Consider the following 223,676-nt stretch of genomic DNA (forward strand, 5'->3'; position numbering starts at 1 on the left):
GTGTCGGCGCCGTGGTCGTCGTAGACCCAGTCCTGGTAGCGGAACTCGCCGTCCTCGTAGCCGGTCGCACCCGAGACGAGGAGCGGGTCGGCCTCCCAGCCCTCGCCGTTCTCGAACTGCGGGGCCACCGCCGGGCTGTCGTAGAGGACGCTCGGCCCGGGCCGGGGCGAGGCGTTGTCGGCGCTGCCACAGGCTGGCCTGGGGCCGCCACTCGTTCCGCCGCCGTGGTCGGCCGCCGCCGAGCCCGCAACCCCGAGACCGACCAGCGTGCCGGCCGTCCGGAGGACCGAGCGGCGAGCGATGCCGTCCCTGTCGTCGTGCATACCCCATCCTGTGATGACACCGGCGTAGGCCCGCTGCCGTCACACGACGGGCGTTGAAACGTATCGGCGTCCCGTCACCCGGTGTCACACCACACCCCGAGACGCCGTTTCCGGGCCGCTTAACCGGCTTCGTGGCCTCCATTCGGTAATGACCCTGGCCATCCGGACCGAGGACCTCGTGAAGGACTACGGTGATGTCCGGGCGCTGGACGGCCTCTCGCTGGAGGTGGAGCAGGGGGAGTTCTTCGGCCTGCTCGGACCCAACGGCGCCGGCAAGACGACCTTCATCAACACGCTGGTCGGCCTCGCGCGGGCGACGGGCGGGACCGCCGAGGTGTTCGGCCACGACGTCGAGGCCGACTACCGCGAGGCGCGCAACCGCATCGGCCTCGCCCCGCAGGAGTTCAACGTCGACCGCTTCTTCCCCATCCGCGAGGTGCTCGAACACAAGGCGGGCTACCACGGCGTCCCGCCGGCCGAGGCCTCCGAGCGCGCGGACGAGGCGCTCCGCACCGTCGGCATCTACGACAAGCGCGACACCCGCTTCGACTGGCTGTCGGGCGGGATGAAGCGGCGCTTCCTCCTCGCCCGCGCGCTCGTGACGGACCCGGACCTGCTCATCCTCGACGAGCCGACGGCCGGCGTGGACGTCGAACTGCGGCGGGACCTGTGGGAGCTCATCGAGCGGCTCAACGCCGGCGGGACGACCATCCTCCTGACCACCCACTACATCGAGGAGGCCGAACGGCTCTGTGACCGCGTCGCCATCATGGACGAGGGGCGCCGGGTCGAGGTGGCGACGCCGGACGAACTCCGGGCGCGGGGGACCGACACGGTCCGCCTGACGCTGGCCGACCGGCCCGCGACGGTTCCGGAGGACGTACTGGCCATCGACGGCGTGCAGGATGCCACCCTCGACGGCGACGGCCTCTCCGTGACGGCCGCGGGCGGCGGCCGCGTGGCGCCCGACCTGATGCGGACGCTCGAGTCGGCGGGCCACCGCGTCGAGGACATCGACATCCGGCGGGCCTCGCTGGAGGAGGTGTTCGTCGCCATGACCAGACTCGACGGGAAGAAAGGGGCGGACGAGAGCGAGAACGGCCACGACGCCGGGCGCGAGGTCGCCGCCGCGACCGGGGGGACCGATGACTGAGGACGACGGCGGCCCGCGGACCGACGGAGGGGTCGGCGTCACCACCGGGACGACCTCGACGAGCGCCCGCGGCGTCGGCTTCCGGTCGCTGCTGAAGCGGGAGATACTCCGGTTCGTCCGGCGCCCGCGCAACACGTTCCTCCCGCCCGCCATCACGAACATCCTCTACTTCGCCGTCTTCGGCGTCGTGCTCGGCGGGCGCATCGACAAAATCGCCGGCTTCGACTACATCCTCTTCATCCTCCCCGGCCTCGTCGTGCTTGGCGCCATCTCCAACGCCTTCGAGAACAGCGCGTTCTCCATCTTCCACGGCAGATGGAACGACTACATCCACGAGGTACTCACCTCGCCGCTGTCGTACCGCGAGCAGGTCGCGGCCTACACGCTCGCGTCGATGCTCCGGGGGCTGATGGTCGGCTTCATCATCGTCGGCGTCGGCCTCGTGTTCCTCCCGTTCGCCATCGACCGGGCGTTCGTCCCCATCGAGCGGCCGTTCTACCTCGTGGCGTTCATGCTGGTCGTCACGACCCTGTTCGCCTCCTTCGGCGTGATGGGCGGCCTCTGGGCCGAGGACTTCGACTACCTGACGGTCCTCAACCAGTTCATCCTCCGGCCGCTCGTGTTCTTCGGCGGCGTCTTCTACTCGCTGGACGTGCTCCCGCCGCTGTATCGGACGCTGTCGCTGCTGAACCCGATGATATACATGGTCAACGGCGTCCGCTACGGCTTCCTCGGCTACGCCGACGTGGACCCCAACGCCTCGCTGGTCGTGCTGACGGGGCTGACGATTGCGGTCGTCGCGGCGAACGTGGCGCTGTTCCGGCGTGGGTACGGTCTCATCGATTGAGGCTTTTGCGCTGCGCGAATCCGCAGCCGGGAAAACGCCAGTTCAGCGATTCAGCGTGTGGATAGCCTCGCCGCGCGCGTTCATCACGGCCTCCATCGACGCCTCGGCCAGCGTCGGGTGCGTGTGGACCGTCGAGGCGACGTCCTCCAGTCGGGCGCCCATCTCGATGGCGAGCGCGAACTCCGCGATGAGTTCCGATGCCTCGGGCGCGACGATCTGCGCACCGAGGATGAACTCGCTCTCCTCGTCGGCGACGACGCGGACGAACCCCTCGGGGTCGTTCAGCGTGAGCGCGCGGCCGGAGGCGTTCATCGGCATCTGCCCGACGACGGGCTCGAAGCCGGCCTCCTCGGCCTCGGCCTCGGTCATGCCGACCGTCGCGATTTCGGGGTCGGTGAAGACGGCCGCCGGCATCGCCTGGTAGTCCAGCCCCGCGGGTTCGCCGGCGACGACCTCGGCGGCCACCTCACCCTCTTTGGAGGCCTTGTGTGCCAGCATCGGCTCGCCGGCCACGTCGCCGATAGCGAACACGTGGTCGACCGCCGTCCGGCACTGGTCGTCGGTCGGGATGAAGCCGCGGTCGTCCGTCTCGATGCCCAGCGCCTCCAGGTTCATCGTGTCCGTCACGGGCTCGCGCCCGACCGCCTGCAGGACGAGGTCCGTGTCGAACTCCGTCTCCGTGTCGTCCTCGTCGACGGTCGTGACCCGGAGGCCGGTCGGCGTCTCCTGCCAGGAGTCGGCAGCCTCGCCGAAGCGGAACTCGACGCCGAACTCCTCGGCGCGCTTGCGGACCACCCGCGAGATGTCGTCCTCGTAGCCCGGGAGCGCCGAGTTCAGCATCTCGACGACGGTCACGTCCGCGCCGAGCTTCGCGAACGTCGTCGACAGCTCCATCCCGATGTAGCCGGCCCCGACGACGAGCAGGCGGTCCGGCACCTCGTCGAGCGCCAGCGCGCCCGTCGAGGAGATGACGTGCTCGCCGTCGAAGTCGAACGGGACCGCCGTCGGGCGCGAGCCGGTGGCGATGATCGCGTGTTCGAACTCGACGGACTCGGAGCCCTGGCCCTCGCCCTGGTGGGCGACCCGGACCTTGTTCTCGCTCGCGAACTCCGCGCGCCCCTCGACGAGATTGACGCCGTTCGCCTTGCAGAGCTTCTCGACGCCGCCCGTGAGCTGGTCGACCACCTCGTCCTTCCAGCCCTTCAGCCGGGCCATGTCCACGGCGGGGTCGGCGTGGATGCCCATGTCCTCGGCGCTACCGGCCTCGTCGGCGAGGTCGGCGGCCGTGATGTACGCCTTCGAAGGGATACAGCCCTCGTTGAGGCAGGTGCCGCCGTACGCCTCTTTCTCGACGAGCGTCGTGTCGATGCCCTCCTGGGCGGCGCGGATGGCGGCCACGTAGCCGCCCGGGCCCGCGCCCACGACGAGGAGGTCCGTTCCGGTGGAGATGTCTCCGACGACCATGGTCGTTCCCTGTCGGGGTGGGCACTAAAACTGGCAGGTCTTGCCGCCCCACAAAGCCGAGGATGGCTAAGGGGTGCACGGTCGCGGCGACCGCAGACTCACCTCGAACGGCCACTCACGCTCTCGCCACGATTGCGACAGCCACGATTGCGACAGCCACGATTGCGACAGCCACGACGGAATCACCTCGAAAGCCCCCGCCCGCTCGACTCGCGCGACTCGCTGCGCTCCTCGCTCACTTCGTTCGCTGCGGTGCTTGCGTCGTCGTGCTTCGTCGAGCGGGCGGCCCCTTTCAGTCCCGCCCCGTTGCCTGTGGCACCGAGCGTTCAGGCGTGGTGGTTCCGTCGGAGTGCTAGTACCCCCACACCTCCCCGCGCGAGCACCGTCGGATGTCGGCGAACACGCTCACTACGTTCGCGGTTCGCCACGGGTGGCGCTCGCGCGCTTCCTGTTCACGGAACCGGCCGCCCGACCAACCGCTACCCGGCCGTGAGCCGCGTGGCCGAGCGGTGTGGGGCGCTCCGCGCCCCCGCGAGCGGCGGCAGCCGCGAGCAGCGAGGCCCGCGTGAACTGGGGAAGGGCAGGGCCACCGCTCCGTGCGGCAAACTATCCACGGGTGGGAATGGAAGGGGCGACGGGCTCGACCCGGCCCGGGCGACGCAAGCACTGGACCGAGCGACCAACGGGAGCGAGGGAAGCGCGCAGCGAGCCCCGGACGGTCGAGCCCGTCGGGGCTTCCTGGATGATGGCGATATTATCCAAATTCACGGATGAAATCTGCCATACCCACACTTTCTCGGAAAATAGCCAGACACAGCCAATATGAAGCCTTTTCAGGACTTCTCTCTACGTCTCGCAGTAGCCGTACTTCCGGATGCACTTCAGCATCTCGTCACGGTCGTCGTGCTTGTGGAGCCGGGTCGGTGTGTCGCAGTAGTAGGTCTCCCCGTCGAACCGGAGCGTCACGTCGTGCTCGCCCCCGAACGACTCTGTCCGGACGACGACGCGGGTCCCGTCCTCGATGCTCGCGAGTAGTTCCTCGGCGTCGCACTCGCCCTGCTCGATGACCTCCGTCGACATTGGCAGCGTGTACGCCGCCGCCCGGCAAGAGCGTTCGCCCCGTGGCGGGCCGTACCGGCGGGGGCGTCGGGGGGTCAGGCGTCGGCCGGCGCGGCGAGGTACTCCTGACCCCAGTCCCGCATCGCGACGATGATGGGCTCCAGCGAGCGCCCGCGCTCGGTCAGCGAGTACTCCACGCGGAACGGCTTCTCGCTCACGATCTCCCGAGCGACGAGCCCGTGCTCCTCCAGGTCCTCCAGCGAGTCCGAGAGGACCTTCGAGGAGACGCCGTCGACCGCCTCCTTCAGCGCGTTGAATCCGAGCGGCCCCTCCTGCAGCAGCCGATGGATGATGACGGGGTGCCACTTCCGCCCGAGGATGGTGGCGGTCGACGTGATGGGACACCAGTCCTCGCCCGCGCACCACACCTCCAGGCGCTCGTGCTCCGCCGGGTCGCTTCCGCTCATGCCCCCGCATACCGCACCACTCGGGATAAGGTTACTGGCGGAAACCGACTACCGTGCAGTAGCGCCGAATTCGGCAACATGAACCGGTAGCTGAGCGAACCAGGCTGTGCTGACGGCAGCGGACGCCGGACACCCCCGAAGTTTTTGCCCCCCCACCGCAACCACCGGGCGATGCTGGTGGAAGTCGCGGAGTTGCTCGGCATCGCCATCGTCGCCACCGTGGCCGTCTGGAAGGGGAGCGATATCCTCGAGTCGGCCGCCCAGAACCTCTCCAGCCACTACGGCCTCCCGCCGGTGGTACAGGGCGCTGTCGTCGTCGCCATCGGCTCCTCGTTCCCGGAGCTGGTGAGCGTCATCCTGAGCACGGCGCCGCCGCCCCTCGGCGCCGGCGAGTTCGACCTCGGCGTGAGCGCCGTCGTCGGCTCCGCGACGTTCAACCTGCTGGTCATCCCGGCGGCGTCGGGAATCTTCTCCGACGAGGTGTCCGCATCACGGGACATCGTCTACAAGGAGGCCCAGTTCTACATGGTCGCCGTGTCGGCGGTCGTCATCATGTTCGCGCTGGCGGTCATCTACTACCCCGTCCCCGACGACCGACTCGTCGGCACCGTCACCCGGCCGCTGGCGGTCATCCCCGTGCTCCTGTACTGCGTCTACGTCTTCACGCAGTACCAGGACACCACCGACTTCGACGCACCCGAACCCGACGACATGAACGTCCCGAAGCAGTGGGGCCTCATGGCACTCAGCCTCGCCATCATCGCGGTCGCGGTCGAGGGGCTGGTCCACTCGGCGGTCGGCTTCGGGGACCTGTTCGAGACGCCATCGTTCCTCTGGGGGCTGACCGTCATCGCCGCGGGGACGTCGCTGCCGGACACGCTGGTCTCGGTCCGCGCGGCGCGGGACGGCCGCGGCGAGACCTCCCTGGCGAACGTCCTCGGAAGCAACATCTTCGACCTGCTGGTGGCGGTTCCGGTCGGCGTATTGCTGGTCGGCGCGGTTCCCATCAACTTCGGCGTCGCCGTCCCGTTGATGGGCTTCCTGACGGTGGCCACCGTCATCGTCTTCGGCTTCCTCCGGACGGACCTCAAGCTCTCGACGATGGAGTCGTACGTGCTCCTGCTCATCTACGTCGGCTTCATCGTCTGGATGGCCCTGGAGACGTTCGACGTGCTGGCGTTCATCCCCGGGGCGTGAATCCCTCCCCCGAGAGCCACACCCGGATGGCCGGCACCCGTTGTGCATTTGTACCTCCGCATGGGAGGGTGGGGCATGGACACGTTCGAGGCGCCCGCCGACACGGGCGTCCCCCGTGGCCGGTTCGGGTTCGACCACCAGCCGGTCACGGACCAGTCGTTCGAGAACGCGCTCGCGACGGCCCGCGCGGGCGAACGCCTCGATGTCGACGATGCCATCGAACTCCTCACCACGGGCACCGCGACGGACGGCATCGACCACGCCCGCAAGGAGCTCGTCCTCGAGGCCGCGGACCGCCGCCGGGCCGAGCTCGTCGGCGACGAGGTGACCTTCGTCGCCAACCTCAACAACAACGTCACCACGGCGTGCAATACGGGCTGTCTGTTCTGCAACTTCAAGGACACCGCGGCGAACTTCGAGGCCGACAGCGGCGTTGAGCACGCGGGCTTCACCAAGACGCCCGCCGAGTCCCGCGCAGCCGTCCGGGACGCGCTCGAACGGGGCATCTACGAGGTGACCTCCGTCTCCGGGCTCCATCCGGCGTTCGCGCTGGACGCGGACCACCACGAGGCGCTCGCCTCGTACGACGACCCGGCGAGCGAGGTGAACTACAAGCCCCCGGAGCGGTACGCGACCGACCCCGGCACGTACGTCGAGCAGATGCGCGCGATGTCCGTCGACGGGGCGCACCTCCACTCGATGACACCGGAGGAGGCCTATCACGCGAAGCGCGGGACCGACCGCTCCTACCGCGAGACCTACCGCCGCCTGCGCGACTCGGGCCTCGATTCGGTCCCCGGAACGGCGGCCGAGATACTCGTCGACGAGGTCCGGGACGTCATCTGCCCCGGCAAGATCGGCACGGACGACTGGCTCGACGCGATGGAGGCGGCCGCCGACGCCGGGTTGCCGACGACCGCGACCATCATGTACGGCCACGTCGAGAACGAGGCCCACCGCGCCCTGCATCTGGACCGCATCCGGGACCTCCAGGACCGGACCGGCGCTATCACGGAGTTCGTCCCCCTCTCGTTCGTCCACGAGACGACGCCGCTGTACGAGCGCGGCGTCGTCGATGGAGGTGCGACCACGACCGAGGACGAACTGATGATCGCGGTCTCGCGGCTCTACCTCGACAACGTCGACCACATCCAGTCCTCCTGGGTGAAGTACGGCGACGAGCAGGGTCTGAAGATGCTCTCGTGTGGTGCGGACGACTTCATGGGCACCATCCTCTCCGAAGAGATAACCAAGCGCGCGGGCGGCGGCCACGGGGAGTTCCGCTCGTTCGACGAGTACGCGCGGATGGTTCGGGCAGTCGGGCGCGTCCCGGTGGAGCGCTCGACGGACTACGAACAGCGACGCCGACTCCCGGACGAGGGGACCCACGGACCCGAACTGGGCCCTCAGGCCGACGGCACGCCACTCCTGCGCCCGGCCGAGCGCGACCCCTCGGGCGAGGCCGCCAGCGCCGACGACTGAGCGGACCCGTCCCCCGGCCGCTGGCACACACGGGGGTGACGCTCAGTCCCCCGCCACGCCCGGCGCGTCCCCACCGAGTACCGCCCGGTAGCGCGCGCCGGCGTCATCGTCGGCACGGAGGGCCCGCCGGACGGGCGGTGCGACCCACGCCCGACCGCCGTCCTCGAGGAACCGCTCGTACACCGGCAGCCGCTCGCGGAGCGGGACGCCAGCGTCGGTGGCGATGGCCTCCAGTTCGCGCAGTTCGGGCCACGCGTAGTCCGGGTTGACGTGGTCGACCGTGACGGGGGAGACGCCGCCGAGGTCGTCGATGCCGCAGTCGAGCAGTTCCCGGACGGGCGCGAGATTCGGCGGCGCCTGCACGCTCACCTCCGGCGGCAGGCACGCACGCGCCATGGCGACCGCCTCGCGCAACTCGTCGAGCGACGGTTCGCCGCCCCGCCAGCGCTCGTTCTCGCTCACGGGCTGGACGATGACCTCCTGGACGTGGCCGTACTGCTCGTGTAACTCCCGGATGGCGAGCAGCGAGACCGCACGGTCGCGCCGGCTCTCGCCGATACCGACCAGGATGCCGGTCGTGAACGGCACCCCGAGCTCCCCGGCGGTTCGGATGGTCCGGAGCCGCTGCCCGGGATTCTTCGCGCGGGGCCCGCCATGGGCGCGCACGTCCGCGGTCGTCTCGAGCATGGTCCCCATCGAGGCGTTCACGTCGGCGACGGCGGCCATCTCCTCGCGGGTCTGGTCGCCCGGATTCGAGTGCGGGAGGAGGCCGGCGTCCAGCGCAATCTCGCAGGCCTCCCGGAGATACGAGTGGATGGAGTCGTGACCGTACTCGCGGAGCCGGGCATGGATCGCGTCGTAGCGCTCGTCCGGGTCGTCACCGAACGTGAACAGCGCCTCCGTGCACCCCGCGCGGGCGCCGCGTTCGACGGTCTCGCGGATTTCGGCGGGCGACATGAGGCTCGCCTCCCCGGGCGGGTCGTAGTAGGTGCAGTAGGTGCAGGTGTACCGACAGGCGGTCGTCAGCGGGAGGAAGACGTTCCGGGCGAAGCTGAGTTCCGGGGCGGCCGCCACGTCGGCCGGCGTCGTCGTCAGCAGGTCCTCGACGGCGCGGTCGCTGATGGAGACCTCGACCCCGTACTCCCCGGTCCCGGGTATCGATACCACGGCGCGCTCTGGGGGGGCGACCGACAAGAGCGTTCGGTTCGGCAGAGCGTATCGGGCGGAGGCGAGTCGGTATTGACGATGTCGTGCGTGGTTACTGACCTGGGGAGTGGACAACAGCGCCGACGACCTCCTGTTGAAAGCCCCCGCGGGCTGAGGGCCCCGCGGCTCGCTGCGGACGGTCGAGCGACCAGGGGCTTCCAAACCGGCTCTATTCGCGGTTCCTCGCTCTGCATCTCCCTCCAACTACACGCCCTTCACCCACCAACCAGAGGAGCGGTGCCGCTGGTCACCATCGGCCAAGTACTCGCAGAACGGGATGCCCGGGTGGCTCGGGAAGCAGGGTGCCCTCCTCGTGAACCGCCCCCGTGCCACTGCCCGGATGCACCACGCGAGCACGGCTCGCGCAGTGTCGTGTTGGTTCGCAGGCATCAAGATGATTGTCCCTGCGCTGGCCGGCGTCACGCCGAGCCGTCACCGCCGCGAGCGACCCGCACGCGACCGTCACCGGTCGTAATCGCGAAGCCGGCGTCTCGGAGCCACGTCCGGGCCTCGGTCCCCTCGCCGTGGAGCAGCACCTCCACGAGGTCCGCCCGCTCGTCGATGTCGGTCGCCAGGCGGAACGAGTCCACGGTGTTGACCGACAGCCCCCGCTCACGGGCGGCCTCGCGGTGGTCGCGGCAGGAGGCACCGTGGTAGTCCACGCGGAACGTGGAGTCCCGAACGCAGAGCGCGTTCGTTCCGCCACCCAGCCCCGGTGCCATCGTCACGTCGGCGCTGTCAGCCACCAGTTGCCGGAGTGCGTCGGGCGTCGCCAGCGGCAGGTCCGCCATCACGACCGCGACGGGCCGCTCGTGCGAGGGGACGGGCGGTTCGGCCGCGCCCACGAGGTCACCGGCCAGCCGGGCGTTCACGGCGGTCGTCAGGGGTCGGTCGTCGACGGTAACGGGAGCCTCGGATATCTGGCGCTCGTCCAGCGGCGCCGTCGAGAGGACCGTGTGTTCGAGCCGCACCCGTTCGAGTACAGTCAGCACGTCCTCGAGCATGGCGGCCGCGAACGCGCGTCGCTCGCGCTCGTCGAGGATGGGCGCGAGCCTCGTGTTGGGCGTGCTGGCGTCGAACGGGACGAGCACGTGCGGGTCAACGTCGGTCACGCGGGCGAGGGGAGGAGCCGCGGCCCCTTAGAACAGCGGTTCCAGCTCCTCGTCGTCGTCGCTGACGAGGCGGTCGAGGTTCTCCTCGGAGGCATCGCGGAGTTCGTCGATGTTGTCCTGTGCCTCGACGGCGACCTGCTGGAGCTCCTTGATGCGCGGGACGTTCGTCACGCCCGACAGCAGAACCACCGAGCGGACCTTGTCGTCCTTCGAGCGGGGATAGTCCCCGCCCCGAACCTCCATCGAGCCGGTCTCGTCTTCGAGCCACTTCCGCCCGCGCTCTATGCCCTTCCGGTTCAGGTACTTCGGCGGCCCGGCAAGGACCAGAAGCGCGCGCTCCGTGCCGCCCACCTCGCAGGGGAGCGTGAGTCGGCCGAGCGTCGCCTTCCGGACGAGCGAGGTGATACGGTTGGTCGTGGAGGTGGAGTCGATCTCCTCCTCCTCGCCGGTGAACCGCGAGAGCAGGCCACCCCCGCGGTCGCGGTCCAGCGTCTCGCTGGCGTAGCCCACGGTGGAGACGCCGCCGCAGGCGAGCGTGTTGATGATCTCGGAGGAGTCGACGACGGACTCGCCCACCTCGCCACCCTCCTTGATCTCGCCGGCGCCGAAGAGGATGCCGAACCGCTCGACGATCTCCCGGTTGATGTCGGCGTAGCCCGACTCCATGGACTCGCCCGACTGGCGCCAGTTGTCGTTGTCGAACACGAGCAGGTTGTCGGTCTCGCGGACGAACGTCTGGAACGAGCGCGCCGCGTTCAGCGTGTAGATGCCGCCCTCGTCCGAGCCGGGGAGGATGCCAAGCGCGTACACCGGCTCGGTGTAGATACGCTTGAGATGCTTGGCCAGCACCGGGCCGCCGCCGGAGCCGGTGCCGCCCCCGAGCCCCGCGATGATGAGGAACGCGTCGACCTCGTGGACGGGGATGTTGTCGATGGCGGACTGGATCTCGTCGATGTCCTCTTCGGCGACCTCGGCACCGAGTTCGTTGTCGGCCCCGACGCCGTGACCCTTGACCCGGGCCTGCCCGATGAGGACACGGTTCTCCTCCGGGATGTTGTCCAGACCCATGAGGTCCGCCTTCGCGGTGTTGACGGCCACGGCGGCGCGGACGATTTCGCTTCCCTCTTCGCGGTCGTACTCGAGGAAGCGGTCGAGCACCTTCCCGCCCGCCTGACCGAAGCCGATCATCGCGAGTTTCATCTGACGGTCACTACCTCACAGGGGGACGCCGGCGTAGGATAAGTTTTCGGCCGAAACGAGGGCGTTACGGCCCCGGGCGTGCGGCAGGCGTCGGACGGGCACGGCCGAGGCCCGACCAGCAGTCCCGTCACGCGGTCACGCGACCGTCGCCGTCGGCGACGGTCGGTTCGACGCCGAGATAGTCAGCCAGCGTCCGCAGGTCCGGCTCGTCGTAGCCGAACACGGCCACATCGTTGTCGTCGGTGGTGTTGTCGAACTGCAGCGACCGGAACTGGTCGCCGCCCATCGGCGCACCGGGGAGCGCCCCGAGCGTCTTCAGCCCGATACCGGCCAGCGGCATCGGGATGTCGACGACGCTGACGGGCTTGTTGTCGGCGGCGTGGGCCAGCCGCGCGACCTGTGCGAGCGTCAGTACGTCGGGGCCACCGATCTCGTAGGTCTGGCCGATGTGCGGGTCCGCGCGTGCGGCCTCGGCCTCCTCGACACGCCGGACGGCGGGCGTCGGCCCGTCGGCCTCGCCCTCGTCGTCGGGCGCCTCGCCCTCGACGGCCATCGCCAGCATCGGCGCGAGGTCGCCAATCCAGACGGGCTGGAAGCGCGTCTTCCCGCCGCCCGGCAGCGGCGTGAAGTAGGGCGGCGCGAGCAGTTTCGTGAAGCCGACGAACTCGTCGCCGTCGCCGAAGACGACGGAGGGCCGGAAGATGGTCCAGTCCACGTCGGCGTTCTTCACGGCCTGCTCGGCCTCGCCCTTCGCCCGGATGTAGTGGGTCGACCCGTTCGGGTCCGCACCGAGCGCGCTCATCTGGACGAACTTCTCGACGCCGTGTTCCTCGGCGGCTCGCAGGCAGTTCTCCGTCCCACCGAGATGGACCTCCATGTGGCGCTCGTTCCCCCCCTTCGGCTGGAACAGCGGCGACAGCGCGACCAGGTTCACCACCGCGTCCTGCCCCTCGAACGAGGGGACGATGGAGTCGTACGCGGACACGTCGCCGACGACCGTCTCCACGTCCGGGTGGAGGTCGACCTCGCCGGGCGTCCGGGCGAGGGCCGTCACGTCGTGGCCCCGCTCGGCGAGTTCCCGCGTCAGGTTCCGGCCGACGAAGCCGGTGCCGCCGGTGACAAGCACGTTCATGTCTCTGCGTACGTCCGCGAGCGACGTAAAGGCACGCGAAGCGGTACCCGGTCCGCCGACGGACCACCGGTGGTGGGTTCAGGGGTCCTGCGGCATGTCGTCGACTGCGGGCGCACCGATAGCCAGTACCGACCCCGTCGTGTCGCCGACGTTCTCGATACCGCGGGCGACATCGGGGCTGGCGGCGTACATCCCGCCGGGGCCGAGTTCGCGGGTCTCCGGGTCGTCCGCGTCACCGATGGTGACCTCGAAAGACCCCTCGAGGACGAACACGAGTTCCTCCTGCTCCTCGTGGCGGTGGAAGACGAGGTCCTCGCCGGGCTCGAAGTACCAGACGTTCGCCTTCAACTCGGTGAGCCCGAGCGTCTCCGTGAGCATCCGGTAGCGGTCGGGGAACTGGTCGATGGCAGCCATCGACTGCTCGTCGAGGTCGTCCAGCTGGGCGACTGAGTACGGCATGTGCCAGCACGCGACGGACGCCACGATAAGTGTCCTGATTCGGGGGAGGAGTCGTCCGCGGCCGACGTGGGTCAGTCGTCCACGGCCGACGACGAGCCGTTCGCACCCGCCGGCCCGGTGCTGGGCCGCCGGGTCTGACGGACGGCCGCGCGTTGACAGACGACGCCCAGCGCCACGCAGGTCGCCAGCGCGGCGGCGCCAACCCCGACGCCCAGCAGGAGGAGCGTCCGGACCACGCCGAACGGGACGACGACCGCGAGCGCCGAGAGGACACCCAGCGCGACGCCCGCGGGGAGGGTGGCGGTCGCGACCGCGATGGGCGAGACGCCACCCGGGAGCGTCCGGTAACAGCGGGCGATCGCCCGGATCTGCACGGCGTAGCCGGCCAGGAACGCCACCACGCAGGCGAGGCCGGCGACGAGCGCGACACGGCCGGTGAGCACCTCACCGACGAACAGGAGCACGGCCAGCGCGTCGGCGGCGACCGCCGCGCCGACGATGCCGCCGCGCAGGACCGACCGGATACGGTAGAGGTCCGCCGCGTCGAGCGGGTCACCGCCCCTCGCGAGCACCTCGGAGACCCGGGACCCCTGCGCGGCCCGGAACCAGCCTGAGCCGCCACGGTCCGAAGACGCTGCCATCTACCCAGTACTGGCACAGCACGCCACAAGGGGGTTGTGGCCGCTATATCCGGGGACTTATGCGACCGGGAGAGCGGTGGCTTTTCGCCCACCCCCCGCGACCGTCCGCCATGCTCGTCACGCTGGAGGGAATCGACGGCGCCGGGAAGTCGACGGTCCACGAGGCGCTCCGCGACCACGACGCCCTCGCTGACGCCGTCTTCACCCGGGAGCCGACGGATTCCTGGTACGGCGGGGCCGTCCGGCGCTCGCTCGGCGACGACGGCGCCGACCCGCTCGCCGAACTGTTCCTCTACACCGCCGACCACGCCGACCACCTCGCGAACGTCGTCCGGCCGGCGCTGGACGAGGGTCGCATCGTCGTCTCCGACCGCTACGTCGATTCACGCTACGCCTACCAGGGCGCCGTCCTGGAGGAGACCGACATCGCGCGGCCGATGGAGTACGTCCGGGGCATCCACGAGGCGTTCACCCGCCCGCCCGACGCGACGCTCTATCTCGACGTGGACCCCCGCAGCGGCGCCGAGCGCGCCGGCGCCTCGGACAAGTTCGAGACCGCCGGCCACCTCGCCGCCGTGCAGGCCAACTACGAGCGCCTCATCGAGGCCGAACCCGAGCGGTTCGTCCGCATCGACGCCACCCGCCCGCCCGAGGATGTCATCGCGGCCGCCGAGGACGCCATCGACCGGCTGCTCGCCGACCGCGAGGACTGACCGGCGGGTCGCGGTCACGGCTGGCTGCCGGACCGACAACCGGAAACGGCCCCGCCCCCCACCCGCTCGCATGGCACGGAGCATCCTCGGCACCGCCGGCCTCGCGCTCACGCTGGCCTTCGCCATCCCGGTCGCCTACGTCGGCGTCGAGTTCCTCCTCGACGGGAAGACCAACCAGGGCCTTCTCTTCCTCGCGCTCGCCGCCCTGATGGTCGCCATCGAGGAGTACCTCACCACGCCGATGGACGTCCCGGGGATGGTCGCCAGCAAGGTGCTCGGGAGCGCCGTGAAAGCCCCCGACGAGGGCAGCGCGGACGAGGACGGGAACGGGGAGGGCACTCGACCGGAAACCGGGGGCGACGGCGACCAGGACGGGGCGACCGAGGACGAACCCCTGATTCCCGACGCGGAAGGGGAGAAAGGCGGATAGGGGCCTATATCTTCCAAAAATAGAAAATTTAGCATTTATACGAGACATAATGAACTTTTGCCCCCCATTTGGCGACTGTGTCGGTCGTCGAATCCCGGGAGACGCCACTCCACGCGTCCCGAAGACCCATGCCGGCGCCGCGACCCGCAGCAGGTGATGGTCGAGAAGCGAGCCGTTCGCCGGGCGTACGACGAACTGGGAGCCTCCTACGGGGCTCAGCGTGACTCGGGCGGGCTGACGGCCCTCGACGCGGTCCTCGACGCCGCCGACCCGGACCGGGTGCTCGACGCCGGGTGCGGGCCGGGACGGCCGGTGCTCCGGCGGCTCGACGCGGCGACGACGGCCGTCGGGCTGGACATCTCGCGCGAGCAGCTGCGCCTCGCCGCCGAACACGTCCCCGACGCGCCGCTGCTGCAGGGGGACATGACCCGGCTCCCGTTCGCCGACGACGCGTTCGACGCCGTCGTGGCGTACTGGTCGCTCATCCACGTTCCGCTCGGCGAGCACGGCGCCGTCCTCGACGAGTTCGCACGAGTGCTTCGCCCCGGCGGTCGCACCCTCGTCTGCGAGGGCCGCGAGGAGTGGACCGGGACCAACCCGGACTGGCTCGACGCGAACGTCGAGATGTCGTGGGAGATGGCCGGTGTCGAGGCGACCCGGGGACAGCTCCGAACGGCCGGGTTCACGGTCGAGCGGGAGTGGGGCGCTGCCGACAGCCTCGACGATGACGACGAGAGCGAGCCCTGGGTGTTCATCGAGGCCCGGCTAAACGGGTAGGGTGGCGTCTCCGAAGCCCTCGCGCGCCCTCGGGACAGCGACAACGGGACCATCTCCGAAGCCCTCGCGCTCTGGACTCGCGCGCCTCGCTGCGCCCCTCGATTCTCTATAACCAGCGAGAAAGAGCCGAAAACCGCCTTACTCCGCTTCAGCCGGTTCTGCAAGCGGTTCCTGGGCCTGCTCGACCAGCTCACCCAGCGACAGGTCCGAGGGCTGGTTCTCGATGAGCACGTCCAGCGGGAGCGTCGGCGCGCCGCTGATGAGGTTCTCCATGATGACCAGGCGCTCGCGGGCCCGTGACATCCCGACGTAGAAGACGCGGCGCTCGTTGTCCGTCAGGACCGGCACCGGGTCCGCACGCTTGTCGAAGGTGACGCCCGGCGGGAGTTCGTCCTCCTCGACGGAGGCGGACATCTGCTCGACCACCTTCTCCGTGAGGTCCGTCCCGACGAAGACGTGGTCGGCCTCGCGACCCTTCGCGGAGTGGATGGTGCCGACGCGGACGCGGTTCGGGTCCATCCCGCGGTAGCCGCCCTTGAAGTACGCCTCGACGGTGCGCTCCTGGAAGTTGGAGACACGCGTGAGCATGTCGCCGGCGCTGGCCGGGCCAGGCGCGAACGGCGCGTGCTCCTGGATGAACGCGGGCGCGACCTGCATCTCGGCGAGGTCGTCGACTCCGTTCTGCTCCTGCAGGTCGTCGATGGCGTCGAACATGTCGTCGCGGCCGCCGGTGCCGAACGCCGAGTCCGCGAGCATCTCCGCGAGCCGCCGCGCCTCGAGTCCGGTGATGTGCTCGTCCTCGTCGAGTTTCTCGACGGCGGAGACGTATCCCTGCAGGCGGTCGGTCCAGAGGCGGGTGTCCGTCAGCGAGACGAACGGCATCCCCTGCTTGATGAACTCGTCGACGAACTGGAACATCTGGTAGCGCGCCCGGAACAGTATCATCGCGGTGCCCTCCTCGTCCTCCTCGATGGTGTTGCGGACGTTCCGCGAGAGTTCGACGATGGAGGGGTTCCGGACGGCCTCGAAGGAACCGCCCTGCTTGCGTGGTTTGAGGTCCTTCTCCTGACGCTTCTCGATGTGCTGTATCTGCCGATTGACGACGTTGAGGATGCGCGAGGGGAGCCGGTAGGAGTTCGGGAGGACGTTGTCGTCGTCGACCTCCTCGTCGAGCAGGAGGTTCGGGTCGGCGCCCTGCCAGGCGTAGACGACCTGGTCGTCGTCGCCGGCGATGAGCACCGACTCCATGTGCGGGCGCCACTCCTCGTACACCGAGTACTGCAGCGTGGTGATGTCCTGGAACTCGTCGATGACGAGGTGCTCGACGCTCGGGACCTTCGAGCGCTGCTGGACCCGCTCGAGCATGTCGGCGAAGCCGACGACCCCCTGCTCGCCCTTGAACGAGCGCCACGCCCGGATGGCCTCGGGCACGTCGATGCGGTCGTCGTCGCTCGACCACGTCGGCGTGTACTTGTTGCCGGTCTGGGCCTTCTCGTCGATGTCCGGCGGGAGGCGGACCTCCTCCTCGTCCCACTGGAACGGGACGTCGTACCAGTCGGCCACGTCCCGGCGGGTCCGCTGGAGCCACTGCGAGGTGGCGATGATCTTGTTGCCGATGGTGGTCGACCGGGCCGAGCGGCGACGACCGCTGTCGTTCTCGTCCTCGAACTCGATGCCGTACTCCTCGCAGAACTCCTCCTTGTGCTCCTCGCCGACCACGTCGCCACGCGAGAGGTTCAGCAGTTCGTACGCCTTCGCGTGCATCGTGCAGACGTTCCCCTTCAGCGATTTGGGCGAGCGGTCCAGCCGTTCGGCGAGGCGTTCACGAACCTCCTGTGCGGCGGCCCGGGTGTAGGAGACGACGAGGATGTCGCGGATGTCGACCCCCTCGTCGAGCATCTCGTCGACCTTGTCCAGCAGGGCGGTGGTCTTCCCGCTCCCGGGACCACCGAAGAGGCGTGTTACGTGGGGCTGACTCATTATCGGCCACATGCCCCCCTCCGGTATAACGCTGTTCGTCGGGGGAGGGGGCGCTGCGCGCCCGGAAACTCACCGGCTACGTCCCAGTGAACGGAGGAGGTGCGAGGCCATCCCGGCGGGGTGCCAGGGCAGCCGTCGACGGGGGCGCCGGCCCCGTCAGGTAGGTGTCCAGCCGCACACCGAACAGGTCGACGCCTCGAGGTCGTGGATGCCGGAACACTCCGGGCAGCGCTTCTTGTTATAGTCGCGCTCCCAGCTGGCGCTCTCGGTTTCGTGTCCACGGTCCGCCAGGAAGTCGTCGAAAACGCTCTCGTCGGCGGTCGCCATACAGGTCGTGGTATGCCACAGCGTGTCAAAACAGTTGCGGCCGCGGCAGTCTGTGAACCCATCACAGGGAATGGCTCCGGAGCGGGCCGTTCGGCACCCGCCGGGACCGCTTGCCGGGAGCGTTTTGTCCGTGCCGGTGGCAGGGGCAGGCATGACCGAACCCGCCGGTACCCCACACGACGAGGTGCCCGACGCCCCCGGGGAGGTGCGGACGCTGACCCGTGAACTGGTCGCCACGCCCAGCCACGAGGACGAGACGGCCGCCGGCGACCACCTCGAATCGTGGCTCCGGGCGGAGACCGACGCCGCCGTGACCCGCGACGACCACGGGAACGTTCTCGCTGCACGGGCGCCCGACAGCGACCCGGCGGCGCCCTCCGAGCCGGCCGCCGACCGACCGACGCTCGCGCTCGTCGGCCACCACGACGTGGTGCCGCCGGACGAGTCACAGGTAGTCGACGCCGATGACGGGGGCGGGGAGACCGAGTACATCGTCGAGGAGCACGACGGCCGCCTGTACGGTCGCGGCAGCGCGGACATGAAGGGGTCGCTCGCGGCGCTCGCGGTGGCGTTCCGGGACGCGACCCTTCCCGAGGACGGGCCACGGCTCGTCTTCGCCTCCTTCGTCGGCGAGGAGGTCGGCGGCGAGGGCTGCCGGGCAGCCATCGAGGACGGGTTCGCGCCCGACTGGGCGGTCGTCGGCGAGGGGTCGACGGGCTACTCCGCCGACGGCGTGACCGACGTGGCGGTCGCGCACAAGGGCCGCCGCGCGTCCACGCTCGTCGCGCACGGCCAGGCCGCCCACGCGAGCGAGGTCGAGGCGGGCGACAACGCGGTCTACCGCGCGGCCGACGCCGTCGACATCGTGCGCGACCTCGACGCGCCCCGGGCCGAGGTGCTGGGCCACGACCTCGCGGGGAGCGTCGCCGTCACGGGCATCGAGGGGGGCGAGGCGTGGAACGTCATCCCCGAACGCGGCGAGGTGACCATCGACGAACGGACCGTCCCGGACGACCGCGCCGACATCGGGCGGGCGGCCGGCGAGGGCGTCGACTGGGAGGTGGACCAGGACCTCCCGCCGATGGCCTGTCAGGACGAAGCGTTCGCCAACGCCGTGCTCGTGGCCGCCCGCGCCGCGCACGGCCACACCGACGACCCCATTCCCGCCGCGGTGCCCGAGCACGTCGTCAAGCCCCACGCCACGGACGCCGGCTGGCTGGCCGACCGCGCCGGCACGGACTGTGTCGTCTGCGGCGCGGCCGAACCCGGCGAGGCCCACACCGCCGACGAGTCCGTCTCGCTGGCCGTGCTGGACCGCTGTTACCGGACCTACCGGCTGGTCGTGGAGTCGTTCGAGGTCGAGTGACCACGGGAGACGGAGCGGGGCAGACTGCCCCTGCCGGGAGGTTGATACGCCGCGCGGCCCTCGAACCGCCCATGGCGACCGAGCAACAGCCCTCCGATGCGGACGCCGACAGCGAGAGCCCCCACGCGGGCGCTCCCGACGCGTACCACGACCTGCTGGACCGCTACCGACAGGTGACCTACCTCAACGACAGCGGCATGCTCCTCTCCTGGGACCAGCAGGTGATGATGCCCGAGGGCGGCACGCCCGCCCGCTCGAAGCAGCAGTCCGCGCTCTCAAGCGTCGGGCACGAGAAGCTCACCGCCGACGCCGTCGGCGACCTGCTGGACGAGGTCGAGGGCGCCGACCTCACCGCGGACCAGGCCGCCGTCGTCCGCGAGATCCGCCGCGAGTACGAGCGCGAAGCCGCCGTCCCGCAGGAGCTGGTCGAGCGCATCTCCGAGGAGACCAGCAACGCGCTCCCCGTGTGGGAGCAGGCCCGCGAGGCGTCCGACTGGGAGCAGTTCGCCCCGACGGTCGAGACGCTGCTCGAACTCAAGCGCGAGTACGCCGAGCACATCGACCCCGACGCCGACCCGTACGCCGTGCTGTTCGCGGACTACGAGCCCTACCTCGACCTGGAGGTGGCCGACCGCGTCCTCACCCGCCTGCGCGAGGAACTGGTCCCCATCATCGACGCCATCGCCGAGTCCGACGTGACGCTGGCCGAGGACGCCTTCGACGACGAGTACGACCCCGACGTCCAGGAGGAGGTCGCGCGCGGCGCGCTGGACGAACTGGGCTACCCGTGGGAGCACGGCCGCCTCGACCGCTCGACGCACCCGTTCTCGACGGGCAACCAGTTCGACGCCCGCGTCACGACGCGGTTCGCGCCGGACGACCCCGTCGACGCCCTCTCCTCGACCATCCACGAGTTCGGCCACGCCACCTACACGCTGGGGCTGCGCGAGGACGAGTACGGCACGCCGCTGGGCTCCCATCGGGGCCTCTCGGTCCACGAATCACAGTCGCGGCTCTGGGAGAACCACGTCGGCCGCTCGGAGCACTGGTGGGAGCACTTCCTCCCGACCTTCCAGGAGCACTTCCCGTCGGCCGAGGACCTCACGCCGCGTGACGCCTTCGAGGCCGCCAACCAGGTGTACGACGACAACCTCATCCGCGTCGAGGCGGACGAGCTGACCTACCACATGCACATCGTCCTGCGCTACGAGATCGAGCAGGACCTCGTCCACGGCGACCTCGCCGTCGAAGACGTGCCCGGCGTGTGGAACGACAAGATGGACGAGTACCTCGGCATCCGCCCGGACGACGACGCGACGGGCTGTCTGCAGGACATCCACTGGTCGCACGGCTCCTTCGGCTACTTCCCGACGTACACGCTCGGTTCGGTCATGGCGGCCCAGCTGTACGCCGCCGCCGCGGAGGACATCGACGACCTCGAGGGGAAGATATCCCGCGGCGAGTTCGACGACCTCCACGACTGGCTCACCGAGAACGTCCACCGCCACGGCGCGAAGTACGAGACGAACGAACTGGTGAAGCAGGCGACCGGTGAGGAGTTCACCGCCGACTACTTCCTCGACTACGTCCGCGAGAAGTACGGGAAGCTGTACGACCTGGACCTGTAGGGGGCTCGACCTTCGCCCCGCGCTCCGTGCTCAGTCGGACGGCCGCTCGCGAGCGGTCGCCGGCGTCCTCGGCTCCTCGAGCGGCGGCGTCGGGATGGCGTGGTGCGAGAGCCGTCGAGTGCCGTACACGGCCACGATACCCACGACGACGAGCGCCAGCACCACGAACGCGGCCAGCTGCCCCGTGGACGCGACCCACTCGTCACGGATACCGTCGACGAACAGCACGTTGTTGACGGGGTACCAGTTCATCGCGACGTTGTTGCCGGCGTGGAACAGGCCCGCGAGGAGGACACTCCCACCGGTGTTGTTGTAGAGCCACGCGAGGATGACCGACTCTGCGAGGATGCCGCCGACGTAGAGCGCGGCGTCGAACCCGCCCTGGGTGGCTCCCGGCAGGATGAACAGCGGTGCGTGCCACCCCGCCCAGACGAGGCCGACGCCGAGCGCAGCGGTGAACGCGCCGTAGCGTTCCTGCAGATGTGGCTGGGCGAACCCGCGCCAGCCCAGTTCCTCCTGTCCGCCACCGATGACGAGGACGTACAGGAGCAGGAACGGGTAGGCGACGAGCGTCTCGAGGCCGGTGACGACGAGGTCGCCGCCGAGGAGGACGAAGACGCCCGTCGCCCCGACGATGATACCCGCCGGGAGCAGCAGTGCGACGGCCCACCAGACCGGGGAGACACGCCACCGGAACGCCTGCATGACCCACCCCCGCAGGTCACCGCCGCTGGCCCAGACGACGACCGCCGCGCCCACGACCGGGCCGTACGCGCCGATGCCGACCAGCGTCGAGAACGTCCACGACTGCGGCATATCGAGGCGGAAGAGCGCGGCGTGGAACGTCCACGTGAACGCGTACGTCACGAGGACGAAGCTGACGAATCGGTGTTCGGAGATCCAGTTGCGAACGTCCATAACGTACGTCTAGAGGCATCAGAATGGCATCTACTGTGACCCTGTTTCCCTCCCGGTGAGAACCGCTTGACCGAGCAGCCCAGGACCCGGAAAGATATCGTTCTCCAGGCCCAACCAGCATATTGGCACCATTTATCCAATTTATGGAATTTATATGTGAAATCGGTGCCTTTGAACGTATGACGAACTAGTTCCAGATATACGTCAGCGACAGGAGGAGTTCGGGGGCCGTGCTCTCAGTCCTCCAGGACGAGGTTGCGGAGGATGTCACCGTAGGCGGGCCGGGTCACGAGCACACCGAGCAGCACGCCGACGATGGTGACGATGGCGAAGCCCCGCAGGTCGCCCAGCGAGAGGACCGCGAGCGGCGACATGGCGATGATGGTGGTCGCGGCGGCCGCGCCGATGACCCAGAAGGCCTTGCGGAAGCGCGACTCGAAGACGCGGGAGGTGTTGACTTCACCACTCTGGAGGATCTCGTCGGCGATGATGACGAGGTCGTCCACCCCGGTGCCGATGACGGCGATGAACCCGGCGATGTGAGACAGGTCCAGCGCCAGGCCGACCGCGGAGGCGAACCCGAGCAACAGGAACACCTCCGCGCCTGCGGTGAGTATCATCGGCGCCGCCACTCCCGGCTCGCGGTAGCGCAGGAACACCACGACGGCGACGGCCCCCATCGCGACGAACCCGGTGACCAGCGAGAGGGGTTTGAACTCCTCTGCCAGCGTCGGTTCCACGTAGTAGGTCGTCCCCTCGCCCTCGATATCCAGCGTCGTCGGCAGGGCGCCGGCCTGCAGGTCGACGGCGAGCTGCTGGGCCTCGCTGTAGTTGTTGGCCGTGATGACGAAGGTGGGGTCCTTCACGAAGTCGCCGCTCCGGATCGTGGGGGCCAGCCCGTCCGGCCCGCCGCTCATCGAGGCGCCGTAGACGACCTCGTCGTCACGAACGGTGTAGAGACAGTAGCCCGGGTACGTGTCCGGGTTCTCGCCGGACTCGGGCCGGTAGCCACAGTTGTCGACACCCTCGGCACTCGTGAAGCCGAAGGTCTGCATCGCGTTCGAGAAGTTCCGGGCGGGCTCGTCCTTCAGCGCGACCCGAACACGCGGCGGACGGCCACCCTCCGCCTGTCTGGCCTGGAAGTTCCGGTTGGAGAAGTCCTCCTGTGTCAGCAGGGAGACGTCGCGGTAGACGGTCCGGGTGCCGTTGCCGCTCTCGTTCTGGCGCTGCTGGGGGAAGTGCGCGACCAGTTCGACGCGGCCGGGCGACCTGATGAGGGTCAGGACCTGCGACTGGTTCGCGCTGGGGACTTCCACGAAGACGAACGTCTCGCCGGTCGGCGTGGTCGTCGTCGAGACGGTCCCACCGGAGAGCCCGAGCCCGTTGACCTTGCTCTTCAGCACCGTCACGGCGGTCTGTCGGGTCTCCTGGGTGACGCCGTCGCGGATGTCGTCGGTGGAAGCCTCGACACCGGCCGCGTTCAGCGCGGCCGCGAACGCCTCCCGGGTCACGTTGCCGTTGTCGGCGTCGGCGAACACCTCAACGGTGTCCGTGGCCCCCGGTTCCGTCCGCACCTGTACGTCCGTCCGGGAGACGTTCAGCCGACTCGCGACGGTCGTCTCGACCTCGCGGGCGGTTGCATCGGCGATATCGGCATCGGCGGTCATGCCGACCAGCGGCGCCCGGACGCGGGTGCCGCCGGAGAGTTCGAGGCCGTACTGGAGGTTCGTCGGGCCGTCCGTCTCCGAACCGCCGAGCGGGACGAACACCGCGACCGTACTCGTCAGCAACAGGGAGACGAGCAACAGGGTCCGCCAGTGTTCGCGGACGGCCGCCGGTCCCGGAGCGATAGCGGGCATGGGCGGCCATCGGTACCCGGGGGAAGAGAGGGTGTTCCAGTCTCAGTCGCTGTTTTAGTCTGATTCCGGTCCGGTATCCGCCGCGCTATCGTAGATGAGCACGCGGGGCTGGTGGGTCGCCGTGTAGACCGACATCTCCCGGCCCCGTGCGGAGTACTCGACGCCGATCTCCGCGATCGCGTCCACCTCGCGCAGGTTCTCCAGATGGTAGTGAACGTTCTGGAGGGAGGTATCGGCGTCGTCAGCGAGTTCAGACGCCGTCAGCGGCTCCTCGACGAGTCGCTGGAGGACGGTCCGCGCGGTCTCCGAGGAGAGCACGTCGAACAGGGCGCCAGCGCGGTCGTCCGTCAGGTCGACCACCTCCGGATTCGACCGTTCCGGCACCCGCCGGTCACTTCCGAGGGGGAATATCGAAGCGGCGGAGACCCCCCCGGAGAGATAGCACTGCCCGGCACACGGGTCGCCAGCGACCTGTTGGCCGGGCGTCGCGGCCGCTGCCACGCCCGAGTGCTCGGGCGCGAGCAGGAGCGCTGTCGGGTTCACCGCCAGGAGGAGTACGAGCACGAGCGCGAGTACCCCGAGGAGGCGGCGACCGGTGCGTTCGTGTCGGGGACCAATCCAGCGCATCCGTCGGCCGACAGTACTCGCCGCCACACTAAGTAGTGTCGTGAGCCAGCGCCCCCGAGGCCGGCGTAGAGAGCCGCGGGTCGATGGGTGCGTAGGCGGCTACTCTCCCATCCGGGAGACGTGCTCGACGGCGATCTCCAGCACGACCCGCTCGGTCTCGATAGGCACCTGGTAGTCGTCGCCGGTGTACCGTCGCGCGAGTTCGTCGATGTGTTCGCGAGCGCCCTCGGTTCTCGGCTCGTCGACCTCGCCCCGGAGCGCGAGCATCCGGTAGGGGTCGTCGGGGTCGGTCATGCTGACCGCCACGCGCGGGTCCTGGCGGACGTTCTTCTCCTTCCGGCGCTCGCGCTCGGTGTTGACCAGCACCCGGTCGGCATCGGCGTCGTAGTCGACCCACACCGGCGCGCTGTGTGGCGAGCCGTCCGGCAGGAGCGTCGAGAGGTGCGCGATGGTCGGCTTCTCGAACAGGTCGTGATACGCCTCGGGAACGGATGGCATACCGGCCCTGCAAGCGGGAGGGATAAAGTTCGACTCCCCACCCGGGCACGCCCGCGGTCGGCCGATGTCCTTTTGCGCCGACCACCCGACCCGGCGAGCGTGCGCGGCTACGTCCGGTTCGCCGTCGGCGCTGGCCTCGGAGCGGCAGCGCTCGCCGCCTACCTCCTGTTCGTCGGCGTCGGTACCGTCCTCGACCGTCTGACAGCCATCACGCTCGCGACGGCGGCGGTCGTCGCGGTCCTCGTCGTCCTCGAGGGGGCCGCCGACGGTATCGGCGTGTGGGCCTCCGTCCGGCCACTGGGCGAGGGACTCACGCCCGCCCAGGGGGTGCAGTTCGCGCTCGCGGGTGACTTCTTCGACACCCTCAGCCCGGCGGGCCCGGTCACCTCCGAGCCCATCATGGCGCGGTTCATCGGGGTGACGACCGAGACGACCTACAGTGGCGCGCTCGCGGTGCGCTCGGTCGCGAAGTACGTCAAGTCGGGCTCGCAGGTGTGCGTCTCGCTGGCGCTGGGCGCGGCGCTCCTCCTGGGCGGGAACTCACAGCGGGTCGTCCTCCTGACGCTGGCTGGTGCGCTGGGGGTCATCCTCGTCCTCGGCGTGGTGCTCGTCGTGCTCCGCCACCAGCTCTCTCAGGGGCTCGTGGCGCTCCTGTCGCCGGTCGTCGTGCGCGTCTCGGGGCTGTGGCGCGACGAGCCGCTGGACCGCGCCGCCGTGGAATCGGCCGTCGGCCGCTACCGGATGCGCATCGCCCTGTTCCGTGACCGCCCGGACCTGGTCGGGCTCATCGCGCTCGGTGGCCTCCTCGAACAGGTCCTGACCGCGACGGCGCTGTGGGTCGCGCTCTCGGGGGCCGGCGCACCGGTTGCGTGGCTCCCCATCGTCGTGGTCATCCCGCTTCCGCAGGCCGCGAGCGTCGTCCCCGTGCCCGCGAGCCTGGGCGCCTACGACCTCCTGCTCGCGGGCGCGCTGACGCTCGTGACGGGCGCGCCCGGCGCGGCCGCGGCCGCCGCGGTGCTGGTGCTCCGCACGGCGACCATCCCGTTCGGGCTGGGGGCCGGGGGCCTGTGCGTGGCGTTCCTCCGTGGCTGGCGGCCGGTGTAGTGGACAGCGGGGCGCCCGCCCGCTCACTCCACCCCTTCGGCCTCGTCCATCGCGTCGTCCTCGTAGGCGTCCTCGTACAGTTCCATCGCGGTCTCGTGGCTCTGGACCGCGAGTTCGTACGTCTCGCGGAGGTCCGCGATGGGCGTCTCCGAGGCGTCGACGCGGAGGTCGTGCTGGTACGGGGCCGTCGCGGGGTCCGGGTGGGCCGTGTCGACCACCTTCAGCGCGGCGCTCTGCACCGTGAGTTCCTCGCGCTTGTCGCCGCCCGTCTCGTGGCCGGCGGCGAGCGCCGCGATGAGACGGGCGGGCAGCGGGTCGTCGTCGGCCGCCGCCTCCCAGGTCGTGGCGACGGCGTCCAGCACCTCGGGCCCCGTCAGCAGGTTGCCTGCGACGGTGTAGCCCTCGCCCTCGGCGTCGCCGTACCAGTCACCGCATTCGTCACCGGAGAAGGCGAACGTTCCCTCGGCGTCGACGCCGTGGAGCTGTCGGGTCTCGCGGCCGTCGTCGGCGTTGAGGAGCGCCTCCAGCGTGTCCTCGACGGCGAGGCCGTCCGCGAGGTACTCGATGCCCCGTTCGCCCAGCGAGACGTTGACGAGCGACTGGGTGGCGACCGCGCCGTGCTCGTTGACGAACGGACAGAGCGTCCCGACGCCGGCGAGCCGGGTCGTGACCGCGACGCCGAAGCGGTCCTGCTCCTCCCCCTCGTCGTCGGTGTAGGACTCGTGGACGCAGATGCTGAAGGTCATGGACGGGGAAACGCACGGCGGGCGCAAAAAGTCGGGTGGCGCGACACCGGACACACGGGCATCCGCCGGGAGCGACCTCGGCCGAAACACCGTGGAACGCCGATGTGACGCGTGTCTGACGCGGATTTAAGCCCGATGGGGACCGTCCCGTTGTCATGGGACTGATGAGCAAACTCATCGGGGGAGGACAGCGGAGTGCCGACGAGTACGTCGAACTCGACATCGACGACTTCGACGCCGGTCCGAGCGAGGCCAACACCCAGGTCCACATCGCCGAGATAAGCGACAAGCAGGACGTCGTGGACATCAAGGACGCCGTCTACGACGGCGGGCTGGTCATCGCGGACATCACCCGGCACACCACCTCCGACCGCACGATGGAGCACATCTACGACGAACTGAAGCAGGTCGCCAACGAGGTCGGCGGCGACGTCGTCCAGAAGGACGACGACCAGGTCATCATCACGCCGGGCGGGATGAAGGTCGCCCGCGAGAAACTGGGCCGGTAGCCGACCCGCGGTCGACCCGCACGGCAACCCGCACTTCTCTTCGGCGCCGCCCTCTGAGGCCGGGGCGGCGCGCACTCGAGTCGGTGAGCGGCCGGTATCCGTTCCGTCGTGCTACGGCTCGTCCCCGACCTGCACTAGCGTCTTCCCGATGTTGACGCCCTCGAACAGCCCGAGGAACGCGTCGGGCGCGTTCTCGAAGCCCTCGATGACGTGCTCGCGGTAGCGCAGGTCGTCGCTCGCGATGAGGCCGCCCAGCCGCCCCAGCGCGTGGGCCCAGCGGTCGTAGTCGCTGACGATGAAGCCCGCTATCTTCAGGCGCTTCTGGACCGCGTCGGTCAGCTTCCGGGGGCCGGTCGGGAGTTCGGTGGCGTTGTAGAGCGATATCTGCCCGCAGGCGACCACGCGCGCGAAGTCGTTCAGCGTCGGCCAGACGGCGTCCGTGACGGGCCCGCCGACGTTGTCGAAGTAGATGTCCGTGCCGCCGACGGCCTCGTGGATGGACTCGCGGACGTTCTCGTGGTTGTAGTTGACCGCGGCGTCGAAGCCCAGCTCGTCGGTCAGCCAGTCGCACTTCTCCTCGGCGCCCGCGATGCCGACCACCTCACAGCCCTGCGCGCGGGCGAGCTGGCCGACGACGCTGCCGACCGCGCCCGCGGCCGCGCTCACGACGACCGTGTCGCCGGGCTGGGGCTCGCCCTTCTCCGTGAAGCCGTAGAACGCGGTGACGCCGGGCATCCCGAGGACGCCGACCGCGGTGGAGATGGGTGCGAGCGAGGGGTCGACCTTGCGGAGTTCGTCGCCGTCGGCGGCCGCGTACTCGGCCCACAGCAGGTCGCCCGTGACGACGTCGCCCTCGGCGAAGCGGTCGTCGCGGCTCTCGACGACCTCGCCGACGACGCCCGCCTTCATCGGCTCACCCGGCTCCCAGGGCTCGGCGTAGGACTCGGCGTCGCGCATCCGCCCGCGCATGTACGGGTCCACGGACTGGTAGATGGTCCGGACGAGGACCTCGCCGTACTCGGGCTCGGGAACGTCGGCCTCGACGAGTTCGAAGGTGTCGTGGTCGGGTTCGCCGGTCGGGCGCTCCGCGAGGTGCCACTGTCTGTTGGTTGCCATGGAGGTGTCTCGCCCGGCGGCGGCTTGACCGTTGGGGCGCCGGCGGTGCCACCCGATTCCGCGAGTCAGCAGCCCGGCGTCGGGCGCCGGACCGTCGCGTCGATGGCCACGGGTTCGGACGCGTCGGAGGGGTTCACGACGATGTGTACCCGGACCTCCCGGAGTCGACCGCCGGGGACGGCGAACGTCTCCCGGCCGGTCGCGTTCCCGACCGTCGCGCGGACGCGGTAGCGGCCCTCGCGCGAGGGGAACGTCGCCCGCGTCTCGAGGTGCTGGGTGGGCGCCAGCCCGACGGTCGAGTTGAACAGAGTCGCCCGCGTGCCGTTCGCGCGCAGGTGGGTCGCGCGGATGTCCAGCGAGTAGGTCGACACGTCCTCGTTGTCGATGACGACGTACACCGGTGGCTCGACGCGGGGGGTCGGCGACGGGGTGGTCGTACAGTCGGGCGTCGAGCCCGCGAACCCGCCACAGCCCGCCAGGAGGAGGCAGCCGACGAGGGCGACACGGGAGCCCCAGCGCATCGCTCAGAGCAGTTCGACCAGCCGGTCGACCTCGGCCTCGGTGTTGAACGCGTGGACCGAGGCCCGGACCCAGCCGTCGCGCGGGACCGAGCGGACGACCACGTCGGCTCCCTTCGCGCGTTCGACGAGGTCCCGGGCGGCGGCCTCGTCGCCGCGGTCGAACGTCACGAGGCCGGACTCGGGGTCGCGGGGGGAGACGAGCCCGTCGTCAAGGCCGTCGTGGAGGCGCTCGACGAGGCCGCGCTGGCGCTCGCGGATGGCGTCGAGACCGACCTCGTGGTGCAGGTCGATGGCCTCCCGGAGCGCGGCGTAGGGTGCGAGGGAGTTGGTGCCGATCTCGAAGCGACGAGCGTCGGCGTGGTACGTCAGCCTGCCCGCCTCGGCATCGTACTGTTCGGCCGCGTAGTAGCCCAGGTGCCGGGGACGCCACCGCTCGGGGTCACGGACGTACAGGAACCCGGCCCCCCACACCCCCGCCAGCCACTTGTGACCGGCCGCGGCGACGAAGTCGGCGTCCCAGTCCTCGACGGGCATCGCCGCCTGCCCGGGGGACTGCACCGCGTCGACCAGCACCGCCGCGCCGGCGTCGTGGGCCACACGAGTGGCCCACTCGACATCGAGGTGGGTGCCGTGGAACCAGGAGATGCTGTTGAAGCAGACGAGGGTCGCCCCGTCGACGGCCTCGCGGTAGGCGTCGCGGTCGAAATGTCCGCCCGGGCAGGGCACCTCCCGGACCTCGATGCCCGCCTCGCGCAGGCGGTCCCACGGGAGCTCGCCGGCCGGGTGTTCGAGGTCGGTCCGGACGACGGTGTCACCCTCGGCCCAGTCGATGGCGTTGGCGACCCTGCTGATGCCGTCGGAGGTGGAGTCCGTGAGCGCGATCCGCTCGGCCGACGTGTCCAGCAGGTCGGAGACGGCCTCGCGCGTCGCGGTGAACTGCTCGCCCGCGTAGCCGTACGGGTCCGCGACCGAGTGGGCGTGGCGCTCGTGGCGGCGCTGTTCCTCGCGGGCGGCGGCGAGCACGCGCTCTGGCGCGGGCCCGCTGGCGCCCCAGTTCAGGTACGCGGTGCCGTCGAGGTCGATGTCGGCGACGACGTCGGCCGGGTCCATATGCGACGGTTCGGGCGGGAGGGTCAAGAAGCCGCCCCGTCGGGCGCCGCGACATCGCGGAGTTCGAAGCGGGCCCCGCCGGTCGCGCTGTCGACGACGTGGACGCTCCAGCCGTGGGCCGTGGCGATCTCCTCGACGATGGCCAGCCCGACCCCGTCACCCGACTCGGCCTCCGAGTGGCCGAGGTCGAAGACGGACGCGCGGCGCTCGGCGGGGATGCCCCGGCCGTTGTCGGCGACGTAGAAGCCGTCGGTGTCGGGGGCGTCGAGGCAGCCGACCCGGACGACGAGTTCGTCGGGCGCGGCGACCACCGGATTGTCGGTAACCGCGTGCTCGACCGCGTTGGCGAACAGGTTCTCGAGCAGCTGTCGGAGCCGCGAGGGGTCGGCCAGGACCCGGCAGTCCGTCTCCACCGAGAGGGTCGCGTCGGCGGCGTCCCGGCCGGGGATGGTCGCCCAGGCGTCCTCGGCGAGCGACCCGAGCGCGACCGGCTCCAGTTCGTCGACCGCCCGGCCCTCCCGGGCCAGCGTGAGGAGGTCCGCGATGAGGTCGTCCATCCGTTCGAGTGCGGTCTCGGCGTCGTCGAGATGGTCGAGGTCGGCGGTCTCGCGGGCGAGTTCGACGCGGCCACGGGCGACGTTGAGCGGGTTCCGGAGGTCGTGGCTGACGACGGTGGCGAACTCGTCGAGCTGTTCGTTGCGCCGCTCCAGCTCGGCGGTCCGCTCGGTGCGGTCGCTCACGTCCCGGAGGGCGCCGACCAGCCGGGCCGGCTCCCCGCCCGAGCGGACCACCTCCCCGCCGTCGACGACGCTCGCGTACGACCCGTCGGCACGCCGGACGCGGTACCGACACTCGAACGTGTCCGCCTCGCCGGCCTCGGCGGGATGCCAGGCCTCCTCGACGGCCGCGCGGTCCGCCGGACGGACCTGCTCCAGCCACCACTCGCGGTCGTAGTCGCCGTCGCGGTCGTACCCGAGCGTGGCCTCGACGCCGGCACCCCACCGGATGGTCCCGGTGTCGAGGTCGCGTTCCCAGACCACGTCCGAGACGGCCCGCCCCGCGAGTTCGTACCGCTCGCGACCCCGTTCGAGCGCGGCCCGCTCCCGGTAGCGCCGGGCGTAGCCCACCGCGCGGCCGGCCAGTAGCGCGAACGGGTTCGTCCCGCTGCGGCGGAGGTAGTCGGTGGCGCCACGTCCGAGCGCCTCGCTGGCGAGCCGCTCGTCGCCCTCGGCGGCGAACAGGACGAACGGGAGTTCGGCGTGTGACTCGCGTACCCGGTCCAGCAGCGCCAGCCCCGACTCGTCGTCGACCGCGTCCGTACAGACCACACAGTGGACCGCCGAGTCCGAGAGCGTCGACAGCGCGGCTGCGCCGCTGGTCGCCGTCGCGACATCGACACGGTATCGCCCGAACGCCCGTCCCAGCAGCGCCAGCTGGGTCGAGTCGGCGGCCACACAGAGCACCCGGAGGTCGTCGCCTGCCACGAACGAGTGTGGATTGTCCGCGACACCCCATAAATACCACCCTGCATACAGGGCAGATAACGCAGCTATTTGAGGCCGTGGGACCCCCGCAAGCGGTATGTGCCGACCGGCCCACCGTACGGGCGTGCCGACCGCAACCGCCGACGACGGGACGACACTGCGCTACGCCGTGGCTGGCGAGGGGGCCGACCCGCCGGTCGCGCTCGTCAACGACGCCGGCTTCGGGGCGTGGGCCTGGGGCTGGCAGCACGAGCCGCTGGCGGGGCGCCGTCGCGTCGTCACCTACGACCACCGCGGCACCGGCGACTCCGGCGCCGGGGGAGCGACGGACATCGACACCCTGGTGGGCGACCTGAGCGCAGTGCTCGCGGCCGCGGACGCCAAGCCCGCCCACCTCGTCGGTTTCGGGCTGGGGGGCGCCGTCGCGATGCGCTACGCGCGCGACCGCGGCGTCCGCTCGCTCGCGCTCGTGGGGACCTGCGCGGGCGACGACATCGACGAGGACGGACTCGGGCGCTGCTACCCGGACGGGGCCGACGAGGCCGCCGTTCGTGCGACGCTGCCCGCGCTGTTCTCCGACGCGTTCCGTGATGCCGACCCGTCCCTGCTGGAGCGGGTGGTCGACTGGCGCCGGGCCGAGGACGCCCGTCCCCGGGCGCGCCGGGCGCAGGTGGACGCGTGGCTCGACTTCGAGCCCGAACCGCTGTACGAGTTGACCACCCCGTCGTTCGTCCTCCAGGGGACCGGCGACCCGGCCGTCGGCCGCCGGACGGCCGAACGGCTCGCCGAGGACCTCCCGCGCGGTCGATTCGAGGCCATCGCCGGCCGCCGGCTGGCCCACGTGGAGTCCTCGCGTCCCGTCAACGACGCGCTGGCGGCGTTCTTCGACGAGGTGGACGATGGGGGGTGACGAGGCTCCCGACGGCGACAGCCCCTACGAACCCGACGCGGCCGCGGGCCCGCGGACGGACGACGAGGCGGGCCCGCCCCACGTCTCCCGCCTCGACCTCGGCGCCGTCCGTGCCAACCGGGCCCGCGAGCTGGCCGGCGTCGAGCGCGCGGAGTGGGCCGGCGTCCTCGTCCCGGTCATCGAGCGTCGCGACGGCCACCACCTCCTGTTCACCGAGCGCGCGGCCGACATGCGCAACCACGCGGGCGAGATGAGCTTTCCGGGGGGTGGTTACGAGGCCGACGACGGCGACCTGGAGACGACCGCGCTCCGTGAAGCGAAGGAGGAGATCGGCCTCGAACCGATGACTGCCGACGTGGTCGGCCCGCTGGACGACCTCCCCGGCCCGTACGGCCACGTCGTCCGGCCGTTCGTGGCCACGGTGCCCGACCGCGTCTACGACCCCAACGAGCGCGAGGTCGCGGCGGTGGTCGTCATCTCGGTGTCGGACCTGACGGCGCCGGGCGTCTACGAGAACGAGACCCGGAGCCACCCCGACCGCGGGACCGCACGACTACCCTTCTTCCGCGTCGACGGGCACGTCGTGTGGGGACTGACCGGATTCATCGTCCGCACGTTGCTGGACCTGACGACCGACTGGGACCCGCCGGACCGCGGGGAGCGGCTGGGTCCGCGGCCCGACGAGGGACACGACGCTCCCGGCGAGTGGCCGAACAGGAAGGGGTGACGGAGCCCCCGGGTCAGTTCCCACCGCCGGGGACGATGGGAATCTCCGGAAGCGCGCCCAGTTTGGGTAGCCCGTCGTAATCGGGCTGACAGGTCGTCGCGTCGCAGTCGAGGCTGACACCGACATTAGACCCGAAGAGGTCGACTGCGACCGACCGGCTGCTGTTCCCGACGCCGAGTTCGTTCCGGGTCTCGACATCGACGCCGAGGAGACTCGGGCTCTCGTCGCCACGGAGCGAGAGTCCGAGGGAACCCGTAACGACACCGTCCTGCTGTGTCAGTCGGCCGTTCGCCTGCGCGTACTCGTACTCCTCGTCTCCGGCGGAGAGTTCGAGGACGCCGTCCTGCTTCTCCCGGTCGAGGACGGTCGCGAACGTTCCGTCGAGTCCGGGGCCGCCGTTCGACAGGCCAGCCTCGAACGTCCGGAGCGCGCTGATGCCGTTCTGGAAGCTCTGTGCGCCATCCGTCTCGAACGTCGGCTCACCCTGGTACTCCTCGTACGGGGTCGCGGGGTCGGCGACCGGCTCCAGCAGGGGCTTGCTCACGTCGCAAGGGGCGGGCACGACGCCGTACGCCAGCCCGAGCACCGCCTCGTTGCTCAGAATCTGCGTCGGCAGTCCCGGCACCAGGTCCGGCGGGAGGTCCGTCAGCCCGGGCAGCTCCTCCTCGGGCAGGTCCTCCGGCCCGACGACCGTGTTGCACGGGAGGACGTACCCCGTGGTGTCGACCCGCTGGGGGAGCGGGTAGTACTTCTTGATGGGGTCGGTCAGCGGGGTGCTGGGAATCGTCTCGTTGACACCTTCGGTGCCGACCAGACACTCCTGACCGGTACACTCGATGCCGGCTCCCAGCCGCCCCGGGAGCACCTGTTGGAGCGCGGGCTTCAGAACCGGAATCTCCGGCAGCGCGTCGGTTCCTGTCCCCGGGAAGACGCCCGCACCGAGGTTCCCGCGCTTCGTGAACGGTGCGTGGTTCGCGTTGACGAACGCGACCGGCTCGCCGGCCGCTTCGGCCTGCAGCCGGGTCTCGATGTAGTCCCGGGACACCTCGCCGGTGATGGCCACGCCGGACTCGTTGACCGAGTAGAGCGCGACATCGGCGCGGTCGATGCCCGCCTCGCTGGCGGTGATGTTGGTCCCGAGGTCGAGGTAGGTCCGCTCACCGTCGCCAGCAGAGACCTGGGGGGCGATGACCAGTCCCGTCCGCTCGGTGAGGTCGCCCTCGGAGTCCACCTCGAAGTAGGTCGTCTCGTCGTTCTCGACGGCGTACTGGAGCGCAGATTTGAAGCCGTCCCCATCCGCCTCGGAGGCGTAGAGGAAATCACTCTGTACGCCCTGGGGACCCTCCGGTGACGTGGCCCGCAGGTACACGTTGCCGAGTCCCTGCCGCGAGACGTAGAGCTTCCCCTGCTCTCCCAGCGGAATCTCGCGCTTGAACGAGACGCCCTCCGTGGTCGGGTCGTAGCTCGCATCCCCGACACCCACATCGGTCGTGGAGAGGCGGATGCCATCATCACCGCCGACCTGCACGCCGTCGTCGGGGCCCGCACCGATGCCGTCGGAGCCGACCTGCACGCCGTCACTGGCACCGACGCCGACGCCCTCACCGACCTCGACACCCTCCGTGCCGACGCCGACACCGTCGTCACCGCCGACGGTGAGGCCATCCGACCCGACGGAGATACCGTCGCCGCCACCGAGTTCGACGTTGGTGCCGTTGACCGCGACGGGTGACTCCCCGACCGTGACCCCTTCCTCGGCGGTGTATCCCTGGCCGAGAACCTGCGCCCCGTCGGGCGCGACCTGTACGACATCGCCGTCAGCGACGCTGACTCCCTCGGTGGCGCTCACCTGGACGCCGCTCGTCCCGCCGACGGTGACGCCGTCCTCGAGGTCGGCATCGATGCCCTGTTCGCCGCCGACGCTGACACCACTGCGACCGACGGCGACACCGTCGTCGCCGCCGACACTGACACCCTCGGTCGGGTCCGCGTCGATGCCTGACTCGCCGCCGACACTGACACCCTCGGTCCCGATGGAGACGCCCTTGCTTCCGCCGACTTCCAGGTTCGTCCCGTTCGTGCCGACGACGGACACGTCGTCACCGTCGTCCGAGGAATCACCGTCGAACAGTCCCCCGTCGTCGTCCGCCGCGACCGGTGCCACCGGCACCGAGAGAACGACGACCAGCGCCAGTACCACCGCCGCCACCCGTGACCTGAGCCGATTCGAACTCATCTATCCCGTTTCCTGACAGAACATTCAGTACAGTGTTCTGCCGGCTATCCGCTATAGTTTAAGTACTAGTTCCGGAGTTCGGCGTAAGTACCACCGTATAGAAACGGCACTCGGGGCGGGGGCAGCGGGTACCGGACGCGGCATTTAACCGTCGGAACGACCCACGGAAGAGTAATGAGCGACTCCGAGGAACGGGGCGAGCGAGGGTTCTGCCCGCGCTGTGGCGACGCCATCGAGCGGCCGCCCGGCGTGGACCTGCCCGGAAGCCCCAGCGCCAGGGATGCGGTGCTGTGCGACGCCTGCTACTTCGAGGACTTCGACCTCGTGGACGCCCCTGACCGGGTGGAAGTGCAGGTCTGCTCGGACTGCGGCGCGGTCCACCGAGGGAACCGCTGGGTGGACGTGGGCGCGCGGGACTACACCGACGTGGCCATCGAGGAGGTGACCGGCGTACTGGGCGTCCACATCGACGCGCAGGGCGTCGAATGGGTCGTCGACCCCGAGCAGGTCGACGAGAACACCATCCGGATGCACGCCATGTTCACCGGCGTCATCCGGCAGACGCCAGTCGAGGAGGAGGTCACCGTTCCGGTCTACATCTCGCGGGGCACCTGTGACCGGTGCGGGCGCATCGCGGGCGATTACTGGGAGGCGCTGGTGCAGGTCCGCGCGACCGAGCGCACGCCGACCGACGACGAGTGTGACCGTGCGACCGAGATCGCCGAGGCGTACATCGCCGAGCGCGAGGACAAGGGCGACCGGAACGCGTTCATCACCTCGGTCGACCGCACGGACAGCGGTGTGAACATGAAGATATCCTCGAACCAGATGGGCGAGGCCATCGCCCACCGCATCGTCCGCGAGTTCGGCGGCGAAGTCTCGGCGGCGGAGACGCTCGCGACCGAGGACTCCGACGGGAACGAACTCTACCGCGTGACGTTCGTCGCGCGCCTCCCCCCCTACACCCCGGGCGATATCATCGAACCGGCCGACGACGAGGGGCCGGTCCTCGTCACGAGCGCGCACGGGAACCTGAAGGGGGTCCGCCTCACCACGGGCGAGCGCTACGAGGCCAGTTACGAGGAGGGCATCGACCCCGACGCGCGGCGACTCGGCACCCGCGAGGACGGCCAGCGGACGACCCTCGTCACCGTCGAGGACGAGCACGCCGTGCAGGTGCTCGACCCGGAGACGTACGAGGCCCGGACCATCCCGCGCCCCGAGTACATGGACCCGGACGCCGAGGAGGTGCCCGTGCTGCGCTCGCGGGCGGGCCTGCACGTCCTTCCCGAGGACGACGAGGACGATGCCCGGGACTGACGGCGCGGCCGACCCCGACCGGGCACCCGGGCTCGCGGCGCTGGTTCCGAAGCCGGCCGCCGAGCGCGCCGAACGCGAACTGTCGGCACTGGGCGTCTACGACGACGGCCGGGGTATCGAGTCCTACGACGACGAGCGGGTCGCCCTGCCCGTCGTCGGCGAGGTCCCCGCCGACCGCGAGGGGACCGTCGCCGCGGTCGAGGCGGTCGAACGGGTCGTCGAGCACGACCTCCCCTCGCGCGACTCGACGCTGGCCGACCGCCTCCGGGCGCGTGGCTTCTCCGAGGCCGACATCGACGCCGCGCCGGGGTCGTGGGCCGTCATCGGGACCGTCCTCATGGCCGACTTCGGGGACTGCCCGCGGCCGGGCGAGGTGGGCGAGGCGCTGCTCGAACTCCACGGCGAGGCCGACACCGTGCTCGACCGCGGCGGCATCGCCGGGCGCACCCGCGACCCCGACGTGACCGTCGTCGCGGGCGCGGGCGACACGGAGACCGTCCACACCGAGTACGGCACGCGCTACGCGCTCGACCTCGCGACGACGATGTTCTCGCCGGGCAACAAGGCCGAGCGCGCGCGGATGGGCGACGTGACGGGCCCCGACGAGCGCGTCTTCGACATGTTCGCCGGGGTGGGGTACTTCGCGCTCCCGATGGCCCGGGCGGGTGCCGAGGTGGTCGCCGCCGAACTCGACCCGACCACGTACCAGTATCTCGTCGAGAACGCCGTCCTCAACGACGTGACCGACCGGTTCCGGGCCGTGCGAGGGGACTGTGCCGATGTCGAGCTGGAGCCGGTCGACCGCGTGGTGATGGGCCATTACGACGCGTACGAGCGGCTACCGGCGGGGGTCGCCGCGCTCCGGCCCGGCGGCACGATGCATCTCCACGAGGCCACGCCGGAGGCCGAACTGCCCGACCGGCCCGTCGGGCGGCTGGAGGCGGCCGTCGCCGACGCCGGCCGGTCGTGCGAGGTGCTGGGCGTGCGCGAGGTCAAGAGCTACGCCGAAGGCGTCCAGCACGTCGTGGTCGACGCGCGTATCGAGTAGCCACCGAGCGGCACGCGAGGCGACCATGACCGCCGAACCGTGTCCAGTCCAACCGCACCCGACCGAACCGGGCGTGAGGTGGTTCAGCCGGGCGAACACGGCCATAAATCCCGGCAGAGGGCGCGGACGGACGATGGATTGAAACCCATCCGGGGCCCACATTCCGTATCAACAATGACTGAGCGTTCACCCCGGCACCGAAAGGGCGACCAGGAGTGGTGGCCGAACCAGCTGGACCTGAAGACGCTCGACCAGAACGCCCGCGAGGTCGGGCCGATGGACGAGGACTTCGACTACGCCGAGGCGTTCGAATCGCTCGACCTCGACGAGGTGAAGGCCGACATCGAGGACCTGATGACGACCTCGCAGGACTGGTGGCCGGCCGACTACGGGCACTACGGCCCGCTGTTCATCCGTATGGCCTGGCACAGCGCCGGCACGTACCGCACCACGGACGGCCGCGGCGGCGCGGCGGGCGGCACCCAGCGGTTCGCGCCGCTCAACAGCTGGCCCGACAACGCCAACCTCGACAAGGCCCGTCGCCTGCTCGAGCCGGTCAAGCAGAAGTACGGCCGCAAGCTCTCGTGGGCCGACCTCATCGTCCTGGCGGGCAACGTCGCGCTGGAGTCGATGGGCTTCGACACGTTCGGCTTCGCCGGCGGCCGCGAGGACGAGTTCGAGCCCGACGAGGCCGTCGACTGGGGGCCCGAAGGGGAGATGGAGAGCTGGGACCGGTTCGACGAGGACGACGTCCTCGAGGCACCGCTGGGCGCGACCGTGATGGGGCTCATCTACGTCAACCCCGAGGGGCCGGAGGGCGAGCCGGACCCGGAGTGGTCGGCCGAGCGCATCCGGCAGTCGTTCGACCGCATGGCGATGAACGACAAGGAGACGGCCGCGCTCATCGCCGGCGGCCACACGTTCGGGAAGGTCCACGGCGCCGACGACCCCGACGAGCACGTCGGGGCCGAGCCCGAGGCCGCCCCCATCGAGGACATGGGCCTGGGCTGGGAGAGCGACTACGGCTCCGGGAAGGGTGACGACACCATCACCAGCGGCATCGAGGGGCCCTGGAACAGCACGCCGACACGGTGGGACACCTCCTACCTCGACAACCTGCTCGACCACGAGTGGGAGCCCGAGAAGGGCCCCGGCGGTGCGTGGCAGTGGCGGCCAGTCGACGAGGACGAAATCGATGCCGCGCCGGAAGCCCACGGGGAGGGCGAGCAGACGCCGATGATGCTGACGACCGACGTCGCGCTGAAGAAGGACCCCGACTACCGGGAGATAATCGAGGAGTTCCAGAACGACCCCATGGAGTTCCTGGATTCCTTCGCGAAGGCGTGGTACAAGCTCATCCACCGCGACATGGGCCCGCCGGAGCGGTTCCTCGGCCCGGAGGTTCCCGACGAGACGATGCTCTGGCAGGACCCCGTCCCGGACGCCGACTACGGACTCGTCGGCGAGGCTGAGGTCGAGACGCTCAAGGAGGAGCTCCTCGACTCGGAGCTCTCCCGCCAGCAACTGGTCAAGACCGCGTGGGCCGCGGCGTCGACGTACCGCGACAGCGACAAGCGCGGCGGCGCGAACGGCGCCCGCATCCGCCTCGAACCCCAGCGGAGCTGGGACGTGAACGAGCCCGAGGAACTGGAGACGGTGCTGGAGACCCTGGAAGACATCCAGCAGGAGTTCAACGACTCGCGCTCGGACGGGACGCGCGTCTCGCTGGCCGACCTCATCGTGCTGGGCGGCAACGCGGCCATCGAGCAGGCGGCAGCAGACGCCGGCTACGACGTGACGGTCCCGTTCGAGCCGGGGCGCACCGACGCCAGCCAGGAGCAGACCGACGTGGAGTCGTTCGAGGCCCTCAAGCCGGCGGTCGATGGCTTCCGCAACTACCTCCCGGACGACCTCGACCACGACCAGCCCGAGGAGCTGCTGGTCGACAGGGCCGACCTGCTGGACCTGACGGCGACGGAGATGACGGCGCTGGTCGGCGGCCTGCGGACGCTGGGCGCCACCTACGGTGACGCCGACCTCGGCGTCCTCACGGACGAGCCGGGAACGCTGACCGCCGACTTCTTCGAGACCCTGCTCGACATGTCGTACGACTGGGAGCCCGCCGAGGACGGCGTCTACGAGGGGTACGACCGCGAGACCGGGGAACTCGAGTGGGAGGCCACCCGCTTCGACCTCGTCTTCGGCTCGAACTCCCGGCTCCGCGCCGTCGCCGAGTGCTACGCCGCCGAGGACGGCGAGGAGGAGTTCGTCGAGGACTTCGTCGACGCGTGGCACAAGGTGATGATGAACGACCGCTTCGACCTGGAGTAGACCCCGTTCGGCCGCGGTTCGCTCCGACTTGCCCCGTTCTCACCCGCTCGCGATGGCTCGCAGCGCGAACGCCGCGTTCCCCGTGTTCTCCTTCACCCGCCGGTAGAAGTACGAGAGCCACTTCCCGCCGTACGGGACGTACTGGTAGACGGGCACCTCCCGCGCGAGTTCGGTTTGTGCGTCCTCGCGCACGCCCATGAGCATCTGGACCTCGTAGTCGGTCCCGTAGGTCTCGTGCAGGTCGCGCGCGTGCTCGACCATGGCGGGGTCGTGGCTCCCGACGGCGACGCCGCCGTCGAAGCTGCGGAACGCCTGCTCCAGAAGGTCCCGATACGCCTCGTTCACCCGCGATTTCTCCCGGTACGCGATGTCGCGTGGTGGCTCGTAGGCCCCCTTCACGAGCCGGACCTTGCCCGGCAGGTCCGCGAGCCGGTCGAGGTCCTCGGGCGTCCGCTTCATGTTGGCCTGGAGGCACAGGCCCATGTCGGGATAGTCGGCCACGAGGTCGCAGAACACCTCGAGCGTCGCGTCGACGGTCGTGTGGTCCTCCATGTCGACCCAGACGAACGCGTCCCGGCGGTCGGCGTGGGCGGCGATGTCGCCGAGGTTCTTCCGGAAGACCGCCTCGTCGACCTGGATACCGACCTGAGAGGGTTTGACCGAGACACAGCAGTCCAGATCCGACCGACCGATATCGTCGAGGAGCCGCCGATAGGTGGCGGCGTCGGCCTCTGCAGGGTCGCGCTCGTGGTAGTGTTCGCCGAGCAGGTTGAGGATGGCGCCCACGTCGCGCTCGTTCAGCCGTCGGGCGTGCTCGAGCGCCTGCGCGGGGTGTTCGCCGGCCACGAACCGGTCCGCGACGGGCGGAATCATACGAGAACTACCGCCGCGGCGTATTTGAGTGTGGTCCCCACAGGTCGGTTGCATGCTGGCGATAAATCGCATACCACGATACAGAATCGGAGGTCGGCGCTCACCGCCAGAACACAGAACCCGTGCGTCCTGTGGCCCAGAGCGGCCGATATCGACAGCTGGCAACCAGCGACGACGAGCAGCCGGGCTCCGGCTTGCTGTCGGTCGTGCCGCCGAACCCCCGGCGGTTAAGCCGAGCGGCCGCACAGCCCCGCGTATGTCGCTGCTCGGAACGGTGGTCGGTGCGCTGTGGGCGATGCTCCCCGCCTACGTCCCGAACAACGCGGCGGTGCTGTTCGGCGGCGGCCGGCCGCTCGACGGCGGTCGGAACCTCGGCGAGCGCCGCATCCTCGGTGACGGGAAGACCTGGCGCGGGACCATCGCCGGCATCGGGACCGGCGTCGTGCTGGCCGGGGTCCTGAACGTCGTCCGCGAGCGCGCGGGCGCGGCGTTCGGCGTGACGCTCCCCTCGTTCCCGGCACCTGCGGCGGTCGCGCTCGCCGCGGGCGCGATGCTGGGTGACATCCTCGCCTCGTTCCTGAAACGCCGGACCGGACGGGACCGCGGTGCCGCGTTCCCCGGGCTCGACCAGCTCGACTTCGTCGTGGCCGCGCTCGCGCTGGCCGCCGTCGTCGCCCCGGACTGGACGAAGGAGACGTTCACGCCCGGCCGCCTCGTCGTCGTGACGATCGTTACGCCCGCGCTCCACCTCGTCACGAACGCCGGCGCCTACCTGCTCGGGCTGAAGGACGAGCCCTGGTGACCGACGGCGAGACGGCCCCACACCGCCGCCCGCACGCGTACAGCGATTCTCCTTGCCGTGCCGATGTGAATGCACGTAGACGACCGTCCCCTCAGCCGCATCGACCGTTCCGCATACTCACGGCGGGGGCTGGTTCGTTCTCTCGCTCGGGGTCGCGAGCCTCCCGAGGGCCGTCGACACCGGCCTCGGCATCCTCGTGCCGGTCGTGCTCTGGGCGTGGGCGGGGCGCTGTCGTACTTCCACACGACACCGATCCGGCCCTTCGCGCGAGAACCCAGTATAATAGATATAATCCAGCCATAAATCTACAAATGCAGTAATTTTAGCACATTAAATGGCATTTTGAGATTTTATCAGAAGTATCGCACAATTTGCCCCAGTTCCGAAGCGGTGTCGCCGGGCGCCGGGCAGCGATTCGCTATCGCAGTATACGATTTATCGGCCCGTACACCCCGAACACCCATTCCCGAACCCGACAGCGGTTTCACGCCCGCTCGCCCAGACTGACGTATGCGAGAGACACGAACGGTCCGGCTGGCGACACGGGGCTCGGACCTGGCGCTGCGGCAGGCCGCCACCGTCGCCGAGCAACTGGAGGACCGTCACACGGAGGTCGAACTAATCGAGGTGGAGACGGAGGGCGACCGCATCCGCGACGAACTCATCCACCGGCTCGGCAAGACCGGCGCGTTCGTCCGGGCGCTGGACGAGCGCATCCTCGATGGGGAGGTGGACGCCGCCGTCCACTCGATGAAGGACGTGCCCACCGACTTCCCGGACGAGCTGGTCGTCGCGGGCATCCCCGAGCGCGCGCCCGCGAACGACGTGCTCCTGACGCCCGGCGGCCGGAGCCTCGACGAACTCCCGGATGGCGCGACCGTCGGCACCTCGAGCCTCCGGCGGCAGGCCCAGCTACTGGCCGAACGACCGGACCTCGACATCCAGCCCCTGCGCGGGAACGTCGACACGCGCGTCGAGAAGTTGCTCGCGACGAGCGTCGGGCGCGAACACGACCGCCGGGTCGCCGCCGACGGCGAGTTCGACTCGCCGTCTGCAAGCGGGACGGAGTCCCGCCCTGCCGAAGAGGAGGAGGACCCCGACGAGACGTTCGACCAGTCCGCCGAGGAGTGGTTCGAGTCGCTGTCGGTGCTCGAACAGGACGCGCTGGCGCGCTACCCCCTCGAGACCGCTTACGACGCCATCGTCCTCGCGGAGGCAGGGCTCCAGCGGATGGGGCTGCTGCATCACGTCCCCCACGAGCGGCTCGACCCGAACGAGTTCGTCCCGGCCCCGGGCCAGGGTGCCATCGCGGTGACCGCGCTCGCCGACGACGCCGAATCCTTCCGCGAGACCATCGACCACCCGCGGACCCGCGTCGAGACCACGGTCGAGCGGACCGTCCTGAAGGAACTCGGCGGGGGCTGCGTGGCGCCGCTGGGCGTCCACGCCACCGTCCGCGGCGAGTACGTCCACGTCGTCGCGCGCGTGCTGGACCGCGCGGGCGAGGAGCCCATCCGCGAGACCCGCGACCTGCCCGCCAACGACCACGCCGCGGCCGCCCGCCGGTTCGCGGCCGACATCGCGGACCGCGGCGGCGCGGAACTCGTCGCGGAAGCCCGCAAGACCGCCGAGGAGCACGAGGAGACGGAGGGCGCCCGATGAGCGGGGACACGGACGGGGAACAGGAGGACGTGGGCACCGTCTACCTCGTCGGGAGCGGCCCCGGCGACCCCGAGCTCATGACGGTGAAGGCAAAGCGCCTGCTCGAGGAGGCGGACGTGGTCCTCCACGACAAGCTCCCTGGGCCGGAGATCCTCGGCTCCATCCCCGAGGACAAGCGCGAGGACGTGGGCAAGCGCGCCGGCGGCGAGCGCACCTCCCAGGAGTACACCAACGACCGGCTCGTCGAGCTCGCCCGCGAGGGCAAGACCGTCGTCCGGCTGAAGGGCGGCGACCCGTTCGTCTTCGGCCGTGGCGGCGAGGAGGCCGAACACCTCGCCGAGCACGGCATCCCGTTCGAGTACGTCCCCGGCGTCACCAGCCCCATCGCGGGCCCCGGCGTCGCGGGTATCCCCGTCACCCACCGCGACCACACCTCCTCGGTGTCGTTCGTCACGGGCCACGAGGACCCCACCAAGGCGGAGTCGATGGTCGACTGGGAGGCGCTCGCCGCGACCGGCGGCACCATCGTCGTCCTGATGGGCGTCGGCAAGCTCCCGGCCTACACCGAGGCGCTCCGGGAGGCCGGGATGGAGGGTGACACGCCTGTCGCGCTCGTCGAGCGCGCAACCTGGCCGGACCAGCGCGTCGCGACCGGCACCCTCGACACCATCGTCGACGTGCGCGACGCCGAGGGCATCGAGCCGCCCGCCATCACCGTCATCGGCGGCGTCGCGGGCACGCGAGCACGGGTCAGGGAGTTCCTCGCGAACGAACTCGGGGAGTACGGGGACGCCGCATGACCAGGACCCGACGGCTCGATAAACCGCTAGCGGCGATACAGAATCCGACCGAAGCAGTCACCCGCCGGCTGGAGGTGCCCCGATGAAGATCGCCGTCTTCCGGCCGGACGACGGCCGTGCGGCGGCTGCGGCCGAGACGGTCCGCGACCTGGGGGCCGAACCGGTCCTCGACCCGATGCTCGCCGTCGAACCGACCGGCGCTCGGCCCCGCGAGGACGCCGACTACGCGGTCTTCACCAGTACCTCGGGCGTCGAACTCCTGGCCGACGCGGGCTGGACGGCCGGCGAGACGACGGTCTGCGCCATCGGCTCCTCGACGGCCCAGGCACTGCGGGAGGCCGGCTACGAGGTGGCCGTCGTGCCCGAGCAGTACTCCTCGGCCGGACTGGTCGAGACGCTCGCCGGACGGGTCGACGGGGCCCGCATCGAGGTCGCGCGCTCGGACCACGGCAGCGCCGTGTTGCTGGACGGGCTGGAGGACGCCGGCGCGTACGTCCACGAGACGGTGCTCTACCGGCTCGTCCGGCCCGAGGGGGCGGGGTCGTCGGCCGACCTCGCCGCGCGCGGCCAGCTCGCGGGCGCCTGCTTCACCGCCTCGATGACCGTCGAGAACTTCCTCGCCAGCGCAGACGAGCGAGGGATTCGTCCCCCGGCCATCGCGGGGCTGAACGACGCCGTCGTGGGCTGTATCGGCGAACCGACGCGCGAGCGCGCGGAGCGCGCGGGTATCGAGGTCGATGTCGTGCCCGAGGTCGCCTCGTTCGAGGCGCTGGCCGAGGCCGTGGTCGAGCGGGCACGCGACCGCCGAGACTGACCGGGGCACCGCCCGAACACACGCTCCGGAGCGGAACTGCGGTTTCGCCCACGGAGCGCGCCGTCTGCGCCCGTTTCGCTCGTTCACGGAAGGCCGGAGGTCACCAGGTTTGGTATCGTGTCCAGCGGTTTATGGGCAGACATAGGCCGAGAGAGGCAGACGTAGATATTCCATCTATATTGGTTTCAGAATTCTTGTCTCGCACTTTGACACCTCGGACAGAATAAAAGCTATCAAGAAGCCATATATTTCCAATATTCAGCCACCAGCCAGGCGTCCGGAGCACGCCACTCCGACGGCGCCCTACCGTCGTCCGAGCCACCCCAGCAGGGCACCGAGCGCGAACGCGACGACCAGCGGCCACCGGCGTTCGGTGTCGACGAACCGCGTCCCCGCCGGTGAGACCTCCAGCGCACCGGCTGGGCGTGCCGTGACCGTGCCGCCGCCGCCACCCCCGAACCCCGTTCCGTCCTGTTCCCCTTCCTGGTCGCTCCCGCCGCCGAAGCCACCGCCGAACCGGTAGCCGACGCGGGCGACCGGAATCACGGTCCGGTCGCCCTGTGTCACGGGTTCGCCGTACACCGTCTCGGCGTCGGCGGCCGGGAACCGGTCGACGAACTCGCCCATCGCGTCGAAGCTCTCGCGAACGGAGTCGCTCATACGGGGTCTGCACCGGGACTCGTAATCAAGGCTCGGCGGGAAGCCGGGCGGCCGTGTCGAGACCGAACCGCGGAGTCACCGGTTCTCGTGGGGCGTGAGCGCCGGGGACCGCCGCCGGAGGACGGGCCGCAGGACGACCACCGCGCTCAGGAGCGCGAGGAGCGGGTAGAGGACCCAGGCGGCGAGCGTCGCCACCTCGCGCGTCGCAGCGGCGTCGAGGAGGCCGAACACCAGCACGACGTGGACCGGCGCGTGGACGAGGGCAAGGACCGCGAGCGCCGACCCGGAGACGGTCCGGTCCCCGCTGGCGAGGTGGTGGAGCGCGAACCCCACCATCGCGACGACGAGCGCCGTCGCGGTCCAGACGAGGAACTGCCACCCGGCGAACAGGTCGGTCCGCCACGGCGACCCCGTGAACAGCCCCTCCACGACCAGCATCACCGACGCGAACGTCAGCGCGACCCAGGCGAGGGCCTGGTCCGAGTCGTCCGCGAGTCGAACGGTGCCTCTCATGGGTATCTCTTGACCGGCCGCGGGGATATGTCCCGGTGTGATTCTCAAGGAAGGGGAACGCGCGTCACTCGGCAGCGTCGGGTGGCCAGTCGGCCGCGAGGTCGAATCCCCCGGGCGTGTGGCCGCCCCGCTCCAGCGCCCGGTCGCGGTACGCGGCGAGCGCGTCGCGGAAGTCCGGGTGCGCGACCGCCACCACCGCGCGCATTCGCTCGCGGGGCGACAGGCCGCGCAGGTCCGCGACCCCCTGGTCGGTGACGACCACGTCCACGTCGTGTTCGGTGTGGTCGACGTGCGCGACGCGCGGGACGATCCGGGAGACGTCGCCCCCGGCGGCGGTCGAGGGGAGCGCGACGACCGACAGGAGCGCCGCGCGGAAGAAGTCGCCCGAGCCGCCGACGCCGCCGACCACGTCGGTGCCGATGTGCGTGGAGTTGACCTGCCCCGTCAGGTCCACCTCGACGGCGCCGTTCACCGCTATCACGCCGAACGAGTCGATGAGGCCGGCGTCGTTGGAGACATCGACCGGGCGGAGGACGACCTGCTCGGCGTAGCGGCCCAGGTTCGCGAACAGGCGGTCCTGCCCCTCGCTCGAGAGCGCGAGCGAGGTGGCGCTCGCGGCGGCGAGGGTGCCGTCGTCGAGCGCGTCCAGGACGGCGTCCTGGACCACCTCACCGAAGTAAGCCACGTCGCGGTCGCCCAGGTCGACGGCGTCGAGCGCCGAGACGACGGCGTTCCCGACGCTCCCGACGCCGAACTGGAGGTTGAGTGTCGCATCGAATGCGGGGTTGCGGTCGAGTTCGGCGTCGAGGAAGCCCGCGAATTCGTCGGCGAGCGCGCGGTCGGCCGCGGTGGGCTCGCGGAAGGTGTAGGTCGTGTCGGCGCGGTCCGTGCGGACGACGGCGGCGAGTTTCTCGGATTCGAACTCGACACGAGGTGAGCCGATACGCGCATCGACGGCATCGAGGGCGAGCGGCTCGCGTTCCGGGGGAGCGGTCCGTACGAGCAGGTCGTGGAGCCCCTCCAGGTCGCGGGGCTGGGCCGCGTTCACCTCGACGATGACGCGGTCGGCCGCGTGGACGAGTGCCGGCGTCGACCCGACCGATGGCGAGGGGACGAACCAGTCCTCGCCGACGGCGACGGCCTCGACGACGGCCCAGTCGGGCGAGGGGAGCCCGCCGAACCGGACCTCGTCGGCGACACCCGCGACGTGCCGGTCGTGGAACGCCACCCCGCCGTCGTTGCTGGCCTCGCGCAGTGCCTCGTGGCCGATGAACGGGTAGCGCCGCGCCATCGCGCCCGATTCCACGAGGGCCTCGTCCACTTCGGGGCCGACGCTCCCGCCGCTGATGACCGTCAGGTCGAGGGCGGCGGCGTCGCTGCGAGCGGCGATGGCCTCCGGCACGAGTTTGGGGTAGCCGACGCTCCCGAAGCCGGAGATACCCAGCACGGCGCCGGACTCGATGCGGGCCGCGGCGTCCGCGGCGGACTCGACCGGCAGGTCACCCTCGACGCGCCCGCCGGTCCCGTCGTCTGTCATGGCCCGACCGTGGGCGGGCGGGTAGTTAGCGTTGGGTGTCGCGACCGGCAGTGGCCGTGGCGTTCCCGCCCCCGAACCCGTACTCGCTCCGGACGGCACGCCAGGTCGGGTCGAAGCGCCCACAGGGAGCCGTCTCCCACCGCTGCCCCTCGGCGAGCCCGAGCCGTCGCACGAGCCGCTGCTGGTTGGCGGCCCCGAACGCCCGGCAGTTGGCTATCGGGACCCGGTTCCAGTAGACGTACTGGCGTTCGACGCCGTCGAGGTCGTCGGGGCCCGACACGTTCAGCGCGTACTCGCGGGTGGTATCGTACGTCTTCGGGTCGGTCCGGGGCGGGTCGGTGACGAACCCACCCATCGTGGCGACGGCGACCGTCGCCAGCACCAGCACCGCGGCCGCGAGCGCCCGTGCGAGCGTGGCACCGTCGACGGGGAGCCGGGCGACGAGCCCCCCCGACCGGTCCCGGACGTCCGCCACGGCCAGCCCGACGCCGAGCGAGACGACCGCGAGCCACGGGAACAGGTCGGGCGGGTTGTCGTAGTCGAGCGCGGCGAGCTGGAGGGAGAACCAGCCGACGAGGACGAGCAGCGGCCACTCACGCGCCAGCCGCCCCGCCGTGATGGACCGGGCGACCCCGGCCAGGCCGACGAGCGCCACCGGCGCCCACGACCCCAGCGCCCACCCGATGTCCCCCACCCGCGCGAGGAGCGGCTGGCCGCGGGTCAGCAGCAGCGGTGCCAGCACCGTCTCGGCGACCATCGCCGGCAGCGCGCCCCAGTAGAGCACCGGCAGGAGGACGACGACGCCGGCTCCGAGCCCGCCAGCCACCGCCCGCAACGCGGCGCGCCGCCCACCTGTCTGCCAGCACACTCCGACCACGCAGCACGGGAAGACGAGAGCGAACTGCCAGAGCCCGACCGCCGCCGCGCTCACGGCGCCCGCCACGAGCGGGCGCTCGCGGAACGCGAGCCACAGACAGCCCAGCCCCGTCGCGATGACGAGGTACTTCGGCTTGAACCCGACGAGCGCGCGGTAGAAGTACGTCGGCAGCGCGAACGGCGCCACGCCCGCGACCACCGCCGCGAGGCGGTCGTCAGTCAGGTCGTGGACGAGGCCCGCGGCGGCCGCGGCCCCGACAGCGATGGTCACGGCGTTCGCCAGCAGGTTGAGCACGTGGTACAGGGCGACGTGCTCGCCTGCCAGCACCGCCAGCAGCGCCGTCACCTCGAACGAGAGCGGCGGCTTCACCTCCCAGACGTCGATGTAGAGCCGGTTCCCCTCGGCGAGGAACCAGCCGACGTACTCGAAGATGACCGAGTCGCCAAGCCACGGCCACGTGCCGGCGGGGAGCGCCGAGAACAGGCGGACGGCGGCGTACCCGAGCGCCAGCAGCGCCAGCGCCGCCGCGACGACCGGCGGCCGGGCGAGACACCACTCGCCTGCCGAAACTGCGGCCGCTCGCGTCCGCGCGACGTGCCGCCGGACCGCGGCAGTGGAGGGGGTGCCGGGGACCATACGCCCGGAACCGACGGCGAGCACAAAAATCAGCCGCCGGTGGGCGACGGGCGAGTGCCGGGGGGACGGCGGATACGCACGAGGGCCCGGGCACGATTCGTCGACACGAAGTCGAGCGGGGGCCTGCGTCGGCCCGGGCAGCGACTGGAGCCCGGAACGCGGGACAAACGCTACGACTGGCGCGCGGCGCCCGTCGACGTCGTGGGCGCCACTGCGGGCTGGCGCCTCAGCCGAGTTCACCACCACCGAGCGTGGTGAGGCGGGGTGGAACGCCCGATATTTCTTCCGTACGAGACCTATTTTGTAGAAGCATCTTCTTCAGAAGACGAAATCGGAAGATAATCAGAAAACCGCTACGAGAAACCTAGAACGGCGCTTCGGGCCCCTCGTCCGAGTCGGACGAGGAGGACTCGCCGGGGAAGGAGGGGGACATGCCGCTGCCGCCGCCGGCGCCGCCGGCCATGCCCTCGTTGCCGCCCATGCCGGTCTCGGCGTGGACCGTGTTGATCTCGGGAATCTCCTTGGTCATGCGGGACTTGATGGCCTGGATGGTCATCGGGGAGATGCCACAGCCCGAGCAGGCGCCGCCGAGCATGATGGTGACGCTGCCCTCCTCGCGGTCGAGGTTCTGGATGGCGGCGCTGCCGCCGTGCATCTGGATCTGCGGGAAGTTCCGGCGGAGGAAGTTGCTGATACGCTCGCGCAGCTCGTCCTCGGAGTCGCCGTCCTCGCTCTGGGTGCTCATGTCCCGGGGTTGGCGGCGACGGCGCTTAGACCTTTGGTTGGTGCGCGGAATCGTGTCGGGACGGGTTGGAAGGGGCCACGGGCTCGGCGGGTCCCCGACGACGTAAGGACCGCAGGCCGAGCGAACCGAGGCGGAGGACCGCAACGAGTCGCGGGGGCCCGAGCCCGCGGGGGCTTTCAACACCTCCGCACCGTCGCTGGCGCTGGACGACTCAGGCAGACCGATAGAAACGCACGACAACCCAGGCGACACTCACTCCGCGGCCGTCGCCGACCCCTCGTCCGGGTCGAAGCCGAACTGCCGGGCGATCTCGCGCTCGACCGTCTCCCGGTAGGCCTCCAGCACGCCCTGGAGCTTCTCGTCGCCGACCACGACGCTCGTCACCCGGTCCGCGGGGTCCTCGGGCACCTCAAGCCGGAACCGGCCGTCCCCCTCGTAGAACGGTTCGGACTCGTTGAGCACCTCCTGGTCGATGGCGTGGACCAGCTTCGAGTCGTAGCGGTCGTTCATCCGGTCGAACGCGTTCTTGTACGCCTGCTGCAGGTCGGTCAGGTAGTCGACGTACTTGTCCTCGGCGAAGCGGTCGGCGTCGAACTCGGGCATACGTGGTCGTGGGGTCGCCCGGAGGTAAAACGGAACGGGTGTCGGGCAGACGGGTCAGTCGGAGGGCGCGGGGCCCCCGCCCGGGCCACCCGCGCCCTCGACAGGCTCCTCGTACGGCAGTTCCAGCAGCCGCGAGCCACACTCCTGGCAGTTGGCCGCGACGACCTCGTGGGAGCGACAGCAGGACTCGACGGTCTCGCGGCCGGCCACCACGGGGCCGCCGCAGTCGGGGCACTCCTCGATGAAGATGCGGAGGCCGCCGAGCAGCTGGCTCCGGGCGCCGATGGCGAGGTCGTCCCACGCGGCGACCCACTCCGGGAGGACCCGTGCGGCGGCGAGGTCGGCGATGAGCGCCGCACGGGACTCCCACTGCCCGGCACGGCGGCCGTCGTAGAAGGCGACGAAGGCGCCGCCGTGCTCCTCGAAGCGGACCTCCTCGGGGTCGAGGTCCAGTTGTGCGGCGAGTTCGTCGCGCTCGGCGCCCTCCTCTCGGATGCTCCCCATCCGCTCGCGCCACGCGCCGCGGAAGTCCGGCGACAGACAGAGGTCGTCCTCGTCGGCACAGGGCTCTACGACGCCCGCGTCCAGCAGGACCGCTTCCGGGTTCACCTGGCCCTGCAGTTCACGGTCGGCATCGGCCTCGTCGCCGGTACTCCCCGCACCGGCGCCGGCACCGGCGCCTGCGGCCATCCCGCCGGCCGTAGCGGGCCCCTTGTCGAACTTCGCGAGCAGCCAGTCCGGGAAGTAGCGCTTCGTCAGTTCGGGCGTCCCGGGGACGAGATACCCCCGTAACCAGATGCTCAGCGCGCTCGCGAACAGGACGACGCCGGCGGCGACGGCCGCCCCGACGCCGGGAGCGACCAGCGTCCACCACGCCGCCCCGACGACCGCGGCCAGGACGACCGCGATGACGCCGTTGGCGAGCGTACAGGGGATACAGCGGTTCTCACCGGTGTACTCCGGCTGGCGGACCCGCTCGAGGATGGACATACCGGTGGCTACGTCGCCCGGGGTATATCTCTGCTGCCTGTGAGAACCGGCGAGGGGCGGGGAGCGTGTGGTGCGTGCCGCTCAGTCGTCGGCGCTGGCCTCGCTCGCGGCGGCGGGCCGCGGCGGCTCGAAGTCGGGGAGGGCGGCCTCGATTGCCTCGCGCTCGTCCTCCAGCCACTCCGGGAGCGCGAGGCGCTCACCCAGCGACTCGACGGGTTCGTCGGCGTCGAAGCCCGGTCCCATCGTGGCGAACTCGAACAGGACGCCCTCCGGTTCGCGGGCATAGATCGCCGTGAAGTACTTCCGGTCGATGACCTCGGTCGGGTCCATCCCGACGGCCTCCAGCGTCTCCTGCATCGCGTGCTGTTCGGCCTCGTCGGCCAGCCGGAAGGCGACGTGGTGGACCGTCCCGACGCCCATCCGCCCGCGCGGGGCGTCCGTCGCCACGAGGTCGACCCACGTCCCGATGCCGTCGGCGCCGGTGTCGTAGCGCGTGACCGTGGCCCCGTCGTCGTCGTCCTCGGCGACCCGTCCGTAGCCGATGGACTCCAGCACGCCGGCGGTCACGTTCGGGTCCGCGAGCGCGAGCGTGACTCCGGCGAACCCGCGAATCTGGTGGGTGGCGGGAACCGGCGAGTCGTCCCACGTCGGCCCCGGGCGCTCGGCGGCCTCAGCGACGAGTTCGAGGCCGATACCGTCGGGGTCCGTGAAGCGCAGGCGCTCCTCGCCGAACAGCTCCAGCCGCTCGGCGTCGACCTCGTGGTCGGCGAGGCGGTCGGCCCAGTAGGAGAGCGAGCCCTCGGGTACCGAGAACGCGGTGTACTGGGTCTGTCCGGCGCCGAACTCGCCCTGCCGGCCGTCGTCGGTCCACGGGAAGAAGGTGATGTTGGTGCCGGGCGTCCCCGCGCCGTCACCGAAGTAGAGGTGATACGTGTTGGTGTCGTCGTGGTTGACGGTCCGCTTGACGAGGCGGAGCCCGAGCGTCTCGACGTAGAACGCGGCGTTCCGGGTCGGGTCCCCGCCGATGGCGGTCACGTGATGGATTCCCGTCGTCTCGACCATGCCCAGGATAGGTTCGCAGGTCGGATATACCCTCGCGGACGCCCGCGTCGGCGGGTGACACGGGCGTTACCGGCAGTCGCCGGGTGAGAGTGCCGGGCACTCACCACGCCCGCTCCAGCACGGCCTCGATGTCCTCGGCCGTGGGGTCGTAGCCACGCGGGCGATTGGGCATGAACCCGTCGTCGACGACCGCGCGGGCGACGTCGGGCAGGTCCTCGCGAGGGATGGCGGTGTCGCGCAGGCGGCCGGGCAGTCCGAGCGCCTCGCGGATACCGTCGATGGCGTCGACGACGGCGTCGGCGGTTTCGTCGGGCCCGTCGGCGTCGGCGTCGACCCCGAGCGCCTCGGCGAGTTCGTCGCGCCGGCCGTCGACCGCGTCGAAGATGTCCCGGACGGCGTGGGGGGCGATGACACCGTGGGCGGCACCCTGCTGGACGTCGTACCCGCGCGCGAGGCCGTGGCCGAACGCGTGGATGACCGAGAGAGTGGTCCCGTCGCCGCGCGAGGCGCCGTACTGGACGAGGATGGTCCCGACGATGGCGTCGTGCATGGTGTCGGCGTCGCGGTCGCCGGCACCCAGCGCCGGGAGCCCCCGCGCGAGCAGCCGCAGCCCCCGGAGCGCGGTGCCGTCGGTGACGGGGGTGCTGTTCCGGGCGTAGACGGTCTCGAGTCCCTTGTCGAAGCCGTTCATCGCCGAGGCACAGAGGACGCCGGCGGGCGTGGTCCGGAACAGGTCGGGGTCGTAGACCAGCGCCTCGGGCATCAGCCGCCCGTCGAAGACGCCGCCGCGGACGACCGGTCCGTCGTCGCGTCTGGCCGTGATGCCCGCGACGACCGAGAGGTCGGCGCCCGCGAGCGTCGTCGGGACGGCGACGATGGGTGGGAGGGCGCCGCCCGGGACGGGGACGGTCCCGGCGCGTTCGAGGTCGTTCAGCGCGCCCTCGTACGACTGGCCGGAGGCGACGAGCGCGCTCGCCACCTTCGCAACATCGAGGCTGCTGCCACCGCCGAGCGCGACGAACGCGTCGGCGTCGGCGTCCTCGTAGGCGTCCGCGGCGGCGGCGGCCTCTGCCAGCCGTTTCGCGGGCGTGGTCCCGGCGAAGACGTCGGCGAGGCGGTCGCCCAGTCCCTCCCGGACCGGCTCGACGACGGCATCGGTCGTGCCGACGGTCTCGCCGGCGACCACGAGTCCCCGCTCGACACCGATGGCGGCCAGTTCGCGCTCCAGGTCGCTCACCCGGCCCGCGCCGTAGACGACGGCACCTGGCTCGTAGGCGAACCGGAAGCCGGACTCGGTACCGCCGTCCGGCCGGACGCTACCCCCGGACACGCCGCGGTCGTCGAAGGGATGCACGCGCGGCGCTACTCGCGGCCACGGCTTGAAACCCGCCGCCACCGGGGCGCCGGCCGAGCGGGACCGCCGCTGGTAGGAGCCGCGCGTCCGCCTACCACTCGTGTATCCCCGGTAACCGACGGGCGCAACGTTATCCGTCGGGCGCTCCCTCTCACGGTCGATGGCGACGGTGCACATCCTGCTGACGGTCGCCGGCGTCGTGGTGATGGGGGCCGGGTTCATGCTGGGGCGGGCCGGGGACCGCCGCCGGAAGCGCCACTCGCGGCTGGCGACCACCATCCCGGCCGGGACCGGCCGGACGACCGAGCGCGGCCTGGTCGAGCTGACTGGGACGGTCGTTCCCGCCCCGGACGCACCGGTCCGGACGGTCGAGCCGGACCCGGACGGGGCGTTCACGGCGCCCGTCTCGGGGACCGAGCACGCCGTCCTGACGGCCTGGCGGGCGACCCGTGGGAAGGGCGGCACGGGCCTCGCCGGGACACGCCGGGTCGCGACCGGCTTTCGCTCGGTCCCGTTCTACGTCGACGACGGGCGCAGCAGGGTACTCGTCGACCCGGGGAGCCTCGCGACCCGCGACTTCGAGTTCGACAGCGAACTCGGGGCGCCCGCCTCGACGGTCCGGACGGCCCGCGCGACCATCGACCTCGGCGGGTTCGACAGCGAGGTGTTCGCCCCCGCCCAGACGGCCGCGGACGAACGCCTGACCAGGTGGGTGCAGGACTCCCCGCATCTCCGGGCGAACGAGGGACTGGAGAACCGGACCTACGAGGAGACGGTGCTCCAGGCCGGCGACGAGGTGTACGTCCTCGGCTACGCCCGCCGGGATACGGGCCGGGCCGGCGGCTCCTCGGAACTGCTGATGGGCGGCGACGACGACCGCTTCCCCACCGACGAGGCCGTGGTGACCCATCCGGTCGACGGCACCCGGATGCTGGTCTCGACGCGGGAGAAACGCCGGCTACTCGACGAGAGCGCCGACGGCCAGCGGCTCTACATGGCTGGAAGCGTCGTCCTCCTGCTGGGCTTCGCGCTCGCACTCGCCGCGACCATGCAACTGGTTCCGTGAGATGCAGTAGGGGAATCGAACGTCTCCGCCCGCTCTCACTACGACGGCACCCACAGCAGAACAACCTCGAAAGCCCCCGCCCGCACTCTCCGTGACGGCAACAGGGACGACGGATACCTCTTGAAAGCCCCCGCCCGCTCGACGTTCCGGGGCTCGCTGCGCTCCTCAGTCACTCACTTCGTTCGCTCCCTGCGGTGCTTACGTCGCCCGGGAACGGTCGAGGCGGGCGGCCCCTTTCAGTCCCACCCTGCTGCTTGTCGCACCGAACGTTCGCGCGTGGTGGTTCCAGCGGAGTGCTTGTGTCCCCACACCTCCCCGCGCGAGCGCCGCAGACGACTCACCACGCTCCCCGCGGTCGCGGGTTCGTCGGGAGGGCGCTCGCGCGCTTCCTGTACACGGAACCGGCCGGGCGACCCGCCGCCTGACTGGTGCGTGCCGGCCTCGTCAGTCGAGCGGGCGTGCGCCGGCGGCCGACGACTGCCCCCGCGAGCGGCCCTGTGCCGCGAGCCTCCGGCTGTCGTCGGCCGTCTCTAAGCGCGCGAGGGCCGAGGAGCGCAACGCAGTGAGCACCGCAGGCGGCTGGGGAGGAACGAGGCTCACAGCTGCTGACTGACCCACGTTCCTGGCGGACTTCCGAGCGGGCGAGGGCTCCGGAAGCAGTTCGCTGTCGATGGTGAATTGATGGAATATTCCGAGGATAAATACAGTATCGGGAAAATATTGGACTAATCAGTCGCCTTCAGGTTGTGAACGGGCTCTAGCCGCTCGACAACCTCGGCGGTCGGCTCCAGCGCACGCTCGATGGCGTCGGCGGGCTTGTACGCCGCCGGGGCCTCGTCGAGCACGTCCTCGACGACGGACTCGGAGTAGACGCCGTCCATGGCGGCCTCGAAGTCGGCCATCGAGAGGCGGTCGTGGGCGTCGCGCCGGCCCATCCGGCGGCCGGCGCCGTGCGGGGCCGTCGAGAGCCAGTCGTCGTTGCCCTTCCCGCGGGCGATGACGGCGCCCTCGGCCATGTTGAACGGGACGAGGAGGCGCTCACCCTCGCGGGCCGGGGTGGCGCCCTTCCGGATGGTGAGGTCGTGGAAGTCGATGTAGTTGTGGACCGAGTGCCACGTCTCCTCGGGCGCGACACCCAGCGCGTCGCAGACGGCCGCCGACATCAGCTCCCGGTTCCAGCGGGCGTACTGCTGGGCGAACAGCATGTCCACGTAGTAGCCGTGAGCCTCGCGCCCGACGAGCGGGTCCAGGGCCGTGTTGCGCCCCTCGTCGCCCGAGGGCGGCTGGAGGTCCCCCAGACGGGCGAAGGTCCGCTCGATGGCCTTGCCTTCGAGCTCCTCGCGGAGGCGCTCCTTGCGGATGTGGGACTCGCCCATGCCGCCGGTGACCCAGCGGAACAGCTCCTCGTCGCTCACGTCGTCGGGGTCGAACTTCAGGAAGCGCCGGTCGTCGGAGTCGATGCGCTCGCGGACCCGGTCGGCGTTCCGGAGCTGGGTCGCGCGGGCCTGCCAGAACTCGGCGACCGCCTTCCCGAGGTAGCGCGAGCCGCTGTGGACCACGAGGTAGTAGTCACCCGACTCGCGGGCGCGGGCGAACTCGACGAAGTGGTTGCCGCCGCCGAGCGTCCCCGCCGAGCGGATGACGTAGCCCATCCCCTGACGCTGGTCGGCGAGGACGCGCTCGCAGAGCGCCTCGAAGTAGTCGCCGTCGTAGCCGTCGAACTCGAAGGTCGGGTCGATGGACTCGCCGAAGCGCTCGCGGAACGAGCGGTCGAACCGCTCGAACCGCTCGTTCGCGCGGGCGAACGGGAACTCGTCGACGAGGTGGACCGCGTCGTCGTAGTCGTGGACCGACCGGCCCATCGGGACCGCCTCGCGGACGTGGCGCTCGCGCTCGGCGTGGGCCAGCGGGAGCGAGTCGCCGAGGTGGGTGACCGTCATCCCACAGCCCACGTCGACCCCGACGACGTTCGGAACCACGCGGTCCGGCAGCGGCATCGTGAACCCGACCGGGGCGCCCATCCCCCAGTGACCGTCGGGCTGGACGACGACGGGTTCGGTGAAGGCGGGGTGGTCGACGAACTCCTGGACCTGTTCGAGCAGTCCCTCCCCGACCAGCGACTCGTCCTCGACCATCACCCGTGCCGTCGTGTACTCACCGTCCAGTTCGATGGGCATCTCGTCGGCACGTATCCGGGTCGTGGGGTTGAAGCTGTCGCACCGGTGGGACGGCAGGACACGGTCGACGCCGCACTCCGAGCGCGCCGGGGGCGCTACTCGGCCTCGCCACCGGCCTGCTCCCAGCCGCTCTCCATGCCCAGCTCGCTGTCGCCGTGCTGCGCCCCCTCACCGCCGTGCTGCGCCCGTTCACCCTCGTCATCCGCCCGCTCACCCTCCTCCACCGGCTCGACGCCGACGAACTCGAAGCGGGCGCCGCCCCCCTCGGCGTCGGTGATGGAGAGCGACCAGCCGTGGGCCTCGGCGATGGTGTCGATGATAGCCAGTCCGAGGCCGCTGCCGTCGCTGTCGCTCTCGCCGAACTCCAGCACGCGCTGGCGTTCCTCGGGCGGGATACCGGGGCCGTCGTCGGCGACGTAGAAGCCGTCGCCGTCCTCGCACAGCCCGACAGTGACGGTCACGTCACCGCCGTGTTCCACCGCATTTCGGAACAGGTTCTCGAGGGCCTGGCGGAGTCGGTCGACGTCCGCCATGAACAGCAGGTCGTCCACGACCCGGAGCTCGGCGTCCCCGGTCTCGACGGTCGACCACGCGCGCTCAACGAGCGTCTCGAGCGAGACGGGGGAGGTGTCGCCGACGTCGAGCCCCTCCTGGGCCAGCGTCAGCAGGTTCTCGATGAGCCGGCGGATACGGGAGAGCGACTCGGCGACGGCCGCGAGGTTCTCGCTGTCGCGGTTCGCACGTTCCATCTCCAGCCGCCCGGACGCCACGTTCAGCGGGTTCCGGAGGTCGTGCGAGATGACGCCGGCCAGCTGTCCGAGTCGCTCGTTCTGCCGCTCTATCTGCCGGCGGTAGCGCTCCTCGCGCGTGATGTCGCTGATGATGACCATCCGCCCGATACGGGTGTTGCCGACGGTGAACGGGTTGGTCGAGATGAGGAAGTAACACGTCTCCCCGTCGCGCTCGAGCTCGAGCACGCGCTCGTCGGCGTCGAGGTTGCCGGCGAGGGCCGGGAGCCGGTCGGCCAGCCGCTCGCCGACGGCACCCTCGAGCCCCGGGAACAGGTCGACGGCGGCCGCGTTCATGTCCCGGATGACGCCGGACTCACCGGTGACGACGACGGGGTCGTCCACGTCGCCGGCCAGCCGGACAGCCTGGAACCGGGTCGAGAAGACGAACAGCACTCCGACGGCGAAGGCGGCCACCCCCAGCGGCTCGTAGGTCATATCGACCAGCATCGTGCTCCGCCGGCCGAGGATGTCGAAGAGGAGGGGCAGGCCCGTCAGTCCCAGCAGGAGTGTCAGCGCCCGGGTATCGTAGCCGGTCAGCGTGAACAGTTCCAGCAGCATGAAGCCGCCGACGGCCGCGAGCGCGTACGACAGCCCCATCGCGAGCCAGTGGAACAGCCGGTGCTCGACGGCGAGGTGGGGGAACGGCGTCGTGGCTGCCGTCGTGGTGAAGTAGAGCCCGTGGATCGGGTTCGTCAGCTTCACCGCCACCACGACCGCGAAGACGGCGACCGCGATGCGCCGGTAGGTCGTGTTCCGGTGGAGGGCCCGGCCAGTGTAGGCCGAGCAGAAGTAGAGCCACGCACCGACCGCGGCGAACCCGACGACGAGGCCGGTGTAGTAGGCTGCCAGCCGGAGCGCCGTGACGGGGACGACGAGGAAGACCACGTGCGAAACCGACCACAGGCCGCTCGCGACGAGCAGTCCCGCCATCCCCCGACGGGTGTCGTCGTCCTCGATGGCTGACAGCCGGGTGAGGCTCGCGACGCAGGCCAGCGCCGCCGCTAGGAACACGCCGGCGTAGACAAGCAGGGGGAGCGACGCAGTACCGCCCAGTGTGGAGAGCACCTAGCGGTCGCGACGCAGTTGAGATACAAACAGGTTCCGGTGGTTCCCAATCGCAGACCGGATTCGGGCGCGGTCAGAGGCCGTAACGGCCGGTCAGACCGCAGTCCTCGCAGCGGATCTCGACGGTGCCGTCGGCGGCCCGAGGTCCGCGGACGACCTCGCGGGAGCCACACGACGGGCACGCCAGCCACGCGTAGATGGACTCCGGGGCGGCCGAGTCATCGGGCGGCGAGAGTGTGCTTTCGGGCATGGTCGGTGTCTGCAATACGGGCTCAGCGGGTGAAGGCCTTCCGGCAGCAGTGGCCGGCGGAGTTAACCGTAGGGACAGTCGTCCGCCAGAACCCCCTCCTCGGCGCGCTCGTCCTCGGGCGTGACCGCGCGGAGCCGGAACCACTTGCGGACCGCGTCGTAGCCGAACAGCAGCGTCCTGGGGATGGAGCCGTGGTTCGTCAACCCGTTACGCTGGAACTGCACCTTCCCGGCCCGGACCTGCTCGGCGGTCGCGACCGTCTCGCCATCGGGCCCCGCGAACTCGCGAGGGAGGGGTAGCGCGTGCTCGTAGGAGTACAGCGGCCCGGCACCCATCACGACGAGGTTCGCGACGAACGCGAACGCGAGCAGCCCCGTCGTTCGACGGAAGACCTGCATGTGAGCGGCCACCACTGAATCGGACACATATCTGAGGGCGAAGGCCACAGACCGGGAATCGGGAGCGAACGTGTCCGGATGCGCGTCTATCCCGGGACTCGGCAGAGGAGTGAGGGCGACCGAACGGCGCACACGAGCGCGGGAAGAGACAGCTATTTGGGCGCCTGGGGTCGTATCCCGGGTAGGGCCCTTAGCTTAGTCTGGTTTAAAGCCCCCGGCTCATACCAGATCCTCGATATTTCGAGGGCTGTGGGACACCGGGTGAGCGCTGGTTCGAATCCGGCAGGGCCCATCTCCGCTCTTCGCGTTCACGATCGTCCACACGGGAGGAGTTCAGTTAGACCACGATCGGTCGCGCTGACACCTCAGTTGAACCAGCGCCTGCCCGAACGCAACGTGCCGCGGCCACGAGCGGCACGCCGACCTACGTGTTCTCGCCGGGGGCGTTCGTGGGTATCCGGGTCACCGTGATGGCCGAGACTGAAAGCCCCGGCACCCAGACTGGTTTAACATTAAACAGAAGGAGCTTCGGCTCCCAGGGTTCTACTCGATGCCATCACCACATCACGTCGCCCGGTGCCCGGCTTCGCGACTGGTGCCGAATCGCTCTCCACATGACGTCCACAGCTAGTGGCGTCCTCGATGCGGCCACCATCGTCGTCGTCGGTGACACGGCGTGGATAAACGCGTACAGCGATGCGCTCCGGAAGCAGTCTGACGCGACCGTCCACAGGGTCTCGACAGCATCGGCAGCGCGAGAGACGCTCCGGCAGACAGCCGTCGACTGCATCGTTGCCGACTACAGTCTCCCCGAGACGACAGGTATCGAACTGGTCCGTCGTATCCGCGACACGACGACGACGCTGCCGATACTCCTGGGAACGGCTGACGGGAGCGAGACGATCGCCAGTGCAGCCATCGAAGCCGGTGTGACCGACTACATCGCGGTCACCGACAGGCCAGGAGCCCTCATCGAAGATGCCCTCCAGCGGACCGAGCAGGCGCTCCGGGAAGCACAGCGGGCGGCGACCCGGCTCGAGCGCGCCCGACAGTTCGACGCCACCTTCCACGACACCAGGTCGGCGACATGGGTACTCGACCCCGACGGCTCGCTCACGCGCGTCAACCAGGCCGCCCGGGAGATGGTGGACGCGGACGTCGGATCCGTGGTCGGTGACCCGTTCTGGACGCTGCCATGGTGGCCCGACGACCGGCAGACGAGCGCCGACATCCGCCGCCTCGTCGGGACGGCCATCGACGGCGCGTTCGGGCAGGCCGTCGTCATCCAGGACGCCGTGACCAGCCACCGGGTTCTGGAGCTCTCCGTCCAGCCCGTCACCGACGAACGCGGGGACCTCGTCTCGATAATCGTCGACAGCGTCGATATCACCGACCGGGTCGACCTCGACCGGGAGCTTCGCGAGTCCGAGGAGCTCCACCGTGTCACGCTCAACAACATGACCGACACCGTCCTCATCACCGACGAGGACGGCGAGTACACGTACGTCTGCCCGAACGTCCACTTCATCTTCGGGTACACTGCCGACGAGATTCGGGAGCTGGGCACGATAGAGGATCTGCTCGGCGACGGCCTCTTCGACCGTGACGAACTCGCCGAGGAGGGCGTCCTGAAGAACATCGAGACCACGGTGACGGACAAAGCCGGCCACGAACACACGCTGCTGGTGAACGTCCGCGAGGTCACCATCCAGGACGGCACGCTGCTGTACAGCTGTCGGGATATCACGAAGCGCAAGCAGCGTGAACAGGCACTGGCGACCCTCCAGGAGACTGCCCGGGACTTCCTGTACGCCGAGACCCACCAGGAGATCGCCCAGCACGTCGTCGACGACACCGCGAACAGCCTCGGACTCGACGCCAGCGCCGTCTACCTCTTCGACGCCGAGGACAATCACCTCCAGCCCGCCGCCCACTCGCAGGCGATGCGGAACGCACACGGGCCGCTGCCGTCCGTTCACGCGGACGGTCGTGACCTCACGAGCCACAGCTTCGTCGAGAACGAGGCCCGCTTCTTCGAGGACATCCACGACGCGGACCGCCTCACCGACCCCGCGACCGATATCCGAAGTGCGGCGTACATCCCGCTCGGCAACCACGGGGTGTTCATCGCTGGGTCGACCGAGGTCGGGGTCTTCGACGATGTCACGCGGGAGCTCGCCGACCTCCTCGCCGTGACGGCCGAGGCGGCGCTCGACCGTGTCGACCGGGAGTCCCGGCTTCGCGAACAGGACCGCGAACTCCAGCGACAGAACGACCGACTCACTACGCTCGACCGCCTCAACGAGACCATCCGCGAGATCGACCAGGCGCTCGTGCGGTCCGAGACCCGCGAGGAGATCGACCACACCGTCTGTGAGCGACTCACTGCCGACGGGCGCTTCCAGTTCGCCTGGATCGGAACCCTCGATGGCACGGCGGAGACGGTGGCGCCGCAGGCGTGGGCGGGGGCTGATAACGGCTACCTCGAGACACAGTCCATCGCCATCTCCGCCGACGATGTCGAACCAGCTGGGCGAACTGCGGCGACGGGGGAGGTGACCCTCGTTTCGAACGTTGCGGCCGATCTCCGTGCAGCACCGTGGCGCACGGCCGCGATATCGCGTGACCTGCTCTCCGTGTTGAGTGTCCCGCTCGTGTACAACGACCTCTCGTATGGTGTCCTGACGGTGTACGCGGAGACACCGGACGCGTTCGACGAGCCCATCCAGACCGTGCTCGCGGAACTGGGCGAGACGATCGCTGCCGCCATCAGCGCCAGCGAGCGCAAGCGTGCGCTCCTCACCACGTCGATGACGCGCGTCGAGTACGCGGTCACCGATCCGTCGTTCGTGCTCACGCGGCTGGCCACTGCTGCGGACTGTACGCTCACCTACGAGGGTGGCGTCCAGCAGACCGCGGGCGGCGATTACGTGTTCGTCACCGTCGAGGACGCTCCGCTCGACGCCGTCGTCGACGCGATGACCGGCCTCAGGGTCGTCGAGGCCGTGCAACGGATCCGGGGCGGCGACACCGGTGGCGTGTTGCGCCTCCGGCTGGCCGAGCCGTTCCTCGCGACCGAACTGGCCGACCACGGCGCCGTCCTCCGGAGCGCGACGGCCTCGCCGACGGGAGCGGAGCTGGTCATCGACGTCTCCGGGAGCGTCGAGGTCAGACACGTCACACAGTTCATCGGCGAGCGCTTCAGCGACATCGAGCTCACGTCGAAACAGACGCGCGAACAGGCCTCCGAGCACGGCTTCTACGCCTCGGTCCTCGACCGCCTGACCGAGAGGCAACTGGAGGTCCTGGAGACGGCGTACTACAGCGGGTTCTTCGAGTCCCCCCGGAAGGCGACCGGCGAAGTGGTCGCGGACTCGCTGGATATCTCCCCACAGGCCTTCTACCAGCATATCCGCACCGTACAGCGGAAACTGTTCGCGGCGCTGATCGACGACCACACGCCGGTCGCCACCCGGCACACGGAGTGACGCGGTGCGGCGGTTCTCGACAGCGCGTCTCCCCAGTTCGGTCCCGGGCGTGTCCAGCACGGCGGCGGGCCCACGAGTGGCCCGTATCTCCAGTGGCAGACTGGGGTTGAACTGTAAACCACACCCAGTGAGTAGTGGTTCGGTGCTCAACCACCCCATATTCCCTTATATCCTCATTATTCCCTTGTAGAGCGCCCGGCACTGCAGGGACGCTCGATACTCCATGAGGGACATCGACCAGACACCGGCCGAAGAATCGCCCTACGAGTGCTTCGAGTGCGGGAACGTCGTGCTCGCCGAGAACAACCCCGGCCAGTGTCCCGACTGTGCTGGGCAGATGCGGAACCGACACACACCGATTGAATGACGATGGCCTCGACATCGACGACCAGCCACGACGACGAGCCGGAGGAGGAGCCCAGCGAACCGGAGTCCGCGCTGGAGACGGCACGCCGCCAGCTCCAGCACGCCGCCGACCACCTCGACATCGACCCGAACATCGTCGAGCGGCTCGAACACCCCAAGAAGGTCCAGGAGGTCACCGTGCCGATCGAGCGCGAGAACGGCGACGTGGCGGTCTACACCGGGTATCGCGCCCAGCACGACAGCGTCCGTGGTCCATTCAAGGGCGGACTCCGGTACCACCCCGACGTGACGCGCGAGGAGTGTGTCGGGCTCGGGATGTGGATGACCTGGAAGTGTGCCGTGATGGACATCCCGTTCGGCGGGGCGAAGGGCGGCATCGCCGTGAACCCCAAGGACCTGACCGACGCCGAGACGGAACAGCTGACGCGCCGGTTCACCGACGAGATCCGGTCGGTCATCGGGCCGACGACGGACATCCCGGCCCCCGACATGGGGACGGACCCGCAGACGATGGCGTGGCTGATGGACGCCTACTCGATGCAGGAGGGTGAGACCATCCCGGGAGTGGTCACGGGCAAGCCCCCCATCGTCGGCGGCAGCGAGGGGCGTGATGCGGCTCCGGGCCGGAGCGTCGCGATCACCGCCCGGGAGGCGATCGACTACTACGGGAAGGACATCAGGGAGACATCGATTGCGATCCAGGGCTTCGGCAGCGTGGGCTCGAACGCGGCGCAGTTACTCGACGACTGGGGGGCGAACGTCGTCGCGGTGAGCGACGTCAACGGCGGGATCTACGACGCGAACGGACTGGACACGCACGCGATTCCCTCTCACCACCAGGAACCCGAGGCGGTGATGACCCACGAGGCACCGGAGACGGTGACGAACGACGAGTTGCTGGAGCTCGACGTCGACGTGGTGATTCCGGCGGCAGTCGGGAACGTCCTGACGGCTGACAACGCGGACGACATCGCTGCGGACCTCATCATCGAGGGGGCCAACGGTCCGACGACGAGTGCGGCGAGTGCGGTGTTCGCCGAACGGGACCTCCCGGTGATTCCGGATATCCTGGCCAACGCTGGCGGTGTGACGGTGAGTTACTTCGAATGGTTGCAGGACATCAATCGTCGTGCGTGGTCGCTCGAACGCGTCAACGAGGAGCTGGAGACGGAGATGCTGGCAGCCTGGGGAGACGTTCGAGCGGAGTTCGAGACGCGGGACGTGACGTGGCGTGATGCGGCGTATATCGTCGCGCTGTCACGGATCGCGAAGGCCCACGAGGCGCGGGGGCTCTGGCCCTGAACGACCCACGCGGAGGCCGATAATCAGGCCTGGCGACGCGCGAGCAGGGCCGCGCCGACGAGCGCGATGACAGCGATAGCGGCACCGAAGCCGGGCTGGCCGCCGCTGATTGCGCCGCCGCCGTCACCGCCGGACTGCATCGAGACCTCACGGGCGGAGAAGTGGTTGATGCCGACCACCACGTCCGTCGAGGCCTCTGCACTGCTCGAGGACCGGACGAGGTACTTCGAGGTCTCGCCGTCGTTGGTGGCGCTCTGAACCTCGGAGTACGACGAGGCCTCGGCCGCCGCCTCACCGTCGACGTACACCTCGGCGTTCTCCGCGTTCTCGAAGGCGGCCTCCGAGACGCTCATGATGACGACCTTCCCCTCGCTCTGCGAGCGCTCGACGGTCGCGTTGAACGTGCCGGCGGCGTTCTCGGTCACCTCGACCGTCGTGTCCTCGCTGTATCGGACGACATCGGCGCTACGCTCCTCGGCCTCCTCGCTGGGCTCCTCGGTCGGCGAGTCGGTCGCGGTCGGCGTCTCGTCGCTGTCGTCGTCGCCGGCGTCGCTGGCGGCGTCACCGGCAGCCTGCACGTAGACCTCCGCAACCGCGGTGCCGTTGGCGATCAGGCGCTCCTGCTGCTTCTCGGAGTCGTTACGCTCGCCCTCGTACTGGCGGTAGACGACCCGAGCGTCCTCCTCGGCCGTCGCCGTGACGTTGCCGCCGTCGGAGACGCTCACGTTACCGTCACCGACGACGATGACCGTCGCCGTGGCGCCGTCGTTGCTGGTGATGACCGCGCGCTTCTCGGACGCCTGCTCCGCCTCGGAGCCGTCCGAGCTGTTGAACCGCGCGACGTGGCTCTCGCCGTTGGACTCGACGACCACGATTCCGCGGTCGTTGTCGTGCGTGATGATCTCCGCGCCGCTCTCGGACTGGATCGTCGCCGTGGTGCTGACCCCGGCCTGGAAGCTGCTGGCGAGGCTCAGACCCGCGCCGGAGAACCCGACGTCACCGCCGACGCCGAGGTCGCCACCGACCTGCGACTTCGCCTCGGACGTGGACTGGACGCTCAGCCGGTCGACGACCGTCTTCCCGTTGACCGTGTAGTCCACGACCGCGCTGTCAGCCGTCTCGAACGAGACGTAGGTACCGCTCTGTGCCTGTGCGGACGACTGGCTGCTGGCCGCGTTCGTCGTCGCGGCGGCAGCCACCGGCGTCCCCACGGCAGAGACGACCAGGGTGACCGCGACCACGAGTGCTTTCCAGTTCATGCTGCCTCGCCGCTATCCCGTGGGTTTGTATAAGCTTGCTGGCCAGTCATGTGAAACGGACACACGACACTATCCGGCAATCAGCGGCCCGTATAACCGGAGCTACCAGAACGTATCGCCGAACGGCAAGAGCTGCTGTCAGTGAGCCGTCACACAATCGGGTTGTAGCGCTCGCGCGACGTACATCAGTGGCCAGACCTGTACATCTGGGCGTGGAGCCGCGTCTCTCGGCCGTTCAGCGGGTTGCGTCGGCGCGACCGTCCTCGAACTCCGCCAGGACGTAGACGCCCAGGTAGCCACCGATCGCCCCCAGAGCGATGTTCCAGGCCAGTGCGAAGACGAACACCACCACGCCGAGGGCGAGCCCGAGCCCGGCCTCCGCGGGACCGCCGCCCGCGACGAACAGGCCGAAGACGCTCACCACGACCGCGAGGATGAAGACGAACGGGACGGTGGCGATGGCGCCCGAGAGCGCGCCGACACGGGCTCCTTCGCTCCGGTCACCGCGCTGGAGATAGCCGGCCACACCGCCACCGAGCAGCGGCGAGAAGCCCGTGAACGAGAGGACCACCGTGACGAGGGCACCGACGACCGCGTTGAGCAGGGTATCTCCGTCTCCCATATCCCTGGGGGCCACCGCCGGGGGTATCAAGCCACGGGTAGCTCAACCGCCGCTTTCACTCAGGCACGGACATACTCGCGAGAACGCGTACACGAGGCGTTTCAAGTCCCGGGGCGTCCTACGGACGGCCGTGCGACGAACGAGCGTGCCGTGGCTGACGCCGGCCGGAGCGGTCGTGGAGGCGACACGTGACGGGGCGGCCGACGGTGCCCGACCGGAACGCCCGTGGTATCGGGGCACCAACGGCGCGTATGGCCCACGACCGCGTCCACGCACGGCCGCCCCACGACCCCGAGAACTGGCGGCTCGGGACCGTCACGGGACTGTCCGAGCGTGACGGCCACGCGGTCTTCACGGTCCGGCCGGACGGTGACGAGGAGGGCACCGACCCGGACACCGTCGAGCCGGTCGAACTCGTGGTGACGGCCGCGGTCCGTGACCTCGTCTGCCGCCGGCTCGCGGCCGACGAGCCGGTCGGCGAGCGTGTCTGGTTCCGGGAACACGGTGGTGGCTGACCCGAGAGAGTTATCCTGCGACAGGAATCCGGAGGCACGTGCCGGCCTCCGGAGCGCTACCGCCGACCCCGGCACCGAAGTGGGCTTAAGCTTGTCGCACGACAAGGCATAGCCGTGCGAGAGTTCGTCTTCTCCATTCATTTCGAGTCGGGGGCCGACCGGGTGATGGACGCCTTTATGCAGGCGCCACGGGCGCGCTCGGAGGCGTTCCTCTGCTCGCTCGACGGCGAGCAGGCGTGGCGGCTGGAACGCGTCGTCGGCCCGAGCGCAGCGCTCGAGCGCATCGAGGACCGGCTGCTCGCGGCGGGCGGCGAGTCCATCAGCGGCCGGGCGTGCGACGGGGAGCGCTACGTCGACCTGCTCGACGTGGGCCCCGGCCACCGGGTCGTCTACACGTATCTATCCGACATCACGCGCTGTGAGACGGTCCCGCGGCTGGCGACCCGGTATCTGCCCGGCGGCGTCCTGTTCCGCCTGGTCCGGCAGGAGAGCGAACAGCGCTGGCAACTGCTGATGCGCGACGACGAGAAGGTCGGATTGCTGTACGACGCCCTGAGCGCGGCGCTCCGTGACGGACTGACGTTCGAGTTCGGCCACCTCGACGCCGCGAGCGGCTGGGCGGCGGACATGCTCTCCTCGCTGACCATCCCGCCGGACCAGGACGAGGTGCTGGCGACGGCGGCCGAGATGGGCTACTACGAGACGCCGAGCGAGACGACGCTGGACGCGGTGGCCGACCGGCTGGACCTGCCGCGGTCGACGGTCTCCTACCGGCTCCGCCGGGCAGAGGCACAGCTCGTCGAGTACTACCTCTCGGAGACGCTCTGAGCCGCGCGGGAGTCAGGCCGGGAGCGACCACTCGGCCACCGGCGCCGCCGCGTAGCGGCAGTCCACCGGGCCGACCTGTGCCGGCTCCGCGAGCAGAACCAGCCGCCGGTCGGCCGCCCGCTCGACCGCCACCGGCTCGAACCCCGGGTCGTCGAACGCGGCAGCGTAGCAGTCCGGGCACACCGTCGCGTGGACGCGGACATCGGCCGCCGGACCCGGCGGCACGCCATCCCCCGGCCCGTCGGAGAGCGCGCGTAGCTCCGTCACCGGTTCGCTCCGGGCGATGGGCTCGCCACACCAGTCGCACCGTGGCCGCCCGGCGGTCCCGTCCCCTGCGGTCGTCATCAGGAATCGCCTCCGTCGGGTGTTGGTGAGCCGACCCTATGGCTCGTCGGTTGGCGCACGACGAATCGCCTATCCCCGGACGAGCGCGGGCGTGATGTCCTCGAACGCCAGCAGCTCACCCCCGTACTCCGACTGGAACGCCTCTGCGTCGGCCGAGTCGGAGAACGGGACGATGGCTGTCGTCATGGCTCCCTTGATGTCGCTACGGGCGACGTAGGTCATCTCGCGGGCCGGCCCGAACGCCTCGGCCGCGACGTGCGAGGAGACGAACTGGTCACCACCCTCGCTGAACACCTCCCAGTCGACGGCGGAGTAGTCGGTGACGTAGATGGCCGTCGGCGACCAGCCCGCGTCCTCCTTCGCGAAGTGATAGTCGAACAGGCAGGGGTTCAGCGCGTCGAACCAGGCGGGGTTCGCGTGGTTCTGGGGCTCGTTGTCGCAGTAGAATATCTGCCCGACCGGACCCGGGTGGCGGTCGATGACCATCCCACACTCCTCGCAGCGTTTCGTCCCGGTGAGTGCGATGGCCGCCGGGTCCGTCTCGTGGGTGCAGTCCTGCCCCGTGAGCGACGAGCACCCGGCCAGGCCGGCGACCGCGGCGGCGCCGCTGGCCCGCAGCACCGCCCGTCGAGAGAGCGGCGGCGGGACGTGGGTCCCGCGATGCGATTCTCGATTCGATACGTCCGTCCGGGTGGTATCTGTCGGGGTCGGTGCGTCCGTCGTGTCCGTGATGTCTCGAGTCATGGGTGGGTGGGTCAGTCGATGCCGGTGATCGCGAGCGTCGCCACGACGAGGGAGCCGATTCCCCAGGCCAGCAGCGCCAGCACTGCCGGGAGGGGGGCACCGGCACTGACCGGCGAGGTGACGACCGGCGCGACGACGGTCTCCAGCACGAGGCTCCGGTAGGCCCCGTTCGGGGTGAGTGTCAGCACGACCGGGAGCGCGGACTCGGGCAACAGGTCGGTCGCCAGCCCGGCGATGATGAGGAGGTCCAGTCCGACGACGAGGAGGACCACCACCGCGACCGCGACCGCGACCCCCCGGCGGACGACCCGGACGACCGCCGAGAGCGCGGTGAAGATGGCCGTCAGCACCGCCGTGAACAGGGCCGTCAGGACGACGAATCGGACGAACAGCACGGGCGAGTCGAGGCCGCTGTGCTGGACCAGGAACGTCGATTCGACGCTGCCGAGCGCCACCATCACCAGCACGACCAGCAACGGCACCAGGACGGCGCCGAGCAGCGCGGTCATCCGGCCGAGGTAGACACCGACGACGTACGTCCGGGCCCTGGCCGGGTAGGTCCGGACCAGCGCCAGCTCGCCGCGCTCCCGGTCGCCCAGCACCGCCCGGGAGACGAACGCGGCGGTCAACAGCGGGAGCAGGACCTCCAGCGGCGTCAGCAGCGACAGTACGGTCGGGACGAAGCCGGTGCTCCCGCTCACCCAGACCAGCCCCACCACCGCTAGCACGAACCCGCCGGCCAGCAGCAGGTGGACGCGCGTGCGGGTCAGGGTCCGTAGCTCACGGCGGACGACGGCCCGCAACGCCGTGCGGTCGACTGACGGCGCCATCACGCATCACCCCCGTTGGCGGCCGCAGTGTCGTCGCCGGCTCCCTCGTCCTGAACGGTCCCGGACCCGGGCTGGACGGTCCGGCCCCGACCCACCTCGGCGAGGAACGCATCCGTCAGCGTCTCGGCGTCGCGGGCGGCACAGACCGCCTCGGGCGTGTCGTCGACGGCCAGTCGGCCCCGATTCAGCAGGAGCACCCGGTCGGCGACCCGCGAGACATCGAGGTCGTGCGTCGAGAGCAGTACGGCCGTTCCCGCCTCGGCGGCGAGGTCGGCGATGACGTCGTAGATGTACTCGGTCATCGCGGGGTCGAGGCTACTCGTGGGCTCGTCCAGCACGAGCAGGGCAGGGTCGCCGAGCAGCGCCTGCGCGAGCCCCACGAGCCGGACCATCCCGCCCGAGAGCGCCTCGATGCGGCGGTCGCGGAGTTCGGCCAGCCCGACCCGTTCGAGCGCCTCGTCGACGCTGACACCTCCCTCGACCAGGTCGGCATAGAACGATAGCGTCTCCGTGACCGTGAGCCGGGACCGGAACCGGGGCGCCTGCGGGAGGTATCCGACCGCGCGTGGCCCCTCCGCGGCGACCGACACCTCGCCCGCGTCGGCCGGGAGCAGCCCCGCGATGACCCGGAGCAGAGTCGTCTTCCCGGACCCGTTGGGACCGACGAGCGCGGCCACCTGCCCCGCCCGGAGGCGCGTCGACACCCCCTCGACCACCGTCAGGTCGCCGAAACCCCGGTCGACTCCGTCGAGGGTCAGCACCGGCTCGTCGGCGTCGGGCGTCGGCCGGTGACCGTCGCTCCGTTCGTCACCCTGTCCTGCCCGCTCGCCCGCGGCCGTCGTGCCCGACTGGGTCGTGTCCGTCATGGGTTCGTCCTCCGTGTCGTAGCCGCCGTGTCGGTCGTCACACTGGTCGTGCCAGTCGTCGCGTTCGCCGGGACGGGCTCGACCAGCGGCGTCGGGAGCGGTTCGGTCCGTTCCCGGGCTCGCACGAGCCGTGTCTCCGGGTCCGTGCCCGCGGGAGCGGCCAGCGGCGCGGTGTCGAGTACGCCCGCGCGCCGGAAGCCGGGGACGCTGGTCCGCATGGCCCGGACGAGTGCGACCGCGGGCGAGCGGGCAAGCGCCGGCCCGCCGGTCGTCCGTGCGGCCGGACCATCCACGGGACCGGTCGGGCGGAACGAGCGGTCGAGAGTACCGTCGCCGTCGCGGTCGTAGCCGGGCGCGCCCGTCCAGTAGTTGCCGACGCCGTCGACCGTCCAGACCTGGAGTGACCCCATCGAGCGGTCCCGAGCGTGCTCCCCGTTGTCGGCGAAGTCGTTCCGGGTGACGCGGTTGGTCGGGAGGAGCGTCCCCGTCCGGGCGCCGTCCTCGTTGTGCGCCAGGAGGTTGCCCACGTAGTAGCTGCCCGAGCTCGTCGTCTGGATACCGTACGTGTTCTCGAACACCACGTTGTCGGCGGCGTACGAGCGGCTGCCGGCGATGCTCACACCGCCGTCGCTGTCGCGGACGGCGTTGCCGACGATGGCGTTGCCCGTCGGCCGGGTCATAACCACGACCCCGATGGCGGTGTTGCGGATGTCGTTGTCCCGGACCAGCGCGTTCGAGGTGTACATCTCGTGGACGCCGAACCGGACCCCCTCCATCGTGTTGTTCCGCACCACGAGGCCATCAGAGCGGTGGGTGTAGACGGCGTCCCGGCCGCCCTGGAACTGCGAGTCCTGGACGACGATCCGCGACCGGAACGCGAGCAGGTCCATGAACCCTGCCGACCAGGGCGTGTCGCCGACGACCCGGACCTCGCGGGCGACGCTGCCGTCGCTCTCGATGAAGACGATGCCGTTCGCAGGGGTCCTGACGCCGACATCGTGGGCCAGCGACCCGTTCGCTTCGATGAACCGAATCCCAGCGTCCGCAACGGCATACGCGAGCCGGATGCGCTCGCTCCAGTCCTCGGCCCGCGAGAGGTTGCCCACCTGCCGGTCACCGACGCCCGCGACGCGGACCGACGCGATGGCCGAGCGGGGTGCCCGGAACTCGACGACGGTCCCGTTGCCGCCGCCGAGCAGCAGCGTCTCCGACCCGGCACCGCGGAGGGTCAGCGGCTTCCGGACGGTGAGGTTCCGGACCCGGTGAACGCCCGGCTGGAGCCGAACGGTCGTGTTCGGCGGCGCACGCTGGACCGCCGCGGCGACGGACTCGCCCGGGGCGACCGTGGCCGCGACGGGCCGGTCCAGCAGCGGGTCGGTCGCGGCCACGCTCCGGTCGGCCCACGCCGCCCGCTGGCGCACCGTCTCCTGCCACTCTGCCGGCGACCGGTCACCGCTCTCGACCGGCAACTCGCGGACGGCCTCCCACCGCTCGACCCGGCCGCCGAACCGCTCGGCGAAGCGCTCGGCATCGGTCCGCGAGGAGAACGGCACCACGGTCGGGCCGGCGGGGAGCCGTGCCTCGCTCCCGACCACGAAGTGGGCGTCCTCGGCCCGGACCCAGTCCGGGTCCCCGAGCGCGTCCGTCGTCAGGTAGCCCTCGGCCGTGCGGTTCGCCCCCTCGCCGGCGAAGTCGGAGACGTAGACGACCAGCGGCCGACCGTACCGGTCCCCGTGGCCCGGGCGCTGGAGCCGGGCGACGAGGCTCTCGACGCCGTAGTAGCCGACACCGAACTCGAAGCGGGCGTAGTAGACCTGCGCCCGCGGGATGACGGCCCCGACCCGGTCGGCCTCCGAGACCTCGACCTGCGTCATCCCGACGCTCAACAGGTCCTCGAACGCACCGGGGTCGTCGTTCCCCGTCCCGGTCCCCGCCACCACGAACGACCCACTCATGGCTACGAGGAGGGCGAGAACCGCGGCGGTGGCGAGTTCGTATCGCATATGGGAGCGGTCGAGCCTCGGTCACTTAGATGTGGACCCGTGCGGTGTCGGGGTCGTCGGCCGTGGCGACCTGCTCGTCACCCCACGCCCGCATCGCGGCCACGACGGGCCGGAGTGACCGGCCGCGCCCGGTCAGCGCGTACTGGAACGGGTGGTGCGAGGCGGCCGACCGGCGGTGCTCGACCACGCCCTGCTCGACGAGCCGGTCGAGCGTGTCAGAGAGGACCTTCGAGGAGACACCCGGGAGCGCCTCCCGCAGCTCGACGAACCGGTGGGGCTCGTCGAGCAGCCGGTCCACGATGGCCGGCACCCAGCGGTTCCCGAGCAGCGTCCCGGTCGCGAGAATCGGACACCACTCCTCGCCCGGCGTGGCCACAGCGAGCGTCCCGTCGGCCGAATCACACCCGTCGGTACCACCCGACGAAAACGAATTTGCATCACTCATACAAGACTGTTCGCCGTGGACGGCAATGATAGCTGACCTGTCGAGCGACAAGGTGAGTCCGGGCTCACCGTCCGGCACCGCTGCTGCGTCTCAACAGTACGATGCGCATCGGCGAGGTGGCGGACCCGGCGTGCGAGACGGAGGGCGTCGACCGGCCGTTCGTCGCCAGCCGTCCGTCACGCGGACGTGAGACGAGCCGGTGTCCCGGGGCCCGGGAAGGGACACACGGTATTTGGTCCGTGGGACTATAGCACAACACATGGACGACATCGAGAGCGTGACGATGGACGAGGCAGAGCGCGACGCGTTCCTCGGCGCCGGCGGAACGGGCGTCATCTCCTACGCACGCGCGACGGACGAGCCGCCGTACGCCGTTCCCGTGTCGTACGGCTACGACGCCGCCGAGGAGACGTTCTACTTCCGGCTGGCCGTCGGGCCGGGCGGCGAGAAATCCGACCTCGCGGGCCGGGCGGTGACGTTCGTCACCCACGGGGAGACGGACCGCTACCGCAGCGTGGTGGCGTCTGGACGGCTGGAGCCGACCGACGAGAAGGGTATCGGGACGGACGCGATGGAGGGGCTTCGGCGGGTCCACATCCCACTGCACGACGTGTTCGAGCGGCCGCCGTCGGAGGTGGCGTTCGAGTTCCACCGGCTCGTACCGGACGAGCTGACCACCCGGGTCGAGTCGACGGCACCGACGAACGGTTGAACGGCAGCGGCGGGCAGCGGCGCGCCCGTCAGACCGGGGCTCGCTCGGCGTCGCCGACACGCGCGTCCGCGTCGACGCGGAGGCGAATGCGCTCCCCACTGGCGGTCATCGACACCGCCGCCACCGGCCCGTCGGGGGCCTCGTCCCCCACCTCGACAGCCACGTCGAGGCGGTCGACGACGTACCAGATGGGCTCTTCGCGGACATCGACGGAGTGGTCGTGGCAGAACGCGACGAGTGCCGGGTGGTCGAGGACGGTGTAGTCCACCTCGACGGAGGGGCCGCCGCCACAGCCACCGCAGACGTATCGGACGAACGCGGGCGCGTCCTCGTCCACGTCGTGCGGGAGGCTGTCCGGGTCGGTCGTGAGATGGCTGTCGACGCGGCCGCCACACCACGGACAGACCCCGCGGTCGAACAGGAGGAGCTGGCTCCGCGCCCACGCGTCGACCGCCCGGAGGAGGGCGTCGGCGTCGTCGCTCCGGTCGGCGGCGCCGTGCGGTGGAAACTCGTAGTGGAGGTAGTCCGCCCCACACGCCGGGCAGTCCACGTCGGTCACGCCGTCACCGCGGCTGGCGACCGTGAGCGCCGACCCACACTCGGGGCAGTCCCATGCCTCGGTTCGGGCGCTGACCGGCGGGCTCCCGGCGAAGACACCACGGACGAGCAGCCGGTATATCGTGTACCCCGGGTAGGTGAGGTAGTAGCCCTCCCGCTCGTCGTCCGCGTCGAACTGGCCGACGAAGGTGTCGCCGAGCTTCTGGAGGTGGTAGTTGAACCGGCTGCTGTCGCGGACACCGACCCGGGCACGCAGTTCGGAGAACGACAGCGACGCCGGCGCGCCGTGAGGCTCGGCCCGCCCCAGCTCGCGGAGGATGTCGAGCCGTGTCGCGTCGGCCAGCACCTCGAACGCCTCCGTCGCCGTGCGGTCGTCGGAGTGGTGGCTCATGGGGCAGGCTGCGGAACAGCCCGGCATAGGTCTTCGGTCGGTCGGTACCACGTGGTCGGTGAACGTCGCCACCTAACCAACTATCGCAATCATCCAGAATATGTAGCCGATATTTAACGCTTGTAGACCAGATTTTCGAGATAGTTCGGCCCCCGCGTCAGTCTCCGACCAGTCCCGCCAGCAGGTCGTCGACCCACGCGAACTCGTCGTCGGTCACCTCGTGGCCGACGCCCTCGTAGACGCGTTCGGTCACGTCGGCCCCCAGCGCCCGGAGCACGTCGGCGGTCGCTCGCATCCGCGCGACGGGGACGTATGGGTCGTCGGCACCGACACCGAGGAAGACGGGCACCCCCGCCGCTGTGCCGTCGGCCCCGGCGTACGCCCCGGGGTCGACGTCGGGACCGAGGAGCGACCCGCTGAGGGCGACCACGGGCGAGGGGCCCGGGTTCCGGGCGGCGTACTCGGCCGCGATGCCGGCACCCTGCGAGAACCCCAGCAGGACGACGCGCTCGCGGTCGAGTCCGAGCCGGTCGACGGCGTCCGCGACGACGGCATCCACGACCGCGAGTGCCGACGACAGGTGTGGCTCGTTGTGCTCGTGGGGCGCGTCGGCAGCGTAGGGCAACCAGCGACTCCGCTCGGCATCGGGCGCGAGGACGGTGACCCCGTGGCGGTGGACGGGTTCGAGGAGGTTGACGACGCCCTGGGCGGTCGTGCCGCGGCCGTGGAGCGCGACGACGGCGGCCTCGGCGGCGCCGCGTGGCGCCCCGGCAGCCACGACCCGGCAACCCCCGTGCGGCCCCGCGACGCCGGCGGTCGGACCGTCGGTGCAACCGTCGGCCCGCTCCTCACCGGTGTCGCCCCCGGCGCCGGTCATCGCCAGTCCTCGACGGCGGGCACCTCGACCGGTGGGAGCTGGTCCTCGATCATCTCGCGGTCGTCCTCGGCCCAGGGCGGCAGGACGAGCGACTCGCCGAGGTCGTCGACCGCCTCGTCGACGGTGACGCCCGGCTTCTCCGAGGCGAGTTCGACGAGGACGCCACCACCGGGGCGGACGTAGACGGAGCGGTAGTAGTGGCGGTCCCGGACCCGCGAGACCTGCACGCCGCGCTCGCGGAACAGGTCGTGCCAGTCCATGAGGTCGTCGTCGGGCACCCGGACGGCGACGTGGTGGACCGTGCCGGGACCCTCGCGGCCGAAACCGGAGCGAGCCTCCCGCTCGCGCTCCGTCGCCGACCCCGAGCCGGCGCCGCGGTCCAGCAGGTCGAGGATGGTCCCGTGGTCGCCGCCCGCGCGGTAGCGCACGCGCTCACCGTCCTGCCCGACGCGGTCGAGGCCGAGTGTCTCCAGCACGCTCGCGGTCCGGAACGGGTCGGCCGGGAGCGCGGTTGCCCCGTGGATGCCCCGAATCGCAACGTCCGCGGGGACGGGCCCCTCGTGCCACGGCTCGACGGGCGAGTCGGCGGCGACGAGTTCGAGACGGGTACCGGCGGGGCCCTCGAACCGGAGCAACGATTCACCGTCGAACCGCTGGCGGCGCTCGGTCTCGACGGAGTGGTCGGCGAGGCGGTCGGCCCAGAAGTCGAGCGAGCCCTCGGGGACGGCGAACGCGACGCTGCTCCACTGCGGCGGCCCGCGGCGACCTGGCGGCTCCCCCGGGTACGGGAAGCAGGTGTAGACGGTCCCCAGGTCACCGGACCCGTTGCCGTAGTAGAGGTGGTAACGGAGGACGTCCTCGTGGTTGACGGTTCGCTTGACCAGCCGCAACCCGAGGACACCGACGTGGAAGTCGAGGGTCGCCTGCGCGTCCCCGACCATCGCCGTGACGTGGTGGATGCCGGGCGTGTCGTTGACCATGCGGATACGTCGGGATGGGGAGGGATAGGCGCGATGGGAATCGGAACAAGCGTTACGACGCCACCCCGCCACAGCCATACCGTGACAGGACTCACCGACACGGTCCGCCGCTTCCGCGAGGGCCGCGACGCCGTCCCGCCGTTCTTCGAGGGCGCGACCGAGGGCCCGCTGGCGGTCGGGCGCGAGATATTCGAGAACCCGCGAACCATCGAGTTGCCCGACGGGCGCGACCTGGGCTACGCCGAGACCGGCGACCCCGACGGGGAGCCGGGGTTCCTCTTCCACGGCTGGCCCAACTGTCGGACGTTCGCGGCCGCGTTCGACGCTGTCGGGCGGGAGCGGGGCCTCCGTATCATCGCCCCCGAGCGCCCTGGGTTCGGCATCTCGGACCCGGACCCCGGCCGGCGCCTGACCGACTGGCCCGCCGACGTGACCGCGCTCATGGACCACCTCGGCATCGAGTCGGCGCCGGTGCTCGGCGTCTCCGGTGGCGGCCCGTACGCGCTGGCCTGCGCGTCCGAGATACCCGAGCGGACGCCCCGCGTGGCGGTGGGCTGTGGTGTCGGGCCGATGCAGGCCGTCTCGCCGGCGGCCCGCGGCCCGTTCACCGTCGCGAGGTACGCGCCCGGAGTCATCCGGGCGTACCTGCGCGCGGAGGAGCTCGCGGAACGGTACGCCCCCGAGAAGCTCATCGAGCGACGCGCGGCCACCGCCGCGGAGTACGACGCGGACTACTGGCGCAGCGAGGCCGGCGAGTTACTCATCGCGACCGCCGTCGCCGCCCGACAGGGGCACGGGAACGAGCATCTCGTGACGGACCTGCGCCTGTACGCGACGGACTGGGGCTTCGACCTCGGGACCATCGACGTACCCGTCGGGCTCTGGTACGGCCGGGCCGACCGGCTGGTTCCGGTCGACGCGGGGCGGTACCTGGAACGACACGTTCCGACCGCGGAGGCACACTTCTACCCCGACTACGGCCACGTCTCCGTCGTCCAGGAGAACAAATCCGCCATCGTGGACTGGCTCCGGCGGTAGACGGCGCTGAACGGGAGCGGGAGCGGTGGTCGGGGGCGGTGGTTGGGGGGCGACGGTGGTGATGGCGGTGACAGCGGCAGTGGCCCGCGTCAGGACTCCAGCGCGACCCGCCAGGTCGTCGCGTTCGTGTACGCCCAGCGCTCGACGGTCAGCCCCTCGGCCGCATCGTCGAGGTCGGGCATCAGGTTCCCGATCTGTGAGGCCGACATGCCGACGTCGTCGGCGATGAACTTGCTCTTGCAGTAGAACTCGCCGTCGGCAGCCCGGTCGCGGAGGTACCGCTCCAGCCGCTCGGCGTCGGAGCGCGTCTCGGATTCCTGCTCGGGTTCTGCGCTTGCGTGTACGCTCATCGTGGTCGTATCATGGGACCCCTATTTGAACGGCCTTCTGTAAGCTCAAACAGTCGTTTGAGTCCCGGCGCCGTCACGAGGGCATCCGGTTCGGCAGCAGTGAGGACAACCACGACAGAACCGCGTCGAAAGCCCCCGCCCCTTTCAGTCCCGCCCTGTTGCTGGTTCGGCCGAGGGTTCGCGCGTGGTGGTTCCGGGCGAGCAGGGTGTCCCCACACCTCCCCGCGCTCGCGCTGGGACGACTCACCACGCTCGCTAGCGCTCGCGAGTTCGTCGGAATGGCGCGAGCGCGCTTCCTGGTCTCGGAACCAGCCGGCCAACCAGCCACTCTTCGGTCGGGCGCACGTGGTGAGCGCCTTGCACGCGCACCCGTGCGGCCTGGGGAAGGGCAGGGGCGCCGCGGGCCTTGGCAGCCGATCTTCGGGTTGGAATGGAAGGGGCGGCGGGCTCGGTCAGAGAGTATTATAGAGAGAATGGCGGCCAAAGTCAATGTAATCCACAAACACCCGGTGAATTCCAGGGACAAGTATCTAATTCGGCTCGTCACTCCACTCCGCGTCCGCGAGCGTCCGCTGGACGGCCTGCTGGCCCACCGCCGCGGCGAGCGTCTCGAAGCCCTGGCGCTCGACGGGGTCGCCGGCCTCCGCGACCAGCCGCGAGACGATGAACTCCGGCGTCGAGCGCCCGAGCGTCCCGAACCGTGGCTGGTAGTCGACCTCCAGTTCCAGGTCCGTCGTCAGCCCCTCCGCGAAGATGCCGTCCGTGCGCGCGGGCGTCGGCAGCGGTTCCAGGTCCTCGGCGAGGTGGGTCACGAACACGCCCAGTGCCCCTCTTTCGACGGCGAGCGTCAGCAGGCCGTGGAGGAGGTCGGCCGCGCTTCCGGGTTCGGTGATGGCCTCGAACTCGTCGACGAGCAGGAGCGTGCGCCCCTCCTGGGTCACGGGTGGGACGACCGAGCGCAGCGTCGATTCCAGGACGCCGGCGTTGAACGAGGCGTGCCGGCGGTGGAAGACCAGCCGGTCGACGACGGTCACCTGCGCGCGCTCGGCGGGGACGGGCAGGCCCATGTGCGCCAGCAGCGCGACGCCCGCGAGCGTCTCCAGCAGCGTCGTCTTCCCGCCGGAGTTCGCGCCCGTCAGCACCGCCACGCGGTCGTCCGTCGGCGCCTCGATGTCGAGCGTGTGCGGGCCCAGCCCGTAGTCGACGGGCTGGACGTCGGCGTCGGCCGCCACGAGGTCGAGGTTGCGGGCGTTCTCGACGGCCAGCACGGTTTCGCCCTCCGTGAGTTCGGGCTCCCGGAGGTCGAACGCGACGGCGAACCGGGCGAGCGAGACGTCGAGCGCCACGTCGTCGACGGCCGCGACAGCCGTGTCGACGGCCTCACGTCCCGCTTCGAGGTCCGCTTCGAGGTCCGCGCGTACCTCGCGCTCGCGCTCGTCCACGCGCTCGCGCAGTTCCGCGACGATGGCGCGCAACGACTCCGTGACGAACGTGTCGGCAGCCGTCGCGTCGTCGGGCAGGGCTTCGCTGACGACGGCGTCGTCGACGTCGGCCTCGCGGACGACGTACCGGCGGAGTGCGCCGCGGAACTCGCTGGCGTCGCGGGCCTCCTCGCGGACCGCCTCGAGGACCGCGTCGGCGTCGGCGCGCATATCCTCGGCCCGCCCGAGCGCGTCGCGCAGCCGGTCGAGTTCATCATCGGCACCGCGCGCGACACGGCGGCCCGTTCCCTCCGTGTCGGCATCCGCCCCGTGGCCCAGCGCCCGGAGTGCCCGCGTCGCGTCGGCCAGCGCGTCGCGGTCGAGTTCGGCCAGCGGCGCGAACACGCCCGCAGAGACGCCCGCGTCCAGCAGCGCCAGCGCGGTCTCGGCGGCGTCGACCTCGCCGGCGCCGGCGTGGTCGTCGAACGCGTCGAGGACGGCCGCGCGCGTGTCCTCGTCGAGCGCCCGCCAGGACTCGACGGCGGTCATCGTCTCCGCCAGCCGGTCGGCGATGGCCTCCCGGCTCGCGAGCGGGGTCAGCACCCGGACGCGGTCGGCGGCGCTCTCGGTGACGGCGTACGCCTCGATGAGTTCCACGAGGTCCCGGTAGACCGCGCGGGCGTCCCGCGTCGCGAGCAGGTCCAGCCCCTCGCCGCCCGCGGCCCGGCGGAGGATGCGGGTCGCGCGCCCCCGCGAGAGCCCCGCCTCGGCGAGGGTGCGCGAGTCCACCGACTCGATGGCCTCGATGGCGCGTTGCTCGCCCAGTTCCTCGCGCAACAGGGCGGCCGTCTTCGGCCCGACGCCCCAGTAGTCCTCCAGTCGCATCGGTGAGGGGGTGTTGCGGGGACGTGTTAGGGCTGCCGGGATGGGGCTAGCACGTCGTGGGGGGTGTCGCACTCCACCACGACCAGACCACCCGGAACGAGGCTCCACTCCGCTACGACCAGACCACCCGGAAAGCCCCCGCCCGCTCGACCGTCCGCGCCTCGCTGCGCGCCTCGCTCCCTTCGGTCGCTGCGGTGCTTACTTCGTCGGGGACGGGTCGAGCGGGCGGCCCCTTTCAGTCCCACCCGGTGCCGGCTGTCGAGGGTCGCGGCTCCCCTGCCCTTCCCCGGGTCGCGCGGGCCTCACTTCGTTCGGCCACGCGCTCTCGGCCCTTGACTGGTCGGCTAACCGGTTCCGAGCAAAGGAAGCGCGCGAGCGCCTTCCCGTGGAAGCCGCGAGCAGCGGGGGAGCTTCGCTCCCCCGAGCGAACGGCGAAGCCGTGAGCGTCAGCGAGCGTGCTGGAACACTGCGGCGCTCGCGCGGGGAGGTGTGGGGGCACTAGCACTCCGGTGGAACCACCACGCGCATCGCTCGACCCGAAACACAACCCCTGGTGGAATCGAAGGGCGAGCGCTCTCGATCCGTCCCGGACGACGTAAGCACCGCAGGCCGAACGAAGTGAGGCCGAGGAGCGTGGTTCGAGAGAGCGAAGCTCTCTCGTCATCCCGAAAATCGGAGATTTTCGGAGACAGCGAGTCCCGGATGGTCGAGAGCGCGAGGGCTTCGTAGGCGTCTCTGTCTACTCAACCGAGATTTCAGATAGCGTAGACTTATATAGATAACTGAAATTTCTTTTCAAAAATGTGCGCAGTTATATATTCATAGGCCCCGATTTACGAGTTATCCGGCGGTTCGAGGGAGACGAACTCCAGTCCCTCCTCGGCCAGCAACTGCCGCGCCCGGTCGGTCACGGAGGGCGCGACCAGCACGCCGCGAATCTCGGCATCCTCGTGCAGGTCACGTCGAAGTGCATCCACGTAGCGCGAGAGCTGGCCCACCGCGTCCGGCCCCACGCGCCGGCGTTTCAGCTCGAGCACCACCGTCCGGCCGTCGGCGTCCTCGCCGTAGATGTCGACGGCGCCCGCGGGCGTCTGTCGCTCGGTCGCGAGCGGCGTGAACCCCGGCTCGACGAGGGCCGGGTCCGCGAGGATGCGCTCGCGGAGGTCCGCCTCGGTCCCCGTCAGCGCGAGTTCCTCCGGGTCGACCGCGTCGTAGGCCGACACCTGCGCGACGCGGTCGAAGGTCACCTCGATGCGCTCGGCCGGAGTGGTGCGCTCGCTCCGGACGCGCAGGCGTGGCTCGCGCTCGACGTCGGCGGCGTCCCCCTCCGGGTCGCCGCCGGCCGCCGCATCCCCCTCCGGGTCGTCGCCGGCCGCGACCAGCGACGGCTCGACGGTACAGCCGGGCGGCTGCCAGTTCACGGGCTGTTGCCCCTCGTCCGTGTGGACGAGGACGCTCCCGTCGGGCTTGCAGACGAGCAGGCGGTCGCCGGGGCCGAGCGAGGAACTCGCGCGGCCCTCGTACTCGACGCTGCACCGGCCGAACACCGTCAGCATCGCGTCCCGGGCGAGCGCGCGCTCACAGACCGCGAGCGCATCCGCGGCCGTGGGCGCGACGACCGTCTCGACCCCGCGGCCGCTCACGGCCGCAGCCGGCGCTGGGGGCAGGTCCGCGTCCGCATCCGTGTCGTCGGTGCCCGCGCTCGCGTCGTCACTCACTACCGTGCCGGTAGCGGCGCCCCTGTCAAACCCGTCACGGTCGGGCCGCGTCAGGCGCCGGCGCCGGTCCGGCCGTGGTCACCGTCGGCGACGAGGAGCCGGTCGGCGCCGACCCAGCGGACGAGCGTCTCGTGGAGGGCGGCCCGCGCAACGGCCGGCGTACAGCCGCGGTTCGACCCGTCGACGTGGTCGATGGCCGCGCCGAGCGCCTCGCGGGCCCCAGCGGCCCGCTCGCGCAGCGCCGCGACCGAGGTTCCGGCATCGACCGGCACCAGCGCACCGCCCGCCTCCGGGTCGATGTCGATTCCGGACAGTGCCGCGGCGACGGACGCGAGGTCGAACGACACGGCGACGAACGCGGTGACGCCGAACGACCGGTCCACGAGGAACAGCGCCTCGTGGCTCCCGTAGACGACGTGGTCGGGGAGTGCTTCCAGTGGAACGGCGACCGCCAGCGGCGCCGGGTCGACGGCCGTCGCCGCGTCATCCGGGGTCCGGCTCGCCACGCGCGGAGCCTCGGCGTCGGTGGCGGTCAGGAGGTCGCGCAGCACGCCCGCGGCCCACTCGGCACGCGGCTCCGCGCCGCCGAACGGGGTCGCGGGCGTCAGGCGGTCGTCGAGGCCGTCCGTCGCGCCCCAGTGAGCGTAGTGGCAGTTGTACCGACCGTCGGGGCGCTCGTAGGCGACGAGAGCACGCTCGCTCATCGGCGGCGTTGCTGCGGCTTCCGGTTTGAATACTCGTGCGAGTCGAGCAGTGAGTTCGACCGGAAACGGGGGGGTTCGACCGCCGACGCGTCGATTACGTGATGGAGAACCCCCCGTCCACGACCAGGCCGTGCCCGGAGATCCAGGAGGCGTCCTCGCTCAGCAGGAACAGGATGGGTTCGGCAATCTCGTTGGGTTCGCCCAGGCGCTTCAGCGGGTACTGCTTCGCCGCCTTCTCCATCGCCTTCTCCGGGTCGCCCTTCGTCTCGAAGTACTGGCGGCCCAGCGGCGTGTCCGTGAAGCCCGGACAGACCGCGTTACAGCGGACGCCGGCGTAGCCGGCTTCGGCGGCCACGGCGCGGCTGAAGTTGAGGACGGCCCCCTTCGTCAGCGAGTAGACCGACTGCTGCGGGAAGCCGAGGAAGCCCGCGAGCGAGGAGACGTTGACGATGGCCGCGTCGTCGTCGCCCTCCTTCAGGTGGGGGAGCGTCGTGTGACAGCCGTTCCAGACGCCCCGGAGGTTCACGTCCATCACGTACTCGAACGTGCCGTCGCTCACGTCCTCGACGTTGGCGGGCGGGTGGCCGGTGCCGGCGTTGTTGACGACGCAGTCCAGCCCGTACTGGTCGGCGGTCTCGTCGGCGACCTCCTGGAACCGCTCCTTGTCCGTCACGTCCAGCTTCTCGAACTCCACGATGCCGTCGGGGTCGGCCTCGCGGACCATGTCGACGGTCTCCTGCCCACCGTTCGTGTCCACGTCGGTGGCGATGACGTTGGCCCCCTCCTCGGCACAGCGGATGGTGGTTTCGCGGCCGATACCCGACCCTGCCCCCGTGATGAGGACGGTCCTGTCGGCGAGTCGTGTGGATGCCATACGTCGGCGTCTCGTGGAGCCGGCATAAATCGGTCCCTACATATGGCACGGATTCGCGTGCTGTCGGGCGGTCCCGCGCCCCCAGGGCGCGGGAAGACGGTCCGCCGCGTCACCGTCGACGGCCGGTCTCCGGACCGGAAATCAGGGGTTCGGGGCGCCGACGGATTATTGAAGGTGGGCCGCCGAAACCGAGCAACGAGGGTATCCGGATGCCGAACAACGACGGCGAGGAGGAACGGGCCGACGGGGGCGTCGAGACAGTGGACTTCGACGCACTCGGTGACGACGACCTCCCGGAGTGGGCCACCGGGGAGGCGTCGGCCCCCGGAACCGAGCCGACCCACTCTCCGGAGCCAACCGACACGCCGGAGCCGGGAACGGAGCCGGAGTCGGAACCGGACGCCCCCTCCCCCGAACCCGACGATGGCGCGGACGACCCCGTCGATGCGGCGACGGCCGTCAACTTCGCGAACGTCGAGACCGGCGCCAGCGCCTCCGTCGCCGTGGGCTGGTCCCGGACGGAGGCGGACTACGGCGACACCGGCGGCACCAGCATCGACCCCGACCTCGACGACGTGGACCCGACCGCACTCCTCGACGAAATAGACGACGGGGCGTTCCCACGGCCCGGCGCACCCGATGCCGACACGGACACCGCGGCACCGGCCGTCGCGTCCCCGGCGACGACCGGCGGCGGGCTGACCCCCGACGACCCGGCCGTCGCGTTCGGGCTCGGGGCCGTCGTGATGCTCGTCGCGGCCATCATCTACGTCCTGCTCTCGACCACGCTCCCGCCCGCGGCGGCGGGGCTGGCCATCGCTACCTGTCTCGTCGCCGCCTCCGTCGTCGGGCTCGTCTACCTGGCCGACCAGCGCTTCTGACGGGGCCACCGCCGTTGAAGTGGCCACGGCCCGCCTCCCGAATCGATGCCCAGCCCCACGCTCGTCGCCCACCGCGGCTTCGCCGGGAGCCTCCCACAGAACACCTCGTGCGCCGTCAGGCGGGCCGGCGCTCGCCCGGAGACGGGGATGGTCGAGGTGGACGTCCAGCCCGCTGCCGACGGGACGCCGGTCGTCATCCACGACAGCCACCTCGGGACCGCCGGCGACGGCGGCCCGGGACTCACCGACGCCGAGGGTGTCGTCTGGGAGACACCGCTCGCGGAGGTGACGGCCGCCGAGGTGCTGGGGTCGGGTGAGACGGTCCCGACGCTGGCAGCCGTCGTCGACGCCTGTCCCGACGACGTGCGCCTCAACGTGGAGCTGAAGAACCCCGGCACGTTCGACATCCGCCCGGGGGTGGACCTGGACGGCGACGACCTCGCCGCCCGGCGCGAGACCTGGCGGCCGTTCGTCGAGCGCGTGCTGGACGACGGTGCGGAAGCGGACGTCCTGTTCTCCTCGTTCTGCGAGGCCGCACTCGCGGTCGCGGGGGACCTCGGCGACCACCCGACGGCCGCGCTCTGTTTCACGAACGTCGACGACGCCGTCGCGGTGGCGCGGCGACACGACTGCGCGGCCTTCCACCCGCCGCTGGAGACGCTCCTGGCGGACGACCCGCGCCGGGACCCGTGGGCCGACCCCGGCGGTTCCGGCGACGCTGGCGACGCCGCGGGCGTACCGGACACCCGCGACGCGGTGCTGGACGCGGCGGCCGCCCACGGCTGGGCTGTCAACGCCTGGACCGTCCGCGAGTGGCACGAGGCCGCGCGGCTGGCGGCGCTGGGCGTCGACGGACTCATCGCGGACCACCCGTCGGTGCTGCTGGGGCTGGGAGACGACTCCGAGAACTGAAACCGGGTCGGCAGGCGTCAGTCGTCCGTGGCGGGCGCACGCTCCTCGGTGCCCGCGACATCCCCGGCACCGAACACCTCGGCGAGGTGGTCGTTGAGGAACTGGCCCTCCGGGTCGAACTCCTCACGGGCGCGCTGGAACGTCTCCCACTCCGGATACAGCTCGGCGAAGCGGTCGGCGTCGTACCAGTGGTGCTTCCCCCAGTGGGGCCGGGCGTCGTACGGCTCCAGCGTCGCGGCGCAGTCCTCCAGGAACTCGCGGTACGGCTTCCGGTGGAAGGTGTGACAGGCCAGGAACACCGAATCGCGGCCGTACGCCGGGGAGATGGGCAGGTCGTCACCAGCGACGGTGCGGAACTCGACGGGGAACTGGACCCGATGCTCGAGGACGGTCTCGCGGAGGTCTCGGAAGGCCTCGACCGCGTCCTCGAGCGGGACGCCGAACTCGCTCTCGTTGAAGCGCACGTCGCGCTCGGTCGCGTACACCTCGTGCGAGGGCCCGACGGCGTGGTGCTCGTCGAACGTCGCGACGGTGGCACGATTGAGGTACGGCGTCGCGGCCCGGGGGAGCGCCGTGCCGAGGCGACAGATACCCTCCCAGGCGAGGTTCTCGAGGCGCTCCTCGTACGCGGGCGTGGGCTCGTCCGGCGTGTCCGGGTCGACCTCGTTCAGCGTCTTCACCCACGCCGTCCCCGTGTGTGGGAACCACCAGAACTCGAAGTGGTCGTGCTCGGCGCGGTAGCGGTCCACGTCGTCGAGCACCTCGTCGATGGGCGCGGTGAAGTTGTGCTCGGCGAGTTTGTACGCCGGCCGCACCGACAGCGTCACCTCCGTGACGACGCCGAGCGTGCCCAGCGAGACACAGGCCGCGCGGAACGCATCCCCATCGTCGGGGGTGAGTTCGCGGGTGCCGCCGTCCGCGGTGACGAGCCGGAGCTGTTCGACCGTCGACGCGATGACGCCGAACTCGTCGCCGGTGCCGTGCGTGCCGGTGGCGAGCGCGCCGGCGACGGACTGCCTGTCGATGTCGCCCAGGTTCTCCATCGCGAGGTCGTGCTCGGCGAGCGCGCGGTTCAGGTCGTGGAGGCTCGTCCCCGCCCGGACTGTCACGGTCCCGGCGTCGGGGTCCACGTCGACGAGGCCGGTGTACTCCTCCAGCGAGAGCAGGACGTCGTCGCTGGTGGCGACCGGCGGGAAGGAGTGGCCCGCGCCGACGACGCGGACGGTGTCCTCGGGTCCGGCCGCCCGGAGCGCGCGCTGGATGTCGGCCAGCGTCCGCGGGTAGTGGACCGACGAGGGCTGGCAGGTCGCGCTGCCGGACCAGTTGGACCACTCCATCATCGGTGCATCACCGCGCCGTCGGCGTGCGTCTGCAGAGTCATGGTCACAGGAAGCACGTCTCGTCACCCCGGTACGTGGGAACCGTCTCGACCACCTCGTCCCCGCGGACGAGATGGAGCTCGCGGAACGACCGGCAGAGTTCGCCGGCCTTCGCGTGGCGCATGACGATGGGGTCGCCGTAGTCCAGGTCCACCGGGCCGTCGTACCGCACGGGCGTCTGGACCTCGCCGGCACCCTCCTCGTCGAGCAACTCGGCACCCGCCGGGAGTTCGGGCGCGGGCGCCTTGTCCTCGCCCGGTGGCCCGCTGGCGACGTAGCCGCCGCCACGACAGGTGTAGATAGAGGGGTCGGGCTCCCGCGTCACCTCGATGGCGTAGCCCGCGGCGGGTTCGTGCTGGAAGCGGTCGTACCAGTCGAACAGCCGGGGGGCGTAGAAGCCGCTCCCCACCGTCACCTCCGTCACCCACGGGTCGGCGACGGTGAACTCGACGCTCCCCGTGCCGCCGCCGTTGACCAGCGGGATACCGTACTCGTCGTCGAGCGCGCGGGCCACGTCCTGCCGGCGTTTGCGCAGTTCGGGCTTCGAGCGCCCCTTGAGTCGGCGGATGACGGCGTTCAGAGCGGCCGAGTTCGACGGGTCGCGGTCGGGGAGGCCCGCAATCTGCGCGTCGTAACCCATGATACCCGCGAGCGCGACGCCCTCCGTGGTGTCGATGGTCGCCGCGAGGTCAAGCGCCGTCTCGGGCGAGCGCACCCCCGAGCGCTTCACGCCGAACCACTGCGTGAGGTGCTCGGTCGACATGTCCACGTCGATGCACAGGTCGAACTCGATGCCGGCGTCGCGTGCGGCGGCCGCCGCGCGTGCGACGTGCTCGTCGCAGTCGACCATCAGCGTCACGTCCGCACCTGCCGCCACGGCGTCGGCCGCCGGGTCGAGTTCCGCCCGGTCGAGGACGGGGTAGGCCACCAGCAGGTCGTCGAAGCCGTGCTCGTGGAGGTGCGCGGCCTCGCGGCCGGTGTAGCACATCAGGCCACGGATACCGGCGGCGTCGGTCACGCGGTCCAGTATCTCCCGGCACCGCACGGACTTCGAGGCGACCCGGACACGGGTCCCGGCGGCCCGGTCCTGCACCGTCTCGACGTTCCGTTCGAGCGCGTCGAGGTCGACGAACGCCGCCGGGAGCGGCACGTCGGCCAGCGCCGTCCGGTACGCGTCGTACGTCTGCACGTCCCGTCGATTGGCACCGGTCACCCTACTGGTTTCCCCCACAATGAACGGGCCGTCAAGTGTGACGCACCGCCCCGGCGCGGGGGCCGCCACGCGAGGGATGCCGGGACCGGGAAGTCTTAGTGTGCAAGAGTAATGGTATCAGATAGCATGGATATCGACACGGAGGTCGGGGAGTCGGCGGTCAGTGTGTACGTCGACGGGACCCTGGCAGGGACGCTGGACCGGGAGTGGTGGCAGGACTGGAGCAGTCGCATCGACAACGAACCCGAGGAGTGCCTGGCCTCCTGTCTCTCCTCGGCGGACGACGACCTGGGGCGCGCACTGGAGTCCTGACGCGGCGACAGTTCGACTCCGTCAGCTACGAGTGACGGGCGGCCCCACCGCGAACCGATGTCCGCCACCGCCCTCCGTCTGCAGCTGTTCGGTATCGCACTCGTCCTCTACGGCGGCTTCTACGACCTCCAGCACGCCGTCCTCGGGTACAACGACCCTGGCGGCGACGCGAGTCTCGGCGCCTACGTCGTCACGGCCGGGATGTTGCTGGTGTTCGTCGGGCTGGTCGCACCTGCGCTCCGGGCAAGCGACGGCGGAGACGCCCAATCCCGTGGCGAATAGCCCAGACACCGTTCTAACATCACCCACAAGTGCCGAAGTTTAGATATTATCTGACTACACTCCGACTTCCGTCATAATTCGCTGCCCCCATCGGATATCCGGGAGCGGTCGGACCCGCTACCGTTTTGGGCCGTCCACTCCCCACGACGCCCAATGGACGTACGCGAGGTGCCGGGCGTCGGCGCGAAGACCGCCGACCGCCTCGCCGAACTGGACGACCCGGAGGCCGCCCTCGAGAGCGGCGATGTGGCCGCCATCGCCCGTGCACCGGGCATCAGCGACGGCCGCGCGGCCCGCATCGCCCGGGCCGCTATCCGGCATCGCCACGGTGACGACGGCGACTTCCTCGCGACCGACCGCGCCCAGGAACTGTACCGCGACGCGCTCGACCTGCTGCAGGACCGGGCCGTCACCGACTACGCCGCCCGCCGGCTGGAGACGCTCTACCCGTCGGCGAGCGAGTCACGCATCGCGGAGGTCCGGGAGTTCGCCGAGCGCGCGATGGAACGTGACCCCGACCCCGAGGTACTGGACGCACTCGCGGGCGTCGAGCCGCTGGAGGCGCCGGGCGACGTGCGCGTCCGGGACCGCTGTCTCGCGACGAGCGACGCCGAGACCTACTCGGCCGCACGCGACGCCGTCCCCGAGATGAGCGTCGAACTCGTCGACGACGCTCGCGCCATCGCCGAACTCGCGCGGGGCTACTCGACGGTCGTCGTGCTGGACGAGCAGTTCGCCGGCGTCGAGGTGGAGGGCGACGTGCGGGTCGAGCCGCGGGCGCTGAGCGAACCCGAGAGCGTCGTCCCCGAGCGGGCGCTCGCCTTCTTCGCGCGCAACCGCGACCCGCTCCGGGCGGCCGCCGCCGTCGCCCGCACCGCCGACCTCGACGCGCCGCTGGACCCGGACCACCTCGACGACGCGCTCGCCGAACTCAACGAGGACGGCACCGTCGCCGGTGACGAGCAACTCCGACAGCTCACCGACGCCGTCGAGGACCTGGACGCCGCGGTGTCGATGGCCGAGAACGTCGCCAACGACCGGCTCCGCGAGGCCATCGAGGACCAGGACGTGACCGTCGAGGGCGCGGACCTGCTCTCGCTCGTCGAGCGTGGCGCGGGCGTGGACTCGCTGCTGGAACGCGAACTGGCAGACGAGTACACCGCCGCCGTCGAGGCCGCCCGCGACCACCTCGTCGACGCGCTCGGGCTGGAGGACTACGCCGACATCGCCCGCCGCGCCTTCGGCGACGACCCGACGTTTCCGGTCGAACACGACGAGCGCGCCGTCTCTCGCCTTCGCGAGGAGCTGACTGCCGCGCGTGACCGCCGCGCGACCGCCCGCAAGCGCGACCTCGCGGCCGACCTCGCGGACCTGCGCGAGCCCGCGCACGAACTCGTCGACGACGCGCTCGAACTGGACGTAGAGCTCGCGGTCGCGCGCTTCGCCCGCGACTTCGACTGCACGATGCCGGCGTTCGTCGAGGACGGCGACGGCTTCACCATCGAGGGCGGGCGCTCGCCACTGCTGGACGTGCCGTTCGACGCGGTCGAGCCGGTCGACTACGGGGTCGCGGGCGTGGCGCTCCTCTCCGGCGTCAACTCCGGCGGGAAGACCTCGACGCTCGACCTCGTCGGGCTGGTGGTCATCCTCGGGCAGATGGGGCTGCCCGTCCCGGCCGAGTCGGCCGAACTGGAGCGGTTCGAGGCGCTCCACTACCAGGCCAAATCCCAGGGCACCCTCGATGCGGGCGCGTTCGAGGCCACCCTCCGGGAGTTCGGCGACCTCGTCGCCGGCGGGGACCGCCGGCTCGTCCTCGTGGACGAACTCGAATCCATCACGGAACCCGGCGCGAGCGCGGTCATCATCGCCGGAATCCTGGAGGCGCTCGCCGAGGGGGACTCGACGGCCGTCTTCGTCTCGCACCTCGCCGCCGAGATCCGCGCGGAGTGTGCCATCGACGTGACCGTCGACGGCATCGAGGCCGTCGGGCTGGAGGACGGGGAGCTGGTGGTCGAGCGGTCGCCGCGCAAGGACCACCTCGCGCGCTCGACACCGGAGCTCATCGTCGAGAAGCTGGCCCGCGACGGCGACGGAGAGGGCGACGATGACCGGTCGTTCTACGACGACCTGCTCGCGAAGTTCGAGGCCGAGTAGCCCGGGGCGCGGCCGGGCGACTGCTCGGCGGCCGGCTCAGAGGTTCCGGTCCCGGTAGCCCAGCCGCGCCAGCCGTTCCTCGACCGCCGCGGCGGGCTCGTGGCGGTCGCCGTCGTCGGCCGCCGTCACCACGAGGTCGCCCAGATGGTCGTCGATGGCGGTAGAGAGGTCCGGGGCCACCTCGTCGACCGCCTCGGCGGTGCTGGTTCCGAGTCGGTACGTCGTCTCCGTCCCGTCACGGCTCCCGTCGGGCCGGAACAGGCGCCGCACGACCTGCCGATCGCCGTCGATGGCGGTGACGTGGTACGGCGCCGCCTCGAGGTTGCCGCGGTAGGCGAACACCGTCCGGTCGGCGTCGGTGGGAAGGTCGAAGAGGGAGCGCCCGACGAGTCGGTCGTCGGCCGCCACGTCGGCCCCGTCGAGCAGTGTCGGGGCGAGGTCGACCGCCGAGACCGGGGTCCGAATCGTCTCCGGTGCCTCCGCCCCGTCGCGCCGGTCGTGGACGAGACAGGGGACGTGGACGAGCGAGCCCAGCGGCGGGCCGCCGTGCCGGAGCAGGCCGTGCTCGCCGAAGGCGTCGCCGTGGTCCGAGAACAGGACGACGAGCGGGTCATCCAGCGCGTCGAGGCCGTCGAACAGGCGCCCGAGGTGGCGGTCGAGGGACGCCGTCTCGCCGTGGTAGAGCCGCCGGAAGTCCCGCATGTCGGCGGCGCTCATCGCGCCGGGGTCGTTCCCCTCCGAGCGGCGCATCAACTGGACCGCACGCCGCCGGGAGATATCCGCGGAGACGGTGCCCTCACGCGGGAGGTAGGGGACGTGCGGGTCCATGTAGTGACACCACACGAAACGCGGACCGTCGGCGCGGCCGAGCCAGTCGAGGACGCGGTCGGTCAGGTCGGCGGCCGGGGTGTACGGCTCGCTGCCGGCCCACATCGAGAGCCAGCGGGCCTCGCCGTAGCCGCGCCGGAGGGCGCGGGCCGGCGCCGAATCGTCGGGGAGGCGCCGGGCGAGCCGCTTGAGTCGGGCGACGGGACCGCCGGCGGTTTCGGCCGCACCGGGGGCGGTCGTGTCCCCGCCGTCGGTCGACCCGTCGCCAGCATCGCCCACCTCGTGGTGCCCGACGACCGCCGCCGGGTCGTGGACGCCGTCGTCGAAGTGGTCGAAGCCGCGCTCGTAGCCGGTCCCGAGCGAGAGGTAGCCCGCCGAGTGGAAGGCAGCGGTCCGGTAGCCGGCGCCGGCGAACAGTTCGGCGACGTGTGGCCGACCGGCGAGCGACTCCTCGCCGGCGTACGCCCGGGGACTGGTTCCCGTCAGGATACCCGGGAACGCCATCTTGGTGTAGCTCCCGGCGGAGAAGGCGCGGGTCGCGACCGTCGTGGCCGGGTGGGCCGCGAGGGAGTCGAGCGCCGGCGTGGCGGGTGCCCGGTCGGCCATGAACCCGACCGTGTCCGCCCGGAGCGAGTCGACGGTCACCAGCAGCACGTCGCGCATCGATAGACGTGAGGCGGGGCGAACCAATAGTCCCGGCGGATTCACGGCGGCAACGGTGCGCAGGCGGCCTCAGAGGAGGTGATTCCGGCAGTCGAACGCCGACCGCGACGGAATCGAGCCGTTCACCGACCCCTCCTCGATGCCCGCCCGTCGCTCGTAGCGCGTCACCTCGATGGAGACGTACGACCGGTTCCGCGCCGGCCGGTGGGTCTCCCGGACGATGCCGCGGAGCCGGCGCTCCTCGCGAGCGGAGATGTGTGCCAGAACCGTCCAGACCGTCGAGCGGTTGTGGACCGCCCGCCGGACGACATCGGGCGGGGTCGGGGACACCCCCATCGCCGACTCGACGTCGATGACGCCCCTGACCGCGAGGTCATCCCGGGTCCAGTAGCGGTCGTAGCCAACCATCGTGAGACAGCCGTCGACCAGCACGAGGTCGCCCGGGTCGGCGCGCGACTCGACGGTCGAGACGGCCTCCTCCCACTGGTCCTTCTGGTCAGCCGTATGGTAGGCGGTGACCGACGGGACCAGCGACAGGACGAGCAGGACCGCGAGCGCGGTCCGGAGCACCAGCGCGAGGCGGCGGCGACTCCCGCCGTCGGCGGCCGTCGGGGCCCCCGACTCGGTCGCCCCCCGGTCCGCCAGCCACGCCGCCGCACGGTCGGCCAGGGCGACGCCGCCACTGGCGACGAGCAGATAGCAGGCCGGCGCGGCCGGGAGCGCGTACCGGTACCAGAACACCGGGGTGACGAGATGGGAGACGGCTACGAGGACGGCGACGGGGACGACCGCCCAGCACGCCAGCAGGAGCGTCGCGCTGGTCCAGCGTGTCGGCGGCGTCCGCCCGGCCGCGGCGAGCGCGAGCGGCGCGAGGGAGACGACACCGAGGAACGCGAGCAGGCCACCGACCGCGACCCCGACGCCCGGTGTGGGCCACGCGCCGAAGAAGGCGAGCAGCGAGCGCGCGACCTCGTCGGGGCCCGGCCGCGAGAGGTAGGTCAACGAGATACCCCTGGCGAACTCGCGGGCCGACGCAACGACGAGCGGAACGAGCGCCAGGGCGACGACGGCGGGTGCTCGCCGGTCGCCGGCCAGGCCCGGCCAGTCGCTCACGTCGAGGCCGCGGGTGTCGAGGCGGGCGGCGAGCCCGAGGTACGCGAGCCCGCCCAGAACCCCGAGCCCACCGAACGGGTGGACGTAGGCCGCGCCGACCGCCGTGACCACGTAGCCGGCTGCCCACCACGGCTCCTCGCGCCTGAGCAGGCAGTAGTACGAGGCCACCGTCAGCGCGGTCAGCATCGCGTACATCCGGACCTCCTGTGCGTAGTAGAGCTGGAAGCGCGAGAGCGCGGTCACGGCCAGCGCCAGCAGCCCGACGCGGCGGTCGAACAACCGGCGGCCGAGGCCGTAGACGAACGGGAGCGCGGCGACGCCGAAAACGGCCGAGAGCGCCCGGAGTGCGGCGTCACCGCGGCCGACGGCGCCGGCCCAGAGCTCCAGCAGGACGTAGTACGTGGGGAGGTGGGGCTGCTCACGGGGGACCGCCGTGAGGAGTTCCAGCGGACCCCACCGCTGGAGCACGGTGACGGTGATGGCCTCGTCGACCCAGAGGCTCTCGGTACCGAGTCCGTACAGCCGCAGGGCCACGCCGACGACCGTGACCAGCGTCACCGCGAGGGCATGGCCCGGATGGGCACGGACGACGGCAGCGGTTCGGCGCCACCGCTGCTCGAGTCGCCGCTGGAGGGCACGACGGAGTTCGGAGCGGCCCATCTCGACGGGGATGAAACGGTCGGCCCCTATCAACGGCTCGGAACAGTTCCGGGGCGATTTCGGGCGGACCCGGGTGGACGAATACGATGCAACCACTCGCGGCGACGTATGAAAACCACTATGGGCAGCGACCGGAATAACAACCCCAATGAAAGTCAAGACGGCGGATGCGGCCGGCGTCTCCCTCCGCAAGGCCCTCATCTACGGGACGACGACGGCCCTGCTGGTCGGCGCCCTCACCCTCCCGGCGCTGGTCTCCGTCGCCTACGAGCGGACCCTCCGGACGGTCCTGCTGGTGTTGCTGCTGGGACTAGTGGGACGAACCTACCTGAGTTCGCTGCTCGCGTTCGCACGGACCGAGCCGCCGGGCGGGATGCCCGACGACCTGCCGCTCGTGAGCGTCGTCATCCCGGCGTACAACGAGGAACCGGTCCTCGCGGACACCATCGAGGCCGCGCTGGCGCTCGACTACCCGCACGAGTGTCTCGAGATCGTCGTCTGCTACGAGGCCGACTCGACCGACCGCACCGGCGAGATCGCCGAGCGCTACGGCGCCGAGTACGACGCCGTCAAGGCCGTCGAACGGGACGAGCCGGGCGGTGGCAAGGCCAAGGCGACCAACTACGCGCTCCAGTACGCCACGGGCGACCTCATCGCCTCCATCGACGCCGACCACGAGTTCGCCCCCGACGCGGTCTCGCGAGCGGTGCGCTGGTTCGAGAGCGACGACGACATCTGGTGCGTGAAGGGTCGGTGCTACGGCCGGAACCCGACCGACTCGCTGCTCGCGCTCCACGCGACCGTCGAGCGCCACATCGCCGAGCTCGCGGACCTGTTCGGCCGGCAGGTGTTCGGCGGCTTCACCATCTTCGGCGGCGGCCAGGCGTTCTTCCGCGCCGAGATGTTCGACGAACTCGGGATGTTCGACGAGGACGTCCTCGTCGAGGACATCGACATGTCCGCGCGCATCCACGCCCACGGCAAGCGCCTGCAGGTCGACCCCTACATCCTCACGTTCGAGGAGAACCCCGCCACCCTATCGGGCTGGTGGAGCCAGCGCTCGCGCTGGGCCCGTGGCTGGATGCAGGTCGCGGTGCGACACCTCCTGCCGCTCTCGCGTAACGGGACGCTGAACCTCCGCCAGCGCGCCGACGCCGCCTACACCTTCGGCTACGCGCTGCTACCGGTCCTCCTCGTCCTCGTCGCGCCCCTGTTCGTCCTCGACCGGTTCGTCCTCGACAGTTCGACGTGGCTCCCGTACGACGACTACCTCTGGACCGCCATCGGGCTGGGGCCGGTCGTCTGCTCGTATCTCATCTTCGCACGGGACTGGCGCGAGGGCTACTCCCATCACCCCGCGGAGTACCTGGCCGCGTTCACGCTCTGGTTCTACTTCTTCTTCCAGAGCATCGTCTACGTCGTCGCCTTCCTCGACGAGTTCGTCTTCGACACCGAGTCGGTGTACGTGACGACCTCGCGGTCGGGCGCGCCGGACGAACCCGAACCGGAGCACTCGCCGACGACGGACGACTAACACGAGAGTCCGGTGATTCGGTCCGGGGGACGCCGAGCTAGTAGTTCCGCCGTCGGCCGAAGGTCCGGGTCACGACGCGCCCGGAGACGATGACCATCCCGAGGATGGAGATGAACAGTATCAGCGCCGCCGTACGGTTGACGAACCACGGGAGCTCCGTGTACCGCAGGACAGCGTACATCGTCCCGATGGCCAGGCAGAGCCCGACACCCAGCGCTGTCTCGGCGGTTCGCGACCGATACCACGGTCTCGGTGCTGGGAAGGACTCGGCGTCGGGTGTGGTCATGGGTGACGCATCTCGCCGATACCGAGGATTGGACCCCGAATGGTTTGGGTGTAACGGCTAGCCGAGGCAGCTCACAGGACCAGCAGGAACACGGGATACGAGGCCGTGACCGCGAGCGCGGGTGTCAGCACCCACATCGAGGCGATGCGTTTGGCCGCCGCGGCGTCGAACAGGCTCCGCTCGTCGAGGTCCGCGGGCCCCTCCGCACCGACCTCCGGCACGTCCGGCACCTCCTCGGGCGGCTCTGCCGGCTCCTCGTGTCGTGCGATGTCGCCGATGGTCGGGCCGGTGGGCGCCTCCTCGACGCGCGAGGTGACCAGCGCACCCGTCGAGACCTCCATATCCGGACGCTCGGGTGTCGGCGTCGCCAGCTCGGCCAGGGTCGCCGCCCGGCTCGCCCGGCCCCAACCCAGCCCGATGATGGTCGAGGTGGTGCTCACCGCCAGGCTCGCCGGGATGCCGAACTGGGAGAGCACCGTGATGACCGTGCCCCCGACCACGGAGACGATGAGCGACGCCAGGATGGGCAGTTCCGTGATGTCGTCGCCGATCGTCTCCAGCGTGCGCCGGGCGATGGTGAACCCGCCCAGCCCGAAGGCGACCACCGCGAGCAGGACGCCCTGGTCGACGGTGAGTGGCCCCTGCGCGCCGACGAGGGGCGCGACGGCGTTGGCCGCGTTCGACGCGCCCGCGGAGAACGCCATGTAACAGCCGATGACGACCACCGACAGGGAGCCGACGACGTCCCTGGCGGAGGCGTTCTCGTTGAACTGGGGACGTGGCACCCGCCCGGAGCGGTCGAACTGCACGAGGTGGAGGTCGAACGTCGTGAACGCGACGTAGCGGTCGAGATACGGGTAGACGTAGCGGCCGACGACGACGCCGACGGTGAAGCTCAGCAGCGGTGCGACGATCCACGCCGAGACGATGACGAACATGAGCGCCTGGTTGAGCGAGTCCGAGGCCAGCCCCAGCCCGACGATGGCGCCGACCGCGGTCATCGAGGTCGACGCCGGGACGCCGTAGAGGTTCGAGATGAACAGCGACAGGCCCGTGAAGAAGAGGACGACGACGCTCGTGAGGGGCGTGAACTGCATCGCCGGGACGATGCTGCTGCTCATCGTCGCGATGACGTTCCGGCCGACCGTCCAGGCGCCCAGGAAGGCGAACACGAGGAACAGCGCCGCCGCGGTCCCCTTCCGGACCAGCCGGGAGCCGACGGCCGGGCCGAACGCCACCCCCGTCGAGGACCCGCCGATGTTGAATCCCACGAACACGGCCACGACGATTCCGGCCACGGTCAGCACGGTCAGCGCTACCATGTTGTATCCGAGTCGGCATTGAGAGCGCTCCGGATATAACTCCCGGACCCGGCTCTGTGTCAGTCGGGGCGTCCCGCTACAGCACCAGTTCCTCGGCGGCCTCCCACCGCGGTCTGAACTCCTCGCGGACGCTGCCGGCGAACTCACGGTCCTTGAGGTTGAGCATCGCGAACACCTCCTCGCTCTGGAGCGGGTGGGGCACCTCGATGACGACCTCGTTCTGGTCGACCAGCGTGAACGTGCCGGAGACGTCCTCGACGGTGCGGACCTCGAAGCCGTCGTACTCGGAGAGCGTCTCGCGGTAGCGGTCGCCGAACTCCGGCGGGAGCGTCGGCACCAGTGCAGGCTTCATCAGGAAGTCCACCTCGACATCACGTTCGAGCGCCTCCTGCAGCCCGTCGAGCAGCGCGTTGCCGACCTCGCGGATGTCGAAGTAGCGCTCCGTGTACGTCGAGAGGACGATGACGATGCGCGAGTCGGCGGCCGCGATGCGTTCGAGCAGGAGGCCGGCGGCCTCGTCGGCACCGACCGCGGCCGTCCAGAACCGCTCCTCGACCGGCTCCGCGGTCTCCAGTTCCCCCTCCAGCTCGTCGACGATTGACTCGTACTGGCTTGCCTTCTCCTCGAGTTCGCGCTTCTTGTCCTCCAGGAGCCGGTCCAGCGCCGTCTCGGGCTCGACGGCGACGTACTTCTTCGGCCGGCTCGCGGACTGGGACCGGACGAGGTTGTACTGCTCGATGCTGTTGAGCACGTCGTAGATGCGGCCCATCGGCACGTCACTGACCCGTGACAGCTCCTTCGCCGTCGTGGGGCCCGTCTTCAGTAGTGACCGATAGGCCCGTGCCTCGTACTCCGACAGTCCGAGGTCCCTGAGACTCGCCATACCGGCGTCTCGACGGCACCACTCATAAACACTGATGAAGTTTACCCGTCTCGTCAGTTGTTTCCCCGAGCCGGGCACCGAGCCGGGCGCCGTCAGTCGAACTCTGCGACGACGGTCGCCAGCTCGGCCGGGTCGCTCGCGGCCTCGGAGGTCGACTCGCCGCGGTGTGCGACCGCGTCCTCGCGGTCACCCGGAACCACGACCTTCTCGTGGTCGGCCACGCGGAGCGCGGCGCGGTGGAGGTCGCTCCCGGCGGGCGGCGTCTCGACCACGAGCGGGTCGTTGACGTGCCGGGCGCAGGCGGTCGCGTAGCCCGCCACCTCGACACCCATGCGTCCGGCGGCGCCCGCGAACGCTTCGAGCGCGGCGGCCGCCGCCTCGCGGTACGACCCGTCGCCGGTGAGCGCCGCGAGGTCGAGCAGGCCATCGGCGGCCTCGACGTTCGTGTCCAGCGGGCGGAGCGGACGGTCCAGCAGCCCCGGCCCGTCGGCGGGCCCGTCCCGGAACGCGCCGGTGTCGTCCTGCAGGTCGAGCATCGCGTCGGCGACCGCACGGGCAGCGTCGAGCCAGCGGTCCCCGCCGAGGACCTGCGCCGCCGTGGTGAGGCCCGTCAGGAGGCGCGCCTGGTCGACGAGCAGGCCGGACTCGACGACCTCATCCTCGGCGGCCATCGCGGGCGGGAAGTGCGTCACCTCGCCGTCGTCGACGAGTTCGTCGAGCACCGTCTCGAGCGCGCGCTCGGCATAGCGTGCGGCGGGAGAGTGGTCCGTGACGGCGTGGTATCGGAGGAGCGCGTCGGCCGCGAGGCCGTTCCGGTCGGCGAAGACGGTCTCGTCGACGTGGGGCGGCTCGGCGTCCTCGCGGGCGCTCGCCGAGAGGGTGAAGTAGTCGCCGCCGGCCTGACTCCCGGCGAACGCACCGCGCTCGCCCGCGTCGCCGACCCAGAGGTCCGTCGTGAGGTAGTCGACGGTGGCTTCGGCGGCCTCGCGGTACGTCTCCGACCCGGTGTAGAGGTACCCTGCCGCGAACGCACGGACCAGGGCGGCGTTCTCGTCGGTGAGCTTCTCGCGGTGGAGGCCGGACCAGTCCCGGCTGTCGGCGTAGCGGTAGAAGCCGCCGTCGTAGGTGTCGAGCAGGTGGGCGTGGATGGCCTCCAGCGTGCGTGTGGCGTGGTCGCGGGTGCGCTCGCGCTTGGCCGCGAACTCGACCGCGCGAGGGAGCGGGAACTTCGCCCCCTCACCCCAGCCGCCGAACTCCTCGTCGAAGCCGGCGGTGACGCGGTCGACCATGTGTGCCTCGACCTGCGAGGTGACCTCGCCGGCGGGTGGCTCGTCGTCCAGTGCGCGGGGGACAGAGCCCGCACCTGTCCCCTTCGCGTCCCAGGTCCGGCGCACCGAATCGAGGATGTCGCGGAACCCCTCGAGCCCCAGATAGCCCGCCGCGGTGAGCACCTCGCCGTCGGGCGTGAGGAAGGCGGTCGCGGGGAAGCCCCCGACGTTGTAGCGTTCGCGCACGCGGGGCTGGCGGTCGGCGTCCACGCGGACGGTGACGAACCCGTCCTTCAGGTGGGCGGCGACCCGTGGCTCGGCGTACGTCTCCTCGTCCATCGCCCGGCAGTGGGTGCACCACGGTGCCGTCACCGACAGCAGCACGGGCCAGGTCCGTGCGTCGGCGGCGTCGAAGGCGTCGGTACCCCACTCGCGCCACTCAACCAGCGTCTCTGCGGCGGCCTCGTCCATATCCGAGCGAGGAGAGTCCCGGTGGAAAGGGTGTCGTTCGGGGGCGTGCGGTCCCGTTGGGAACCCCTCGACGCTCCGAATCACCTCGACGACGGGACGGTGTCACCGGGACCTTGCCAGTTATTTACCGATGGGGCGAGACGGGGGGATATGGACACAGGACTATCGAGCAGCCGTAGCTCCCAGCCCCTCCGATGGTGAACGTCGCGCTCTCGCTGGCGCAGGTCGCCGTCGCGCTGGTGCTGGTGGTACTCAACGGCTTCTTCGTCGCTGCGGAGTTCGCCTTCGTGCGGATACGGGGGACGTCAGTGGAACAACTCGCCGCGGAGGGCCGCCCCGGTTCGGGGACGCTCCAGGAGGTGATGGTAGACCTCGACGACTATCTCGCGACGACGCAACTCGGCATCACCATCGCCTCGCTGGGACTGGGGTGGGTCGGCGAACCCGCCGTCGCATCGCTCATCGAGCCCGTGCTGGCGCCGGTTCTCCCCACGAACCTCATCCATCTGGTCGCCTTCGCGGTCGGCTTCAGTCTCATCACGTTCCTCCACGTCGTCTTCGGTGAGCTCGCACCCAAGACGCTCGCCATCGCCCAGACCGAGCGACTCTCGCTGTTCCTCGCCCCGCCGATGAAGCTCTTCTACTACATCCTCTATCCGGGCATCGTCGTCTTCAACGGGGCTGCCAACGCGTTCACGCGAGCGCTCGGCGTGCCCCCCGCCTCCGAGACGGACGAGACGCTCGGCGAGCGGGAGCTCCTCCGGGTACTGACGCGGTCCGGCGAGGAAGGGGATATCGATGTCGCGGAAGTGACGATGATAGAGCGGGTCTTCGACCTCGACGACACCGTGGTGCGGGAGGTCATGGTCCCACGACCGGACGTGGTGAGCGTTCCGGCGGACGCCTCGCTCTCCGAACTCCAGTCGGTCATCCTCGAGACCGGACATACGCGCTATCCGGTTCTCGATGCCGACGATGCCGACCAGGTGGTCGGGTTCGTCGACGTCAAGGACGTGCTCCGAGCCGAGGTGGAGGACGGGGAGACCGAGTCGGTCGGCGACATCGCCCGCGAGATCATCATCGCCCCCGAGACGATGGCACTGAGCGATCTCCTGCGGCAGTTCAGGGAGGACCACCAGCAGATGGCCGCGGTCATCGACGAGTGGGGGGCGTTCGAGGGGATCGCGACCGTCGAAGACGTCGTCGAGGCGCTCGTCGGGGACCTCCGAGACGAGTTCGATCTGGACGAACACGAACCCTCGGTCCGAGAGCGTGACGCCGAGGGATACGACATCGACGGCGGCGTCCCGTTGTCGAAGGTCAACGAGACGCTCGAGGGAGACTTCACGAGCGAGGAGGTCGAGACGATCGGCGGACTGGTGCTCGAACGGCTCAACCGCGCACCGGAACGTGGCGACCGCGTCGAGGTCGCCGGGTACGTCGTCGAGGTGACGAGCGTGGAGGGGACCCGCATCTCGACGGTCCGGGTCCACCGAAAGCCGGACGAGCCAGTGACGGACTGAGCAGGGGGCGACCGTGGATGGTGGGCCCGTTCGAACTCCCCATCGGCTCCTCCTCGGGAGCGCCGAGCCGTCCCCGGGGGTGGACACCTTCGGCGGCGATACCCGCTGAAACGTGTCATCCGAGCGTCTGACGCGGAGTTTTGTGGGTGGAGTCCGCAGGCCCCGGTATGGCTAGCCTCACGGACGTGTACGAGGGCGGGGCCGGGGGGCCCGACCTGCGGCGGCTCTACCTCGGCGTGGGTCTGTTCCTCGTCGGGGCGGCCCTGACCGTCGGCGGCATCGTCGTCGGCACCTCGACGGGTGTCGCCGAGCTGCTCGGCCTGGATACGTTCGGCGCCCGCGAGATCGCGGGCATCGCGGCCGGCGTCGGCCTCCCAGTCACGTTCCTCGGCGTCGTGGTCGTCCTCCCCCAGACGACCCGGCGCGTCAACGCGGCCGCCGTCCTCGGTAGCGCGGTGGCCCTGTTCGGTGTCGTCCTGTTCACCCGGGTCTACCCCCAGGCCTGGTTCGACAACGCGTTCCCGGTCGTCGCGGTCTACTTCGTCGGCATGATGACGACGCTGTGGGCGCTGTTCAGCGCCGTCGCGAGCTTCAAGACACGCAACGACCCCGGCGGCACGGTCGAGTTGCGGGTCACGGAGGGCGGCGAGACCCGCGTCGTCGAGGTATCGAACCAGAGCCTCGCGCAGAAGCTCGGCGGCATCGGGCTGATGGGCGGGACGCCCGACGGGAACGTCGAGACCCAGACCGCCGGCTCCGCGGCTACCTCGACCGCGAGTACGAACACCACCAGTGAGGGGGCCGAGGTCATGTCCTCCTCGAACGACGAGTCGGAGTCGCTGACCGAGCGCGTCCGGTCGAACACCGGCCGCAACCAGCGCCACGCCGGACGCGGGGACGCCACGGGCGCGGGCAGCCACGGCGGTGAGCGCCGAGCACGAGCCTCGTCGGGCGTGTCCGACGGCGGCACCACCACCGAGGACGCCGAGGTGTTCTCCGGCGGCGTCGACGCCGACCCCCACCCCAACCAGGACCTCTACTGCGGCAACTGCTCGCACTTCCGGTACGTCCGCACCGACCAGGGCATGCAGCCCTACTGTGGCCTCCACAGCGAGGTCATGGACGACATGGACGCCTGCGAGGAGTGGAACCCGAACAACCAGTAACGCCCGATTTCTGCGTTCTTCCGGTGTTTTGGGCCGTACCCGCCATCTTCGAGCGTTATTTCGGCCTACGACGCGTTCTCCGTGCGTATCTCGGCGAGCGTCTCGGCCACCCGGTCCCAGTGGCTCCCCTGCCAGAACTGCTGGCCGCACCGCTCGCACCGCCAGACCGGGCGGTCATCGGGGGCGTGGGGGTCGCGGTCGGCGTCGGCCGTGAGGCGTTCGACGGGGCCGTTGCAGGCCCCACAGCGCGCGGGCTGGTCGGCCAGCGAGAGCGCGAGACCCGCGTCGTGCAGTTCCCGGAGCTGGTCGGCCACGTCGCGTGATTCGAGCAGGAAGCCACGGTCGCCGGCCCGCACAGCTAGCTGGGCATCGCGCGTGAGGAGCGTCCGGTCCTCGGCGCGGGCCGCCGCGAGCAGTTCGTCGTCGGCCTCGGTGTCCCGGTGGTCGTCGAGCGCGTACGCCGCGTCGTAGCCACACATCCGGAGGTAGGTGGCGAGCTTGCCCAGCATGGCGTCGAGCAGGAACGGGCCGGTGGGGACCTCGGGCATCGGCCCGGCATAGGGGTCGGGGGATGCTGAGCGTGACGGCTACCGGGGGACGCTCCCGCGAGAGCCGGGCCCCCACCCCGATAGCGCCCCGTCGCCTTCCCTATGCGGCCGCTAACCGGCAGGGCCGCCGTAGCCGGGTCGGAAGACCTTTACTCGCCGAACGGCCCCCTATCGACCACACAGATGGCAACGGACGAGGCCGGCCGGTCGGTCGCCGCCCGTCGGTGGGTGCTCGATTACGGCGTGTTCGTCCTGTTCGGGACCATCGCGCTGGCCGGTATCTACCTGTTCCTCTCGCGGGACGCCGAGTTCGCCCGGCAGCTGCTCGCGAACGAGCGCTACTGGATGCCCGCGATGTTCGCGCTGTTCGTGCTGGAGGGTGCCATGTTGCTCTACTTCGCCCCCAGCGAGAGCCTCGTCCCGGTCGCGCTGCTCGTCATCGGGCAGTCGACGCGGGACATCGCCGTCATCGTCGGCATCGCGGTGGTCGGCGCGACCGTCGGCCAGTACCTCCTGTTCCTGCTGGCGAAGCGTGGCGGCCGCGAGCGCCTGCTCGACCGGCCGTGGTTCCGGGTGAGCGAGGAGCGGCTGGAGCGGTTCGACGGCTGGTTCGACCGCTGGGGCCCGTACGTCGTCCCCGTCTCGAACTCGCTGCTGTTCACGCGGGGGATGCTCACCGTCCCGGCCGGCTTCGCGGAGATGGAGGACCACCACTTCGTGGCGCTGTCGGCGCTCGGGACGCTCGCGTTCGAACTCGCCCTCGCGGGGCTGGCGCTGGGCGTGTTCAGCTTCCTCGGCATCTGAACTAGCGTACCAGCGTCCGGGCCAGCGTCACCAGCCCGCCGAGTGCGACGATGAACCCGTCCGAGACGAGCCGATAGGCCAGTATCACGGCGCCCGCCGCGGCCACGTCCAGGCCGAGCGCCGCGACCAGCACCGTGCCGAGCGCGAGGTCGACGCCGCCCGCACCCCCCGGGAGGGGAACCGCGTTCCCGAGGCTCGACAGCGGCACCGCCAGCAGGGCGAGCGCCGGAACCGCCGCGTGGTCGAGCGCCACCAGCGTCGCCGAGAGCGCGAGCGCGGCGGCACCCCAGCCCGCCGTCGTGAGGGCGAACGCGAGCGCCAGCGCCGGGCGGTCCCGGCCCATCTCCCGGAACGTCTCGCCGATGCCCGCGAGCGCGCTGTCGACGCGGTCGGGCGCGAGCGTGGCCGCGACGCTGGCAGAGAACCGGCCGAGCGTGGCACGCCCCCCGGCCGCGAGCGCGTGGACGAGCCACCGGGCAGGGCGCGGCCGGACGGCGATGGCGGCGCCGGCCCCCAGCACGGCCGCGACCGCCAGCGAGAGCGCCGGCAGGAGGACGCGGGCCTCCGCGGCGACACCGGGCGTCGCCACGGTGAGGAGGGCGGCGGTTGCCGCGACCACGGCCGCGGGGAAGCCGACCAGTTTGCCGGCCGTCGCGGCCGCGAGGTCGCGTTCGTACGGGAGGTCGGTCTCGCGACCGAGCGCGTACGCCATCACCGCGGGGCCACCGAGCCGGCCGCCAGGGAGTGTCAGCTTCGCGAAGTTCCCCGCGAGGTAGGCGAGCAGGAAGCGACCGGAGGGGACGGGTGCGCCCGCGGCGCGAAAGAGAGCGCGCTGGGCCTCGCTCCAGCACACGAGCGCGAGCAGCGTCGCCCCCGCGCCCGCCGCGAGCCAGCGCGGCTCGGCGCCCGCCAGGTCCGCGAGAACGCGCCGCGGGCCGACCGCGAGGAGGAAGCCCACGAGGAGGCCCACCACGACCGCGACGAGTGCGAGCCGGCGGGCCCGCGGACTCCGCCGGACGGCCGCGAGCAGGCTCTCGTCGGACTCGGTCGACACGCCGGGCCGGAGGCGGGCCGGGCGTATGAGTGTGCTGTCGTACGGTGCGGTGCCGGCTCCGGCGCCCGCGTCAGTCCCCGTCTCGGGTGCCGGCGATAGCCCGGCGCAGGACGGGTAGCTCGCGCCGGAGTTCCCGGCGCTTCAGCAGCAGGAAACCCACGAGGATGATGCAGAACCCGACGGCCGTGAGGAGGTCGACCACCTCCCCGAGGAAGAGGAACCCCGTAACGGCGGCGAACACCGGCGCGACGTAGGAGACGAGGTTTATCTCGATGGGGCCGAGGCGGTCGAGCAGGTCGAAGTAGACGAGGAAGCCGGCGGCGCTCGCGACCAGCGAGAGGTAGCCCATCGCCGCGAGGCCGGCCAGCGCCTCGGGCCCCGTCAGCGCGTCCACCGCGACCGCGGGCGACTCGCCGATGGCGAGGCTGACGGCGTGCATCAGCAGCGCGCCGCCGACCATCGCGTACGCCTCCATCGTCTCGATGGGGATGCCGGCGTCGAGCCAGCGCGTGATGACCGAGCCGAACGAGAAGCACAGCACCGCGCCGAAGACGAGCCCCTTGGCGACGACGCCGCCCGCGAGCAGGTTCCCGGGGTCGGGGCGCGCGAGGAGGACGACGCCGACGAGGCCGAGCAGGAGGCCGGCGACACCGACGGCGGTCAGGCGTTCCTCGGGGAGGAACGCTCTGGCGAAGAAGGTCGTCATCACCGGGGAGAGGGAGACGATGACGGCGGCGCCGGCGCTCGTGACGGCGGGGTCGGTCTCGCCGACGAACAGGAAGGCGTGGTAGCCGGCGATGAGGAAGACGGCGCCGACGGCGACGGCGGCCCACTCGCGAGCACCGACGGGGCGGGGGTGGTCCGTCGCGTAGGCGGCGTAGCCGAGCATGATGACGCCGGCGACGTCGTAGCGAACGGCGGCGAACAGGACGGGAGCAGGGCCGAACAGGTCGGGCGCGAGCCCGGCCTTGATGGCCATGAACGCCGCTCCCCAGGCTGCGGCGAGGGCGAGGAACAGCGTCGCGTTCCGGTAGCGCACGGCGCGACTCCGGCCGGCATCCGTGTCAACGTTTCGAGTCGTCGCTCCGGGTATGAGTGGCCGGGCGAACATGTTCAGCAGCATTCCCACCGGGCGAGAAGCGACGAAAGCCGTCCTCAGCACCTGGGAACCGTCTACAGCCGCTATTGCTATCCCCCCCGCAGGACCGGCTGTGATGACGCCGACCATCGGTGCGCCGGGAGACGGTATCGGACGACGAGAGTTCCTCGCTGCCACGGGAACCGTTGGAGCGACGGCCGCTGCAGGCTGTACGGCGATGAGCAGCCCGGACGTGCAGGAGGTCGACGCGGGAGGCTCGCGACAGCAGCTCGGGTCGGACCTGCCGGCGACGGACCCGCCGGAGGTCGTCGACCTCGACGAGCGTGGCCACGAGGTCACGCTGAAGACGGTGGCCGCGACCCACGACCCCCACCCCGGGGAGAACATGGGCGGGCCCGTTCGGCTGCCGCAGGTGTGGGCGTGGCAGGCCGACGACGGCCCCGCGAGCGTCCCGGGTCCGGTCCTCCGGGTGACGGAAGGCGCCACCGTCGAGGTCACACTGGAAAACACGATGTCGATGCCCCACACCATCCACTTCCACGGTTCGCAGACGAAGTGGAAGGACGACGGGGTGCCGACGACGACGGGCATCACCGTCGACCCCGGGGAGTCACACACCTACGAGATTCCCGCGAACACGCCGGGGACGCACCTCTACCACTGCCACTACCAGACGCCGTGGCACATGGAGATGGGGATGTACGGCATCCTCCGGGTCGACCCGAAGGGGTACGAGCCGGCGGACAAGGAGTACTTCATGACGGTCCGGGACTGGGACAGCCGGCTCTCGCGCCAGTACGCGGGCGGTGACGCCAGCTACGACATCACGAACCGGCGGCCGGACGTGTTCACGGTCAACGGGAAGTGCGCGCCGCGCACGCTCCACCCGGAGGACGGCTCGCCGATGATCGTCGAGCAGGGCGATACGGTCCGTGTCCACTGGGTGAACGCCGGCTTCATGGCGCACCCGCTGCACATCCACAACCACCGGTTCACGGTGGTCGAGAAGGACGGCGGCACCATTCCGGAAGCGGCCCGCTACCAGCAGGACACGCTCAACGTCGGGCCGGCCGACCGCTACACGGTCGAGTTCGAGGCGGACGCCGACCCCGGCATCTACCTCATGCACTGCCACAAGGTCGACCACGTCCGGAACGGCGCCAGCTACCCGGGCGGGATGCTCACGGGCATCGTCTACAAGGAGGCGATGAACACGACCATCTTCCGCGACCTGATGAAGTACGCGGGCTACGAGGCGTGATTCCGATGCCGACGCGACGCCAGGTGCTCGGCGCGACGGGTGCGGCACTGGCGGGGACGACGCTCGCTGGCACCGCGACCGCCCAGCCGGGCACCGACCTCACCGACTGGTTCGGGAAGACCTCGAACGCGACCGGCGTGGTCGACAAGCGCGGACAGGACACCGTCACCGTCACGGTCGGCGCGGCGGCCAACGGCGGCGACTGGGGCTTCGGCCCCGCAGCCGTCCGGGTCGACCCCGGCGCGACCGTGCGCTGGGAGTGGAACGGCAAGGGCGGCGCCCACAACGTCGTCGCCACCGACAGCGCCTTCGAGTCGACGCTCACCCAGGAGGAGGGCCACACCTTCGAGTGGACACCCGAGGAAGCGGGCGTGACGAAGTACTACTGCGCCCCCCACAAGGCGATGGGGATGCGCGGCGCCGTCATCGCCGGCAGCCAGCCCGTCACGGTGGCGAAAGCGACGGCGACACCCGCGGCCGCCGGGAGCGGTGGCAGTGGCGACAGCGGTGGTGACGGCGAGGAGGAACCGCCAGCCCGGACGTTCGACGGCTGGCTCGCCGGGACGGACAACTACGACGGCGTGGTCGACAAGCGCGGCCAGTCCGAGGTGACCGTGAAGGTCGGCGCGGAGGGGAACGGTGGCCCGTTCGCCTTCGAGCCGGCGGCCGTCCACGTCTCGCCCGACACCACCGTGGTCTGGGAGTGGGTCGGTCCGAAGGAGTACGACGTGCTCGCCGAGGACCTCGGCATCGGGTCCGAGACCATCGTCTCGTCGGGCTACCGGTACGCAGCGCAGTTCGACGGCGACGGCCTCGCGAAGTACACCTGCTCGAAGTACGGAGACCGCGGGATGCGCGGTGTCGTCCTCGTGGGGGACGGCCCCCAGCGCGAACTGACGACACAGGGCGCGGCCGGTGCCGGCGGTGTCGGCGCGCTCATCGCCGCCTCGCTCGGCTGGCTCTACCGGTTCAACGACGGTGCGGCGACGACGACGGACCCCGAAGGTGTCCAGCGGGGCTAGCCGTCCCCGCGCACCGCGGCCGACGGGCGAGCGTTGAAGCGTCTCGGGGAGCTAGCCGCCGGCATGAGCGTCTCCGGACTCTGTCAGATATGCGAACAGCGCGAGGTGGTCGACGGCTGTGACCGGTGTGGCCGTCTCGTCTGCGAGCGCCACCTCGAGGAGGGGACCGGACTCTGCGTGGAGTGCTACGCGGAGGTGGACGGCAACTGGGAGCGCGGCGGGCCCGGCGAGGACGGTCCCGGTCCGGACGGGGTGGACACGTACCGCTTCTGACTCAGCCCAGCGCCGACGCGACCGCCGAGAGGAACCAGCCGGCGCCCGCGAGCGCGACGAGTACCCCGAACCCCTTCGTGAGCGCGACGTTCCAGTCGGCGGGTTCGACCTCCGACGACGGGGTCTTGCTCCCGATGGCGTCCGTCTGCTCGTCGAACTTCGCGAGTCCGTAGGCGAACTTGTAGATGCCGGCGCCGGCGAGCGCGACGACCGGACCCAGCACGAGCCCGCCGGAACCCGACCCCTGATCGGAGGGGCCGTCGCGGCCGTCACCGGGTGGTGCCGGGTCGAAGCGACCGTCGTCCGCGTCGGCCCCGTCGCCGGGCGCCGGTCCCACGGCGTCATCGGCCGGCGTGGGGGTCACCGCGCGGGTCCCGACGGCGACCTCATCGAGATAGGCCCGCGACCGCAGCTCGACTGTCCAGCTGGCGTTCGGCGCGCCCGTCGCGACCGTGGTGTCCCACGCCCCCGTCACCGTCCGGTCCTCGGGCTCCCGGACCGCGACGTGGACGGTCCCGTTCTCCCAGCGCATCGCCAGGTCGACGAAGCGGCCGGAAGGCGCCGTCAGGTTCGTCCGGGTGGTCGTCCCGTTCGCCCGCCGGACCACGACCGCGACCGCGGCATCGTTCTCGCGGCCGACGTTCTCCAGGGCCACAGAGGCGGTCGTGTCGTTCCCAGCGACGGCACGGATGGCGCCACCCTCGCCCACGTCGACGGTCGCCCGGAGGACGCCCGTCCGGCCGTCGACCCGCGCCGCGGTCAGGGTCGCGGAGCCGTTCGTGACCGCCAGCGAGCAGTCGCCGTTCGCGCCGATGCGGAGTACCTCGCCCCCGGTCCAGTCGCCGGCCGTGTCGGTCGCGAGGCCGGCGGCGTAGTCGTACTCCGCCTCGAGGTAGCCGAGATGGCCGCTGTCGTCGCGGAACTCGCAGCCCCCGGGCTGGGCGAGGGTGGTCGGTCGCGTGTCGGGGGCGGCCGGTCGGTCGTCGGCAGCCATTCCAGCCATAGCGGTCGGCGCGAGGGCCGTGCCGAGCAACACGGTGCCGAGCAGTGCGACGGCGACGGCGGAGGGGTGACGGGATGACATCGGTGGAGGGACATCCATCCCGGGGGCGCGGACCGGGAACGGACTAGGGTGTCGTCGGTCCGGTCCAGTCGCCGCGCGTAAAAATCATCTGAACTCGTTGAGCCGTCGCTTCAGCCGCCGGGCCGCGTCGCCCGCCGCGTCGAAGTAGCTGTCGGGGTCACGCGCGTCTCGCGGCTCCGCCGCTCGACCGTCCGGGGCGCTGCGCGCCCCTATCTCCTCGCCGGCGAAGATGATGCCGCGCGAGGAGTTGACAAGGCCGACGCCGTCGGCGAGCCCATACTCGACGGCGGCCTCGGCGTCGCCGCCCTGCGCCCCGACCCCGGGGACGAGGAAGGGGAGGTCCGGAACAACCTCGCGGACGGCCTCGAGTTCGTCGGGCGTCGTGGCGCCGACGACGAGGAACACGTCGGCCGTCGCGTCCTCGTTCCACTCGGCACAGCGCTGGGCGACGTACTCGTAGAGGCGCTTGTCGTTGCCGACTTCGAGGTTCTGGAAGTCGGCGCCGCCGGCGTTGGAGGTGCGTGCGAGGACGACCACGCCGGCGTCCGTCCGGAGGAACGGCTCCAGCGAGTCCCGGCCGAGGTAGGGGTTGACGGTGATGGCGTCGGCATCGAGACCCCCGGGGTCGAGCGCCGTCGCGTACTGGCGCGCGGTGTTGCCGATGTCCCCCCGTTTCGCGTCGAGCAGGACAGGCACGTCCTTCCCGTGGGCGTAGGCCACCGTCTCCTGCAGGGCGCGCCAGCCGTCGGCGTCCTCGTAGAACGCGGCGTTGGGCTTGTAGCAGGCCGCGTGTTCGTGCGTGGCGTCGATGATGCGGCGGTTGAACGCCCAGCGCGGCAGGTCGTGGTCGGCCACGGCATCGGGGAGCCGGTCGGGGTCGGGGTCGAGGCCGACCGACACGACGCTGTCGGTCGCCTCGATGCGGGCCCGGAGGTCCTCGCGGAAGCTCATGTGCGGGCGCTCGGCGGGGGGCGGCAAGGCGGTTGCGTTCGACCGCGCGATGGCATAGGCGTTCGACCGCGCGAGTGCCCGCACCCGCCCGCGAGCGGTTGTCCGCGCGACCTGCCACCGACGGCAACCCTCAAACCGTCCTGTCACGTACGGACGGTCGTGTTACAGGCGGTGGGGTTCGACCTCGACGGGACGTTGCTGGTGGCCGAGCAGGACCGCGAGTCGCTGCTCCACGCGGCCTGCGAGCGCGCCGGGGTGTCGCCGCTCGCGCGGGAGGCCTACCTCCGTGCGCACCGCCGCCAGCAGGACGAAGCCGACCGCGAGGCCGTCTTCGCGACGCTGCTGGCCGACCACGAGGTCGACATCGACGCCGCGGAACTGGCCGCCACGTACGACGCAGTCGTCCAGGAGGCGACCGGACCACTCGACGGGGCGGCGGCCCTCGTCGCGCGCCTGCGCGAGTCGTACACGGTCGGCCTGCTGACGGACGGGCCCGAGCAGACCCAGCGCCGGAAGCTGGCCCGGGTCGGCTGGACGGACCTGTTCGATGCCGTCGTCGTGACCGGCGGACTCGAGGCGCCCAAACCGGACGGACGCGCGTTCGAGGCGCTGTGCGAGGCCCTCGACGCCCCGCCCGGGGCGACCGCCTACGTCGGTGACGCCCCGGAGCCCGACATCGCGGGGGCGGCCGCCGCCGGCCTCCACCCGGTGCAGGTGCTGTACGAGGACGGCCCCGACCCCCATCCGGACGCCGTGGCGACGGTCGAGCGGGCCGAGCTCGTCGAGCGGCTCCCGACGGTTCTCGACGCGCTCGGGGACTCCTGAGAGCTACCGAACGCTCCGGAGAACTGTGAAGACGACAGCCGTTCGACGGTTGTCAGACTCGCTCTCGCGAAACGTTGCCAATCGCCCCGTGGATTTAAGTCGCCACGTCACCGTAGCGTAGCCATGGCCGCGTACAGTCGGCCGGCCCTGCGGAACCTGTTCGACGACTCCCCGACCCCTCATATCGCGCATCCGCCGCGCACCCATCATCGCGATTACTACCTCGCAGCCGATGGCTCGTTCCGGCAATCCGGCGAGGGGGGGCTGGGCGTCCTCATCGAGACCCGCGACGGCCGCACCGTCGCACGGCTGGCGGTTCCCGACCGGGTCCCGGACAACAACGTGGCGGAGTACCGGGCGCTGCACCTCGGGCTGGACGTGCTCGCCGAGCACGCCGAGTCCGACGCGCGCGTCGGTGTCCTCGTCGACCACGACGACCTCGCGGCCAACGTCAACCGGGCGACGCTGGCCTCGATGGGTGACCGACCGCCACACCCCTATCGCGTCCCACGGGCGGCACGCCACCACTGGCGGGGCATCCGCGCCCGCGTCGCGCGGTTCGCGGAGCTACGGGCGGCGCGCATCAACTCGCGCGAGAACCCCGCCCACCCGCTCGCGAACACGCCCGAGCAGTACCGCGGCGCACAGGTCCGCCCGGACCCGGACGACCTGCCCGGCGAACCGGCGGACCTCCACGACGAACCGGGCACACGCGACCGCCGGAGCGAACCGGAACAGGTGCCGCCGCCGTCACGGGCCGACCGACACGCCTCCGATTGAACAGGTCGGAGTCGGCCGCCTGCCCCGCGCTGCCGGGGGACCCGCACCGCCTCCGTCCGCTGGCGGTGCCGTCACCGTTCCCGGCCGCCGGGTACCGTCGAAACGGTCATGGTCTCGCCGGGCAAATCCCGGGACGGAACCGTCATGAGTGACCGAACCCGCGAGGCGTCGGACGCGTCCGAGTACCCACAGACCTGGATGGACAGCATCGACGAGGTACTCGACGAGGCGATGGCCCGGGACGAGGGACTCGAACTCACCGCGGAGGACCTCCGCGTGGAGGTGCCGCTCCGCTTCGGAGAGGACGCACCGCGCGCCGAGTGGGAGTTCGACGGCGGCGTCCGCATCGACGTGGAGGGCGAGCGCGGGCCGCTGGCCGAGTGGGTTCGCCTCTGGGGGTCGCAGCTACCCGAGCGGCAGACGCAGGACGACTGATACCGCCCGCCGAGCCGGTCGTAAAGCCCCCGGAACACGGCCCGCTCGAACACCCCGAGTGTTCCGCCACGTGACATCAATCTGAGAACGCACTCCGCGAGCGGTAGACGTGTCCGCAGCAAGGGAGCAGCCGAGATGGGGACGGGACAGACGCGTCGGCCGGGCGTCGGTCAGTCGTCGCCGGCGGCGGGCGACGGCGTGCTGCCGCCCTCGCCGTCGTCGAGCTTGACGAGCTCGTCGACCGGCGGGATGTCGGCCTCGGAGTCCGTGATGATCTCGATACGCCGGGTCAGCTTGTCGCTGGCGTACTCGACGAGCGCGGAGGGGTCGATGAAGCCCGAGTCGGAGTAGGAGACGATGCCGGCGATGTTGGGCATCTGCTCCTGCAGGACGTCCTGGACGACCTGCTCCTCGACCTGGCCGCTGGCGAGCATCTCCTGGACGTGGTACATCCCGAACCCGACGTGGCGGCCCTCGTCGCTCCGGATGAAGCCGACGCCCTTGACGAGGCCCTCCAGCTCGGGGAACTCGGGGACGTCGTCGGCCGTGATGTCACCGCCGCCGTCCGAGAAGGAGGAGGTGATGCCGTAGTAGCCCGTCTGTGCGAGGACGGACTCGACAGCGAGGTGATAGTGACAGAACGCACGGACGCGGTTCTCGGGGGTGTCCTCCTCCAGCAGGCGGTGCATCGCGGCCTCCGTATCGTCGAAGAGGTTGTTGTACGCCGGCATGAAGTACCGGTCGTCGGTGGGGTTGGTGACCTCGAGGTCGTGGTGCTCGGCTACGGGATTGATGACCTCGCGCCAGTAGCGGTCGAAGAAGGCGGTGTGTTTCGCCTCCTCGTAGATCTGGCTGGAGACGAACATCTGGTCGTTGATGTCGTCCATCGCGATGGCCAGCGGCGCGAGGTCCTCGGTCACGGCCTCCTCACCCGCACCGAACAGGGCGATGGTCTGCCGGAGGTCGTCGAAGCCCTCCTCGTCGATGATATCCTCGTCGGCCTCGATCATCCGCCGGCGGTCCTGCTCGATGAGTTCCTGCTCGATATCCTCGTAGGGGTCCCAGTGGTTGTAGACGGCGTGCTTGAAGTAGCCGCCGACCCGTCCGTCGGGGTCCAGCCTGAGGTCTCGGTCGTCGTCGGCGTATCGGCTCATGGTCCACCCGGTACTGTGGTCTGTCAATGCCTGTCAGTACCGCCGGCGATATGAGGGCCGCTTAAGTTGGATACCGTGGACCTCCGGCGCCCCGGCGAGGCCATCAGACGGGCGATGCAACGTCTCTCACGCCGCATCTCCTGGCGGCGGTGCGAGCCACAGGGGAGTAAAATAGCACGGCCTGCAGTGAAAGGGGTAAAGTCACTAGCCGTCAAGAAGCCGCGTATGCGCTACGCGACCGTCGTCATCACGCCGCGCGAGGGTGGGCTGAACCCCGCGGATTCGGTGCTCGTCGCGTCGCCGGCGGTCGAGCGGGACGTGGTCCATCAGGTGAACCTCCTCAACGACGGGACCATCGTGATGCTGTACGCCCTGCGGGGGAACATCGACGAGGCCGTCCAGAAGCTCCAGGGGTGTGACTCCGTCATCGCGGTCGACGGGTCGGGGGAGGGCGAGGGGCTCATCTACCTCCACATCGAGCCCGACGAAACCTCGCTGCAGCTGATGGAGATCATCCAGGACAACGAGGTGGTGCTGCAGACGCCGCTGGAGTGTACTCGCGGCGGCGGCCTCCGCATCACCATCGTTGGCGACGACGCCACCATCCAGCGCGCCGTCGACGAGGTCCCCGACGGTGTCACCGTCTCGCTGGAGGGTATCGGGGACTACCACCCCGAGGCCGACAAACTGTACGGCACCCTCACCGCCCGCCAGCGCGAGGTGCTGGAGACCGCGGTCGAGAAGGGCTACTACGAGGTCCCCCGGCGCGCGACCCACGAGGATATCGCGAAGGAGGTCGGCCTCTCGGCCGGAACCGTCGGCGAACACCTCCGCAAGGTCGAGGGGCGGGTGCTGTCGTCGCTGGTGAAGCGGTGAGGAGCGGCAGGGCACACGGCCGCCGACCGAGTATCTCTAAGTGGTACGACCAAGTAGTCAATCGCCATGGGACTGGAGACGCTGACCGACGCGGAGTTCGCACAGTACCAGCAGGAGGGGTACGTCGTGAAACGCGGGCTGTTCGACGCGGACACCGTCTCGCGGGTGCGCGAGCGCCTGCGCGAGTACACGCACGCTGACCGGCCCGTGGAGGGGTTCAAGCAGCAGGCCGAACCCGAGGCCGAGAACGAAGGGGTCGACGAAGCCGACGCCGTCCGGAAGTTCGAGGGGCTCGGCCTGCTGGACGACGACGTCGTCCACGCCCTCGCGACGGACGACCGGCTCGTGACGGTCGCGCAGGACCTGCTGGGCCCTGACGTGAAGCTGCTGCGGAGCGCGGCCATGTTCAAGCCGCCGGGCGTCGGTAGCGAGAAGGGGCTCCACCAGGACTCGGCGTACTACCCGGTCCGGCCGTACGACCAGGTGACGACGTGGGTCGCCCTGGACGACGCGACGCCCGAGAACGGCTGCATGGAAGTTCTCCCGGGGGGACACATGGACGGGCTGCTGGAGCACGAGACCCGGGAGTACGAGACGGACATCGTCATCCCGGAGGACCTCGGCGAGATGGAGCAACTCCCGATGGAGGCCGGCGACGTCCTCTTCCAGCACTCGCTGTTGCCCCACCGGACATCGCCGAACACGACCGACCGGTGGCGGCGCGCGATGATATTCATGTACATGGACGCGCGTTCGCGGTTCACCGTCACCGAGGACGAGCGGCCACCGTGGGTCGATTCCGTGGACGTGGCGGGTGACTCCTACCCGGGCAGCGTGTAGCAGGTCGGATGCTGGCGAGGGGCCGTCAGTCGTCGGCGGCCCGCCGCCGGCGGTCGCTGACGACGGTGACCCCGCGGTTCGACTCGATGGCGTCCAGCAGGCCGACCGACCGCCGGAACTCGCGTTTCACGGCGGGGTCCTCCGCCTGGGCCATGGCGTGCCGGTACGACGCCCGAGCACTGTCGATGGTTCGCTGCTCCATACCACACCAGATGCCCGGAGCCAGCCAGCCAGTTCCCCCGAACAGTTCGGGCGCTTTTACCGACGGACGGTGGCCACCGTCGACATCGGCGTCGAGCGACCGGAGAACCGAGGAGCTGCCGGACCCGGAGAGCTCCCGCCTCCAGCCCGGAGACGGCCGCCGGGCGCTGAACGTCGCCCGAGAGCGGCTGCGCCCGGTCGGTACCCACGCGTGCTGGTAGATAACCCACTGCAAAGACATTCAATGGTAATGGATGGTTTTGAGCGGTAAGATTTAATACCGATGGCGTCGTAGGAGGAAGTACAATGGCAGACAACAGCTCACCGTTCGGCCTCGCGTTCGAGGCACAGCGCAGCGCGATCGAGACCACCCAGGACAGCATCCACACGGCCGTCGGCATCCAGCGCGACGTGAACGAGGCGTTCGTCGACAGCATCGACCCCGTGATGGAGGTCCAGAACAGCTCCGCCGACTTCGCCCGCACGGGCGTGGACGCGGTCCTCGACGCCGTCGAGGCCGCGGTCCCCGGTGACACCAACATCGACGATGTCCGCGAGACCATCGACGAGCAGCTCGACGAGCTGGCGGACACCCGCGTCGACATCTCCGAGCAGGTCGAGGAGAACCTCCGCGACGGCGCCGACTCCGTCGACGAGTTCCTCGCCGACTTCCTCGAGAACCTCGACGAGCAGGTCGACTCCCTCCTCGAGTCCAGCGAGGACCTCGAGGACCAGACCGTCGAGACCCTGGAGGACCTCCAGGGCAACATCGAGGAGCTGCAGGACGAGTTCGAGTCCCGCGGCGACGACCTCGAGGAGCAGGTCGCCGACCAGCTCGACTCCTTCCAGGAGCGCTTCGAGGACAGCGCTGACCAGCTCCAGGACGGCTTCGACGAGGCCGGCGACCGCCTGAACGAGGCCGCCGAGGACTTCCAGGACGCCGCCGAGGACGTCACCGAGCGCGTCGACGTCAACGCCTAGGCCGACTCGGCTCCCACGGCTCCCTGACGGTCACGACGCTCCCGTTCTCCGGGTGGCCACACCCACCCGACATCTTCACAGCGGTCGGCAGCACACACCTGCTGGCCCGTTCTCACCCCACGGGCGATAGCGCCGCCGCTCCCCGGCGCGGCGCGCGAAGGAACGAGCCGTGAGGCGGCCTACGACTCGAACGGCTCCTCGTCGCGATGGTTGTCGACGTTCTCCTGCTCCTGGGCCTCGTTCCGGCGTTCGAGGTCCTCCTCACCGGTCATCCGCTCCTGTTCCTCCTCGCGTACCTGTTCGGCCTCCTCGATATCCTCGGCCTCCTCGTCCTCGCCCTCCTTCTCGAGTTCGACATCGCGGCCGTGGTCGTCGCTCTCGGTCATGGCGGGCGAAGGTACTCGGGTGACACTGAAACGTTCTGGGCCGAACAGGTCCGCGTTGAAAAGGGGATGAAGCCTAGGCCGGAATATCAACTACCCCGTCTCACTCCGACGTGGCCGCAGGTCGGGCGCGGGGGTTGTCCGTGAACTCAGCCTCGAACCCGTCGGGGGAGGAGGTGAATCCGCCGTTCGGCGTCACTGTTCCGGACTTCAGGGCGAGTTGACTGTCACCCGTCCGTCGAGACGACTGTCGACCCCGACGGACGTACCGCAATCCGATATTCTTCGCCGCGTTGTAGTCGGCGTTCGCTTCGGATTCACACTCCAGACAGTGGAAGTCGGACCGGGACGACCGATTCCCCTCAGCCGTGAATCCACACTCCGAACACCGCGTCGAGGTGTACGCTGGGTCCACCTGTTTTACCGTGATGCCGGTGGCTTCGGCCTTGTATCTGGTCTGTTCGTACAGCCTCCGAAACGCCCACGTGTGCCCCCAGGAGCCACCCGTCCGATCGCGAATGTTCGTCAGATTCTCGAACGCGATCACGTCGCAGTCGTACCGCCGTGCTTCGGTGATAATGGAGTCCGATGCCTGGTGAACCACATCCCGAACGTACCGGAGCTGGCGACCGCTCGCCGTAGCCAGTGTTCGGTGGGCGCTCCGCGTTCCGGTCCGCTGGAGCCCAGCACGGACCCTCTCGAATTCACGGAGCCGGTGGGTAAGTTCTCGTCCGTTGATGAAGTGTGCCGTGCTGGTGACCGCGAGGTTCTCCACACCGAGGTCGATCCCGAGAACCGTTCCGTCCTCGGCGGTCTCCCGCTCGGTATCGGTCTTGTGTCGCTTGAATCCGAGATGCAGGAAGAATCCCCCATCACGGGTGGTGAGCGTGCTTTCGGTCACGCTCCACTCATCCGAGTCGAGGAACTGCTGCTGGTAGCCGTCCTCTCCCTCTGGAAGTGCCAGCTGACACCGGACGCGGTCTTCCGTCGTGGCGAGTGAAACGGTATCGTCCTCGAACAGCGTCATCGTCCGGCTGTCGTATCTCACCGTTGGCGCGGTGAACGTGGGCTTGCTGGCTTGCTTCCCATCGGAGCGCCGCTCGACGCACCCGGTAATCGCTTCTGCAGCCTGGTGTGTGGCGAGAATCGTGTGCTGACTCCCGAGTTCGGTTTGCTCGCGTACGGCATCGTATGCGAAGGACTGTACGTCGGACTTAGCGCTACATCGCTCCCACGCCAGGTTCGTTGCGATCTGACACCCTCGCTTCCACTCGGTGATGGTCTCTTCGAGACGCTCGCGCTGCTCGTCGTCCACTGAGAGACGGGTAATCGCAGTCCGATACACGTACTCGTCTGCCACAGGAACCGTAGCTACGCTCTGGTATTTAAAAACGAGTGACGGGGACGGGAGAAGCCTGAGGCGGGATTTGAACCCGCGCTCTCGTCCTTACCAAGGACGCGCTTTACCGCTAAGCTACCCAGGCACCGCCTGTCGGTAGCCCGGTTCGCTTGTTAGGCGTTTCGTTTCTCCCTGTCCGAGACACGCGGTGACGCGGTGGAAACTCGCAGCCAGCGCGGGGTCAGCCGCCGCTCCGCTCGACGGGGGGTTCCTCGCCACCGTCGAGGCGGCGCAGGTCGGCCGCGAGCGACTCGGCTCCCAGTTCCGCGACCGGCGGGAAGCCACCGTCGGACTGGACGCCCGACGAGGTTCGTCCTTCGGCCTCACCGCCGGACTGCAGGTCCGCCGCGGCCCGCCCGTCGGACTCACCGCCGTCGAGGAGGCCGTCGACCAGCCAGTCGCGGTCGGGCGGGGCCTCGCCGCCCGCCGCAGTGGTGCCGGCGACCAGCGCGAGGTCGAGCACGTCGCGTTCCAGTCGCTCGTCGTACGAGGGGTCGTCGGCCTCCCGGCGATGGGTCTGGTCGCGGCCGAAGGCCCGGACCACGCCGACCGCGCGGTCGGCGGCCTCTGTGCGCGCGAGCAGGTAGAAGCCCCGCGCGACGAGCACGTCGGCCGCGAGGATGCCCATGTCGCCACGGTCGCGGTCGCCGGCAGCCCACGGGTCCTCGTGGGCGAGGTCGCGGGTGAGGCGGAGGCCGTCGTAGATCAGCTGGACGCCGGCCGCGCGCTCGACGAGGCCGTCGAGGGCCTCGAACTCGGCCGGGCCCTCGGCGGGGGCGGTGGCGGCCAGCAGGGTGAGCGCTCCGGGGACCATCGACCCGTCCGCGAGAAGGGACTCGATGTCCGACCGGAGCGCGTCGGGGACCACGTCGCCGACGGCCTCGGTCGCGGCCCGACGGACCGCGGCGGCTTCCTCCATCGCCCGTAAGTACGCCGACGGAGGGCAAAGGCCTTTGGAAACCACCACCTCTCCCGGACAATGAGCGACCCCGTCCGCGTCGTCGACGACGGCGAGGTGCGTGTCGTCACGCTCGACCGGCCGGACCAGCGCAACGCCCTCACGGGCGACGCGCTCGACGCCATCCGTGATGCGGTGCGGGACCCGCCGCCGGTGGTCCACATCCACGGCGCGGGGTCGGCGTTCTCCGCGGGCGCCGACCTCGGCGAGGTCCGCCGGGTCGCGACGATGGTGGACGCGGCCGCCGGCGACGAGCCGATGAACCCCGACGAGGCCCGCGACGTGGTCGGCCCGTTCGTCCGGAAGGGCCAGCGCACGGCCCGCGCCGTCGAGGAGAGCGACGCTATCGTCGTCGCGGGCATCGACGGCGCGGCACGCGGCGGCGGCGTGGAACTCGCGCTAGCCTGTGACATCCGCGTGGCGACGCCGGACGCGACGTTCGCCGAGCCCGGCGTCACCTTCGGCCTGTTCGGCGCGTGGGGCGGGACCGCCCGGCTCCCGAAAATCGTCGGGCAGGGCGACGCACTCGACCTCTCCGTGTCGGGCCGGGTCATCGACGCCGACGAGGCACTGCGGATGGGGCTCGTCCAGCGCGTCGTCGACGACCCGCTCGTGGTCAGCGAGACCCTCGCGGAGAACAACGCGATGGCGATGCGACTCGTCAAGGAGCGCGTCCGTGACGACCAGCCGCTGGAGGTCCAGGAGGAGCGCGAGGCGCGCGCGTTCGCGGCGCTGGTGGCGGAGTACGCGGGGGAACTGGCGGAGAGGGAGTGAGAGCCCGAGTTGCGGGTCGGGATACTCTGGTGACCAGCGCAGAGCGTTCCCGACCGGCGGTCAGTCCGGGTTCGTCGTCCCCGCGGGATTCGTCTCAGGCACCCGCTCTCAGGCCGGCGCCGCGTCGCGGTCACCGGACGACAGCGACAGTTCGATATCCAGTTCGTCGAACCTGACGACCGGCCGCTTCGCCCGCCCGTCCTGTTCGAGCGTGATGACGTTCAGCGCGTCGAGCTCGGTCAGGTTCCGGTGTACCTCCTTGAAATCGCGGTCGACCAGCTCGGCCGTGGCCCGCATGCTCTCCGGTTCGTGCTCGCGGATGGCCCCGAGGAGTTCGAGGTTCGCGGGACTCAGGAGCCGCTGGAGTGCCGTCTCGTCCTCCAGCACGAGGACGTGCCGGTCCTCCATCTCCTCGCCGCGTTCGAGCGCACGGATGCGCTCGCGAGCCTCCTGCCGGGTATCGGTGCCGTCGCCGACTCGAACGGTCAATGTCGTGGTCATGTCGGTGATTCAGGGCGGGAGTTGTTCGACCTCCCGCTGGAAGCGGTCGAGCAGTTCGAACATCCCGGGAAACTCGATACGCGTGACCCCGTCGGACCCGTGGCGTTCGTGTCCCTTGGTCCGTTCGTGGGCGTTGTCGTAGCGGAGGAGCGTCTCCCCCTCTTTCGTTCCGTAGTGGAGCGCGTAGTCCCAGCCACAGGGATACTTCTCGTCGTCGGTCCGCCGGATGCGGACGTGCTCGACGTACTCGGCGTGTTCACGGGTGTACTCCTCGACAGTGTCATAGGGGACCATCCCCAATCGATGGTCCGTCCCCCATCGGTATGAATGATGGGGTGAAACCCATCTGAACAGCCGGGACCGCTACCGCACCTTCGTCCCGAGCGGCGAGTCGCCGTGGGTCGTCAGCAGGTCGGCCTCCTCGCCCGCCGCCAGCACCATCCCGTTGGACTCGACGCCGAACAGCTCCGACTTCTCCATGTTGGCGACCAGCACCACCCGCGTGCCGGGGAGGTCGTCGACGTCGTGGAGCTGTCGGAGGCCGGCGACGACCTGCCGGGTCTCGACGCCGATGTCCACCTCCAGCCGGAGGAGCTTGTCCGCGCCCTCGATGGGCTCGGCCGATTCGATGCGCCCGACCCGGAGGTCGAGGTCCTGGAAGTCGTCGAAGCTGATGCGGTCGTCGGTGAGGGGTTCGAGGTCCATGTCGTCGGTGGTGTCGTCGGTGGTGTCGGTCGTCTCACTGTCCTCGTCGGCATCGCCGTCGTCGCTGGCGGACTCGGCGATGCGCTCCTGCAGTTTCTCGTTCAGTTCCTCGACGCGCTCGTCCTCGATCTTGGTGACGAGTTCGTCGGGCTCGTCGAAGTCGGCGGCGGGCGCGTCGTGGGCGGCCTCGAGCGTCACCTCGTGGACATCGCCGTCGGCGCCGACCTGGTCGTAGAGGCGCTCGGCCGTGTCGGGCGCGAGCGGCTCGAAGAGGACCGCGAGCGCGACCGAGAGCTGGACGCAGTCGCGGATGACCTGCTCGGCCCGGTCGGGGTCGTCGTCGACGAGGTTCCACGGCTCCTCGGACTGGATGTACTCGTTGCCGTACCGGGCGAGGTCGAGTGCGGTCTCGCCGACGCCCCGCACGGAGTAGTCGTTGACCGCCTCGCGGAAGTCCGCGAGGGCCTCGTCGATGCGCTCGCTGACCTCGGGGGAGACGGCCGTGTCGGGCGTGCCACCGTAGTTGCGCTGGGCGAACAGGAGCGAGCGGTAGGCGAAGTTCCCGTACGCGCCGACGAGCTCGCTGTTGACGCGGGACTGGAACTTGTCCCAGGAGAAGTCCACGTCCTGCTGAAGCCCGCCGTTCGTGGCGAGGTAGTAGCGCAGCAGGTCCGGGTGGAACCCCTCGTCGAGGTACTCCTGGGCCCAGATGGCCCGGTTCCGAGAGGTCGAGAGCCCCTTCCCGTTGATGGTGATGAAGCCCGTCGCGGCGACGGCCCGCGGTTCGGTGTAGCCCGCCGCGTGGAGCATCGCCGGCCAGAAGACGGTGTGGTGCTGGATGATGTCCCGGCCGATGACGTGGACGACCTCGCCCGAATCGTCGCGCCAGACGTCCTCCCAGTCGTACTCGTCGTCGCCGACGCGCTCGGAGTACTGCTCCGTCGAAGAGATGTACTCGATGGGGGCGTCGACCCAGACGTAGAGGACGAGCGCGTCCTCCTCGTCCTCGTCGCCGGGGTAGTCGATACCCCAGTCCATGTCGCGGGTGATACACCAGTCCCGGAGCTCACCCTCGATCCACTCGCGGGGCTGGTTGCGGGCGTTGTCTGTCCCCTCGAGGCGGTCGATGAACTCCTGGAGGTAGTCCTGCAGTTCGGAGACGCGGAAGAACTTGTGTGTGCGCTCGCGGTACTCGGCGGCGTTGCCGGTGACGGTGGAGACGGGGTCCTCGATCTCCCCGGGTTCGAGGTGGCGACCACATCCCTCGTCGCACTCGTCGCCGCGGGCCTGCTCCCCGCAGTACGGGCAGGTCCCCTCGACGAAGCGGTCGGGGAGCGCCTGCCCCTCCTCCGGGTCGAACGCGACCATGATCTCCTTCTCGTAGACGTACCCCTCCGACTCCAGCGTACGGACGATGTCCCGCGTGCGTTCGGTGTTGGTCTCGTCGTCCGTGTGGCCGTAGTTGTCGAAGTCGACGTCGAACTTCGGGAAGGTCTCCTGGTACTGCTCGTGGTACTCCAGCGCGAACTGCTCGGGGGAGACGCCCTGCTCGGCGGCGTTGACGGCGATGGGGGTCCCGTGCATGTCGGAGCCGCAGACGTAGGCGGTCTGCTGGCCGAGCTTGCGCAGGGCCCGGTTGTACGCGTCCGCGGCGACGTACCCCCGCAGGTGACCGACGTGGAGGTCGCCGTTCGCGTACGGCAGCCCACACGTGACGACGGCGGTCCCGTCGGTGGGGAACGACTCGTGGCTCATGTCCGGACACGGGAACGGGGGCCGCTAAAACCCGCCGGTTCCGCGAGGCTCGTCGCCGTACGCCGACGGCGTCCGGCCTCAGAGCAGTGCCAGCGTCCCCTCGACGACGGCGAGGAAGAAGACGAGGCGGCCGGCGCTCCCGGCGAACGTGGCGAGTGCGAACTTGACGTAGTCCTCCTCGAGGACGGAGAACGCGTAGATGGAGAGCGTGTCGGGAAACCCTGGCACGCAGAGCGCCAGCGCGAGGCCGGCGTAGCCGTACTCCTTCGCCAGCTGGACCGTTCGGCGCTCGGCCAGCGACACCACGTTGAACCGCGAGCGCCGGAGCAGTCTGATGACCGGGCCGGACTCCTTGGCCTCCTGCCCGAGGCCGAACGCGAGGACGCTCCCCGCGGCCTTGCCGACGCCGCTGACGACGATGATGATGGCGATCTCGATCCAGTAGGGGAGTCCCAGTCGGAGCGGCGTCGCGAGCACGACCTCGCTGGGGAGCGGGAGGATGAAGGCGATGAGGAAACTGTAGACGAAGATGATGACCAGCCCGAACGGGCCGGTCGCGGCCCGTACCGCTTCCTCCAGCGCCCGGAAGATACCGACGTGGAAGTGGCCGACCGGGAGCAGCCCGGGAAGCGCGGCGAGAGCCGCCAGCAGGCCGGCACCGGCCCACGAGGCGGACGCCGCGACGGAGGGAGCCAGGGCGAGGAGGTCGGGGACGACCGGCAGCGAGGTCACTGGGTGCGGGTAGCGTGGGGCGCGGTGTAAGTCTTGATACCCGGTTCGGCGGCCGTCGAACGCCCGGCCGCGCGGGCGCCGTCTCAGCCCGGAAACGCGGCGACCCGCGCCGGGAGCCCGGCGACCACAGCCCACGCCACCAGCTGGGCCACCGCCGCGACCACCATCGCCGCGACGGTGGGGAACGGCCACTCGTCGCGCGTGTAGGTCGCCATGCCCCACGCCACGAACGGGAGCGCGAGCAGGGTCGCCGCCGCCACGAGCGGCGGGATAGCGTGGCCCCACAGCGCAGCGAGCGACCCGAACGCGACGACGACACCGGCGACGTAGGCCACGCGGAGCCGGGCGGGTGACCACCGCGTCGGCAGGGTGTACTTTCCGACGGCAGCGTCGGCCCGCCGGTCGGGCCACTGGGTCGCGAGCAAGTTGACGAACACGAGCGCCGTGAACGGCAGGACCGCGAGACAGACCGCCAGGTCGAACGTGCCGGCGAGCGCCGCCGCGCCGTAGTGGGGGAGGAGTAGCCCGCCGAGGACGGCGTTGTCGAGTTCCCCGAGCCCGTTCCACGCCAGCGCCAGCGGTGGCAGCGAGTAGCCCCAGCCCAGTACCGCCGCGACGACCAGCACGGCGGCCGCGACCGTCGGCAGCGCGCCGGTCGCCCAGAGCAGTCCGGCCACGAGCGCGGCCACGGCGGCCGTCACGAGCGTCGCGTCGCGTGCGAGCCGCCGCGGGAGCCTGGCGGCGTGCAGCCCACCGCTCCCGCCCGAGAACGGCGTCCGGTCGGTCAGCGCGTCGGTCTCGTAGTCGGCGTACTCGTTGGCGTAGTGGATGCTCGCGGCGGTCGGCAGCAGGGCGGCCAGCCCCGCGAGCGCCGCCCCGGCCGAGAGCGCCGCGCCCTGTGCGACGGCGATGGTCGCGCCCATCGCGTAGACGGCGACGACGAGCAACAGCTGGTCCGGCCGGCTCGTGGTCCAGAGCGCCCACAGCACGGTCGAGCGGTCGGCGTCCCGCACGCGGCGCGGCGCGGGGTCGACAGCCGACGGGTCGAGGTCGTTGCCCTCCCCGAGCGCGCCGTCCGTCGTGTCCTCCATCACCCGGACCTGGGGCTGCGTGGCCGTCAACCTGTCCGTGGTCGGCAGCGCCGGCACCCGACCGTGGGGGAGTCGACGGCCTCTCCTACGCGACGAGCCGCCACTCGGGCGACCCGGCGCTGCCCCGGCCCGTCGTCTCTACGACGCCCCGACGCTCCAGTTCCGCGAGCACCTCGCCCAGCCGGTCGCCCTGGATGACCTCGAAGTGGACGCGGTCGATGTCGTGGTAGTCGTAGAACAGGTGGTAGAGTTCGTCCTCGGAGAAGCGCTCGCCCTCGGCCACCTCCATCAGCCGCGGCACGAGGTCGCACATGTCCTCGACGAAGTTCCACGGGTAGACCATCCACGCGAACTCGTCGGGGTGCGAGGCCACGAAGTCCAGCTCGGCCTCGCTGCCGGGCAGCAGCTGCAGCGTCCCCGTCCGCACCTGTGCGGGCGGCTGGCCGAGGCTCTCGAGGTGGTCGACGGTGTGCTGGAACGTCTGCCCGGTGTCGGCGATGTCGTCGACCACGAGCAGGTCCTTGTCCGCCACGGCGCCGTCGGCCAGCGGGTACTTGACCGAGGGGCCCTCGCCCGTCTCACCGGTTCCGACGTAGTGCTCGACCTTGATGCTGATGAGGTCGTCCACGTCGAGGTAGTCACAGACGATGCGAGCGGGCACGAGGCCGCCGCGCGCGATGGCCACGACGGCATCCGGGTCGTAGTCGCCACGTACCTCGTGGGCCAGGTCCCGCGCGAGGCCGTCGACGTAGTCCCAGGTGAGGAGTCGGCAGGGGAACTCGTCCGGCAGGTCGCTCATGTGTTGAGTCGTGGTTGGGGAGGGCTCGCTAAAAGTGTAGGCGGCTTGGAATATCATAGTTATGCCCGTCATTTGTTAGTTATTTTCTCAACTCAGACACAATATCGGAACTTGGAGATGGAACCCACATCTTCGTGTACAGAGTGCGCTCCGGAGACAGGGACGGCCACGAAGCCCTCGCGCAATCGAACAACCACAGCAACGACCGGGACACTCACGAAGCCCTCGCGCAATCGAACAACCACAGCAACGACCGGGACACTCACGAAGCCCTCGCGCGCTCCGGGTCCCTGACTCGCTGCGCTCCTCGGGTTCGCTTCGCTCACCCTGCGGTGCTTGCGTCGTCAGGTGACCCGGAGCCCGCTCGCCCTTCGAGTCCGCCAGGGATTGAACGTGGCACGGAGCGGGGCCCTGCCCTTCCCCAGGTCGCGCGGGCCTCGCTGCTCGCGGGGGCGCGGAGCGCCCCGCACCGCTCGGCCACGCGCTCCCGGCCCGTGGACCATCGGGCGCGCATCGCCGTCAGTCGGACGGGCACGCGCTGGCGGCCGTGCCCAGAGGGCCGGCCGCCTCTATACGTGCGAGGGCTGAGCATCGCAGCGAGCGGCGCGAGCGAGAAGCGCAAGCGGTTGGGGAGGTGTGAGGCACAGGCAGCCCGACTGACGAACAGCGGGCCTGGTGTCCTCGCGAGCGGAGCGAGCGAGGGGGTTCGAGACGGCAGAGCCGTCTCGTCGTGCCGAAAGTCGAAGATTTTCGGGCAGCTCGAGGGAGCAAGCTCCCTCGGTGGACTCGAAGGGCGAGGGCTTCGTGGCCGTCTCCATCGTCGTCGCAGTCACCCGAGCAGTCACCCGAGCAGTCACCAGAACAGCCATCACCGTACCACAGCCGACACGACTTAACCGCCCACCCCCAACACCCGACCAAACATGAGCGGCCACGACGCACCAACGAGCGGCCTCGGCCCCCGCCGACTCAGAGCCGACGGCGTCCGGGACCTCGTCAGCGAAACCGACGTGCAGGCCAGCGACCTCGTCGCGCCCGTCTTCGTCGACGCGACGACCGACGAACGCCGACCCATCCCGTCGATGCCGGGGCACGAGCGCGTCCCGGTCGAGGAGGCGGTCCCACGCGTCCGCGAGGTCATGGAGACCGGCGTCGAGGCGGTCATCGTCTTCGGCATCCCGGAGTCGAAGGACCCCCAGGGCTCGCGCGCCGACGCCGACGACGGTGTCGTCCAGCGGGCCACCCGCGCGATAACGGCCGAGACCGACGCGTACGTCATCGCAGACCTCTGTCTCTGCGAGTACACCGACCACGGCCACTGCGGCCTCCTCGAAGACGACGCCGCCGAGGACCCGCGCCTGACGGTCCGCAACGACGCCACCCTCGAACGCTACCGCTCGATTGCGGTCTCACAGGCCGCGGCCGGCGCGGACATGATCGCGCCCTCCGGGATGATGGACGGGCAGGTGGCCGCCATCCGCGCGGCGCTGGACGAGGCCGGCCACGACGACGTCCCCATCATGGCGTACGCCGCGAAGTACGCCTCCGCGTTCTACGGGCCGTTCCGCGACGCCGCGGACGGCGCACCCGCCTTCGGCGACCGCCGACACTACCAGATGGACCCCGCGAACTCGCGGGAGGCGCGACGCGAGGTCGCACGTGACGCCGCCGAGGGCGCGGACGTGCTGATGGTCAAACCCGCGCTCCCCTACCTCGATGTGGTGAGCGAAGTCCGCCGAGAGTTCGACCACCCCGTCGCCGCCTACAACGTCAGCGGCGAGTACGCGATGCTCCATGCCGCCGCCGAGCGAGGCTGGCTCGACCTCGAAGCGGCCGCCTACGAGTCCCTGCTCTCCATCAAACGGGCCGGCGCGGACCTCGTCATCACCTACTTCGCCGAGGACATCGCGGACCGACTCTGAGCCCAGCGGCCCAGCCGGTTGACGAACGGGGCTTTCCGGCAGCATTTTCCGACCGAACGGAGCGCGCACGCCAGAAAACGCGCCCGAACGCGCACACCGACACTCGACGAACGGTCAGAATCTCGGCAACGATTGACCAGATATTCCGACGAATGGCCGCATTATACACCTAATATCCTGCCCAAGATTCGACGTTCGTCCCCTCACACGCCTGACTACAGGCACATCATCAAGCCAAACCTTATGTAGTGGAGGACCACTGGCATCCAGTGCGCAGAGATACACGATGACGTGGAAATACTTCGGAAACGCTGACGAATCGGAAGCAAAGTTCGAGGTGAGTGCGTGATGATCGAACCGATACTGCTCCAGGGAGACGTGACCGCCATCGCGAACAGCATCAACGCGGTGTGGGTGCTGATGGTGTGTTTCCTGATATTCTTCATGCAGCCCGGGTTCGCGCTGCTGGAGGCCGGGCAGGTACGCGCCAAGAACGCCGGCAACGTCGTGATGAAGAACATGACCGACTGGTCGATGGGCGTGCTGGTCTTCTTCCTCGTGGGAGCGGGGGTCTCCGCGATGGCGGGGATGCTCGGCTCGCCGGGCGTCGAGTTCTCCATCTCCGGCGCGTTCTCGCACATCAACGACCCGACGGCGTGGATCGGCTGGCTGTTCGGCGCGGTGTTCGCGATGACCGCCGCCACCATCGTCTCCGGGGCCATCGCCGAGCGGATGAAGTTCTCGGCGTACGTCGTGTACGCCTTCGTGCTCGTCGCGGTCCTCTACCCGGTCATCTCCGGGTCGACCTGGGGTGGGACGGGCCTGCTCTCCTCGACCGGCTTCCTCGGGGAGGCGCTCGGCGTCGGCTACAAGGACTTCGCCGGCGCGACCGTCGTCCACGCGATGGGCGGCATCGCCGGGCTCACCGCCGCGTACATGGTCGGCCCGCGCAAGGGCCGCTTCGACGAGAACGGTGACGCACAGCCCATCCCCGGGCACAGCGTCCTGTTCGCCGTCATCGGGACGCTCATCCTGGCCTTCGGCTGGTACGCGTTCAACGTCGGCACCCAGGCGACCGTCCTGACGACGGACGGCACGTTCAACGGCGCCGCGCTGGGCCGTGTCGCGCTGAACACCACCCTCGCGATGGGCGCGGGCATGGTGTTCTCAACCATCACCACCGCCGTCTGGGAGGGCAAGCCGGACCCACTGTTCGGCGCCAACGGCCTCCTGGCCGGCCTGGTCGCCATCACCGGCGCGTGTGCCCACGTCACCTGGTGGGGAGCCCTGGTCATCGGCATCGTCGGCGGCATCCAGACGCCCATCGTCTACCGCTGGGTCGTCGACTCGCTGAAGATCGACGACGTCTGTGGCGTCTTCGCGGTCCACGGCTCGGCCGGCTTCATCGGGACCATCATGATCCCGTTCTTCGACGTGGCCGGCTTCTCGGTCAACCAGCTGATCATGCAGGTCGCCGGCTCCGCGTTCATCGGGACGTTCACCGTCCTCGGCACGATGGTGACGCTGCTGGTGGTCGACGCGGTCATCGGGCTGCGCGTCTCCGAGGAGGAGGAGGTCACCGGGCTCGACCCCTCCGAGCACGGCATGCACGCCTACCCCGAGTTCACGGACGACTCCGGCCCCGAGCGCGCGGTCGCCGACGGGGGGAGCGTGCCCGGCGCCACTGACGAGATCCGTACCGATGGCGGTGTCGCGAGCGACGATGCTCCCACCCCCGCCATCACGGAGGTGACCGACGATGAGTGACGCGCCCAACGACGGCGGCGTGAAACTGGTGACGGCGTTCATCCGCCCGGACATGCTGGGCGAGGTGAAGGCCGCGCTCGTGGACGTGGGCGCTCCCTCCATCACCGTCACGAACGTCTCCGGCCGCGGCAGCCAGCCCGCGAAGAAGGGCCAGTGGCGCGGCGAGGAGTATACCGTCGACCTGCACTCGAAGGTGAAGGTCGAGTGCTACGTCGCGGACGTCCCCGCCGACGAGGTCGCCGAGGCCATCGTCGAGGCCGCGGGGACCGGCGAGCCCGGCGACGGCAAGGTGTTCGTCTCGCCGGTCGAGGAGGCGTACCAGATCCGGACCGGGGTGACCGGACAGGACGCGGTGTAGGCCGTGGCCAACACCGACTCCGCCGACGGGGGGTCGGAGGAGCCGGACGAGACGGGGAACGAGGAACCGGCCGTGGACGCGACCCGGAGCGGTCCGCACGACCGCGCCACGGTCACCGCGGCCGACGCCGCGACCGCCGACCGGCTGGCCGCGCTCGAAGGGTCGGGCGCCGTCGACGGCTACGTCCCACTCGTCGACTACGACGCACTCGGGCTCCGGACGGCACTCCTCCGGATCGACGCCCACCACGGGAACGCCCGCACCATCGCGGACGACCTCCGCGACGGCCCCGGCGTAGCGGTCTACCTGGCCAGCGGGCGGTTCGACGTGCTGGCCGTCTGCCGGTTCCCGTCTGCCGCCGCGTTCGAGCGAACCGCGACCCGGCTGGCGAGTGACCCCCGGGTCCGTGCCCACCGCATCGCGGTCGCACGGCACGCCGTCGTCGAGGACGGGCCGCTCACCGCGCTGCACGACGGCGACTGACACCACACCGTCTACGCCGCACTTCCTTCTCCTCACGGCGACACGCCGGAGTGTCACCCGCGCACGGTCGACGGTAGCTCCGCTGTATCTCCGCTCCATGTTCCATCCCGCCCCCTACAGCCGCACGTATCACTGCCTCCATGCCCCGGCCCTACAGCCACCGCCCCCGCACCGCGACACGGGCACCGGCACGGCCCACCTCGCGACGAGGCGGTGGACGAGTGTCGTGCGCGCGGACCGAAACCCGTCCGAACGGCCAGTTCCGTGCCGGACGTTCGTCCAGAGAAGCACCGACGAGCGTCCGAGAGGTGGACGGATTACGACCTTATATCGATATTATTCTACCCCAAATCGGACAGTCGTCTATGCATACGCATGGAAATGGACATTCACAACTCAAACGTTTATGTAGGAGTATCTGCTGACGGGATGACGTGAGAGACACCATGAACGTTTCAGAATGCGAGTTCGAAATAGACAGTCGTTCGGAACTAGAGGTGGATAGCGCGTGATGGACGTACTGCTCCAGTCCGGCACGGAGCTGAGTACGCTGGTCGAGGGGGTCAACCTGCTGTGGGTGCTGACGGTGACCTTCCTCATCTTCTTCATGCACGCCGGCTTCGCGATGCTGGAGGCCGGGCAGGTCCGCTCGAAGAACGTCGCCAACCAGCTGACGAAGAACATGCTCACCTGGAGCATCGGCGTCATCGCGTTCTTCCTCGTCGGCGCGGGCGTCGCGAGCGTGACGGGCCAGTTGACCGGGCCGAACGCGCTCGTCCCGGGTGACCTCGTCGCGACCTGGAGCGCCGGGTCGGCGGGCTGGGTGAGCTGGCTGTTCGGCGCCGTCTTCGCGATGACCGCCGCCACCATCGTCTCCGGGGCGGTGGCTGGTCGCGCGAAGCTCCGCGCGTACGTCACGTACACGATACTGCTGGCCGCGGTCATCTACCCGGTCGTCGTCGGGTTCACCTGGGCGGGCCAGGGACTCCTCACCTCCGACGGCCTCATCGGGCTGGGCTTCCAGGACTTCGCGGGCGGTGTCATCGTCCACGGCATGGGCGGCGTCGCCGGCCTCACCGCGGCCTGGATCATCGGCCCGCGCATCGACCGCTACAACAGCGACGGTTCCGTGAACGTCATCCCCGGCCACTCGCTGACGTTCGCGGTGCTGGGGACGCTCATCCTCGCGTTCGGCTGGTACGGCTTCAACGTCGGCACCGCCGCGTCGGTGTTCGACGCGACGGCCGCCGCCGACCAGGGCATCCTCTCGCTGGGCGCGTTCGACTACGTCGGCCGCGTCGCGCTGACCACGACGCTGGGCATGGCGGCGGGCGCCATCGGCGCCGGCGCGATGGCCTGGTACAAGACCGGCAAGGTCGACACGCTGTACGTCGCCAACGGGATGCTCGCCGGCCTCGTCGGCATCACCTCCATCACGGACGGCATCCTCTGGGTGGGCGCGCTCGCGGTCGGTCTCATCGCCGGTGCGCAGCTACCCATCGTCTTCGGCTTCGTCGAGAAGCGGCTCAAGATCGACGACGTCTGTGCGGTCTTCCCGGTCCACGGGAGCGCGGGGCTGCTCGGCGCGCTGCTGTTCCCGTTCGTCGCGACCGACACCTGGGCGAGTGGCTTCGACGCCGCGTTCTTCGTCGACGCGCTCGTCGGACAGGTCGTGCTCGTCGTGGTCATCACGGCCTGGACGGTCGCGGCAACCGCTGCAGTCTTCGGCGCGCTGAAGGCCATCGGCCAGGCCCGTGTCTCCCGCGAGCACGAACTGGAGGGGCTCGACGTCTCCGAGCACGGCGTCGACACCTACCCCGAGTTCGGCCGCCCCGAGGCCGCCACCGACGGCGGCTACGTCCAGGACGACCGCGGCATCATCCGCCCGGACGGCGGCGTCGCCAACGACGGCGGCATCAAACTGGTGACGGCGTACATCCGCCCGGACGTGCTGGGCGAGGTGAAAGGCGCCCTCGTCGAGGTCGGCGCTCCCTCAATCACCGTCACGAACGTCTCCGGCCGCGGCAGCCAGCCCGCGAAGAAGGGCCAGTGGCGCGGCGAGGAGTACACCGTCGACCTCCACCAGAAAGTGAAGGTCGAGTGTGTCGTGGCGGACGTGCCCGCCGAGGAGGTCGCCGAGGCCATCGTCGAGGCCGCCAAGACCGGCGAGCCCGGCGACGGCAAGGTGTTCATCCTCCCGGTCGAGGGAGCACACCAGATCCGGACGGGCAAGACCGGCCGCGAGGCCGTCTAACCCCGACCGCGACGCCGACTCGAACCGCGCCGGCGCTCCGGCGTACTGACGCTGTTTTCCGTTGATTTTCATTTGGCTGGCACAGTTTCCGATATTCACTCATTACTCGCAGAATTATCGAATTAGAGGCCACGATAGCTAGTTGCGGCAGAACGACCAGAGCCTCCTACTTCGAGCGCAGTCGCTCGTCGTGAATGGTGGATAGCGGCCAGCGGGAGCAGCCCGCCAGCCGACTGCAGGAACGGGACCGACCGGGTGGAGCGGTCGGCCAGGCCGGGGTCGCGAACGAAGGAACAGCCACACGACGCACGACGCGTGGCACCAGCCGTGGTTCGCCCGGCGTCGAACCGGATGCCGATACGACACCGCCTTGGAGGTTGTTGTCCTGTCTTGCTTGCCTTGTTGTTCTCTCGTGCTTCGCATCCATCCCTATGCGGTGGTTGCATATAATACCCCGGATTAGAGGCAATAGACACACTTCTCAGAGATATCTGTGAATGTTCGTCAGATAATAATCTGCCTAGGTTCCAGATTGTAATCCAGGGCCTTCGAGCGGTGGCTCGGCCGCCGTGAAGCGGCTACGTCCCGGTTCGAGGGGGACCCGGAGCCGTGTGCGTCGCGGTGTCGGGAGGGGTACGCTGTCCTCGGCGGCGTGGCCCGGCGCCGGGCGCGGTGAGCAAGCTACTTTCGCCCCCCGGCAGTAGACCGACGTATGAATCGCGAGCGCTCTCGGGACCTCTACGACCGTGCGCTGTCCGTGCTGCCGGGCGGCGTGAACAGCTCGGTGCGGGCCGCGCCCCAGCCCTATCCCACCTTCGTCGAGCGGGGCGACGGCGGCCACGTCGTCGACGCCGACGGCAACCGGCTGGTCGACTGGGTGATGGGCCTGGGCCCGATGCTGCTGGGCCACGACATGCCCGAACCGGTGCAGGCGGCCGTGCAGTCCCACGCCAGCGAGGGCCCGATGTACGGGATGCCGACCGAAATCGAGGTGGAGCACGCGGAGTTCGTCTGCCGGCACGTCCCCTCGGTGGAGATGCTCCGCTTCGTCAACAGCGGGACCGAGGCCACGGTGTCGGCCGTGCGCCTCGCGCGTGGAATCACCGGACGCAACAAGATCGTCGTGATGCAGGGCGGCTACCACGGCGCCCAGGAATCCACGCTTGTCGAGGGAGACGCCGACCACCCCCGGCCGTCCACGAACGGCATCCCACAGTCGTTCGCACAGCATACGCTCCCGGTCCCGTTCAACGACGCCGAGGCGATGGCCGAGGTGTTCGAGGAACACGGCGACGACATCGCGGGCGTCCTCATCGAGCCGGTGCAGGCGAACATGGGCATCGTCACGCCCGAGGAGGGCTACCACGAGGCCGTCGCGGACCTCTGTGAGGGCCACGGGGCGCTGCTCATCTGGGACGAGGTCATCACGGGCTTCCGGGTCGGTGGGCTCCAGTGCGCCCAGGGCAAGTACGGAATCGACCCCGACATCACGACGTTCGGGAAGATAATCGGCGGGGGCTACCCCGTCGGCGCCATCGGCGGCAAGACCGAGTACATCGAGCAGTTCACGCCCTCGGGCGACGTGTTCCAGGCCGGGACCTTCTCCGGGCACCCCGTGACGATGGCCGCGGGGCTGGAGACGCTCCGCTACTGCGCCGAGAACGACGTGTACGACCACGTGAACGGTCTCGGCCGGGAGCTCCGCGAGGGACTCACCGACATCGTCGCGGACCAGGCACCCGCGTACACGGTGACGGGACTGGACTCCATGTTCAAGGTCATCTTCACGCGCGCGGACGGCCCGTCACAGAGCGACTGCTGTGCGAACGGCTGCCGGCAGGACCCCTCGTGCGAGCGCTACGACTCGTGTCCGAAGCGCGGTACGGACACGGACGCTGCCGCGACGGACCGCTACGCCCGCGTCTTCCGCCCGCGGATGCTGGACGAGGGCGTGCTCGTCTCCCAGAACCAGTACGAGACCAACTTCGTCTCCCACGGCCACACCGAGGACGATGTCGAGCGGACGCTGGAGGCGTACAAGGAGTGCCTCTGACGGGGCGATGCCACCGTCCGACGAGGAGTGGAACGACCCGCCACTGCCCGACGAGGAGCCCGACACTCCGGTGACGTGGCCGACCCACGGGCACACGACCGCCGCGTGGGCCGGCTGGTTGGCGCTGGGCTACGCATTCGTGGTCGGTGGGCGGGCACTGCTTGCGGGCGTCGTTCCGCTCGGGGCGCTCCCGGTTGCGGCCGTCGGGGGCGGGCTGCTGGTCGGCGTCCGGCTGACCGGAGGTGACCCGCGGGTGTGGCGGTAGGCGGGGGACACGTCGACAGTGGGAGGGCTCTCACCGGCGGTCGTCGTCCCGGCACCGCCGGTCGTTCCCGTCACGCCACCCACCCACCGCGGCGAGTAGGGCGACCAGCACCACCAGCACCACCAGGACGACGACCGTGACGACGCCAATCTGGACGCCCAGGCGGTACGGACCGTCGTACGGCAGCATCCGACCGATAGCCGAGGCGACGGAGATGGAGACGAACAGCACGAGGAATCGCGGAACGAGACCGAGCGAGCGATACTGCTCGTCGAAGCGGCGGTACCACTCGGGGACCATACGGTCCGGTCGACGCCGCGATGCAAAAGGGTTCGCCGGTCTCAGGCCGCGCCGCTGCCGTACGTCTCCTCGAGGTACTCGACGATGTCGTCGGACTCGGGCATCCCCTCGACGCCGTGTTCCTCGTCGACGAGAACGGGGACGCCGGTCTGCCCGGACACCTCCTTCACCTCGGTCCGCTCGCCGTGCGAGCGGGGGACCTCGTGGGACTCGTACTCGAGTCCGAGCTCGTCCAGCTTGTCGACGACCTTCGCGCAGTAGGGACAGCCCGCCAGTTCGTACAGTTCGAGATTCGCCATCGACCAGGCGTAGGTACGCCGCGATTAAATGCGCGACGGTGGTGTGCGCAGGAGCGCGGGGACCGCGAACCCGGTCCTACTCGGCGGGGTCGAAGACCTCGGGGTTCTCGGGCCCCTCGACGGTGACGACCGCGAGCGCGCCCTTGCGCGCGACCCGCGAGAGCGCGTGGTCGACCAGCTTGTAGCCGCCAGGCACCGGCGAGTGCATCGTCACGATGGCGGTACTCCCGGGCAGGACCGGCGTCGTCTGGACGTAGCGCTGGGGCTCGGAGGCGATGGACCCCTGGCTCCAGACCTCGTCCCACACCGAGCCGATGGCGTGGAACGAGCTGAACTGGTTGGGGCCGCCGACGCCGTAGAAGATGCGGACCGTCTCGTCCGTCTTCACGTTCATCTCGTCGTACTTTCCGGGCGTGATGGCGTACTTCTCGCCGTTGATGAGCGAGTAGGTCGGGTTCTCGTCGGCCATCTTCGCGAAGTCGAACTGGTGGTGGCCCTCCTGGCCGGTGTCACCGTTCGTGTACACCTCGTGCTGGCCGAGGTAGAACTCGTGGTCGACCTCGGGCAGCCCCTCCTCGGGCTCGACGAGGATGATGCCGAACATCCCGCTGGAGATGTGGTAGTCGACGTTCGCCACCGCACAGTGGTAGATGAACGCGCCCGGGTAGGTCACCTTGAACGTGAGGGTCGTCTCCTCGCCCGGCCCGACCGTCGTCGCCTCGGCGCCGCCGCCGGGCCCACGGCACGCGTGGAAGTCCACGTTGTGTGCCATCGTGCTCGAGGTCTTGTTCCGGAAGGTGAGGTCGACGGTGTCGCCGACCCGGGCCCGGATGAACGGGCCCGGAATCTGTCGATTGAACGTCATGTACGTGAACGTGACGCCGGGCTCGATCTCGGCGACGACCTCCTCGGTCTCCAGTGTCACCGGGACCGTCGCGGGTTCGTCGCGCGTGATGGGCGGCGGGAGGTCCCTCGGGTCGGCGGCGACGCGGTCGACGTCGACCGCCTTCGCCGGTTCGAGGTCCGCCGGTTCGTCGCTCTGCCCGCCGGTGTTCGGGTCGATGGCCTGGAGGCCAGGGCCGCTGGAACAGCCGGCCAGCGCCGCGGCGCCGCCGACGCCCATCCCCTGCAGCATCCGTCGTCGTGTGGTGTTCGGGGTCCTCATGGTTACGACCCGAAGTAGCCACTGGGACAGAATATATACACATACACATTCCTATATGTCGAGAATCGTAGTAACGTGTTACCGACGGTAACTCCGAGGGAGGAGTATGACCGACAGTACACCCACCGCGATGCCGCGGCGACGCTTCCTCCGGACGGCGGCGCTGGCGGGGGCCGTCGCTGCGACCGGAGTGAGTGCGGGCGCGGGCGTAGCGACCGCGGCCGAGGAGTTCGAGGCGTGGTTCGCGGACGTCGGCAACTACGACGGCGTCGCGGACTACCGCGGTCAGTCCGAGGTCCGCGTCGGCGTGGGGACGGCCGCGAACGGCGGCGCGTTCGGGTTCGGCCCGGCCGCCGTGCAGGTCGACCCCGGGACGACGCTGGTCTGGGAGTGGACCGGCGAGGGCGGCCTCCACAACGTCGCCGAGACCGAGGGTGCCTTCGAGAGCGAGCTGACCGACGAGGAGGGCCACACCTTCGAGCAGGCCGTCGAGACCGAGGGCATCCACTACTACGTCTGCGCGCCCCACGAGGCGATGGGGATGAAGGCCGCGGTCGTCGTCGGTGACCTCGGCGTGGGCTCGGCCCAGACGGTTGCCGAGGAGCCCATCTACGGCCACTGGCTCGACGGCGTGAGCAACTACGAGGGCACGGTCGACATGACCGGGCGCGAGGAGGTCCGCGTCGCCGTCGGCACCGAGGGCAACGGCGGAATGTACGCCTTCGACCCGCCGGCGATGAAGGTCGACTCCGGGACGACCGTCGTCTGGGAGTGGACCGGTGAGGGCGAACACGACGTGGTGGACGAGGCCCTCGGCTACGCGAGCCCTCGCTACAGCGAGGCCGGCGACACCTTCAGCCGACGCTTCGAGGGCGAGGGCATCAGCAAGTACGCCTGCTCGACGCTGGGTGACATCGGGATGAAGGGCGCCATCGTGGTCGGAGACCCGCCGGCGCCGAACGAACTCCCCCCGATGGTCGAGCGCGGGGTCTGGGGCCTGCTCGGCCTCGCGGTCCTCTCGCCGCTCGCGGCCGGGGAGTACCTCCGGCGACAACGAGCGACGGGGGGACGGGACGTTCCCGCAGCCCTCCGGTAGAGGCTACGCGTATTATCGTCATAATCACCGACATATTTGAGATATCCGAACCACTTATTTCGACGTGAGAATTTTTAGATTTCTACCCACCGTTCGTACTGTCATCGTGGTTCCGCGTACGCTACGCGGCCCGTTCGCCAGTGGAGCTGGCTCGCCGGACGCCCTGCGACCCGAACCGCTAAACGGGATGGGGGCATCACCGCGGATATGCAGCAAAGTTCGCGGAGCCACCGCCACGGCACGTCCAGGACTCGTCCGGACCGGGGGTGGACCTGGTGACCGACCTGCTCGGAGCACCGGTGGTCCCAGTCGCCGACGACGAGGACGCCCGCATGACCGCGCGGGCGCTCGCGCCGCTCCTCGAGGGAACGGCGACAGTGTCGCTCGTCTACGTGGTCGAGAAGGCCGGCGGCGCGGCGGACAAGGCCAGCGTCGAGCAGCGTGAGCTCCACGCCGAGAAGGCGTTCGACGCCTTCGAGCAGACGCTCGACGACGTGGCGGTCCCCGCGACGGTCGAAACCGAAATCGTGTACGACACGGATGTCGTCGAGGGCATCTTCGGCGCGGCCGCGGAGTACGACGCGACCGCGGTGGCGTTCGTTCCCCGCGGCGGGGGGACCCTGCTGAGCCTGTTGACCGGAAAGCGGACGGAACGACTCGTGACCGAGAACGACCTCCCCGTGGTGTCGCTGCCGGCCCCCGAATCATGAGCGGCGACGAGGAGCTCGCGAAGGACCTCGGGCCGCTAGCGGCCCTGACCATCGGCGTCGGGACGATGATCGGCGCCGGCATCTTCGTGCTACCGGGGGAGGCGGCGGTCGCGGCGGGCCCCATCGTGGCGCTCTCGTTCGTCGTCGGTGGGGTCATCTCGCTGTTCACGGCGATGTCGGCCAGCGAACTCGGCACCGCGATGCCGAAGGCGGGCGGCAGCTACTACTACGTCAACCACGCGCTCGGGCCGCTGTTCGGCTCCATCGCCGGCTGGGGGAACTGGATGGGGCTCGCCTTCGCGTCGGCGTTCTACACGCTCGGATTCGGCGAGTACCTCACGACGTTCGCGCCGATTCCCAGCATCACGCTCGTGGCTACGGAGTTGTTCTCCGCCTCGACGGGTGCGCTACGGCTGCCGCTCGGCCCGGTCGGGACGTTCACCGCCGGACCGTTCACCGCGACGGTCGGTCCGATCGGGCTCTCGGCGTTCCAGATCGGCGCCCTGCTCGCCGGCCTGACGTTCATCGGTATCAACTACGTCGGCGCGAAGGAGACCGGGCGACTCCAGACCATCATCGTCCTCGTGCTCGTCGGCATCCTGACGCTGTTCAGTGTGCTGGGGGCGCTCCAGGCCGACCTCTCGACGCTCCGCCCGTTCGCCCCGAAGGGGCCCGAGGCCATCCTCCCCGGGACGGCGCTGATCTTCGTCTCCTACCTCGGCTTCGCGAAGATCACGACCGTCGCCGAGGAGATGAAGAACCCCGGACGGAACCTCCCCATCGCCGTCATCGGGAGCGTCCTCATCGTGACGGTGATGTACGCCATCATCATGGTCGTCCTGATGGGCGTCATCAACTGGGAGCTGCTGGGGCCCGAGAACACCACGACACCGGTGCTGGACGTGGCCGAGATCTCCTTCGGGGCGGTCGGGTTCGCCGGCATCGGCATCGGGTTACTGACGTTCGCCGGGCTGCTGGCGACCGCCTCCTCGGCGAACGCCTCCATCCTCGCGTCCTCGCGCATCAACTTCGCGATGGGACGTGACAAGCTCATCAGCGCGTGGCTCAACGAGATCCACCCCCGATTCGCCACGCCCTCCCGGTCCATCGCCGTCACCGGCGGCATCATCGTCCTGTTCATCATCCTCGGCGACGTGAAGACGCTCGCGAAGGCCGGGAGCGTCCTCCACCTCATCGTCTACGGCCTGTTGAACCTCGCGCTCATCGTGATGCGCGAGGCCGACACGCCCGAGTACGACCCGGACTTCGAGGTCCCGCTCTACCCCATCGTCCCGATACTGGGCGCGATAACCTCGTTCGGCCTCATCGCCTTCGTCGACCTCGTCGAGGTGGCGCTGTCCGGCCTGTTCGTCGTCGGGGGTGTGGTCTGGTACTTCACCTATGCCCGCTCGCGCACCGAGAATCAGGGCATCCTTTCGCGATACATCCTCTCGCGGGAGGAGTCGATGCCCGACGAGGTGGTCGACGCGGCTGCCGCCGTCCAGCCCGACGGCGGCGAGTACCGCGTGATGGTGGCGCTGGCCAACCCCGAGAGCGAGCACGACCTCATCTCGCTGGGCGCGGCCGTCGCCAAGCAGCGCGGCGGCACCCTCGTCGCGGTCCACAACGTCTACGTCCCGACCCAGACCTCGCTGGAGGAGGGCCGCGAGCAGCTCGACCGGGTCGACCCCGGCGCGAAGGACCTCATCGACAGCGCCCGCGAGGACGCCGAGACGTTCGGCGTCGACGTCGAGACCCACACCGTCGTCTCGCACAAGGGGTTCGAGGAGGTGTTCGACGCCGCCACCGAGTACGATATCGACCTCGCGGTCATGGGCTGGGGCGAGACGGAGCGCTCGCGTGTCGAGATGGGCCTCGACGAGGTCACCGACTCCATCCCGTGTGACTTCCTGGTCCTGAAGGACCGCGGCTTCGACCCCGAGCGCATCCTCGTCCCGACGGCGGGTGGCCCGGACTCCGAACTGAGCGCGATGGTCGCCAAACACCTCGCGGACGAGTACGACTCCGCGGTCACGCTGTTGCACGTCGACGACGACCGCGAGGCCGGCGAGGCGTTCCTGGAGGAGTGGGCCGACAGCCACGGCCTGGCCGACGCCGACCTCCGGGTCGAAGGCGGCGACGTGGAGGCCGCCATCGAACGCGCCGCACAGGACGCCTCGATGGTTGTCATCGGCGCGACCGAGCGGGGCCTGCTCTCACGGCTCGTCGGTGGCTCGCTCGTCATGGACGTCGTCGAGGACGTGGACTGCTCCGTGCTGCTGGCCGAGACGGCCCGCAAGCGCTCGCTCCGCGAGCGTATCTTCGGGCTCGACGAGGCGTCGGAGTAGCCCCTCTCCCGGTCGAGCCGACGGCGGAACGGTTTCTGCAATGTTTTAACCCGGTAGGCCGAACAGCGCGCCATGAGCCAGCCGAACATCCTGCTGCTCGGGCCGCCGGGCGCGGGCAAGGGTACGCAGTCCAGCAACATCGTCGAGGAGTACGGCGTCGACCACGTCACCACGGGCGACGCGCTCCGTTCGAACAAGGGGATGGACATCTCCGACCTCGATGTCGAGTACGACACGCCGGGCGGCTTCATGGACGCCGGCGAACTCGTTCCGGACGAGGTCGTCAACGAGATCGTCAAGACGGCGCTTCAGGAGGCCGACGGCTACGTCCTCGACGGCTACCCGCGCAACCTCGACCAGGCGAAGTACCTCGACGAGATCACCGAGCTGGACGTCGTGGCGCTGCTGGAGGTGCCCCGGGAGGAGCTCGTCGAGCGCCTGACCGGCCGCCGAATCTGTGACGAGTGTGGTACCAACTACCACGTCGAGTTCAGCCCGCCGGAGGAGGCGGGCGTCTGCGACAAGTGTGGCGGCGAACTGATCCAGCGCGACGACGACACGGAGGAGACGGTGCGCGAGCGGCTCAACGTGTTCGACGAGAACACCCAGCCCGTCATCGACCACTACGACATCCGCGACGAACTCGTCCGCATCGACGGCGAGGGCGCCCCCGACGAGGTCTGGGAGGAGCTCCACGCCGCCATCGAGGACGAGGTCTGAGGCGACGGCGGCGGTCCGGTACCGTTCTCCGGGCGGTCGGCGACGAGGCTTTACCTGCCCGGGTGTCGTAGCGCCGGTATGGACATCGACGAGGTGGAGCTGACCATCCCGGAGCCGGTCATCGAGCTACTTCCGGGCGACGGCGAGAACGCCGCGCGCGACATGGAGCGGGCGGTGGCGGGCTTCGAGCGCCACGTCAACGCCACCATCGAGACCGCCGACGACGCGGCCGAGGTGGCCGCCGAGGTGCTGGACGTGGTCGAGCATCTCGAAGCACGCATCGAGACCTACGACGATTTCGTCCCGGAGCTGCGCGCGTGGGGCCAGTCGCCGGCCTACGCCATCGCCTGGCGGGACCTCTACGCCGCCCTGGTCCGACAGCTCACCACCCACGAGGGGCTGGCCGACCGCCTCGAACGCGAGGGGAACCGCCGACTCGTCGACGACGGCATCCGGCTGAAGGACCTGAAGAAGGACTAGCGAGCGCAGCCGTCACGGGATTTCTCACGTGAGTTCCACCTGGAGCGTCCGGAGAACGAACCCGGTTCCGTCGACGTTCGGGAGCGGGTCCACAACCATCGAACGACGACCGGAGAAAGACCGATACGTCCGCCGGTCGCACTGTCGGGTATGAGCCGGTCGGACGAACTGGAGTACGACTCCGAGGTCGACATCGACGGCCTCCTGTCGGAGGACCGAGAGCCCGACCGGAGCGACCGGGGCGACCCGGCCGAGCGGTCGTCCGACCACGAGACGGCGTCGAGCGGCGGTCTGCGGTCGCGGCTCCCGTCGTGGCCCTCGTTCTCCCGCCCCTCGCTCCCGCTGCCGCGGTTCACGATACGGGGGCTGGGGCTGTCGCTCGTCGTCTCCATCGTCGCCTTCGTGGCGGCGAGTCTCGTCGTCCCACTCGGGGGCATCGCGGGCCTCGTCGGCATCTTCGTCGCGGCCTTCGGACTGGGCCTGGTGGGGCACGGCCACTACCTCGAACTCGCGGTCGCGGGGGCGGGGACGGCGGCGGCCGGCACGCTGCTCAGTCAGCTGTTCATCGCCGCGGTGGCGGACCTGACGGTGCCGCTGGCGGCCGTCGGCGGGACGGCCGGGTTGCTGGCCGCGGTACTGGGCTGTTACTTCGGTCGGGACCTGCGCGCCGGGCTGACGCGGGGGGTCTGAGCGGCGCTGCCGCGCCGAGGTGACCCGTCGGGGAGTCAGCCCCCGGCCACCTGCCAGCCGCCCTCCGTGCGTTCGATGACCCCGTGGTCGGCGAGGAGCCGGAGCGCCTCGTCGACAGCCTCGGGGGAGGCATCGACCTGCCGGGCGATGCGCTCCGCCGACGATGCACCGTCGGCGACCGCCGCAGCCACCTCGGCGTAGAACCGGCCGTCCATCCCGCCGAGGTCGTCGAACCGCTCGCTGAGGTCGTCCATCACGTCGGTGAGCCGGCCCTGCACCCACCGCTGGGCCATCGAGAGTTCGTTCTCCAGTGCCTCCAGCCGCCCCAGTTCGCCAGCCAGCGACGCGAGGCCACCGTCCGGCCCCTCCTCGCCGTCGGCGTCACCCTCACCGTCCCCCGCGGCCGCGTCGGGGTCGAGACCCATATCCAGCGAGAGGTAGCGACAGCGCGACATATCGAACCCGCGGCTGGCGGGGTAGGCCGACTTCGTCCCGAAGCCGTACGGGGAGACCGACACCTCAAGCCGGAGGTTCCGGGCGATGGAGAAGTACTTGCGCCGCTGACTGTCGACACGCGACTCGACGAGACCCGCCTCCTCCAGTTTGCGGAGATGGTCGATGACGGCCTTCGGGCTCACGCCGAGATACTCGGATATTTCGGTGACGTAGCAGGGCTTGCGCGCCAGGAGCCGGAGGATACGCCGCCGGTTCTCGTTCCCGAGCAGGTCGAGCAGCGCCGCCGAGTCCATTACCCGGGAGGAGGTCGCCGAGAGGAAAAAGCGTGTCTACCGTTACGCGTCACCGGGACCGCCCGCGCTACTGCCACCACCGGGGCCCTCGGAGCCCTCGTCGGTCGAATCGCCACCCGAACTGTCCCCGGGGCCACCGGTGGAGTCGGAACCGTCGGAATCGCCCGTGGAGTCGTCGTCGGTACCCGTCTCGTCGCCGTCACTCCCGCTCGTGCTGGCGTCGTCGTCGCTACCGGAGTCGCCCGACGGGCCGCCACCCGCGTTCGCACCGGCGTCGTCGTTCCCACGCTCGTCCGGCGGCCCGCGCTCGCCGCCGGTCACGTTCCCGTCCTCCTCGGCACCGCTCGGACCGCGCTCCTCGGGCGGACCGGCATCACCGCCCGGACCGCGTTTCCCGGGAGGGCCCCGGTCACCACTCCGGCCGGGAGCGTCGGGCATGCCGGCCAGCCCGCGGGCCATCTCGGCGACCTCGGGGCCAGTCAGCTCGCTGGCTTCCGTCCGGAGCCGCTCCAGCCGGGTCTCGTTGACGCCGACCCGCTCGGCGACCGACTCGGTCTGGTTGACGTTCTGTTCCAGCTGGCCGGCCCGGGTCGCGAGCCGCGCGGCCCGGACCCGCTCGCCGACCGTCAGGTTGCGCTCGGCGAGCAGCTCCGCCCGCTCCGCGCGGAGCTGGGCCACGCGCTCGCTCAGCTCGGTCGTCCGCTGGCGGACCACGGCGGCCCGTTCCTGCCCGTCGGTTCGGTTGACCGCAGCCGTGAACATCCCGTGTTGCACCTCGCCCTCGGCCTCCGCAGCACTGGCCTGGGCGAAGGAGGCGACCGTCAGGCCGAAGGAGGCGTTCCCGTCGGCCTCGCTCTGGTTCGCGGTGGTCGTGCTCGTCTCGTTCCTGTCGGCCGCCGTCGGCGTCGGCGTTGCCTCCTGCGTGGCGACCGCAGGAAGAGCCCCGCTGGCGCCGGCGACCGCACCGGTCCCGACAGCAGCGAGGACCACGGCGACCGCGATCAGAATCGAGGCTCGTCTCATCACCACCACCTATCGGCTACACCGGCTAAAACCCGGCCAGTCGTTCGAACGGTTCACGGGCGGGCGGCCGCGTGAACGGAATGAACGAGGCGTAAAACGAGACGTTTAGCAGGCCCCAGACCGTTCATGTGGCCGTTTCAGCACCCATCCGCTCGAACGCGAGCGCGGCGAGTCCGACCGCGAGGACCGACGTGCAGACCGACGCGACGGCCAGTCCGACACCAGGGTCGTACCGCAGCGGGGGATGCAGCCCGAACCCGTAGTCGACGAGGTCGTTCACGAGTGCACACCCGAGCGCGAACGCGAGCGCGCCGCGCGTCGTGCGCGCCGCGTGCGGGAGCAGGTACGCGGCTGCGGCGAACGCCAGGTGGCTCCCGATGACGCCGAAGTAGGCGAACGGGTCCGGGAAGTAGGCCCCGAAGCCGAGATTGAGGGCGACGAGCGTCCAGAGCCCCGTCTCGACGAGCCAGACGAACGCCAGCGTGTGCAGGTACGCGAGTGGGCGGTTGAACGGGGCGTCCTCGAGCGGGCGCCCCAGCGCCGGCAGGAGGGTGGCGAAGGCCAGCGACCCCAGGAACGTGGCCGCGGGCGAGTCCGCGAACAGGGGCCACAGGAACGTCGACACCCCCGCCAGCCCGCGGTCGACGTACCAGCGCAGCCCGATGACGCCGATGGCGAGCGTCCCGAAGACGAGCCAGACCAGCGTCGGCGCCGCCTCCAGGTACTCGCGGGCGTACCGCCGCGGGATGGGGTTGAACCGGCGCACGACTGCCGCGTGGAGGCCAGCGGGCAAAGGCGTGCCGGGGACGGGTTCGTGGCTGTAGGGGACGTAGTTGAAGGGAGATTCAGAATGACGATACGTGAATCGAACCGATTTGGAAGCCCCTGACCGCTCGACCGGCCGGGCCTCGCTGCGCTCCTCACGTCGCTCCCTTCGGTCGCTCGTTGCGGTGCTTGCGTCGGCCGGGCCGGGTCGAGGCGGCCAGCCCCTTCCATTCCCACCCGAGATTGTCCGTTCCACGGGGCGCACACACCGAGCTAGCATGGTGTGGACGCGACCTCGGACAGCCACAGGGCGGGACTGAAAGGGGCCGCGGGCTCGGCGGGGCCCGGACGACGCAAGCACCGCAGGCCGACCGCAGGGAGGCCGAGGAGCGCAGCGAGGCCCGGCCCCCCGAGCCCGCGGGGGCTTTCAACAGCTCCCTGTCTCAACAGCTCCCTATCGGTGCTGTCAGCAGCAAACTCACCAAGCCAATCCAGTACCTACGCACCACCAACCTACCACGGAACGCAAGAGGGTTGACGCACGGCCCGCGAGAAGGGGTATGACCGACCATTTCGAGGTCCACGCGCGGGACGGGGCGGCCCGCATCGGCGAGGTCCGCCTCCCGACCCCGCTCCGGACGCCGGGGCTCGTCGGGGACCGGCTCCGCGACGCCGGGAGCGAGTGGGCCGCCGCCCGCGCGACGCCCGACGGGGACCCGGACGCGCTGACGGTGCTCCCGCACCGCGCACTGCCGCCAGGAACGCCCGACAGCGTCCGGGAGACGTTCGGCGGCGCCGGGAACGCCGCGACCGGCGACAGCCCGGACCCGGAGGACGGCGTGGCCGCCGGCGAGGACGCCCCGGACGCCGGCGACCTCGAGTTCCCGACCGCCGTCGTCGTCGGCACCGACACCGCCGTAGACCACGGGGCCGACGCGTACGTCCTCTCCGGCGGCCCGTCACTCGTGGGGCACGCCGCGGCGTTCGTCGATGCCATCACGAGCGTCCGGCGGGCGGTTCCGGACGACAGCGCCCTGTACCTGGCGGGAGCCGCCACACCCGCGAACGTCGCCGCGCTCGTCTACGCCGGCGTGGACCTCGTGGACGCCGACCGCGCGTACGTCCGCGGGACGGAGGGGTTCTACCAGACGACCGACGGGGAGTACTTCCTCGAGGACCTCGAGGAGCTGCCCTGCGCGTGCCCCGCCTGCGCGGGCGGGCGCGAGGCGTTCGACCGCGAGGCGTGTGCCGAGCACAACGTCAACGCCCTCGAGACGGCGCTGTCGACCGTCCGGACCCGCATCCGGGACGGCCGCCTGCGCGACTACCTCGAGGGGCAGGGTCGCCACGAGTCGTTCCCGACCTCGGTGCTGCGGCGACTGGACCAGGAGTACGCCTACGTCGAGGAGCGCGCCCCGCTGTTCCGGCGGGAGTCGATGCTCTCGGCGACCGACGACACGCTCCGGCGACCCGAGATACAGCGGTTCGCCGACCGCGTGACGAGCCGCTACGTCCCGCGGTTCGACGACCTGCCGCTGCTGCTGGTGCCCTGTTCGGCGACGAAACCGTACAGCGAGTCACAGAGCCACGCACAGTTCCACCGCGCCATCGACTACCGGGCGCACACGGTGTCGATGACCTCGCCCATCGGCGTCGTGCCGCAGGAGTTAGAGACCACCTACCCGGCCCAGCACTACGATTCGGTGGTGACGGGCCGCTGGACCGAGACCGAGTACGAGTTCGTCGCCACGGTCCTCGCGCGCTATCTCGACCGGGCCGACTACCCGCGCGTCGTCGCACACCTGCCCGACGATTATCGGCCTATCGTCGAGCGTGCGGTCGACCGGCTGGACGACGCGCCGCCGGTCGAGTTCACCGTCGCCGACCACCCGACGACCGACGACTCGCTGGCGAACCTCGCGGGCGCGCTGGAGGGCGCGGACCGCTTCAGCAAGCGCGAACGCGAGCACCGCACCGTCCGCGCGCTCGCGGACTACGTCTTCGGCGAGGGCGCGGGCGAGGCGTTCTTCCGCGAACTGCGGACGGGGAGTCGCTACCCCAAACTCCGCGCGATGGACGCCGGCATCGAGGCCCGTCCCGGCGACGATACGGACGACGACGGGGCCGTCCACGTCGCCACGATGGTCCCCAACTACGGCACCCTCTCGCTCACGCTCGCGGGCGCGCGCCGCTGGGCCAGCAGCGACGTGCCGACCAAGCGCGTGGAGATCGACGCGTTCGTCCCGCAGGGAAGCGTTCTCGCGCCCGGCGTGGTGGACGCCGACGACTCCATCCGCGTGGGCGACGAGGTGGTCGTCGAGGGGCCGACGGCGTTCGCGGTCGGGCGTGCGCAGGCCCACGGCCGCGCGATGGTCGATTCGACGCGCGGCGTCGTGGTGCAGGTCCGGCACTCACAGGAGAAGTAGCCGACCACGGCTGGACCCATCGGACGCGGGTCACCGCATCGCTCATCATCCCGCCGCCCGACGTCCCGAACCGATGACCGACCTCACGCCCGAGGACCTCTCCGAGGGCACCGTCGTCACGCACGAGCGGACGTTCACGCCCGGGGAGGTCCGCACGTTCACGACGGTCTCCGGCGACGAGGGAGACCACCACGTCGAGACCGACGAGGAAGGGCGCCTCCTCGTGCAGGGACTGCTCACGGCCACACTCCCGACGAAGGTGGGTGGTGACCTCAACGTGCTGGCCTCGCGGATGGAGTTCGAGTTCCGCCGCCCCGTCTACACCGGCCAGCATATCGCCTGCGAGGTGACGTTCGTCGACGTGGACCACGGGGACCGGGTCGAGGTCACCGCGGAGTTCGAGGCCGTCCGCACCGACGACGACACGACCGTCATGGCCGGACTGTTCGAGGGCATCATCCGTCGCGGATAACGCATATTCGCCGCTTATACAGCGACTAGAATTCGAAACTGTCGATTATCTCTCGAATAACCGATTTTCAGGTATCACTCGTGCTCCTCGGCAACGGTCTCGCGGCACTGTCCCGTGGTGGTATCCGACATATCGGCGGCGGAATCGGCGAGCAAATCTCTTCCGGTCGGTACGAGCGGGCGGAATCTCGGCGGCCGCCGGCGTGCACTCAGTCGTCGTCGGTCCGGTCGGCATCCGAGTCCAGGTCCGTCCCGGTGTCCGGCTCGGACGCCGGAATCCGCTGTGGACCGAGTCGCCCGTGTTCCTCGAGCGCGATCGCGTACTGGATCGCGTTCCGGATGTGGTATCTCGCCGCAGGGTCCTCGACGGTCTCCAGTAATCGGTACAGCTCGGCCGTGTCAAGCTGGCTCGTGTCCATCTGTCAGCGTCCACCCCCCACACCGTGTGGAATACTTCCGTGGGTTGCGTACCCAGCCATTTGACATCCTCCTCCGCCTGAAGGCGGAGGAATCCCGACCGCGGTTGGGATATTAGGGTTTGCAGTCTACCACTTGTTCCTGCGGTTGGAATCCGCTGGACAAGTCGTGAAGGTAGACTCCGGGCTGTGCCAACCAGCCGGTACTCCTATCCTCGTCCAAACTGGCCGAAGACTCGGAGTTACTTTCGTCGTTGATGTTGAGACGGATGTTCTCCGCCCCATTCAGGTCCGCGTTGAACGCCGCATCACACGCCTCACAAACGTACAAGCCACGTTCAACACGCTGACTCTCGTCTTCTCTACCGCACACACAACACCTCTTGCTCGTGTCGCGCTCCGAAACTTCTACGACCTCGATGCCCTCGACCGTGGCTTTGTACGTGAGAATCGAGGTGAAGCGGTCAAACGCCCACCCGTGCAGGTCAAGGTTCCCGTGACGACCCCAGTTCTTCGTCTCTCCGTTCTCGTCCTCACGGACACCAGCGAGTTCACCGACGTTAATGCGGCCAACTCCACGCTCGATACACCTCTCTACGATGTGTTTGGCGAGGCTGTGGAAGAAGTGGGTGCGGCGCTCCGACCACTTGTGGTGCAATCGGGTGGCCCGTTCGCCACCAGGATCGTCGCACTTGGCGATTTCTTTGGGGAAGTAGTAGCCGTCCTGTTTCAAGCGGTTTCCGGGGTACAGGTCGGCTTCCTCGGTGCTGTACGCGACCGCCGCGAAGTTACAGATGCCGAGGTCGATTCCAGCCGTCTCGTCACCCGGCGCGTTGGGCGTCTCGATCTCGTCTTTGCAGACGAGGTGCAGTTCCCATCGCTCTTTCTGCTTGTCGTAGACGGCGCGAACTTGTTGCAGGTTCTCGACGGTGACGCCTGGCCGGGTTTCGTATTCGACAAGGATGTATTCCCATGCTTTCGGGTGTTCCTTGTGATTCGCGCCTTTCGAGAGGCGGACACGATTGTTCTTGGTGTCGTGTTTGATGCCGTTCTGTTTCCACGTTACCGTGCTACGCGGGTGTTCTTCGTGGACTCGGCGGCCTACTGAGTCGTAGTAGTTTTTCTTGCGGTAGCCGGGCGGATTCGCTCGACCGTCTGCCTTCCTCTTTCCGTACCACGAGTTGAAGGCTTCAGCGAGTTCCTCCAGAACGCGCTGACTGGACTGCGAGTGCAATCCCTTGTACTTGTTGTGGGTCTTCAACTCGTCTTTGAGGTCGCCGTGGTCAGGAATCTCGCCCGTGTCTTCCCACTGTTGTCGAGAGTGGTAGTTGGCGACGTTCCAGAGCTTGCTGGCCGACCACCCGTGCCGGTCGAGCGGTTCCTCTACCTGTGAGTGGTTGCGGATGTTCGCTCGGTGGGTGCGGTGGATTTCCAGCATTCTGAACGCCTGTATAAGCTTTTATACGGCCTTTTCTTGTGAAGATTCGGGTTGGGACGTGGAATATCCAGGTTTGCTATCGACGGTGGATTGTGGAGGGGTTGTCGGATTCATCCCGCGCCTAAAGGCGCGGGTATTCTCCTTGTGGTTTATAATTCGTGTGGTGATTTCACACATGAGTATTCCTCCGGCCAGCGCGGTTCGAGCGAGCGGACCTCGTGAGCGCGCTCTGGACAGTGAAAGGTTGATTAGCGGGCGACGGCTACGAGCGAGCAATGGCACGGACCGCAGAACGAGTGGAGTCCCTCATCGACGAGGACCCGGAGATGCGCGACGCGCTCCAGACGGTCCTCGACCGGGCCGAGGGCGGCCGGGTGACGTGGGAGGCCGTGAGCGACGACCTCACGACCGGACAGTGGAGCCGGCTCATCCAGGAGCGCGTCCTCGAGAAGACGGGTGACGGGGGCTGCGAGGTCAACGACCCCGGCGACGTGGCGGCCGTCGTCGGCGGCGCGAGCGCGGCGAGCGTCACGGACGGCGGGACGACCACGAGCGCGTCGAGCGCGTCGAGTGCGTCGTCGGACGTGGACATCGACGACGAGGACTCCTCGTGGTCGGTGTACGACAAGATGGCCGCGGTCGGCGCGCTGGGCCTGTTCGCGGGCTACTCGCTCCCGAACGTCCGGAACACCATCGCGAGCGTCCTCGACATCGGACTGGGGCCGCTGGAGGCCGCGCTCCCGTTCTACGCCGTCATCCTCGTTCTCTCGCTGTTCACGGGGCTGTACTCGACCATCCTCCAGGACAACCTGATGGACACCTCGAAGATGGCCAAGTACCAGGAGCGACTGCAGGAGATCCAGGAGCGCGAGAAGGAGGCCCGCGAGCGCGACGACGAGGAGGAACTCGACCGCATCCAGGAGGAGAAGATGGAGGCCATGGGCGACAACCTCGGCATGTTCAAGGAGCAGTTCCGCCCGATGGTCTGGATCATGCTGTTCACCATCCCCGTCTTCCTGTGGATGTACTGGATGATCCTCGAGCATCCCGGCGAGCTGGGCACGATGGTCATCCCGCTGGTCGGCGAGCGCGAGTGGACCGCGGGCGTCGCCGGTCCCATCCAGGTGTGGATCGTCTGGTACTTCCTCTGCTCGATGGGGTTCACCCAGGTCATCCGCAAGACGTTCAACATCCAGACGACGCCGGACACGAGCTAGACGGACTCCCGCGGCGTCTCGTTCCCGGTTCCGTTGCTCCCGACCGCCTCAGAACCAGCCGCCGCCACCGCGCCGTCTCCGTCGCCGGCGGCGCACGCGCTCGCGGCGCTCGTCGACGAGCGCGAAGTACGCACCGACGACGAGCAGCGTGACCGCGACCGCCAGCCCCGCGAGCGCCTCGTCCAGCACGAACACGAAAGAGCCCATCGCGAGCGCCGCGCCCGAGAGCGTCAGGAGGACGGCCGCCTGCTCGGCTCGGCGGGGGAGCCGCCCGGGGGCGCGGCGAGTGTGGTACTCGGCCGCACCGAGGACGAGCAGGCCAGCAGCGAACGCGGCGGTACTCGTCGTCCCGGCGAGGTCGCCCGTGAACCGACCGACCGCGACGCCCCCGAGCAGCACGAGGATGCCACCGGCAGCGGCGAGCGCGAGCGTGGCGTCGGGCGAGAGCGGGTTGACCGACTCGCCGTGGGTCGCGTGGAACAGCGCCGCCGGCACGACGAGCACGAGCGCGACCAGCAGCCCGATGAAGGGGCGCAGCGTCGCCAGCCCGTACGCGAGAGCGAGCGCCCCGGCAACCGTCGCGGCCGCCAGCGTCGGGTCCGGGAGCAGGGTCGCGGCCGGGTCGTCGTCCACGGCCACGGCGTAGCCGACGAAAGCGTAGAGGACGAGGACGCTCACCAGCGCCGTCGAGAGCGGGTCACCGAACAGGACGCCGTACAGCGCGAACGAGAGCGACAACACCACCCCCACGAGGACGGCGGCCTCCGGCACGCGACGGCTCATACCCGGACTGGGAGGCCCAGCCGTCAAAGGGCGTCGGTCGCGGCAGGCCGCCGGGCTACTCCGTGCGCAGCGCGTACTGCAGCACGCCGAGCGCCGAGCGGCCGTCACGCATCCCGCCGCCCAGTGCAGCGTCACGGAGTTCGTCGAACCGCGCGGTCGTCACCCGGATGGACTCGTTCTCGTCGAGGTCCTGCTGTCCGGTCGGTTCGCAGCCGTGCGCGACGAAGTAGTGGAAGGTCGCGTCGAGGAGGCCGTTCGACGGCTCGTGGGCGACGAGGAACTCCACGGCGGCGGCCTCGTAGCCGGTCTCCTCGGCCAGCTCCCGGCGGGCCGCCTCGACGAGCGGTTCGTCGCCCTCGACGTTGCCCGCCGGGAGGCCACGGTTCACGCGCTCGACGGACTGGCGCCACTCCTCGACGAGGACCACATCGCCGTCCTCGGTGAACGGGAGGATGACCACGGAGTCGCCGTTCTCGACGCTGTGGAACGCCGTCTCGGTGCTGTCGGGAAGCCGGACCTCGTCGCGTCGCACCGTGAACCCGGGGCAGTCGTAGTCGGTCGTCGATTCGAGCGTCTCCCACGCCAGCGGGTCGGTCGCGCCCTCGGTGGCCTCGGTCGCCACCGGGTCCTCGGCACCGGGGTCGGCATCGTCGGTCATACCCGAGAGAGCGGCCGGCGTGGGGAAAAGCCCGACGGCGCGGGGAGTGGAGGGCGAGCGCGGCGGCGTCAGTCGGCTGTCGGATGGGGTTCGCCCTCGATATCCTCTCTCATCTCGGCGAACGCCTCCTCGCTCTCGGCGACACCGGTCGCCACGAGCAGTCGGACCGCCCGCGAGACCGACAGGTCCGTCTCGTGGAGGCGGTCGTCGGGGACGAAGATGCGGTGGCCGACGGTCGGGGGGGTGTGGAGAACGGCGACCGGGTCGAGCACGCTCGACAGCCGGCGCACGACGAACTGGACGACGAACAGGGTGACCGCGAGCGGTGCGACCAGCAGGAGACCGGTGACGACCCCGTCCCGGAGTTCCGACCCGAGGCTCGTACCCGCCTCGCGAAGCACGGGCGCTTGAGCTACCCACGAGTACGGGGGAGGGCGGCCGCCGCCGGGCGGCCGTCCCGAACCGTGACACGGCGGAACGGGGCTCGTGGCAGCAACAAGAACGAAGTAAGCGGGGCGCTTCGCGCCGGGCATGTCCGTCCAGCAGTATCTGGAGCGCCTGTTCACCTGGGAGAGCCTGGAGAACACGACACGCGGGGTGGAGTTCGAACTGAAGAACCGGCTCATCGAGGGGGAGCTCCACGATATCGGTGGTGGGACGCTGGACGACGAGACGGTCGACTCCGAGGACATCACGCTGGAACTGTCGAACGGGACGCTGGTCGAGGCGGCGACGGTCTCGGCCGACGAGCCCGTCCCGTTCGACCTCGCTGAGACGGTCCAGGTCATCATCGACGCCCCACGGCTCCGCAAGGGGACCCACACGCTGGGCATGGAGATGGACATCGAGGGGTTCGGGATGGTCGGGTTCGAGACGGACGACGACGTGACCGAGGCTGACCTGGTCGACGCCGACCCGGCCGACTACACGGTCGCGGAACTGGAGGACCTGGTCGCGGACCTCCGGGAGCCGGTCGAGCTGGGGCGGCTCCTCGAGCGCGAGCGCGACGGGAAGGCCCGCAAGACCGCCATCGAGGCCATCGAAGACCGCCTCGAGGTGGCCCGCGAGGAAGCCCCCGACGAGGAGAACATCGAGTACACCGCCGAGAACGCCGCCCCCGGCGGCAGTCTCGTCGAGGAACTGCTGGTCGACATCCTCGAGTCGCCCCAGCGCGTGACCGTCTACCTCACGGCCTTCCGCCAGCAGCCGACCACACCCGGAGCCATCGCCGGCCAGACGCTGTTCACCGAGGAGTCCGTCGAGGAGACGCTGGGGGACTTCGAGATGGAGGGCATCGCCGAGCGCAACGGTGACGGCGAGTACGAGGTGGTCTCCCCGGTGACGGTCATCCGCAAACGGCAGAACCGGCTCTGGAACCTGCTGAGCCGGGGGCTCTGAGCTTCAGGAGACGGAGCCGGCCGACTCGGGGGCGTCGGACTCGTTGCTGCTGCCCCCGTCGGCGAGGGCGGCCTCCAGTTGCTCGATTATCTCCCCCGGGTTCGCCCCCTTCTCGATGTAGCCCACCGCGCCACGCTCCTGGGCCTTCTCCACCATCCGCCCCTTCTGGAAGCCGGAGTAGATGACCACGTCCGCGTCCGGCGCGACATCGCGGATCTCCGGGAGCGCCTCCAGGCCGTCCATCCGCGGCATCGACAGGTCGAGCAGGACCACGTCCGGCCGCGTCTCCGCGGCGACCTCGATGCCCTCCTCGCCGGTGCCGGCCTCGCCGACCACCTCGTACCGGCCGGTCTTCTCCAGCACCGTCCGGACGAGCGACCGGAGCCCCTCCACGTCGTCGACGAGGATGACCGAACAGGGCTCGGAGTCCGCGTCCGACCCCGACGCGAGCTCCGACTCGGTCGCCGCCTCCGGGCTCGATTCGGCCACCCGAGCCGGCTCAGCCACCACGCCCGGGGGAACGATGACGTGGAACGACGACCCCTCGCCGGGCTCGGTCTCGACCTCGATGCGACCGCCGAGGTCGTCGACGATACCCTGACAGAGCGCGAGACCCACACCGGACCCGTCGACCTCCCGGCCGGCGCTGCCCCGCTCGAACAGGTCGAAGAGGGTGTCGACCTCGTCCGGGTCGATGCCGACGCCGTTGTCCGCGACGGTTATCCGGACGGAGTCGCCGTCCGCTCCTGCCTGCTCGGCGGAGACACGGACGCGGCGTGGGGGGTCGTCCTGGTACTTCAGTGCGTTCGAGACGAGGTTCTCGAACAGGCGGGCGAGCCGGGGACGCTGCCCCCGAATCGTCGGGAGCGACCCGACGTCTACCGACGCCGGCTCGTCCCAGCGGGCCGGGAGTGCGTCGACCACCTCGTCGAGGACGTCGTTCAGGTCGACCGCCTCGCGCTCCGGCCGTTCGGTTTCGTCGAGGCCGACCCGGGCGTACGTCAGGAGGTCCTCGAGGAGAGTCTCGGCCCGGTCGACGGCGCCGTGGGCCCCTTGCAGGTGGTCGAGAGCCTCCTCGTCGAGTTCGTCCTCGACTGCGGGCCGCAGCAGTTCCAGGTACCCCCGGATGACGCCCAGCGGCTGTTGCAGGTCGTGCGAGACGCCGGAGACGAACTGCTGGAGGTCGTCCGAGTGGCCGGAGAGCCGGTCGACGGGGACCGCGAGAAGCAGGCTCTCATGGCCGGGGGTGTCGCCGAGCGCAACCGCCACCTCGACCGGGTCGCCATCGACGGGCGTCGCCCGGACGCGCTGGAACGACGCCGTATCGTCGCCGGTGGACGCAGCCTCGGGGCCCGCCGGTCGTTCGGCGGCGTCCGTGACGGGGTCGGGCAGCCCCGCGGGGAACAGCCTGGCCAGCGGTGTCCCCTGCAGGTCGTCACCGAGCAGGTCCCTCGCGGCGGCGTTGGCGGCGGTGACCTGCCCGTCCGCGGCGACGAGCGCGGCGGCCGGGAGCGACTCGAGTGGGACCGTCGGCGTCTCGTCGGAACGGGTCACGGCTCCGTCACCTCCGGGGCAGGGTCCAGCCGGACCGTCCAGTCGGCGCTCGCGGCGCCGTGTGGCCCGTCGAGGCTAGCTTCGAGTTCCCACTCCCCGGGGCGGTCGAGGACATCGTCCGGGAGCCGCCACGCGCCGCCATCCCGGACCAGCGCGACCGAGTGGGGCGCCACCGACCCCGGCGGGTCGACAACCACCTCGGGTGTCGGCAGCGAGATGCCGGGGAGCGAGCGGCTGTCGACGCGCAACCGGACGGGCGCGTCAGCGTCGGGACGGGGCGGGTCGGGCGTCACCAGCGTGAACCGGTACTCGCCGCGCTCGACCTGCTGCCAGCGGCCCCGGTCGAGGTCGGCGTCGGCCACGTCGTGGGCGGGCCGCGGGTGGGCCGCGAGATGCGCCGCCAGCAGGAGCATCGCCGCGAGTGCCAGCGCCTCCATCGGGACCGACCGCCGGAGTCGGTCACCCCGGCCCGACGGCAGCACGCGGTAGCGGTGGTACACGGCGAAGGCCAGCGGGACGACGATGAGCCCCGCCTTCAGCAGGATGAGCCCGCCGTACCGGGTCGTCAGCAGGTCGCTCCACCGGAGCAGGTGCGCGTCGGCGTAGACGACACCGGTGACAGCCAGTGCGACGACGGCCCCGAGGCCCCACGGCGAGAACCGACGGGCCGCGGCCAGCGCGTCCGTCCGTGAGGCCCGGAGCGCCGTCAGGCTGACACCGACCAGCCCGCCGAGCCAGACCGCCGCCGCGGACGTGTGAACGAGTCCGACGAGCATGACCCAGGCCCCCTCGATACCCATCGCGCTCGCGCCCGCAAGCCCGTGGCTGGCGAACGAATCCGCCAGCAGGCCGCCGAGCGCCAGCGCCCCCGCACCGGCGAAGGCGCCGCCGTGGAAGTCACCCCCGAGTCCGGGGCGGCGTCGGGCCCAGGGTCGCCAGCGAGCGACGACCGAAGCAGCGAGCGCGGCGACGAAGAGCCCGACACCAGCCACCCGGACGGCGCCGCCAGTCGTGCCGACGGCGGTTCCGAGGTCGCCGTGGCGATAGGCGAGCGCCGCGACCACGCCCAGCCCGCCGGCGACGGCGAGACCGGCCGTTCCGACCACGGCGGAGCGCCAGGCCCGGGGGACCGTCGGCTCGACGACGGTGCCGACGAACGCCAGCCCCACGGTCACCAGCGCACCGACGAGCAGCGCCCAGCCCGCCAGCGTCTCCGCGAACAGCGCCACGGCACCGCCCGGAACCGTATCCCACGAGGGCGCCGCGCCGTCCGAAGCGCCGGCGTCGTCGCCGGCAGCACCGGCGCCACCATCCGACCCGACGGTGAACGCGAGCGTCCCGGTCGCGGGGTGGCCGTCCGTGCTCGTCACGCGCCACCGCAACTCGTACGCCCCGGGCGACAGCGACGCGGTCGTCACCCGGACCGTCCGGGCGTCGCCGGTGGTCTCGACCGACTCGACGAGGTCGGGTCCCTCACCGCCGGTCACCGTGACCTCGAGCGTCGCGGCGTCGATGGACTCGCCGAACTCCAGCATGACGACGCTGGCCCCCTCGGGGAGTGACTCGCCCGGTGCCGGGTCGCTGGAGGCGAGGAACGGGTGTGCGGCGACAGGAGTCGCGAGGAGGGCCAGCACCAGCCCCGCCAGCACCACCGTCGCGACTCTCACGACGACCCCCCATCGTCGGTGATATCGGAGAGGTCGGCGGCGTCCGGTCGGTGTATCTCACCCGCCTCGAAGGCCAGTTCCGAGCCCTCCTCGCCGAGTATCTCCGTGATGAGGTGTTTACTGTCGTCGAGGGTCTCGTCGACGAGTTCGAGCGCCAGTTCGCGGTCGCCCTGGTCGAGCGCGAGCTTCGCCTGCGAGAGGTTCTGGACGACGCTGTCGTTGATGTCCAGCGCCCGCTCCCGGCGCTCGCGCATGTCGTCGAACAGCGCGGACCCGCGCCAGATGAGTTTGAACCGGTTCCGCAACGAGAGATACCACACCGCCACGCCCCCCGCGAACACGTTGACCACGACGAGCCGGGGGTCGCCGAACACGACGCGCGCGGCCGAGCCGAGCGTGAGGTCCGTCCCGGTCACGGGGAGGAGCGCGTGCATCGTGTGCATCCCGTGGCCGGCCGCACAGGTGGCGAAGATGAGCGCGGTCGCCATCCCGAGATGGTTGGTGGCCCACTGACGACCCTCCAGCAGCCCGCGCAACAGCGTGGCCGCGATGCCGACGTAGCTCATCCACATGAGCGTCGTCGCCACCACGCCGACGACCCACAGGTCGACCCCGAACATCTCAGTCGTCCTCCCGGCGGAGCGTTCCCTTGGTCCCCTCCTCGTCGATGAGCTCGGTTATCATCGTCTTGGCCTCCTCGAGGGTCTCCTCCAGTGCCTCCTCCCCGAGTTCGTCCTGTTCGGCCTCCAGCGCGAGTTTGGTCCGCGAGAGCCCCTGGACGATGTTGTCGTGCACCGCCAGCGCCTGCCGGTTCCGGCTCCGGAGGTCCTCGAACAGCGAGGCTCCCCGCGCGAGCGTCGGATACCGCCGGCGCATCGTCCAGTACCAGAGGCCCGCGAACGCCGTCAGGAGATCCAGCACCACCATGTGCGCCCAGTTGTACTCGACGTGCGAGGCCAGCCCCGGCAGCCCGCCCACGCCCAGCACCGGTGCCAGCAGCTGCACCGTCCGGACGCCGTGGCTCCCCGCACAGGTGAGGAAGATGAGCATCGTCGCGACACCGAGCGGGTTCCCCGACCACTGCCCGGTTCGCGTCAGGTCGAGTACCAGCCGGATCGCGATCGCGGCGAACGACACCGTGATGACGGCACTCGCGACGAGGCCGGCCTGCCAGAGGTCAGGAAGCACGGCAGCCACCCCCACTCCAGTCCACCGCGGATACCCTGGGCTCTGTCACCGGATAACGCCCACAGCGCATTGCCGACAGGTACTCGCGGAGAATGATAAACTCACGGGTATTGACGGTTATCGAAGGTGAAGGTTGGGCGAGGGCAGCGGTCGTCTCGCGGAGGGACTCCGGGCGGGTGTCTTCGAGTCAGCACAGTGTGCTGATGTCTCCTCACGGTGTTCCGCCGGCAGCCGACCACGCCGGAAGCAATTGCGAGTCAGATGCTGGTTACCGAGGGGTGGTCTGGGGGTTCGAGATGGGAGAGTCGCCGAGTGCGACGAAGAGGAGCGACGGTGTGAGGGAGTCTCGCCGGTGACGGTGAGTCGGAAGCGGCAAAATCGGGTGTGGAATATTCTGAGTCGGGGGCTTTGAGTAAATGGTGCAGTTCTCTTGAGGGGCCATATAGCTTCAGTACGAGATTTGATGAGAGTGATATTGATTGCAAAATCAACCAAGATATAAGAGATATGGCGCGCTATGTCCAGAATCGTGCTAGTTTTGAACGTATTAATTGCCTTATGAGCCCGTATCCTTTTCAGGGCTAGGACCAATAAAGAATGTTTGCCGTTCGCCATCTAGTATAAAGGAGACGACAAAGAAGTCGCCTTTTTCAACTTCTACAGGATTCCCATTTTTATCTTGGAACTTAAACCTGATTACACCCTCAGAATCAGAACTGTCACCATCATTATCGTTCGGAACAGTCAATCCCATAGAACCGAAATCGTTTGTCAGTTCATATGGATTGTCGCTCGCTCCGACGACTGTGACCTGCCCGAAGTTTCCTTGTGCACTGGCGCTTTGTCTGTCGGGTTTATAGAATACGTAACGGAATTCGTCTATTTCAACATCATTCCCCGACACACTCTCAAATTTCACGTCAACTGCGCATACGGTCTTCCCACACTCGTTAGCTTTCTTGGCATTTTTTATCTTCGCAGACGTTACCTTCAGCGTATTTGGATTATTTAGCAACGGCTTTGTCTGACTAATTCGCGATGGGTTGATTACTTCCATAGAAACATCCGCATCCTCGGCCCCTCCACTTCCAAATGAACCATCGAACTTCGCCTCGACATCTACGCCGACGGGATTGGAGCTAGTAGATCCGGGAGCGACGTAGATTAATCTAATCTTCCCGTCGGGCCCCACGGGGATGTTGTCGTTCGGCTGGCCAGTGATATCGACACCCTCATGCATCAGTTTCTGTCCGGAAGGACCTCCGACAAGTCGAACGTCGACCTCGGCGTCCCCACCCGGGTTGTTGTACTTGTTACGGACCTGAAAGACGATTTCCTGTCGCCCGTTGAGCGAGACATCGGTACCGTCACCTTTCAGGTCGGTAATGTACTCGGAATCCGGTGTGGTAATTCCAGACCCAACGCCAACCTTGGCCATCTTGAGGTTGTAGGTGACCGGGTTCCCGTTCTGGTTGTCCTCTTGGAAGGTCAGCGTGAGTTCGTGAGGTGTGACCGTGTCGTCGTAGCTGCAGCTCGTGATGAAACGATCATTGGTCGGATCGGCTCCCGAAATCACATTCGGGCCAGAGCCATCACACACGTCGCCGGCCTCTGGTCCGGCCTGTCCATCGTCCGTATCGTCGATCTCCTCGGAAAGTAGCTCTTGCACCCAGACCTCCTCTGGGAGGTCCGTCGGAATAGTTACTTTCACCGGGCCGCCGTCATCTTCCACCGTGATTGTCTCGGTCGCAGCACTCACCGATGTCACGTCAACTGAGGCCGCATCCGACTGTGACGTGGACTTATCTCCATCTAATGCAGTAAAGTAGATTTGACGACCGTTAACGATATCTTGGTCGCTTTGGACGATATCCACCCCATCAGAGAACCTATGATAGAGAACAGAGTTTTGATAGACTGTCTCCGGGGCGTTCTCGTAGTAGTTGTAACTCGGATTATAGATCAGTTGTTTCGAAGGTGCATTGACAGGGTCGCCAGTCCAAAAATCGCTTACTTCCTCGTCAGTCGCTTCCGCATTCTCTATTGTTAGTTGGTCGCTCCCCTCTGTTCGTATCGTTCCGGCCCCTTCGCCTGGATTCAACAGTAACAGTCTGGTTGGATAATCGACTCCCAAATCAATCGACTCCGACTGCGAGGCACCGACAGCAGCCGACCGCTGGATGGCCCCCCGGATGTCACTCATACTCTGCTGTGCTTGCTCATTGTGACTCGCCTCCAACTCCTCGTTGCTCTGTGGAACAAGCACGACCTGTGCCGCAGCTAACGCTGCGATGATGAAGGCAAAAATCAACACAGCACCGATGACCTGAGACTGTGCCCTCCCGCCCCGAGCAAATCCGCGCGGCTTGGCGAGAAGCCGCCCGATTGTTACTTCGTACCAACCCCCCATACCATACTGTCGCGAGGTAAGGAAACGTAAATGTTCGGCCAAGGAAGGTGTCTGCGAAACCTGCCCGGTGAAACGCCTCAGAAGGCTCTAACACATGACGAAAGGTGAAGAAGTGGGCCGGCCCGGATTTGAACCGAGGTACCGAGGACCCGATCCTCGAAGGATACCAAGCTACCCCACCGGCCCGCAGTCGAGTCAAGACACCTGCCGGGTAAAACCGTTGCGGACCCCAGTCGCCGGTCAGTACGTCCGGTAGCCGCCGGTATCGAGCCAGTTGTGGGCCACCGTCACGGTCTGGTCGGCGTGGAGGCGTTCGGGTCCCACGCTGACGCGGGCGTCGGCACGCTCGGCCAGCAGGTCGGCCTCGGCGTCGGTGAAGTCGCGGTGGTCGGACAGCACGAACGTCGGGTCCTCGGGGACGGACTCCTCGGGCAGCGGCGTGCCGGCCTCGTGGCACTGGACGAGCGGGCCATCGAGGCGGTCCAGTGTCGCGGCGAGGTCGAACCGGCCGACGTGGACGCCCGGGGAGGGCTCGGCCTCCTGGTGGCCGATGGCACCGTCGCGCGCGTCGAGCGCGTCGCGGAGGCGCGCCGCGGTCGAGCGCTCGTCCGGACGCAGGTTCCGGACGGTGGCGCCGTCGACCCGGACGGTGAACTCGTCGCGGACGACGAGGTGGGCGGCGGCGTCCTCGCGGACGCCGTGGGAAGTGAGCAGGGCGCTGGTGACGAAGCGGGCGAGGAGGTCCAGCCGGCCGGCGCCGGGCAGATCGTCGAGCGAGACGGGACCCTCGAGCGGCACCTCGTGGGCGAGGCAGACGAAATCGCGCATACCCGAGCGACACCGTGGAGCCACTAAGCCGGTTCGCCACGGACGGCCCCCACACGCCAGCCCCACGGTAGCGGTGGGTTTATTCGCGCCGACGGTCGAACGCCGTCCATGACTGACGCGCGCGAGGTCCGGGCGCTGCTCGACGACCGCCCGAACCTCGAACCCGCGCTCGAGTCGCTGCTGGAGACCGACGCCAGCCACGAGACCTGGACCTTCGACGATGCCGGGGTGGACTCCGGGAGCTTCGGCGCGCTCGTCGACGAAGGCGTCGTGGAGAAGGTGGACGGGGAGTACCGGCTGGCGGACCCCGATGCGGTCGAGCGGGCGCTCGCCGGCGAGGTCGAAAGCGGCGACGAATCGAACACGGCAGCCTCGCTCTCGCTACCGGAGCTCGACATCGACCCACGAGTGGCTGCGGCGCTCACGGGCGCGCTGGCGCTGGTGTTCGTCTTCCGGGTCCTGGCGTTCGATGCGATATTCCGCAGCGGCCGAGTCGTGCTCTCGAGCAACGACCCGTACTTCTACCTCTACTGGACGGAGGAGCTGAGCCGCCAGTCGAACGGGGTACTGGACCTCAGCGCGCTGACGGCGGGCTCGTTCGGGCTCCTGAAGAGCGAACCCCTTCTCGTGGCAGTCCTCTGGGTCGCCACCGAATTGACGGGGGGCATCGAGCAGGCTCCCCTCGTGCTCGCGTGGTACCCCGTCGTGGCCGGAGTGGTGACGGGCGTCTTCACCTACCTGTTCGCGACGGGCCTCACCGACGACGAACGCGTGGGCATCGCGTCGGTGGTGATGCTCGCGGTGCTCCCCGTGCTGGCGTTCCGTTCGGGAATCGGGTTCGCGGACCACCACGCCTTCGACTACGTCTGGCTCGCGATGACGGCCGCCGCTGCGGTCCGGCTGGCACGGACGCCGGCAACTCGGAGTTCGGTGCAGAGTCAGCGGACCCTCGGCTGGGCGCTGGTGATGGGAGTCGGCATCGCCGGACAGGTGCTCGCCTGGGAAGCGGGGCCACTCCTGCTGTTCCCACTAGCCCTGTACGCGCCGCTCGCGGCGCTCGTCGCGCTCGAACGTGGTGACTCGACCGCGCTGGCGCTGGCACCCGTCGCCGCCGGCACCGCCGCCGCGGGGCTGCTGACGGCGGCGATTCATCTGTCGCTGGGCTGGCAGACGGACGTGGTCGCGTTCTCACCACTGCTGCTCGCTGGCGGCGTCGCCGGCGTCGCCGGCATCGGTGAGGCGGTTCGGCGGGCACCGACACTTCCGGTCTCGGAGGTGCGCGCCCTGGCGGCCCTCGAAGCAGCCGGGGTCGTCACCGGACTGAGCCTGCTCGTGGTCGTCCTCCCAGCGTACGGAGATCGGCTGTTCACCCAGCTCGGGCGTATCGGGACCCGGAGCGAGATTGTGGAGGGACAGTCGCTGTTCTCGACACAGACCTTCGGCTGGCTGTTCCTCTTCGGCCTCCTCCTCTTCCTGGCGATCCCGTACATGGCCCTGGCGCTCGTGCGTGCCGCGAGCGCCGATGATGGGGCGGAACGCAGGGGCTGGCTCCTCGGCGGGAGCTACGCCTGGCTGTTCCTCGTCCTCACGCTGTTCCAGATCCGGTTCGCCGGGGAGTTCTCCACGTTCGTCGCGACCTTCGCCGGGTTCGGGTTCGTCCATATCGCAGAGCGGGTCGACCTGGCTCGTCCTCCGGTCCCGTTCCGTGATGCCACCGCAGTCCGGAGCGACGGTGGGGGGCAGGAATCACCCATCGGTATCCCGAGCGCGAGAGGAGCGCTCTCCCTGTTGTTCCTCTTCCTCCTCGTATCCGGCCTCAGCATCGCGCAAGCCCCGGTCAAGGCCAACCAGGTCCCGATCGCCGAAGACAAGGTCGAAACCGCGCTGTGGATCGACGGCTACGCCGCGGAGAACGATATCGAGTATCCGGAGAACTACGTCTTCTCCCCCTGGAGCCGGAACCGGATGTACAACTACTTCGTGAGCGGGGAATCGCGGTCGTACGGGTTCGCGCTCAACAACTACGAAGCCTTCCAGCGCTCGACAGAGCCCAACGCCTGGTACGAGCAGATGCGGGAGTCGAACCGAGCCGGGTTCATCGTGTTCAATCGCGCAGAGGCCTCGGACCCCACCCTCCAGACCCGCCTCACCAGAGGACTTGGCGGCCGGTACAACGGATTCAACGGCTCGGGACACTACCGGGCGCTCTACGTGACGGACCGTCACCAGGTCCACCAGGTCGTTCCTGGTGCGAACCTCACCGGGACCATCGAGAACGGGACTGGGCCAGCCGCGAACGAGACAGTCCAGCTGTACACGACGATCTCTGTCGATGGGCGTGACAGCGACGCGACGTACCTCCGTCAGGTCCGCACCGGCGACGACGGCCGGTACCAGCTCCGCGTCGCGTACCCCGGAGAGTACGAGGTCAGCACCCAGAAGAGCAACACCACAGCGACGGTCACCGTACCGGAGGCCGCCATCGAGAACGGCGAACATGTCGACGCCGGTACCCTCGACATCGCCGGCTCGTCAAGCACGGCGGGAGGGAACCAGACCCGCCTCCGTCGCCCGGCCTACCAGGTCAGCCCCTCGTAGGTCAGCCCCTCGCGCCGTGCGATGACGCGCCGGCCGTCGACGACGACACGCTCTTCCATCGCGTCGAACTCCGTGTCCAGTGCCGCGAACTCGTCCCAGTCCGTGACCACCAGCGCACCGTGGGCGCCCTCGAGCGCGGCGGCCGCGCTCTCGACGTACTCGACATCGGGGTACTCGCTCGCCATCGCGTCGTTGGCGAGCGGGTCGTAGGCGACGACCTCGGCACCGCGCTCCTGGAGCCCCTCGATGACGGGCTTCGCCCGCGACCCGCGGATGTCGTCCGTGCCGGGCTTGAACGCCAGGCCCAGCACCGCCACCCGTTCCCCGCCGACGTCGACGTGTTCGTCGAGCAGGCCGAGCATCCGCCGGGGCTGCTTCTCGTTCACCCCGACGACCGATTCCAGCAGGTCGGGGTCGTAGTCGGCCTGCCGTGCTGCGGCCATGATGGCCGCGGTGTCCTTCGGGAAGCAGGAGCCGCCCCACCCCACCCCGCTCCGGAGGAACTTCGCGCCGATGCGCTCGTCCATGCCGATGGCGTCGGCCACGTCGTAGGAGTCGACATCGTACTCCTTGCAGATGTTCCCGAGTTCGTTGATGAGCGAGACCTTCGCCGCGAGGAAGACGTTGTTGGCGTACTTCACCATCGCGGCCTCGCGCCGGCCGGTCTCGACGACCGGCGTCTCCCACTGGGCGACGAGCGATTCGTACAGCTGTGCGAACAGGTCCAGCGCCCGCTCGTCGCCGTCGGTCCCGAGGACGATCTTGTCGGGGCTCATGAAGTCGTCGACGGCCGAGCCCTGTGCCTGGAACTCGGGGTTGACCGCGACGCCGAACTCCTCGCCCTCGGTCTTGCCCGACATCTCCTCGAGTACCGGAATCAGCTCCTCCTCGGTCATCCCGGGGATGACGGTCGACTTCACGACGACGAGCGTGTAGTCCTCCGCGTCCGCGAGCGCCGTGCCCACGTCCTCGGCCGCCGCACGCAGCGGCCCGATATCGATGCTGCCGTCCTCGCGCGCGGGCGTCTGGATGGTCAGGAAGACGACATCCGACTCGGGGACGCTGTCGTGCGTGGTACTCGCGCGGAGCGAGTTGCCCGCATACGCCGTCAACAGCGGGTCCAGCCCCGGCTCGTGGATGGGCGACTCGCCGGCGTTCAGCTGCTCGACGATGTCCTCGTCGATGTCGATGGCGGTCACGTCGTGGCCCAGGTCCGCGAGACAGGCCGCGAGCGTCGTGCCCACGTAGCCACTCCCCACGACCGAGACGTCGAGACTCATTGCCCGTGCGTGGGTCACGGCCGGGTTTAGGGGTTCGGGTAGCCGGACGTAGGTGGTCTCCGGGATGGCGGACGCTGTTCGTACCGCTGTCATCCCGGGACGGACGCGCTCGCTTGGACACGGACTCGGGTGGGAATGAAAGGGGCCGCCGGCTGCGGGAAGCACGGCGACGCAAGCACTGGACTGTATGCCCGGAACGCTGGCCGAGCGAAGCGAGGCCAGCGCACGCCCGGAACAGGAAGCGCGCAGCGAGCCGCGCGACCGCAGCCGGCGGGGGCTTTCTACCGCTTCTGGTCGTCTGCTGGTACGAGACACAAGCAGTTGTCGAAAGCCCCCGCTCGCTCGACCGTCCGGGCCTCGCTGCGGTCCTCGGTCGCTCGCGCTGCTCGCTCCCTGCGGTCCTTGCGTCGTCCGGGACGGGTCGAGCGACCGGCCTCTTTCATTCCCACCCGAATCCATCCACCGAGCGAGCCGACTCGACACGAAACGACGGTGTGTGCGAACCCATCCAGAGCGAACGGGCTGGTTCCACCCGAAACAAGGGCGTCTACGTTTCCCGCGAGCCAAAGCCTGAAGCGCGCCGCCGACCCACCGCCGGTATGGAGTGGAGACTGTTCGCCAACCTCGCCGAGACCGCCGGGACGAAGCAGGTCCAGGTCGAGGCGGGCCCCGGCGACACCTTCCGTGACGCGTTCGACCAGCTGCTGGAGAAGCATCCCGAACTGGAGGACGACATCCTCGACGAGGACGGCGACATCCGCGACCACATCCGCGTGCTGCGCAACGACAGCAACCCGTTCGTCGTCGACGATGGCTACGACACCGTGCTGGAGGAGGGCGACGACCTGGCGCTGTTCCCGCCCGTCAGCGGCGGATAAGCGATGGAATAGAACTATATTCTAATTATACCAGACACTCCTGAATAATTACTCCAGTAGTTTTCAGAATCGAGATTCTGTCTATTACTCCCCAGACAGGTCCGCCTCCAGCACGAAGTCCGGTTCGTCGCTGAACCCGACCCGTGCGGCGGCCACGTCCGAGACGTGGCGGACCGTCTCAGGAATCAGCACCCGCGTCCGGTCAACCCCGAGGTCGGCCGCGTCCCGTGCGACGGCGGCGAACAGCGCGCGTGCCGCCGCTACGTCGTCCCACACCCCGACACCGTACTCGGCGAACCGCTCGGTTCCCCCGTCGGTCTCGTGTTCGTCCGTCCGCACGCGGAACGTCATCCCGCGGACGCCGTCGTCGTCGGCGACCGCGAGCACGCGCTCGTCCGCGGCCGCGTCGTGCAGGCGCTCGGGCGTCAGTTCCGCGAGCGCCCACGACTCGTCGCTGGCGAGCGTGAGCCCTGCGAGGTGGTCACGACCCTCGGAGCGCTGCCACGCGGTCCACGCCGTCGAGGGGTCCGCGACGACCCGGAGGCCGTCGGGCCCCGTCGCGTCGGCGTCGGGGTCCGGTTCGGCCCAGCGGAACTCCGTCCGCGGGTCGAAGCCGACCGCGCGGGACTGGCCCAGGCCGGCCGCGTTCCACGAGAACACCATGTTCCGGCAGACCGTCGCGCCCTGCTCGCGCGCCCAGTCGAAGACGGCGTGGGTGAGGCGGGGACTCGCCTTCCGCCCGCGGTAGTCCGGGTTGACGCGCATCCCCTGGGCCCAGGCCTCGTGCTCGGAGAGGAGGACACCCTGGCAGATGCCCGCGATGTCGTCGCCGGCGTCGAGGACGAAGGTGCGCTGCGTGGGGCCGTCGGTCTCGACCCACTCGTCGAAGACGCGGGGGATGTAGTCGTCGCCGCGCTCGGGCCACGTCGACTCGGTGAACGCGACGACGGCCTCGCGGTCGTCGGCGCGGGCCTGCCGGACGGTCAGCTCGTCGGCGTCACTCATCGGCCTACTGCCACGGCGTCGAGCGGTCCTGAATCTCGCCCGCCACGGAGCGGCGCATCGTGGCCGCCACCGACTCGTCGTCGACGTTCGCGAGCGCCCACATCAGCTTCACCTTCGCCGTCCCGGGGAGCGTGTCCTCGGCCTCGACGACGCCCGCGTCGAGCAGGTCACGGCCGGTGTCGTAGACGCGGTCGCAGACTCGACCCTCGATGCACTGGCTGGTCATCACGACCGGCGTTCCCGAGTCGACCATCGCCTCGAACGTCGGGATGAGGTCAGTGTGGACGTGGCCGAGGCCGGTCCCCTCGACGACGAGACCCGCCGCATCGGAGAGCCGCTCGACGCGGGAGAAGTCCATCCCGGGCGTGAACTTCACCAGTTCCACGTCCGTCTCGAGGTCCGCGCGGATGTCGAGGTCGACGCCGTCGCGCTCGGCGTACTCCCGGCGGAAGTGGACGGCCTCGGCATCGTAATCCACGTACCCCAGCGGCTCGGCGCCGACCGTCTCGAAGGCGTCGCGCCGGGAGGTGTGGTTCTTCCGGACGCGCGTCCCGCGGTGGAGCGCACAGCGGTCGTCGGACTCGGTGGCGTGCATGCAGACCAGCACCTCCGCACAGTCGGATTTCGCGGCTTCGACCGCACAGACGGCGTTCATCACGTTGTCGGAGGAGGGCCGGTCCGCGGAACGCTGGCTCCCCGTGAAGACGATGGGGACGGGCGTGTCCAGCATGAACGCCAGCGCCGACGCGGTGAACTGCATCGTGTCGGTCCCGTGCATCACGACGACGCCGTCGGCACCCGCCTCGATCTCCTCGTGGACGGCCTCGGCGAGTTCCTGCCAGATGTCGGCCGTCATATTCTCCGAGAGGATGTTGGCGACGACGCGGCCCCGGTAGTTCGCGCGGCCGGCGAGGTCCGGGACGGCGCGGAGCACGTCCTCGGCGTCGAACTGGGCGGTGACGGCCCCCGTTCGGTAGTCGACGGTGGAGGCGATGGTGCCACCGGTGGAGATGAGCGAGACGGTGGGCAGGTCGTCGTCGAACTGTATCTCGGAGGCGCCCTCGTCGGTGTCCTGTGCGCTCTCGACGTCGTAGACGCCGGACTCGAGCAGTTCGGCCTCGGCGTCCGCGCGGTCGATACCGACGTTGTAGCCGCCGTCGAGCTTGACGACGAGCCGGTCGGCGTCCGTCGACGGCATGAGGACGCCCTCGTAGGTCGTCCCGCCGCGGTCGACGCGGACGCGGTCCCCTGGGTTCATATCCACGTCTCGGCGGCCGGCGGACTTCAAACCCGTCGATGGGCGTCGACACGGGAGCGTCTGTCCGCGAGCCCACCGGGAAACGCTCTTTGCGCGGCCGTGCCTCGACCCGCTCATGCAGACGGGGGACAGCAGCCGGACGGGTGGGCCCGGAGCGCACGACAGCGTCGCGTTCGTGCGGTTCCGGCTCGGCGGCTTCCCGCTGGCGCTGGAGGCCGGCCACGTCGACCGGGTGGCGCCGGCACCCGAGGGGACGCGGCTCCCGGGGGCACCCGCACCGGTGGCCGGACTGGGCTACGTCGCCGGTCGCCCGACCGTCATCGTGTCGCTGGCCGACCGCCTCGACGTCGAACCGGAGGGCGGCGAGCGCGCGGTGGTCGTGGTCCGAAGCGGGGACGGGCCATCCGTGGGCCTGCTCGCCGACGGGACGAGCGGGTTCCTGACGGCGCCGGCCGAGGCGGTGACACCGCCCGCAGAATCCGGCGACTTCTTCTTCGGGAACGCGGCCGAGAATCGGCTGTTCCGCGCCGTCGTCACGTCCGAGGAGGGGACGGCGTACGTGCTGTCGCCGGGCGGGATACGCGCCCTCGCCGGCAGTCGGGGTGAGCGGCCATGAGCGAGACCCGGCCCACGGACGATATCCCGGACGACTTCGTCCGGGAGAACCGCCAGCACGTCCGCACACTCGTCGAGTCGCTCGTGGCGATGGAGGGGACGGCGGACCGCGAGGCGGTCGACGAGGCGTTCCGCGCGGCCCACTCGCTGAAGGCGAACTGCGAACTCGCCGGACTGGACGACGCCGGGGCGGTCGCCCACGCCGTCGAGGACGTCCTCGCGGCGGCCCGGGCAGGGCACGCGACGGTCGACGAGGCGACGGCGGACGAGGCCGCGGCCGCAGTCGAGGCCATCGAGCGGGTCATCGACGCCATCTCCGACGAGGACGCTATCCCGGCCATCGATGTGGACGGGTGGACCACACGCCTCCGGAGTCAGCTCGGCGATAGCGAGGCCGTCGCCGCGGACACCGCGGCAGCGACACCCGACGGACAGACGGGGACGGCCCCGGACGCGGACGACGAGGCAGCCGCGGCAGGTGCCGACCCTGTCCCCGACCTCGACGACCTGGACCTCGACGAGGAGGCACAGGCGGCGCTCGAGGCCGCGGGCGATTACGACGACCTCGACGCGCTCGTGGCGGCGATGGACGACGAGGCCGAAGCGTACGCCGACCTGGAGGGTGGCGGCTCGTTCGACGCGGTTGAGGAGGCCCAGGCATCCACGGAGTTACCGGAGCCGGACCCGCAGCGTACGGCGACTCACGACGAGGACGCCGTCGGCGCAGGGGGCAGCGAGGGGGGCGACGAGAGGGGCGACGCACCGGCCGAGATGAAACCCGACACGCCAGTCGAGTCCACGGCCGACCGGCCCGACCTGCCGGCACCCGACCCGGACCTGGCACCGTCGACGCCCGGGACGAGGGACGCGGGCAGCGGAGCGTCCGGGCCGACCGACGGAGTCACGGTTCCGGGAGTGGGGCAGGTCACGGACGCGGCGGCGACCATCGCCGAGAGTTCGCTCGACGCCGAGCAGTTCGGCATCGACGACGACGAGGCCGCCGAGGACGCGGCGGCCCCGGAACCGCTCGGGGCGGCACGGAGTCTCGCTGTCGAGGGGCGCCGGCTGGCTGCGGCGCTCGATGAGGGTGACCTCGACGGGCAGGCCGCCGACGCGCTGGCCTCGCTCCGTACCGCCGCCGACGCGCTCGGCGGCGCGGCGGCCGGCGATCTGCGCCGACTGGACGCGCTGGCGCCGGACCTCAAGCGGGCGGTCGAGCGCGCCACACGCCACGTCGAGACGCCCGTTGAACTCGACGCCGACCTCCCACCGGTCGCGCTCGACCGGACAGTCGTCGACCGCCTCTCGGAGCCGCTGGTCCACTGCGTGCGCAACGCCATCGACCACGGCATCGAGGAGCCGCGCGAGCGTGGCGCCGCCGGGAAGCCGGAGGCCGGGACCGTCACGGTCCGGGGCCGGCGCGACGGCGAGCGGCTGGTGGTCACCGTGGAGGACGACGGGCGCGGTATCGACGCCGAGGCCGTCCGCGAGGCGGCCGTCGAGACCGGTATCGAGGGAGCAGCCGGCGTAACCGACGACGAGGCACTCGACCTGCTGTTCGAGGCCGGCCTCTCGACCGCCGACGCCAGCAGCGACCTCTCCGGGCGCGGCGTCGGGATGGACGTCGTCGGCCGGGCGATGGCCGACCTCGAGGGCGAGGTGACCGTCGACTCGACGCCCGGCGAGGGGACGACGGTTCGGCTGTCGGTCCCCGTCGGGAGTGGCGTCGAGCGGGTCCGGGTCGTCGCGGTCGGGGGCGAGACGTACGCCGTTCCCGAGTGGCCACTCGAGGAGACGGTACCGGCGAGCGAGGCACGTGTGCAGAACGGCTCGATACGGGTCGCCGCTCCCGAACTCGAGCAGGACGCGATGGGCATCGAGACGGCGTTCGGCTCGACCGTGGACTACCGGGTGGTCGACCTCGTGGTGGCGCTCGGGGTGCCGGAAGCGGCGGCTGACGGAGCCGACGAGCACGACGGGCAACGCGAACCGGCGTACCTCCTGGTCGACCCGCCGGACGGGGCCGGCGGGCGCGACCGGGACGGGCACGTGGCGCTCCGCTGTGACGGCGTCCTGAGCGAGCACGAGACGCTGGTGACGCCGCTGGCGGACGTCGACGCGAATCCGGCAGTCGACGGAGTTGTCGTCTGCGACGCCGGGCGGGTCGTGCCAGTGCTGGACCCGACGGCGTTCGTGGGCGGACGGTAGTCGCCCGCCGATACCGCCTTCCAGGCGGGCGTGTGGGCACGTACCGCCCGGAGCGCGTTCCAATACCCTTTTGCCCGTTCCACGACTCGCTGCGTGCATGGCAGACTTCCAGGTCGTCGTCGCGGACCCGGAGGACGGGACGACCTACCAGTTCGAGATCGACGGACAGGACGCGAACCGGTTCCAGGGCCGGGAGATCGGCGAGGCAGTCGACGGCGGCGCCGTCGGCCTCGACGGGTACGAGGTCGAGATCACCGGCGGCTCCGACACGGCCGGCCGCCCGATGCGTGGCGACGTGCCCGGGACGGAGCTCAAGCAGCTCCTGCTGACGGGCGGCGTCGGCTACGAGCCGCAGGTCGACGGCGAGCGCCGTCGCGTCACGGTCCGGGGTCGCGAGGTCAGCGACGAGACGCGCCAGATCAACGCCAAGATCGTCACCCGCGGCGACACCTCCATCGAGGAGCTGCTCGGCGAGGGCGACGAGGACGACGAGTAAGCCACTCGTCTGATGGACCGCATCGCACACGACAACGCTTCCGTCCGGACGGTGCGCGCCACGCTGGAACGCGTCGGCCGCACGGACCGCCCCCGCATCGACCTCCCCGACAGTGACACCGACGCCTTCCCCGTCGGCGAGGTCGTCCGGGTCGCCCTCGACGGGACCACCCGCCACGCCCGCGTCCACCGCGGGATGGACGAGGGGCTCGAACTCCGCGCCGTCTACGACAACGCACGGCAGGCCAGGACCGACGACGGCGAGGACCGGCTCCCCGAGTGGGTCGCCGAGCGCGACCTCGAGTTCGGGCGCTCGGTTCTCGTCGATGTCGTCGAGGCAGGGTTCTTCTACGGCGTCCGGGCGCCGGACGAGGCCGCGGTGTACGAGGTACCCGACCGGCCGGACGACGGGCTCGCGGCCATCGCCCGCGACCTGGAGGAACCGTGAGCGACGACCCCGACGGCACGGCGAGCGGTGACGCCGACGACGAAGCCGGCGAGGCTCGCCGGACCTTCCTCGCGGGCGACCGCCCCGACGACATCCTCATCTACCTCCGCGAGGACGGCATCGCGGACCCCGAGCAGCTGGCCGACCTCGGCGAGCGCACCGACGATGGGGTCGTGCTCGTCCTGCCGGGCGCCGAGGGCCGGCAGGCCTTCGAGTCCGCGACCGGTCTCGACCCGATGTCCTTCGCCGGGAGCGCGATGGACACCGAGGGCCACGTCCACCGCGACGCCACCGGCGGCGACTGTCCCGAGGGCGAGGGCGACGACCACGGTGCCCGCTTCATCTTCGCCTTCGCCGAGGCACAGAACGAGGAGGTCGGCGGCCGGTACGCCGAGGGCGACGTCATCCACGCGTACGTGGCGTGCGACTGCGGGACGACCTACTCAGAGAAGTGGGTTGCCGAGGCGGACAGCGGGGAATAGGCCCGGCCCCCTGTTCGATAGTGCATATTCAGAAAACCCGAGTAATTTGTTATTAGATTCAGTTGTACATAGGCAATAGCGACAGCTCGGCAGATATATCGAGAGATGCGGGCTGTGGAGATTCGGTCCCGTCCGGACGGGTATATAGGGAAACTAGCAACGAACTACCCACGGCCGGCAGTGGTCAGAGTCGAGCGACCGCCCGTCGGCGGTCTCCGACACCATGTCACGACCCGAGTCCGTACCCCGAGACGGCGAATCGGTCCACCGCGAGTACATCCTCGACGTGCGTATCGTCACGGTCGCCGACGACGGCGCCGACGCCCCCCGCTACCGGTTCGAGGCCCCACAGCACCGGGGTGTCGAGTTCGACAGTGCCGCCGACGCAGAACTGTACGCCGACGTCTACTTCGACGTGAACGGGTTCCAGGAGGCCGGCACGGGCGAGCGCGGGGTGCCACCCGAAATCATCCAGGCCGGGCGCGACACGCTGGCCGCCTACTTCCGGACCCAGCGCTACGCCGACACCGCGTGGGTCGCCTCCTTCTTCGGCAAGGAACCGGGACAGATAGAGCGGTACCTCGAGACGGTCCGCGCCCGCGCCGAGGAGGTCCGCGAGGGGGCCGTCGAGCACGGCGTGGCGTGACGGCGAGCCACGCCGACCCCCGGACAGAATGATAACAATACACTGACATAATCGGCGAGGGAGGCGTCGGTAGTCGGTCAGCGACCAGGTATAGACCTGCGGCGAATCTGTAGGACCCATCGGCTTGTATCGCCTTTCCGTCTCTCGATTTGGTACACCGGATATCGCTGCCCGGTCTATATATCCGACCCGAGCACACAGATGAATCGGGCCGTCCCTGTACGGGGTCGGACGGCTATTACAAGCGTTCATTATGCCGACAGGAGGGCATCCGTCCGTATGCCCGAGTTCACTCGGCGGAACCTGATGGCCACCTCCGTCGCGGCGGCGGTCGGCGCGAGCGTGAGCGGCGTCGCGACTGCAGACGAGGAGGAGTCCGACACCCCTGGCGCGCCCAGCGTGAAAGGCGAGTTGAAGCGGTTCTCCTCGACGGCGCTCGGCGCGGAGGTGACGGGCCCGTTCGTCTTCGACGACGGTTCGCTGCTGTACAGCCTCCAGCACCCCAGCACGGACAACCCCGCGCCGTTCGACAAAGCGGGCATCGGCTACGTCGAGGGGTTCAACTTCGAGTTCGACGGCGACAGTAGCGAGTTCGACGAGCTGTCGACGCCCCAGACCAACGAGGAGCAGGGGAAGGTCCGTGTGAGCACCGGCGAGTACGTCCTGCTGGCGAGCCAGGGGGACACCTTCGGCAACGGCGAGGAACTCGGCGTCCCGGAGACGCCCGACGGCACGCCCATCACTGAGTTCGCCGGCTCGCGGTACAGCGAGGCCGGCTACACCCCGGACTGCAACGAATTCATCGCCACGAACGGCGCTGGCACCGAGGGCTACCTCTTCACGAACTTCGAGGCCAGCCCCGGCAACGTCACGCGCATCCCGGTCAGCAAGGACGGCGAGTCCTGGGAGGCCGACCTCGAGAACGCGCTGAACCTCGCCAACACCGAGGCGATGCGCGAGGTCGGCGGCACCCGCATCAACTGCTACGGCGACCTCACCCCGTGGGATACGATGGTCTCCTCCGAGGAGAACTACGCCCACCCGCGGGTCGCGACGAAGGCGACCGTGAGCGACATCGACGAGGCGGGGACCGGGAAGGGACTCCGGGGCGGCCACGAGTTCTGGAACCGGCCGAATCCCAGCGAGGCCCAGAGCGCTATCGACGAGTACTACGGCGACGGCTCCTGGTACGTTCAGGCGACGTGGGCGCTCACGGGTGTCGAACTGCTCGCGTACTACCTCGGTGCCGACCCGGTCGACCAGAACGGCGAAGAGAACACGCTCGAACCCATCGGCGAGGGCTACCCCAACCCGTATCGCTACGGCTACCAGCTGGAGTTCCAGAACCCGACAGCCGAGGAGCCGACGCCGGTCAAGCACTACGCGATGGGCCGGGCGTCGTGGGAGGCCCCCGACTTCCAGCAGGACCGCAAGACCGTCTACCAGTGCTCGGACGGCGACAGCAAGGGCATCTACAAGTTCGTCGCCGACCGCCCCATCCCGAGCTACTCGGACCCGATGGACGTGGCGGGCACGCTGTACGCCCCGAAGGTGACGACCGACGCGGCGGCCGAGAAGAACAGCCCGGCCGACGTCACCCTCGATGTCGAGTGGGTCGAACTCGGCCACGCCTCGAACGGCGAGGTCGACTCCTGGATCGCCGACTACGACGACCTCACCCAGCGGGACTACCTCGCGACCCACAGCGACTGGGAGCAGGGCGACGAGGTCACGGCCGAGGTCCTCGAGGCGGCCGACCGCGAGGTCGTCGAGAACGGGAACCAGGACCTCGTCACCGACCAGGAGATTCTGGACTGGGCCGAGCAGTACGAGGCGAACGGTCCGGACGGCGTGGACGAGGAGCTCCGCCGGGTCCCGTTCCTCGAGACCCGCGCCGCCGCGAAGGAGATCGGCGCCACCATCGAGTTCAACAAGGCCGAGGGCGTCGACAGCGTCCCCGGCGCCACGCCCGGCGACTACGTCTACTTCGGTATCTCCGAGTTCAACGACGACATGGCCGACGACACGGGCGACCTCCGGATGCACCGCGTCGACGGTGGCGTCGTCTATCGGGGCGAACTGGAGTCCGACTACAACATCTCGGCCCTGGAGCCGGTCATCGTCGGCCCCGACGGCACGGACACCGCCGACGTGGCCGACGACGCGCTCATCAACGTCGACAACGTCTACGTGATGGAGGACGGCCGCGTCCTCTGCTGTGAGGACGCCGACCAGTTCGGCCGCTCCTACAAGAACGACTGCCTCTACGTCTACACGCCCGAGGAGCAGCTGAACCAGCCCGGGAACGGCAACAGCGACGGGAACAACGACAACGGTACCGGCCGAAACAGCAACAGCGGCAACGCCGGGAACGGCAGCACCAACCGGATGGCCCAGTCCGGCGCGGGGTCGGGGATGTTCGCCGACAGCGACGGCGACGGCGATGTCGACCCGAGTCGTTCACAGTTCGACTCGGCGTTCCCCAACCTGAACTGGAACACCTGGTCGTCACTGTTCGGGAACTGACGGCCCCCCGCATCCCACGTGGTGGCGGCCGGCGCAGCCGCCCAGCGCTTCCGCCGGAGCCTCTCCCCGGCCGGTATCGCGGCCCTCCACGGCGGTCTCGTTTCTCGCGCGGTCGAGCCACCCCGGTGGGTCGACCGTCGTCGTCCCGACGTCCGACCAGCGGGCCGTCTCCGTCACGCCGGCCCGGCGCCCGTCGTAGGTGGTCTCGTATTCGAGCCGGTAGCGGTAGACCCGGCCGTCCGGGCCGACGAGCATCCGGACCTCGGCGTCGCGGGGGGCCGTGAGCAGGTAGGCGTCGTCGAGCGCGTCCGGTGCGACGACCGCGGTCGATTCGAGCCGGTAGCGGCGCTCGTCGCCGATGTTCAGCCGCGTCACCTCCCAGCGGAACGTTGTGAGCAGCCCCAGCACCGCGTCGCGGCCAGTCCGGTCGGCTTCGACCTCCGCGGGAGCGGCCCCCGCGTCGGCACCGTAGGTGACGTTGTCCGCCGCGACGAGCCGGTAGAACGCCGCGTCTCCGTCGTGGTAGAGCATCGTGTCGCTGTATGGCGCGTCGACATCGTAGCGGGGCGCGGAGACGGAACTCCGGGTCAGCAGGAACGGTGTGCCGCCGCGGGCGACGGCGATATCGGTCCGGGTCGCACGGAGCGTCCCGTTCCCGTCGACGACGGTCCGGCTGTCGGCCCGCGTGAACGAGCGGCCGGAGAGCCGGTCGTGGTGGGCGCTCGCGAGCGCGAACGGGTCCGCCACGCCACCCGTCCGGAGTCCGGGGGCGAGCCGGCGCCCGTCCACGAGTCGCGGACCGCCCGGACCGCTGGTGTCGGCGGCCGCCGCCCGCTCGCCGTCGGGAATCGGTGCCGGTGTCAGCGTCGGCGTCTCGTCGGGGCCGCCACCGGTGCCGATGTTACACCCCGCCAGCACCAGCATCGCGGCCAGCGCGAGCGGGGCGGCGACCGGACGAACGCGCGTCGTCACTTGTCGTCCGGGGGCGGGGCCCAGTCCGGGTTGGGCCGCGGCGGCGCGAACGTGTCGATGCCGACGACCGGTTCCTCGCCGCGGTTCTCGGCGGCGTGGGGCTCCCCGCCCGGGATGGTGAACGAGTCACCCGGACCGACATCGTACTCCTCCCCGTCGACGAGGAACGTCAGCGTCCCGGAGACGACGTAGCCGGTCTGCTCGTGATGGTGGTCGTGTTCCGGGACCTCGGCGCCGGGGTCGATGTGGAACCGCTGGATGCTCAGCTCCTCCCCCGCCGCCAGCTGGGTCAGGTGAACCCCCGGGACGGCCTCGACCGTCTCGCGCTCCCCCTCGGCCACGTGTTCCATACGCGAGGGACGGCCCGCTAGGTCGTAAATCGTCGGGCGTCCGGGTAGCGAGGGGTCCGGGCGGCGAGGCTCGCACCCGAAGGCCTCCTCAGCCGTCCCCGGCGTCGGCCTCCCGAGAGAGACGGGAGACGGGCGGGTGGTCCGCGTCCGGCGAGTTGAAGTAGTGCGGCGGCGCGAACCGCTCGACGACGACGGTCGGCTCGTCGCCGTGGTTGGCGAGAGCGTGCGGTTCGCCACGGGGGATGACGACCGCATCTCCGGGCTCGACGACGTGTGACGCGCCGTCGACGGTGACGGTCAGTTCCCCCCGGACCACGTAGCCGCACCGCTCGTAGTGGTTCTCGCGCTCCGGCCGGACCGTCCCCGGTTCGAGGCGGAGCCGCCAGCCGCTCGTCCGCTCGCCCGGGGCCAGCAGCTGGAGCTGGTGCCCGTCGAGGTCGATCGGTTCGCGCTCGTCGGCGACGCGATGCTCCATACGGGCCGCACGGGCCGGGCCGCCCTGAAGCCTCTGGCGGCGACGCCGGACACCACCTGCCGGTGACGGGCCCGTTCGGCGCGAACCGCTCGACGACGGCCGACGGCGTCCCGCGGCCGACAGCGACCCTGCCCTCCGCGACCGCAACCGGCCGTTTGATACCGCTCGGGGCGCTCTGACAGGCATGGACGATTATCTCATCGACGACGACCGACTCTCGCTCTCGCGGAAGTCGGTGCTGCCGGGTGAGGGCTTCTTCGTGCCCGACTCCGTGGACGAGGCCCGCGAGGAGGCCGAGGCCCGCGAGGCCATCGCCGGCGCCTCGACGGTGGTCATCGCGGACCCGGACGCCGACGGCCTGGCCTGCGTGGCGCTGTGCCGCGAGGCGTTCGGGTCGGCCGCACTCGTGCCCACGGGGCCGCACGAAATCGCCGACTCGCTGGAGTACGTCGCGGAGTTCGCCGAGACAGACGCCCGGGTCGTGGTCTGTGACCTCTGCCCGGACGACGAACGCGACATCGAACCGCTCGGCGACGTGGCCGACGGCCACGAGGTCCGGTGGTTCGACCACCACCAGTGGCACGACGACCTCGCGGCGCTGGTCCGGGAGGCGGGCGTCGACCTCGTGGTCGGCCCCTCGGACGAGGTGTGTACCGCGGACGTGGCGCTGGAGGCGCTCGACTACGACTTCCCCGAGCGGTTCACCGACCTCGCGGAGGTGACCCGTGACCACGACCTCTGGCTCCGCGAGGACCCCCGCAGCGACGACCTCGCCGACTACGCCTACTGGGTCGAACCCGAGGAGTACGTCGAGGTCGTCCGCGAGCACGGCGCCGACCTCCCCGAGGACGTCGAGGACTACATCGCCGAGCGCCGCGTCGAGAAGGAGGCGCTCATCGAGCAGGCCGTCGAGCGCGGGCAGATCGTCGACGTGAACGGCTGGACCGTCGGGGTGACGTACGGCCGCTGCTCGCAGAACGAGGTCGCCGAGGCGTTCCGCGAGCAGGGCGCCGACGCCTCCGTCGTGGTCAAGCCCTCCGGCTCGGCCAGCATCCGCGGCACCGACCGGTTCGAGCGCTGCCACGAGGTCGCCGCGCAGGTCAACGGCGGCGGCCACCCGAAGGCCGCCGGGTGTAAACCGGACATCTACGACGACATGCTCGATTACGCCCACCACTGGACGACTCGGGGCGCCATCACGAAGCAGGTCATCCTCGACGGGTTCCGGGCACTGGAGCCGGAGGATGAGGCGGACGTGGAATCGGAGTAGTCGCCCCCGTCCCTAGAGCATTAACAGCCTCATTATCCGATTTTCGAGCACATTATCGAGATATTCCCGAGTTATCAGTCGAATCACACGCCGTGGTCCCGGAACCGCTCCACGGTTACCTCGACCGGCAACTCGTCGAACTCCCCGTCGGCGCCGGCCAGCAGGGTCGCATCGTGCTCGTGAGCCAGCGCGACGGCGTGTGCGTCGCCGAGTGCGATTCCCCCGTGGGCCTTCACGCGACCCGCGAGGGCCCAGTCCGCACGCGCCAGCTCCAGTCCGTGGCGGGTCAGCGCGCGAACGTCCCGGTCCGCGGTGCGGAGCGACGCGTCGGTCGCTGTCCCGTCGACGCCCTCGATGCGCGCGACGAGGTAGAGCAGTTCCGAGGCGTTGACCTCCGCGAGCAGGCCGTCGGCCGCACCCGATGCGACCCGTTCGAGCACCTCGGCGACGGCCTCGTGCCCGGGTTCGTCGTAGAGGAAGGCGACCAGCGGCTCCGTGTCGAGGACGTAGTCCACCATCAGTCCCCGTCACCGTGCCGGTCGACCAGTTCGTCAGCCTCGCGCTCCTCGCGCTCGCGGTCGGCTGCCCGCAGGTCCCGCGCTTCCGCGAGGACCTCACCTGGGTCGTGGTCACCGGCGTGGATGCCGTGCAGGTCCGAGAGCGTCGGCACGGGCTCGACGACGATGCGCCCCTCGTCCTCGTAGATGAACACCTCGCCCGGCGCCTCGATGCCGAACTTCTCCCGGAGCGGCTTCGGGATGGTCGCCTGCCCCTTCCCGGAGACGTTGACGACCGTCGGTTCTGAGGTATTACTCGACATCTCGTGTTGTACAATCGTGTTCGGGTGTTACTAACTCTGTCGGCGCCCGGAGGTTTATCAGGAAGAACACCGACCGGAGAGCCGTGTCGACGGACGACCCAGGGGTGGCTGCGGCTGTTCGAAAGCAGCTGCAGGGCTGGTCGCCGGAGGGCGACGAATCCGGGCTCAACGACTACCGGACGAGCATCCGCGAGTACCTCGACGGGAAACTGAACTGCGGACCTGGGGTGGACCAGCACGTCGTGGCGTCACACCGGAGCGGTTCGGCGCCTGACGTGGTCGTGGGCGACCGTGTCGGTATCCTCGTCGAACCGGTCGTCTCCGAAGGCGGACAGGGGCGGCTCCGGACGCGGCTGGACCGGTTCGACGGGGAGTACGCGCTGGTGCTGACCGTCGCAGTCGAGGTCAGGGACGAGACGGCGTGGCAGGAACTGCAGGACGAGTACGCGACGGGTCACGAGGCTGCAGGGACGGTATACGGGTTCGTCGTCGCCAATCTCCGCCGTGAGTCTGGAGGAACCACATCCCACCGTCTGCATCCGAGGGAGGTAGAACCGAGCAAACTGCGGCAGTGGTTACGATGGGTCGTCCTCGGGCTATTCTTCGTCCCACTCACCTACGGCGTGACGCTGCTCCGGTTCGGGAACAACAACGGGATTCCGGGCGGAGGGTTCGTTCCATACGTCACGATCGGCACGGAGCTCCTGGGATTCCTCGCGGTGTTCGTCGTCGGCTCGCTGCTCTGGGTGGTGTGGCAGGACGGCCACAGCAGTTGAATCGTTATCACTCTCCCCTGACGCACGGTTCTCAGCACCTGTCCCACCGAACGACGCGGGGCGCAGTCACGAAGCAGGTCATCCTCGACGCGCTCCGGGCACTGGAGCACGAAGCCGACGCAGCGGAGGAGTGAGTCCGTTCACTTACTAGGCATACTGATAATATCTTCGAGTGCTAAAATATTATCCGGCTTTCAACTGAGTTAGAATAAATATAGCAGAGATATACCGCGTTCCAGTCCGGAACGAGTGCGCGTCAGTCAGTCCGCCGGGGAGTCACCGCTTGAACAGCGACGAGACGGTGTCGGTGAAGCGGCCCTCGGAGCGTTCGTCGGACTCCTCGTGGGTGTCGGTGCCGTCGACGGCGAGGTCGGTGTCGGCGTGGAGGCTCTCCTCGAGGTACGGCTCGAACACCTCGATGAGACCGGTCGGTTCGACGACGCCGCGGGACTGGTTGTACTCGATGACGTCGTGGTCGTCGAGCTTGGGGAGATGGGACTGGTAGAGCGCGATGTAGACCCGCTGGCGCTCGTCCGAGACGAGCTGCTGGACCGTCGTGTCGTGCTCCCACGCCGCGACCTCCTCGGCCAGGTCCCGCATCACGAACCGCTCCTCCTCCTCGTGGTCGAGCAGGTAGCGGAGCACGGCACGCCGCCGGGAGTTCTGCAGGATGTGGAACGCGTCGTCCTTCTCGATACTCGTACACGTGTGGGCGTCTGTGTCGGCCGCCTCCTGCTCGCTGGCGTCGTAGTCGGAGTCTGTCTGGACACTCATTGTGTGCATCCGAGTCCATCGGGCCAGGGGTAATAAAGAAGAATCTCGGTTCGGCCGGTTCAGGGCCGTTCACGGCTGTTGCGAACCATTTCATCGCGAAATCGGGTCCGTTTCGTTACCTATGGAAGATTCATGCTACGATGGCAGAAAAAATCACGCGTCGCAGACTCTCTCCGATATCACGACTCTTGCAGACCGTTACGCACGGGCTAAAGACCGTTTCACCGACCGTTCATCCCCGCGCCATCTTGCGGTTTTGTCGATTCAGGCGGATATGACTGGGCCTTTATATCGAGTATGTGGTGACGGAGCGTGGGAGACCGTTCCACGCGAACGCGCCACGACTGTGGCCGAGGTATCGGTGCGCAACCGAGTGTGTCGGGGACGTACCGGCAACGTCATCTGGGTCGGGGATTCGAACCGACGAAATCTCCAATATCGTGAGGACACAACACACGCCACGCAGGGAGCGACGGAGAACTGGACACTCGCCCGTCGGTTCCTGGTGGAATGGGGTGGAGCCGGCCGCGTGTGCGAGAGCCCACCGCAGCCGGACACGTCCCCGTTCTTCGGAGGGAGTCCGGACAGCGGCGGCGCTCGGGAGCGAGGAGACCTCGACCTCGCTCCGTCCGACACACAACCCTTACCGCCAGCCACCCCGCAGACGGACCAATGACCGACGTCTTCGAGGTCCGCCGCTGGGACGGCGCGGGCCGGCTCGGGAGTCTCGACGTGCCCCGCGCGGGCGTCACCGTCGAGACGCCGGCGCTGATGCCCGTCGTGAATCCCCATCTGCGGACGGTCTCGCCGGCCCGGATGGAGGAACTCGGCGCGCAGGTGCTCATCACGAACGGCTACATCCTCTACGGGAGCGAGGACTACCGCGAGCAGGCCCTCGACGAGGGGCTCCACTCCCTGTACGACTTCTCCGGCGCCATCGTCACCGACTCCGGGTCGTTCCAGCTCTCGGTGTACGGCGACGAGGAGGTCGACATCGATACCGAGGAGATACTGCAGTTCCAGTACGACATCGGCTCGGACATCGGAACGCCGGTGGACATCCCGACGCCGCCGGATGCGGCCCGTGAGCGCGCCGAGCGCGAACTCGCGACGACCCAGGAGCGTCTGGAACTCGCCTCGGGACTGGACCTCGGCGAGATGCTGCTGAACGCGCCCGTCCAGGGCTCCACCTACACGGACCTCCGCGAGCGGGCGGGCGCCGACGCCCGCGCGACCGGCGCCGACGTGTTCCCGGTCGGTGCTGTGGTCCCCCTCCTCAACGACTACCGCTACGCCGAGGCCGTCGAGGTGTCGCTCGCGGCGAAGCGAGGACTGGGGCCGGCCGCGCCGGTCCACCTGTTCGGTGCGGGCCACCCGATGATGTTCGCGCTCGCGGCCGCCGCGGGCTGTGACCTGTTCGACTCGGCCGCGTACGCGCTGTACGCGCGCGACGACCGCTACCTCACCGTCCGCAGCACGGAGCACCTCGCGGACCTAGAGTACCTCCCCTGTTCGTGCCCGGTCTGCACCGAACACGGTGCCGAGGGGCTGCAGGCGCTGGACGACATCGAGCGCGAGCGCCGACTCGCCGAGCACAACCTGCACGTCTCGTTCGCCGAGATGCGCCGGGTCCGGCAGGCCATCCGCGCCGGCGACCTGCTGGAACTGGTGGAGGCCCGGGCACGCTCGCACCCGACCGTGCTGGACGGGTATCGGGCGCTGCTGGACCACGCCGACGAGCTGGAGCGAACGGACGACGCCAGCAAGGAGACCTTCTTCCACCTCTCGACCGAGAGCGCCCGCCGGCCGGAGGTCCGTCGCCACCACGACCGCCTGACGGCGGTCCCCGTCGAGGGTGACGAGGTCCTCCTCTCGGAGGGCGGAACGAACGACTCCTACGACGAGACCTGGCGCGTCGTCCCGCCGTTCGGCCCGTTCCCGCGAGCCCTCTCGGAGACGTACCCCCTCACCGCGGAGGTCCCCGAGCGGACCGACCGCGCGGCGCAGGCAGCGGCCGCCCGGGGCGTGACCGCGCTCGCCGAGGCGAACCCCGATGTCGAGTTCACGCTCGCCCACTGGGAGTGGCCCGACGCGGTACTGGCGACGCTCCCGGAAGCGGTGACGGTGACGGCGCTGGGAGCGGACGAGGAAGGGGTCGAAGACGAGAACGAGGGGACAGCGACGGAATAGTCGAGCGGAGGGCGAGCTGTCAGTCCAGCCCGAGCAGCCGCTTCAGCCACGCGATGAAGCCGCCCGGGGAGTCGTCTTGCTGGCTCCGCCGTCGGCCGCCACGGGTGCCACCCGACTGCCCGCCAGCATTGCGGCCCGACGCGGGGGCACTGTCCGCCGCCGCGTCGCTCCCGTTCGCCCCCGCGGTCGACGGTGTGGTGGCGGACGACGTGCTGGCGTCCGCGCCGGTGCCGTCCGAGGCACTGCTCGCGGCGCTCGCACCGGCACCGGCAGTCGCGTCACGCTGCGAGGCTGCGGGCGGACTGCTGCTCCACGGCTCCTTCTCGGGCGTGGGGTCGCGGTGCTCGACATCGTCGAACCAGTCGGCGTCGTCGTAGTCGGCCGCGGGGTCCGCCGCAGCGCGCTCGGCGGGGGCCGCGTCGCCGGCACCGAACCAGTCCGGGTGGTCGGCCGTCATCGCTGGATGGAGCCCACCTCGAGCTGGCCGAGGATCTTCAGGAACGTCCGGTTGTCCGGCAGGACGTAGACGGAGGCGTCGATGTCGTACGCCGGGATGTGGAGCTGACTGGCGATGTAGATACCGAGGTCGTCGCCGGCGGCGACGGTGGCCCGCAAGATCTCGGCCTCGGTGTTGGACACCGTATCGGGCGTGGCGATGTCGATACGCTCGTCGAACATGTTGGCCCAGCTGTCGACGAAGCCGCTGGACATGATGGAGCCGAGCTCCTGGATGGTGCTCCAGGCCATCTCCTCGCCGGCCGTCTCGACCGCCTCGTCGGAATCCTCCAGCATGACCGCGGCGGCGCGGTTGGCGCTCGCGGGGTCGAACAGCACGAGGACGTAGCCGCCGGGCGCGCCCGGGAGCCGCACCCGGACGCCGACGCGGTCCTCGTCGCCGAACTGCGTATGCGCGTCGTCGGGGGTGACGTAGCCGCTCTTGACCTGCTCGGAGACGACCTCGTCGATGCCGAGCTTGTCGACGCGCTCCTCGACGCCGTCGGCGCCGACCTCGCCGAGCCGGTTCATCACCGCGAGTTTCTCTATCGGGATGGTCCAGCTCTCGCGGGCGCCCTCGCTGGGGGGCTGCACGCGGCCGCGGCTGTGGTCGCCGCCGGCCCGCTTGGCCTCCGGGTCGCGGTCGCTCATGCGGTCGACTCGGCCTCCGTGTCCGTGTCGGACCCCGCGTCGGTGTCGGTATCCGGGTCCCCGTCGTGCCCGGAATCGTCGCCCACGCGCTCTCCTGCCGCGAGCACCTCGCTGATGGCGGTCGCCACCTCCTCGTCGGTAAACGGCTTCGTCACGTAGCCGTCCGCACCGGCCTGCCGCGCGAGTTTCATCTTCTTGTGCTGGCCCACCGAGGTACACATGATGATGCTGGCGTTGGCGTCGAGTTCCTTGATGGCAGCCGTCGCCTTCACCCCGTTGGCGGTGTCCATCACGATGTCCATCAGCACCAGGTCCACGTCCTCGCGGTGTTCCTGGTAGCGTTTGACCGCCCACGCCCCGTCGGGGGCCTCCGCGACGACGTGGTACTCGTCGTCGCCGAGCGCACTCTTCAGACGGCTCCGCATGTAGTCGGAGTCGTCCACGATGAGGATGCCCAGCGACATCTATACGCAGCGAACGGTGAGCGGCGGGATAAAGTTTGCACCTGTGACCGACACACGACGATGGTTAAGAGGTCCGACCCCCAACAGCCGCCGTGGACATCGACGAACTCGACCGGGTGCTGGCCGACGCGTTCGACGCCGCGGCCGGCGAGCGACGCGCGGTAGCACGGATGGCCAGTGACCTGGCGGCGGCCGGCCACTACGGCGACGTGGCCGGCCACGACCTGACCCCGGAGCTGGTCGTGGCCAACCTCGAGGACGCACCGGACGAGGAACTCGCCTCGAAGTGGAACTGGTGGCTCGGATCGCTCGAGATCGCGTTCGGGCGCAGTGAGGACCTCGAACACGGTTTCGCCGAGTTCCAGGTCCGGCAGTACGAGGGCGACGGGGAGGACGATGGGGCGACCGGCGGCGCGGAGGACGACACGACCGGCGACGGGAACTGACCCCGACCACGACCGCGGGCCGAAGTCTGAAATGGGGGGGTGCCCTACCCCGACGTAATGCCAACCTTCGAAGTCCAGTTGCCGGACGACCTGTACGCGCGGTTCCAGCGCATCGCCGAGAGCGAGTTCATCTCGGAGGGCGAGGCCTACGAGGAGCTCATCGGGATGGGGCTCGACGCGTACAACGTCGAGGAGGACGACGGCGAGGCGGGACTCGCCGACGAGTACGCCACCGAGATGTGGGACACGGCCGAGGACCCCGCGGACATGAGCGACGAGAGCGACGAGCACACCTTCTGAAGGGATGGCCGCCCCCAGCCACGACGGGCGGGGCGGCCGCCCGACCATCGACGACGGCGAGCGACGCGTCCACCTCGTCCCCGCGACGGGCGACTGGCCGGAACGCGTTCGCCGGGACCTCGCGACGACCGACTGGACCGCCACGCCGGTCGTGGACGTGGTCCACTACGCGCCAGCGACCTCGACCGGCCTGGAGGACGGTCGACCGCACACGGAGGTCCACCGCCACGCCGGGACGCCACCACGACCGGAGCGGTACGCGACGCCCGAGCGGGCGTGTCGGGTCGAGCGCGTGACGCGGCCACTGGCCGAACGGTTCGGACTCGACAGTTAGCTCCGATACACCCCGAGAGAATGGATTATTTCCCATATATTATACCAATACAGGCATAATTAGAAATATTTCCAGAAAGTCCCAATGATAATTTCGAGTGGGGCAAAACATTTGCTTGAGCCGGTAGCAGTACCACCTGGCCATGAAGAAGGTCCTCGCGACAGTCGGAATCGGTAACGCCACCGTCGACACCGTCCTCGCCTCGGAGACGGTCCAGCCGGGGGAGACGGTCGACGCGGAAATCAGAGTCGAGGGCGGCAACGCCGAACAGGAGGTCCGCCATATCGACCTGGAGTTCGAGACGTACTACCACACCGAGGACGGTCGTCGGGAGGGGACCGTCGACACCGCACGGCTCACCGACGGGTTCATCATCGAACCCGACGAGTCCCGGGCCATCGAGACGCAGGTGGAGATTCCCTGGGGGACGCCGCTGACGATGGGTGGCGTGGACGTGTGGCTGGAGACCGAACTCGACGTGACCGGCATCGATCCCGAAGACAAGGACTACCTCGACGTCCGTCCCACGGACCGCCAGCAGGCCGTCTTCGACGCCGCGGAGTCGCTCGGTCTCTCGCTGCGGACCGCGAAGAACGAGGAGGTTCCGGGCTGGGGCAGCAACCGATTCGTCCAGGAGTTCGAATTCAAGACGAGCGGCGGCCCCTTCCGCGGCGACCTCGACGAGATCGAACTCATCTTCGACCCCGGCCCGGACCGGCTCACGGTCGCCGTCGAGGTCGACCGCCGGGGCGGCCTGCTGTCGGAGATGACCGACACGGACGAGCGCAAGGACTCGCTCGTCGTGGAGACGGCCGACGCCGGTGCCGTCGAGCGCGACCTCCGCGAGATCATCGAGCGGAACGTCTGAGTCAGCGGTCGCCGGTCGCCTCGCGGAGAACAGCCTCGTCGAACCCCTCGACGGAGCCGTCCTCGGCGGCGTACCGGTAGAGTGCGGCCTTCGTGACGCCCTGGAGGGCAGCACCGAACAGGAAGCCGACCGCCGCGAGCGCGACACCGACGAGCAACAGCGGGCCGGCCCCGGTGGGGTCCGGGACCAGCAGTGCCACCGCGACGACGGCGATGCCCGGCAGGACGAGCAGGAGACTCACCGCCTCGGTGGTGAAATCGGCGCCGAACGCCTCCCCCCAGATATCACGCACGGTGCGTCCGCTCTCGCGGAACATCTCGACCGGACCGGCGTCCTCGAAGACGACCACCGGGACGACGAAGTAGGTGAGGGCGCCCCAGGCCAGTCCGAGCAGCGCCGCCACGATGTCGCCGAGCAGGTCGCTGGAGGACTCGATGGCCCGGAGGACGAGCCCGACGACGGCGCTCGCCAGGGCCCAGACGACGAGCGCGCCGGCGTGGCCCGCCGCGGCCCGGAGCGATTCGACCACCGTCGGGTCCGCCCCACGGAACGACTCGCGGGCGGCGTACACCAGTGCGGCGTTGCCGAAGGCGGCCAGCAGGCTCGTGCCGAAGTAGACCGCGAACAGCACCCCGACGGCGACGAGGGGGGAGCCGATATCGCCGACCAGGAGCGTGCTCCCGAGGACGGCGACCAGGTAGACCAGCGTCGCGAGTCCGCTCACCAGCGGCAGGACGGCGAACCGGGGGTTCCGACGGAGGAGGCCGGCGCTCTGGCCGGTCAACCGGAATCCGGTCTGCAGACGCCTCAACAGTCCCATCGGACGGTCACCTCGCTACGCGTCTCGCGGCGGGAACCAGTCGCGCGCATCGGCCGGTTGCTGTGTCGAGACGGACATAACGGCCACGGTACCCGCGCCACGCTCGCTCAGACCGTCACGGCGTCGCCGAGTGCCGGCGCGCTCGCCTCGTAGCCCTCGACCCGCAGTTCCTCGGCGAACGTCGCGCAGCGGTCGCCGTGGTTGGCGAGGACCGGCGTGTCGCGGTAGCTGTCGAGGAACGACAGGAGCCCGTCGCGGTCGGCGTGTGCGGAGAAGTCGTACTGTTCGACCTGCGCGGCGACGGGCATCACACGGCCGTCGATCTCGGCGCTGCCCGTCTCCAGCAACTCGCGGCCCGGCGTCCCCTCGACCTGGTAGCCCGTCATCGCGATCTTGTTCGTCGGATTGCGCCGGATTTCGGGGATGTAACTCATCGCGGGGCCGCCCGAGAGCATCCCGCTCGTGGTGACGATGGCGGCGTTCTGTTCCGCGATGCGTTCGCGCTGGCCGTCACGACCGGTGACGAACCGGGCATGTGATTTCGCCCGCCGGAGTGCATCGGCGTCGCGGACGTAGTCCGGATACTGCCGGAGCATCCGGGTCACGTCCTGGCCCATCCCGTCGACGTAGCAGGGGATGTCGTAGTGTTCGCAGATGAGCAACAGCTCCTGCGTGCGGCCGATGGCGAACGCCGGGACGACGACGGTGCCACCCTCGTACAGCGTCGTCCGGACGCTCTCGGCGAAGCGTTCCTCGACCGTCGCGCGCGGTTCGTGCTGGACATCCGAGTAGGTCGACTCGCAGACCACCACGTCCGCGTCCGGGCGCGCGGTCGTGCCCGCGACGAGGCGCTGTCCACGAATCGGCTCCCCGTGGCGATCCGTGCGGCTCGCGGGAGCGTCGCTCCCGCGCTGGCTGGTGGTGTGGAAGTCGCCCGTGTAGAGCAGCCGCGTCTCCCCGTCGTCGACCAGCACGTGTGCGCTCCCGGGGATGTGACCGGCGTCGAAGAAGGTCACCTCGTAGCCCGCGGCTGCGAACGGCTCCCCGTATCCATGGGGCTGGTCGACCTCCCCGACGCGTTTGAGGTCGGTCTCGGTGAACGGACAGCGGTGGCTGCCACCGTGCAGTTTCAGCGTGTCCCGTGCGAGCGTCAGCGCCAGTTCCCGGGTCGGCGGCGTCCAGTGGATATCGGGGCGGTCGCGACCCGACAGCAGGGCGGGTACCGCGCCCGCGTGGTCGAGGTGGCCGTGCGAGACGACGACGGCCTCCGGGTCGACCGACCCGACGGGGTAGGCGGGCGGCGTGCCCGTCTTCATCCCGTAGTCCAGCAGGAGGCGGTCGTCGACGAGGACGGCACTCCGGCCGACCTCTCCGGCACCCCCGAGGAACTGGAGTTCCATGGGCCCCGGTAGACGGGGCCGGCGTTTCCCTCCGTCGGTCCGGCGGCGCCGGGCGCGTGTCAGTCGTACGGCCAGTTCGGGTCCCGCTCGGCACCCGCCGGCTCCCGCGTCTCCGCGACGGCCTCCGGCGTGCAGGCACCGTACTCGGCGAAGTTCTCGCGGGCCCGGCAGAGCGAGACATGGTTGTAGTCTCCCTCGTGGTCCGGGTGGTGGAACCCCACGAGGTCGTCCAGCCAGCCACAGACCGCACAGACCTCGTACGACCCGGGCGTGTCGGGCGCCAGCGTCCGATACCCACAGCACGGGCAGAACCCGAGTTCGCGAGAGACCGGACTGTCCGTCCGGGTGCGGCGCGGGTCACCGGTCGAACCCATACCCGGCCTTGGTGTCGCACGGACAAAAACCGTCGTAGCGTCACCCCGCAGCGTCACCCCGCAGCGTCACCCCGTCCTGCCGGCCGGCGCGGGGCCGCCCCGGCAGCGCCACACGGCTTTTGTCGAGATACGTGTAACGCTACCGTATGTCACGCACAGACGGCGACCGAGACCCCAGCGACGAGGCGCTCACGGATATCGAACGCGCGGCGCTCCACGACCTCGAACTCGGGCTCGAACACGTCCGACGGGGGTACGGCGCGCTGCTGACGTTCCACCACCAGATCGGCCGCGGGATGGACCGGTTCGAACGGGCGCGCAGCCGCCTCCGCGAGGCCGGCCACGACGCCCTCGCCGACCGTCTCCGCGACGAGGTCCTGCCGGCGGGCGCCGTCGGCGACCGCTGGTCGTACGAACTGGTGGCGGACTTCCGCGCGGGGTTCCTCGCCGACGCGACGGCCATCGAGGGCGACGCACGCGAGGCGCTCGCCGGGGGCGGCCACCACCTCACGGAACGGCGGCAGCAGCGGCGCTGGCGCGAACGGGCCGCCGGCGAGTCGTGGCGCGCGGCGAGCGACGACGAGGCGGACCGCGCGGCGGGCGACGACGGGGCGTGACCCGCTCAGGCGTCGTCCGCGTCGTCGGCCAGCGCGGCCTCGACCTTCTCGGCGTGTTTCTCGAGGTCGGCGGCGATACTCCGCGCCTGCTCGGGCGTGAGCGTCACCGTCTCGGCGTGGGCCGGCAGCTCCGTCAGCTGCGTGTTGTCCAGCTCCAGCTGCAGGGAGACGTGGTCCGGGTTCTTCCGCGGCGACGTGACGTTCAGCGTCGCGAACGCCTCCTCCTCGAACCCGTGACCCTCGGCGACGGCGTCCACCAGGTCGAGCGTGGTGTACGCGTTCACTGTCATCAGTCGGTCGACCATACCGGCCGGAGGTGGCGGCCGGGCGTAAGGGTGGCGTCCGCCGGGCGGCCCCGGGCGCAGGGCCGTCAGCCGTCGGCCCCAGCGCCCTCGCCGGCGCGCTCGCCACGCACCGTGAGGACTGGCCGCTCGCAGGTCCGGACGACGGCCTCTGCGACGCTCCCGAGGAGGAACCCGCCATCGCCGCCCCGGCCACGGGTCCCCAGTGCGACGCTGTCGGCGCCGGCCTCCTGGGCGTAGTCGACGATGGCGTCGGCGGGGTGTCCCTCACGGACGAGGGTATCCACCTCGATATCGTCGGGGGCCTGCTCGGCGACCGCGTCGACGGCATCCGAGGCGCGTTCGTGGAGTGCGGCCCGGACCGAGTCCGCGTCCTCGGCAGGCACCTCCGCCACGCGACTGGGGTCGACGACCGACAGCACGTGGACCGCCGCGTCGAACCGGTCTGCCAGGTCCAGCGCCGTGGCGACGGCGCGCTCGCCGCTCTCCGAGCCGTCCGTCGCCACGACCAGCAGGTCGAACATGCACGACCCGTCGCGCGCCGCTGGTTAAAAGCCGATGGGTCCGACCCGGACACCACCGTCGGCCGGGGGGCCCACCGGCGGCCACGCGCCGGAGCCGGCAGGTATTCGGGTCGGTCGGCCCTACGACGGCCCGTGAGCGACATCGAGAGCCTCACCGTGCAGGGCGTCGAGGTCCCCCGGCTCGGCCTCGGGACCTGGCGGCTGACCGGCGACGACTGCCGCGAGGCCGTCGAGACCGCGCTCGACCTGGGCTACCGCCACATCGACACCGCACAGGTGTACACGAACGAGCGGCAGGTCGGTGACGCGCTGGCCGCAAGCGACGTGCCCCGCGAGGACGTGTTCCTCGCCACCAAGCTCGGGCCCGAGAGCCGAGCGTACGACGACGTGCTCCGGACGACCGAGGAGAGCCTCGCCCGCCTCGGCACGGACTATCTCGACCTGCTGCTCGTCCACTGGCCCAACGGCCGGCCGCCGGGGTCGCCGCCGAACCCGCTCGCCGCGGCGCCCGACCACGAGGAGACGCTCCGCGCGATGAACGAACTCGTCGATGCCGGGAAGGTCCGGAACGTCGGCGTCTCGAACTTCAGCGTCGACGAACTTGACACGGCCCGGGAGCTGAGCGACGCGCCGGTCCTCACGAACCAGGTCCAGTACCACCCGTTCTGGGACCAGCAGGACCTGCGCTCGTACTGCCGGGTCCACGACGTGCTCCTGACGGCGTACTCGCCGCTGGGCCACGGGGGCGTGCTCGACGACCCCGTTCTGGAGCGTATCGCCCGCCGGCACGCGAAGACGCCCGCACAGGTCGCGCTCCGCTGGCTCGTCCAGCAAGAGCAGGTCGCCACCATCCCGAAGGCCACGAGCCGCGAGCATCTGGCGGCGAACATGGCGATATTCGACTTCGAGCTGACCGAGGCGGAGATGGCCGAGATCCGCCGTCCCTCGAAGTACGAGACGCTGAAAGGGTTCCTGAAGGCTCGCGTGAGCGGATAGGCTCCGCCCGGCGGCTCACTCGTCCCCGGCTTCGACTCTGGTGTCTCCATCCGCCAGCCGCAGGTCGCCGCCACATTCGCCACACCGGTACTCGTCGACCCGCCGGACCAGCTTCGACTCGCGGTACCGCGCCAGCGCCGCGTCGCAGTCCTCGCAGACCACCCACCACTCCGGTGTCGTGAACAGTTCGCAGGAGACACACGTGTCGAGGCGCTCGGCCCACCGCTCGAACCGTTCGCCGTGGGAGCCGTCGCCGTACTCGTTCAGCAGGTGGACGTGGACGAGTTCGTGCCGGACGGTCGATGCCATCGCGGCCCAGCCGCGCCGCTCGAAGTAACCCCACGTGAGCACGACCACCTCCGGCTCGTCGTCGCGGTAGCGGACCTGTCCGGCCCGACGCTTCGCGCGCCGGCTGACCTGCCAGTCGAGGCGCCCCACGTCGGCCGAGAGACCGAACGCATCGACCACCTCGCGAGCGTACAGTTTGCAGGCGGCGAGGAACTCCGCCTCGGAGGCATCCGTATCGACGGCGTAGTACGCCGGGTCGATTCGGGAGTCGCCGTCGTCCGCCGCCGCACGCTCGGTCGCGTCGGGGGCCGCGTCGTCACCCGGCGTCACTCCGCGAAGTAGCTCGTGAAGAAACCCGAGAGGAACGCCGAGACCGCCACCGACAGCAGCAGTTCCTCTGTGCTCCACCCGTCGCCGTCGGCTCCGTAGGCGGTGATTGCGACGCTGATGACCGTCGAGATGATACCGTTGACGAGGTGCTTGCTGAACCCCATACCGACACCAGCGGCGCCAGCCGCATAGGCGTCGGGGTGGCCGCCGGGACCGCCGTTGGACCGTCCGGCCGACACGCTATCTGAACATTTATTCAGCGCCGTGCGCCCATTTGTTACATGGTCCCCAGACGACGGTTCCGGCGGAGCGGACAGTACGGAGGCTGGCGATGAGTGACATCCTCGATTCCGGGCCGGACTCCGATTCCGGGTCTGACCTCGACCCGGCGCGCGTACTCCGGATGGCGGCCCTTGGACTCGGCCTCCTGGTCGTTCTCGGGCTGTTGCTCGGGGGGTACCACCAGGTCCCTGAGGGGCACGTCGGCGTGCAGAAGTCGTTCGGCGCGGTCACCGGCGACGAACTCGCGCCCGGTGCCCACCTCATCGCCCCGGTGAAGGACTCCGTCCAGGACGTGGAGATCCGTCCACGGACGTACACGATGGCGAACACGAGGGGGGAAGGCGACAGAGCCGGACGGGCCGACGCGGTGACGGTCCAGACAGTGAACGGGACGACCGTCGAGATCGATATCACGGTTCGCTACCGGGTCGAGCAGAGCAATCCCTCGCGGTTCGTGACCGAGTGGCGGACGGTGGAGCAGGCCGAACAGCGGCTCATCCGGCCGTCGATCCGGTCGCGCCTCCGCGACGAGGCGGCTGGAATCCAGACCAGCGAGATATACACCAGCAACGGCCGAGAACGGCTCGGAACGGCCGCACAGGAGAAACTCGAGTCCGCCTTCGAGAGCGAGGCGCTCGTTCTGGAGGAGGTGCAGGTCCGGGACGTCGACCTGCCGTCGTCGTACGACGAGGCCCTGAACGAGAAGGAGATCGCCAAGCAACGGGTCCAGAAGAAGGAGTTCGAGATCCAGCAGGCCCGCAAGGACAAGGAGCAACAGGAGATTCGCGCGGAGGCGGACGCCCGCGTCATCGAGATTCGGGGGCGCGCGCTCCGTGACAACCCCATCGTGCTGAAACAGCAGTACGTCAAGAGCATCGACGCATCCGACAAGGTCATCCTCGCGACCGACCGCGATGGGACACCGATAATCCTCCAGACCGACGGCGGTGGCAGCGGCAACACCTCACAGGTCGATATCGGCGGGAGCGCGTCGGTCAACACGACCGGGCCCGTCCGGGCCACACCGACGCCCTGACACCTGCCGCCGTCCGCCATGGGTAGACCCTTATCCACCCGTGGTGTACGTGAAAGCATGCTCGTGCACCTCCGTGGGGATGTCTGGCAGATAGAGTGTACCGGGGTGAACGCCTACCTCGCCGACGACGACGGCGTGCTGACCCTGGTCGACACCGGACTGTCGCGGGACGGGAGCACCATCCGGACCGCCATCCGGGAGGCGGGCTACGACGTGAACGACCTCGAGCGCATCCTCATCACGCACTACGATGTCGACCACGTGGGCGCGCTCGCCTCGCTCGCCGCCGAGACCGGCGCCGACGTCCACATGGGCGCGGCCGACGCACCGTTCCTGATGGGCAAGGAGCAGCCACCTGGCCTCACGCTGAAGGGTGCCCTCCAGCGCGCCGGGAAGCGCCTGGTCGACCGCCCGGACCACGACCCCGAACTGGTGGCCGACGGCGACGAGATCGGGAGCTTCACCGCCTACCACACGCCCGGCCACACGCCCGGCCACACCGCCTACGTCAGCGACGCCCTCGACGCCGCGTTCGTCGGTGACCTGGTCCTCGAGTCCGACGGCGAACTCGAGCCCTCCCCGTGGTTCATCACCTACGACACCGAGAGCGTCCGCGAATCCATCCACGACCTCGCCGACCGGGCCCCCGCGGTCGACGTACTGGCGATGGGCCACGGCACGCCGTTCGTCCGCGACGGCTCCATCCGGCTCGCGGAGCTGGGCGAGCGTATCGAGCAGTAGGCCAGGCGGCCCGTGCGCCGGCGGCCGAGTCCTCCGAGAACGTCGGTCCCGGGGGTGGACGTACAGGTCGCTACGCCAGTTCCTCGGCGACCGCCTCGGGCCCCAGCAGCGCGGGGTCCATCGCGATGACCTCCTGCCCACCGACGAACTCCGGCAGGGAGTCGGCAGTGTAGGCGACGATACGGATGTCGGAGGTCAGTTCGCGGGCCAGCGGGATGGCCGTCGCGAGACCGGCGTCCGTGAGGACCAACAGGTCGGCCGTCTCGATGTCGGCCTCGACGAGGTCGTCGCGGGTGGCCGTGCCGGCCGCGCGAGTGACCTCGAACCCCTCGGCCGCGAGCGCCTCGCCCAGTCCCTCCGGGTCCGCCCCAGCGATGACGGCCTCACTCATATTCGATGGTGGCGGGGGGTTTGTGCGTCACGTCGTAGACGACGCGCGAGACGTTGTCGAGTTGGCCGGTGATGCGTGACTGGATGCGCTGGAGCGTCTCCCAGTCGAGCTCCTGGGCGCGGGCGGTCATCCCGTCGCGGGACTCGACGGAACGGACCGCGACCACGTGGCCGTGGACGCGGTTGTCGCCCTTGACGCCCGTCGCACGGCCCAGCACCGCGGCGAACGCCTGCCACGGGTCGTACTCCTCGAGCTCCGCCTCGACGACGTGGGTCGCCTCGCGGGCGACCTCGACCTTCTCCTCGGTCACCTCGCCGACGATACGGACGGCGAGGCCGGGGCCGGGGAACGGCATCCGCTCGGAGATGATGGCGTCCAGCCCTAACTCCCGTGCGACCTCGCGGACCTCGTCCTTGTAGAGGTCGCGCATCGGCTCGACGATGCGGTCGAAATCGACGACGTCGGGCAGGCCGCCGACGTTGTGGTGGGACTTGATGGTCCCCTCGGACTCGATGCGGTCCGGGTAGATGGTGCCCTGGACGAGCACGTCGGCGTCCTCCTCCCTCGCGACGGTCTCGAACTCGCGGATGAACTGCTCGCCGATGACGTGGCGCTTCTCCTCGGGGTCCGTGATGCCCTCCAGCGCGCCGAGGAAGCGGTCCTGGGCCTCGACGATACGGAGCGACTCCATGTAGGAGAAGGTCTCCCGTATCTCCTCGGTCTCGCCCTTGCGCATCAGGCCCGTATCGACGTAGACGGGCGTGAGCTGGGCGCCGACGGCCTCGTACGCGAGCGCAGCGGCGGTCGAGGAGTCCACCCCGCCCGAGAGGGCGATGATGGCGTGGTCGTCCCCGACCTGCTCGTCGATCTCCGCGACGGCGTCCTCGATGAACGAGTCGACGTCGACCATCAGGCGCTCACCTCCTCGGGGTCGCGCTCGTCACGTAGCTCGCCGTGCTCGAGCGCGGCGTCCAGCAACCCGACGAACGGCGGCGACGCCCGCCCCGGCCGGGAGCGGAATTCGGGGTGGAACTGCGTCCCGACGAAGTACGGATGCTCGTCGCGGGGCAACTCGAGTATCTCCATCCGGTTGGCCGCCGTCCCGGAGAAGACGAGGCCGCTTGCCTCCAGCTGGTCGATGTACTCGGGGTTGACCTCGTAGCGGTGCCGGTGGCGTTCCGTACAGGAGTCGGCGCCGTCGTACAGGTCGGCGGCGAGTGTGTCCGGCTCGATGTCCGTCTCGTGGGCCCCCAGCCGCATCGTCCCGCCCATGTCCTCGACCTCGTACTGCTCGGGCAGGATGTCGATGACGGGGTGGGGTGTGCCCTCGTCGAACTCCGTGGAGTTGGCGTCCGCGAGGTCACAGACGTTGCGCGCGTGGTCGACGACGGCCATCTGGAAGCCCAGACAGAGCCCGAGGAAGGGCACGTCGTTCTCGCGGGCGTAGCGGATGGCGTCGATCTTCCCGTCGGTGCCGCGGGCGCCGAAGCCGCCCGGGACGATGAGCCCGTCCGCCCGTTCGAGCCGGTCGCGGTGTTCCTCGTCCATGTCCTCGGTGTCGACCCACAGCACCTCGACGTCGACGCCGTGTTCGAGGCCGGCGTGCTTGCACGCCTCGTGGACCGAGAGGTAGGCGTCCTCGAGGTCGTACTTCCCGGCGAGCGCGATCTCGACGGTCCCGGTCGTGTCGCGGGTGACGAGGTCGCGCCAGCCGTTCTTGCGCTCGGCCGGTTCGAGGGCGTCCTCGGCGATACCGAGGCGCTCCATCACGTACTGGTCGAGGCCCTCGTCCTCGACCATCAGCGGGACGTGGTAGATGTCCTCCACGTCGGGGTTCGAGAAGACGGCGTCCGTCGGTACGTCGCAGAACAGGGCGATCTTCTCCTTCGTCTCGTCGTCGAGTTTGTCCTCGCAGCGCCCGACGAGGATGTCGGGCTGGAGACCGATAGAGCGGAGCTCCTTCACCGAGTGCTGGGTCGGCTTCGTCTTCTGCTCGCCGTTCTTCGAGTACGGGACGAGCGTGACGTGCGTGAACAGGATGTCCTCGTCGTCCTCCTCGTGGGAGAACTGGCGCAGCGCCTCCAGATACGGCATCCCCTCGATGTCGCCGACGGTGCCGCCGACCTCGATGATGCAGATGTCGTGGCCCTCGGCGGCCTCGCGGATGCGCCGCTTGATGTCGTCGGTGATATGCGGGATGATCTGGACGGTCTTGCCCAGGTAGTCGCCGGCGCGCTCCTTCTCGATGACGTTCTTGTACAGCTTCCCGGTCGTGACGTTGTGGTCGAACGTCATGTCGATGTCCAGGAAGCGCTCGTAGTTCCCGAGGTCGAGGTCGACCTCGCCCCCGTCCTTCAGCACGTACACCTCGCCGTGCTGGTAGGGGTTCATCGTCCCGGCGTCGACGTTGAGGTACGGGTCGATCTTCACGGCGGTGACGTCGAACCCGGCGTTGGCGAGCAAGCGGCCGGTCGAGGCGGCCGTGATTCCCTTGCCGAGCCCGGACATGACGCCGCCGGTGACGAAGACGAACTTGTTCCCCAGTGTGGGGTCGTACTCCGCGGGCCCTGTCGGCATACCGACGGTCCGCGAGGGTCGCTCAAGAGCGTTACGGAGGGACCGACGGTGTGTGACTCCCTCCCGGAACAGCCGGCCGCGCGGGCCCCGAACTGGGCGTTCGTGGGACGGGACCGGCTGCCCGGCATCGAGTCCGGGAACGGTCGCACACGCCCGACACCCGTGGGGGAAACGGGGAAGGGGCCACGACCCCTACAGCGGGTATGAGCGAGTCAGACACGCAGCTGCCCGAGACCGACGAGGAGTGGCGCGAGGTCCTCACCGAGGAGGAGTACCGCGTGCTCCGTGAGCAGGGGACCGAGCCGAAGTTCTCCAGCGACCTCATCGACGTGAAAGGCGACGGCGCGTTCGACTGCGCGGGCTGTGGCGCCGAGCTGTTCGACGGCGACACGAAGTTCGGCTCCGGCACGGGCTGGCCCTCCTTCTACGACGCCAACGACGGCGCCGTCGAACTCCGCGAGGACCGCAGCCACGGGATGGTCCGCACCGAGGTCGTCTGTGCCGAGTGCGGCGGCCACCTGGGCCACGTCTTCGACGACGGCCCCGAGCCGACGGGCAAGCGCTTCTGCATCAACGGCGTGGCGCTGAAGTACGACGAGGAGTAGGCCGTCCGTCTCCGACCGCCGAACGGGCGGACTACCCGGAATCGGACACGTTCCACACCCCCTGCGCGCGGTCCAGCAGCGCGACCACGACGACGTGAGGGAGCGTCAGCACGGCGATGAGCACGAGATACAGCCCGACGGCCGCCTCGACGTTCGCAGGGCGCACCGGAACGAGGTAGTAGAACGCCGCGAGGAAAACGACCGAGACGGCCGTCAGGGGTGCCGCATCGCGCGCGAACCCGCGGAGCGCCGGGGCGAGCGACCCGGCCCGCAGGCCCGCCACCGCGTCCCCGTCGAGTAACACCAGGCGCGCGATGTGCCGGAGCGAGTGCCAGAGGCAGAAGTAGACACCCACCGCGAGGACGGGCGGCACGGCGAGGAAGAACGCCCAGAGCAGGGCCGTCTCGCCGGCATCGACCCGCCAGCCCGAATCGCGGAACCCGTCCGTCGCGCGTGCCAGCCCCACGGCGAGCGTCCCGAGCGTCAGGGCGGCGAAAGCCGCGCCGAGCGCGAGTCGCGTCTCGACCCGGAACAGGGGGGCCAGCGCCGACGGGGCGACGCCGAACCGGCCGGTCAACGCCCGTGCGACGCGGCGGTACTGCCCCGGATACGAGAGCAGCGGCACGAGCATCGGCAGCCCGCCGCGAACCGCCGCGGTAGCGACGCGCTGGGCCCGCGAGCGGAGGTGGCCGACATCCGCGAGCGCCAGCAGGGTGTACACGTCGCCCTGCCCCCAGTGGGCCCAGGTGATGGCGATGAACAGCAGGAACGCCGGAACGGGTGCGAGGAACCACAGCGCGAGGTAGGCGCCGCCGAGCAGCCCGTAGAGGGCGCCGACGCCCGCGAGTGCCCGGAGCGTGACCGGCCGGTCACGGACCCGCGGGACGGCGAGGTGGTCGACGGCGCCGTGGGGGAGCCCCAGGACGAGAACGCTCACAGCCAGCGGCGCGTACTGGAGCGCGAGCGGCACCTCGACGCCGAGGAGGAAGGGGACGACAAGCAGCCCGTGGGCGACCCACGCTGGCGCGAGCGCGCCGCCAGCGAGCGTCTCTCGGACCCGACCGGACACCGCCAGTTCTCTCACAGCCATCGGTCGGCCACCCAGAGCCAGAGCACGAGTCCCTGCACGACGAACACGTTCGTCAGGAGGAAGAACGCGGCCTCCTCGACTGGGAGCCCCAGCAACGGGACGGCATAGCCCGTCGTCAGGTCCGGGGAGAGTTCCCAGACGCCCAGCGCGAGCGCGACCCGGTCGGCTACCCAGAGGTACAGCGTCGGGACGGCCACGGCCAGCGCGACCACCCGCCGCCGCGCCCAGAGGTACGGCCAGCCGAACGCCCACTGGATGGCGAGCACGGGCGCCGCCCACAGCAGGAGCGTCCCGAGGTAGAACCCGCCCTCCAGCGCGAGCGCGAACCAGCCGCCGAGCGCAATCAGGCCACCGACGCCGGCGCCGAGGGCACGCTGTCCGGGCGTGGCATCGAGTCGGTCACGTGCGAGCGCCGTGCCCCCGTCCGCCCGTACCGACCGCTCGGGCGGCCCCGCGGGGAGCAGGTAGAGCCACAGCGCCGTCAGCACCGGCTGGAGGACGAAGAACAGGTACTCGCCCAGCGGTACCGCGAGGAATCGTGCGACGACGGCGCCCTCGCCGTAGCGCCACGCCCCCTGCCGGATGAGGTAGCTGTCCCACGGCGTGGTGTAGACGAACGCCAGCACCGCCATGATGAGGACACCGACGACCCGCGCGTCCAGCGATCGCCCGGCGAGTCGGACTCGTGGCGGCGCGACCGCCGGTGGGCCGACCCGAAGTGCCACCCCGCGAGCGGTGGCCGCGGCGAAGACGAGCAACGGCCCGCCGAGGAACACGAGGTGGAACTGGAGGTACGTAAGGGTCGTCATCGGGTATGGTATCGGAAAGAACGCCGTGGTGGTCGCATGAGTCCGGCGATAGCTGCCGGGCGATACGAGCCGCCGGCACCGGCGCCGGCAGGTGGTCCGTGCCGGTCGTCGTCAGTCGGCGGCCGCGGCCTCGGAGGCTGCGGCAGCCTGGTCCAGCACGTCACGGCTTCGGAGCAGGATGAAGCCGAAGCCGACCTTCGCGGCCAGGTCGAGGACCATGAACAGCACCGTCTCGACACCGAGGCCGACGAGGTCCAGCGTCCCCTCCGTGCCGATAATCCACACGATGGGGTACGCCGTCCACAGGACGATGACGAGGTTGCGGAGCGTGCTGAACAGGCTCGCGACATCACCCGAGCGCTGGGCCGCGACGCTGCTGAGCGTCGACACCAGGTAGTACAGCAGCACGACGAAGAATCCACAGCTGATGCCCCACCACGCGATTCGGGTCCCCGCCGGACTGAGCGGGCTACCCGCACCGGTCGCCAGTGCGCCGGCGAGACCGGTCACGATCATCCCGACGTCCAGGCCGACAAGCGTGGCGATGGTGTTCCGGTCGGCCCCGGCGAGCAAGCCGAGGTCGAGCAGAAGCAGCGGGGTCGTGAACAGCCAGTCGGCGTACCGGGCCCAGTAGATGGTGAGTGTCTCACCACCACCGGCCAGCGTCACCTCGATGACGCCGAACCCCTGGAACATCGAGAAGTACGCCACGGCGGCGATACCCGTGATGAACGTGGTGATGATGAAGAACTCCTGTTTCCGTTCGTTGGTCTCGCCCGACCCCATCGCGATGAACGCGAGGGTGCCGAGCGCCATGCCGAGGGTGCCGATTCCCAGTGCAATGGTCTGTATGTCGCTTGTCGGTCCCGCCATAGTGCACCCGTCTCTACGGGTGCGTCCCCCTTAATAGTAGGGTGCAGTGGGATGGAGATGAGTCTACCATGCCCCGTCCCGTGGGGACGTATGTAGGGTGGAAACGTTATCGGTAATAAACTTTCTGGTGGATAGTGTCCGTCGGGAACAGCCCACGCGGTGGCTGCCATCCCGGCGCGCGACCCCCGCGCTTATTCGCCCACTCGCCCTACGGCGGCGTATGTCACTCGACCTCACGCCGGAGCAGCTCGACCGCTACTCCCGGCACGTCATCATGGACGAGGTCGGCCCGGAGGGACAGGGCCGGCTACTGGACGCCCGGGTCCTCTGTATCGGTGCCGGCGGCCTCGGCTCGCCCGTCATCCAGTACCTCGCGGCGGCTGGCGTCGGCACGCTCGGTATCGCCGACGACGACGTCGTCGAACGCTCGAACCTCCAGCGCCAGGTCATCCACGGCGACCCCGACGTGGGGCGCCCGAAGGTCGAGTCAGCGAAGGAGTTCGTCGCCCGGCAGAACCCCGACATCGACGTCGAGCCCCACGAGACCCGCGTCACGCCCGACAACATCGAGGGCCTCCTCGACGAGTACGACCTCGTCGTCGACGGCTCGGACAACTTCGCCACCCGCTATCTGGTCAACGACGCCTGCACGCTCGCCGGCGTCCCGTTCGTCCACGGCGCCATCCTCCGGTTCGAGGGGCAGATGACCACCTTCGAGGCCCGCTCGCCGCCGGAGGCGGTGGGAGAAGACGGCGAAGCCGCCGATTCGCCGGTCGAAGGGGGCGACAACGGCCCCTGCTACCGGTGCCTGTTCCCGGAGGCCCCCGAACCCGGCACGGTCCCGGACTGCGCCACCGCCGGCGTCCTCGGGGTCCTTCCCGGGACGGTCGGCTGCGTGATGGCCACCGAGGCCGTCAAACTCGTGCTCGACCACGGGGAGACGCTCGACGGCCGGATGGTGTTCTACGACGCCGAGGACATGACCTTCCGCGAGATACAGGTCGAACCGCGGCCGGACTGCCCGGTCTGTCAGCCCGGCGGCATCGAGTCCGTCCACGAGGTCGAGTACCGAGACACCTGTTCTATCGCCGCTGATTGAGACGAGAGCCACAGACAAATAGAATACCTACAGATTATCCGGCAGAATCAGAGACTATCGTAGAAATCCGGAGCCTCACGAGTCGACGGCCCGGACCGGTTCCCGTTCGAACCGCTCGCCCGTCCAGCGCCAGGACCGCACGTCGGGGTCGGCGGCACCCAGCGAGACGATGACGTAGCTGTACCCCTCCCACGTCGCCTCGTGGGCGTCGACGTTGCTCGGGGCCGGCGGGCCGCGGGGGTGCGAGTGGTAGAAGCCGACGACCTCGTCGCCGTCCGCTTCCAGCTCGCGCATCAGTTCCAGCTGCTCGGCGGGGTCGAGTTCGTACCGGTTCCGTGGCGAGTCGGCGGCGTTGGTCGCGCGGGCCGACTCGTGGGCGGTCGAGGCCTCGCCGTCGGCCGCCGCGCCGTGTCGTCCAGCGAGGACGCCGCACACCTCCTCGGGTACGCCTCCGCGTGCGTGTGCGAGGATATCCTCGCGGACCGACGGGGCGAGACGGAGCATCAGGCCACCGTCCGCGCCAGCGGTCGGACGGCGTCGGCCGGGGGCTCGTCGAACCGCTCGGGATGCAGCACCCACGCGAGGTACTCCAGCGTCTCGACGAGGCGCGGCCCGGGGCGGTTGACGAGGTGGTGGCCATCCATCGCGAACGCCCGCTCCTCGCGGACCGCGGCCAGGTCGCCGAACCCCTCGCGACCCGTGAGGTCGTCGAGGTTCTCGAACGTCTGGTCGAGTTCGAACCCGCAAGGTGCGGCGACCAGCACCTCGGGGTCGTACTCGCGGACCTCGGCCCACTCGCGGGGGCGGGACTCGGCTCCGTGCTCGGCCATGCCGTACTCGCCGCCGGCCCACTCGACCAGTTCGGGCATCCAGTGGCCGGCGACCATCACGGGGGCGAGCCAGTCCAGCACCGCGACGCGAGGGCGCTCGTCCGTCGGAACGTCGTCCGTCAGCGCCCGCACGTGCCCGACCCGCTCGCGCAGGTCGACCACGAGGTCCGCGGCCGCCGCCGGCCGGTCCAGCGCAGCCCCGATACGCTCGATGTCGTCGAACACGTCGTCCAGCGAGTGTGGGTCCGTCGTGACGACCTCGCAGTCCAGCCCCAGTTCGTCGACGGCCTCGCGCACGAGCACGCGGTCGACGGCACACACGTCACAGATACCCTGCGAGACGACCACGTCCGGGTCGAGCCGTTCCAGCGTCGCGAGGTCGAGGTCGTAGACACCGCCGGCTCGCTCGGCCTGCGCGACCTGCTCGTTGATGTCGGCGCTCGAGGCCTCGGGGTCGACGTGCGTCTCGACGACGCTGGGCAGGTCCGCGGCCTCGGGCGGGTGGTCGCACTCGTGGGAGACGCCCACCGGCTCGATGCCGAGGGCGTAGACGATCTCCGTCGCGGACGGGAGGAGCGAGACGACGCGCATACCTCGTATTGGCGCGGGACCGGCTAAAACGTGTGGCAGCGCGACACCGATGCCGACCGGGACCGTAGGACCCCGCCACGGTATCACTTCCCAGCCGGGCGTAGCACTGACCACGGGGACACCACACGGCAGCCACATGGCCCCTGACGACAGCGAGCGGACAGCGAACGACCCTGCCACGGCGGTGCGGGAACTGACCACGGACGCGGAGTGGGACGCGGCGGTGCCGCTGCTGGGACAGCTCTGGAGCGACGCCGACCCGGCGTTCATCCGCTCGTGGCGCGGGGAGGACGACTATCGCCTGTTCGGGCTGTACGTCACCGACGGCGGCGTGGACGACGCAGACGGTACTGACGGCGCAAACGGCACGAACGGCGCGGACGGCGACCCTGACACGCTCGTCGGCGTCGTCGGGGTCTCCGTCCATCGCATCCTCCACCATCGGCGCCACGCCTGGGTCCACGACCTCGTGGTGGACGAGCCCCGGCGGTCGTCGGGGTTCGGCGCCGAACTGCTGGCGTTCGTCGAGCGCTGGGCCGACGAGCGGGACTGCGAGTACGTCGCACTCGCCAACCGTCTCGACAACGAGGACGCGCTGTCGTTCTACGAGGCCGAAGGGATGGAGCGATGGGGGTACGTGGTGGAGCGAGAGCTGTAGAAGTATATCAAACCTTGCATAGTCAATACCACTGCTGAGGCCCCTGGCTCGTCTCGGACGACGCGGGGACTGAACGGGAGAATCCATCGTTAGCTACCAAGTTCCGTTTCGGCCCAGACACACACGTCGCTCCCGTCAGGGCCCCACCACCGCCGGGTCGTAGCCACCAGGTCGTGGCCACAGGCTCGACACCGGCGCTTATCTTTCCACCCGGCCAGTGGCGGGTATGAGCCTCATCGCCGAGATATCGCTCAGCTCCCCACTCATGGAGGCGACCGCGGGGGCGGTCCCGGAGACGACCTTCCGGATGGAGGACCTCCAGCTGGTCGAGGACGGGCCCGCGAAGTACCTCTTCTGGGCCGAGGGGGGCGACCTCGGCCGGCTGGACGCCGCCCTGACCGTGGACCCGACCGTGGCCTCGTTCACCTGCCTGACGGCGCTGTCGGACCGCCGGCTCTACCGGGTGAGCTTCACCGGCGAGATGAAGACGCGGATGACCTACCTCGACGCCGCCGCCAACGACATCGTCTATCTGGAGATGCGCTCGACCCACCAGCGGACCCGCATCCGGGCGCGTGTGCCGACGCGCGCGGCGCTCCGCGAGTACGTCGAAACCTGTCAGGGGAAGGGTATCGACCTTCAGGTCGAGAGCCTCTACCGCACCGACGAGGGCGGGGCGTTCCCCCAGTACGGGCTGACCGAGCCACAGCGCGCGGCGCTCATCGCCGCGCACGAGGCCGGCTACTTCGACCCGGACCGGGGCGCGACGCTGGCGGACATCGCCGCCGACCTCGGCATCTCCCGGCAGGCACTCGCCGGGCGGCTCCGGCGCGGCCACCGGCAGCTCATCGAGGCGACCCTGCGGTGAGCCACCCGGTCGGCACGCTACGCCGGAAACGGCACGTCGAGCACCTGCTCCGCGGCGGGCGCCTCGACGGTGGCGGTGGTCCCACCGTCCGGCCACGCGACCGTGACCCGCGCCGGCGTCCGGTCGCCGAGGCCGAAGTGGGCGACCGGCTCGCCCTGCGAGAGGTAGCCGGAGCCGGCGTCGACGACGCGATGCTGGGGTGGCCCAGCCCCGGTCACTAGCGTGACGCGCGCACCGCGGGCCGGAGCGCCGTGTCGGGTACGGGGCCGGACCCGGAGCCAGCCCGCGTCGTTCGCGTCCGGCACGCCGTAGACGGCCAGCGGTTCGCCGTCCGTGCCGCCGTGCGCGACGAGCAGTTCGAGCGCGCCGTCGCCGTCGAGGTCCGCCGCGACGGCGCCCGTCGTCGGGCGGTCGGGGTCGGCGGCCGGGCCGGGGTCGGCGGCCACCCACCCGGTCTCGCCGTCGGCCGCCGCCCGGTCCCCGACACGCCGGAGGAGTCGGTTCGGCGCCCCGTGACAGCCCACGAACAGCTCCTGTCGGCCGTCGTTGTCGAGGTCCGCCGCCAGTATCGCCCGGACGGGCCCGGGCTCGGCGAACGCAGCCGGCGTGATGTCGACGGCGGCTCCGTCGCCCAGCCGCCACAGCCGGTTGTGGCCGTCGTCGTTGCCGAGCGCGAGCCCCAGCCCCCCACCGCAGTCGACCAGCGCGACGCCGCGGGCGTTGCCGTGCGTGTCCGAGACACCTATCTCGGGTGCGAAGTCCGTGAAGCCGCCGCCGTCGTTCCGCAGGAGCAGGTTCGGACCGCGCTCCATCCCGAGAAAGAGGTCCATCCGGACCCCCTCGTCTATCGCGGTCTCCACGGGTCGGACGGGACCGGCGAGCACCGAGCGGCCGCCGCCGAGGAAGTCGACGCCCAGGTCGCCGGCGCGGTCGGTCACGCGCCCGGTCGTAACGGTCTGGAGGCGCGCGGGGGAGGCGTCACCCGTGACGAGGAAGGCGTAGGTTCCGTCGCCGGTCCGGTCGAGCGCCGCGACCGAGCGGCCGACCCGGAGGTTCCGGCCCCGTCGATTGCGGCCGTCGGCCAGCAGGTCGAGCCAGCCGTCGAGGCCGTCCGCGCCGTGCGGGTCGAGCAGGCGGTCGGGTTCGGGCGAGCCGAGGTCGCCCTGCGCGCCCGGTTCGACCACCTCGCGGGCGAACGGACCGGCGTTGTGGACGTACCACTCCTCCTCGCCGTCCGCGTCGACATCCGCGGCGGCGATACCGACCGCGTGTCCGCTCGGGTCGGCGACCGCCTCGCCCTCACCGTACGGGTCGCCGCCGGTGGCCGTCGCGTCCCGGAGTTCGGCCACCACGTCGGCGAGTTCGGTGAGGGGGCTGCCGGCCGCGCCGGGTGCGGTGCCCCGGAACAGCCGGTTCGCTTCGCCGTAGCCCCCGACGAGGACGTACGGAGTGCCGTCGAACTCGGAGACGGCAACGCCGGTCGCGCGGATGGGTTCGCGGTCGGGCAGGATGGCAGCGCGGTCTGCGAGCACACGCCAGCGTGGTCCGGGTCGGGCTTAGCCGTGGCGGGCGGGAGACCGCCAACACACCCCCACAAGAGCCATACCGCACGCAGGCGGACCGCGGGCCGATGAGCGACGACACAGCCGGCGGCGCACTGGGGGGAATGACGGCGCTCGTGACGGGTGCCTCCTCGGGAATCGGTCGGGAGACGGTCCGAACCCTCGCGCGCGACGGCGCCGACGTGGTGCTCGCGGCCCGCCGCGAGGGACGCCTCCGCGAGGTGGCGGACGAGGTGGCCGACGCCCACGGCGTCACGGCCGAGGTGGTCCCGACGGACGTGACCGACCCCGAGCAGGTCGAGGCGCTGGTCGCGGCGGCCCGCGAGCGACTCGACGGCCTGGACGTCGTGGTCGCGAACGCCGGCGTCGCCGCGGGGTCGGCCATCGAGACGATGACCGACGACGAGTACCGCCGGATGATGGCGGTCAACACGGACGGCGTGTTCTACCTCACGCGCGCGGCGCTCCCGGCGCTCCGCGAGGCCGGCGGCCACCTGGTCTACGTCGGCTCGTTCGCCGGCAAGTACCCGCGGCCGTACAACCCGGTGTACGCCGCGACGAAGTGGTGGGTCCGCGGCTTCGCGAAGTCGGTGTCGGCGCAGGTCGGCGACGACGGGGTCGGCGTGACGGTCGTGAATCCCGCCGCGGTTCGCACCGAGTTCGAGGTCGGCGACCAGACGATGGCCGAGCGCTACGAACCGGGGGAGGTGGTCGAGCCAGCGGAAGTGGCGGACGCGATCGCCTTCGCCGCGAAGCAGTCGCCCTCGATGGTCCACGAACTGGACCTGTACGAGCGGGACAAGCTGACCGGGTTCTAGGACGGTTTCTTGGGTTCTCTGGACTCTCGCGTCGACAGCGAACGCGACTACGACGAACGCGACAACAGAACCACCTACGAAGCCCTCGCGCACTCAGGGGCCCGCGGCTCGCTGCGCTCCTCGCTCCGGTCGCTTCGCTCCCTCCACTGCGGTGCTTGCGTCGCCGGGGACCCGCTGAGCGCGCTCGCCCTTCGATTCCACCAGGACGTTGACCGTTCCACGGAGCGGCGGCCCTGCCCTTCCCCGGGTCGCGTGGGCCTCGCGTGCGCTCGGCCACGCGCTCCCGGCCCGTGGACTGGTCGGCCAGCCGGTTCCGGGACCAGGAAGCGCGCCGGTGCCACCCGCGTGTGAGACCGCGAGCGCAGCGAGCGAGTCGAACACTACCGGCGCCGGCGCGGGGAGGGGTGGGGGCACTCGCACTCCGCTGGAACCACCACGCGCCTCGCTCGACCCGAAACGGTCCCCTTGGCGGACTCGAAGCTGAGCCGAGCGAAGCGAGGCGAAGGTCGGCAGAGCTTGCTCTGCCGGAAGGCGAGCGCTCTCGAACCCTCCCGGCCGACGCAAGCACGCGAGCGTAGCGAGCGCGCGCAACGAGGCCCGGGGTGGTCGAGAGCGCGAGGGCTTCGTAGCCGGTCCTGTTGTCGATAGATATATGATTTTGAAAATCGCCCACATATTCTATTTGTTTGAATTATTATCAACTAAATTGGGTTACATTCCCATAATTTCCCGTCCGCACAAAGCTTCAAATACCAGTCCCGGCCGAAGACCCGACACGCCTATGACCGGTGACGCCCGAACCGATTTCGTGACCCAGGGGGCCGACACATCGAGCGACGAACAAAGCTGGGAAGATCCCAGAGATGGCCGACCCTGGCAGGAAGAGAGCCGGCTCAGGCGACTCTACATCAAGGAAGGACTGAGTACGTACGATATCGCTGAAAGGCTCGGATGCAGTCGGCCGACGGTTTCGAACTGGCTGGAGCGGTTCGGGATAGAGCGAACAGGGCGACAGCCCGAGCCGTGTGTGCTCTCCGACGAATCACTTCTCCGAGGTCTGTACGTGGAACGAGGACTCTCTCTTTCTGATGTCGCACAGGAAGCCGGCTGCAGCATATGGAAGACCCGGGCCTGGCTTCGGCGGCACGGAATCGAAACCAGAACACCGGGGGAGCACAACCGTAACGAGCTACTAGAAGACGAGGGATGGCTCCGCGAACAGTACGTGGAAAAAGAGCTATCAACCCCCACCATCGCCGAGAAGGCCGATTCGTCCGCCCGGACGGTCTCAGAGTGGCTTCGCAAGCACGAAATCGATATCCCGCGGCATCTGTCGGAAGAAACGAGAGAGACGTTGGCGGACCCCAGCCGAATGACCCACCTCTACACCGATCGAGGTCTCACGGGGATGGAGATCGCGGAAGAACTGGATTGTTCAGCAACAGTCGTATACGAACACCTCCAGCAGCATGGCTTGACCAACTACGAGATGGTCGGCGACGATCATCCTCGATGGAGGGGCGGAGAGTACGCCTACGGCGAAGGATGGAACGATGCGAAGCGTGAGGCCGTTCGGGACCGAGACGACAATCGCTGCTGTTTGTGCGGGATGACCCAGCGGGAACATCAAGACGAACGTGGTTCGAAGCTCCCCGTCCACCACGTCCGAAAGGCTCGAAACGTCGACGACCCGGAAAAGCGGAATGGGATGGGGAATCTAATCACGTTGTGTCACAGCTGCCACTCCATCGCCGAGAAGATGACACCAGAGCTACCGGAGGGGATAGATGACCGACGATGACGATAATCAATCGTGGGGGCCGATTTTTCCGTACGAATCCCCCTACAGGGAGCAACTAAACGGTATTGAAGAAACGATTGAAGTAGCACAAGATTCTGGCTACTCGGTCATCGAGGGGGCCTGCGGAACTGGAAAGACGCTGTTAGCGCTCACCGCGGGCATCCAGCTGGTCCGGGACCCGGACACGCAGTACGAGCGCGTCCTCGCGCTGACGAGCGTCAAACAGCAGCTCCGACAGTTCGAACAGGACCTCCGTATCATCAACGACAACCTGCCCGCGGACTGGAACCCCGTCTCCGGGCTCACGCTGGTCGGGAAGGCCGACGTCTGCGCGTACAACGTCGCCGGGACGGGCGGCATCGACGATTCGAACGTCTACGAGCGCTGCGAGGGGCTCCGCGAGCGGACGCGCGCGCTGGCGGACGACACGAGCGCGGGGGACCTCGCGTCGCAGGCTCGCTCCCAGCAGGTCGGGCTGGCCGACTCGGGCGCGAGCGGCGGCGACGCGGCGGACTACCTCGAGGCCGCGGGCGGGATGGCGCCCTATCCCGAGGGAACACCTGAATCCGGGAACGACGTTGAGTACTGCCCGTTCTACGCGCAGTTCCTCGAGGACCTGCCCGACGACGGCGAGGCCGCCGAGGCGGTCCCGTTCGACTGGACGGAGACCGGCCACATCGACGCACAGGAACTCACGCGGCTCTCGGTGGACGCCGGGACGTGCCCGCACTCCGTGATGGGGGCGCTCCTCCCGGAGGTAGAGGTCGTCGTCGGGAACTACTACCACGCGTTCGACCCGACAACGGTCGAGACGTTCACGGGCGCGCTGCTGGACGACGAGACGTTCGTCGTCTGCGACGAGGCCCACATGCTCGAACCGCGCGTGCGCGACCTCGTCAGCGACGGCATCGCGGACGTCTCGCTGCGCGACGCCGAGAGCGAACTCGCACAGGTCGTCCAGCCGCTGACGATGACCGACGAGACCGGCCGCCAGACGGGACCCGTCGACCGCATCCGCGCCGAGTTATCGGACGCCACGGTCGACCTGGAGGACCTCCAGCGGACGCGCCAGTTCCTCCGCGACCTCCGCGAGGAGCTCGCCCGGCAGGTCGAGTCGTACCTCGACCGCGAGCACCGGGGTTGGCGGGCGAATCTCAACGATCTCCCCGACGACGAGATTCCCCTGCGCGACCCCGAACGGCCCCGTACCGACGACCTCACGCAGTGGGCCGAGAACGAGGGGTACGACGAACGAGACTGGGTGCGTGCCGAGAGCGCGTGTGCCGTCGCCGCGCGCATCCTGAACAGCGTCGAGGAGGAGGACACCAAACGGACCGCGCCCGCCGTCGGGCGCGCACTGGGCGCGTGGGCGCGTGCCGACCACGTCGACCACTTCCGCGAGGTCGAACTCGAGCGGACGTGGGACGACGCCCAGCCGACGGATTCGTGGCGACGGGCGTACAACGCGCGCTTCGCGCTCCACAACTGCCTGCCAGGGGATGCCATCGCCGAGCGCCTCGACGAGTTCGGCGGCGGCGTCCTGATGAGCGCGACCCTCGAACCGCTCGACGCCTTCGCCGAGGTGACCGGACTGAACCACCTCGAACGCGAGGAGGACCGGCCCGTCATCACCCGGAGCTACGGACTGGACTTCCCGCCGGAGCACCGCGAGTCGTTCGCGGTCGCGGCGCCGCCATTCACCTTCGAGAACCGCGGTGCGCCGGGCGAGGAGACCGAGGCCCGGCGCATCCACGCGTCGGCACTCCGTGAGGTCGCCACGGTGTCGGGCAACGTCCTCGTCGGGATGCCCAACTACGCCGAGGCCGAGTGGGCCGCCGGCTACCTCCGCGACGCGGTCGACAAGCCGGTCCTGCTCGACGAGTCCTCCGCGGACGACGTGACCGAGGACCTTAAACAGGAGTTCTTCGACGGGTCCGGGAAGGTCCTCGTCACCTCGCTCCGCGGGACGCTGACGGAGGGCGTCGACTACCGCGGTGACCGGCTCAGCGCGGCCGTGGTCTGCGGGGTGCCGCTCATCAACACCGCCAGCCCCCGGACGCGGGCGCTCCGGACGGCGTACGACCGGCGGTTCGGTGACGGCTTCGAGTACGCGCTCACGGTCCCCGCCGTCCGGAAGGCCCGGCAGGCCGTGGGGCGGGTGATTCGGGGTCCCGAGGAGACGGGCGTCCGGGTGCTGCTGGACGAGCGCTACGCCCGCGACACGTGGAACAGCGTCCGTGAGTACCTCGGGCCGGACCGCGAGGAGTTCCAGCCGGTCTCGCCGGACATGCTCTCGCTCGGGCTGGACCGTTTCCGCGGGACGGCCGGCGACGGTACGGAGTGAGCAGGCCCGGAGCGACCGGGCACACCGGCGGACCGGCAGCACTCGTGCGGCCCCAGCAGGAACCCGACGCGTGACTTTTTGTCACCTGGCGCGGAACCGGAACGCGTGTCACTCGCTCGCCGTCGCCGCCGGCTGCTCGCCGCCCTCGTCGTCGGGTTGCTGTTCGTCTGTGGGGTGGTGCTGTTCGACGTCCTCCAGACGGTGTTCTTCGCGATAACGGTCGCGTACGTCCTCCACCCGGTCCATCAGCGACTCGTGGACCGTGGGATACCGGCGTACTGGGCCAGCGTGCTCGTCACCGGCGCCGCGTTCGGTGTCGTCCTCGTCGTCGTGGGGGCGCTCGGACTCGTCCTCTACAACCGACGTGAGTCGCTGTTCACTCTCCTCCGGACGGTCCCGTCGGAGGTGACGGTCCCGCTGGGGGAGTTCACCTACACCGTGGACACGACGGCAATCCTCGCAACCGCCCGGAACGCGCTGCAGGGGCTCGCCGTCGACGTGGCGACCGTCGCACCGGTGCTCGCTCTGAAGCTGTTCCTGTTCGCCATCCTGCTGTTCGCTCTCCTCGTGCGCCCCGGCTCCGTCGGTCGGACGGTGTTCTCCGTGACCCCGCCGGCCTACCACGATGTACTGGTCGCGCTGGACCGGCGTGTCCGCGAGACGCTGTACGGCATCTACGTCCTGCAGGCCGCCACGGCAGCGGGCACGTTCGCCGTCGCACTGGTCGTGTTCGAGGGGCTGGGCTACGGCGCCTCGTTCACGCTCGCCGTGCTCGCGGGCATCCTCCAGTTCATCCCCATCGTGGGGCCGGGCGTCCTCATCGCGGTGCTGGCGGGTGTGGACCTGCTCACCGGGATGCCGACGCGCGCGGTGCTGGTGGCAGTGCTGGGCGCCGTCTTCGTCGGCCTCGTCCCCGACGCCATCATCCGGCCGCGGCTGGCGAGTCGGGCGGCACACCTCCCGACCTCGCTGTACTTCATCGGCTTCACCGGCGGGCTGCTCACCGTCGGCCCCATCGGCTTCATCGCGGGGCCACTGGTGGTCGGGCTGCTGGTCGAGGCGGTCGACCTGCTCTCGCGGACCGCCGAGGGGCGACAGACCCAGCTGGATACGGACGTGGTATCCGGACCGAACGGCGACGCCGGCGACGACCCGCGGCCGAACGCGGTGGCGGACGCTGGGATGGGGGAGTCCGACGCGGGCGGGCCGGAGGGCTGACCCGGCGTCAGGCGGTCTCCAGCGTGTTCCCCTCGGCCTCCCACTCCGTCAGCGACCCCTCGTAGAACGCCAGGGTCGGGAAGCCGAGATGTCGGAGAACGGTGTACGTGTGGCTGATGCGGCGGGCGGTGTTGCAGTAGAGCAGAACGCGCTCGCCCGGTCGGATGCCACGCTGGGCGAGCAGGTCACGGATCTCGTCGTCGGGGAGCAGTCCGCGTGTCTCCATGTCGACCAGCTCCTGCCAGTCCAGCCGGACCGCCCCGGGGATGTGGCCCTCCTCGAACTCCCACTCCTCGCGCGTGTCGACGATGACGGTCCCGGGGTCGTCGACGGCGGCTTCGACCGTGGCGAGCGGCACCAGGGGGCCCCGCTCCTCGTACGCGGCGCGGTAGTCGGTCGGCTCGACATCGGGAGCTTCGCCCGTCGTCTCGTGGTCGAGATTGTAGGCGGAGAAGTCGCCGTCGAGCAGATGCAGGCGGTCGGGGTCGTGGCCGTACAGCTCGGCGGTGACGAGCAGGCGCGCGGCGAACACGCCGTTCCGGTCGTCGTAGGCCACGATGCGGTCGCCGTTCTCGATGCCGACCTCACTCATGAGGTCCGCGAACGCTCGCGAACCGGGGAGCATCCCGGCCTCGGCCTCGCCGTGCTCGGTGGCGCGGAACGAGTCGAACGGGACGTTCACGGCCCCGGGAACGTGCCCGATACCGTCGAACTCCCAGGCGTCACGGACATCCACGACGGCCACGTCCGGGGCCTCGCGGTGGGCCGCCAGCCAGTCGACGCCGACGACGACCGGCACGGTCCCGTCGGTCGTGTCGCCGGCACCATCGGAGCGTCGCTCCGGCGAGGCTCGACTCGCATCGCTCGCCGCACCCCCGTCACCCGCCGCGCGCCGTCCGGCGTCGTCGTCGGTCATACCAGTATCTCTGGCCGAGCGGGCATCAACCCGGCGAGCGCGGCGAACGGGACCCGGGATACTGGATAGCGGATTTGGTTGCCGGTTCCGTGGCAGATATTTGGACCACAATTCGACTTCCGGAGCCGAAACCGGGACGGGGACCGTCAACTGGCCGGGAAGCGACGGATTCCGCTACCACAATAACCGGCAACATCCTCTGGTAATAGCCATGGGCGGCCTGTCCTGCCGGTGGTGGTAGGGTTATCTCTCGGGTCCGGGTATAGGGGAACGAACATGGTAGAAGACAGCTACGCGAAGGACGTTCTCGTCTCCGCCGACTGGGTCGAGGACCGACTCGACGAGTTCCAGAGCGACGGCCCTGCCCACCGACTGGTGGAGGTCGACGTGGACACCGAGGCGTACGACGAGGGCCACGCCCCCGGTGCCATCGGCTTCAACTGGGAGACCCAGCTCCAGGACCAGACCGAGCGCGACATCCTCTCGAAGGAGGACTTCGAGGACCTGCTCGGCTCCCACGGCATCACCGAGGACTCCACGGTCGTCCTGTACGGTGACAACTCCAACTGGTTCGCGGCCTACACCTACTGGCAGTTCAAGTACTACGGCCACGACGACGTCCGCCTGATGGACGGTGGCCGCGATTACTGGGTCGAGAACGACTACCCGCTCAGCGACGAGGCCCCCGACTTCTCCGCACAGGAGTACACCGCCGGCGGCCCGTTCGAGGGCATCCGCGCGTACCGCGACGACGTCGAGCACGCCATCGACCGTGGCATCCCGCTCGTCGACGTCCGCTCGCCCGAGGAGTTCTCCGGCGAGATTCTCGCGCCGCCGGGCCTGCAGGAGACCGCCCAGCGCGGCGGCCACATCCCCGGCGCCGAGAACATCTCCTGGGCCGCGACGGTCAACGACGACGGGACGTTCAAGTCCAGAGAGGAGCTCGAAGAGCTGTACGGCTCGCAGGGCATCGACGACTCGCAGTCGGTCGTCGCCTACTGCCGTATCGGTGAGCGCTCCTCCATCGCGTGGTTCGCGCTCCACGAGCTGCTGGGCTACGAGAACACGACGAACTACGACGGCTCCTGGACCGAGTGGGGCAACCTCGTCGGCGCACCCGTCGAGACGGGCGGGGCTGACGACTGAGCACCGCGAAGGAGGAAGCCCCGGAGCGAGCGGGGAGAGCGGGGGCGAAGCCCCCGGCGAGCGGCACCGCCGCGAGCGAAGCGACCCGCGAGCAGGGCTCGGGCGAGTAGAACGCGCCGCGTCGGCCGAACTCTCCGCTCTTCTTTCGCCTCCGGAGCCGCAGCACTGGTCGGACACACGGGCCACCAGCAAACAGAACCCGCACACCGACAGAAAATAGATATATCTCGCAATACAGAGATATAAGGCAATATAGTACGAAAAACAGACTTATGATAGAGTCTCGGGAGTTCGAGACGGGATGGTACCGGCAGCGACTGCCGGGTGCTGGGGAGCGCAGACCCCGTCCGCGTGGCAACGGCGGGGACCGATTCACGCATTAAGGGGACGCTAAGGGCCACGAACCGTCGTTCGAGTGTCCGACGGAATCCGCATGTTTCTTGCGTCCGCACCGACAGAGGCGGGTATGAGCGAGACGGCCGACTCCGCCGGAACGGGCGACGCGGGCGGCCAGGCGGACGGGAACGTGCTGTTCGTCGTGCTGGACACGGTCCGCAAGGACCACCTGACGCCGTACGGCTACGACCGGCCGACGACCCCCGTACTGGAGGAGTTCGCCGCGGAGGCGCGGGTCTACGAGAACGCGGTCGCACAGGCACCGTGGACGCTACCCTCGCACGCCTCGATGTTCACGGGGCTGTACCCGAGCGACCACGCGGCCACGCAGGAGGACCCCTATCTCGGGGACGATATCGGGACGCTGGCCCAGGCAGTCCGGGCGAGCGGCCGTGCGACGGCCTGCTACTCCTCGAACGCGTGGATCACCCCCTACACCCGACTCACCGCGGGCTTCGACCGCCAGGACAACTTCTTCGAGGTGATGCCCGGCGAGTTCCTCTCGGGGACGCTCGCGGACCTCTGGCAGCGCATCAACGACAACGACCGGCTCCGGTCGGTGGCGGACCGTCTCGTGGAACTGGGCAACACCGTCCACGAGTACCTCGCCAGCGGCGAGGGTGCGGACACGAAGACACCCGAGGTCATCGACCGGACCATCGAGTTCACCGACGAGGCCGAGGACTGGTTCGCGTTCATCAACCTGATGGACGCCCACCTCCCCATCTACCCGCCCGAGGAGTACCGCGAGGAGTTCGCTCCCGGGGTCGACCCGACCGCAGTCTGTCAGAACTCGAAGGAGTACAACTCCGGGGCCCGGGACATCCCCGAGCAGGAGTTCGACGACATCCGCGGGCTGTACGACGCCGAGATACGGCACATCGACGCCCAGCTGGAGCGGCTGTTCGACCACCTCAAGCGGACCGACCAGTGGGAGGATACCACGGTCGTCGTCTGTGCGGACCACGGCGAACTCCACGGCGAACACGGGCTGTACGGCCACGAGTTCTGCATCTACGACCCGCTGGTGAACGTGCCGCTCATGGTCAAATCGCCCGGGCTGGCGCCGGGGCGCGACGAGACGACCGTCGAACTGCTCGATCTCTACCACACGACGCTCGATGCAGCCGGTGCGACCGACGCCGCCGGCACACCCGACCACGGTGGCGAGGCGTTCGACCCGACGCGGTCACTCCTGCGCGAGGAGGCCCGCGCGTTCGAGGGCGGCGAGTACGGCTTCGTCGAGTACCACCGCCCGGTGGTGGAGCTGAACCAGCTCGAGACGAAGGCCAGCGAGGCCGGCATCACCCTGGACGAGGACTCCCGGTTCTACTCCCGGATGCGCGCGGCGCGGCGGGCCGACGCGAAGTACATCCGCAACGAGCGCATCCCCGACGAGGGCTACCGGCTGGACGGGGACCCCGGCGAGACGGAGACCGTCGGGACCGACGACCCTGCTGTCGCCGAGGCCGAGGAGACGCTCGCCGAGTTCGAGGCGTGGGTCGGCGGCGAGTGGTCCGAGGTGGACGGCGACGACGTACTGGGCGACATGAGCGACGACGCCAAATCCCGACTGCAGGACCTGGGCTACATGGAATGACGGGCGAGGGGCGCCAGTTCGTGGAGTTCGCCACCCGCGAGACGCTGGCCAAGACCGGCATCGGCTTCCTGGTGGCGGTCGTCTTCCTCTACCTCGTGGCTGTCGGCCTCGGCGTCGAGAAGGTGTCGCAGGCGCTGGCCGGCGCCGAGTGGGAGTGGGTCGCGCTGGGCTGTCTGTCGACGGCGTTCTGTCTCGCCGCGTGGGGGAAGGCCTGGCAGATCGTCCTCCAGGTGGTCGGCATCGACGTGCCGTACCGCCGGCTCGTCGTGACGTATTTCGCGGCCACGTTCGCCAACTACGTCACGCCGCTGGGACAGGCCGGCGGCGAGCCGTTCATCGCGTACGTCCTCTCGCGGGACACGGACGCGAGCTACGAGGACTCGCTGGCGTCGGTCGTGACGGCGGACCTGCTCAACCTGCTGCCCTTCTTCAGCTTCGCGGCCGTCGGCCTGGGCGTGCTGCTGACACGGCCGTCGCTCCCGGCGGCGACGCGACCGCTCGCCTTCGGCCTGTTCGGGATGGCCGTTGGCATCCCCGCGCTCACGGGTGCGGGCTGGTTCTGGCGCGAGCGCGTCCGGAGCGGCATCCTCCGGCTGGTCGCGCCGGTCGCGAAGCGGACCAGCCGCGTCAGCGTCGCGGGCGCCGCCGAGCGCCTCGACGACCTGTACGCCGCGTTCGGCCGGGTCGCCCAGGACCCGCGCGCGCTGGTGAAGGCGGTCGGCTTCGCCTACGTCGGCTGGGTGTTCTTCGCCCTCCCCCTGTACTGTGCCGGGCAGGCGCTCGGCGTCGACATCAGTCCGCTGACGGTGCTGTTCGTCGTCCCCGCCTCGACGCTGGCCGGGATGGTCCCCACGCCCGGCGGGCTAGGCGGCGTGGAGGCCGCCCTGGTGGCGCTGCTGGTCGCCGTGGCCATCGAGTCGGCCGCACTCGCGCTCGCCATCGCGCTGGTCTACCGCGTGGTGTCGTACTGGTTCGCCCTCGGTGTCGGCGGGACGGCGGCGCTGACGGTCGTGAAACGTGCCTGAGCGATACCGGCGCGACGCTTAACCGGGTGGCGTACCTCCCGATACGTATGAGCGACACGGCGACCGCCGACAGCCCGACACATCTCGACGACGAGGCCGCGCTGGATGCCTTCCTCGCCGACCACGACCGCGCGCTGGTCGAGTTCTACACGGATGGCTGCTCGATATGCGCGTCGATGGAACCCGTCCTGGGGAACGTCGCCCGCGCGACGGACGTGGCGGTGGCGCTGGTGAACCCGCGCGACGACCCGCCGCTGGTCGAGCGGTTCGCCGTGCAGAGCGTCCCGCTGCTGGTCTACTTCGAGGACGGGGAGCCGGTCGCCCGGAAGGCCGAGGGGTTCGTCGGGGCCGACGACGTGCTGGCGTTCGTCGACGCGGCCGACGAGTGAGCGGCCACCGAAGCCTCGCCGCCGGAGTAACGAATTTGTGAATCGCCCGAAGTAGACACACACGATGTCGACGAGGACGAGCGTCCGCGGGACGATACAGGGGATGGGGAATCGGGCGAACCCGGCGTTCGCGGCCGGCGCCGTGGCCGTGCCGGTGCTGGCACTGGCGTACGTGCTGGTGAACGGGACCGTCCAGCAGCACACGTACGTCCACGTGATGGCCGGCGTGCTGTGGACGGGCATCGACCTGTTCATGGCCGCCGTGCTGGGGCCGGTGCTGGGCGGGCTGGACGTCGACGCTCGGGCGGACGTGTTCCAGCGGTTCACGCCGAAGATGACGTTCCTGATGCCGGTCCTGGCGCTGGTCACCATCGTCGGCGGTATCACGCTCGCACTGCGGCTGGGCTACTTCCCGAACGCCGACCCGTGGCTGGCGCTGCTGAACTTCGCCATCGTGGTGCCGGCGCTGCTGGCCATCGGTTACCAGTTCCGGGCGTTCGGCGACCGACGCTGGCAGGCCGTGTTCGCCGTCGCCACCGTGGCGAGCATCGCCTACCTCGCGATAACGCTGCCGGAGTTCGCCATGACCTCGACGGTCATCGCAGTGTCGCTCGGCATCGTGGTCGTGCTGAGCGTGCTGGGCTTCGGCGTCCTGATGCCCGGCGAGGTACTGATGTACAGGGAGATGACCTCCGCGGACCCCGACACCCAGCGCATCGCCGACATCGGGATGCGGAACGCGAAGCTGGCGGGCATCCAGGGGGTCTTCCAGCTCAGCATCGTCTTCGTGATGGTGTCGCTACGGTGGGGTGGCTTCTGAGACACGCCGCGAGACTCACCGCTCGCGCCACCGCAGGTCCGGGGTCCACACCTCGGGAGCCAGCCCGAGTCGGCCCGTCCGTGCCCGGACCCACCCCGCGATGGCCACGATTCCGAGCAGGATGGCCGCCACGCCCAGCAGGCCCGCCTCCGGGCCGAACCGCCCGCCGGTCACGAGGTCGGGCCCCGTCTCGCGCGTGCGGACGAGCGCGACCCCGACCCGGACACCGCTGACCGGGAAGCCGAACAGGACCCCCTGGGCGTAGTTCCACGAGAAGTGCAGGCCCAGCGGGATGTCCAGCTCCCCGCTGAGGACGTAGCCGGCCGCGAGGAACACGCCCGCGAACGCGATGGTGGCCGTGCTCGCCAGCGTCGCGTTCGGATTGGCGGCGTGGAGCAGGCCGAACAGCCCCGAGGTCAGGAGGACGGCCACCGCGAGCGCGGTACGCCCGGTGACAGGGCCGATACGGAGCCCCTCGGCGAGGTTCGTGAGCAGGTAGCCCCGGACAGCGAGTTCCTCGGTGATGGAGACGCCGGCGAAGGTGACCAGCAGCGTCGCGCCGAGGACGAGGAAGGAGGCCCCGGGCGAGGCGTAGAGGGTGTCGGTCACCCGGAACCACCCCGCGGCGACGCCCACGAGAACGATGCCCGCCATGAGCGCGACACCGAGCGCGGAGCCGAACGCGCAGTCGATCCACCACTCGCGGTCGACGTGGAACCCGAGGTCCGAGAGCCGGCGCCGGTCGAGGCCGACAGCCGCGATGCCGACCGCGAGTGCGACCGTGGCGACCGAGACCAGCGCGGCGGCCACACGGACGAGCGGGCCGACCTCCGACCCCGGGAGCGCCGACGCCAGCGCAGTCCCGCCGGCGCCGTCGGTGAGGAACCGGCCCACCGCGACCGCCCCGCGACCGAGGAGGGCGAGCAGGACCACCGCGAGCGCGAGCCGGATGGGGAGTCGGGGGCGCCGCTCCGCCCGGTTCCAGCCGAGCCAGACCACGCGGTCGAGGAGCCAGCCGAGCGGTTCGGGGAGCCTGGGGGACACGGGGGGACCGAGACACGGCTGGAAGAAGAGTCCCGGGGGCCACAGGTCGGGAGCGCCTCGAGTGCCGCCTCAGGTGCCCTCGACCAGCCGCTCCAGCTGTTCGGGTGGCACGGCACCGCGGGCCGCGTACCCCTCGTACGTGAACGTCGGGACGCCCGTGACGCCCGTCTCCCGTGCCGCGTCGAACCGTTCGGTCAGCGCCGCGCGGAGGTCCTCGTCGGCGAGCGCCTCGTGGACGACCGCGGCGTCGAGGCCCACCTCCTCGGCGATGTCGACGAGCACGTCCGCGTCGCCGATGTCACGGCCATCCGTCCAGAGTGCTGCCAGGAGCGCCTCGTCCAGCGCGAGCCAGGTCTCGTACGGTTCGGCCTGCTTCACGCGGTAGGAGACCAGTTGCGCCGGGAGGGAGTCCACCTCCATCGCGGTCTCGAGGGTCATCTCCACGTCGTAGCGCTCCTGCAGGCGCCGGACGTTCTCCTTGGCCTGCTCGAAGTACTCGTCGTCCTTCCCGTCGTCGACGGAGTGGTCGATGCTGCCGTCGGGGCGGCGCTTGTTCGACCGGAGGTCGAACGGGTGCCAGTCGATCTCGAGTGACTCCTCGCGGCCGGCCTGGTAGCGCGACAGCGACTCGCGGCCGAGGTAGCAGAACGGGCAGACGTAGTCGGAGTAGACGGTGATAGCGTCGGTCACACTCGCACGGAAGGGCCCGCGCCACAAGAGTTGGCGGGCGACCGTACGGGTCGTGCACGACCGCGTGGGCGGGCGCCGCGACCGGCCAGCCCCGGCATGACCGGGGTGTGATTCATACCGGCAGCCCTCCCGCCCGTCACCATGAGCGACCCCTATCCGGTGTCGGTGCCCGAGCCCCCGACCGACCTCGTCCGGGGGCCGACCCGCCTCGACACCCTCGACCTGTCCGAGACCGACGGGCACGACGCCGAAGCGTTCGTCAAGCGCGACGACCGGACCGGCGGCCCCGCACAGGGGAACAAGCTCCGCAAGCTGGAGTACCTCCTCGGCGACGCCGCGGACGCCGGCGCGGACGTACTCGTGACCGGCGGGGGCGTGCAGTCGAACCACTGCCGGGCGACGGCCGTCGTCGCCGCCGAGCGCGGGCTGGACTGTCACCTCGTCCTGCTGGGCGAGGAGCCCGAGGAGCCCGACGGGAACCTGCTGCTCTCGCGGGTGGCCGGGGCCGACGTGGAGTACTGCCCGTGGACGGAGTTCAGCGGCGACCTCGACAACGAACTCGGCGAGGCGGCCGACCGACTCCGGGAGGCGGGCTGCGACCCGTTCGTCGTGCCGCTGGGCGGCTCCACCGCCCGGGGCTCGCTGGGGTACGTCCGGGCGTACGCAGAGTGCCGGCGGCAGGCCGCGGGACACGCAGACGCGGACGTGGCGGCCGGCGACGCCCCGGTCGACAGTATCCACGTCGCCACCGGTTCCGGCGGGACGCTCGCTGGGCTCGTGGCGGGGGCGCTGCTCGCGGGCGACGACACCGACGTCGTGGGCGTCGACGTGACCCCGTACGGCGCGACGTACCTCGAGCAGGTCGTGACCGACCTCGTCCACGGCGTCGGCGAGGAACTGGACCACGCATTCGACGACGCGGCGGTCGAGCGGGCCGTCACCGTCCGGTCGGGTTACGTCGGGCCTGGGTACGGCGAACCGGCCGAGGCGGACGCCGAGGCCATCGTCGCCGCCGGACGCGACGTCGGGCTGGTGCTGGACCCGACGTACACGGGCAAGGCGTTCCGGGCGTTCCGCGAGCACCTCGCCGACGCCGACGCGGGTCGGCACCTGTTCGTCCACACCGGCGGCTCGTACGGGCTGTTCCCGAAACGCGAGGCGGTGGGCGCGGCGCTCGAGCGGGCCGAGCGGGAGGACGGACGCTGACGGACGGGGCACGGGGTGCCACTCGGTACCGTAGCACGCAACAGCTATATTCTCACCTGGCGTATGTGTTGTATGAACATCACCCTACTCGAGAATCACTGGTACGACGCGACGTTCAGCCCCAGCGCCCGCTTCGGACGCGCCGAGGGCGAGGAACACGAGGGCAAGCACGTGGAGGTAGAGCCGGCACCCGAGTCCGACGGCTCCCGCGGTCCCGTCATCATGCTGGGCCCGATGCTCGTCGTCGCCGGCGTCGTCGCCGCCGTCATCGCCGCCCGGCGTGCCCGAGCCCGGCGTGCGGAGCGGGCCGAGGAACTGCGACGCATCGAGGTCGACGCCATCGGGTACACCAACGACATCACCGAGTGAGCTGCTGTCGAACACTAGATATCTCGTAATCCTGCCTATAGATATCAGAGAACCCATAATAACACATATATCCAACCCCTATTCCGGTTGTGGTCGTAATTTCGCTCGAAAACCACGGTGCATCGTCACTCGCAGGTCGGGACAGGGTTAACCACCATCGGGGTCGAACAGGTGGTCAATGACCGGTGACGAGGGGGAACCAGCGGTACGGACCGAGGGACTCGCAAAGCACTACGGGGACGTGACGGCGCTGGACGACCTGTCGCTGACCGTCCCGCGGGGGGAGCTGTTCGGCTTCCTCGGTCCGAACGGGGCGGGGAAGTCGACGACCATCAACATCCTGACCGGGCAGCTCGTGCCCGACGAGGGGACCGCCGAGGTGGTAGGCATCGACCCCGTCGCGGAGCCGGTCCGGGCGCGCGAGGCGGTGGGTATCCTGCCGGAGAACGGTCGGCCGCCCTCCTTCCTCACCGTCCGTGAGTACTTCGAGTTCGTCGCGGCCACCCGCGACCTCGACGACGCGGCGGTCCAGCCCCGCGTGGACGCGTGGGCCGACCGGCTGGAGTTCGAGCACAAGCTCGACACGCTCTGTACGGACCTCTCGCAGGGCGAACGCCAGAAGGTACTCATCACGCAGGCGTTCCTCCACGAGCCCGACGTCGTGTTCATCGACGAGCCGCTGACGAACCTCGACCCCATCATGCAGGAGCGGGTGAAGCGGTTCTTCCGGGAGTACCGCGCCGACGGC

222 protein-coding genes, 3 tRNA genes and 2 pseudogenes (2 of these 227 running past the window's edge) are annotated in these 223,676 nt (G+C 69.9%); 101 read left to right on the forward strand and 126 right to left on the reverse strand.

Annotation, left to right across the window (positions count from 1 at the left end; genetic code table 11):
• Window positions 1-323: the beginning of a prolyl oligopeptidase family serine peptidase gene (locus tag NL115_RS06040; protein ID WP_254832287.1), read on the reverse strand. Its footprint begins 2,371 nt before the window's first position; 323 of the gene's 2,694 nt are visible here — the first part of the coding sequence; it begins with the start codon at window positions 321-323; its stop codon lies off the left edge, out of view.
• Between the two features lie 148 nt (window positions 324-471).
• Here NL115_RS06040 and NL115_RS06045 point away from each other — a divergent pair, with 148 nt between their 5' ends.
• Window positions 472-1,476, forward strand: a complete 1,005-nt coding sequence (locus tag NL115_RS06045; protein WP_254832288.1) for an ABC transporter ATP-binding protein — start codon at window positions 472-474, stop codon at window positions 1,474-1,476.
• Window positions 1,469-2,323, forward strand: a complete 855-nt coding sequence (locus NL115_RS06050) for an ABC transporter permease (RefSeq protein WP_254832289.1) — start codon at window positions 1,469-1,471, stop codon at window positions 2,321-2,323. Before NL115_RS06045 ends, NL115_RS06050 begins: the two co-directional genes overlap by 8 nt.
• 42 nt (window positions 2,324-2,365) lie before the next feature.
• Here NL115_RS06050 and lpdA read toward each other — a convergent pair whose 3' ends face one another.
• The 3 genes from lpdA to NL115_RS06065 all read right to left on the reverse strand — a co-directional run bounded on the left by lpdA (window position 2,366) and on the right by NL115_RS06065 (window position 5,313).
• The gene (gene lpdA / locus NL115_RS06055) at window positions 2,366-3,787 is read right to left on the reverse strand and encodes a dihydrolipoyl dehydrogenase (RefSeq protein ID WP_254832290.1); all 1,422 of its coding nucleotides are present in this window, start codon (window positions 3,785-3,787) and stop codon (window positions 2,366-2,368) included.
• Window positions 3,788-4,633: 846 nt separating this feature from the next.
• Window positions 4,634-4,867, reverse strand: a complete 234-nt coding sequence (locus NL115_RS06060; RefSeq protein WP_254832291.1) for a DUF8001 family protein — start codon at window positions 4,865-4,867, stop codon at window positions 4,634-4,636.
• Between the two features lie 74 nt (window positions 4,868-4,941).
• Window positions 4,942-5,313, reverse strand: coding sequence for a winged helix-turn-helix transcriptional regulator (locus NL115_RS06065; protein ID WP_254832292.1), 372 nt, complete (start codon window positions 5,311-5,313; stop codon window positions 4,942-4,944).
• A 171-nt stretch (window positions 5,314-5,484) separates the two neighbouring features.
• On the opposite strand from NL115_RS06065, the gene NL115_RS06070 reads away from it, so the two are divergent.
• Window positions 5,485-6,510: a sodium:calcium antiporter gene (locus NL115_RS06070; protein ID WP_254832293.1), complete on the forward strand. Its 1,026-nt coding sequence runs from the start codon at window positions 5,485-5,487 to the stop codon at window positions 6,508-6,510.
• A 75-nt stretch (window positions 6,511-6,585) separates the two neighbouring features.
• A complete protein-coding gene (cofH, locus tag NL115_RS06075) occupies window positions 6,586-7,992 on the forward strand; it encodes a 7,8-didemethyl-8-hydroxy-5-deazariboflavin synthase subunit CofH (RefSeq protein ID WP_254832294.1) in 1,407 nt (468 codons plus the stop codon).
• 42 nt (window positions 7,993-8,034) lie between these two features.
• On the opposite strand, the gene cofG is transcribed toward cofH, so the two are convergent.
• The 6 genes from cofG to NL115_RS06105 all read right to left on the reverse strand — a co-directional run bounded on the left by cofG (window position 8,035) and on the right by NL115_RS06105 (window position 13,742).
• Complete coding sequence (gene cofG / locus NL115_RS06080) at window positions 8,035-9,159, reverse strand: 7,8-didemethyl-8-hydroxy-5-deazariboflavin synthase subunit CofG (RefSeq protein WP_254832295.1); 1,125 nt, start codon at window positions 9,157-9,159, stop codon at window positions 8,035-8,037.
• Between the two features lie 458 nt (window positions 9,160-9,617).
• A complete protein-coding gene (gene cofC, locus NL115_RS06085) occupies window positions 9,618-10,310 on the reverse strand; it encodes a 2-phospho-L-lactate guanylyltransferase (RefSeq protein ID WP_254832296.1) in 693 nt (230 codons plus the stop codon).
• A 27-nt stretch (window positions 10,311-10,337) separates the two neighbouring features.
• A complete protein-coding gene (locus NL115_RS06090; protein ID WP_254832297.1) occupies window positions 10,338-11,510 on the reverse strand; it encodes a tubulin/FtsZ family protein in 1,173 nt (390 codons plus the stop codon).
• A 127-nt stretch (window positions 11,511-11,637) separates the two neighbouring features.
• Window positions 11,638-12,642, reverse strand: coding sequence for a complex I NDUFA9 subunit family protein (locus NL115_RS06095; protein ID WP_254832298.1), 1,005 nt, complete (start codon window positions 12,640-12,642; stop codon window positions 11,638-11,640).
• Between the two features lie 78 nt (window positions 12,643-12,720).
• Window positions 12,721-13,101 (reverse strand): cupin domain-containing protein, encoded by a 381-nt coding sequence (locus tag NL115_RS06100; RefSeq protein ID WP_254832299.1) that lies wholly within the window; start codon window positions 13,099-13,101, stop codon window positions 12,721-12,723.
• Between the two features lie 71 nt (window positions 13,102-13,172).
• On the reverse strand, window positions 13,173-13,742 hold the full coding sequence (locus NL115_RS06105; RefSeq protein ID WP_254832300.1) for a hypothetical protein: 570 nt from the start codon (window positions 13,740-13,742) through the stop codon (window positions 13,173-13,175).
• A gap of 110 nt (window positions 13,743-13,852) precedes the next feature.
• Here NL115_RS06105 and tmk point away from each other — a divergent pair, with 110 nt between their 5' ends.
• From tmk to NL115_RS06120, 3 genes are all read left to right on the forward strand, one after another.
• Window positions 13,853-14,455: a dTMP kinase gene (gene tmk, locus NL115_RS06110; RefSeq protein ID WP_254832301.1), complete on the forward strand. Its 603-nt coding sequence runs from the start codon at window positions 13,853-13,855 to the stop codon at window positions 14,453-14,455.
• Window positions 14,456-14,525: 70 nt separating this feature from the next.
• On the forward strand, window positions 14,526-14,885 hold the full coding sequence (locus NL115_RS06115) for a DUF7533 family protein (RefSeq protein WP_254832302.1): 360 nt from the start codon (window positions 14,526-14,528) through the stop codon (window positions 14,883-14,885).
• Between the two features lie 156 nt (window positions 14,886-15,041).
• Window positions 15,042-15,662: a class I SAM-dependent methyltransferase gene (locus NL115_RS06120; RefSeq protein WP_254832303.1), complete on the forward strand. Its 621-nt coding sequence runs from the start codon at window positions 15,042-15,044 to the stop codon at window positions 15,660-15,662.
• Between the two features lie 138 nt (window positions 15,663-15,800).
• On the opposite strand, the gene NL115_RS06125 is transcribed toward NL115_RS06120, so the two are convergent.
• Entirely contained in the window at window positions 15,801-17,642 is a 1,842-nt protein-coding gene (locus NL115_RS06125) for a UvrD-helicase domain-containing protein (RefSeq protein WP_254832304.1), read from the reverse strand.
• Between the two features lie 156 nt (window positions 17,643-17,798).
• Window positions 17,799-17,969: an HVO_0416 family zinc finger protein gene (locus tag NL115_RS06130; RefSeq protein ID WP_254832305.1), complete on the reverse strand. Its 171-nt coding sequence runs from the start codon at window positions 17,967-17,969 to the stop codon at window positions 17,799-17,801.
• A 151-nt stretch (window positions 17,970-18,120) separates the two neighbouring features.
• Here NL115_RS06130 and NL115_RS06135 point away from each other — a divergent pair, with 151 nt between their 5' ends.
• Both NL115_RS06135 and NL115_RS06140 read left to right on the forward strand, forming a co-directional pair.
• Window positions 18,121-19,335, forward strand: a complete 1,215-nt coding sequence (locus tag NL115_RS06135; RefSeq protein ID WP_254832306.1) for a M20 family metallopeptidase — start codon at window positions 18,121-18,123, stop codon at window positions 19,333-19,335.
• Window positions 19,336-19,406: 71 nt separating this feature from the next.
• Window positions 19,407-20,963 (forward strand): carboxypeptidase M32, encoded by a 1,557-nt coding sequence (locus NL115_RS06140; RefSeq protein WP_254832307.1) that lies wholly within the window; start codon window positions 19,407-19,409, stop codon window positions 20,961-20,963.
• Between the two features lie 30 nt (window positions 20,964-20,993).
• On the opposite strand, the gene NL115_RS06145 is transcribed toward NL115_RS06140, so the two are convergent.
• The 4 genes from NL115_RS06145 to NL115_RS06160 form a co-directional block, all read right to left on the reverse strand.
• The gene (locus tag NL115_RS06145; RefSeq protein ID WP_254832308.1) at window positions 20,994-21,881 is read right to left on the reverse strand and encodes a CPBP family intramembrane glutamic endopeptidase; all 888 of its coding nucleotides are present in this window, start codon (window positions 21,879-21,881) and stop codon (window positions 20,994-20,996) included.
• A gap of 236 nt (window positions 21,882-22,117) precedes the next feature.
• Window positions 22,118-23,740 (reverse strand): preprotein translocase subunit SecD family protein, encoded by a 1,623-nt coding sequence (locus NL115_RS06150; RefSeq protein ID WP_254832309.1) that lies wholly within the window; start codon window positions 23,738-23,740, stop codon window positions 22,118-22,120.
• 54 nt (window positions 23,741-23,794) lie between these two features.
• Entirely contained in the window at window positions 23,795-24,304 is a 510-nt protein-coding gene (locus NL115_RS06155; protein WP_254832310.1) for an ArsR/SmtB family transcription factor, read from the reverse strand.
• A 162-nt stretch (window positions 24,305-24,466) separates the two neighbouring features.
• The gene (locus tag NL115_RS06160; protein WP_254832311.1) at window positions 24,467-24,865 is read right to left on the reverse strand and encodes a PPOX class F420-dependent oxidoreductase; all 399 of its coding nucleotides are present in this window, start codon (window positions 24,863-24,865) and stop codon (window positions 24,467-24,469) included.
• Between the two features lie 99 nt (window positions 24,866-24,964).
• Here NL115_RS06160 and NL115_RS06165 point away from each other — a divergent pair, with 99 nt between their 5' ends.
• Window positions 24,965-25,969, forward strand: a complete 1,005-nt coding sequence (locus NL115_RS06165; RefSeq protein WP_254832312.1) for a lysylphosphatidylglycerol synthase domain-containing protein — start codon at window positions 24,965-24,967, stop codon at window positions 25,967-25,969.
• A 23-nt stretch (window positions 25,970-25,992) separates the two neighbouring features.
• Here NL115_RS06165 and NL115_RS06170 read toward each other — a convergent pair whose 3' ends face one another.
• A complete protein-coding gene (locus tag NL115_RS06170; RefSeq protein WP_254832313.1) occupies window positions 25,993-26,715 on the reverse strand; it encodes a DUF1028 domain-containing protein in 723 nt (240 codons plus the stop codon).
• 155 nt (window positions 26,716-26,870) lie between these two features.
• Here NL115_RS06170 and NL115_RS06175 point away from each other — a divergent pair, with 155 nt between their 5' ends.
• Window positions 26,871-27,224, forward strand: coding sequence for a cell division protein SepF (locus NL115_RS06175; protein WP_254823899.1), 354 nt, complete (start codon window positions 26,871-26,873; stop codon window positions 27,222-27,224).
• A gap of 111 nt (window positions 27,225-27,335) precedes the next feature.
• On the opposite strand, the gene NL115_RS06180 is transcribed toward NL115_RS06175, so the two are convergent.
• The 4 genes from NL115_RS06180 to NL115_RS06195 all read right to left on the reverse strand — a co-directional run bounded on the left by NL115_RS06180 (window position 27,336) and on the right by NL115_RS06195 (window position 31,455).
• The gene (locus NL115_RS06180; protein ID WP_254832314.1) at window positions 27,336-28,340 is read right to left on the reverse strand and encodes an NADP-dependent oxidoreductase; all 1,005 of its coding nucleotides are present in this window, start codon (window positions 28,338-28,340) and stop codon (window positions 27,336-27,338) included.
• Window positions 28,341-28,405: 65 nt separating this feature from the next.
• Window positions 28,406-28,861: a hypothetical protein gene (locus NL115_RS06185; RefSeq protein WP_254832315.1), complete on the reverse strand. Its 456-nt coding sequence runs from the start codon at window positions 28,859-28,861 to the stop codon at window positions 28,406-28,408.
• A 3-nt stretch (window positions 28,862-28,864) separates the two neighbouring features.
• Window positions 28,865-29,971, reverse strand: a complete 1,107-nt coding sequence (locus NL115_RS06190) for an aminotransferase class V-fold PLP-dependent enzyme (RefSeq protein ID WP_254832316.1) — start codon at window positions 29,969-29,971, stop codon at window positions 28,865-28,867.
• Window positions 29,972-29,994: 23 nt separating this feature from the next.
• Window positions 29,995-31,455 carry an ATP-binding response regulator gene (locus NL115_RS06195; RefSeq protein ID WP_254832317.1) on the reverse strand — a complete coding sequence of 487 codons (1,461 nt, stop codon included), beginning with the start codon at window positions 31,453-31,455 and terminating at the stop codon, window positions 29,995-29,997.
• Window positions 31,456-31,579: 124 nt separating this feature from the next.
• On the opposite strand from NL115_RS06195, the gene NL115_RS06200 reads away from it, so the two are divergent.
• Both NL115_RS06200 and NL115_RS06205 read left to right on the forward strand, forming a co-directional pair.
• Complete coding sequence (locus NL115_RS06200; RefSeq protein ID WP_254832318.1) at window positions 31,580-32,365, forward strand: alpha/beta fold hydrolase; 786 nt, start codon at window positions 31,580-31,582, stop codon at window positions 32,363-32,365.
• The gene (locus NL115_RS06205) at window positions 32,355-33,092 is read left to right on the forward strand and encodes an NUDIX hydrolase (RefSeq protein ID WP_254832319.1); all 738 of its coding nucleotides are present in this window, start codon (window positions 32,355-32,357) and stop codon (window positions 33,090-33,092) included. The genes NL115_RS06200 and NL115_RS06205 overlap by 11 nt, the downstream gene beginning before the upstream one ends.
• A 13-nt stretch (window positions 33,093-33,105) precedes the next feature.
• Here NL115_RS06205 and NL115_RS06210 read toward each other — a convergent pair whose 3' ends face one another.
• Window positions 33,106-35,328 (reverse strand): hypothetical protein, encoded by a 2,223-nt coding sequence (locus NL115_RS06210; protein WP_254832320.1) that lies wholly within the window; start codon window positions 35,326-35,328, stop codon window positions 33,106-33,108.
• 174 nt (window positions 35,329-35,502) lie between these two features.
• Here NL115_RS06210 and NL115_RS06215 point away from each other — a divergent pair, with 174 nt between their 5' ends.
• The 3 genes from NL115_RS06215 to katG all read left to right on the forward strand — a co-directional run bounded on the left by NL115_RS06215 (window position 35,503) and on the right by katG (window position 40,027).
• Entirely contained in the window at window positions 35,503-36,648 is a 1,146-nt protein-coding gene (locus NL115_RS06215; RefSeq protein ID WP_254832321.1) for a 60S ribosomal export protein NMD3, read from the forward strand.
• Complete coding sequence (locus NL115_RS06220) at window positions 36,635-37,696, forward strand: class I SAM-dependent methyltransferase (protein WP_254832322.1); 1,062 nt, start codon at window positions 36,635-36,637, stop codon at window positions 37,694-37,696. Before NL115_RS06215 ends, NL115_RS06220 begins: the two co-directional genes overlap by 14 nt.
• 174 nt (window positions 37,697-37,870) lie before the next feature.
• Window positions 37,871-40,027, forward strand: coding sequence for a catalase/peroxidase HPI (katG, locus tag NL115_RS06225; protein ID WP_254832323.1), 2,157 nt, complete (start codon window positions 37,871-37,873; stop codon window positions 40,025-40,027).
• Window positions 40,028-40,066: 39 nt separating this feature from the next.
• Here katG and NL115_RS06230 read toward each other — a convergent pair whose 3' ends face one another.
• Complete coding sequence (locus NL115_RS06230; protein WP_254832324.1) at window positions 40,067-40,900, reverse strand: proline dehydrogenase family protein; 834 nt, start codon at window positions 40,898-40,900, stop codon at window positions 40,067-40,069.
• 256 nt (window positions 40,901-41,156) lie between these two features.
• Between NL115_RS06230 and NL115_RS06235 the strand changes: the two genes are divergently transcribed.
• From NL115_RS06235 to NL115_RS06250, 4 genes are all read left to right on the forward strand, one after another.
• Window positions 41,157-41,702, forward strand: coding sequence for a CDP-2,3-bis-(O-geranylgeranyl)-sn-glycerol synthase (locus NL115_RS06235; protein WP_254832325.1), 546 nt, complete (start codon window positions 41,157-41,159; stop codon window positions 41,700-41,702).
• 510 nt (window positions 41,703-42,212) lie between these two features.
• Window positions 42,213-43,364 carry a hydroxymethylbilane synthase gene (gene hemC / locus NL115_RS06240; protein ID WP_254832326.1) on the forward strand — a complete coding sequence of 384 codons (1,152 nt, stop codon included), beginning with the start codon at window positions 42,213-42,215 and terminating at the stop codon, window positions 43,362-43,364.
• Window positions 43,361-44,164, forward strand: a complete 804-nt coding sequence (gene cobA, locus NL115_RS06245; RefSeq protein WP_254832327.1) for a uroporphyrinogen-III C-methyltransferase — start codon at window positions 43,361-43,363, stop codon at window positions 44,162-44,164. Before hemC ends, cobA begins: the two co-directional genes overlap by 4 nt.
• Window positions 44,165-44,246: 82 nt before the next feature.
• Window positions 44,247-44,978, forward strand: coding sequence for a uroporphyrinogen-III synthase (locus NL115_RS06250; protein WP_254832328.1), 732 nt, complete (start codon window positions 44,247-44,249; stop codon window positions 44,976-44,978).
• A gap of 303 nt (window positions 44,979-45,281) precedes the next feature.
• Here NL115_RS06250 and NL115_RS06255 read toward each other — a convergent pair whose 3' ends face one another.
• The 9 genes from NL115_RS06255 to NL115_RS06295 all read right to left on the reverse strand — a co-directional run bounded on the left by NL115_RS06255 (window position 45,282) and on the right by NL115_RS06295 (window position 53,955).
• Entirely contained in the window at window positions 45,282-45,638 is a 357-nt protein-coding gene (locus NL115_RS06255; RefSeq protein WP_254832329.1) for a GerW family sporulation protein, read from the reverse strand.
• 75 nt (window positions 45,639-45,713) lie between these two features.
• The gene (locus NL115_RS06260) at window positions 45,714-46,151 is read right to left on the reverse strand and encodes a hypothetical protein (protein WP_254832330.1); all 438 of its coding nucleotides are present in this window, start codon (window positions 46,149-46,151) and stop codon (window positions 45,714-45,716) included.
• Between the two features lie 64 nt (window positions 46,152-46,215).
• Window positions 46,216-47,688: an acetyl-CoA hydrolase/transferase C-terminal domain-containing protein gene (locus NL115_RS06265; protein WP_254832331.1), complete on the reverse strand. Its 1,473-nt coding sequence runs from the start codon at window positions 47,686-47,688 to the stop codon at window positions 46,216-46,218.
• Between the two features lie 25 nt (window positions 47,689-47,713).
• Window positions 47,714-49,201: a DolP-mannose mannosyltransferase gene (locus tag NL115_RS06270; RefSeq protein WP_254832332.1), complete on the reverse strand. Its 1,488-nt coding sequence runs from the start codon at window positions 49,199-49,201 to the stop codon at window positions 47,714-47,716.
• 364 nt (window positions 49,202-49,565) lie between these two features.
• Complete coding sequence (locus NL115_RS06275; RefSeq protein ID WP_254832333.1) at window positions 49,566-49,946, reverse strand: NifU family protein; 381 nt, start codon at window positions 49,944-49,946, stop codon at window positions 49,566-49,568.
• A gap of 252 nt (window positions 49,947-50,198) precedes the next feature.
• Window positions 50,199-50,549: a DUF5783 family protein gene (locus NL115_RS06280; protein ID WP_254832334.1), complete on the reverse strand. Its 351-nt coding sequence runs from the start codon at window positions 50,547-50,549 to the stop codon at window positions 50,199-50,201.
• A 54-nt stretch (window positions 50,550-50,603) separates the two neighbouring features.
• Window positions 50,604-51,539: a DUF8054 domain-containing protein gene (locus NL115_RS06285; RefSeq protein WP_254832335.1), complete on the reverse strand. Its 936-nt coding sequence runs from the start codon at window positions 51,537-51,539 to the stop codon at window positions 50,604-50,606.
• An 81-nt stretch (window positions 51,540-51,620) separates the two neighbouring features.
• On the reverse strand, window positions 51,621-52,601 hold the full coding sequence (locus NL115_RS06290) for a ring-cleaving dioxygenase (RefSeq protein WP_254832336.1): 981 nt from the start codon (window positions 52,599-52,601) through the stop codon (window positions 51,621-51,623).
• Between the two features lie 100 nt (window positions 52,602-52,701).
• Window positions 52,702-53,955 carry an iron-containing alcohol dehydrogenase family protein gene (locus NL115_RS06295; protein ID WP_254832337.1) on the reverse strand — a complete coding sequence of 418 codons (1,254 nt, stop codon included), beginning with the start codon at window positions 53,953-53,955 and terminating at the stop codon, window positions 52,702-52,704.
• A 160-nt stretch (window positions 53,956-54,115) separates the two neighbouring features.
• Here NL115_RS06295 and NL115_RS06300 point away from each other — a divergent pair, with 160 nt between their 5' ends.
• Window positions 54,116-55,021 carry an E3 ubiquitin ligase family protein gene (locus tag NL115_RS06300; RefSeq protein WP_254832338.1) on the forward strand — a complete coding sequence of 302 codons (906 nt, stop codon included), beginning with the start codon at window positions 54,116-54,118 and terminating at the stop codon, window positions 55,019-55,021.
• 725 nt (window positions 55,022-55,746) lie between these two features.
• On the opposite strand, the gene NL115_RS06305 is transcribed toward NL115_RS06300, so the two are convergent.
• From NL115_RS06305 to NL115_RS06320, 4 genes are all read right to left on the reverse strand, one after another.
• On the reverse strand, window positions 55,747-57,198 hold the full coding sequence (locus tag NL115_RS06305) for an RtcB family protein (protein ID WP_254832339.1): 1,452 nt from the start codon (window positions 57,196-57,198) through the stop codon (window positions 55,747-55,749).
• A gap of 95 nt (window positions 57,199-57,293) precedes the next feature.
• On the reverse strand, window positions 57,294-59,054 hold the full coding sequence (locus tag NL115_RS06310) for a sensor histidine kinase (RefSeq protein WP_254832340.1): 1,761 nt from the start codon (window positions 59,052-59,054) through the stop codon (window positions 57,294-57,296).
• A 73-nt stretch (window positions 59,055-59,127) separates the two neighbouring features.
• On the reverse strand, window positions 59,128-59,304 hold the full coding sequence (locus tag NL115_RS06315; protein WP_254832341.1) for a hypothetical protein: 177 nt from the start codon (window positions 59,302-59,304) through the stop codon (window positions 59,128-59,130).
• 62 nt (window positions 59,305-59,366) lie between these two features.
• Window positions 59,367-59,702 carry a hypothetical protein gene (locus NL115_RS06320; protein WP_254832342.1) on the reverse strand — a complete coding sequence of 112 codons (336 nt, stop codon included), beginning with the start codon at window positions 59,700-59,702 and terminating at the stop codon, window positions 59,367-59,369.
• 184 nt (window positions 59,703-59,886) lie between these two features.
• Here NL115_RS06320 and NL115_RS06325 point away from each other — a divergent pair.
• From NL115_RS06325 to gdhB, 4 genes are all read left to right on the forward strand, one after another.
• Window positions 59,887-59,994: transfer RNA gene (locus NL115_RS06325), tRNA-Ile, on the forward strand.
• A gap of 322 nt (window positions 59,995-60,316) precedes the next feature.
• Window positions 60,317-63,190 carry a bacterio-opsin activator domain-containing protein gene (locus NL115_RS06330; protein WP_254832343.1) on the forward strand — a complete coding sequence of 958 codons (2,874 nt, stop codon included), beginning with the start codon at window positions 60,317-60,319 and terminating at the stop codon, window positions 63,188-63,190.
• 223 nt (window positions 63,191-63,413) lie between these two features.
• The gene (locus tag NL115_RS06335) at window positions 63,414-63,557 is read left to right on the forward strand and encodes a rubrerythrin-like domain-containing protein (protein WP_254832344.1); all 144 of its coding nucleotides are present in this window, start codon (window positions 63,414-63,416) and stop codon (window positions 63,555-63,557) included.
• Complete coding sequence (gdhB, locus tag NL115_RS06340) at window positions 63,554-64,858, forward strand: glutamate dehydrogenase GdhB (protein WP_350355290.1); 1,305 nt, start codon at window positions 63,554-63,556, stop codon at window positions 64,856-64,858. The genes NL115_RS06335 and gdhB overlap by 4 nt, the downstream gene beginning before the upstream one ends.
• A gap of 23 nt (window positions 64,859-64,881) precedes the next feature.
• Here gdhB and NL115_RS06345 read toward each other — a convergent pair whose 3' ends face one another.
• Together NL115_RS06345 and NL115_RS06350 are read right to left on the reverse strand one after the other, a co-directional pair.
• On the reverse strand, window positions 64,882-66,117 hold the full coding sequence (locus NL115_RS06345) for a PGF-CTERM sorting domain-containing protein (RefSeq protein ID WP_254832345.1): 1,236 nt from the start codon (window positions 66,115-66,117) through the stop codon (window positions 64,882-64,884).
• A gap of 235 nt (window positions 66,118-66,352) precedes the next feature.
• Window positions 66,353-66,739: a DUF5518 domain-containing protein gene (locus NL115_RS06350; protein ID WP_254832346.1), complete on the reverse strand. Its 387-nt coding sequence runs from the start codon at window positions 66,737-66,739 to the stop codon at window positions 66,353-66,355.
• A gap of 251 nt (window positions 66,740-66,990) precedes the next feature.
• Here NL115_RS06350 and NL115_RS06355 point away from each other — a divergent pair, with 251 nt between their 5' ends.
• Both NL115_RS06355 and NL115_RS06360 read left to right on the forward strand, forming a co-directional pair.
• Window positions 66,991-67,254, forward strand: coding sequence for a DUF7861 family protein (locus tag NL115_RS06355; RefSeq protein ID WP_254832347.1), 264 nt, complete (start codon window positions 66,991-66,993; stop codon window positions 67,252-67,254).
• A gap of 114 nt (window positions 67,255-67,368) precedes the next feature.
• Window positions 67,369-68,082 (forward strand): helix-turn-helix domain-containing protein, encoded by a 714-nt coding sequence (locus tag NL115_RS06360; protein ID WP_254832348.1) that lies wholly within the window; start codon window positions 67,369-67,371, stop codon window positions 68,080-68,082.
• Window positions 68,083-68,094: 12 nt separating this feature from the next.
• Here the strand turns inward: NL115_RS06360 and NL115_RS06365 are convergent, their stop codons facing one another.
• The 6 genes from NL115_RS06365 to NL115_RS06390 all read right to left on the reverse strand — a co-directional run bounded on the left by NL115_RS06365 (window position 68,095) and on the right by NL115_RS06390 (window position 73,315).
• Window positions 68,095-68,427: a hypothetical protein gene (locus tag NL115_RS06365; RefSeq protein WP_254832349.1), complete on the reverse strand. Its 333-nt coding sequence runs from the start codon at window positions 68,425-68,427 to the stop codon at window positions 68,095-68,097.
• Between the two features lie 69 nt (window positions 68,428-68,496).
• Window positions 68,497-69,171, reverse strand: a complete 675-nt coding sequence (locus tag NL115_RS06370; RefSeq protein WP_254832350.1) for a nitrous oxide reductase accessory protein NosL — start codon at window positions 69,169-69,171, stop codon at window positions 68,497-68,499.
• Window positions 69,172-69,182: 11 nt separating this feature from the next.
• Window positions 69,183-70,001, reverse strand: coding sequence for an ABC transporter permease (locus NL115_RS06375; protein WP_254832351.1), 819 nt, complete (start codon window positions 69,999-70,001; stop codon window positions 69,183-69,185).
• Window positions 70,001-70,867: an ABC transporter ATP-binding protein gene (locus NL115_RS06380; protein WP_254832352.1), complete on the reverse strand. Its 867-nt coding sequence runs from the start codon at window positions 70,865-70,867 to the stop codon at window positions 70,001-70,003. Before NL115_RS06380 ends, NL115_RS06375 begins: the two co-directional genes overlap by 1 nt.
• A complete protein-coding gene (locus NL115_RS06385) occupies window positions 70,864-72,870 on the reverse strand; it encodes a NosD domain-containing protein (RefSeq protein ID WP_254832353.1) in 2,007 nt (668 codons plus the stop codon). The genes NL115_RS06380 and NL115_RS06385 overlap by 4 nt, the downstream gene beginning before the upstream one ends.
• Window positions 72,871-72,895: 25 nt before the next feature.
• Window positions 72,896-73,315: a winged helix-turn-helix transcriptional regulator gene (locus NL115_RS06390; RefSeq protein WP_254832354.1), complete on the reverse strand. Its 420-nt coding sequence runs from the start codon at window positions 73,313-73,315 to the stop codon at window positions 72,896-72,898.
• Between the two features lie 259 nt (window positions 73,316-73,574).
• Here NL115_RS06390 and NL115_RS06395 point away from each other — a divergent pair, with 259 nt between their 5' ends.
• The gene (locus NL115_RS06395) at window positions 73,575-74,027 is read left to right on the forward strand and encodes a pyridoxamine 5'-phosphate oxidase family protein (protein ID WP_254832355.1); all 453 of its coding nucleotides are present in this window, start codon (window positions 73,575-73,577) and stop codon (window positions 74,025-74,027) included.
• Window positions 74,028-74,055: 28 nt separating this feature from the next.
• Here NL115_RS06395 and NL115_RS06400 read toward each other — a convergent pair whose 3' ends face one another.
• The 3 genes from NL115_RS06400 to NL115_RS06410 form a co-directional block, all read right to left on the reverse strand.
• On the reverse strand, window positions 74,056-74,976 hold the full coding sequence (locus tag NL115_RS06400; protein WP_254832356.1) for a winged helix-turn-helix domain-containing protein: 921 nt from the start codon (window positions 74,974-74,976) through the stop codon (window positions 74,056-74,058).
• 157 nt (window positions 74,977-75,133) lie between these two features.
• Entirely contained in the window at window positions 75,134-75,853 is a 720-nt protein-coding gene (locus tag NL115_RS06405) for an alpha/beta hydrolase (RefSeq protein WP_254832357.1), read from the reverse strand.
• On the reverse strand, window positions 75,850-76,833 hold the full coding sequence (locus NL115_RS06410) for a VOC family protein (protein ID WP_254832358.1): 984 nt from the start codon (window positions 76,831-76,833) through the stop codon (window positions 75,850-75,852). Before NL115_RS06410 ends, NL115_RS06405 begins: the two co-directional genes overlap by 4 nt.
• An 81-nt stretch (window positions 76,834-76,914) precedes the next feature.
• On the opposite strand from NL115_RS06410, the gene NL115_RS06415 reads away from it, so the two are divergent.
• Window positions 76,915-77,871: an alpha/beta fold hydrolase gene (locus NL115_RS06415; protein ID WP_254832359.1), complete on the forward strand. Its 957-nt coding sequence runs from the start codon at window positions 76,915-76,917 to the stop codon at window positions 77,869-77,871.
• A gap of 89 nt (window positions 77,872-77,960) precedes the next feature.
• On the opposite strand, the gene NL115_RS06420 is transcribed toward NL115_RS06415, so the two are convergent.
• The 5 genes from NL115_RS06420 to NL115_RS06440 all read right to left on the reverse strand — a co-directional run bounded on the left by NL115_RS06420 (window position 77,961) and on the right by NL115_RS06440 (window position 83,823).
• On the reverse strand, window positions 77,961-78,221 hold the full coding sequence (locus NL115_RS06420; RefSeq protein ID WP_254832360.1) for a DUF7123 family protein: 261 nt from the start codon (window positions 78,219-78,221) through the stop codon (window positions 77,961-77,963).
• A gap of 530 nt (window positions 78,222-78,751) precedes the next feature.
• A complete protein-coding gene (locus NL115_RS06425; RefSeq protein WP_254832361.1) occupies window positions 78,752-80,527 on the reverse strand; it encodes a MutS-related protein in 1,776 nt (591 codons plus the stop codon).
• Between the two features lie 833 nt (window positions 80,528-81,360).
• Entirely contained in the window at window positions 81,361-82,170 is an 810-nt protein-coding gene (gene nucS, locus NL115_RS06430; RefSeq protein WP_254833067.1) for an endonuclease NucS, read from the reverse strand.
• A 125-nt stretch (window positions 82,171-82,295) separates the two neighbouring features.
• Window positions 82,296-82,949, reverse strand: coding sequence for a DUF6735 family protein (locus NL115_RS06435; RefSeq protein WP_254832362.1), 654 nt, complete (start codon window positions 82,947-82,949; stop codon window positions 82,296-82,298).
• A gap of 94 nt (window positions 82,950-83,043) precedes the next feature.
• Window positions 83,044-83,823 carry an SDR family NAD(P)-dependent oxidoreductase gene (locus NL115_RS06440; protein WP_254832363.1) on the reverse strand — a complete coding sequence of 260 codons (780 nt, stop codon included), beginning with the start codon at window positions 83,821-83,823 and terminating at the stop codon, window positions 83,044-83,046.
• Between the two features lie 209 nt (window positions 83,824-84,032).
• On the opposite strand from NL115_RS06440, the gene NL115_RS06445 reads away from it, so the two are divergent.
• Together NL115_RS06445 and NL115_RS06450 are read left to right on the forward strand one after the other, a co-directional pair.
• The gene (locus NL115_RS06445) at window positions 84,033-84,704 is read left to right on the forward strand and encodes a hypothetical protein (RefSeq protein ID WP_254832364.1); all 672 of its coding nucleotides are present in this window, start codon (window positions 84,033-84,035) and stop codon (window positions 84,702-84,704) included.
• Between the two features lie 45 nt (window positions 84,705-84,749).
• On the forward strand, window positions 84,750-85,616 hold the full coding sequence (locus tag NL115_RS06450; RefSeq protein ID WP_254832365.1) for a glycerophosphodiester phosphodiesterase: 867 nt from the start codon (window positions 84,750-84,752) through the stop codon (window positions 85,614-85,616).
• 17 nt (window positions 85,617-85,633) lie between these two features.
• Here the strand turns inward: NL115_RS06450 and NL115_RS06455 are convergent, their stop codons facing one another.
• Together NL115_RS06455 and NL115_RS06460 are read right to left on the reverse strand one after the other, a co-directional pair.
• A complete protein-coding gene (locus tag NL115_RS06455) occupies window positions 85,634-86,956 on the reverse strand; it encodes a D-arabinono-1,4-lactone oxidase (protein ID WP_254832366.1) in 1,323 nt (440 codons plus the stop codon).
• Between the two features lie 43 nt (window positions 86,957-86,999).
• Entirely contained in the window at window positions 87,000-88,208 is a 1,209-nt protein-coding gene (locus NL115_RS06460) for an alanine racemase (protein ID WP_254832367.1), read from the reverse strand.
• A 126-nt stretch (window positions 88,209-88,334) separates the two neighbouring features.
• Here NL115_RS06460 and NL115_RS06465 point away from each other — a divergent pair, with 126 nt between their 5' ends.
• From NL115_RS06465 to NL115_RS06475, 3 genes are all read left to right on the forward strand, one after another.
• Window positions 88,335-88,520, forward strand: coding sequence for a hypothetical protein (locus NL115_RS06465; RefSeq protein ID WP_254823959.1), 186 nt, complete (start codon window positions 88,335-88,337; stop codon window positions 88,518-88,520).
• Between the two features lie 57 nt (window positions 88,521-88,577).
• A complete protein-coding gene (locus tag NL115_RS06470) occupies window positions 88,578-88,802 on the forward strand; it encodes a hypothetical protein (RefSeq protein WP_254823960.1) in 225 nt (74 codons plus the stop codon).
• 153 nt (window positions 88,803-88,955) lie between these two features.
• A complete protein-coding gene (locus NL115_RS06475) occupies window positions 88,956-90,956 on the forward strand; it encodes a MutS-related protein (RefSeq protein WP_254832368.1) in 2,001 nt (666 codons plus the stop codon).
• Between the two features lie 36 nt (window positions 90,957-90,992).
• Here the strand turns inward: NL115_RS06475 and NL115_RS06480 are convergent, their stop codons facing one another.
• A complete protein-coding gene (locus NL115_RS06480) occupies window positions 90,993-92,447 on the reverse strand; it encodes a sulfatase (protein WP_254832369.1) in 1,455 nt (484 codons plus the stop codon).
• A gap of 69 nt (window positions 92,448-92,516) precedes the next feature.
• Window positions 92,517-94,253, reverse strand: a complete 1,737-nt coding sequence (locus NL115_RS06485; RefSeq protein WP_254832370.1) for a glycosyltransferase family 39 protein — start codon at window positions 94,251-94,253, stop codon at window positions 92,517-92,519.
• 115 nt (window positions 94,254-94,368) lie between these two features.
• Between NL115_RS06485 and NL115_RS06490 the strand changes: the two genes are divergently transcribed.
• Window positions 94,369-95,754 (forward strand): glycosyltransferase family 2 protein, encoded by a 1,386-nt coding sequence (locus NL115_RS06490; protein ID WP_254832371.1) that lies wholly within the window; start codon window positions 94,369-94,371, stop codon window positions 95,752-95,754.
• 37 nt (window positions 95,755-95,791) lie between these two features.
• On the opposite strand, the gene NL115_RS06495 is transcribed toward NL115_RS06490, so the two are convergent.
• From NL115_RS06495 to NL115_RS06510, 4 genes are all read right to left on the reverse strand, one after another.
• Window positions 95,792-96,040, reverse strand: coding sequence for a hypothetical protein (locus NL115_RS06495; RefSeq protein ID WP_254832372.1), 249 nt, complete (start codon window positions 96,038-96,040; stop codon window positions 95,792-95,794).
• A gap of 71 nt (window positions 96,041-96,111) precedes the next feature.
• Window positions 96,112-97,362 (reverse strand): inorganic phosphate transporter, encoded by a 1,251-nt coding sequence (locus tag NL115_RS06500; RefSeq protein WP_254832373.1) that lies wholly within the window; start codon window positions 97,360-97,362, stop codon window positions 96,112-96,114.
• A 76-nt stretch (window positions 97,363-97,438) separates the two neighbouring features.
• The gene (locus tag NL115_RS06505) at window positions 97,439-98,245 is read right to left on the reverse strand and encodes a TrmB family transcriptional regulator (RefSeq protein WP_254832374.1); all 807 of its coding nucleotides are present in this window, start codon (window positions 98,243-98,245) and stop codon (window positions 97,439-97,441) included.
• 92 nt (window positions 98,246-98,337) lie between these two features.
• Window positions 98,338-99,984: a DUF255 domain-containing protein gene (locus tag NL115_RS06510; RefSeq protein ID WP_254832375.1), complete on the reverse strand. Its 1,647-nt coding sequence runs from the start codon at window positions 99,982-99,984 to the stop codon at window positions 98,338-98,340.
• 194 nt (window positions 99,985-100,178) lie between these two features.
• On the opposite strand from NL115_RS06510, the gene NL115_RS06515 reads away from it, so the two are divergent.
• Both NL115_RS06515 and NL115_RS06520 read left to right on the forward strand, forming a co-directional pair.
• Window positions 100,179-101,507, forward strand: coding sequence for a hemolysin family protein (locus tag NL115_RS06515; protein WP_254832376.1), 1,329 nt, complete (start codon window positions 100,179-100,181; stop codon window positions 101,505-101,507).
• Window positions 101,508-101,674: 167 nt separating this feature from the next.
• Window positions 101,675-102,673, forward strand: coding sequence for a cell division protein CdpA domain-containing protein (locus NL115_RS06520; protein ID WP_254832377.1), 999 nt, complete (start codon window positions 101,675-101,677; stop codon window positions 102,671-102,673).
• 65 nt (window positions 102,674-102,738) lie between these two features.
• Here NL115_RS06520 and NL115_RS06525 read toward each other — a convergent pair whose 3' ends face one another.
• Window positions 102,739-103,221, reverse strand: coding sequence for a Mut7-C RNAse domain-containing protein (locus NL115_RS06525; RefSeq protein WP_254832378.1), 483 nt, complete (start codon window positions 103,219-103,221; stop codon window positions 102,739-102,741).
• Window positions 103,222-103,404: 183 nt separating this feature from the next.
• Here NL115_RS06525 and NL115_RS06530 point away from each other — a divergent pair, with 183 nt between their 5' ends.
• Window positions 103,405-104,025: a DedA family protein gene (locus tag NL115_RS06530; protein ID WP_254832379.1), complete on the forward strand. Its 621-nt coding sequence runs from the start codon at window positions 103,405-103,407 to the stop codon at window positions 104,023-104,025.
• 1 nt (window position 104,026) lies between these two features.
• Here the strand turns inward: NL115_RS06530 and NL115_RS06535 are convergent, their stop codons facing one another.
• Window positions 104,027-105,079 (reverse strand): lysylphosphatidylglycerol synthase transmembrane domain-containing protein, encoded by a 1,053-nt coding sequence (locus NL115_RS06535; protein WP_254832380.1) that lies wholly within the window; start codon window positions 105,077-105,079, stop codon window positions 104,027-104,029.
• Window positions 105,080-105,149: 70 nt separating this feature from the next.
• A complete protein-coding gene (locus tag NL115_RS06540; protein WP_254832381.1) occupies window positions 105,150-106,118 on the reverse strand; it encodes a DMT family transporter in 969 nt (322 codons plus the stop codon).
• 175 nt (window positions 106,119-106,293) lie between these two features.
• Here NL115_RS06540 and NL115_RS06545 point away from each other — a divergent pair, with 175 nt between their 5' ends.
• The 3 genes from NL115_RS06545 to NL115_RS06555 all read left to right on the forward strand — a co-directional run bounded on the left by NL115_RS06545 (window position 106,294) and on the right by NL115_RS06555 (window position 108,734).
• Window positions 106,294-107,439, forward strand: coding sequence for a multicopper oxidase domain-containing protein (locus tag NL115_RS06545; protein ID WP_254832382.1), 1,146 nt, complete (start codon window positions 106,294-106,296; stop codon window positions 107,437-107,439).
• Window positions 107,440-107,444: 5 nt separating this feature from the next.
• Window positions 107,445-108,461 (forward strand): halocyanin domain-containing protein, encoded by a 1,017-nt coding sequence (locus NL115_RS06550; RefSeq protein WP_254832383.1) that lies wholly within the window; start codon window positions 107,445-107,447, stop codon window positions 108,459-108,461.
• 63 nt (window positions 108,462-108,524) lie between these two features.
• Entirely contained in the window at window positions 108,525-108,734 is a 210-nt protein-coding gene (locus NL115_RS06555; RefSeq protein WP_254832384.1) for a hypothetical protein, read from the forward strand.
• Window position 108,735: 1 nt separating this feature from the next.
• On the opposite strand, the gene NL115_RS06560 is transcribed toward NL115_RS06555, so the two are convergent.
• Window positions 108,736-109,818: a hypothetical protein gene (locus tag NL115_RS06560; RefSeq protein WP_254832385.1), complete on the reverse strand. Its 1,083-nt coding sequence runs from the start codon at window positions 109,816-109,818 to the stop codon at window positions 108,736-108,738.
• A gap of 84 nt (window positions 109,819-109,902) precedes the next feature.
• On the reverse strand, window positions 109,903-110,769 hold the full coding sequence (pyrF, locus tag NL115_RS06565) for an orotidine-5'-phosphate decarboxylase (RefSeq protein WP_254832386.1): 867 nt from the start codon (window positions 110,767-110,769) through the stop codon (window positions 109,903-109,905).
• A gap of 159 nt (window positions 110,770-110,928) precedes the next feature.
• Here pyrF and NL115_RS06570 point away from each other — a divergent pair, with 159 nt between their 5' ends.
• The 3 genes from NL115_RS06570 (at window position 110,929) to NL115_RS06580 (ending at window position 112,809) form a co-directional block, all read left to right on the forward strand.
• Window positions 110,929-111,594 carry an HAD family hydrolase gene (locus NL115_RS06570; RefSeq protein WP_254832387.1) on the forward strand — a complete coding sequence of 222 codons (666 nt, stop codon included), beginning with the start codon at window positions 110,929-110,931 and terminating at the stop codon, window positions 111,592-111,594.
• A 123-nt stretch (window positions 111,595-111,717) separates the two neighbouring features.
• The gene (locus NL115_RS06575; RefSeq protein ID WP_254832388.1) at window positions 111,718-112,374 is read left to right on the forward strand and encodes a ribonuclease H family protein; all 657 of its coding nucleotides are present in this window, start codon (window positions 111,718-111,720) and stop codon (window positions 112,372-112,374) included.
• Between the two features lie 144 nt (window positions 112,375-112,518).
• Entirely contained in the window at window positions 112,519-112,809 is a 291-nt protein-coding gene (locus NL115_RS06580; RefSeq protein WP_254832389.1) for a hypothetical protein, read from the forward strand.
• A 170-nt stretch (window positions 112,810-112,979) separates the two neighbouring features.
• Here the strand turns inward: NL115_RS06580 and NL115_RS06585 are convergent, their stop codons facing one another.
• Entirely contained in the window at window positions 112,980-113,963 is a 984-nt protein-coding gene (locus NL115_RS06585) for a ferritin family protein (protein ID WP_254832390.1), read from the reverse strand.
• Window positions 113,964-114,188: 225 nt separating this feature from the next.
• Between NL115_RS06585 and NL115_RS06590 the strand changes: the two genes are divergently transcribed.
• Together NL115_RS06590 and NL115_RS06595 are read left to right on the forward strand one after the other, a co-directional pair.
• Window positions 114,189-114,839, forward strand: a complete 651-nt coding sequence (locus tag NL115_RS06590) for a helix-turn-helix domain-containing protein (RefSeq protein WP_254832391.1) — start codon at window positions 114,189-114,191, stop codon at window positions 114,837-114,839.
• 66 nt (window positions 114,840-114,905) lie between these two features.
• Window positions 114,906-115,679: a phytanoyl-CoA dioxygenase family protein gene (locus tag NL115_RS06595; protein ID WP_254832392.1), complete on the forward strand. Its 774-nt coding sequence runs from the start codon at window positions 114,906-114,908 to the stop codon at window positions 115,677-115,679.
• 25 nt (window positions 115,680-115,704) lie between these two features.
• Here NL115_RS06595 and NL115_RS06600 read toward each other — a convergent pair whose 3' ends face one another.
• Window positions 115,705-115,881 (reverse strand): hypothetical protein, encoded by a 177-nt coding sequence (locus NL115_RS06600; protein WP_254832393.1) that lies wholly within the window; start codon window positions 115,879-115,881, stop codon window positions 115,705-115,707.
• Between the two features lie 305 nt (window positions 115,882-116,186).
• Here NL115_RS06600 and NL115_RS06605 point away from each other — a divergent pair, with 305 nt between their 5' ends.
• Window positions 116,187-116,861 (forward strand): apolipoprotein A1/A4/E family protein, encoded by a 675-nt coding sequence (locus NL115_RS06605; protein WP_254832394.1) that lies wholly within the window; start codon window positions 116,187-116,189, stop codon window positions 116,859-116,861.
• Window positions 116,862-117,040: 179 nt separating this feature from the next.
• Here NL115_RS06605 and NL115_RS06610 read toward each other — a convergent pair whose 3' ends face one another.
• From NL115_RS06610 to NL115_RS06625, 4 genes are all read right to left on the reverse strand, one after another.
• Complete coding sequence (locus tag NL115_RS06610) at window positions 117,041-117,247, reverse strand: hypothetical protein (protein ID WP_254832395.1); 207 nt, start codon at window positions 117,245-117,247, stop codon at window positions 117,041-117,043.
• A gap of 100 nt (window positions 117,248-117,347) precedes the next feature.
• A complete protein-coding gene (locus tag NL115_RS06615) occupies window positions 117,348-118,604 on the reverse strand; it encodes an RNA-guided endonuclease InsQ/TnpB family protein (protein WP_254832396.1) in 1,257 nt (418 codons plus the stop codon).
• 52 nt (window positions 118,605-118,656) lie between these two features.
• Window positions 118,657-118,728 (reverse strand) — tRNA-Thr (locus NL115_RS06620).
• Window positions 118,729-118,824: 96 nt separating this feature from the next.
• Window positions 118,825-119,562 (reverse strand): DUF7114 family protein, encoded by a 738-nt coding sequence (locus tag NL115_RS06625; protein ID WP_254832397.1) that lies wholly within the window; start codon window positions 119,560-119,562, stop codon window positions 118,825-118,827.
• 60 nt (window positions 119,563-119,622) lie between these two features.
• Between NL115_RS06625 and NL115_RS06630 the strand changes: the two genes are divergently transcribed.
• Window positions 119,623-120,375 carry an enoyl-CoA hydratase/isomerase family protein gene (locus NL115_RS06630; protein WP_254832398.1) on the forward strand — a complete coding sequence of 251 codons (753 nt, stop codon included), beginning with the start codon at window positions 119,623-119,625 and terminating at the stop codon, window positions 120,373-120,375.
• A gap of 108 nt (window positions 120,376-120,483) precedes the next feature.
• Here NL115_RS06630 and NL115_RS06635 read toward each other — a convergent pair whose 3' ends face one another.
• From NL115_RS06635 to NL115_RS20765, 6 genes and pseudogenes are all read right to left on the reverse strand, one after another.
• Entirely contained in the window at window positions 120,484-120,876 is a 393-nt protein-coding gene (locus tag NL115_RS06635) for an HVO_A0114 family putative DNA-binding protein (RefSeq protein WP_254832399.1), read from the reverse strand.
• A gap of 9 nt (window positions 120,877-120,885) precedes the next feature.
• Window positions 120,886-121,170: a toxin-antitoxin system TumE family protein gene (locus NL115_RS06640; RefSeq protein WP_254832400.1), complete on the reverse strand. Its 285-nt coding sequence runs from the start codon at window positions 121,168-121,170 to the stop codon at window positions 120,886-120,888.
• 69 nt (window positions 121,171-121,239) lie between these two features.
• Window positions 121,240-123,336, reverse strand: a complete 2,097-nt coding sequence (metG, locus tag NL115_RS06645) for a methionine--tRNA ligase (protein ID WP_254832401.1) — start codon at window positions 123,334-123,336, stop codon at window positions 121,240-121,242.
• A 78-nt stretch (window positions 123,337-123,414) separates the two neighbouring features.
• On the reverse strand, window positions 123,415-123,957 hold the full coding sequence (locus NL115_RS06650; protein ID WP_254833068.1) for a YqaA family protein: 543 nt from the start codon (window positions 123,955-123,957) through the stop codon (window positions 123,415-123,417).
• 194 nt (window positions 123,958-124,151) lie between these two features.
• Complete coding sequence (locus tag NL115_RS06655; protein WP_254832402.1) at window positions 124,152-125,159, reverse strand: prenyltransferase; 1,008 nt, start codon at window positions 125,157-125,159, stop codon at window positions 124,152-124,154.
• Between the two features lie 415 nt (window positions 125,160-125,574).
• Window positions 125,575-126,030, reverse strand: a pseudogene (locus NL115_RS20765) (phosphoribosyltransferase); the annotation flags it as partial.
• Window positions 126,031-126,881: 851 nt separating this feature from the next.
• Here NL115_RS20765 and hemB point away from each other — a divergent pair.
• From hemB to NL115_RS06695, 7 genes are all read left to right on the forward strand, one after another.
• Complete coding sequence (gene hemB / locus NL115_RS06665; protein ID WP_254832404.1) at window positions 126,882-127,880, forward strand: porphobilinogen synthase; 999 nt, start codon at window positions 126,882-126,884, stop codon at window positions 127,878-127,880.
• A 348-nt stretch (window positions 127,881-128,228) separates the two neighbouring features.
• A complete protein-coding gene (locus NL115_RS06670) occupies window positions 128,229-129,647 on the forward strand; it encodes an ammonium transporter (RefSeq protein WP_254832405.1) in 1,419 nt (472 codons plus the stop codon).
• Window positions 129,640-130,005, forward strand: coding sequence for a nitrogen regulatory protein GlnK1 (glnK1, locus tag NL115_RS06675; RefSeq protein WP_254832406.1), 366 nt, complete (start codon window positions 129,640-129,642; stop codon window positions 130,003-130,005). The genes NL115_RS06670 and glnK1 overlap by 8 nt, the downstream gene beginning before the upstream one ends.
• 3 nt (window positions 130,006-130,008) lie before the next feature.
• Entirely contained in the window at window positions 130,009-130,488 is a 480-nt protein-coding gene (locus tag NL115_RS06680; RefSeq protein WP_254832407.1) for an Lrp/AsnC family transcriptional regulator, read from the forward strand.
• A gap of 511 nt (window positions 130,489-130,999) precedes the next feature.
• The gene (locus tag NL115_RS06685) at window positions 131,000-132,742 is read left to right on the forward strand and encodes an ammonium transporter (RefSeq protein WP_254832408.1); all 1,743 of its coding nucleotides are present in this window, start codon (window positions 131,000-131,002) and stop codon (window positions 132,740-132,742) included.
• 712 nt (window positions 132,743-133,454) lie between these two features.
• Complete coding sequence (gene hemL / locus NL115_RS06690) at window positions 133,455-134,795, forward strand: glutamate-1-semialdehyde 2,1-aminomutase (RefSeq protein WP_254832409.1); 1,341 nt, start codon at window positions 133,455-133,457, stop codon at window positions 134,793-134,795.
• 7 nt (window positions 134,796-134,802) lie between these two features.
• Window positions 134,803-135,060: a DUF4349 domain-containing protein gene (locus NL115_RS06695; RefSeq protein WP_254832410.1), complete on the forward strand. Its 258-nt coding sequence runs from the start codon at window positions 134,803-134,805 to the stop codon at window positions 135,058-135,060.
• Window positions 135,061-135,090: 30 nt separating this feature from the next.
• Here NL115_RS06695 and NL115_RS06700 read toward each other — a convergent pair whose 3' ends face one another.
• The 3 genes from NL115_RS06700 to nirK form a co-directional block, all read right to left on the reverse strand.
• Window positions 135,091-135,360 carry a hypothetical protein gene (locus NL115_RS06700; protein WP_254832411.1) on the reverse strand — a complete coding sequence of 90 codons (270 nt, stop codon included), beginning with the start codon at window positions 135,358-135,360 and terminating at the stop codon, window positions 135,091-135,093.
• A 41-nt stretch (window positions 135,361-135,401) separates the two neighbouring features.
• Window positions 135,402-135,659 (reverse strand): glutathione S-transferase N-terminal domain-containing protein, encoded by a 258-nt coding sequence (locus NL115_RS06705; protein ID WP_254832412.1) that lies wholly within the window; start codon window positions 135,657-135,659, stop codon window positions 135,402-135,404.
• 76 nt (window positions 135,660-135,735) lie between these two features.
• The gene (gene nirK, locus NL115_RS06710; RefSeq protein WP_254832413.1) at window positions 135,736-136,824 is read right to left on the reverse strand and encodes a copper-containing nitrite reductase; all 1,089 of its coding nucleotides are present in this window, start codon (window positions 136,822-136,824) and stop codon (window positions 135,736-135,738) included.
• Window positions 136,825-136,930: 106 nt separating this feature from the next.
• Between nirK and NL115_RS06715 the strand changes: the two genes are divergently transcribed.
• The 6 genes from NL115_RS06715 to NL115_RS06740 all read left to right on the forward strand — a co-directional run bounded on the left by NL115_RS06715 (window position 136,931) and on the right by NL115_RS06740 (window position 142,868).
• On the forward strand, window positions 136,931-137,920 hold the full coding sequence (locus tag NL115_RS06715) for a halocyanin domain-containing protein (protein WP_254832414.1): 990 nt from the start codon (window positions 136,931-136,933) through the stop codon (window positions 137,918-137,920).
• A 275-nt stretch (window positions 137,921-138,195) separates the two neighbouring features.
• Complete coding sequence (locus NL115_RS06720; protein WP_254832415.1) at window positions 138,196-138,630, forward strand: universal stress protein; 435 nt, start codon at window positions 138,196-138,198, stop codon at window positions 138,628-138,630.
• Window positions 138,627-140,978 carry an amino acid permease gene (locus NL115_RS06725; protein ID WP_254832416.1) on the forward strand — a complete coding sequence of 784 codons (2,352 nt, stop codon included), beginning with the start codon at window positions 138,627-138,629 and terminating at the stop codon, window positions 140,976-140,978. Before NL115_RS06720 ends, NL115_RS06725 begins: the two co-directional genes overlap by 4 nt.
• Before the next feature lie 72 nt (window positions 140,979-141,050).
• Window positions 141,051-141,698, forward strand: a complete 648-nt coding sequence (locus tag NL115_RS06730; RefSeq protein WP_254832417.1) for an adenylate kinase — start codon at window positions 141,051-141,053, stop codon at window positions 141,696-141,698.
• 84 nt (window positions 141,699-141,782) lie between these two features.
• The gene (locus tag NL115_RS06735; protein WP_350355305.1) at window positions 141,783-142,178 is read left to right on the forward strand and encodes a DUF7971 family protein; all 396 of its coding nucleotides are present in this window, start codon (window positions 141,783-141,785) and stop codon (window positions 142,176-142,178) included.
• Between the two features lie 150 nt (window positions 142,179-142,328).
• Entirely contained in the window at window positions 142,329-142,868 is a 540-nt protein-coding gene (locus tag NL115_RS06740) for a DUF8526 domain-containing protein (RefSeq protein ID WP_254832419.1), read from the forward strand.
• 35 nt (window positions 142,869-142,903) lie between these two features.
• Here NL115_RS06740 and NL115_RS06745 read toward each other — a convergent pair whose 3' ends face one another.
• The 3 genes from NL115_RS06745 to NL115_RS06755 all read right to left on the reverse strand — a co-directional run bounded on the left by NL115_RS06745 (window position 142,904) and on the right by NL115_RS06755 (window position 145,406).
• Window positions 142,904-143,617, reverse strand: coding sequence for an ArsR/SmtB family transcription factor (locus NL115_RS06745; protein WP_254832420.1), 714 nt, complete (start codon window positions 143,615-143,617; stop codon window positions 142,904-142,906).
• A gap of 42 nt (window positions 143,618-143,659) precedes the next feature.
• Entirely contained in the window at window positions 143,660-144,640 is a 981-nt protein-coding gene (locus NL115_RS06750) for a hypothetical protein (protein WP_254832421.1), read from the reverse strand.
• 124 nt (window positions 144,641-144,764) lie between these two features.
• Complete coding sequence (locus tag NL115_RS06755; protein WP_254832422.1) at window positions 144,765-145,406, reverse strand: DUF1405 domain-containing protein; 642 nt, start codon at window positions 145,404-145,406, stop codon at window positions 144,765-144,767.
• A 559-nt stretch (window positions 145,407-145,965) separates the two neighbouring features.
• Between NL115_RS06755 and arcS the strand changes: the two genes are divergently transcribed.
• Window positions 145,966-147,831 (forward strand): archaeosine synthase subunit alpha, encoded by a 1,866-nt coding sequence (gene arcS / locus NL115_RS06760; protein ID WP_254832423.1) that lies wholly within the window; start codon window positions 145,966-145,968, stop codon window positions 147,829-147,831.
• Between the two features lie 73 nt (window positions 147,832-147,904).
• Window positions 147,905-148,303 (forward strand): hotdog family protein, encoded by a 399-nt coding sequence (locus NL115_RS06765; RefSeq protein ID WP_254832424.1) that lies wholly within the window; start codon window positions 147,905-147,907, stop codon window positions 148,301-148,303.
• A 208-nt stretch (window positions 148,304-148,511) separates the two neighbouring features.
• Here NL115_RS06765 and NL115_RS06770 read toward each other — a convergent pair whose 3' ends face one another.
• Entirely contained in the window at window positions 148,512-148,721 is a 210-nt protein-coding gene (locus tag NL115_RS06770) for a hypothetical protein (RefSeq protein ID WP_254832425.1), read from the reverse strand.
• Between the two features lie 112 nt (window positions 148,722-148,833).
• Entirely contained in the window at window positions 148,834-150,156 is a 1,323-nt protein-coding gene (locus tag NL115_RS06775; RefSeq protein ID WP_254832426.1) for an RNA-guided endonuclease InsQ/TnpB family protein, read from the reverse strand.
• A gap of 275 nt (window positions 150,157-150,431) precedes the next feature.
• Between NL115_RS06775 and NL115_RS06780 the strand changes: the two genes are divergently transcribed.
• Complete coding sequence (locus tag NL115_RS06780; protein ID WP_254832427.1) at window positions 150,432-151,373, forward strand: DUF106 domain-containing protein; 942 nt, start codon at window positions 150,432-150,434, stop codon at window positions 151,371-151,373.
• 48 nt (window positions 151,374-151,421) lie between these two features.
• Here NL115_RS06780 and NL115_RS06785 read toward each other — a convergent pair whose 3' ends face one another.
• The 3 genes from NL115_RS06785 to NL115_RS06795 all read right to left on the reverse strand — a co-directional run bounded on the left by NL115_RS06785 (window position 151,422) and on the right by NL115_RS06795 (window position 153,215).
• Complete coding sequence (locus tag NL115_RS06785; RefSeq protein ID WP_254832428.1) at window positions 151,422-152,156, reverse strand: hypothetical protein; 735 nt, start codon at window positions 152,154-152,156, stop codon at window positions 151,422-151,424.
• A 55-nt stretch (window positions 152,157-152,211) separates the two neighbouring features.
• Window positions 152,212-152,814: an NUDIX hydrolase gene (locus NL115_RS06790; RefSeq protein ID WP_254832429.1), complete on the reverse strand. Its 603-nt coding sequence runs from the start codon at window positions 152,812-152,814 to the stop codon at window positions 152,212-152,214.
• 68 nt (window positions 152,815-152,882) lie between these two features.
• Window positions 152,883-153,215: a DUF502 domain-containing protein gene (locus tag NL115_RS06795; protein ID WP_254832430.1), complete on the reverse strand. Its 333-nt coding sequence runs from the start codon at window positions 153,213-153,215 to the stop codon at window positions 152,883-152,885.
• A gap of 130 nt (window positions 153,216-153,345) precedes the next feature.
• On the opposite strand from NL115_RS06795, the gene NL115_RS06800 reads away from it, so the two are divergent.
• A complete protein-coding gene (locus NL115_RS06800) occupies window positions 153,346-154,212 on the forward strand; it encodes a hypothetical protein (protein ID WP_254832431.1) in 867 nt (288 codons plus the stop codon).
• 3 nt (window positions 154,213-154,215) lie between these two features.
• Here the strand turns inward: NL115_RS06800 and NL115_RS06805 are convergent, their stop codons facing one another.
• The 7 genes from NL115_RS06805 to trmY all read right to left on the reverse strand — a co-directional run bounded on the left by NL115_RS06805 (window position 154,216) and on the right by trmY (window position 161,859).
• Complete coding sequence (locus NL115_RS06805; RefSeq protein WP_254832432.1) at window positions 154,216-155,766, reverse strand: ATP-binding protein; 1,551 nt, start codon at window positions 155,764-155,766, stop codon at window positions 154,216-154,218.
• Window positions 155,763-157,433, reverse strand: coding sequence for a copper resistance CopC/CopD family protein (locus NL115_RS06810; protein WP_254832433.1), 1,671 nt, complete (start codon window positions 157,431-157,433; stop codon window positions 155,763-155,765). Before NL115_RS06810 ends, NL115_RS06805 begins: the two co-directional genes overlap by 4 nt.
• Window positions 157,430-158,053: a hypothetical protein gene (locus tag NL115_RS06815; protein ID WP_254832434.1), complete on the reverse strand. Its 624-nt coding sequence runs from the start codon at window positions 158,051-158,053 to the stop codon at window positions 157,430-157,432. Before NL115_RS06815 ends, NL115_RS06810 begins: the two co-directional genes overlap by 4 nt.
• Before the next feature lies 1 nt (window position 158,054).
• The gene (locus NL115_RS06820; RefSeq protein ID WP_254832435.1) at window positions 158,055-158,621 is read right to left on the reverse strand and encodes a hypothetical protein; all 567 of its coding nucleotides are present in this window, start codon (window positions 158,619-158,621) and stop codon (window positions 158,055-158,057) included.
• Window positions 158,622-159,177: 556 nt separating this feature from the next.
• A complete protein-coding gene (locus NL115_RS06825) occupies window positions 159,178-161,031 on the reverse strand; it encodes a hypothetical protein (protein WP_254832436.1) in 1,854 nt (617 codons plus the stop codon).
• A 113-nt stretch (window positions 161,032-161,144) separates the two neighbouring features.
• Window positions 161,145-161,217, reverse strand: a tRNA-Pro gene (locus NL115_RS06830).
• 54 nt (window positions 161,218-161,271) lie between these two features.
• Complete coding sequence (gene trmY, locus NL115_RS06835) at window positions 161,272-161,859, reverse strand: tRNA (pseudouridine(54)-N(1))-methyltransferase TrmY (RefSeq protein ID WP_254832437.1); 588 nt, start codon at window positions 161,857-161,859, stop codon at window positions 161,272-161,274.
• Between the two features lie 108 nt (window positions 161,860-161,967).
• Here trmY and NL115_RS06840 point away from each other — a divergent pair, with 108 nt between their 5' ends.
• Window positions 161,968-164,457: an STT3 domain-containing protein gene (locus NL115_RS06840; protein WP_254832438.1), complete on the forward strand. Its 2,490-nt coding sequence runs from the start codon at window positions 161,968-161,970 to the stop codon at window positions 164,455-164,457.
• Here NL115_RS06840 and aglM read toward each other — a convergent pair.
• Window positions 164,436-165,737, reverse strand: coding sequence for a UDP-glucose 6-dehydrogenase AglM (gene aglM / locus NL115_RS06845; RefSeq protein ID WP_254832439.1), 1,302 nt, complete (start codon window positions 165,735-165,737; stop codon window positions 164,436-164,438). The genes NL115_RS06840 and aglM overlap by 22 nt on opposite strands.
• A 599-nt stretch (window positions 165,738-166,336) precedes the next feature.
• On the opposite strand from aglM, the gene NL115_RS06850 reads away from it, so the two are divergent.
• Entirely contained in the window at window positions 166,337-166,615 is a 279-nt protein-coding gene (locus NL115_RS06850) for a ubiquitin-like small modifier protein 1 (RefSeq protein WP_254832440.1), read from the forward strand.
• A gap of 84 nt (window positions 166,616-166,699) precedes the next feature.
• On the opposite strand, the gene NL115_RS06855 is transcribed toward NL115_RS06850, so the two are convergent.
• On the reverse strand, window positions 166,700-167,620 hold the full coding sequence (locus NL115_RS06855) for a GNAT family N-acetyltransferase (RefSeq protein WP_254832441.1): 921 nt from the start codon (window positions 167,618-167,620) through the stop codon (window positions 166,700-166,702).
• Window positions 167,621-167,624: 4 nt separating this feature from the next.
• Window positions 167,625-168,878 (reverse strand): Glu-tRNA(Gln) amidotransferase subunit GatD, encoded by a 1,254-nt coding sequence (gene gatD, locus NL115_RS06860; protein ID WP_254832442.1) that lies wholly within the window; start codon window positions 168,876-168,878, stop codon window positions 167,625-167,627.
• 115 nt (window positions 168,879-168,993) lie between these two features.
• Between gatD and NL115_RS06865 the strand changes: the two genes are divergently transcribed.
• From NL115_RS06865 to NL115_RS06895, 7 genes are all read left to right on the forward strand, one after another.
• Window positions 168,994-169,494, forward strand: a complete 501-nt coding sequence (locus NL115_RS06865; protein WP_254832443.1) for a chemotaxis protein CheW — start codon at window positions 168,994-168,996, stop codon at window positions 169,492-169,494.
• Complete coding sequence (locus tag NL115_RS06870; RefSeq protein WP_254832444.1) at window positions 169,491-171,701, forward strand: ATP-binding protein; 2,211 nt, start codon at window positions 169,491-169,493, stop codon at window positions 171,699-171,701. Before NL115_RS06865 ends, NL115_RS06870 begins: the two co-directional genes overlap by 4 nt.
• Window positions 171,702-171,798: 97 nt before the next feature.
• Window positions 171,799-172,197 carry a 30S ribosomal protein S6e gene (locus tag NL115_RS06875; protein WP_254832445.1) on the forward strand — a complete coding sequence of 133 codons (399 nt, stop codon included), beginning with the start codon at window positions 171,799-171,801 and terminating at the stop codon, window positions 172,195-172,197.
• Window positions 172,198-172,209: 12 nt separating this feature from the next.
• Window positions 172,210-172,644, forward strand: a complete 435-nt coding sequence (locus NL115_RS06880) for a DUF7112 family protein (protein ID WP_254832446.1) — start codon at window positions 172,210-172,212, stop codon at window positions 172,642-172,644.
• On the forward strand, window positions 172,641-173,126 hold the full coding sequence (locus NL115_RS06885) for a DUF5807 family protein (protein ID WP_254832447.1): 486 nt from the start codon (window positions 172,641-172,643) through the stop codon (window positions 173,124-173,126). Before NL115_RS06880 ends, NL115_RS06885 begins: the two co-directional genes overlap by 4 nt.
• 223 nt (window positions 173,127-173,349) lie before the next feature.
• On the forward strand, window positions 173,350-173,772 hold the full coding sequence (locus tag NL115_RS06890) for a hypothetical protein (RefSeq protein WP_254832448.1): 423 nt from the start codon (window positions 173,350-173,352) through the stop codon (window positions 173,770-173,772).
• Window positions 173,773-174,051: 279 nt separating this feature from the next.
• Entirely contained in the window at window positions 174,052-176,298 is a 2,247-nt protein-coding gene (locus tag NL115_RS06895) for an alkaline phosphatase PhoX (protein WP_254832449.1), read from the forward strand.
• Here the strand turns inward: NL115_RS06895 and NL115_RS06900 are convergent.
• The 3 genes from NL115_RS06900 to NL115_RS06910 all read right to left on the reverse strand — a co-directional run bounded on the left by NL115_RS06900 (window position 176,281) and on the right by NL115_RS06910 (window position 178,095).
• The gene (locus NL115_RS06900; protein WP_254832450.1) at window positions 176,281-177,270 is read right to left on the reverse strand and encodes a hypothetical protein; all 990 of its coding nucleotides are present in this window, start codon (window positions 177,268-177,270) and stop codon (window positions 176,281-176,283) included. The two genes, NL115_RS06895 and NL115_RS06900, sit on opposite strands and share 18 nt — an antisense overlap.
• A complete protein-coding gene (locus NL115_RS06905) occupies window positions 177,267-177,620 on the reverse strand; it encodes a cupin domain-containing protein (RefSeq protein WP_254832451.1) in 354 nt (117 codons plus the stop codon). The genes NL115_RS06900 and NL115_RS06905 overlap by 4 nt, the downstream gene beginning before the upstream one ends.
• Before the next feature lie 88 nt (window positions 177,621-177,708).
• Window positions 177,709-178,095 (reverse strand): cupin domain-containing protein, encoded by a 387-nt coding sequence (locus NL115_RS06910; protein ID WP_254832452.1) that lies wholly within the window; start codon window positions 178,093-178,095, stop codon window positions 177,709-177,711.
• Between the two features lie 184 nt (window positions 178,096-178,279).
• On the opposite strand from NL115_RS06910, the gene NL115_RS06915 reads away from it, so the two are divergent.
• Window positions 178,280-179,365, forward strand: coding sequence for a DHH family phosphoesterase (locus NL115_RS06915; RefSeq protein ID WP_254832453.1), 1,086 nt, complete (start codon window positions 178,280-178,282; stop codon window positions 179,363-179,365).
• Between the two features lie 83 nt (window positions 179,366-179,448).
• Here the strand turns inward: NL115_RS06915 and NL115_RS06920 are convergent, their stop codons facing one another.
• A complete protein-coding gene (locus NL115_RS06920) occupies window positions 179,449-179,883 on the reverse strand; it encodes a PIN domain-containing protein (protein WP_254832454.1) in 435 nt (144 codons plus the stop codon).
• The gene (locus tag NL115_RS06925; protein WP_254824044.1) at window positions 179,883-180,185 is read right to left on the reverse strand and encodes an AbrB/MazE/SpoVT family DNA-binding domain-containing protein; all 303 of its coding nucleotides are present in this window, start codon (window positions 180,183-180,185) and stop codon (window positions 179,883-179,885) included. Before NL115_RS06925 ends, NL115_RS06920 begins: the two co-directional genes overlap by 1 nt.
• 83 nt (window positions 180,186-180,268) lie before the next feature.
• Here NL115_RS06925 and NL115_RS06930 point away from each other — a divergent pair, with 83 nt between their 5' ends.
• Window positions 180,269-180,961, forward strand: coding sequence for a hypothetical protein (locus NL115_RS06930; RefSeq protein ID WP_254824045.1), 693 nt, complete (start codon window positions 180,269-180,271; stop codon window positions 180,959-180,961).
• Between the two features lie 276 nt (window positions 180,962-181,237).
• On the opposite strand, the gene NL115_RS06935 is transcribed toward NL115_RS06930, so the two are convergent.
• Window positions 181,238-181,735 carry a DUF7344 domain-containing protein gene (locus NL115_RS06935; RefSeq protein WP_254832455.1) on the reverse strand — a complete coding sequence of 166 codons (498 nt, stop codon included), beginning with the start codon at window positions 181,733-181,735 and terminating at the stop codon, window positions 181,238-181,240.
• Window positions 181,736-182,407: 672 nt separating this feature from the next.
• Here NL115_RS06935 and tgtA point away from each other — a divergent pair.
• Window positions 182,408-183,925, forward strand: coding sequence for a tRNA guanosine(15) transglycosylase TgtA (tgtA, locus tag NL115_RS06940; protein WP_254832456.1), 1,518 nt, complete (start codon window positions 182,408-182,410; stop codon window positions 183,923-183,925).
• Between the two features lie 19 nt (window positions 183,926-183,944).
• On the opposite strand, the gene NL115_RS06945 is transcribed toward tgtA, so the two are convergent.
• From NL115_RS06945 to NL115_RS06955, 3 genes and pseudogenes are all read right to left on the reverse strand, one after another.
• Window positions 183,945-184,382 carry a hypothetical protein gene (locus NL115_RS06945; RefSeq protein WP_254832457.1) on the reverse strand — a complete coding sequence of 146 codons (438 nt, stop codon included), beginning with the start codon at window positions 184,380-184,382 and terminating at the stop codon, window positions 183,945-183,947.
• Entirely contained in the window at window positions 184,379-185,071 is a 693-nt protein-coding gene (locus NL115_RS06950) for a chemotaxis protein CheC (RefSeq protein ID WP_254832458.1), read from the reverse strand. Before NL115_RS06950 ends, NL115_RS06945 begins: the two co-directional genes overlap by 4 nt.
• A gap of 95 nt (window positions 185,072-185,166) precedes the next feature.
• Window positions 185,167-185,535 (reverse strand): annotated as a pseudogene (locus tag NL115_RS06955) (response regulator); the annotation flags it as partial.
• A gap of 92 nt (window positions 185,536-185,627) precedes the next feature.
• On the opposite strand from NL115_RS06955, the gene NL115_RS06960 reads away from it, so the two are divergent.
• From NL115_RS06960 to NL115_RS06975, 4 genes are all read left to right on the forward strand, one after another.
• Window positions 185,628-185,981, forward strand: coding sequence for a WNWW family protein (locus NL115_RS06960; RefSeq protein ID WP_254832459.1), 354 nt, complete (start codon window positions 185,628-185,630; stop codon window positions 185,979-185,981).
• Window positions 185,982-186,038: 57 nt separating this feature from the next.
• The gene (locus NL115_RS06965) at window positions 186,039-186,281 is read left to right on the forward strand and encodes a DUF7120 family protein (RefSeq protein WP_254824051.1); all 243 of its coding nucleotides are present in this window, start codon (window positions 186,039-186,041) and stop codon (window positions 186,279-186,281) included.
• A 4-nt stretch (window positions 186,282-186,285) separates the two neighbouring features.
• Window positions 186,286-186,615 (forward strand): hypothetical protein, encoded by a 330-nt coding sequence (locus tag NL115_RS06970; RefSeq protein ID WP_254832460.1) that lies wholly within the window; start codon window positions 186,286-186,288, stop codon window positions 186,613-186,615.
• Between the two features lie 142 nt (window positions 186,616-186,757).
• Complete coding sequence (locus NL115_RS06975) at window positions 186,758-187,483, forward strand: sporulation protein (RefSeq protein WP_254832461.1); 726 nt, start codon at window positions 186,758-186,760, stop codon at window positions 187,481-187,483.
• 1 nt (window position 187,484) lies between these two features.
• On the opposite strand, the gene NL115_RS06980 is transcribed toward NL115_RS06975, so the two are convergent.
• The 3 genes from NL115_RS06980 to NL115_RS06990 all read right to left on the reverse strand — a co-directional run bounded on the left by NL115_RS06980 (window position 187,485) and on the right by NL115_RS06990 (window position 190,077).
• Window positions 187,485-188,303, reverse strand: coding sequence for a DUF6159 family protein (locus tag NL115_RS06980; protein WP_254832462.1), 819 nt, complete (start codon window positions 188,301-188,303; stop codon window positions 187,485-187,487).
• 107 nt (window positions 188,304-188,410) lie between these two features.
• A complete protein-coding gene (locus tag NL115_RS06985) occupies window positions 188,411-189,703 on the reverse strand; it encodes an MBL fold metallo-hydrolase (RefSeq protein WP_254832463.1) in 1,293 nt (430 codons plus the stop codon).
• Between the two features lie 59 nt (window positions 189,704-189,762).
• Entirely contained in the window at window positions 189,763-190,077 is a 315-nt protein-coding gene (locus tag NL115_RS06990) for a CPCC family cysteine-rich protein (protein ID WP_254832464.1), read from the reverse strand.
• 146 nt (window positions 190,078-190,223) lie between these two features.
• On the opposite strand from NL115_RS06990, the gene NL115_RS06995 reads away from it, so the two are divergent.
• Window positions 190,224-190,694 (forward strand): hypothetical protein, encoded by a 471-nt coding sequence (locus tag NL115_RS06995; RefSeq protein ID WP_254832465.1) that lies wholly within the window; start codon window positions 190,224-190,226, stop codon window positions 190,692-190,694.
• A gap of 5 nt (window positions 190,695-190,699) precedes the next feature.
• On the opposite strand, the gene NL115_RS07000 is transcribed toward NL115_RS06995, so the two are convergent.
• Complete coding sequence (locus NL115_RS07000; protein ID WP_254832466.1) at window positions 190,700-190,999, reverse strand: DUF6360 family protein; 300 nt, start codon at window positions 190,997-190,999, stop codon at window positions 190,700-190,702.
• A 65-nt stretch (window positions 191,000-191,064) separates the two neighbouring features.
• Entirely contained in the window at window positions 191,065-191,520 is a 456-nt protein-coding gene (locus NL115_RS07005) for a universal stress protein (protein ID WP_254832467.1), read from the reverse strand.
• A gap of 141 nt (window positions 191,521-191,661) precedes the next feature.
• Between NL115_RS07005 and NL115_RS07010 the strand changes: the two genes are divergently transcribed.
• Window positions 191,662-192,516, forward strand: a complete 855-nt coding sequence (locus NL115_RS07010) for an aldo/keto reductase (protein ID WP_254833069.1) — start codon at window positions 191,662-191,664, stop codon at window positions 192,514-192,516.
• A 15-nt stretch (window positions 192,517-192,531) separates the two neighbouring features.
• On the opposite strand, the gene NL115_RS07015 is transcribed toward NL115_RS07010, so the two are convergent.
• On the reverse strand, window positions 192,532-193,134 hold the full coding sequence (locus NL115_RS07015) for a SprT-like domain-containing protein (protein ID WP_254832468.1): 603 nt from the start codon (window positions 193,132-193,134) through the stop codon (window positions 192,532-192,534).
• Window positions 193,131-193,298, reverse strand: coding sequence for a hypothetical protein (locus tag NL115_RS07020; protein WP_254832469.1), 168 nt, complete (start codon window positions 193,296-193,298; stop codon window positions 193,131-193,133). Before NL115_RS07020 ends, NL115_RS07015 begins: the two co-directional genes overlap by 4 nt.
• 167 nt (window positions 193,299-193,465) lie before the next feature.
• Here NL115_RS07020 and NL115_RS07025 point away from each other — a divergent pair, with 167 nt between their 5' ends.
• On the forward strand, window positions 193,466-194,452 hold the full coding sequence (locus tag NL115_RS07025) for a prohibitin family protein (protein WP_254832470.1): 987 nt from the start codon (window positions 193,466-193,468) through the stop codon (window positions 194,450-194,452).
• Window positions 194,453-194,509: 57 nt separating this feature from the next.
• Window positions 194,510-195,193, forward strand: coding sequence for an MBL fold metallo-hydrolase (locus tag NL115_RS07030; protein WP_254832471.1), 684 nt, complete (start codon window positions 194,510-194,512; stop codon window positions 195,191-195,193).
• Window positions 195,194-195,263: 70 nt separating this feature from the next.
• Here the strand turns inward: NL115_RS07030 and NL115_RS07035 are convergent, their stop codons facing one another.
• The 3 genes from NL115_RS07035 to pyrG are packed head-to-tail and all read right to left on the reverse strand — an operon-like array spanning window position 195,264 to window position 198,161.
• Complete coding sequence (locus tag NL115_RS07035; protein ID WP_254832472.1) at window positions 195,264-195,584, reverse strand: DUF7126 family protein; 321 nt, start codon at window positions 195,582-195,584, stop codon at window positions 195,264-195,266.
• The gene (gene guaA, locus NL115_RS07040) at window positions 195,577-196,494 is read right to left on the reverse strand and encodes a glutamine-hydrolyzing GMP synthase (protein ID WP_254832473.1); all 918 of its coding nucleotides are present in this window, start codon (window positions 196,492-196,494) and stop codon (window positions 195,577-195,579) included. The genes NL115_RS07035 and guaA overlap by 8 nt, the downstream gene beginning before the upstream one ends.
• The gene (gene pyrG / locus NL115_RS07045) at window positions 196,494-198,161 is read right to left on the reverse strand and encodes a CTP synthase (protein ID WP_254832474.1); all 1,668 of its coding nucleotides are present in this window, start codon (window positions 198,159-198,161) and stop codon (window positions 196,494-196,496) included. Before pyrG ends, guaA begins: the two co-directional genes overlap by 1 nt.
• A gap of 203 nt (window positions 198,162-198,364) precedes the next feature.
• Between pyrG and msrB the strand changes: the two genes are divergently transcribed.
• Window positions 198,365-198,766 carry a peptide-methionine (R)-S-oxide reductase MsrB gene (gene msrB, locus NL115_RS07050; RefSeq protein WP_254832475.1) on the forward strand — a complete coding sequence of 134 codons (402 nt, stop codon included), beginning with the start codon at window positions 198,365-198,367 and terminating at the stop codon, window positions 198,764-198,766.
• Between the two features lie 31 nt (window positions 198,767-198,797).
• Here msrB and NL115_RS07055 read toward each other — a convergent pair whose 3' ends face one another.
• From NL115_RS07055 to NL115_RS07065, 3 genes are all read right to left on the reverse strand, one after another.
• The gene (locus NL115_RS07055; RefSeq protein ID WP_254832476.1) at window positions 198,798-199,856 is read right to left on the reverse strand and encodes a Brp/Blh family beta-carotene 15,15'-dioxygenase; all 1,059 of its coding nucleotides are present in this window, start codon (window positions 199,854-199,856) and stop codon (window positions 198,798-198,800) included.
• Window positions 199,847-200,665, reverse strand: a complete 819-nt coding sequence (locus tag NL115_RS07060) for a lycopene cyclase domain-containing protein (RefSeq protein WP_254832477.1) — start codon at window positions 200,663-200,665, stop codon at window positions 199,847-199,849. The genes NL115_RS07055 and NL115_RS07060 overlap by 10 nt, the downstream gene beginning before the upstream one ends.
• Window positions 200,666-200,776: 111 nt before the next feature.
• On the reverse strand, window positions 200,777-201,538 hold the full coding sequence (locus tag NL115_RS07065) for a bacteriorhodopsin (protein ID WP_254832478.1): 762 nt from the start codon (window positions 201,536-201,538) through the stop codon (window positions 200,777-200,779).
• Between the two features lie 220 nt (window positions 201,539-201,758).
• On the opposite strand from NL115_RS07065, the gene NL115_RS07070 reads away from it, so the two are divergent.
• The gene (locus tag NL115_RS07070; protein ID WP_254832479.1) at window positions 201,759-202,637 is read left to right on the forward strand and encodes a HesA/MoeB/ThiF family protein; all 879 of its coding nucleotides are present in this window, start codon (window positions 201,759-201,761) and stop codon (window positions 202,635-202,637) included.
• A gap of 75 nt (window positions 202,638-202,712) precedes the next feature.
• Here NL115_RS07070 and NL115_RS07075 read toward each other — a convergent pair whose 3' ends face one another.
• Both NL115_RS07075 and NL115_RS07080 read right to left on the reverse strand, forming a co-directional pair.
• Window positions 202,713-203,141 (reverse strand): desampylase, encoded by a 429-nt coding sequence (locus NL115_RS07075; RefSeq protein WP_254832480.1) that lies wholly within the window; start codon window positions 203,139-203,141, stop codon window positions 202,713-202,715.
• A complete protein-coding gene (locus tag NL115_RS07080) occupies window positions 203,141-204,058 on the reverse strand; it encodes an ABC transporter substrate-binding protein (protein WP_254832481.1) in 918 nt (305 codons plus the stop codon). The genes NL115_RS07075 and NL115_RS07080 overlap by 1 nt, the downstream gene beginning before the upstream one ends.
• Window positions 204,059-204,194: 136 nt before the next feature.
• Here NL115_RS07080 and NL115_RS07085 point away from each other — a divergent pair, with 136 nt between their 5' ends.
• Window positions 204,195-204,716 (forward strand): GNAT family N-acetyltransferase, encoded by a 522-nt coding sequence (locus tag NL115_RS07085; RefSeq protein WP_254832482.1) that lies wholly within the window; start codon window positions 204,195-204,197, stop codon window positions 204,714-204,716.
• A 226-nt stretch (window positions 204,717-204,942) separates the two neighbouring features.
• A complete protein-coding gene (locus tag NL115_RS07090) occupies window positions 204,943-205,584 on the forward strand; it encodes a helix-turn-helix domain-containing protein (protein WP_254832483.1) in 642 nt (213 codons plus the stop codon).
• A gap of 17 nt (window positions 205,585-205,601) precedes the next feature.
• Here the strand turns inward: NL115_RS07090 and NL115_RS07095 are convergent, their stop codons facing one another.
• Window positions 205,602-207,116, reverse strand: coding sequence for a CRTAC1 family protein (locus tag NL115_RS07095; RefSeq protein ID WP_254832484.1), 1,515 nt, complete (start codon window positions 207,114-207,116; stop codon window positions 205,602-205,604).
• 98 nt (window positions 207,117-207,214) lie between these two features.
• Here NL115_RS07095 and NL115_RS07100 point away from each other — a divergent pair, with 98 nt between their 5' ends.
• From NL115_RS07100 to NL115_RS07115, 4 genes are all read left to right on the forward strand, one after another.
• Window positions 207,215-207,964 carry an SDR family oxidoreductase gene (locus NL115_RS07100; RefSeq protein ID WP_254832485.1) on the forward strand — a complete coding sequence of 250 codons (750 nt, stop codon included), beginning with the start codon at window positions 207,215-207,217 and terminating at the stop codon, window positions 207,962-207,964.
• Between the two features lie 808 nt (window positions 207,965-208,772).
• A complete protein-coding gene (locus NL115_RS07105; RefSeq protein WP_254832486.1) occupies window positions 208,773-209,765 on the forward strand; it encodes a helix-turn-helix domain-containing protein in 993 nt (330 codons plus the stop codon).
• Window positions 209,752-212,109: an ATP-dependent DNA helicase gene (locus tag NL115_RS07110; protein ID WP_254832487.1), complete on the forward strand. Its 2,358-nt coding sequence runs from the start codon at window positions 209,752-209,754 to the stop codon at window positions 212,107-212,109. The genes NL115_RS07105 and NL115_RS07110 overlap by 14 nt, the downstream gene beginning before the upstream one ends.
• A gap of 105 nt (window positions 212,110-212,214) precedes the next feature.
• The gene (locus NL115_RS07115; protein WP_254832488.1) at window positions 212,215-213,327 is read left to right on the forward strand and encodes an AI-2E family transporter; all 1,113 of its coding nucleotides are present in this window, start codon (window positions 212,215-212,217) and stop codon (window positions 213,325-213,327) included.
• 7 nt (window positions 213,328-213,334) lie between these two features.
• Here the strand turns inward: NL115_RS07115 and NL115_RS07120 are convergent, their stop codons facing one another.
• Window positions 213,335-214,126, reverse strand: a complete 792-nt coding sequence (locus NL115_RS07120) for a sulfurtransferase (RefSeq protein ID WP_434084015.1) — start codon at window positions 214,124-214,126, stop codon at window positions 213,335-213,337.
• Between the two features lie 393 nt (window positions 214,127-214,519).
• Between NL115_RS07120 and NL115_RS07125 the strand changes: the two genes are divergently transcribed.
• From NL115_RS07125 to NL115_RS07145, 5 genes are all read left to right on the forward strand, one after another.
• Window positions 214,520-215,389, forward strand: coding sequence for a sulfurtransferase (locus NL115_RS07125; protein WP_254832490.1), 870 nt, complete (start codon window positions 214,520-214,522; stop codon window positions 215,387-215,389).
• Window positions 215,390-215,855: 466 nt separating this feature from the next.
• A complete protein-coding gene (locus NL115_RS07130; protein ID WP_254832491.1) occupies window positions 215,856-217,385 on the forward strand; it encodes a sulfatase in 1,530 nt (509 codons plus the stop codon).
• Complete coding sequence (locus tag NL115_RS07135; protein ID WP_254832492.1) at window positions 217,382-218,410, forward strand: lysylphosphatidylglycerol synthase transmembrane domain-containing protein; 1,029 nt, start codon at window positions 217,382-217,384, stop codon at window positions 218,408-218,410. Before NL115_RS07130 ends, NL115_RS07135 begins: the two co-directional genes overlap by 4 nt.
• A gap of 47 nt (window positions 218,411-218,457) precedes the next feature.
• A complete protein-coding gene (locus NL115_RS07140) occupies window positions 218,458-218,799 on the forward strand; it encodes a thioredoxin family protein (RefSeq protein ID WP_254832493.1) in 342 nt (113 codons plus the stop codon).
• A gap of 103 nt (window positions 218,800-218,902) precedes the next feature.
• Window positions 218,903-219,619, forward strand: a complete 717-nt coding sequence (locus NL115_RS07145; protein WP_350355306.1) for a hypothetical protein — start codon at window positions 218,903-218,905, stop codon at window positions 219,617-219,619.
• A 15-nt stretch (window positions 219,620-219,634) separates the two neighbouring features.
• On the opposite strand, the gene NL115_RS07150 is transcribed toward NL115_RS07145, so the two are convergent.
• Window positions 219,635-220,663 carry a CPBP family intramembrane glutamic endopeptidase gene (locus NL115_RS07150; protein WP_254832495.1) on the reverse strand — a complete coding sequence of 343 codons (1,029 nt, stop codon included), beginning with the start codon at window positions 220,661-220,663 and terminating at the stop codon, window positions 219,635-219,637.
• A gap of 69 nt (window positions 220,664-220,732) precedes the next feature.
• Entirely contained in the window at window positions 220,733-221,353 is a 621-nt protein-coding gene (locus NL115_RS07155) for a DsbA family oxidoreductase (RefSeq protein ID WP_254832496.1), read from the reverse strand.
• A gap of 141 nt (window positions 221,354-221,494) precedes the next feature.
• Here NL115_RS07155 and NL115_RS07160 point away from each other — a divergent pair, with 141 nt between their 5' ends.
• The 3 genes from NL115_RS07160 to NL115_RS07170 form a co-directional block, all read left to right on the forward strand.
• The gene (locus NL115_RS07160; protein WP_254832497.1) at window positions 221,495-222,559 is read left to right on the forward strand and encodes a 1-aminocyclopropane-1-carboxylate deaminase/D-cysteine desulfhydrase; all 1,065 of its coding nucleotides are present in this window, start codon (window positions 221,495-221,497) and stop codon (window positions 222,557-222,559) included.
• Between the two features lie 72 nt (window positions 222,560-222,631).
• The gene (locus NL115_RS07165; RefSeq protein WP_254832498.1) at window positions 222,632-222,928 is read left to right on the forward strand and encodes a hypothetical protein; all 297 of its coding nucleotides are present in this window, start codon (window positions 222,632-222,634) and stop codon (window positions 222,926-222,928) included.
• Between the two features lie 178 nt (window positions 222,929-223,106).
• Window positions 223,107-223,676: the 5' portion of an ABC transporter ATP-binding protein gene (locus NL115_RS07170; protein WP_434084009.1), read on the forward strand. It continues 348 nt past the right edge of the window; only the first 570 of its 918 coding nucleotides appear in the window; it begins with the start codon at window positions 223,107-223,109; its stop codon lies off the right edge, out of view.

Origin of the sequence: Haloglomus salinum (assembly GCF_024298825.1) — an archaeon.
In the GTDB taxonomy this organism is placed as follows: domain Archaea; phylum Halobacteriota; class Halobacteria; order Halobacteriales; family Haloarculaceae; genus Haloglomus; species Haloglomus salinum.

Excerpts from the sequence above, each read along its gene's own strand:
- NL115_RS06840 (WP_254832438.1), top strand. The coding sequence starts at position 161,968 with ATGACTGACGCGCGCGAGGTCCGGGCGCTGCTCGACGACCGCCCGAAC.
- NL115_RS06220 (WP_254832322.1), top strand. The coding sequence starts at position 36,635 with ATGCCCGGGACTGACGGCGCGGCCGACCCCGACCGGGCACCCGGGCTC.
- NL115_RS06235 (WP_254832325.1), top strand. The coding sequence starts at position 41,157 with ATGTCGCTGCTCGGAACGGTGGTCGGTGCGCTGTGGGCGATGCTCCCC.
- NL115_RS06450 (WP_254832365.1), top strand. The coding sequence starts at position 84,750 with ATGCCCAGCCCCACGCTCGTCGCCCACCGCGGCTTCGCCGGGAGCCTC.
- NL115_RS06140 (WP_254832307.1), top strand. The coding sequence starts at position 19,407 with ATGGCGACCGAGCAACAGCCCTCCGATGCGGACGCCGACAGCGAGAGC.
- NL115_RS06590 (WP_254832391.1), top strand. The coding sequence starts at position 114,189 with ATGCGCTACGCGACCGTCGTCATCACGCCGCGCGAGGGTGGGCTGAAC.
- NL115_RS06175 (WP_254823899.1), top strand. The coding sequence starts at position 26,871 with ATGGGACTGATGAGCAAACTCATCGGGGGAGGACAGCGGAGTGCCGAC.
- cobA (WP_254832327.1), top strand. The coding sequence starts at position 43,361 with ATGAGCGGGGACACGGACGGGGAACAGGAGGACGTGGGCACCGTCTAC.
- NL115_RS06365 (WP_254832349.1), bottom strand. The coding sequence starts at position 68,427 with ATGACGACCGCAGGGGACGGGACCGCCGGGCGGCCACGGTGCGACTGG.
- NL115_RS06990 (WP_254832464.1), bottom strand. The coding sequence starts at position 190,077 with ATGGGTTCGACCGGTGACCCGCGCCGCACCCGGACGGACAGTCCGGTC.
- NL115_RS07165 (WP_254832498.1), top strand. The coding sequence starts at position 222,632 with ATGAACATCACCCTACTCGAGAATCACTGGTACGACGCGACGTTCAGC.
- NL115_RS07130 (WP_254832491.1), top strand. The coding sequence starts at position 215,856 with ATGAGCGAGACGGCCGACTCCGCCGGAACGGGCGACGCGGGCGGCCAG.
- NL115_RS06905 (WP_254832451.1), bottom strand. The coding sequence starts at position 177,620 with ATGGAACACGTGGCCGAGGGGGAGCGCGAGACGGTCGAGGCCGTCCCG.
- NL115_RS06435 (WP_254832362.1), bottom strand. The coding sequence starts at position 82,949 with ATGAGCGAGCGTGCTCTCGTCGCCTACGAGCGCCCCGACGGTCGGTAC.
- NL115_RS06815 (WP_254832434.1), bottom strand. The coding sequence starts at position 158,053 with ATGTTCGGGGTCGACCTGTGGGTCGTCGGCGTGGTGGCGACGACGCTC.
- NL115_RS06185 (WP_254832315.1), bottom strand. The coding sequence starts at position 28,861 with ATGCGCTGGGGCTCCCGTGTCGCCCTCGTCGGCTGCCTCCTCCTGGCG.
- glnK1 (WP_254832406.1), top strand. The coding sequence starts at position 129,640 with ATGAGTGACGCGCCCAACGACGGCGGCGTGAAACTGGTGACGGCGTTC.
- NL115_RS06105 (WP_254832300.1), bottom strand. The coding sequence starts at position 13,742 with ATGGCAGCGTCTTCGGACCGTGGCGGCTCAGGCTGGTTCCGGGCCGCG.
- NL115_RS07070 (WP_254832479.1), top strand. The coding sequence starts at position 201,759 with ATGTCACTCGACCTCACGCCGGAGCAGCTCGACCGCTACTCCCGGCAC.
- NL115_RS07065 (WP_254832478.1), bottom strand. The coding sequence starts at position 201,538 with ATGGCGGGACCGACAAGCGACATACAGACCATTGCACTGGGAATCGGC.
- NL115_RS06385 (WP_254832353.1), bottom strand. The coding sequence starts at position 72,870 with ATGCGATACGAACTCGCCACCGCCGCGGTTCTCGCCCTCCTCGTAGCC.
- NL115_RS06790 (WP_254832429.1), bottom strand. The coding sequence starts at position 152,814 with ATGACCGACGATGCCGACCCCGGTGCCGAGGACCCGGTGGCGACCGAG.
- NL115_RS07110 (WP_254832487.1), top strand. The coding sequence starts at position 209,752 with ATGACCGACGATGACGATAATCAATCGTGGGGGCCGATTTTTCCGTAC.
- NL115_RS06260 (WP_254832330.1), bottom strand. The coding sequence starts at position 46,151 with ATGAGAGGCACCGTTCGACTCGCGGACGACTCGGACCAGGCCCTCGCC.
- NL115_RS07075 (WP_254832480.1), bottom strand. The coding sequence starts at position 203,141 with ATGCTCCGTCTCGCCCCGTCGGTCCGCGAGGATATCCTCGCACACGCA.
- NL115_RS06130 (WP_254832305.1), bottom strand. The coding sequence starts at position 17,969 with ATGGCGACCGCCGACGAGAGCGTTTTCGACGACTTCCTGGCGGACCGT.
- NL115_RS06545 (WP_254832382.1), top strand. The coding sequence starts at position 106,294 with ATGACGCCGACCATCGGTGCGCCGGGAGACGGTATCGGACGACGAGAG.
- NL115_RS06770 (WP_254832425.1), bottom strand. The coding sequence starts at position 148,721 with ATGGACACGAGCCAGCTTGACACGGCCGAGCTGTACCGATTACTGGAG.
- NL115_RS06855 (WP_254832441.1), bottom strand. The coding sequence starts at position 167,620 with ATGAGTGACGCCGACGAGCTGACCGTCCGGCAGGCCCGCGCCGACGAC.
- nirK (WP_254832413.1), bottom strand. The coding sequence starts at position 136,824 with ATGAGGACCCCGAACACCACACGACGACGGATGCTGCAGGGGATGGGC.
- NL115_RS06605 (WP_254832394.1), top strand. The coding sequence starts at position 116,187 with ATGGCAGACAACAGCTCACCGTTCGGCCTCGCGTTCGAGGCACAGCGC.
- NL115_RS07060 (WP_254832477.1), bottom strand. The coding sequence starts at position 200,665 with ATGACGACCCTTACGTACCTCCAGTTCCACCTCGTGTTCCTCGGCGGG.
- NL115_RS06315 (WP_254832341.1), bottom strand. The coding sequence starts at position 59,304 with ATGCCCGAAAGCACACTCTCGCCGCCCGATGACTCGGCCGCCCCGGAG.
- NL115_RS06170 (WP_254832313.1), bottom strand. The coding sequence starts at position 26,715 with ATGACCTTCAGCATCTGCGTCCACGAGTCCTACACCGACGACGAGGGG.
- NL115_RS06405 (WP_254832357.1), bottom strand. The coding sequence starts at position 75,853 with ATGACCGGCGCCGGGGGCGACACCGGTGAGGAGCGGGCCGACGGTTGC.
- NL115_RS06635 (WP_254832399.1), bottom strand. The coding sequence starts at position 120,876 with ATGACCACGACATTGACCGTTCGAGTCGGCGACGGCACCGATACCCGG.
- NL115_RS06190 (WP_254832316.1), bottom strand. The coding sequence starts at position 29,971 with ATGGACCCGGCCGACGTCGTCGCCGACATCGACCTCGACGGCACCGCG.
- NL115_RS07145 (WP_350355306.1), top strand. The coding sequence starts at position 218,903 with ATGGGGAATCGGGCGAACCCGGCGTTCGCGGCCGGCGCCGTGGCCGTG.
- NL115_RS06640 (WP_254832400.1), bottom strand. The coding sequence starts at position 121,170 with ATGGTCCCCTATGACACTGTCGAGGAGTACACCCGTGAACACGCCGAG.
- NL115_RS06270 (WP_254832332.1), bottom strand. The coding sequence starts at position 49,201 with ATGGTCCCCGGCACCCCCTCCACTGCCGCGGTCCGGCGGCACGTCGCG.
- NL115_RS06345 (WP_254832345.1), bottom strand. The coding sequence starts at position 66,117 with ATGAACTGGAAAGCACTCGTGGTCGCGGTCACCCTGGTCGTCTCTGCC.
- aglM (WP_254832439.1), bottom strand. The coding sequence starts at position 165,737 with ATGAGTCTCGACGTCTCGGTCGTGGGGAGTGGCTACGTGGGCACGACG.
- NL115_RS06490 (WP_254832371.1), top strand. The coding sequence starts at position 94,369 with ATGAAAGTCAAGACGGCGGATGCGGCCGGCGTCTCCCTCCGCAAGGCC.
- NL115_RS06285 (WP_254832335.1), bottom strand. The coding sequence starts at position 51,539 with ATGTCCATCCTCGAGCGGGTCCGCCAGCCGGAGTACACCGGTGAGAAC.
- NL115_RS06970 (WP_254832460.1), top strand. The coding sequence starts at position 186,286 with ATGGCCGCCCCCAGCCACGACGGGCGGGGCGGCCGCCCGACCATCGAC.
- NL115_RS06915 (WP_254832453.1), top strand. The coding sequence starts at position 178,280 with ATGGACGATTATCTCATCGACGACGACCGACTCTCGCTCTCGCGGAAG.
- NL115_RS07125 (WP_254832490.1), top strand. The coding sequence starts at position 214,520 with ATGGTAGAAGACAGCTACGCGAAGGACGTTCTCGTCTCCGCCGACTGG.
- NL115_RS06780 (WP_254832427.1), top strand. The coding sequence starts at position 150,432 with ATGGCACGGACCGCAGAACGAGTGGAGTCCCTCATCGACGAGGACCCG.
- NL115_RS07085 (WP_254832482.1), top strand. The coding sequence starts at position 204,195 with ATGGCCCCTGACGACAGCGAGCGGACAGCGAACGACCCTGCCACGGCG.
- NL115_RS06985 (WP_254832463.1), bottom strand. The coding sequence starts at position 189,703 with ATGGAACTCCAGTTCCTCGGGGGTGCCGGAGAGGTCGGCCGGAGTGCC.
- NL115_RS06215 (WP_254832321.1), top strand. The coding sequence starts at position 35,503 with ATGAGCGACTCCGAGGAACGGGGCGAGCGAGGGTTCTGCCCGCGCTGT.
- NL115_RS06425 (WP_254832361.1), bottom strand. The coding sequence starts at position 80,527 with ATGCGACTGGAGGACTACTGGGGCGTCGGGCCGAAGACGGCCGCCCTG.
- NL115_RS06320 (WP_254832342.1), bottom strand. The coding sequence starts at position 59,702 with ATGCAGGTCTTCCGTCGAACGACGGGGCTGCTCGCGTTCGCGTTCGTC.
- NL115_RS06585 (WP_254832390.1), bottom strand. The coding sequence starts at position 113,963 with ATGAGCCGATACGCCGACGACGACCGAGACCTCAGGCTGGACCCCGAC.
- pyrF (WP_254832386.1), bottom strand. The coding sequence starts at position 110,769 with ATGAGCTTCCGCGAGGACCTCCGGGCCCGCATCGAGGCGACCGACAGC.
- gdhB (WP_350355290.1), top strand. The coding sequence starts at position 63,554 with ATGACGATGGCCTCGACATCGACGACCAGCCACGACGACGAGCCGGAG.
- guaA (WP_254832473.1), bottom strand. The coding sequence starts at position 196,494 with ATGGTCGACGTCGACTCGTTCATCGAGGACGCCGTCGCGGAGATCGAC.
- NL115_RS06390 (WP_254832354.1), bottom strand. The coding sequence starts at position 73,315 with ATGAGTGATGCAAATTCGTTTTCGTCGGGTGGTACCGACGGGTGTGAT.
- NL115_RS06445 (WP_254832364.1), top strand. The coding sequence starts at position 84,033 with ATGCCGAACAACGACGGCGAGGAGGAACGGGCCGACGGGGGCGTCGAG.
- NL115_RS06465 (WP_254823959.1), top strand. The coding sequence starts at position 88,335 with ATGGATATCGACACGGAGGTCGGGGAGTCGGCGGTCAGTGTGTACGTC.
- NL115_RS06870 (WP_254832444.1), top strand. The coding sequence starts at position 169,491 with ATGAGCGAGACCCGGCCCACGGACGATATCCCGGACGACTTCGTCCGG.
- NL115_RS07000 (WP_254832466.1), bottom strand. The coding sequence starts at position 190,999 with ATGGTCGACCGACTGATGACAGTGAACGCGTACACCACGCTCGACCTG.
- NL115_RS06210 (WP_254832320.1), bottom strand. The coding sequence starts at position 35,328 with ATGAGTTCGAATCGGCTCAGGTCACGGGTGGCGGCGGTGGTACTGGCG.
- NL115_RS06765 (WP_254832424.1), top strand. The coding sequence starts at position 147,905 with ATGACCGACCTCACGCCCGAGGACCTCTCCGAGGGCACCGTCGTCACG.
- NL115_RS06530 (WP_254832379.1), top strand. The coding sequence starts at position 103,405 with ATGGCAACGGACGAGGCCGGCCGGTCGGTCGCCGCCCGTCGGTGGGTG.
- NL115_RS06120 (WP_254832303.1), top strand. The coding sequence starts at position 15,042 with ATGGTCGAGAAGCGAGCCGTTCGCCGGGCGTACGACGAACTGGGAGCC.
- NL115_RS06150 (WP_254832309.1), bottom strand. The coding sequence starts at position 23,740 with ATGCCCGCTATCGCTCCGGGACCGGCGGCCGTCCGCGAACACTGGCGG.
- NL115_RS06950 (WP_254832458.1), bottom strand. The coding sequence starts at position 185,071 with ATGAGCGACCGCGACCCGGAGGCCAAGCGGGCCGGCGGCGACCACAGC.
- NL115_RS06875 (WP_254832445.1), top strand. The coding sequence starts at position 171,799 with ATGGCAGACTTCCAGGTCGTCGTCGCGGACCCGGAGGACGGGACGACC.
- NL115_RS06135 (WP_254832306.1), top strand. The coding sequence starts at position 18,121 with ATGACCGAACCCGCCGGTACCCCACACGACGAGGTGCCCGACGCCCCC.
- NL115_RS06330 (WP_254832343.1), top strand. The coding sequence starts at position 60,317 with ATGACGTCCACAGCTAGTGGCGTCCTCGATGCGGCCACCATCGTCGTC.
- NL115_RS06280 (WP_254832334.1), bottom strand. The coding sequence starts at position 50,549 with ATGCCCGAGTTCGACGCCGACCGCTTCGCCGAGGACAAGTACGTCGAC.
- NL115_RS06705 (WP_254832412.1), bottom strand. The coding sequence starts at position 135,659 with ATGGCGAATCTCGAACTGTACGAACTGGCGGGCTGTCCCTACTGCGCG.
- arcS (WP_254832423.1), top strand. The coding sequence starts at position 145,966 with ATGACCGACCATTTCGAGGTCCACGCGCGGGACGGGGCGGCCCGCATC.
- NL115_RS06410 (WP_254832358.1), bottom strand. The coding sequence starts at position 76,833 with ATGGTCAACGACACGCCCGGCATCCACCACGTCACGGCGATGGTCGGG.
- NL115_RS06505 (WP_254832374.1), bottom strand. The coding sequence starts at position 98,245 with ATGGCGAGTCTCAGGGACCTCGGACTGTCGGAGTACGAGGCACGGGCC.
- NL115_RS06420 (WP_254832360.1), bottom strand. The coding sequence starts at position 78,221 with ATGAGCGTACACGCAAGCGCAGAACCCGAGCAGGAATCCGAGACGCGC.
- NL115_RS06730 (WP_254832417.1), top strand. The coding sequence starts at position 141,051 with ATGAGCCAGCCGAACATCCTGCTGCTCGGGCCGCCGGGCGCGGGCAAG.
- NL115_RS06865 (WP_254832443.1), top strand. The coding sequence starts at position 168,994 with ATGCAGACGGGGGACAGCAGCCGGACGGGTGGGCCCGGAGCGCACGAC.
- NL115_RS06265 (WP_254832331.1), bottom strand. The coding sequence starts at position 47,688 with ATGACAGACGACGGGACCGGCGGGCGCGTCGAGGGTGACCTGCCGGTC.
- NL115_RS06095 (WP_254832298.1), bottom strand. The coding sequence starts at position 12,642 with ATGAACGTGCTTGTCACCGGCGGCACCGGCTTCGTCGGCCGGAACCTG.
- NL115_RS06935 (WP_254832455.1), bottom strand. The coding sequence starts at position 181,735 with ATGAGTGTCCAGACAGACTCCGACTACGACGCCAGCGAGCAGGAGGCG.
- NL115_RS06580 (WP_254832389.1), top strand. The coding sequence starts at position 112,519 with ATGAGTGACCGAACCCGCGAGGCGTCGGACGCGTCCGAGTACCCACAG.
- NL115_RS06775 (WP_254832426.1), bottom strand. The coding sequence starts at position 150,156 with ATGCTGGAAATCCACCGCACCCACCGAGCGAACATCCGCAACCACTCA.
- NL115_RS06065 (WP_254832292.1), bottom strand. The coding sequence starts at position 5,313 with ATGAGCGGAAGCGACCCGGCGGAGCACGAGCGCCTGGAGGTGTGGTGC.
- NL115_RS06290 (WP_254832336.1), bottom strand. The coding sequence starts at position 52,601 with ATGGTCGAGACGACGGGAATCCATCACGTGACCGCCATCGGCGGGGAC.
- NL115_RS06100 (WP_254832299.1), bottom strand. The coding sequence starts at position 13,101 with ATGCCGTACTCAGTCGCCCAGCTGGACGACCTCGACGAGCAGTCGATG.
- NL115_RS06740 (WP_254832419.1), top strand. The coding sequence starts at position 142,329 with ATGAGCCGGTCGGACGAACTGGAGTACGACTCCGAGGTCGACATCGAC.
- NL115_RS06115 (WP_254832302.1), top strand. The coding sequence starts at position 14,526 with ATGGCACGGAGCATCCTCGGCACCGCCGGCCTCGCGCTCACGCTGGCC.
- hemL (WP_254832409.1), top strand. The coding sequence starts at position 133,455 with ATGAATCGCGAGCGCTCTCGGGACCTCTACGACCGTGCGCTGTCCGTG.
- NL115_RS06335 (WP_254832344.1), top strand. The coding sequence starts at position 63,414 with ATGAGGGACATCGACCAGACACCGGCCGAAGAATCGCCCTACGAGTGC.
- msrB (WP_254832475.1), top strand. The coding sequence starts at position 198,365 with ATGAGCGAGTCAGACACGCAGCTGCCCGAGACCGACGAGGAGTGGCGC.
- NL115_RS06470 (WP_254823960.1), top strand. The coding sequence starts at position 88,578 with ATGTCCGCCACCGCCCTCCGTCTGCAGCTGTTCGGTATCGCACTCGTC.
- NL115_RS06980 (WP_254832462.1), bottom strand. The coding sequence starts at position 188,303 with ATGGGACTGTTGAGGCGTCTGCAGACCGGATTCCGGTTGACCGGCCAG.
- NL115_RS06685 (WP_254832408.1), top strand. The coding sequence starts at position 131,000 with ATGGACGTACTGCTCCAGTCCGGCACGGAGCTGAGTACGCTGGTCGAG.
- NL115_RS06825 (WP_254832436.1), bottom strand. The coding sequence starts at position 161,031 with ATGGGGGGTTGGTACGAAGTAACAATCGGGCGGCTTCTCGCCAAGCCG.
- NL115_RS06500 (WP_254832373.1), bottom strand. The coding sequence starts at position 97,362 with ATGGTAGCGCTGACCGTGCTGACCGTGGCCGGAATCGTCGTGGCCGTG.
- NL115_RS07020 (WP_254832469.1), bottom strand. The coding sequence starts at position 193,298 with ATGGGGTTCAGCAAGCACCTCGTCAACGGTATCATCTCGACGGTCATC.
- NL115_RS06070 (WP_254832293.1), top strand. The coding sequence starts at position 5,485 with ATGCTGGTGGAAGTCGCGGAGTTGCTCGGCATCGCCATCGTCGCCACC.
- NL115_RS06380 (WP_254832352.1), bottom strand. The coding sequence starts at position 70,867 with ATGACGGACACGACCCAGTCGGGCACGACGGCCGCGGGCGAGCGGGCA.
- NL115_RS06160 (WP_254832311.1), bottom strand. The coding sequence starts at position 24,865 with ATGCCATCCGTTCCCGAGGCGTATCACGACCTGTTCGAGAAGCCGACC.
- NL115_RS06560 (WP_254832385.1), bottom strand. The coding sequence starts at position 109,818 with ATGTCATCCCGTCACCCCTCCGCCGTCGCCGTCGCACTGCTCGGCACC.
- NL115_RS06145 (WP_254832308.1), bottom strand. The coding sequence starts at position 21,881 with ATGGACGTTCGCAACTGGATCTCCGAACACCGATTCGTCAGCTTCGTC.
- NL115_RS06275 (WP_254832333.1), bottom strand. The coding sequence starts at position 49,946 with ATGAGCACCCAGAGCGAGGACGGCGACTCCGAGGACGAGCTGCGCGAG.
- NL115_RS06995 (WP_254832465.1), top strand. The coding sequence starts at position 190,224 with ATGTCACGCACAGACGGCGACCGAGACCCCAGCGACGAGGCGCTCACG.
- NL115_RS06125 (WP_254832304.1), bottom strand. The coding sequence starts at position 17,642 with ATGAGTCAGCCCCACGTAACACGCCTCTTCGGTGGTCCCGGGAGCGGG.
- NL115_RS06600 (WP_254832393.1), bottom strand. The coding sequence starts at position 115,881 with ATGGAGCAGCGAACCATCGACAGTGCTCGGGCGTCGTACCGGCACGCC.
- NL115_RS07135 (WP_254832492.1), top strand. The coding sequence starts at position 217,382 with ATGACGGGCGAGGGGCGCCAGTTCGTGGAGTTCGCCACCCGCGAGACG.
- NL115_RS07055 (WP_254832476.1), bottom strand. The coding sequence starts at position 199,856 with ATGGCTGTGAGAGAACTGGCGGTGTCCGGTCGGGTCCGAGAGACGCTC.
- NL115_RS07140 (WP_254832493.1), top strand. The coding sequence starts at position 218,458 with ATGAGCGACACGGCGACCGCCGACAGCCCGACACATCTCGACGACGAG.
- NL115_RS06610 (WP_254832395.1), bottom strand. The coding sequence starts at position 117,247 with ATGACCGAGAGCGACGACCACGGCCGCGATGTCGAACTCGAGAAGGAG.
- NL115_RS06050 (WP_254832289.1), top strand. The coding sequence starts at position 1,469 with ATGACTGAGGACGACGGCGGCCCGCGGACCGACGGAGGGGTCGGCGTC.
- NL115_RS06575 (WP_254832388.1), top strand. The coding sequence starts at position 111,718 with ATGGCCGCGTACAGTCGGCCGGCCCTGCGGAACCTGTTCGACGACTCC.
- NL115_RS06475 (WP_254832368.1), top strand. The coding sequence starts at position 88,956 with ATGGACGTACGCGAGGTGCCGGGCGTCGGCGCGAAGACCGCCGACCGC.
- NL115_RS07100 (WP_254832485.1), top strand. The coding sequence starts at position 207,215 with ATGAGCGACGACACAGCCGGCGGCGCACTGGGGGGAATGACGGCGCTC.
- NL115_RS06695 (WP_254832410.1), top strand. The coding sequence starts at position 134,803 with ATGCCACCGTCCGACGAGGAGTGGAACGACCCGCCACTGCCCGACGAG.
- NL115_RS06890 (WP_254832448.1), top strand. The coding sequence starts at position 173,350 with ATGTCACGACCCGAGTCCGTACCCCGAGACGGCGAATCGGTCCACCGC.
- NL115_RS06395 (WP_254832355.1), top strand. The coding sequence starts at position 73,575 with ATGGACGACATCGAGAGCGTGACGATGGACGAGGCAGAGCGCGACGCG.
- NL115_RS06495 (WP_254832372.1), bottom strand. The coding sequence starts at position 96,040 with ATGACCACACCCGACGCCGAGTCCTTCCCAGCACCGAGACCGTGGTAT.
- NL115_RS06910 (WP_254832452.1), bottom strand. The coding sequence starts at position 178,095 with ATGGAGCATCGCGTCGCCGACGAGCGCGAACCGATCGACCTCGACGGG.
- NL115_RS06525 (WP_254832378.1), bottom strand. The coding sequence starts at position 103,221 with ATGCCCGAGGTCCCCACCGGCCCGTTCCTGCTCGACGCCATGCTGGGC.
- NL115_RS06205 (WP_254832319.1), top strand. The coding sequence starts at position 32,355 with ATGGGGGGTGACGAGGCTCCCGACGGCGACAGCCCCTACGAACCCGAC.
- NL115_RS06595 (WP_254832392.1), top strand. The coding sequence starts at position 114,906 with ATGGGACTGGAGACGCTGACCGACGCGGAGTTCGCACAGTACCAGCAG.
- trmY (WP_254832437.1), bottom strand. The coding sequence starts at position 161,859 with ATGCGCGATTTCGTCTGCCTCGCCCACGAGGTGCCGCTCGAGGGTCCC.
- NL115_RS06785 (WP_254832428.1), bottom strand. The coding sequence starts at position 152,156 with ATGAGCCGTCGCGTGCCGGAGGCCGCCGTCCTCGTGGGGGTGGTGTTG.
- NL115_RS06375 (WP_254832351.1), bottom strand. The coding sequence starts at position 70,001 with ATGGCGCCGTCAGTCGACCGCACGGCGTTGCGGGCCGTCGTCCGCCGT.
- NL115_RS07025 (WP_254832470.1), top strand. The coding sequence starts at position 193,466 with ATGAGTGACATCCTCGATTCCGGGCCGGACTCCGATTCCGGGTCTGAC.
- NL115_RS06230 (WP_254832324.1), bottom strand. The coding sequence starts at position 40,900 with ATGATTCCGCCCGTCGCGGACCGGTTCGTGGCCGGCGAACACCCCGCG.
- NL115_RS06715 (WP_254832414.1), top strand. The coding sequence starts at position 136,931 with ATGACCGACAGTACACCCACCGCGATGCCGCGGCGACGCTTCCTCCGG.
- NL115_RS06975 (WP_254832461.1), top strand. The coding sequence starts at position 186,758 with ATGAAGAAGGTCCTCGCGACAGTCGGAATCGGTAACGCCACCGTCGAC.
- NL115_RS06750 (WP_254832421.1), bottom strand. The coding sequence starts at position 144,640 with ATGAGACGAGCCTCGATTCTGATCGCGGTCGCCGTGGTCCTCGCTGCT.
- NL115_RS06745 (WP_254832420.1), bottom strand. The coding sequence starts at position 143,617 with ATGGACTCGGCGGCGCTGCTCGACCTGCTCGGGAACGAGAACCGGCGG.
- NL115_RS06045 (WP_254832288.1), top strand. The coding sequence starts at position 472 with ATGACCCTGGCCATCCGGACCGAGGACCTCGTGAAGGACTACGGTGAT.
- NL115_RS06725 (WP_254832416.1), top strand. The coding sequence starts at position 138,627 with ATGAGCGGCGACGAGGAGCTCGCGAAGGACCTCGGGCCGCTAGCGGCC.
- NL115_RS06515 (WP_254832376.1), top strand. The coding sequence starts at position 100,179 with ATGGTGAACGTCGCGCTCTCGCTGGCGCAGGTCGCCGTCGCGCTGGTG.
- NL115_RS06440 (WP_254832363.1), bottom strand. The coding sequence starts at position 83,823 with ATGGCATCCACACGACTCGCCGACAGGACCGTCCTCATCACGGGGGCA.
- NL115_RS06700 (WP_254832411.1), bottom strand. The coding sequence starts at position 135,360 with ATGGTCCCCGAGTGGTACCGCCGCTTCGACGAGCAGTATCGCTCGCTC.
- NL115_RS06060 (WP_254832291.1), bottom strand. The coding sequence starts at position 4,867 with ATGTCGACGGAGGTCATCGAGCAGGGCGAGTGCGACGCCGAGGAACTA.
- NL115_RS06945 (WP_254832457.1), bottom strand. The coding sequence starts at position 184,382 with ATGACGGCCGACCACCCGGACTGGTTCGGTGCCGGCGACGCGGCCCCC.
- NL115_RS06370 (WP_254832350.1), bottom strand. The coding sequence starts at position 69,171 with ATGACTCGAGACATCACGGACACGACGGACGCACCGACCCCGACAGAT.
- NL115_RS06400 (WP_254832356.1), bottom strand. The coding sequence starts at position 74,976 with ATGAGCCACCACTCCGACGACCGCACGGCGACGGAGGCGTTCGAGGTG.
- NL115_RS07090 (WP_254832483.1), top strand. The coding sequence starts at position 204,943 with ATGAGCCTCATCGCCGAGATATCGCTCAGCTCCCCACTCATGGAGGCG.
- NL115_RS06300 (WP_254832338.1), top strand. The coding sequence starts at position 54,116 with ATGGCGACGGTGCACATCCTGCTGACGGTCGCCGGCGTCGTGGTGATG.
- tmk (WP_254832301.1), top strand. The coding sequence starts at position 13,853 with ATGCTCGTCACGCTGGAGGGAATCGACGGCGCCGGGAAGTCGACGGTC.
- NL115_RS06670 (WP_254832405.1), top strand. The coding sequence starts at position 128,229 with ATGATCGAACCGATACTGCTCCAGGGAGACGTGACCGCCATCGCGAAC.
- NL115_RS06880 (WP_254832446.1), top strand. The coding sequence starts at position 172,210 with ATGGACCGCATCGCACACGACAACGCTTCCGTCCGGACGGTGCGCGCC.
- NL115_RS06965 (WP_254824051.1), top strand. The coding sequence starts at position 186,039 with ATGCCAACCTTCGAAGTCCAGTTGCCGGACGACCTGTACGCGCGGTTC.
- hemC (WP_254832326.1), top strand. The coding sequence starts at position 42,213 with ATGCGAGAGACACGAACGGTCCGGCTGGCGACACGGGGCTCGGACCTG.
- NL115_RS06630 (WP_254832398.1), top strand. The coding sequence starts at position 119,623 with ATGAGCGACCCCGTCCGCGTCGTCGACGACGGCGAGGTGCGTGTCGTC.
- hemB (WP_254832404.1), top strand. The coding sequence starts at position 126,882 with ATGAGCGGCCACGACGCACCAACGAGCGGCCTCGGCCCCCGCCGACTC.
- metG (WP_254832401.1), bottom strand. The coding sequence starts at position 123,336 with ATGAGCCACGAGTCGTTCCCCACCGACGGGACCGCCGTCGTCACGTGT.
- NL115_RS06455 (WP_254832366.1), bottom strand. The coding sequence starts at position 86,956 with ATGATGGAGTGGTCCAACTGGTCCGGCAGCGCGACCTGCCAGCCCTCG.
- NL115_RS06090 (WP_254832297.1), bottom strand. The coding sequence starts at position 11,510 with ATGAAACTCGCGATGATCGGCTTCGGTCAGGCGGGCGGGAAGGTGCTC.
- NL115_RS06850 (WP_254832440.1), top strand. The coding sequence starts at position 166,337 with ATGGAGTGGAGACTGTTCGCCAACCTCGCCGAGACCGCCGGGACGAAG.
- NL115_RS06895 (WP_254832449.1), top strand. The coding sequence starts at position 174,052 with ATGCCCGAGTTCACTCGGCGGAACCTGATGGCCACCTCCGTCGCGGCG.
- gatD (WP_254832442.1), bottom strand. The coding sequence starts at position 168,878 with ATGAACCCAGGGGACCGCGTCCGCGTCGACCGCGGCGGGACGACCTAC.
- NL115_RS07030 (WP_254832471.1), top strand. The coding sequence starts at position 194,510 with ATGCTCGTGCACCTCCGTGGGGATGTCTGGCAGATAGAGTGTACCGGG.
- katG (WP_254832323.1), top strand. The coding sequence starts at position 37,871 with ATGACTGAGCGTTCACCCCGGCACCGAAAGGGCGACCAGGAGTGGTGG.
- NL115_RS06255 (WP_254832329.1), bottom strand. The coding sequence starts at position 45,638 with ATGAGCGACTCCGTTCGCGAGAGCTTCGACGCGATGGGCGAGTTCGTC.
- NL115_RS06520 (WP_254832377.1), top strand. The coding sequence starts at position 101,675 with ATGGCTAGCCTCACGGACGTGTACGAGGGCGGGGCCGGGGGGCCCGAC.
- NL115_RS06925 (WP_254824044.1), bottom strand. The coding sequence starts at position 180,185 with ATGTCGAGTAATACCTCAGAACCGACGGTCGTCAACGTCTCCGGGAAG.
- NL115_RS06250 (WP_254832328.1), top strand. The coding sequence starts at position 44,247 with ATGAAGATCGCCGTCTTCCGGCCGGACGACGGCCGTGCGGCGGCTGCG.
- NL115_RS06510 (WP_254832375.1), bottom strand. The coding sequence starts at position 99,984 with ATGGACGAGGCCGCCGCAGAGACGCTGGTTGAGTGGCGCGAGTGGGGT.
- NL115_RS06555 (WP_254832384.1), top strand. The coding sequence starts at position 108,525 with ATGAGCGTCTCCGGACTCTGTCAGATATGCGAACAGCGCGAGGTGGTC.
- NL115_RS06355 (WP_254832347.1), top strand. The coding sequence starts at position 66,991 with ATGGCCCACGACCGCGTCCACGCACGGCCGCCCCACGACCCCGAGAAC.
- NL115_RS06550 (WP_254832383.1), top strand. The coding sequence starts at position 107,445 with ATGCCGACGCGACGCCAGGTGCTCGGCGCGACGGGTGCGGCACTGGCG.
- NL115_RS07005 (WP_254832467.1), bottom strand. The coding sequence starts at position 191,520 with ATGTTCGACCTGCTGGTCGTGGCGACGGACGGCTCGGAGAGCGGCGAG.
- NL115_RS07080 (WP_254832481.1), bottom strand. The coding sequence starts at position 204,058 with ATGCGCGTCGTCTCGCTCCTCCCGTCCGCGACGGAGATCGTCTACGCC.
- NL115_RS06305 (WP_254832339.1), bottom strand. The coding sequence starts at position 57,198 with ATGCCCATCGAACTGGACGGTGAGTACACGACGGCACGGGTGATGGTC.
- NL115_RS06655 (WP_254832402.1), bottom strand. The coding sequence starts at position 125,159 with ATGGAGGACACGACGGACGGCGCGCTCGGGGAGGGCAACGACCTCGAC.
- NL115_RS06480 (WP_254832369.1), bottom strand. The coding sequence starts at position 92,447 with ATGCGCGACGTGCTGCTGGTGACCGTCGACTCGCTCCGGGCGGACACG.
- NL115_RS07160 (WP_254832497.1), top strand. The coding sequence starts at position 221,495 with ATGAGCGACCCCTATCCGGTGTCGGTGCCCGAGCCCCCGACCGACCTC.
- NL115_RS07035 (WP_254832472.1), bottom strand. The coding sequence starts at position 195,584 with ATGAGTGAGGCCGTCATCGCTGGGGCGGACCCGGAGGGACTGGGCGAG.
- NL115_RS06920 (WP_254832454.1), bottom strand. The coding sequence starts at position 179,883 with ATGGTGGACTACGTCCTCGACACGGAGCCGCTGGTCGCCTTCCTCTAC.
- pyrG (WP_254832474.1), bottom strand. The coding sequence starts at position 198,161 with ATGCCGACAGGGCCCGCGGAGTACGACCCCACACTGGGGAACAAGTTC.
- NL115_RS06180 (WP_254832314.1), bottom strand. The coding sequence starts at position 28,340 with ATGGCAACCAACAGACAGTGGCACCTCGCGGAGCGCCCGACCGGCGAA.
- NL115_RS06800 (WP_254832431.1), top strand. The coding sequence starts at position 153,346 with ATGTCCGTCCAGCAGTATCTGGAGCGCCTGTTCACCTGGGAGAGCCTG.
- cofH (WP_254832294.1), top strand. The coding sequence starts at position 6,586 with ATGGACACGTTCGAGGCGCCCGCCGACACGGGCGTCCCCCGTGGCCGG.
- NL115_RS06350 (WP_254832346.1), bottom strand. The coding sequence starts at position 66,739 with ATGGGAGACGGAGATACCCTGCTCAACGCGGTCGTCGGTGCCCTCGTC.
- tgtA (WP_254832456.1), top strand. The coding sequence starts at position 182,408 with ATGACCGACGTCTTCGAGGTCCGCCGCTGGGACGGCGCGGGCCGGCTC.
- NL115_RS06625 (WP_254832397.1), bottom strand. The coding sequence starts at position 119,562 with ATGGAGGAAGCCGCCGCGGTCCGTCGGGCCGCGACCGAGGCCGTCGGC.
- lpdA (WP_254832290.1), bottom strand. The coding sequence starts at position 3,787 with ATGGTCGTCGGAGACATCTCCACCGGAACGGACCTCCTCGTCGTGGGC.